General features: G+C 56.1%; 232 protein-coding genes, 4 tRNA genes and 2 riboswitches (2 of these 238 only partly in view). Of the genes, 160 read left to right on the forward strand and 76 right to left on the reverse strand.

Translation table 11 applies throughout. The annotated features are described in order from the left end of the window. Positions 1-997, reverse strand: the 5' portion of a protein-coding gene (locus tag OR573_00780; GenBank protein XGA80222.1) for a LacI family DNA-binding transcriptional regulator. 32 nt of this gene lie to the left of the window's left edge; only the first 997 of its 1,029 coding nucleotides appear in the window; its start codon is at positions 995-997; the stop codon falls past the left edge of the window. 248 nt (positions 998-1,245) lie between these two features. On the opposite strand from OR573_00780, the gene OR573_00785 reads away from it, so the two are divergent. The 10 genes from OR573_00785 (at position 1,246) to OR573_00830 (ending at position 10,802) form a co-directional block, all read left to right on the forward strand. Beyond that, positions 1,246-1,473 (forward strand): hypothetical protein, encoded by a 228-nt coding sequence (locus tag OR573_00785; protein XGA80223.1) that lies wholly within the window; start codon positions 1,246-1,248, stop codon positions 1,471-1,473. Positions 1,474-1,532: 59 nt separating this feature from the next. Then, on the forward strand, positions 1,533-2,717 hold the full coding sequence (locus tag OR573_00790; protein XGA80224.1) for a TRAP transporter substrate-binding protein: 1,185 nt from the start codon (positions 1,533-1,535) through the stop codon (positions 2,715-2,717). A gap of 1 nt (position 2,718) precedes the next feature. Next, positions 2,719-3,252, forward strand: coding sequence for a TRAP transporter small permease (locus OR573_00795; GenBank protein ID XGA80225.1), 534 nt, complete (start codon positions 2,719-2,721; stop codon positions 3,250-3,252). Between the two features lie 11 nt (positions 3,253-3,263). Continuing rightward, positions 3,264-4,571 (forward strand): TRAP transporter large permease, encoded by a 1,308-nt coding sequence (locus OR573_00800; GenBank protein XGA80226.1) that lies wholly within the window; start codon positions 3,264-3,266, stop codon positions 4,569-4,571. Positions 4,572-4,749: 178 nt separating this feature from the next. Continuing rightward, positions 4,750-6,063: a histidinol dehydrogenase gene (hisD, locus tag OR573_00805; GenBank protein XGA80227.1), complete on the forward strand. Its 1,314-nt coding sequence runs from the start codon at positions 4,750-4,752 to the stop codon at positions 6,061-6,063. 1 nt (position 6,064) lies between these two features. Further along, positions 6,065-6,826 carry an SDR family oxidoreductase gene (locus OR573_00810; protein XGA80228.1) on the forward strand — a complete coding sequence of 254 codons (762 nt, stop codon included), beginning with the start codon at positions 6,065-6,067 and terminating at the stop codon, positions 6,824-6,826. Positions 6,827-6,851: 25 nt separating this feature from the next. Continuing rightward, complete coding sequence (locus OR573_00815; protein XGA80229.1) at positions 6,852-7,844, forward strand: alcohol dehydrogenase catalytic domain-containing protein; 993 nt, start codon at positions 6,852-6,854, stop codon at positions 7,842-7,844. A 120-nt stretch (positions 7,845-7,964) separates the two neighbouring features. Further along, the gene (locus OR573_00820; GenBank protein ID XGA80230.1) at positions 7,965-9,020 is read left to right on the forward strand and encodes a putative sulfate exporter family transporter; all 1,056 of its coding nucleotides are present in this window, start codon (positions 7,965-7,967) and stop codon (positions 9,018-9,020) included. A gap of 157 nt (positions 9,021-9,177) precedes the next feature. Continuing rightward, positions 9,178-10,068: a sugar nucleotide-binding protein gene (locus OR573_00825; GenBank protein ID XGA80231.1), complete on the forward strand. Its 891-nt coding sequence runs from the start codon at positions 9,178-9,180 to the stop codon at positions 10,066-10,068. Then, positions 10,065-10,802, forward strand: a complete 738-nt coding sequence (locus OR573_00830) for a lysophospholipid acyltransferase family protein (protein ID XGA81638.1) — start codon at positions 10,065-10,067, stop codon at positions 10,800-10,802. Before OR573_00825 ends, OR573_00830 begins: the two co-directional genes overlap by 4 nt. 99 nt (positions 10,803-10,901) lie before the next feature. On the opposite strand, the gene fabB is transcribed toward OR573_00830, so the two are convergent. From fabB to OR573_00845, 3 genes are all read right to left on the reverse strand, one after another. Then, positions 10,902-12,119, reverse strand: coding sequence for a beta-ketoacyl-ACP synthase I (fabB, locus tag OR573_00835; protein XGA80232.1), 1,218 nt, complete (start codon positions 12,117-12,119; stop codon positions 10,902-10,904). 12 nt (positions 12,120-12,131) lie between these two features. After that, positions 12,132-12,647: a 3-hydroxyacyl-[acyl-carrier-protein] dehydratase FabA gene (gene fabA / locus OR573_00840; protein ID XGA80233.1), complete on the reverse strand. Its 516-nt coding sequence runs from the start codon at positions 12,645-12,647 to the stop codon at positions 12,132-12,134. A gap of 397 nt (positions 12,648-13,044) precedes the next feature. Continuing rightward, complete coding sequence (locus OR573_00845) at positions 13,045-15,711, reverse strand: EAL domain-containing protein (GenBank protein ID XGA80234.1); 2,667 nt, start codon at positions 15,709-15,711, stop codon at positions 13,045-13,047. A 207-nt stretch (positions 15,712-15,918) separates the two neighbouring features. After that, positions 15,919-16,081: riboswitch (TPP riboswitch) on the forward strand. A gap of 104 nt (positions 16,082-16,185) precedes the next feature. Between OR573_00845 and tenA the strand changes: the two genes are divergently transcribed. Next, the gene (gene tenA, locus OR573_00850; GenBank protein ID XGA80235.1) at positions 16,186-16,854 is read left to right on the forward strand and encodes a thiaminase II; all 669 of its coding nucleotides are present in this window, start codon (positions 16,186-16,188) and stop codon (positions 16,852-16,854) included. 74 nt (positions 16,855-16,928) lie between these two features. Beyond that, complete coding sequence (gene thiC, locus OR573_00855; protein ID XGA80236.1) at positions 16,929-18,830, forward strand: phosphomethylpyrimidine synthase ThiC; 1,902 nt, start codon at positions 16,929-16,931, stop codon at positions 18,828-18,830. Positions 18,831-18,936: 106 nt separating this feature from the next. Here thiC and OR573_00860 read toward each other — a convergent pair whose 3' ends face one another. Continuing rightward, entirely contained in the window at positions 18,937-19,857 is a 921-nt protein-coding gene (locus OR573_00860; GenBank protein XGA80237.1) for a DMT family transporter, read from the reverse strand. Between the two features lie 93 nt (positions 19,858-19,950). On the opposite strand from OR573_00860, the gene OR573_00865 reads away from it, so the two are divergent. The 4 genes from OR573_00865 (at position 19,951) to OR573_00880 (ending at position 23,023) form a co-directional block, all read left to right on the forward strand. Beyond that, positions 19,951-20,655: an ABC transporter permease gene (locus tag OR573_00865; GenBank protein ID XGA80238.1), complete on the forward strand. Its 705-nt coding sequence runs from the start codon at positions 19,951-19,953 to the stop codon at positions 20,653-20,655. Then, positions 20,652-21,389, forward strand: coding sequence for an ATP-binding cassette domain-containing protein (locus OR573_00870; protein ID XGA80239.1), 738 nt, complete (start codon positions 20,652-20,654; stop codon positions 21,387-21,389). The genes OR573_00865 and OR573_00870 overlap by 4 nt, the downstream gene beginning before the upstream one ends. A 71-nt stretch (positions 21,390-21,460) precedes the next feature. Next, the gene (locus OR573_00875; GenBank protein XGA81639.1) at positions 21,461-22,234 is read left to right on the forward strand and encodes a substrate-binding domain-containing protein; all 774 of its coding nucleotides are present in this window, start codon (positions 21,461-21,463) and stop codon (positions 22,232-22,234) included. Between the two features lie 135 nt (positions 22,235-22,369). After that, entirely contained in the window at positions 22,370-23,023 is a 654-nt protein-coding gene (locus OR573_00880; GenBank protein ID XGA80240.1) for a peroxiredoxin, read from the forward strand. A 92-nt stretch (positions 23,024-23,115) separates the two neighbouring features. Here the strand turns inward: OR573_00880 and OR573_00885 are convergent, their stop codons facing one another. Continuing rightward, positions 23,116-23,364 carry a hypothetical protein gene (locus OR573_00885; protein ID XGA80241.1) on the reverse strand — a complete coding sequence of 83 codons (249 nt, stop codon included), beginning with the start codon at positions 23,362-23,364 and terminating at the stop codon, positions 23,116-23,118. A 145-nt stretch (positions 23,365-23,509) separates the two neighbouring features. Here OR573_00885 and OR573_00890 point away from each other — a divergent pair, with 145 nt between their 5' ends. Next, a complete protein-coding gene (locus OR573_00890) occupies positions 23,510-24,400 on the forward strand; it encodes an alpha/beta fold hydrolase (GenBank protein XGA80242.1) in 891 nt (296 codons plus the stop codon). Between the two features lie 52 nt (positions 24,401-24,452). Here the strand turns inward: OR573_00890 and OR573_00895 are convergent, their stop codons facing one another. After that, positions 24,453-24,800: a carboxymuconolactone decarboxylase family protein gene (locus OR573_00895; GenBank protein ID XGA80243.1), complete on the reverse strand. Its 348-nt coding sequence runs from the start codon at positions 24,798-24,800 to the stop codon at positions 24,453-24,455. Between the two features lie 244 nt (positions 24,801-25,044). Here OR573_00895 and OR573_00900 point away from each other — a divergent pair, with 244 nt between their 5' ends. The 4 genes from OR573_00900 to OR573_00915 all read left to right on the forward strand — a co-directional run bounded on the left by OR573_00900 (position 25,045) and on the right by OR573_00915 (position 29,031). Next, on the forward strand, positions 25,045-25,536 hold the full coding sequence (locus OR573_00900) for an Lrp/AsnC family transcriptional regulator (protein ID XGA80244.1): 492 nt from the start codon (positions 25,045-25,047) through the stop codon (positions 25,534-25,536). Between the two features lie 152 nt (positions 25,537-25,688). Beyond that, positions 25,689-26,834, forward strand: coding sequence for a glycine cleavage system protein T (locus OR573_00905; protein ID XGA80245.1), 1,146 nt, complete (start codon positions 25,689-25,691; stop codon positions 26,832-26,834). 26 nt (positions 26,835-26,860) lie between these two features. Beyond that, positions 26,861-27,316, forward strand: coding sequence for an OsmC family protein (locus OR573_00910; protein XGA80246.1), 456 nt, complete (start codon positions 26,861-26,863; stop codon positions 27,314-27,316). Positions 27,317-27,330: 14 nt separating this feature from the next. Then, entirely contained in the window at positions 27,331-29,031 is a 1,701-nt protein-coding gene (locus OR573_00915; protein XGA80247.1) for an acyl-CoA synthetase, read from the forward strand. A gap of 87 nt (positions 29,032-29,118) precedes the next feature. On the opposite strand, the gene OR573_00920 is transcribed toward OR573_00915, so the two are convergent. From OR573_00920 to OR573_00940, 5 genes are all read right to left on the reverse strand, one after another. After that, positions 29,119-30,135 (reverse strand): S8 family serine peptidase, encoded by a 1,017-nt coding sequence (locus OR573_00920; protein XGA80248.1) that lies wholly within the window; start codon positions 30,133-30,135, stop codon positions 29,119-29,121. A 326-nt stretch (positions 30,136-30,461) separates the two neighbouring features. Further along, entirely contained in the window at positions 30,462-31,043 is a 582-nt protein-coding gene (locus tag OR573_00925; GenBank protein XGA80249.1) for a hypothetical protein, read from the reverse strand. Next, positions 31,040-31,618 carry a sigma-70 family RNA polymerase sigma factor gene (locus OR573_00930; GenBank protein XGA80250.1) on the reverse strand — a complete coding sequence of 193 codons (579 nt, stop codon included), beginning with the start codon at positions 31,616-31,618 and terminating at the stop codon, positions 31,040-31,042. The genes OR573_00925 and OR573_00930 overlap by 4 nt, the downstream gene beginning before the upstream one ends. After that, positions 31,615-32,892, reverse strand: a complete 1,278-nt coding sequence (locus OR573_00935; protein XGA80251.1) for a hypothetical protein — start codon at positions 32,890-32,892, stop codon at positions 31,615-31,617. The genes OR573_00930 and OR573_00935 overlap by 4 nt, the downstream gene beginning before the upstream one ends. Beyond that, positions 32,838-33,371, reverse strand: coding sequence for a hypothetical protein (locus OR573_00940; GenBank protein XGA80252.1), 534 nt, complete (start codon positions 33,369-33,371; stop codon positions 32,838-32,840). The genes OR573_00935 and OR573_00940 overlap by 55 nt, the downstream gene beginning before the upstream one ends. Before the next feature lie 100 nt (positions 33,372-33,471). Here OR573_00940 and OR573_00945 point away from each other — a divergent pair, with 100 nt between their 5' ends. The 3 genes from OR573_00945 to OR573_00955 are packed head-to-tail and all read left to right on the forward strand — an operon-like array spanning position 33,472 to position 35,812. Next, positions 33,472-33,792: a hypothetical protein gene (locus OR573_00945; GenBank protein XGA80253.1), complete on the forward strand. Its 321-nt coding sequence runs from the start codon at positions 33,472-33,474 to the stop codon at positions 33,790-33,792. Between the two features lie 32 nt (positions 33,793-33,824). Continuing rightward, positions 33,825-34,160: an IS66 family insertion sequence element accessory protein TnpB gene (tnpB, locus tag OR573_00950; protein XGA80254.1), complete on the forward strand. Its 336-nt coding sequence runs from the start codon at positions 33,825-33,827 to the stop codon at positions 34,158-34,160. 56 nt (positions 34,161-34,216) lie between these two features. Then, positions 34,217-35,812, forward strand: coding sequence for an IS66 family transposase (locus tag OR573_00955; protein ID XGA80255.1), 1,596 nt, complete (start codon positions 34,217-34,219; stop codon positions 35,810-35,812). A 39-nt stretch (positions 35,813-35,851) separates the two neighbouring features. Here OR573_00955 and OR573_00960 read toward each other — a convergent pair whose 3' ends face one another. Further along, entirely contained in the window at positions 35,852-37,339 is a 1,488-nt protein-coding gene (locus tag OR573_00960) for a hypothetical protein (GenBank protein XGA80256.1), read from the reverse strand. Positions 37,340-37,829: 490 nt separating this feature from the next. Here OR573_00960 and OR573_00965 point away from each other — a divergent pair, with 490 nt between their 5' ends. The 3 genes from OR573_00965 to OR573_00975 all read left to right on the forward strand — a co-directional run bounded on the left by OR573_00965 (position 37,830) and on the right by OR573_00975 (position 39,865). After that, complete coding sequence (locus tag OR573_00965) at positions 37,830-38,165, forward strand: hypothetical protein (GenBank protein ID XGA80257.1); 336 nt, start codon at positions 37,830-37,832, stop codon at positions 38,163-38,165. Positions 38,166-38,423: 258 nt separating this feature from the next. Next, complete coding sequence (locus tag OR573_00970; protein ID XGA80258.1) at positions 38,424-38,825, forward strand: hypothetical protein; 402 nt, start codon at positions 38,424-38,426, stop codon at positions 38,823-38,825. A 320-nt stretch (positions 38,826-39,145) separates the two neighbouring features. After that, on the forward strand, positions 39,146-39,865 hold the full coding sequence (locus OR573_00975) for a DUF4197 domain-containing protein (protein XGA80259.1): 720 nt from the start codon (positions 39,146-39,148) through the stop codon (positions 39,863-39,865). Between the two features lie 46 nt (positions 39,866-39,911). Here the strand turns inward: OR573_00975 and OR573_00980 are convergent, their stop codons facing one another. The 13 genes from OR573_00980 to OR573_01040 form a co-directional block, all read right to left on the reverse strand. Then, on the reverse strand, positions 39,912-40,481 hold the full coding sequence (locus OR573_00980; GenBank protein ID XGA80260.1) for an ankyrin repeat domain-containing protein: 570 nt from the start codon (positions 40,479-40,481) through the stop codon (positions 39,912-39,914). A gap of 35 nt (positions 40,482-40,516) precedes the next feature. Next, entirely contained in the window at positions 40,517-40,855 is a 339-nt protein-coding gene (locus OR573_00985) for a hypothetical protein (GenBank protein XGA80261.1), read from the reverse strand. A gap of 12 nt (positions 40,856-40,867) precedes the next feature. Then, positions 40,868-42,253, reverse strand: a complete 1,386-nt coding sequence (locus OR573_00990; GenBank protein ID XGA80262.1) for an FAD/NAD(P)-binding oxidoreductase — start codon at positions 42,251-42,253, stop codon at positions 40,868-40,870. A gap of 211 nt (positions 42,254-42,464) precedes the next feature. After that, positions 42,465-42,938: a hypothetical protein gene (locus OR573_00995; GenBank protein XGA80263.1), complete on the reverse strand. Its 474-nt coding sequence runs from the start codon at positions 42,936-42,938 to the stop codon at positions 42,465-42,467. Positions 42,939-43,007: 69 nt separating this feature from the next. Further along, positions 43,008-43,553 carry a rhodanese-like domain-containing protein gene (locus OR573_01000; protein ID XGA81640.1) on the reverse strand — a complete coding sequence of 182 codons (546 nt, stop codon included), beginning with the start codon at positions 43,551-43,553 and terminating at the stop codon, positions 43,008-43,010. Positions 43,554-43,770: 217 nt separating this feature from the next. Continuing rightward, positions 43,771-44,514: a ZIP family metal transporter gene (locus tag OR573_01005; protein XGA80264.1), complete on the reverse strand. Its 744-nt coding sequence runs from the start codon at positions 44,512-44,514 to the stop codon at positions 43,771-43,773. Between the two features lie 109 nt (positions 44,515-44,623). Then, positions 44,624-45,061, reverse strand: coding sequence for a TIGR01244 family sulfur transferase (locus OR573_01010; protein ID XGA80265.1), 438 nt, complete (start codon positions 45,059-45,061; stop codon positions 44,624-44,626). Between the two features lie 74 nt (positions 45,062-45,135). Further along, on the reverse strand, positions 45,136-46,044 hold the full coding sequence (locus OR573_01015) for an MBL fold metallo-hydrolase (GenBank protein ID XGA80266.1): 909 nt from the start codon (positions 46,042-46,044) through the stop codon (positions 45,136-45,138). 260 nt (positions 46,045-46,304) lie between these two features. Continuing rightward, positions 46,305-47,303 (reverse strand): cytochrome d ubiquinol oxidase subunit II, encoded by a 999-nt coding sequence (cydB, locus tag OR573_01020; GenBank protein ID XGA81641.1) that lies wholly within the window; start codon positions 47,301-47,303, stop codon positions 46,305-46,307. After that, entirely contained in the window at positions 47,303-48,724 is a 1,422-nt protein-coding gene (locus OR573_01025) for a cytochrome ubiquinol oxidase subunit I (GenBank protein ID XGA80267.1), read from the reverse strand. Before OR573_01025 ends, cydB begins: the two co-directional genes overlap by 1 nt. Positions 48,725-48,894: 170 nt before the next feature. Further along, the gene (gene cydC / locus OR573_01030) at positions 48,895-50,604 is read right to left on the reverse strand and encodes a thiol reductant ABC exporter subunit CydC (GenBank protein XGA80268.1); all 1,710 of its coding nucleotides are present in this window, start codon (positions 50,602-50,604) and stop codon (positions 48,895-48,897) included. Then, positions 50,591-52,288, reverse strand: coding sequence for a thiol reductant ABC exporter subunit CydD (gene cydD, locus OR573_01035; protein ID XGA80269.1), 1,698 nt, complete (start codon positions 52,286-52,288; stop codon positions 50,591-50,593). Before cydD ends, cydC begins: the two co-directional genes overlap by 14 nt. A gap of 160 nt (positions 52,289-52,448) precedes the next feature. Continuing rightward, complete coding sequence (locus tag OR573_01040; GenBank protein ID XGA80270.1) at positions 52,449-53,759, reverse strand: diguanylate cyclase; 1,311 nt, start codon at positions 53,757-53,759, stop codon at positions 52,449-52,451. Positions 53,760-53,973: 214 nt separating this feature from the next. On the opposite strand from OR573_01040, the gene OR573_01045 reads away from it, so the two are divergent. The 3 genes from OR573_01045 (at position 53,974) to OR573_01055 (ending at position 56,382) form a co-directional block, all read left to right on the forward strand. Continuing rightward, positions 53,974-54,543, forward strand: a complete 570-nt coding sequence (locus tag OR573_01045) for a YgjV family protein (GenBank protein XGA80271.1) — start codon at positions 53,974-53,976, stop codon at positions 54,541-54,543. A 106-nt stretch (positions 54,544-54,649) separates the two neighbouring features. Beyond that, on the forward strand, positions 54,650-56,014 hold the full coding sequence (locus OR573_01050) for a VOC family protein (GenBank protein XGA80272.1): 1,365 nt from the start codon (positions 54,650-54,652) through the stop codon (positions 56,012-56,014). Positions 56,015-56,088: 74 nt separating this feature from the next. Continuing rightward, on the forward strand, positions 56,089-56,382 hold the full coding sequence (locus OR573_01055) for a hypothetical protein (GenBank protein ID XGA81642.1): 294 nt from the start codon (positions 56,089-56,091) through the stop codon (positions 56,380-56,382). Between the two features lie 16 nt (positions 56,383-56,398). Here OR573_01055 and OR573_01060 read toward each other — a convergent pair whose 3' ends face one another. Continuing rightward, positions 56,399-56,962 carry a gamma-glutamylcyclotransferase gene (locus OR573_01060; protein XGA80273.1) on the reverse strand — a complete coding sequence of 188 codons (564 nt, stop codon included), beginning with the start codon at positions 56,960-56,962 and terminating at the stop codon, positions 56,399-56,401. Positions 56,963-56,998: 36 nt separating this feature from the next. Here OR573_01060 and OR573_01065 point away from each other — a divergent pair, with 36 nt between their 5' ends. Together OR573_01065 and OR573_01070 are read left to right on the forward strand one after the other, a co-directional pair. Then, positions 56,999-57,910, forward strand: coding sequence for a histone deacetylase (locus OR573_01065; GenBank protein XGA80274.1), 912 nt, complete (start codon positions 56,999-57,001; stop codon positions 57,908-57,910). 32 nt (positions 57,911-57,942) lie between these two features. Next, on the forward strand, positions 57,943-58,782 hold the full coding sequence (locus OR573_01070; GenBank protein XGA80275.1) for a cobalamin biosynthesis protein CbiX: 840 nt from the start codon (positions 57,943-57,945) through the stop codon (positions 58,780-58,782). Positions 58,783-58,812: 30 nt separating this feature from the next. Here the strand turns inward: OR573_01070 and OR573_01075 are convergent, their stop codons facing one another. Further along, positions 58,813-59,388, reverse strand: a complete 576-nt coding sequence (locus OR573_01075) for a hypothetical protein (GenBank protein ID XGA80276.1) — start codon at positions 59,386-59,388, stop codon at positions 58,813-58,815. 320 nt (positions 59,389-59,708) lie between these two features. On the opposite strand from OR573_01075, the gene OR573_01080 reads away from it, so the two are divergent. After that, positions 59,709-61,427 carry a methyl-accepting chemotaxis protein gene (locus OR573_01080; protein XGA80277.1) on the forward strand — a complete coding sequence of 573 codons (1,719 nt, stop codon included), beginning with the start codon at positions 59,709-59,711 and terminating at the stop codon, positions 61,425-61,427. A gap of 58 nt (positions 61,428-61,485) precedes the next feature. Here the strand turns inward: OR573_01080 and OR573_01085 are convergent, their stop codons facing one another. The 4 genes from OR573_01085 to OR573_01100 form a co-directional block, all read right to left on the reverse strand. Then, positions 61,486-61,854, reverse strand: coding sequence for a hypothetical protein (locus tag OR573_01085; protein XGA80278.1), 369 nt, complete (start codon positions 61,852-61,854; stop codon positions 61,486-61,488). A 109-nt stretch (positions 61,855-61,963) separates the two neighbouring features. Next, complete coding sequence (locus tag OR573_01090) at positions 61,964-62,611, reverse strand: lysozyme-like domain containing protein (protein XGA80279.1); 648 nt, start codon at positions 62,609-62,611, stop codon at positions 61,964-61,966. 96 nt (positions 62,612-62,707) lie between these two features. Next, positions 62,708-64,282, reverse strand: coding sequence for a deoxyribodipyrimidine photo-lyase (locus tag OR573_01095; protein ID XGA80280.1), 1,575 nt, complete (start codon positions 64,280-64,282; stop codon positions 62,708-62,710). A gap of 48 nt (positions 64,283-64,330) precedes the next feature. After that, positions 64,331-64,783, reverse strand: a complete 453-nt coding sequence (locus OR573_01100; protein XGA80281.1) for a copper chaperone PCu(A)C — start codon at positions 64,781-64,783, stop codon at positions 64,331-64,333. A gap of 233 nt (positions 64,784-65,016) precedes the next feature. Between OR573_01100 and OR573_01105 the strand changes: the two genes are divergently transcribed. Continuing rightward, positions 65,017-65,319: an antibiotic biosynthesis monooxygenase gene (locus OR573_01105; GenBank protein ID XGA80282.1), complete on the forward strand. Its 303-nt coding sequence runs from the start codon at positions 65,017-65,019 to the stop codon at positions 65,317-65,319. 18 nt (positions 65,320-65,337) lie between these two features. Here the strand turns inward: OR573_01105 and OR573_01110 are convergent, their stop codons facing one another. Further along, entirely contained in the window at positions 65,338-66,276 is a 939-nt protein-coding gene (locus OR573_01110; protein ID XGA80283.1) for a LysR substrate-binding domain-containing protein, read from the reverse strand. Positions 66,277-66,456: 180 nt separating this feature from the next. Here OR573_01110 and OR573_01115 point away from each other — a divergent pair, with 180 nt between their 5' ends. The 40 genes from OR573_01115 (at position 66,457) to OR573_01310 (ending at position 107,068) form a co-directional block, all read left to right on the forward strand. After that, entirely contained in the window at positions 66,457-67,839 is a 1,383-nt protein-coding gene (locus OR573_01115; GenBank protein ID XGA80284.1) for an L-serine ammonia-lyase, read from the forward strand. 558 nt (positions 67,840-68,397) lie between these two features. Continuing rightward, complete coding sequence (locus tag OR573_01120; protein ID XGA80285.1) at positions 68,398-69,519, forward strand: GlxA family transcriptional regulator; 1,122 nt, start codon at positions 68,398-68,400, stop codon at positions 69,517-69,519. A gap of 232 nt (positions 69,520-69,751) precedes the next feature. After that, the gene (locus tag OR573_01125) at positions 69,752-70,729 is read left to right on the forward strand and encodes a dipeptidase (GenBank protein ID XGA80286.1); all 978 of its coding nucleotides are present in this window, start codon (positions 69,752-69,754) and stop codon (positions 70,727-70,729) included. A gap of 50 nt (positions 70,730-70,779) precedes the next feature. Beyond that, on the forward strand, positions 70,780-71,325 hold the full coding sequence (locus tag OR573_01130) for a DUF5943 domain-containing protein (GenBank protein XGA80287.1): 546 nt from the start codon (positions 70,780-70,782) through the stop codon (positions 71,323-71,325). Positions 71,326-71,339: 14 nt separating this feature from the next. After that, positions 71,340-73,412, forward strand: a complete 2,073-nt coding sequence (gene dgcA / locus OR573_01135; protein XGA80288.1) for a dimethylglycine demethylation protein DgcA — start codon at positions 71,340-71,342, stop codon at positions 73,410-73,412. 66 nt (positions 73,413-73,478) lie between these two features. Then, entirely contained in the window at positions 73,479-75,431 is a 1,953-nt protein-coding gene (locus tag OR573_01140; GenBank protein ID XGA80289.1) for a (Fe-S)-binding protein, read from the forward strand. Beyond that, a complete protein-coding gene (locus tag OR573_01145) occupies positions 75,428-76,696 on the forward strand; it encodes an electron transfer flavoprotein subunit alpha/FixB family protein (GenBank protein XGA80290.1) in 1,269 nt (422 codons plus the stop codon). The genes OR573_01140 and OR573_01145 overlap by 4 nt, the downstream gene beginning before the upstream one ends. Next, positions 76,686-77,492 carry an electron transfer flavoprotein subunit beta gene (locus OR573_01150; GenBank protein XGA80291.1) on the forward strand — a complete coding sequence of 269 codons (807 nt, stop codon included), beginning with the start codon at positions 76,686-76,688 and terminating at the stop codon, positions 77,490-77,492. Before OR573_01145 ends, OR573_01150 begins: the two co-directional genes overlap by 11 nt. Positions 77,493-77,603: 111 nt before the next feature. Continuing rightward, positions 77,604-78,797, forward strand: coding sequence for a formaldehyde dehydrogenase, glutathione-independent (fdhA, locus tag OR573_01155; GenBank protein XGA80292.1), 1,194 nt, complete (start codon positions 77,604-77,606; stop codon positions 78,795-78,797). Positions 78,798-79,000: 203 nt separating this feature from the next. Beyond that, positions 79,001-80,719 carry an NAD(P)H-dependent oxidoreductase subunit E gene (locus OR573_01160; protein XGA80293.1) on the forward strand — a complete coding sequence of 573 codons (1,719 nt, stop codon included), beginning with the start codon at positions 79,001-79,003 and terminating at the stop codon, positions 80,717-80,719. A 10-nt stretch (positions 80,720-80,729) separates the two neighbouring features. After that, positions 80,730-83,564 (forward strand): formate dehydrogenase subunit alpha, encoded by a 2,835-nt coding sequence (gene fdhF, locus OR573_01165; protein ID XGA80294.1) that lies wholly within the window; start codon positions 80,730-80,732, stop codon positions 83,562-83,564. Then, positions 83,561-83,860, forward strand: coding sequence for a hypothetical protein (locus OR573_01170; GenBank protein ID XGA80295.1), 300 nt, complete (start codon positions 83,561-83,563; stop codon positions 83,858-83,860). Before fdhF ends, OR573_01170 begins: the two co-directional genes overlap by 4 nt. Further along, positions 83,808-84,560: a pilus assembly protein TadG-related protein gene (locus OR573_01175; protein ID XGA80296.1), complete on the forward strand. Its 753-nt coding sequence runs from the start codon at positions 83,808-83,810 to the stop codon at positions 84,558-84,560. The genes OR573_01170 and OR573_01175 overlap by 53 nt, the downstream gene beginning before the upstream one ends. A gap of 16 nt (positions 84,561-84,576) precedes the next feature. Beyond that, positions 84,577-85,167 (forward strand): hypothetical protein, encoded by a 591-nt coding sequence (locus tag OR573_01180; GenBank protein XGA80297.1) that lies wholly within the window; start codon positions 84,577-84,579, stop codon positions 85,165-85,167. A 96-nt stretch (positions 85,168-85,263) separates the two neighbouring features. Further along, a complete protein-coding gene (locus tag OR573_01185; GenBank protein ID XGA80298.1) occupies positions 85,264-85,449 on the forward strand; it encodes a hypothetical protein in 186 nt (61 codons plus the stop codon). 68 nt (positions 85,450-85,517) lie between these two features. Next, complete coding sequence (locus OR573_01190) at positions 85,518-85,838, forward strand: hypothetical protein (protein ID XGA80299.1); 321 nt, start codon at positions 85,518-85,520, stop codon at positions 85,836-85,838. Positions 85,839-85,870: 32 nt separating this feature from the next. Beyond that, positions 85,871-86,206: an IS66 family insertion sequence element accessory protein TnpB gene (gene tnpB, locus OR573_01195; protein ID XGA80300.1), complete on the forward strand. Its 336-nt coding sequence runs from the start codon at positions 85,871-85,873 to the stop codon at positions 86,204-86,206. Positions 86,207-86,262: 56 nt separating this feature from the next. Beyond that, on the forward strand, positions 86,263-87,858 hold the full coding sequence (locus tag OR573_01200; GenBank protein XGA80301.1) for an IS66 family transposase: 1,596 nt from the start codon (positions 86,263-86,265) through the stop codon (positions 87,856-87,858). Positions 87,859-88,034: 176 nt separating this feature from the next. Continuing rightward, a complete protein-coding gene (locus OR573_01205; protein ID XGA80302.1) occupies positions 88,035-88,625 on the forward strand; it encodes a hypothetical protein in 591 nt (196 codons plus the stop codon). 11 nt (positions 88,626-88,636) lie between these two features. Then, positions 88,637-89,212: a hypothetical protein gene (locus OR573_01210; protein ID XGA80303.1), complete on the forward strand. Its 576-nt coding sequence runs from the start codon at positions 88,637-88,639 to the stop codon at positions 89,210-89,212. Between the two features lie 132 nt (positions 89,213-89,344). Further along, entirely contained in the window at positions 89,345-90,601 is a 1,257-nt protein-coding gene (locus tag OR573_01215) for an ISL3 family transposase (GenBank protein ID XGA80304.1), read from the forward strand. Positions 90,602-90,677: 76 nt separating this feature from the next. After that, positions 90,678-91,343 carry a hypothetical protein gene (locus OR573_01220; GenBank protein ID XGA80305.1) on the forward strand — a complete coding sequence of 222 codons (666 nt, stop codon included), beginning with the start codon at positions 90,678-90,680 and terminating at the stop codon, positions 91,341-91,343. A gap of 36 nt (positions 91,344-91,379) precedes the next feature. Further along, positions 91,380-92,045: a hypothetical protein gene (locus tag OR573_01225; protein ID XGA80306.1), complete on the forward strand. Its 666-nt coding sequence runs from the start codon at positions 91,380-91,382 to the stop codon at positions 92,043-92,045. Between the two features lie 36 nt (positions 92,046-92,081). Next, positions 92,082-92,747: a hypothetical protein gene (locus tag OR573_01230; GenBank protein XGA80307.1), complete on the forward strand. Its 666-nt coding sequence runs from the start codon at positions 92,082-92,084 to the stop codon at positions 92,745-92,747. 116 nt (positions 92,748-92,863) lie between these two features. Beyond that, positions 92,864-93,745, forward strand: a complete 882-nt coding sequence (locus OR573_01235; GenBank protein XGA80308.1) for a hypothetical protein — start codon at positions 92,864-92,866, stop codon at positions 93,743-93,745. Beyond that, positions 93,733-94,437 carry a hypothetical protein gene (locus OR573_01240; GenBank protein XGA80309.1) on the forward strand — a complete coding sequence of 235 codons (705 nt, stop codon included), beginning with the start codon at positions 93,733-93,735 and terminating at the stop codon, positions 94,435-94,437. Before OR573_01235 ends, OR573_01240 begins: the two co-directional genes overlap by 13 nt. Positions 94,438-94,493: 56 nt before the next feature. Further along, entirely contained in the window at positions 94,494-95,492 is a 999-nt protein-coding gene (gene cpaB / locus OR573_01245) for a Flp pilus assembly protein CpaB (GenBank protein XGA80310.1), read from the forward strand. 14 nt (positions 95,493-95,506) lie between these two features. Then, the gene (locus OR573_01250) at positions 95,507-96,829 is read left to right on the forward strand and encodes a pilus assembly protein N-terminal domain-containing protein (protein XGA80311.1); all 1,323 of its coding nucleotides are present in this window, start codon (positions 95,507-95,509) and stop codon (positions 96,827-96,829) included. Positions 96,830-96,857: 28 nt separating this feature from the next. Next, positions 96,858-98,672, forward strand: a complete 1,815-nt coding sequence (locus tag OR573_01255; GenBank protein XGA80312.1) for an ATPase, T2SS/T4P/T4SS family — start codon at positions 96,858-96,860, stop codon at positions 98,670-98,672. Between the two features lie 2 nt (positions 98,673-98,674). After that, a complete protein-coding gene (locus OR573_01260) occupies positions 98,675-99,520 on the forward strand; it encodes a type II secretion system F family protein (protein XGA80313.1) in 846 nt (281 codons plus the stop codon). Further along, entirely contained in the window at positions 99,513-100,079 is a 567-nt protein-coding gene (locus tag OR573_01265; GenBank protein XGA80314.1) for a hypothetical protein, read from the forward strand. The genes OR573_01260 and OR573_01265 overlap by 8 nt, the downstream gene beginning before the upstream one ends. A gap of 37 nt (positions 100,080-100,116) precedes the next feature. Further along, a complete protein-coding gene (locus OR573_01270; GenBank protein XGA80315.1) occupies positions 100,117-101,373 on the forward strand; it encodes an ISL3 family transposase in 1,257 nt (418 codons plus the stop codon). Positions 101,374-101,398: 25 nt separating this feature from the next. Further along, entirely contained in the window at positions 101,399-101,800 is a 402-nt protein-coding gene (locus OR573_01275) for a type II secretion system F family protein (GenBank protein ID XGA80316.1), read from the forward strand. Further along, entirely contained in the window at positions 101,790-102,149 is a 360-nt protein-coding gene (locus tag OR573_01280; GenBank protein ID XGA80317.1) for a DUF192 domain-containing protein, read from the forward strand. Before OR573_01275 ends, OR573_01280 begins: the two co-directional genes overlap by 11 nt. Then, positions 102,142-102,618: a hypothetical protein gene (locus OR573_01285; GenBank protein ID XGA80318.1), complete on the forward strand. Its 477-nt coding sequence runs from the start codon at positions 102,142-102,144 to the stop codon at positions 102,616-102,618. The genes OR573_01280 and OR573_01285 overlap by 8 nt, the downstream gene beginning before the upstream one ends. Before the next feature lie 28 nt (positions 102,619-102,646). Further along, on the forward strand, positions 102,647-103,948 hold the full coding sequence (locus OR573_01290; protein ID XGA80319.1) for a pilus assembly protein: 1,302 nt from the start codon (positions 102,647-102,649) through the stop codon (positions 103,946-103,948). Positions 103,949-103,992: 44 nt separating this feature from the next. Beyond that, positions 103,993-105,165 (forward strand): PQQ-binding-like beta-propeller repeat protein, encoded by a 1,173-nt coding sequence (locus tag OR573_01295; GenBank protein ID XGA80320.1) that lies wholly within the window; start codon positions 103,993-103,995, stop codon positions 105,163-105,165. Positions 105,166-105,202: 37 nt separating this feature from the next. Next, positions 105,203-105,466, forward strand: coding sequence for a PQQ-binding-like beta-propeller repeat protein (locus OR573_01300; protein XGA80321.1), 264 nt, complete (start codon positions 105,203-105,205; stop codon positions 105,464-105,466). After that, positions 105,427-106,302: a PQQ-binding-like beta-propeller repeat protein gene (locus OR573_01305; protein XGA80322.1), complete on the forward strand. Its 876-nt coding sequence runs from the start codon at positions 105,427-105,429 to the stop codon at positions 106,300-106,302. The genes OR573_01300 and OR573_01305 overlap by 40 nt, the downstream gene beginning before the upstream one ends. A gap of 325 nt (positions 106,303-106,627) precedes the next feature. Continuing rightward, the gene (locus OR573_01310; GenBank protein XGA80323.1) at positions 106,628-107,068 is read left to right on the forward strand and encodes an Rpn family recombination-promoting nuclease/putative transposase; all 441 of its coding nucleotides are present in this window, start codon (positions 106,628-106,630) and stop codon (positions 107,066-107,068) included. Here the strand turns inward: OR573_01310 and OR573_01315 are convergent. Beyond that, on the reverse strand, positions 107,047-108,243 hold the full coding sequence (locus OR573_01315; GenBank protein ID XGA80324.1) for an IS4 family transposase: 1,197 nt from the start codon (positions 108,241-108,243) through the stop codon (positions 107,047-107,049). The two genes, OR573_01310 and OR573_01315, sit on opposite strands and share 22 nt — an antisense overlap. Before the next feature lie 148 nt (positions 108,244-108,391). On the opposite strand from OR573_01315, the gene OR573_01320 reads away from it, so the two are divergent. Continuing rightward, entirely contained in the window at positions 108,392-109,003 is a 612-nt protein-coding gene (locus OR573_01320; protein XGA80325.1) for a hypothetical protein, read from the forward strand. A gap of 252 nt (positions 109,004-109,255) precedes the next feature. Here the strand turns inward: OR573_01320 and OR573_01325 are convergent, their stop codons facing one another. The 4 genes from OR573_01325 to purU all read right to left on the reverse strand — a co-directional run bounded on the left by OR573_01325 (position 109,256) and on the right by purU (position 114,569). Continuing rightward, entirely contained in the window at positions 109,256-110,941 is a 1,686-nt protein-coding gene (locus OR573_01325) for a BCCT family transporter (GenBank protein ID XGA80326.1), read from the reverse strand. Between the two features lie 103 nt (positions 110,942-111,044). Next, a complete protein-coding gene (locus tag OR573_01330; protein ID XGA80327.1) occupies positions 111,045-112,595 on the reverse strand; it encodes a trimethylamine methyltransferase family protein in 1,551 nt (516 codons plus the stop codon). Positions 112,596-112,661: 66 nt separating this feature from the next. Then, the gene (gene folD / locus OR573_01335; GenBank protein ID XGA80328.1) at positions 112,662-113,612 is read right to left on the reverse strand and encodes a bifunctional methylenetetrahydrofolate dehydrogenase/methenyltetrahydrofolate cyclohydrolase FolD; all 951 of its coding nucleotides are present in this window, start codon (positions 113,610-113,612) and stop codon (positions 112,662-112,664) included. A gap of 78 nt (positions 113,613-113,690) precedes the next feature. Then, positions 113,691-114,569: a formyltetrahydrofolate deformylase gene (gene purU / locus OR573_01340; protein XGA80329.1), complete on the reverse strand. Its 879-nt coding sequence runs from the start codon at positions 114,567-114,569 to the stop codon at positions 113,691-113,693. Positions 114,570-114,977: 408 nt separating this feature from the next. On the opposite strand from purU, the gene OR573_01345 reads away from it, so the two are divergent. The 8 genes from OR573_01345 (at position 114,978) to OR573_01380 (ending at position 123,429) form a co-directional block, all read left to right on the forward strand. Further along, the gene (locus OR573_01345; protein ID XGA80330.1) at positions 114,978-115,676 is read left to right on the forward strand and encodes a B12-binding domain-containing protein; all 699 of its coding nucleotides are present in this window, start codon (positions 114,978-114,980) and stop codon (positions 115,674-115,676) included. 13 nt (positions 115,677-115,689) lie between these two features. Next, positions 115,690-116,319, forward strand: a complete 630-nt coding sequence (locus OR573_01350; GenBank protein XGA80331.1) for a DUF1638 domain-containing protein — start codon at positions 115,690-115,692, stop codon at positions 116,317-116,319. Next, positions 116,307-116,621, forward strand: coding sequence for a virulence factor (locus OR573_01355; GenBank protein ID XGA80332.1), 315 nt, complete (start codon positions 116,307-116,309; stop codon positions 116,619-116,621). The genes OR573_01350 and OR573_01355 overlap by 13 nt, the downstream gene beginning before the upstream one ends. Positions 116,622-116,721: 100 nt before the next feature. Beyond that, positions 116,722-117,195: a methylenetetrahydrofolate reductase C-terminal domain-containing protein gene (locus OR573_01360; protein ID XGA80333.1), complete on the forward strand. Its 474-nt coding sequence runs from the start codon at positions 116,722-116,724 to the stop codon at positions 117,193-117,195. An 11-nt stretch (positions 117,196-117,206) separates the two neighbouring features. Then, a complete protein-coding gene (locus OR573_01365; protein XGA80334.1) occupies positions 117,207-118,265 on the forward strand; it encodes a methylenetetrahydrofolate reductase in 1,059 nt (352 codons plus the stop codon). Positions 118,266-118,335: 70 nt separating this feature from the next. Then, the gene (locus OR573_01370; protein XGA80335.1) at positions 118,336-119,250 is read left to right on the forward strand and encodes a dihydropteroate synthase; all 915 of its coding nucleotides are present in this window, start codon (positions 118,336-118,338) and stop codon (positions 119,248-119,250) included. A gap of 95 nt (positions 119,251-119,345) precedes the next feature. Then, complete coding sequence (locus OR573_01375) at positions 119,346-121,400, forward strand: ASKHA domain-containing protein (protein XGA80336.1); 2,055 nt, start codon at positions 119,346-119,348, stop codon at positions 121,398-121,400. 1 nt (position 121,401) lies between these two features. Then, positions 121,402-123,429: a hydantoinase/oxoprolinase family protein gene (locus tag OR573_01380; GenBank protein XGA80337.1), complete on the forward strand. Its 2,028-nt coding sequence runs from the start codon at positions 121,402-121,404 to the stop codon at positions 123,427-123,429. An 83-nt stretch (positions 123,430-123,512) separates the two neighbouring features. Here OR573_01380 and OR573_01385 read toward each other — a convergent pair whose 3' ends face one another. Then, positions 123,513-124,799: an aromatic ring-hydroxylating dioxygenase subunit alpha gene (locus OR573_01385; protein ID XGA80338.1), complete on the reverse strand. Its 1,287-nt coding sequence runs from the start codon at positions 124,797-124,799 to the stop codon at positions 123,513-123,515. Between the two features lie 299 nt (positions 124,800-125,098). Here OR573_01385 and OR573_01390 point away from each other — a divergent pair, with 299 nt between their 5' ends. From OR573_01390 to OR573_01405, 4 genes are all read left to right on the forward strand, one after another. Further along, the gene (locus tag OR573_01390) at positions 125,099-126,205 is read left to right on the forward strand and encodes a hybrid-cluster NAD(P)-dependent oxidoreductase (GenBank protein XGA80339.1); all 1,107 of its coding nucleotides are present in this window, start codon (positions 125,099-125,101) and stop codon (positions 126,203-126,205) included. A 178-nt stretch (positions 126,206-126,383) separates the two neighbouring features. Next, entirely contained in the window at positions 126,384-127,697 is a 1,314-nt protein-coding gene (locus OR573_01395; protein ID XGA80340.1) for a serine hydroxymethyltransferase, read from the forward strand. 116 nt (positions 127,698-127,813) lie between these two features. After that, positions 127,814-130,876, forward strand: a complete 3,063-nt coding sequence (locus tag OR573_01400; GenBank protein XGA80341.1) for an EAL domain-containing protein — start codon at positions 127,814-127,816, stop codon at positions 130,874-130,876. A 118-nt stretch (positions 130,877-130,994) separates the two neighbouring features. Then, positions 130,995-131,261, forward strand: a complete 267-nt coding sequence (locus OR573_01405; GenBank protein ID XGA80342.1) for a hypothetical protein — start codon at positions 130,995-130,997, stop codon at positions 131,259-131,261. Positions 131,262-131,288: 27 nt separating this feature from the next. On the opposite strand, the gene OR573_01410 is transcribed toward OR573_01405, so the two are convergent. Genes OR573_01410 through OR573_01430 form a run of 5 tightly spaced genes read right to left on the reverse strand, consistent with a single transcriptional unit; the run spans position 131,289 to position 136,141 of the window. After that, positions 131,289-132,308, reverse strand: coding sequence for a GTP-binding protein (locus OR573_01410; protein XGA80343.1), 1,020 nt, complete (start codon positions 132,306-132,308; stop codon positions 131,289-131,291). Between the two features lie 2 nt (positions 132,309-132,310). Next, positions 132,311-133,303 carry a GTP 3',8-cyclase MoaA gene (moaA, locus tag OR573_01415; protein ID XGA80344.1) on the reverse strand — a complete coding sequence of 331 codons (993 nt, stop codon included), beginning with the start codon at positions 133,301-133,303 and terminating at the stop codon, positions 132,311-132,313. Continuing rightward, positions 133,300-134,607, reverse strand: a complete 1,308-nt coding sequence (locus OR573_01420; protein XGA80345.1) for a molybdopterin-binding protein — start codon at positions 134,605-134,607, stop codon at positions 133,300-133,302. Before OR573_01420 ends, moaA begins: the two co-directional genes overlap by 4 nt. Then, entirely contained in the window at positions 134,604-135,236 is a 633-nt protein-coding gene (gene mobA, locus OR573_01425) for a molybdenum cofactor guanylyltransferase (GenBank protein ID XGA80346.1), read from the reverse strand. The genes OR573_01420 and mobA overlap by 4 nt, the downstream gene beginning before the upstream one ends. Next, the gene (locus tag OR573_01430; GenBank protein ID XGA80347.1) at positions 135,233-136,141 is read right to left on the reverse strand and encodes a formate dehydrogenase accessory sulfurtransferase FdhD; all 909 of its coding nucleotides are present in this window, start codon (positions 136,139-136,141) and stop codon (positions 135,233-135,235) included. Before OR573_01430 ends, mobA begins: the two co-directional genes overlap by 4 nt. Before the next feature lie 159 nt (positions 136,142-136,300). Here OR573_01430 and OR573_01435 point away from each other — a divergent pair, with 159 nt between their 5' ends. The 10 genes from OR573_01435 to moaB all read left to right on the forward strand — a co-directional run bounded on the left by OR573_01435 (position 136,301) and on the right by moaB (position 145,949). Beyond that, entirely contained in the window at positions 136,301-136,798 is a 498-nt protein-coding gene (locus OR573_01435; protein XGA80348.1) for a DUF3305 domain-containing protein, read from the forward strand. Then, positions 136,795-137,418, forward strand: coding sequence for a DUF3306 domain-containing protein (locus OR573_01440; protein XGA80349.1), 624 nt, complete (start codon positions 136,795-136,797; stop codon positions 137,416-137,418). The genes OR573_01435 and OR573_01440 overlap by 4 nt, the downstream gene beginning before the upstream one ends. 175 nt (positions 137,419-137,593) lie before the next feature. Next, complete coding sequence (locus OR573_01445; protein ID XGA80350.1) at positions 137,594-139,336, forward strand: 4Fe-4S binding protein; 1,743 nt, start codon at positions 137,594-137,596, stop codon at positions 139,334-139,336. 3 nt (positions 139,337-139,339) lie between these two features. Then, positions 139,340-140,002: a molecular chaperone TorD family protein gene (locus tag OR573_01450; GenBank protein XGA80351.1), complete on the forward strand. Its 663-nt coding sequence runs from the start codon at positions 139,340-139,342 to the stop codon at positions 140,000-140,002. 94 nt (positions 140,003-140,096) lie between these two features. Next, complete coding sequence (locus OR573_01455; GenBank protein XGA80352.1) at positions 140,097-140,327, forward strand: twin-arginine translocation signal domain-containing protein; 231 nt, start codon at positions 140,097-140,099, stop codon at positions 140,325-140,327. Between the two features lie 24 nt (positions 140,328-140,351). Next, positions 140,352-143,201 (forward strand): formate dehydrogenase subunit alpha, encoded by a 2,850-nt coding sequence (locus tag OR573_01460; GenBank protein ID XGA80353.1) that lies wholly within the window; start codon positions 140,352-140,354, stop codon positions 143,199-143,201. 60 nt (positions 143,202-143,261) lie between these two features. Then, positions 143,262-143,876, forward strand: a complete 615-nt coding sequence (gene fdh3B / locus OR573_01465; GenBank protein XGA80354.1) for a formate dehydrogenase FDH3 subunit beta — start codon at positions 143,262-143,264, stop codon at positions 143,874-143,876. An 11-nt stretch (positions 143,877-143,887) separates the two neighbouring features. Continuing rightward, positions 143,888-144,946, forward strand: coding sequence for a formate dehydrogenase subunit gamma (locus OR573_01470; GenBank protein XGA80355.1), 1,059 nt, complete (start codon positions 143,888-143,890; stop codon positions 144,944-144,946). Positions 144,947-145,084: 138 nt separating this feature from the next. After that, complete coding sequence (locus OR573_01475) at positions 145,085-145,423, forward strand: DUF1244 domain-containing protein (GenBank protein XGA80356.1); 339 nt, start codon at positions 145,085-145,087, stop codon at positions 145,421-145,423. Between the two features lie 4 nt (positions 145,424-145,427). Further along, a complete protein-coding gene (gene moaB, locus OR573_01480; protein XGA80357.1) occupies positions 145,428-145,949 on the forward strand; it encodes a molybdenum cofactor biosynthesis protein B in 522 nt (173 codons plus the stop codon). 105 nt (positions 145,950-146,054) lie between these two features. Here the strand turns inward: moaB and OR573_01485 are convergent, their stop codons facing one another. Together OR573_01485 and OR573_01490 are read right to left on the reverse strand one after the other, a co-directional pair. Further along, positions 146,055-146,234 carry a hypothetical protein gene (locus tag OR573_01485; protein ID XGA80358.1) on the reverse strand — a complete coding sequence of 60 codons (180 nt, stop codon included), beginning with the start codon at positions 146,232-146,234 and terminating at the stop codon, positions 146,055-146,057. 87 nt (positions 146,235-146,321) lie between these two features. Further along, positions 146,322-146,858, reverse strand: a complete 537-nt coding sequence (locus OR573_01490) for a hypothetical protein (protein ID XGA80359.1) — start codon at positions 146,856-146,858, stop codon at positions 146,322-146,324. A 287-nt stretch (positions 146,859-147,145) separates the two neighbouring features. Between OR573_01490 and OR573_01495 the strand changes: the two genes are divergently transcribed. Beyond that, a complete protein-coding gene (locus tag OR573_01495; protein XGA80360.1) occupies positions 147,146-148,351 on the forward strand; it encodes a molybdopterin molybdotransferase MoeA in 1,206 nt (401 codons plus the stop codon). 53 nt (positions 148,352-148,404) lie between these two features. On the opposite strand, the gene OR573_01500 is transcribed toward OR573_01495, so the two are convergent. Further along, positions 148,405-149,349 (reverse strand): exopolyphosphatase, encoded by a 945-nt coding sequence (locus OR573_01500; protein XGA80361.1) that lies wholly within the window; start codon positions 149,347-149,349, stop codon positions 148,405-148,407. Between the two features lie 202 nt (positions 149,350-149,551). Here OR573_01500 and OR573_01505 point away from each other — a divergent pair, with 202 nt between their 5' ends. From OR573_01505 to OR573_01530, 6 genes are all read left to right on the forward strand, one after another. Continuing rightward, positions 149,552-150,520 (forward strand): ABC transporter ATP-binding protein, encoded by a 969-nt coding sequence (locus OR573_01505; GenBank protein ID XGA80362.1) that lies wholly within the window; start codon positions 149,552-149,554, stop codon positions 150,518-150,520. Further along, on the forward strand, positions 150,517-151,278 hold the full coding sequence (locus OR573_01510; GenBank protein XGA80363.1) for an ABC transporter permease: 762 nt from the start codon (positions 150,517-150,519) through the stop codon (positions 151,276-151,278). Before OR573_01505 ends, OR573_01510 begins: the two co-directional genes overlap by 4 nt. 28 nt (positions 151,279-151,306) lie before the next feature. After that, positions 151,307-152,314: a nucleoid-associated protein gene (locus OR573_01515; protein XGA80364.1), complete on the forward strand. Its 1,008-nt coding sequence runs from the start codon at positions 151,307-151,309 to the stop codon at positions 152,312-152,314. Positions 152,315-152,365: 51 nt separating this feature from the next. Then, complete coding sequence (locus OR573_01520; protein ID XGA81643.1) at positions 152,366-152,914, forward strand: exopolysaccharide biosynthesis protein; 549 nt, start codon at positions 152,366-152,368, stop codon at positions 152,912-152,914. 61 nt (positions 152,915-152,975) lie between these two features. Beyond that, positions 152,976-153,551, forward strand: a complete 576-nt coding sequence (locus OR573_01525) for a YqhA family protein (protein XGA80365.1) — start codon at positions 152,976-152,978, stop codon at positions 153,549-153,551. A 551-nt stretch (positions 153,552-154,102) separates the two neighbouring features. After that, the gene (locus OR573_01530; GenBank protein XGA80366.1) at positions 154,103-155,974 is read left to right on the forward strand and encodes an EAL domain-containing protein; all 1,872 of its coding nucleotides are present in this window, start codon (positions 154,103-154,105) and stop codon (positions 155,972-155,974) included. Here the strand turns inward: OR573_01530 and OR573_01535 are convergent. From OR573_01535 to OR573_01575, 9 genes are all read right to left on the reverse strand, one after another. Continuing rightward, entirely contained in the window at positions 155,971-156,498 is a 528-nt protein-coding gene (locus OR573_01535) for a DUF2878 family protein (GenBank protein ID XGA80367.1), read from the reverse strand. The two genes, OR573_01530 and OR573_01535, sit on opposite strands and share 4 nt — an antisense overlap. Further along, on the reverse strand, positions 156,495-157,838 hold the full coding sequence (locus tag OR573_01540) for a cyclopropane-fatty-acyl-phospholipid synthase (GenBank protein XGA80368.1): 1,344 nt from the start codon (positions 157,836-157,838) through the stop codon (positions 156,495-156,497). The genes OR573_01535 and OR573_01540 overlap by 4 nt, the downstream gene beginning before the upstream one ends. Then, a complete protein-coding gene (locus tag OR573_01545) occupies positions 157,838-158,623 on the reverse strand; it encodes a DUF1365 domain-containing protein (protein ID XGA80369.1) in 786 nt (261 codons plus the stop codon). Before OR573_01545 ends, OR573_01540 begins: the two co-directional genes overlap by 1 nt. Further along, positions 158,620-160,008, reverse strand: a complete 1,389-nt coding sequence (locus OR573_01550; GenBank protein XGA80370.1) for an FAD-dependent oxidoreductase — start codon at positions 160,006-160,008, stop codon at positions 158,620-158,622. The genes OR573_01545 and OR573_01550 overlap by 4 nt, the downstream gene beginning before the upstream one ends. Further along, on the reverse strand, positions 160,005-160,790 hold the full coding sequence (locus tag OR573_01555; protein XGA80371.1) for an SDR family NAD(P)-dependent oxidoreductase: 786 nt from the start codon (positions 160,788-160,790) through the stop codon (positions 160,005-160,007). Before OR573_01555 ends, OR573_01550 begins: the two co-directional genes overlap by 4 nt. A gap of 25 nt (positions 160,791-160,815) precedes the next feature. Continuing rightward, on the reverse strand, positions 160,816-161,247 hold the full coding sequence (locus OR573_01560; GenBank protein ID XGA80372.1) for a nuclear transport factor 2 family protein: 432 nt from the start codon (positions 161,245-161,247) through the stop codon (positions 160,816-160,818). 49 nt (positions 161,248-161,296) lie between these two features. Beyond that, complete coding sequence (phrB, locus tag OR573_01565; protein XGA80373.1) at positions 161,297-162,706, reverse strand: deoxyribodipyrimidine photo-lyase; 1,410 nt, start codon at positions 162,704-162,706, stop codon at positions 161,297-161,299. 47 nt (positions 162,707-162,753) lie between these two features. Then, positions 162,754-163,674, reverse strand: coding sequence for a MerR family transcriptional regulator (locus OR573_01570; protein XGA80374.1), 921 nt, complete (start codon positions 163,672-163,674; stop codon positions 162,754-162,756). Positions 163,675-163,848: 174 nt separating this feature from the next. Next, entirely contained in the window at positions 163,849-164,958 is a 1,110-nt protein-coding gene (locus tag OR573_01575; GenBank protein ID XGA80375.1) for an FAD-dependent oxidoreductase, read from the reverse strand. Between the two features lie 165 nt (positions 164,959-165,123). Here OR573_01575 and OR573_01580 point away from each other — a divergent pair, with 165 nt between their 5' ends. Next, positions 165,124-166,032, forward strand: coding sequence for a TIGR01777 family oxidoreductase (locus OR573_01580; protein ID XGA80376.1), 909 nt, complete (start codon positions 165,124-165,126; stop codon positions 166,030-166,032). A 183-nt stretch (positions 166,033-166,215) separates the two neighbouring features. On the opposite strand, the gene rapA is transcribed toward OR573_01580, so the two are convergent. Then, positions 166,216-169,161 (reverse strand): RNA polymerase-associated protein RapA, encoded by a 2,946-nt coding sequence (rapA, locus tag OR573_01585; protein XGA80377.1) that lies wholly within the window; start codon positions 169,159-169,161, stop codon positions 166,216-166,218. 170 nt (positions 169,162-169,331) lie between these two features. Next, positions 169,332-170,135, reverse strand: a complete 804-nt coding sequence (locus tag OR573_01590; protein XGA80378.1) for a redoxin family protein — start codon at positions 170,133-170,135, stop codon at positions 169,332-169,334. 84 nt (positions 170,136-170,219) lie between these two features. Between OR573_01590 and OR573_01595 the strand changes: the two genes are divergently transcribed. From OR573_01595 to OR573_01605, 3 genes are all read left to right on the forward strand, one after another. Further along, complete coding sequence (locus OR573_01595; GenBank protein ID XGA80379.1) at positions 170,220-170,450, forward strand: hypothetical protein; 231 nt, start codon at positions 170,220-170,222, stop codon at positions 170,448-170,450. After that, positions 170,447-171,910 (forward strand): DASS family sodium-coupled anion symporter, encoded by a 1,464-nt coding sequence (locus tag OR573_01600; GenBank protein ID XGA80380.1) that lies wholly within the window; start codon positions 170,447-170,449, stop codon positions 171,908-171,910. Before OR573_01595 ends, OR573_01600 begins: the two co-directional genes overlap by 4 nt. 258 nt (positions 171,911-172,168) lie before the next feature. Then, positions 172,169-173,377: an ABC transporter substrate-binding protein gene (locus OR573_01605; GenBank protein XGA80381.1), complete on the forward strand. Its 1,209-nt coding sequence runs from the start codon at positions 172,169-172,171 to the stop codon at positions 173,375-173,377. A gap of 121 nt (positions 173,378-173,498) precedes the next feature. On the opposite strand, the gene OR573_01610 is transcribed toward OR573_01605, so the two are convergent. The 6 genes from OR573_01610 to typA all read right to left on the reverse strand — a co-directional run bounded on the left by OR573_01610 (position 173,499) and on the right by typA (position 181,024). Next, the gene (locus OR573_01610) at positions 173,499-174,830 is read right to left on the reverse strand and encodes a branched-chain amino acid ABC transporter permease (GenBank protein ID XGA80382.1); all 1,332 of its coding nucleotides are present in this window, start codon (positions 174,828-174,830) and stop codon (positions 173,499-173,501) included. Next, entirely contained in the window at positions 174,830-175,834 is a 1,005-nt protein-coding gene (locus OR573_01615) for a branched-chain amino acid ABC transporter permease (GenBank protein ID XGA80383.1), read from the reverse strand. Before OR573_01615 ends, OR573_01610 begins: the two co-directional genes overlap by 1 nt. A gap of 16 nt (positions 175,835-175,850) precedes the next feature. Next, positions 175,851-176,555, reverse strand: coding sequence for an ABC transporter ATP-binding protein (locus tag OR573_01620; GenBank protein XGA80384.1), 705 nt, complete (start codon positions 176,553-176,555; stop codon positions 175,851-175,853). A 62-nt stretch (positions 176,556-176,617) separates the two neighbouring features. After that, positions 176,618-177,391 carry an ABC transporter ATP-binding protein gene (locus OR573_01625; GenBank protein XGA80385.1) on the reverse strand — a complete coding sequence of 258 codons (774 nt, stop codon included), beginning with the start codon at positions 177,389-177,391 and terminating at the stop codon, positions 176,618-176,620. 70 nt (positions 177,392-177,461) lie between these two features. After that, the gene (locus OR573_01630; GenBank protein XGA80386.1) at positions 177,462-178,907 is read right to left on the reverse strand and encodes a sodium-dependent transporter; all 1,446 of its coding nucleotides are present in this window, start codon (positions 178,905-178,907) and stop codon (positions 177,462-177,464) included. A 290-nt stretch (positions 178,908-179,197) separates the two neighbouring features. Next, the gene (gene typA / locus OR573_01635) at positions 179,198-181,024 is read right to left on the reverse strand and encodes a translational GTPase TypA (GenBank protein XGA80387.1); all 1,827 of its coding nucleotides are present in this window, start codon (positions 181,022-181,024) and stop codon (positions 179,198-179,200) included. 223 nt (positions 181,025-181,247) lie between these two features. On the opposite strand from typA, the gene OR573_01640 reads away from it, so the two are divergent. The 48 genes from OR573_01640 to OR573_01875 all read left to right on the forward strand — a co-directional run bounded on the left by OR573_01640 (position 181,248) and on the right by OR573_01875 (position 217,131). Continuing rightward, positions 181,248-182,234, forward strand: a complete 987-nt coding sequence (locus OR573_01640) for a biotin--[acetyl-CoA-carboxylase] ligase (GenBank protein XGA80388.1) — start codon at positions 181,248-181,250, stop codon at positions 182,232-182,234. Continuing rightward, positions 182,231-183,070: a type III pantothenate kinase gene (locus tag OR573_01645; GenBank protein XGA80389.1), complete on the forward strand. Its 840-nt coding sequence runs from the start codon at positions 182,231-182,233 to the stop codon at positions 183,068-183,070. The genes OR573_01640 and OR573_01645 overlap by 4 nt, the downstream gene beginning before the upstream one ends. A 141-nt stretch (positions 183,071-183,211) precedes the next feature. Continuing rightward, positions 183,212-183,295 (forward strand) — tRNA-Tyr (locus tag OR573_01650). 58 nt (positions 183,296-183,353) lie between these two features. Then, positions 183,354-183,427 (forward strand) — tRNA-Gly (locus OR573_01655). Between the two features lie 63 nt (positions 183,428-183,490). After that, a tRNA-Thr gene (locus tag OR573_01660) sits at positions 183,491-183,565 on the forward strand. Positions 183,566-183,732: 167 nt separating this feature from the next. Next, positions 183,733-183,808, forward strand: a tRNA-Trp gene (locus OR573_01665). Positions 183,809-183,878: 70 nt separating this feature from the next. Beyond that, on the forward strand, positions 183,879-184,262 hold the full coding sequence (secE, locus tag OR573_01670; GenBank protein ID XGA80390.1) for a preprotein translocase subunit SecE: 384 nt from the start codon (positions 183,879-183,881) through the stop codon (positions 184,260-184,262). Positions 184,263-184,270: 8 nt separating this feature from the next. Next, positions 184,271-184,804 carry a transcription termination/antitermination protein NusG gene (gene nusG, locus OR573_01675; protein XGA80391.1) on the forward strand — a complete coding sequence of 178 codons (534 nt, stop codon included), beginning with the start codon at positions 184,271-184,273 and terminating at the stop codon, positions 184,802-184,804. A 178-nt stretch (positions 184,805-184,982) separates the two neighbouring features. Continuing rightward, on the forward strand, positions 184,983-185,414 hold the full coding sequence (rplK, locus tag OR573_01680) for a 50S ribosomal protein L11 (protein XGA80392.1): 432 nt from the start codon (positions 184,983-184,985) through the stop codon (positions 185,412-185,414). 2 nt (positions 185,415-185,416) lie between these two features. Further along, the gene (rplA, locus tag OR573_01685) at positions 185,417-186,109 is read left to right on the forward strand and encodes a 50S ribosomal protein L1 (protein XGA80393.1); all 693 of its coding nucleotides are present in this window, start codon (positions 185,417-185,419) and stop codon (positions 186,107-186,109) included. A 330-nt stretch (positions 186,110-186,439) separates the two neighbouring features. Beyond that, positions 186,440-186,943 (forward strand): 50S ribosomal protein L10, encoded by a 504-nt coding sequence (gene rplJ / locus OR573_01690; GenBank protein ID XGA80394.1) that lies wholly within the window; start codon positions 186,440-186,442, stop codon positions 186,941-186,943. 97 nt (positions 186,944-187,040) lie between these two features. Next, a complete protein-coding gene (rplL, locus tag OR573_01695; protein XGA80395.1) occupies positions 187,041-187,412 on the forward strand; it encodes a 50S ribosomal protein L7/L12 in 372 nt (123 codons plus the stop codon). A gap of 280 nt (positions 187,413-187,692) precedes the next feature. Further along, positions 187,693-191,769 carry a DNA-directed RNA polymerase subunit beta gene (gene rpoB, locus OR573_01700; protein ID XGA80396.1) on the forward strand — a complete coding sequence of 1,359 codons (4,077 nt, stop codon included), beginning with the start codon at positions 187,693-187,695 and terminating at the stop codon, positions 191,767-191,769. 10 nt (positions 191,770-191,779) lie between these two features. After that, entirely contained in the window at positions 191,780-195,994 is a 4,215-nt protein-coding gene (gene rpoC, locus OR573_01705; GenBank protein ID XGA80397.1) for a DNA-directed RNA polymerase subunit beta', read from the forward strand. A 140-nt stretch (positions 195,995-196,134) separates the two neighbouring features. Then, positions 196,135-196,509: a 30S ribosomal protein S12 gene (rpsL, locus tag OR573_01710; GenBank protein ID XGA80398.1), complete on the forward strand. Its 375-nt coding sequence runs from the start codon at positions 196,135-196,137 to the stop codon at positions 196,507-196,509. Positions 196,510-196,663: 154 nt separating this feature from the next. Then, a complete protein-coding gene (gene rpsG / locus OR573_01715; protein XGA80399.1) occupies positions 196,664-197,134 on the forward strand; it encodes a 30S ribosomal protein S7 in 471 nt (156 codons plus the stop codon). 131 nt (positions 197,135-197,265) lie between these two features. Then, positions 197,266-199,389: an elongation factor G gene (gene fusA / locus OR573_01720; protein XGA80400.1), complete on the forward strand. Its 2,124-nt coding sequence runs from the start codon at positions 197,266-197,268 to the stop codon at positions 199,387-199,389. 27 nt (positions 199,390-199,416) lie between these two features. Next, positions 199,417-200,610 carry an elongation factor Tu gene (tuf, locus tag OR573_01725; GenBank protein ID XGA80401.1) on the forward strand — a complete coding sequence of 398 codons (1,194 nt, stop codon included), beginning with the start codon at positions 199,417-199,419 and terminating at the stop codon, positions 200,608-200,610. Between the two features lie 159 nt (positions 200,611-200,769). Then, a complete protein-coding gene (gene rpsJ, locus OR573_01730; protein XGA80402.1) occupies positions 200,770-201,081 on the forward strand; it encodes a 30S ribosomal protein S10 in 312 nt (103 codons plus the stop codon). A gap of 173 nt (positions 201,082-201,254) precedes the next feature. Further along, on the forward strand, positions 201,255-201,893 hold the full coding sequence (gene rplC, locus OR573_01735; GenBank protein XGA80403.1) for a 50S ribosomal protein L3: 639 nt from the start codon (positions 201,255-201,257) through the stop codon (positions 201,891-201,893). Between the two features lie 14 nt (positions 201,894-201,907). Further along, a complete protein-coding gene (rplD, locus tag OR573_01740) occupies positions 201,908-202,513 on the forward strand; it encodes a 50S ribosomal protein L4 (GenBank protein ID XGA80404.1) in 606 nt (201 codons plus the stop codon). After that, positions 202,510-202,806, forward strand: a complete 297-nt coding sequence (gene rplW, locus OR573_01745) for a 50S ribosomal protein L23 (GenBank protein ID XGA80405.1) — start codon at positions 202,510-202,512, stop codon at positions 202,804-202,806. The genes rplD and rplW overlap by 4 nt, the downstream gene beginning before the upstream one ends. A 17-nt stretch (positions 202,807-202,823) precedes the next feature. After that, positions 202,824-203,651, forward strand: coding sequence for a 50S ribosomal protein L2 (gene rplB, locus OR573_01750; GenBank protein XGA80406.1), 828 nt, complete (start codon positions 202,824-202,826; stop codon positions 203,649-203,651). Between the two features lie 33 nt (positions 203,652-203,684). Then, positions 203,685-203,960: a 30S ribosomal protein S19 gene (gene rpsS / locus OR573_01755; protein XGA80407.1), complete on the forward strand. Its 276-nt coding sequence runs from the start codon at positions 203,685-203,687 to the stop codon at positions 203,958-203,960. An 18-nt stretch (positions 203,961-203,978) separates the two neighbouring features. Then, positions 203,979-204,311, forward strand: a complete 333-nt coding sequence (gene rplV / locus OR573_01760) for a 50S ribosomal protein L22 (GenBank protein ID XGA80408.1) — start codon at positions 203,979-203,981, stop codon at positions 204,309-204,311. A gap of 11 nt (positions 204,312-204,322) precedes the next feature. Continuing rightward, complete coding sequence (rpsC, locus tag OR573_01765) at positions 204,323-205,024, forward strand: 30S ribosomal protein S3 (protein ID XGA80409.1); 702 nt, start codon at positions 204,323-204,325, stop codon at positions 205,022-205,024. Between the two features lie 15 nt (positions 205,025-205,039). Next, the gene (gene rplP, locus OR573_01770) at positions 205,040-205,453 is read left to right on the forward strand and encodes a 50S ribosomal protein L16 (GenBank protein XGA80410.1); all 414 of its coding nucleotides are present in this window, start codon (positions 205,040-205,042) and stop codon (positions 205,451-205,453) included. Then, entirely contained in the window at positions 205,453-205,644 is a 192-nt protein-coding gene (rpmC, locus tag OR573_01775; GenBank protein XGA80411.1) for a 50S ribosomal protein L29, read from the forward strand. The genes rplP and rpmC overlap by 1 nt, the downstream gene beginning before the upstream one ends. A 1-nt stretch (position 205,645) precedes the next feature. Beyond that, on the forward strand, positions 205,646-205,906 hold the full coding sequence (gene rpsQ, locus OR573_01780; GenBank protein ID XGA80412.1) for a 30S ribosomal protein S17: 261 nt from the start codon (positions 205,646-205,648) through the stop codon (positions 205,904-205,906). 51 nt (positions 205,907-205,957) lie between these two features. Further along, positions 205,958-206,329, forward strand: coding sequence for a 50S ribosomal protein L14 (rplN, locus tag OR573_01785; protein XGA80413.1), 372 nt, complete (start codon positions 205,958-205,960; stop codon positions 206,327-206,329). A 14-nt stretch (positions 206,330-206,343) separates the two neighbouring features. Further along, complete coding sequence (gene rplX / locus OR573_01790) at positions 206,344-206,658, forward strand: 50S ribosomal protein L24 (GenBank protein ID XGA80414.1); 315 nt, start codon at positions 206,344-206,346, stop codon at positions 206,656-206,658. Positions 206,659-206,676: 18 nt separating this feature from the next. Further along, a complete protein-coding gene (rplE, locus tag OR573_01795; GenBank protein ID XGA80415.1) occupies positions 206,677-207,216 on the forward strand; it encodes a 50S ribosomal protein L5 in 540 nt (179 codons plus the stop codon). Between the two features lie 10 nt (positions 207,217-207,226). Beyond that, entirely contained in the window at positions 207,227-207,532 is a 306-nt protein-coding gene (rpsN, locus tag OR573_01800) for a 30S ribosomal protein S14 (protein XGA80416.1), read from the forward strand. Positions 207,533-207,565: 33 nt separating this feature from the next. After that, positions 207,566-207,958 (forward strand): 30S ribosomal protein S8, encoded by a 393-nt coding sequence (rpsH, locus tag OR573_01805; protein XGA80417.1) that lies wholly within the window; start codon positions 207,566-207,568, stop codon positions 207,956-207,958. 9 nt (positions 207,959-207,967) lie between these two features. Then, the gene (gene rplF, locus OR573_01810; GenBank protein XGA80418.1) at positions 207,968-208,498 is read left to right on the forward strand and encodes a 50S ribosomal protein L6; all 531 of its coding nucleotides are present in this window, start codon (positions 207,968-207,970) and stop codon (positions 208,496-208,498) included. Positions 208,499-208,507: 9 nt separating this feature from the next. Then, complete coding sequence (gene rplR / locus OR573_01815) at positions 208,508-208,858, forward strand: 50S ribosomal protein L18 (GenBank protein ID XGA80419.1); 351 nt, start codon at positions 208,508-208,510, stop codon at positions 208,856-208,858. An 11-nt stretch (positions 208,859-208,869) separates the two neighbouring features. After that, the gene (gene rpsE, locus OR573_01820) at positions 208,870-209,370 is read left to right on the forward strand and encodes a 30S ribosomal protein S5 (GenBank protein ID XGA80420.1); all 501 of its coding nucleotides are present in this window, start codon (positions 208,870-208,872) and stop codon (positions 209,368-209,370) included. 5 nt (positions 209,371-209,375) lie between these two features. Next, a complete protein-coding gene (gene rpmD, locus OR573_01825; protein ID XGA80421.1) occupies positions 209,376-209,558 on the forward strand; it encodes a 50S ribosomal protein L30 in 183 nt (60 codons plus the stop codon). Positions 209,559-209,561: 3 nt separating this feature from the next. After that, the gene (gene rplO, locus OR573_01830; protein XGA80422.1) at positions 209,562-209,996 is read left to right on the forward strand and encodes a 50S ribosomal protein L15; all 435 of its coding nucleotides are present in this window, start codon (positions 209,562-209,564) and stop codon (positions 209,994-209,996) included. Then, positions 209,997-211,328 (forward strand): preprotein translocase subunit SecY, encoded by a 1,332-nt coding sequence (secY, locus tag OR573_01835; protein ID XGA80423.1) that lies wholly within the window; start codon positions 209,997-209,999, stop codon positions 211,326-211,328. A 91-nt stretch (positions 211,329-211,419) separates the two neighbouring features. After that, a complete protein-coding gene (gene rpmJ / locus OR573_01840; protein ID XGA80424.1) occupies positions 211,420-211,533 on the forward strand; it encodes a 50S ribosomal protein L36 in 114 nt (37 codons plus the stop codon). 141 nt (positions 211,534-211,674) lie between these two features. Continuing rightward, positions 211,675-212,031 (forward strand): 30S ribosomal protein S13, encoded by a 357-nt coding sequence (gene rpsM / locus OR573_01845; GenBank protein XGA80425.1) that lies wholly within the window; start codon positions 211,675-211,677, stop codon positions 212,029-212,031. 52 nt (positions 212,032-212,083) lie between these two features. Further along, positions 212,084-212,470: a 30S ribosomal protein S11 gene (rpsK, locus tag OR573_01850; GenBank protein XGA80426.1), complete on the forward strand. Its 387-nt coding sequence runs from the start codon at positions 212,084-212,086 to the stop codon at positions 212,468-212,470. A 12-nt stretch (positions 212,471-212,482) separates the two neighbouring features. Beyond that, positions 212,483-213,103 carry a 30S ribosomal protein S4 gene (gene rpsD / locus OR573_01855; GenBank protein XGA80427.1) on the forward strand — a complete coding sequence of 207 codons (621 nt, stop codon included), beginning with the start codon at positions 212,483-212,485 and terminating at the stop codon, positions 213,101-213,103. 117 nt (positions 213,104-213,220) lie between these two features. Then, complete coding sequence (gene rpoA, locus OR573_01860) at positions 213,221-214,216, forward strand: DNA-directed RNA polymerase subunit alpha (protein ID XGA80428.1); 996 nt, start codon at positions 213,221-213,223, stop codon at positions 214,214-214,216. Positions 214,217-214,255: 39 nt separating this feature from the next. Beyond that, positions 214,256-214,642 carry a 50S ribosomal protein L17 gene (gene rplQ / locus OR573_01865; protein ID XGA80429.1) on the forward strand — a complete coding sequence of 129 codons (387 nt, stop codon included), beginning with the start codon at positions 214,256-214,258 and terminating at the stop codon, positions 214,640-214,642. A 289-nt stretch (positions 214,643-214,931) separates the two neighbouring features. Beyond that, complete coding sequence (locus OR573_01870; protein XGA80430.1) at positions 214,932-216,176, forward strand: D-alanyl-D-alanine carboxypeptidase; 1,245 nt, start codon at positions 214,932-214,934, stop codon at positions 216,174-216,176. A 79-nt stretch (positions 216,177-216,255) separates the two neighbouring features. Beyond that, positions 216,256-217,131, forward strand: coding sequence for a DMT family transporter (locus OR573_01875; GenBank protein XGA80431.1), 876 nt, complete (start codon positions 216,256-216,258; stop codon positions 217,129-217,131). Here OR573_01875 and thiE read toward each other — a convergent pair. From thiE to OR573_01895, 4 genes are all read right to left on the reverse strand, one after another. Then, the gene (thiE, locus tag OR573_01880) at positions 217,109-217,735 is read right to left on the reverse strand and encodes a thiamine phosphate synthase (protein XGA80432.1); all 627 of its coding nucleotides are present in this window, start codon (positions 217,733-217,735) and stop codon (positions 217,109-217,111) included. The genes OR573_01875 and thiE overlap by 23 nt on opposite strands. Further along, positions 217,725-218,534 carry a hydroxyethylthiazole kinase gene (gene thiM, locus OR573_01885; protein ID XGA80433.1) on the reverse strand — a complete coding sequence of 270 codons (810 nt, stop codon included), beginning with the start codon at positions 218,532-218,534 and terminating at the stop codon, positions 217,725-217,727. Before thiM ends, thiE begins: the two co-directional genes overlap by 11 nt. A 29-nt stretch (positions 218,535-218,563) precedes the next feature. Further along, positions 218,564-218,691: riboswitch (TPP riboswitch) on the reverse strand. A 43-nt stretch (positions 218,692-218,734) separates the two neighbouring features. Then, positions 218,735-219,079: a DUF6482 family protein gene (locus OR573_01890; GenBank protein ID XGA80434.1), complete on the reverse strand. Its 345-nt coding sequence runs from the start codon at positions 219,077-219,079 to the stop codon at positions 218,735-218,737. Positions 219,080-219,184: 105 nt separating this feature from the next. Then, the gene (locus OR573_01895) at positions 219,185-219,559 is read right to left on the reverse strand and encodes a DUF2237 domain-containing protein (protein ID XGA80435.1); all 375 of its coding nucleotides are present in this window, start codon (positions 219,557-219,559) and stop codon (positions 219,185-219,187) included. A 141-nt stretch (positions 219,560-219,700) separates the two neighbouring features. On the opposite strand from OR573_01895, the gene gloA reads away from it, so the two are divergent. Beyond that, positions 219,701-220,234, forward strand: a complete 534-nt coding sequence (gene gloA, locus OR573_01900) for a lactoylglutathione lyase (GenBank protein XGA80436.1) — start codon at positions 219,701-219,703, stop codon at positions 220,232-220,234. 2 nt (positions 220,235-220,236) lie between these two features. Further along, complete coding sequence (locus OR573_01905; protein ID XGA80437.1) at positions 220,237-220,602, forward strand: DUF6164 family protein; 366 nt, start codon at positions 220,237-220,239, stop codon at positions 220,600-220,602. Here OR573_01905 and OR573_01910 read toward each other — a convergent pair. The 5 genes from OR573_01910 to OR573_01930 form a co-directional block, all read right to left on the reverse strand. Further along, positions 220,583-221,263, reverse strand: coding sequence for a cupin domain-containing protein (locus tag OR573_01910; GenBank protein ID XGA80438.1), 681 nt, complete (start codon positions 221,261-221,263; stop codon positions 220,583-220,585). The genes OR573_01905 and OR573_01910 overlap by 20 nt on opposite strands. Positions 221,264-221,398: 135 nt before the next feature. Then, entirely contained in the window at positions 221,399-222,472 is a 1,074-nt protein-coding gene (locus OR573_01915) for a zinc ABC transporter substrate-binding protein (protein XGA80439.1), read from the reverse strand. Between the two features lie 35 nt (positions 222,473-222,507). Further along, positions 222,508-223,398, reverse strand: a complete 891-nt coding sequence (locus tag OR573_01920) for a metal ABC transporter permease (protein ID XGA80440.1) — start codon at positions 223,396-223,398, stop codon at positions 222,508-222,510. Continuing rightward, positions 223,382-224,116, reverse strand: a complete 735-nt coding sequence (locus tag OR573_01925; protein ID XGA80441.1) for an ABC transporter ATP-binding protein — start codon at positions 224,114-224,116, stop codon at positions 223,382-223,384. Before OR573_01925 ends, OR573_01920 begins: the two co-directional genes overlap by 17 nt. Beyond that, positions 224,113-224,262 (reverse strand): hypothetical protein, encoded by a 150-nt coding sequence (locus OR573_01930; protein ID XGA80442.1) that lies wholly within the window; start codon positions 224,260-224,262, stop codon positions 224,113-224,115. The genes OR573_01925 and OR573_01930 overlap by 4 nt, the downstream gene beginning before the upstream one ends. Before the next feature lie 241 nt (positions 224,263-224,503). Between OR573_01930 and cas1f the strand changes: the two genes are divergently transcribed. Continuing rightward, complete coding sequence (cas1f, locus tag OR573_01935; GenBank protein ID XGA80443.1) at positions 224,504-225,478, forward strand: type I-F CRISPR-associated endonuclease Cas1f; 975 nt, start codon at positions 224,504-224,506, stop codon at positions 225,476-225,478. Further along, positions 225,475-228,819: a type I-F CRISPR-associated helicase Cas3f gene (cas3f, locus tag OR573_01940; protein ID XGA80444.1), complete on the forward strand. Its 3,345-nt coding sequence runs from the start codon at positions 225,475-225,477 to the stop codon at positions 228,817-228,819. The genes cas1f and cas3f overlap by 4 nt, the downstream gene beginning before the upstream one ends. Before the next feature lie 2 nt (positions 228,820-228,821). Here cas3f and OR573_01945 read toward each other — a convergent pair whose 3' ends face one another. The 3 genes from OR573_01945 to OR573_01955 form a co-directional block, all read right to left on the reverse strand. Continuing rightward, entirely contained in the window at positions 228,822-229,151 is a 330-nt protein-coding gene (locus OR573_01945) for a type II toxin-antitoxin system HicB family antitoxin (GenBank protein XGA80445.1), read from the reverse strand. A gap of 16 nt (positions 229,152-229,167) precedes the next feature. Continuing rightward, positions 229,168-229,419: a toxin HicA gene (locus OR573_01950; protein ID XGA80446.1), complete on the reverse strand. Its 252-nt coding sequence runs from the start codon at positions 229,417-229,419 to the stop codon at positions 229,168-229,170. A 246-nt stretch (positions 229,420-229,665) separates the two neighbouring features. Beyond that, positions 229,666-229,794 carry the final stretch of an ISL3 family transposase gene (locus tag OR573_01955; protein XGA80447.1) on the reverse strand. 1,128 nt of this gene lie beyond the right edge of the window, so the window shows 129 of its 1,257 coding nt (coding positions 1,129-1,257); its start codon lies off the right edge, out of view; the stop codon is at positions 229,666-229,668.

Raw genomic sequence — 229,794 nt, forward strand, 5'->3', positions numbered from 1 at the left:
CGCGCAGCACCAAGGGGGCATCAAGCAGTTGCTGGTGAGGCGGGGTTTCGCCATCAATACGGGCAATCAGTGCATCGGCAACGCCGTGCCCGATATCAATGGCGGGTACGGCCACCGTGGTGAGGGCGGGCGTCATGAAACGTGCCTGCGGCAGGTCATCAAAGCCGGTGACCGACAGCTGCTGGGGGACATTGATGCCGGCCGCCTGAGCCGCCAGCAGTACGCCAAACGCCAGGGTATCGTTGCCGCATAGTATGGCAGTTGGCCTGGGCTGCAGTTGCATCAGGGCATCAAAGGCCTGAAAGCCTTCAGCAATGCCATACTCGACGGTCATGACATGGCTGTCAGGAATCGGGCATCCGGCCTGTTCGGCGGCCTGAAGAAAGCCTTGCAGGCGTGCCCGGGCACGGTCATTGCTGGTGACGGGGGCGCTCAATACCGCTAGGCGGGAATGCCCAAGTGCCAGCAGATGTTCGGCCAGTGCCGTCGCGGGAGCCGTATTATCAAAGCCTATACATGGCCAGTCAGCGTCGTGAATGCCATGCCAGCAGGTCAGAAAAGGCATCTTGCGGCGTTTAAGCGTGGTCAGGACGGCAGGGCGATGGTCATGGCCGATCAGTACCATGCCATCGACGCCTTGTTGAATGAGAGTCCGCAGGGCATCGAATTCGTCATCCAGGTCATAGCGGTAGGTGGCAATCAGCAGACGACAATCATGGTGTTTAAGGCGCTGTTCGAGACTGTTGATGGCAATACTGAAAATCGGGTTATCCAGGGTGGGTACCAAAACGCCAATAGCCCCTATGCGTCGTGAGGCCAGGGCGCGCGCCGTGCCATGGGGAACATAGCCCAGCTTTGCGATGGCAGCCTCGACCCGTGCCTGGAGTGGCTTGCTGACATGCGGTGCCCGGTTAAGCACCCGTGATACGGAGGCTGTGGAAACGCCTGCTTCACGTGCTACATCTGCCAGTAAAGCATTTTGTAGTTTGTTGTTCATAAAGCATTTTTTCCTTTGCTGCGGCTTTTCTGGGATGCTTTACCTTATAGTAAGAATAGGTGAAAATTTTTTCTGGACAATTCATCTATATGAGTCTAACTTGAAGATACAGCTTTGTAAGCGCTTACATAACAATTTGTACTGGATGTGGTGCAAAGATGCTAGTTGCAAAGGTGACCGACAAGGCTGGATAAGAAAATCTGACAGGCAAAAGATAATTACAAGAACAAGCGTTGAGGAGTCAATGTATGTCTGATCCATCTCAAGAACCTTCTGGTAATAAGGGGTTAGGGGTACTCATGTGGGTAGCCTTTGGTCTCTTTGTCGTCTTTTTTCTGAATGTTGCCCTCCAGCGTTTCAGTCCCGGCCTGGTGGAGCTTTCCGCCGCCCAGGAAGCGATGTTGCTCGTGGCGGCCACCGGTGTCTTTATCTCTGCCTGTTTGAAACTGGAAGCCCGACATTCCCATAACGCATGACGTGGCCTGTTAAAGGCTTAACAATAAGTACCTTAACAACAAGTACAAGGAGCACGCTGATGTCTCTGTTCAACCGTTTCGATATGTCCAAGCCCGGTGTTTCTGGTGAGCCCAGCCTGCCAGAGCGCCGTCAGTTCATGTTGGCGGCGGGGCGCTATGGTTTTAGCGCCGCCGTGGTCGCTGCCGTGGGTGGGACGCTGTTCTCAGAACAGGCCCTGGCGCAAACCGCCCAAGAGGAAAGTGAGCTGCAGGCCGCTGCTGAAATGACCATAGTCATGGCAACTGGTTACCGGGTAGGCGCGACCCGTGCGTACCCGATCATGCAGCTGAACTACAAGGAAAACCTGCAGAACTTTACCGGCGGCCGGGTCTATGTGCGGCTGGCACCTGCTGGCGAGCTGGGCGTAGGTGGTGCCCTGATCAGCAAGGTTCAGAACGGCTCAGTAGCGATTGCCCAGCACTCCATGGCCAACCTGGCGGCCTTTGCCCCGGAAGTGGATCTGGTCAATATTCCTTACTGGTGTGGCAATAACCAGCACCTGATTAATCTGGTGACATCGTCTGCCTGGCAGAATGTGGTGCATAACAAGATTGAGGAGCGTGGTTTCAAAGTACTCAACTATATATGTATCGACCCGCGTACCGTGGCGGTTCGCGAGGGGCTACTGGATGGCCCTGCGAGAACGCCGGAAGATATTGAAGGTATCAAGTTCCGGGTTCCCAGCTCGCAGATTCTGCAGAAGGTTTACCGCCTGCTAGGGGCAAACCCGACACCAGTGGCATGGGGCGAAACCTCATCTGCCATGCAGCAGGGCGTGGCAGATGCACTCGATCCGAGTGTTCAGGCACTGCTGGTCTTCGGCTTTACGGATGTCCTGAAGAGTATCTCCACTATCCAGTCCGTCGCTGATGCCCAGGTATATACCTGCAACAAGGAATGGTTCGACTCCCTCTCAGCGCCTATTCAGGATGGCGTGATGCAGGCGGCTGAAACCACCTTCCGTGAAAACCTGGCCAAGGTGCCTGCAGCTCGGGCATACGCTTACAACCAGATGCGTCAGGCGGGTGTCGAGGTATATAACCCGACAGACGACGAAATTGCACAGTGGCGTGACCGCTGTGGCCACCACCTGCCGGATTGGGACGAGACCAAGCTGGAACTGGCGGGGTCAATGGACGTCTTTGAGCAACTACTGGCGGCTACGGAGGAAAGCAATGGCTACTACGTCGACAGCAACAGCTAAGATGTCCAAGTGGCGGGCTTTCCGGTTGCGTTGCGACAAGATCGACCGTAGCGCGGAGCGCTGGCTGCTATTGACCTTTTATGCGCTCATTATCCTGACGATTGCCATTGAAGTCTTCCGGCGCTTTGTCATGAACTACTCCTCGTCCTGGGGCGAGGAGGTTGCCCGCTACGCCTTTATCTATCTGGCCTGGCTGGCGGCGGCGGCCGCCGTCAGGGATCGAGCGCATATCCGTATTGATGTGCTGGTCAATCTGGGTGGCCCCAAGATGAAGCGCCTGGCCTGGTGGCTGGCAGATATTGCCACTCTGGTGCTGGCGGTCTGGGCGTTGTGGCTATCGATTGGTCCTATTCTTACCTCGATCAACTTTGGCTCAATCACACCGGGTTTACGCGTATCGCAGGCTTTCTTCCTGGCAGCAGTCCCCCTTGGCTTTACGCTAGTGGTGTTACGGGTGGTGCAGTCCATGCTGGCGGATGTTCGCCGCATGCGTCGCGGTGACCCCGTTTTTGATGGCCAGAAGCTGTTCGACTGAGGGAATTCGTTATGGAATTTATGACCTACCAACCCGCGGCAGCAGACCTAGGATGGAGCTTTTTTCTGCCCATGCTGGGGCTGGCCGTCATGATTGTGCTGGGTGTACCCATCTGGGTGGCGATTGGGCTGGGGACATTGGCGGCAATGACGTTTACTGAAGCCTTGCCTTTGTCCGTATTTGGCGCGTCGCTTTTTGAAGGCATCAACGCCTTTGCACTGATTGCCGTACCACTCTTTATTCTGACCGGGGATGCCCTGGTGCGCTCGGGTCTTTCGGATAAACTCTTGAACCTGGCGCAAGCCACTGTCGGCAGCTTTCGCAGTGGCTTGGGCAGCTCCACCACCCTGGGGTGTGGTTTCTTCGCGTGTATTTCCGGCTCTGATGCGGCCGGTGCAGCGGCTGTTGGGCGGATGACCATTCCCCGCCTGGTGGAAAGAGGCTATCCGCTGCCCGCTGCCTGTGCGCTGGTGGCAGCAGGTGCCTGTACGGGTATTCTGATTCCGCCTTCGATTGCCTATATCGTGATTGGGCTAGTGCTGGGTATGCCGGTTTCCACGTTATTTCTGGCCGCTATCATCCCCGGTATTCTGGTCATGCTGGCGATCATGCTGACTAACATGGTGCTCAACCGCATGCACGGCTTTGAAAAGGGCCATGAGCGTTTTTCGCTGCGTAATTGGCTAAATGCGGTCTGGGATGCGCGATGGGCGCTGTTTGTTCCCGTGGTGATTCTGGGCGGCATCTATTCAGGTATCTTCACGCCTACGGAAGCGGCATCCGTGGCCGTTGTGGTCGTTGTGTTGGTCGGTTTCAAGCAGGGCACCCTAAGGCTGAGCGATATTCCACGCATGCTGGAATCTTCGGCGCGGGTATGTGGGGTGATTGTTCCCATTATTGCGATTGCGCACCCGCTGGCCCAGATGCTTGCCAGCCTGTCTATTCCACAGACCATGGTAGGCAGCATCACCGGTATTACTGACTCTCCCGTGCTGATTATCCTGATGATGATTGGTGTGCTGGTATTGGCCGGCTGTGTGATGGAAGCCACCCCGAATATTGTCATTCTGGCGCCGCTTTTATTGCCCCTGGCGCAAACGGTCGGCATGGATCAGTTCCATTTTGCGATCCTGATGATTACCACTCTGGGGCTTGGGTTTATAACACCGCCGTTAGGGCTGAACCTGTTCGTGGTGGCGGGGTTAACGCGATGTTCCGTGCTGGCCATCGCACGCTATGCGATTCCCTTTGTGCTGGCCATGCTCTCGGTCGCGCTGCTGGTGGCCTTTGTGCCCTGGCTGTCGCTGTGGTGGCGTTAATATCCCTGATTTTTTCTGAATGAAGTGACTGAAAAAACGGCCGTAACTTGGCGCGAACATAAATTGTAAGCGCTTACAAAAACGCTGAGTGGTTAACCCTGAACGTGCCTTCGAGTCGCAGGCAGCACTCCTGGCACCTTGATGAAACATCAATAAAACAACGGTGAGGAATACAAAAATGGCGATTACCTACTACAAAAAAGCCGAAAAGAATGCATCCACTGGCTACGATCAGACACAGGAAGTGGTTGCCAGGATGCTGGCTGAGATTGAGGCTGAGGGTGAAAGCAAGGCAAAGGAATACTGCCTTAGCCTGGATAACTGGCAGGGCGATATTGTGGTTAGCCGTGAGCAGATCGAAGCGGCCAAGGAGAAGGTGCCTGAGCAGCTAAAAAAAGATATCGAGTTTGCCTACGAGCGCGTTAGCCGCTTTGCCAAGGCCCAGCGAGACAGCATTCAGGAATTTGAAACAGAACTCTCGCCTGGCCTGTTTGCTGGCCAGAAGCTGATCCCCATGGAAACCGCTGGTTGCTATGTGCCGGGCGGGCGCTATGCGCATATCGCCTCCGCCATCATGAGTGTGGCGACTGCCAAGGTCGCGGGCGTCAAGAATGTGGTGGCGTGTTCCGTTCCCCGCGATGAACAGGGCATTCATCCGGCGATTCTGTATGCCATGGACCTGGCCGGAGCCGACACCATTCTGCAGATGGGTGGCGTACAAGGTATTGCCTCCATGGCATTTGGCCTGTTCACCGGTAAGCCAGCCGATATTCTGGTAGGGCCGGGTAACCGTTTTGTTGCCGAAGCCAAGCGCCAGTTATTCGGGCGTTGCGGTATTGATATGTTTGCTGGGCCGACCGAGATCGGCATCATTGCCGATCATAATGCCGACCCTGATATCGTGGCGGCGGATCTGGTGGGGCAGGCCGAGCACGGCCCTGACTCTCCTGTCTGGCTATTCACTACCTCTAAAGAGCTGGCCGACGCGGTGACAGAGCGGATGCCTGGCTTGATCGAGTCGCTCCCGGAAACCCAGCGTAAAGCCGCTGATGTTGCCTGGCGCGATTATGGCGAGATCATCATCTGTGATACCCGCGAAGAAGTGGTGGAGGTCAGCGACCGTTATGCCTCTGAGCATCTGGAATTGCAGGTAGAAGACCTCGATTGGTGGGTTGATCGGCTGACGAGCTATGGCTCCCTGTTTGTCGGGGAAGAAACCACGGTTGCCTTCGGGGATAAATGCTCTGGCACTAACCACATTCTGCCTACCAAGGGCGCTGCGCGTTATACCGGCGGCCTGTCAGCTCAGAAGTTCCTCAAGATTGTCAGTTATCAGCGCCAGAGCCGTGAAGCAACCCGCAGTGTGGCGGCTGCAACGGCGCGCCTGTCGCGCTGTGAAGGGATGGAAGGCCATGCCCGCACCGGTGATGTTCGTCTGGCTAAGTATTACCCGGACGAGACCTTTGATCTGGTGATCAACGAGGAGATCTGATATGCAGCCGGACTTCAGTCTCAAGGGTCAGGTAGCGTTGGTGACCGGCGGCAGCAGCGGGCTGGGTCGCGCCATGGCCGAAGCACTGGCAGCAGCAGGTGCCCAAGTGGTGGTGGCAGCTCGGCGGCGACAGGCGCTTGATGAGAGTGTAACGGCCATTGAAGCACAGGGCGGCCAGGCGGCCGCCCTTGTGGCCGATCTTGCAGCACCCGAGTCTGTTGATGATATTGCCCACCGGGCGGCAGCGCCTTTTGGCGATATCACCATTCTGGTCAATGCGGCGGGTGTCAATTTGCGCCAGCCAGCGGAAGAGGTTGACCTGGCTTCCTGGCAGTTGACGTTACAACTGCATCTGGGCACGCCGTTTTTCCTGTCGCGTGCCCTGGTGCCCGGTATGCGCAAGAAAGGCTATGGGCGGATTATCAATCTGGCCTCTTTGCAGTCGCAGCGGGCCTTCCCTAATAGCGCCCCTTACGGAGCAGGCAAGGGCGGGATCGTACAGCTGACCCGAGCCATGGCGGAAGCGTGGTCTCAGCATGGCATTAATGCCAATGCCATTGCACCGGGCTTTTTTCCAACCGAGCTGACGGCGCCGCTGTTTAACGACCCAACCGCCGCAGGGAACCTGGCGGAGCGCACCGCGATAGGGCGCAATGGCCAAATGGCCGATATTGCGGGGCCGACCGTCTTCCTCGCGTCTCCGGCTGCTGGCTACGTTACCGGACAGACGCTCTATGTCGACGGTGGTTTCACTGCCAAATAATCTCACCTAGTGAGGAGATCGTATCATGCGAGCATTGTATTACGTTGGCCCGGAGCAGGTTGAAATGCGTGAGGCAGAGGAGCTGCCATTGGCGGAGGGCGAATCCCGGGTGCGCATTCAGGCGACGGGAATCTGTGGCTCTGATCTGCATGCCTTTCATGGCCATGATCCGCGCCGCAAACCGCCCTTGATTCTGGGGCATGAGGCAGCGGGTGAAGTGATAGAAGGACCGCTGCTGGGTAAGCGGGTTACCATGAATCCGCTGATTATCTGCGGGCATTGTGATTACTGCATGGAAGGTCGTCAGAACCTGTGCGCCAATCGCACCATGATTGGTATGACCCGCCCCGGCAGCTTTGCCGAAACGCTGACCATTCCCAGTCATTGCCTGATTGAGCTGCCTGATTCCCTGTCTGCTGAAGCAGCAGCGCTTACCGAGCCTGCCGCGACGGCCTTGCACGGTGTCAATCGTCTTGCCGCCTGCCTGCCAAGGCCGCTTTCTGAAGGGCGGGTGCTGGTAATTGGTGGTGGCGCGATTGGCTTGCTGACCGCGCTGATTCTGCGCCACAAGGGGGTGCGTCATCTACAGGTTGCTGAAACCAACCTGCCCAGGCGAAACACTGCAGAAAAAGCCGGATTGACTGCGTTTGATCCGCGCAGTGAGGCGCCAGAGGCCGATGCCTTTGACGCAGTTTTTGATTGCGTTGGTTCAGCACCGACACGCCAAATGGCGGTGCACTGTATACGGCCTGGGGGGGCGATCATGCACCTTGGCTTACAGGATAACGAAGGAAGCCTGGATACTCGCGCGATTACGCTCAAGGAAGTTGCTTTCCTGGGCGCGTATACCTACACATCCGCCGATTTGAGGGCCACCGTTGACCTGTTGGATTCTCAGGCGCTGGGCGAGCTTTCCTGGGTAGAAGTACGCCATCTGGAAGACGGTGATAGCGCCTTTGCTGACCTAGTGGCAGGACGTACACCAGCGGCCAAGGTGATACTCAAGCCTCACGGTTGAACCAGTAACGTGTGAGGTATCACGGATAACCACCCTCTGATGCAGCACTGACCGTCAGGTTGCAAGCCAACCGCGCATCAGGCACATGCATCCGCATGAAAAGATAAGGAGAGCTGGCAGATGAAGCCACCTATATTGACCACACCCAAGGAGGGTTGGTTGGCACGACTGATTCAGCGAACAGGCAATTACCGCAATATTGGCCGGGGCCTTCTGGTGTGCGTCACCATTGCACTGGCGACCACTTTTATTGCGGACCATTACGGCGGCCCGACGCTTCTTTATGCGCTGCTGTTTGGTATGTCGCTGCATTTTTTGAGTGAGGAGGGGGCATGCCGAGAGGGCGTTGAATTTGCCGCGCGTACCGTGCTGCGCCTGGGTGTTGCTTTGTTAGGGGCGCGGATGACGTTCGAGCAGGTGGGGGAGCTGGGGATCGGACCCGTGTTGACGGTGATTGTTTCGGTGGCCTTTGTGATTCTGGCTGGCGCTGTGATGGCAAGGATGCTGGGACTTTCGCGTGACCTTGGGCTGCTAACCGGCGGTGCGGTGGGTATCTGCGGTGCCTCGGCGGCGCTGGCACTTTCGGCGGTGATGCCGCGCGACGAGAACAGTGAGCGCAATACCATTCTTACTGTGGTGGGGGTCACCACGCTATCAACGGTGGCGATGGTGATTTACCCCTTGATTGCCGGTGTGCTGTCATTGGCCAATGCCCAGGCAGGCATCTTTCTGGGCGGTACCATTCACGATGTTGCCCAGGTTGTGGGCGCCGGTTACATGATTTCCGAGGAAACAGGCGATACCTCAACGCTCGTCAAACTGGTGCGGGTGGCCATGCTGGTACCGGCGGTCATGGTGTTTATGTGGTTGTTTCGCGCATCACGCCATGCACAGAGCGGGGCGACTAAAGTGCCCATGCTGCCCAGTTTCCTGGTCGGCTTTGTGGTGCTGGTGGTGATCAACAGCCTGGGGCTGATTCCCGAGGCGGTCAACGAGGGCATGTCGACGCTGTCCCGCTGGTGTCTGGTGACGGCGATTGCCGCCCTGGGTATCAAGACCTCGTTCCAGAAGCTTGCCGTGGTGGGGTGGAAACCGGTGATCCTGATGGTGCTGGAAACCCTGCTTTTACTGGCCATTGTATTGGGTGTGGTGGTGTTTGCAGGATTGGGCACCTAAGCAGGTTGTTGGAGTACTCAGCGCGTTAGCCTTACCCATGCATCATGCTGGTTAGCACACGGCATGTGCCGATTCGTCCGTTAGGGTTTAGAATGGTCAGCCATAGACGAGATCGAATACAGCGTGGTGATCAACACGCCCAAGGGGAGAGGCTTTCGTGAAGCTGCTGATTCTGGATGCGGGACACTGTCTGAGCCTGGCGCTGGCGCGGGAAGCTGGCCGCCGCTCGGATACCGAGTTGGTAATAGAAGCAGGAACGGCGCTGAGTGCCGAGCGGGTGGCGGAAGTGGCGCCAGATGCCGTGATCATACCGCCGTTGGCGCATCCTCTGAACATGGTGCCTGCGGATGTCACCGCCCATGCTGACGCTGTGGATGCCTGCCTTGATGCCTGCAAGGCGCAGCAGACGACGCTGGTATGGTGTGTGTCTGATCAGTTGTATGAGGACGGTTTTGAGGTACCAATTGATGAGCATCTGGTACCGGCACCCAGGGATGAAAGCCTGCGCCGTCTGGTCAAGACTGGAGATCGTATTCGCGCTGAATATGCCCAGCATCTGATTGTGCGCCTGGGGCCGCTGTTTGGGCTGGAAGGCAGCCATGCCTGGCTGAACGAGGTGATTGATAGCCTGATTATCGGGGAGAATGTCAGCGCCGCCGAGGATGTGGTTTTCTGCCCGACCAGTGCCGATGCGGTGGCGCTGGCGCTGGTGGGTATGCTCCAGCAGCTTGCCTGCGGGGTGCAGGCCTGGGGGGCCTATCATCTGGCGGGCACGGAACCGGTCAGTGCCTTCACCTTTACCTCTATGGTGCGCACCCAGCTGAGTACTCACCTGGAAGGGCGCGGTGAAGAGGTGGCGCTTGGCGAAGTACAGGCACAGAAGCACCATCACGACGCCAAATTGCGTCGGGTGTTGAACTGTCGGCGCGTACTGGAAACCTTTGGGGTTCACCAGAAGCCCTGGCGGCTGGAAGTCGGGCGTATGCTGGATGCCTGGTGTCTGATGCGCGATGACGATAATGCCAGCGCGGCGGAGGGCACCGCCTGATGAATGTGCTGCGCAGTGTGATTTTTTACATCGGCTACTTTGGTGCCATGTTATTGATAGGCGTTTTCTGCTTGCCCATCGCGCCTTTCCTGCCGCTTTCAGGGCGCTACCGACTGCTTAATCTCTACAACCACTTTTTGATGGTCTGGTTTCGCGTCGCCTGCGGGGTGCGTTATGAAATTGAAGGGCGTGAAAATCTGCCTAGTGGCCCCTGTGTGATTCAGGCCAACCATCAGTGCGAGTGGGAAACGGTGTTTTTGCAGGTCATGAAGCCGCCGGTATGTACGGTGCTGAAACAGGAGTTACTGCGTTTCCCGATTTTCGGCTGGGCGCTGAGGCTGCTCCATCCGATTGCCCTTGATCGTTCACGGCCTGCCCGTGCCATGAAGCAGGTACTTACTCAAGGGGTCACTCGTCTGCAAGGCGGGCTATCAGTGCTGATTTTCCCTGAAGGAACTCGGGTAGAGCCTGGGGTACGCAAGCGCTATAACAAAAGTGGCAGCGTGATTGCCTGCCGCGCCGGCGTGCCGGTGCTGCCTGTGGCACACAACGCAGGGGAGCGCTGGCCGGGGCGTCACTGGGTTAAGCGCCCTGGGGTTCTGCGGGTACGCATTGGTGCACCGATCACCACAGACGGTAAAACATCCGATAACGTGAACGCCGAAGTGGAAGCCTGGATTGAAACCCAGCTACAGGAAATCTCAGACGTGCCACGTCCGCTGAAAGCGTCCTGACCACAGACAAACCTGACAGTACCGAAGAAACTAAAACGGCGCCAACCTTGTGGGTTGGCGCCGTTTTGTCAGTGCAGGCTTGTCTGGGGCGATAGCTGGTTAGCTGGCATAACGCTGGAACACCAGACAGGCATTGGTGCCACCAAAGCCGAAGCTGTTGGAGAGCACGCGCTGCAGGTTAACGCCATCACGGCGCTGGGTGACGATATCAAACCCATCCGCCTGTTCATCGAGTGTATCAATGTTCGCTGACGCAGAGACAAAGTCATGCTTCATCATCAGCAGCGAGTAGATGGCTTCCTGTACCCCGGTAGCACCCAGCGAATGGCCGGTAAGCGATTTGGTCGAGCTCATGGCCGGGGTGGTATCACCAAACAGTGCACGAACCGCCTGCAGCTCCGCGACATCCCCCACCGGCGTTGAAGTGCCGTGGGTGTTGATGTAGTCAATGTCGCCGTCGACGGTTGCCAAGGCCTGCTGCATGCAGCGCACGGCGCCTTCACCGGAAGGGGCAACCATGTCATAGCCATCAGACGTAGCGCCATAGCCCACCAGTTCAGCGTAGATGTGGGCACCCCGCGCCTTGGCATGCTCAAGCTCTTCCAATACCAGCATGCCGCCGCCACCGGCAATCACAAAGCCATCGCGGGCCTGGTCATAGGGGCGGGAAGCCTTGTCTGGGTCTTCATTGTATTGGGTGGATAGCGCACCCATGGCATCGAACAGGCAGGTAAGCGTCCAGTGTTCCTCTTCACCACCACCGGCAAACACCACATCCTGCTTGCCCAGCTGGATCTGCTCCATGGCACTGCCGATGCAGTGAGCCGAGGTGGCGCAGGCCGACGAAATTGAATAGTTGACGCCCTTGATCTTGAACGGCGTGGCCAGGCAGGCGGACACCGTGCTGCCCATGGTACGGGTAACGCGATAGGGGCCAACCCGGCGCAAGCCTTTCTCACGCAGCACATCAGCGGCTTCTACCTGGTTGGCGCTGGACGCGCCGCCCGAACCGGCAATCAGGCCGGTACGTTCGTTGGAAACCTGTTCTTCTGAAAGGCCAGCGTCTTCAATGGCTTGTGCCATGGAGATATAGGCATACGCGGCCGCATCGCCCATAAAGCGCAATAGTTTGCGATCAATCAACGCATTAAGATCAATATCGACGCTGCCAGCAACCTGGCTGCGTAGACCGCGTTCTGCATACTCTTCTTTGAAGCGAATGCCACTGCGCCCGTTTTTGAGCGCATCCAGGACCTGTTGCTGATCATTGCCGAGACAAGACACGATGCCCAGGCCGGTGACTACCACTCGTCGCATGGGAGCCTCCTGTTAAAAATTCGCAGTGGAGGTAAATAGGCCAACGCGCAGGTCGTTTGCCTGATAGATTTGACGCCCGTCGACGGTCACTGTGCCGTCGGCAATGCCCAATATCAGGCGACGGGTAATGATACGCTTGATATTGATGTTGTAGGTAACCTTTTGGGCGTCGGGCAGAATCTGACCGGTGAATTTGACATCACCACAGCCCAGCGCTCGCCCACGGCCCGGGTGGCCCAGCCAGCCCAGATAGAAACCTACCAGTTGCCACATGGCATCCAGGCCAAGGCAGCCAGGCATTACCGGGTCACCGGGGAAGTGGCAGTCAAAAAACCACAGATCCGGGGTGATATCCAGCTCGGCAATAAGCTCGCCTTTATTACTTTCACCGCCGTCTTCGGTAATGCTGGTAATGCGATCAAGCATCAGCATGTTGGGCGCTGGCAATTGTGCATTGCCGGGGCCAAAGAGCTCGCCGCGTGAGCAGGCCAGCAGTTCGTCGCGATCAAAAGAGTGTTGCTTGGTCACTGAAACGTTCCGAATGTCGAGATTATTGTTGGCCGCGTGCGGCACCCGAGCCGAAGCGGAGTGCCAGTGCACAGGCCGCAAGGCCATCACTAGTCTACTTCCCGATGCTTGTGAATGCACGTCGCCTGTTCTGTCAAGGCTGTCATCATGCACCCCCGCAAAGCCGTAAAAAGCACTGTTGATCTTTCAGCGTGACACTTTCGGGCCGGTTGATGCAAATAGCGTTCAGGCCAGTTGATTAGTCGCTACTGCGCAAATAATGCCCGATCAGCGCTCAGGAAGCGAGTATCGCTCGCTAAACCCTCGGTGGTGTCATGATGGTTTACAAAAACACCTTCAGTCTCTGCAATAATTTAGTGAGTCGTGAGTCGTGAGTCGTGAGTCGTGACTTTGTGATTCAAGGTGAGCCGTGGGTTGTTGTGCCCTCAGTCAGGGTGAAATGTGTTTTCCATTCCAGCAATTGGCTGGCTGGCATGGGGCGCGCAAACGCATAGCCCTGGCCATACTCGCAGCCCATGGCCAGCAGGGACTGAGCGTGAGCACTGGTTTCCACCCCTTCGGCAATAACGCGGCGCTGAAAGGCTTCTGCAAGGCTCAAGACGCCTTTGAGCATGACCAGATCTTCTTCGTTATCCAGCATATTGAGCACAAAGCTTCTATCGATCTTGAGTATTCCGGCTGGCAGATAACGCAGGTAGGCAAGGGTGGAGTAACCTGTGCCAAAGTCATCCAGAGCGAAGTTAACGCCGAGGGTCTGACATTGGCGCATAATATCAGCGACGCCTTGCATATCATCCAGGGCACTGCTTTCAAGGGCTTCAATTTCCAGGTCGCCGGGCGCGTAATCAGGAAAGGTATCCAGGGTGTCAGACAGCCACTGGGTAAAATGAGGGTGCTGCAGGTGAATGCCATCAATATTAACGCTGACAGGCCAATGAATGCCGTTGGCTTTCCAGTCGCTGCACTGTTGCAGCGCGCTATTAACGACCCATTCACCCAGTGCGATGGCAAATGGATGCTGCTGGATTTCAGGCAGGAACATGGCGGGTGGCAAGAGGCCCTGCTCTGGGTGTTGCCAGCGTATCAGCGCTTCAACACCGATGACATCACCGCTACGCATATTGATTTTGGGCTGATAGAACAGCATGAACTCATTGTTGGCTAATGCCTGCTGCATGCGGGCAATACTCTGATGATGACCGCGCACAGCACGCTCATGAGCCTGATCAAACAGGTGATAACGGTTCTTGCCCAGCTGTTTGGCCTGATACATGGCATGATCAGCCTGACGAATGAATTGATCCGGGTCGATATCCTCATTGCCATCGTAGACCGCGACGCCGACACTGGCGGATACCTGCAGCTCGCAATGAGTGAAGCGGATAGGCTGATTGACGCGCTGGATCAGTTGCTGGATGACCCGCTGCATTTCCAGGTCACATGGCTGGTGAGGCAATACCATGACAAATTCATCGCCGCCCAGGCGGGCCACAATCTCATTGTTTTTCAAGGTACTGCGCAGGCGCTCAGCGACGACTCTCAGCACCTGGTCGCCAAGGCTATGATCGTAGCGGTCATTGATCTCTTTAAATCCATCGAGATCCAGGTAGGCCAGCATCACCGAATGTTGGCTTTCTCGTGCCTCTTGCATGATCCGGGTAAGCCGCTGGGTGAACCCTTCACGGTTGGGCAGGTCGGTTAAACGATCAAAATAAGCCAGGTGTTGAAGGCGGCTTTCATATTCTTTCTGGCGGGAAATATCGGTAAAAACAATCACAAAATGAGTGCTGCGGGTCGCGGCATCCTTGACCAGCGAGAGCGTCAGCTGAATTGGGTAGTGCTCCCCATTTTTACGTTTTTCCCAGATTTCCCCTTGCCAGACGCCATCATTGGCCAGTGTGGCCTGCAGACTTTCATCACGCTGAATATCGAACAGGCGATCCAACAGCGATGAGGGTTGGTTGAGTACTTCAGCGGCCTCATAGCCAGTGGTTCGTGTGAAAGCGGCGTTGACGTCCAGAGTATTGCCCTGCTCATCGGTCAGCATGATGGCATCGTGGGCGTTACGGAACACGCTGGCGGCCAGGCGAAGCTCGTCTGTTTTGCGGCGCACCAGTTGACGCAGGCGCAGGTTCCACGCCACCACCCATAGGGCGCCGATGATAATAATCAGGGCGTGAGGCCAGTATTCACGCCATTTGATCGGCGCCGATGGCAGCATTTCGCCCAGCCACTTGGCGTTAATGCGCTCAATGACTCCCTGTTCACGTGCATGAGCAATACCTTTGTCGAGAATATTCTGCAGCAGGTGCTCGCCTTCCTTGACCGCCATGCTGTTAAGCCCGGTGTACAGAGGCTCGCCCACCCGCTTCATTTCCACGTTCAAGCCTGAGCGATAAAGCTGGAACAGCACGATCTGTTCATCGCCAATCATGGCATCGGCTTCGCCCCCCAGCACGGCCAGCACGGCATCCGAAAAATTGATGGTAGAAACGAGAGTGACATTGATGCCGGCTTCTTCCAGAAACTCCTCAGCATAGTCACCGCGCTGAGTGGCGACACGCAGGCCGTCGAGATCCTCAAGCCGGGTAATGTCGGGGCGATCAACGGGCACAAAGATAGCCGCAGGGACTTCAAAGATCGTCTGGGTAAACTCGAAGCTGGTATCTCGGGTAGGGCTATAAAAAAAGCTGGTCAGTACGTCGGCACGGCCCGCCTGAATCTGCGCTTGTGCCGTGCTGAAGTCGGTATGGGTAAATCGAGCCTCAAACCCTGCTTCATCGGCAATCCACTGGGCGAGCTCAACCATCATGCCATCGCTTTGGCCCTGATCATCCATGAACTCAAAAGGGGGGTAGTTGCTCTGGCTAACAAATACAATGGGCTCGTTTTCTGCCAGGTACGCACGTTCTGACGCGCTAAGCGCTATCCCTTGTGCAGTGGCCGGTGTGGGTAGCAGGCATACCAGCAGCAGTAACGCGACCAGGCCTGTAGCACGCTTTAACTTGCTGAACAGCCAGTGTTGGGTCTGGCTTTTTTGTACATGGCTCCCGCTTACTGCCACTTTTTAGCGCTCCTCTTCTTTGTGCTTTGACGAGTGGTCATCGCTACAGTGGATAGCGTATAGGAATTAATATTTTACAATTAACAGCCTCGCGTAACTTTCATCGAGCGTCTAGAGGAGAGCTCAATTTTTTCGCTGTGACGTTAGTGCTATAACTTCTGTGTCTTTCTTGCATCTCTTGATGATGCCTCCTAGACTGCTTCCTTCAACTGCTTGACGGGGTGCCGGTGAATCCGGCTGAGATGGTGCAGGGTGTATCCACTTGATACTGCCAAAGCGCTGGTCCCGCTGAACCTGATCCGGCTAATGGGCGGTTCCTCATGAAGAGGGAAGCTCGGGTACCGGCGTAGGGATCAAGCGATGGCCTTGGCTAGCTCTTCTCACGATCGCACGCCACCTTCTGCGCCATTTCCTCGATCTTCTGCTTAACGCATACCTACGCCGACCCTCCGGATCATTACTGCCGGAGGCTTTATGGGTTATTGCTTTACTGATCTTACCAACGCCTGCCATAACGACTGGCGCGCCTATATTGAACACGATTTTGTCCGTCAATTGGGCAGTGCCACGCTTCCTGAACCCGCGTTTCGCCACTATTTAAAACAGGATTACCTGTTTCTGATTCACTTCGCCCGTGCCTACGCGTTGGCGGCCTATAAAAGCCCTACGCTGGCTGATCTACGCCAGGCCCATGAAGGGTTGAAAGCCATTGTGGATGTGGAGCTGGGCCTGCACGTGGGGTTCTGCCAGGAGTGGGGCATTTCAGAAGACGAGCTGGCCCAGCTGCCGGAAGCGCGCGCAACGCTAGCCTATACCCGCTACGTGCTGGATACCGGCAACCGCGGTGACCTGCTCGATCTGCACGTGGCGTTGGCGCCTTGCCTGGTGGGCTACGGTGAAATTGCCAACTGGCTGAACGCTCAAGCGTTTACCCGGCGCGGTGTAGAAAACCCCTTTGATGCCTGGATCGCCATGTACGCAAGCGAAGAGTTCCAGGCCGCCATGAGGGCCGAGCTGGAATGGCTCAACGCCCGCCTTGCTGACGTTACCCCCGCCCGCTTTGCCGAGCTGAGCCGGATATTTGGCGATGCTACGCGCCTGGAAATCGACTTCTGGCAGATGGGGCTGGATCTTGCTCATTAACCCCGCGAACCCAAACTACACAACCGTCGTATCACTTGTCGCTTTAGAACAACAAATACCCTCAGGAGATCATCATGAGTAAAACCAGCCACTTTTTAGCCGAAACTGCCCAGGTCGATGCGGCCGCCATTCAACCGCTGCCCGCCTCGCGCAAGGTGTATGTGGAAGGCTCGCGGCCAGATATCCGCGTGCCATTTCGCGAGATCACCCTGTCGCCTACCAAAACCAGCAGCATTGATGAACAGAACCCGCCGCTACTGGTGTATGACACCTCCGGCCCTTACACCGACCCGGCCGCCAACAACGATTTGCGCCAGGGCTTACCCGCGCTGCGCCGTACCTGGATTGAAGAGCGCAACGATACCGAGTTTCTGGATGGCCCCACCAGTGAGTATGGTAATCGCCGCGCTAACGACCCAACCCTTGCCCAGTTGCGTTTTGATCTGACTCGTACGCCGCGCCGGGCGAAAGCGGGCAAAAACGTCACTCAGTTGCATTACGCGCGCCAGGGCATTATCACGCCGGAAATGGAATTTATTGCCATCCGCGAGAATCAGCGTCGCCAGACGTTAGGCACTGCGGAGGTCGAGCGCATTCTGGGCCATCAGCACCCTGGCCAGAACTTTGGAGCCAGCCTGCCGGAAGAAATCACCCCGGAATTTGTCCGCGATGAAGTGGCCCGTGGGCGGGCGATTATCCCTAACAATATCAATCACCCGGAATCCGAGCCGATGATTATTGGCCGTAATTTCCTGGTCAAGATTAATGGCAATCTGGGTAACTCAGCGGTCACCTCATCAATTGAAGAAGAAGTCGACAAGATGACCTGGGGTATCCGCTGGGGGTCGGACACCATCATGGATCTTTCCACCGGCCAGAATATCCACGAGACCCGTGAATGGATTATCCGCAACTCGCCGGTGCCGATTGGTACCGTGCCGATCTATCAGGCGCTGGAGAAGGTCAACGGCGTGGCTGAAGACCTCACCTGGGAAGTGTTCCGCGATACTCTGATCGAACAGGCCGAGCAGGGCGTGGATTACTTCACCATTCATGCGGGCGTATTGCTGCGCTACGTGCCGCTGACCGCCAACCGCGTGACCGGCATTGTCAGCCGGGGCGGTTCGATCATGGCCAAGTGGTGCCTGTACCATCATCAGGAAAGCTTCCTGTATACCCACTTCGAAGAGATCTGTGAGATCTGCAAGCAGTACGACGTGGCGTTTTCGTTGGGTGACGGCCTGCGGCCTGGCTCAATTGCCGATGCCAATGACGAAGCGCAGTTCGCCGAGCTGGAGACCCTGGGCGAACTAACCAAGATCGCCTGGAAACACGACGTTCAGGTGATGATTGAAGGCCCTGGCCATGTGCCCATGCACTTGATTAAAGAGAACATGGATAAGCAGCTAGAGGCGTGCCATGAGGCCCCTTTCTATACGCTTGGCCCACTGACCACTGATATCGCCCCTGGCTATGACCACATCACCTCCGGCATTGGCGCGGCGATGATCGGCTGGTTCGGCTGTGCGATGCTTTGCTATGTCACGCCGAAAGAGCACCTGGGCCTGCCGAATAAAGATGACGTGAAAACCGGCATCATCACCTACAAGATTGCCGCCCACGCAGCAGACCTGGCCAAGGGCCACCCGGCCGCCCAGCGCCGCGATAACGCGCTTTCCAAGGCACGCTTTGAATTCCGTTGGGAAGACCAGTTCAACCTGGGGCTGGATCCGGATACTGCCCGGGAGTACCACGACGAAACCCTGCCGAAAGATTCCGCCAAGGTGGCGCACTTCTGCTCCATGTGCGGGCCCAAGTTCTGCTCGATGAAAATCAGCCAGGAAGTGCGCGATACCTACCGCGACCGCGCGCCAGAAAATGCCGCTGACAGCGACGCCGAGGCGGTCAAGCGCGGTATGCAGGAACAGGCAGAGAAGTTCCGCCAGACAGGCAGCCAGCTGTACCAGGAAGTGTAAGCTAAAATAAAGGGGGGCAGATCCACATTAATTGTTTCACGCTCTTTCTTGGATGATTAGCGGTTATTAATGTGGATCTGACCCCCTTTATTCCCATTTATTCTGGTTAGCTCGCGCGGGACAACCCCAGCACGATAATCCCGCCGATGACCACGGCGCCGCCTACCAGCTGGCCAGGGGTCAACATCTGCCCCAGAAAGAGATAGCCCAGCAGTAGAGACGCCACCGGTTCGAAATTCATGACCGGTGCGTTTCTGGCCATATCCAGACGCGGGACACTAATAAACAGAATGGAAAACGCGCTGCCGTACAACACTGCCAGCAGCATCAGCCCTGTCCAGCCGGTGGTGTTGTCGGGCAAGCTCATGCCGCCAGGCATTGCACCCAGCAGCCCACCCAGGATCATGGCAATAAACACCGTCTGCATGGTCAGCCAGCTGCGTAAAGTGCTACCCACCTTGGCTAGCCGGTGTTCGGTAATCCACAGGGTGCTGGCCAGGGCAAAGGCGGCGGCCAATCCAAAGCCAATACCTATCAGCCATTCAGGCCCCATGGTCTCCGCATTGGCCAGCCAGCCGGGAATATCAAGTACCACGAGGAGCCCGATCAGAATGGTGCCCATGATCAGGCAGCTGCGCAGTGAAGGCCGTGGCCCACCCAGCGCCCAGCTCAATAGCGCCAGCTGGATGGGAAAAGTGTTCACCAGCAGCAGGGCGATGACCACAGGCAGGCGGGCAACCGCTGAATAAAGGCAGACGCTTTGAATCGCAATCAGCACGCCTGCAGCGAGCTGCCAGGGCCAGGTACCGGGTGGCAGCCAGAAACGCTTTTTCTGCATCATCAAGAGCGCCAGCAAGATCAGGCAGGCCACGCCGGAGCGCATCAATACCGCAAGCAGCAGGCCCGTGCCATTATCAAATGCCAGCCGTGCCGCGACATGGTTGGCGGCAAACAGGGTAGCAACCGACATCATCAGGGGAATGGCCAGATGGCGGGGCAGAACGTCAGACGATGAGGCTGAGGGCATAATGTTTGAACCAACATGGGCAGGATAAGGGTCACAGCAAAGTGAAAGTCAGCCAGATCAAGCATACTATGCAGCCTATGATAGGAGAATTGAATGGCTGCAGATTCCAATGCCCTTAATGTGGCACTATCCCTGTTGATCAACCTGGATGCGGCGCTGGTCGACATCGTGCTGCTTTCCCTGCAGGTATCGTTATTGGCGGTATGCCTGGCGGCAGTGATCGGCTTCCCCCTGGGGGCCGCAGTAGCGCTATGGCGTTTCCCTGGGCGTGGTTTGATGGTGGTGGCATTGAATGCCTTGATGGGTTTGCCGCCAGTGGTGGCCGGGCTTGTTGTCTACCTGCTGCTTTCCCGCGCGGGGCCACTGGGCGAGTGGGGCTTGCTGTTTACGCCAAGTGCCATGGTGATTGCCCAGGTAGTGCTGGTGCTGCCGATTCTGGCGGCGCTGTCGCGTCAGAAGGTTGAGGAGCTTTTGGCTGAATATCAGGAACAGTTTGTGTCGCTGGGTATGTCACGCCTGCGCATGATGCCGACCCTGCTGTGGGATGCGCGCTTTGCGCTGCTCACTGTGCTGCTGGCCGGTTTCGGGCGGGCCAGCGCAGAAGTCGGCGCGGTGATGATGGTCGGCGGCAATATAGATAGCGTGACCCGGGTGATGACCACCTCCATTGTGCTTGAAACCAGCAAGGGCAATCTTCCGCTGGCGCTGGGGTTGGGGATTGTGCTGTTAACCCTGGTGCTGGTGATCAATGCGGCCGCCTATCTCGTCGGCGAGTGGGCGCGGAGGCGTACCGGATGACAGTTTTACAGCCGCTGGATACCCATGCTTCAGTTTGCCCCCGGGCGTCACTGATATTTGATCGGGTTACGTTCAGCTATCAGGGTAAACACCTGTTGGGTCCCTGTTCGTTTACGCTGCAAGGGACTGGCCCGACGCTGGTGATGGGCCCTAACGGTGCGGGCAAAAGCTTGTTGCTGCGCCTGGCCCACGGCTTGCTGGCGCCTGCGTCCGGCAGTGTTCAATGGCTACCGCAGCGCCCGCGTCAGGCGATGGTTTTTCAGCAGCCGGTGATGCTGCGCCGCTCGGCAATGGCCAACCTGATGCATGCGCTGGCGGTTAACAAGACACCGCGCCGCCAACGGCGTGATATGGCACAAGCGGCGCTAGCACGCTTCGGCCTGGCGGCAAGCGCAGAGACGCCCGCCAGGGTGCTGTCTGGCGGAGAGCAGCAGCGGTTGGCGCTGGCACGTGCCTGGGTGCTGGCCCCTCAGGTGCTGTTTCTGGATGAGCCGACTTCCGCTCTTGATCCTGCTGCCATCAAGGCCGTGGAAGAAGCCGTGTTGGCCTTTCAGCGTCAGGGGACGCGCGTCGTGATGACCACCCATGATATTCATCAGGCGCGGCGCCTTGCTGCGGATGTGCTGTTTATGGCGGGCGGCCAGGTGCGAGAACATACCGCTGCTCAGCGATTTTTCGAGCAGCCCGACTCACCCAGCGCGCAGGCGTATCTTCGCGGTGACATTATTGAGTAATGCCGATGCCCCAGATGTTAAATGTCATGTTCAAGAGACATGCAGTGCATAAAGCCCTGACGCTGGCGACCATGATCAGTGGCGTTTTGATGACCCAGGCTCACGCGGATGACTTTATTACCCTGGCATCCACCACCTCGACGGAGAACTCGGGGCTGTTTGCAGCCATTGTGCCGCCCTTCGAAGCCGCAACCGGTATTGAAGTGCGGGTGGTGGCGGTGGGCACCGGCCAGGCGTTTGAAATTGCCCGGCGTGGCGATGCCGATAGCCTGCTGGTGCATGACACGATCGGTGAAGAGCAGTTTGTGGCAGACGGTTACGCCAGCGAGCGTGCTGATGTCATGTATAACGATTTTGTGCTGATTGGCCCAGCCGATGACCCCGCAGGCATTGCAGATGCCAGCAGTGCGGCCGAAGCGTTAGCCCTGATTGCGGATGCCAAAGCGCCTTTCACCTCCCGTGGGGATGACAGCGGCACCCACCGTGCCGAACAGCGCTTGTGGGAAAACGCAGGTATAGACCCGCAGGGCGGCTGGTACCGTGAACTGGGCAGCGGCATGGGGCCAACACTGAATATCGCCGCCGCCATGGATGCCTATGTGATGTCTGACCGGGCTACCTGGGTAGCGTTTGAAAACCCTCAGAATCTGGCTCTGCTGTTTGCAGGCGACAAGGTGCTTTTCAATCAGTATGGCAGCCTGGTGCTGTCTGCCGAGCGCCATCCGCACCTGAAGCATGATCTGGCAGCGCAGTGGCACCGTTGGCTACTCTCGGAAGACGGTCAGCAGGCGATTGGCGCCTTTGAGGTGGAGGGCCAGCCGCTGTTCTTCCCCAATGCGCAATAATGTCGCAGGGTTGGGGGCTGAGGTTGTAATATCGCTGCCGCGTACCCATGGTATAGGTTATATAGGTGGCGCATGCTGGCGCCTGTCATTAGTCAGCTTGCGTTTATTCAATTTGCTTGAAACAAGGAGTATCTAATGTCGTTACGCATTAATGAAGTTGTGCCGGATTTTGAAGCCGATACCAGCCAGGGGCCGATTCGCTTTCACGACTGGATTGGAGATAGCTGGGCGATTCTTTTTTCACATCCCAAAGATTTTACGCCGGTCTGCACCACCGAGTTTGGCGCTGTGGCTACGCTGGATGCCGAGTGGAAAAAGCGCGGTACCAAGGTGATTGGTGTTTCCGTTGATGGTGTTGAAGAGCATAAGCGCTGGATCAACGACATCGAGACTTACTGCGGTAACGATGTTCACTTCCCGATCATTGCTGATGAAGAGCTGAAAGTCTCCAAGCTGTTCAACATGCTGCCAGCAGAAGCCTATATGCCGGATGGCCGCACCCCGGCAGACAGCGCGACGGTGCGCTCTGTCTTCATCATTGGCCCGGATAAGCAGCTGAAGCTTTCCATGACCTACCCGATGACGGTTGGCCGTAACTTTGCTGAAGTGCTGCGCGCTCTGGATGCCCTGCAGACCAGCGCCAGCCACGGTGTTGCCATGCCAGCTGACTGGACGCTGGGCCAGGATGTCATCATTCCGCCGAGCGTTTCGGAAGACGATGCCAAAGCGAAATTTGGTGAATATGAAACCATCTTCCCTTACCTGCGCAAAACCAAGCTGCCTGAGTAAGTGGCGACGCTAATATTGGCTATAAACCTGAACCACCCTGACGGCTAGCCGTCAGGGTGGTGTTGTATATCAGGTTGTGGTGGTGCGGGAAGCTATCTCAGCCAGCTGACCGTATCCCAGGCATGCTGCTCTGGCGACGGTATGTTCTCGCGCGCTTTTTCCAACTCATCTTCGCTGATATCACCCAACCCATAGGCGTGACCATGGCGTTTGGCATGACCTTCAATCCACCCATTGGTATAGCGAAACCCGGGAATGCCTTTTTGCGTTTCGTGCGGCTGACCGCGTTCGCCATCAATAAAGCCACGAATCCAGGCACGGCGGTAGGTATAGATGAACATGTAGATACCTTGGTTTCCAGGCTGGATAAACGCGTCATCTAAGCGTTTAGTTTTAAGCTAATAGTATAATATTGTAAACTAGTTTGTGTTGCAATGCAGCGTTAATTCACAGCATCAAGCAGGCTTGCAGAGGAGATGGAAGGTAATGACAGAATGGTATCTGGCAGGCTTGCTGGCAGGAGTCGTACTGCTGGGCGTGGCATTGCAGCGGCGTTTCCATCGTCGTCTGCATCGCGAGTTGGCTGCTCCTCGGGAAGCCGTTAACCGCTCATTGGAAGACGTTGGGCTGCAAGGTGACACCGTGCGCTTTACCACGGTGGGAGAGCGGATGCTGGAAGCCTGGTGGCTGCCCGCAAAGGCGCCGCAAGGGCAGATAGTGATTACTCACGGCTGGGGAGCCAATCGCGCCACCCTGCTGCCACTAGCGCCGTTGCTGCTTGAAGCGGGTTGGAGCCTACTGCTGATTGATGTGCGCAACCATGGCAATAGCGATGATGACACCTTCTCCTCCATGCCGCGCTTTGCCGAAGATATTGACGCCGCCCTGAGCTGGCTGAAGCACCATCAACCCGCTTTACCTACGGCACTGATTGGCCACTCGGTCGGGGCAGCGGCTACCTTGCTGTGTGCCTCACGGCGCGATGATATTGCCGCTGTGGTCAGCCTGAGCAGCTTTGCCCATCCGGATGGCATGATGCGCCGCTGGCTGGATGCCAAAGGCTTGCCGTTCTTCCCGCTGGGCTGGTACGTAATCCGCTATGTGGAAAAGGTCATCGGCCATCGCTTTGATGCCATCGCACCGGTCACGACACTCCCTCAGATCCGCTGCCCGGTCTTGCTGGTGCACGGCGAGAGCGACGATATCATTCCGTTAAGCGACGCTCAGCGGCTCACCCAGAAACAGACGCCCGGTGTGACCTTGCGGGTGGTGCCCGGAGGGCATGATCTGAGCGATAGTCTGGCGCGTCACGGTGATGAGCTGTTGGCGTTTCTGAACGCTGCCATTGACAAGCCTACCACCGAGCACTGCGCATAAATGCAAAAGCGCCCTTCAGCGAGCGCTTTTAATTCCCCAGATAGGAATGCCATCAGTCCTGCTTGGAGAAACTGTCAAAGGCTTCCAATGCTTGTGCGGCATAGGTGTAGGCCGGGCCGCCGCCCATATACATGCACACGCCCAGCATTTCCATGAACTCTTCACGGGTAGCGCCCAGCTCGGCGGCTGCCTTGGAATGAAAGGCAATACAGCCATCGCAGCGAATGCTGATGCCAATGGCCAGTGCCATCAGTTCCTTGTGCTTATGTGACAGCGCTCCTTCCTTGTTGGCCCCTTTGGCCATCTGGGTGAAACCCTTGGCGACATCAGGGATATTCTTGCCGATTTCCTGCATCAGGGCGGAAAGGTCCTGAGTCGTTTTCTGCCAGTCTTTATGCATGTATTTCTGCTCCTTTCAAGAAAGCATTGCGCTTGGAAAAGTCGCATTGTAATCGATGGTTATGCTATTTAATAATCAATATATTCTAAATTTGACGCAGGTCAGCTAAGTCACCCTCCGGCGACGTAATCAGGCTAGCGGGTGTCGTGCATAACCATGCTCAGTTTGGGCGAATAGCCTACCATCGCGACACAACGTTTATCAGGGTGGTGGTATGTTTGATACGTCGATAACCAGTAGGCGCATGAAAAAAACTGCTCTTGATGCCGCTGATATCCGTATCCTCAGCGCCCTGCAGCGCCATGGCCAGCTCAGCAAGACCAAGCTGGCCGAGCTGGTCAATCTTTCCCCTACGCCCTGCTGGGCACGCCTGGATCGCCTGAAATCGGCGGGCTACATTCGTGGCTATCATGCCGATATCGCGCTTGAACGCGTGCTTGATATCACCCGCGTCATGGTCAACCTGTCGTTGATGCATCACCGCAAGCAGGATTTCGAGCGTTTCGAGACCTACATTCGCAATATTGAAGAAATCACCGAATGTTATGTCACCGGGGGCGGGATGGATTATGTGTTCCAGGTCGTGGTGCCGAGCCTTTCTGCTTTCCAGAACCTGATGGATCGGCTGCTATCCGAAGACCTGAATATTGATCGCTACTATACCTATTTCATCACTCGCCAGGTCAAGTCGACCCAGCCAAATCTGGCCGCCCTGACGGCACATGCCAGCCCATAACCAATTGGTCTGCAGTCAATCAAAAAGTAGTCTTTTCGGACGCCTAAAGGGCCTATCTTCAGTCTGCATGATGAATAGTCAGGCGCTATCCTTCTCGAACAATTAAACATCACGGCACACGGTGCCGCTGATTGAAAAAAGGGGCAAACGTCATGTCATCATCCGTCAATACCGGCTTCGGTACACAGATCCGCAAATCTCCCTATTTTGAGGCTACTCTGCGTTGGGGGGCTCAGGGATTTTCCGTTTATAACCACATGTATATTCCGCGCGACTTCGGTAGCCCAGAGCAGAATTTCTGGAACCTGGTGAACACCGCCATCCTGTGTGATGTGGGCGTTGAGCGTCAGGTTGAAATAACCGGACCCGATGCAGCGGAATTCACCCAGCTGCTGACTCTACGCAACCTGTCGAACATGGCCGTTGGGCAATGCAAGTATGTGCTGATCACCAATGCCAGCGGCGGTATTCTCAACGATCCTATTCTGCTGCGCCTGGCTGAAAACCACTTCTGGCTGTCGCTGGCCGATAGCGACATCCTGCTGTGGGCTCAGGGTGTTGCCGTCAACTCGGGGCTGGATGTCACCATCAGCGAACCGGATGTTTCACCTCTGCAGCTGCAGGGCCCGGTGTCTGGCGAGATCATGAAGGCTCTGTTTGGCGAGAGCATCATGGATCTGCGCTATTACTGGCTGCGCGAGGTAGAGCTGGACGGTATCCCGCTGATTGTGTCGCGCACCGGCTGGTCAAGCGAGTTGGGCTATGAGCTTTATCTGCGTGATGGCAGCCGGGGTGATGAGCTGTGGGAAAAAATCATGGCCGCTGGCCAGCCTTTTGGTCTTCAGCCTGGCCATACCTCGACTATTCGCCGGATTGAAGGCGGCATGCTGTCCTATCATGCCGATGCCGATATTCACACCAACCCCTTTGAGCTGGGTATGGATCGTCTGGTGGATCTCGACATGGAAGCAGACTTTATCGGCAAGGCGGCGCTCAAGCGCATCCAGCAGGAAGGGATTCGCCGCAAGCAGGTTGGCCTGTGCATCGATGGTATCGACCCCTTGAGCGGGCCGAATGGCGATTTCTGGCCGATTAACTGTCAGGGTAAGACCGTTGGCAAGGTCACCTCGGCGGTACATTCTCCCAGGCTGGCGCGCAATATTGCTCTGGCAATGGTGGATATTGACGTCGCTGATATTGGCACCCAGGTTGAAGTGCTGATCGGTGGCGAACAGGTTCAGGCTGTTGTGGCTGAAAAGCCGTTTTATGATCCTAAAAAGCAACTGGCCGCCGCCTGAATTCATCCATCGGAAAGGATAACTGTATGTCAGCACTCTCTATCGAGCTTGAATGGACGCGCAATACCGCTGAACTGAAACCGGGTGCCTACGCCAATGCGCACCGGATTGACTATAACAGTGACACTGCGGTTATGGTGGATGCCGCCCCTGACTGGGGCGGTAACCCTAACAACACCAACCCGGAGCAGGCGCTGGCAGCGGCACTTTCCAGCTGCCATATGATGACGTTTCTGGCGCTGGCGGCGAAGGCAGGCTGGCCGGTTGCCAGCTACCATGATCAGGCGACGGCTGAGCTTGGCAAGAACGCCAAAGGGCAGATGTCGGTCACGCGTATCGATTTGCATCCGCAAGTGCACTTTGACGAGGGTTTTGAGGTAGATGCTGCAGAACTGGACAAGATGCAGCAGCGCGCGCATCGTTATTGCTTTATTGCCAATACCCTGGCCGACGATGTTGCCATCGGTATCCAGTCAAGTTAAGGACAGCCGCGCCTATGAACAATCATTCCAATAATAATGAAAGCCATGCCGCTCATACCGATGAGCATGGCAGTAATCCCTACAATCAGGGGCTTGATCGCAACCCGGCCAACTTTCAGCCGCTGACGCCGCTGCAGTTTCTGGAACGCGCTGCCAGCGTCTTCCCTGAGCATATTGCAATCGTGCATGGTCGCCTGCGCCGTAACTATGCAGATTTCTATGCCCGCTCCCGCCAACTGGCATCAGCGCTTACCGAGCGCTATGCCATTGGCCGCGGCGATACGGTCAGCGTGGTGCTGGCCAATACGCCGGAAATGCTGGAATGCCATTACGGTGTGCCGATGTGCGGTGGCGTATTGCACTCGATCAATACGCGCCTGGATGCGGCGACGATTGCCTTTCAGCTTGATCATGCCATGTCAAAAGTGGTGATTGCCGATCGCGCTTTCATGGCGTTGGTAAAAGAGGCGCTGGCGTTGGCCTCTGTCAGACCTGTACTGATTGAGGTCAATGACCCCGAAGACGATTCGCCCCTTTCCTCTGCTGAGCTGCCGGGCGATATCCCCGACTATGAAGACGTGATCGCCACCGGCAGCCCAGACTTTGCCTGGCTGATGCCGGAAGATGAATGGGACGCCATTTCCATCAATTACACCTCGGGCACTACCGGCAACCCCAAAGGCGTGGTCTCTCATCATCGCGGTGCCTATCTGCTGGCTCAGGGCAATGCGCTGACCACGTCCATGCAGAAGCATGCTGTCTACCTGTGGACGCTGCCGATGTTTCACTGCAACGGCTGGTGCTTCCCGTGGACGCTTTCGGCGATTGTCGGCACCCATGTGTGCCTGCGTCAGGTGCGCGCCGAGCCCATCTGGGCAGCGCTGGCCGATGAAGGCGTCACGCATCTGTGCGGTGCGCCGATAGTGATGTCGCTGCTGATTGATACCCCTGAGGCTGAACGACCCCTACTGGACCGCCAGGTGCAGTTCTTTACTGCCGCCGCCCCGCCGCCCGAGCGGGTGCTGGCAAACATGAACACTCTGGGTTTTGATGTCACCCACCTCTACGGCCTGACAGAAACCTACGGCCCTGCGGTGGTGAATGACTGGCATCTTGACTGGTCAGACTGCTCCCAGGAGGAGCAGGCGCGGCTCAAGGCCCGCCAGGGGGTTCGCTACCTGCCATTGGAACAGCTGGAGGTGCTTGACCCGGTCAGCGGTGAACCGGTTCCCCATGACGGTGAAACCCTGGGCGAGGTGATGTTTCGCGGCAACGTGGTGATGAAAGGCTACTTCCGCAACCCGGAAGCCACGGCTGAGGCGTTTGCCAACGGCTGGTTCCATTCCGGTGACCTGGCGGTAGTACACCCGGACGGCTATCTGCAGCTCAAGGATCGCACCAAGGATGTGATCATTTCCGGCGGCGAAAACATCTCGTCTATCGAGATTGAGGAAGTGCTCTATCGTCATCCCGCCGTCAGCGTGGCAGCCGTAGTCGCCATGCCCCATGAAAAGTGGGGGGAGACGCCCTGCGCCTTTATTGAGCTTACCCCCAACAGCGAGGCAGATGAAGACACCTTACGGCAGTGGTGCCGCGACCACCTGGCGCCTTACAAGGTACCGCGTGAATTTGTGTTCGCCACCATTCCGCGTACCTCCACCGGCAAGATCCGCAAGGTCGCCCTGAGAGATCAGGTACGGGAAACTGTTAAGTAAATAGTCAGTTAAGTTAAAATCACACAACCAACGAGGCCTACGCTTTCCAATCGTCATATTAGCTAGCGTAAGTTTCCTTGGGGAAGGCTATTTACAAGTATCAGGCCAACGTACCAGACCCCAGCCGAAAATATCATCTTTGCCGGGTGGGCCAAGATCAATGGCGTTGGCACGCGTGCCTTCTAAGGTTTCTTGGCCCGATTGTATCTCAGCCAACATAACAGCCAGGGCAAAAGGTGCCGCAAAGGAAGTGCCGGTATGGTAGGCAGTGCCGTTATCGTTGGCTGACCAAATCTGTACGCCTGGGGCAGCAAAGTCAATCTGATGACCGCGGTTGGCATTCTGATAGATACGGTTTTGGGCATCAACAGCGGTGACTGCAATGACGCCTTGGTGAGTTGCAGGATAAAGTGGAGTTGTTTCAGGACCTTGATTTCCAGCTGCTGCCACGAGCAAAATATTACTTTCTAGCAATTTATCAAGCGCTGTTTTGAGCAATAAATTTTCTGGCCCGCCTAATGCCAGATTGATAGCTTGCACATCCTTTCCGAGTAGCCAATCGAGACCGCTTAGTAAAAGATCGGTAGTTGTATCAGGGCCGCGCTCAGTCTGGCGAAATACAGCTGCCACAGAGAGTCTTGCGTCGGGCATCAAGGGGAGGAAGCCAGCGCCTGGATTTCCTAGCCATAAAGCGGCAATAGCAGTGCCGTGGCTGGCAGGTGCCAATGGAGGCCTGGCTAGCAGTAGCAGCTCAATCGGACGGTTGGTTAGTGCCGGATGCTGAGTATTGACGCTAGTGTCTATCAACCCCAAGTGAGTATCAATCAGGCAAGTAGTGCTGTCAGGGTTAAATTGGATCAGTCGCTGAGCTGCTTGGTGTCTGGAAGATTGTAGCTGGTAACGATGGTTCAGTGCTAGGTTTGCTTGTGGCAACCGTTCAGCTGCCAGGCGCAGCTGTTCCTTTGCATTACTTCCTGGTGGGAGCCTAAAAACACTTAGCACTTTATCCAGATGTTTCAGCTGCTGGCGCTGTTTGATCTGAAATGGCAGGCTATTGAACGCTTTGACCGCTTCGATAGCCTCCTCCATGTTTTTAGACAGCATAAGTAACTCATCAGGCTCATGATCCTGAGAGGATAATGTGTTACCAGAGGGTGGTGTTTTTACTATTGGAAATGTAGGCAGCGGAAGGCTGGATGGCCCTTGCCCCATTAGGCTTCCGCGCGGCGGTGGTGGAACCTGTTGAGAAGGAGGGCTCAGGCCAGGGTGGTCTACGTCGCTATACTCCCTATCAGTTAAAGTGTCTGGCGCTGTCTCACGATCAATGTTTTGCACCTGTTGTGCATTCAATGGTGCAGTGTGAACCATAAGCCATGCGTATAGCATCAGAAAGCCGAACTTAGTAGCTGAACGGGGAATGCTGCTAGCTTTCATGGCCGATTGACCTCTTCGATCAAATCGCTTTCAGAAAGCTGTTGTTTGACACTATCGATATCACTGTCTTGAGGTAGTTGAAGCATATAGATGCCTAACGCTCCCGGACCGGCAATAATTTCCGCTCCAAAGGGCCGAAGAAGAGCCTCCAGTTCAACCAAGGTGATGTTGGGTTCCGGTACAATCTGGAGGTGTGATTGTGTTGCCCCTGGAGTTCCTGATAACAATGACCACTGACTATTTGTCGTGCTTTGGAAGATAACGACACTAGTCTGCAGGGTGACCACTAAACAAGCGGCTAATGCCAGAGGCTTCCAGAAGCGCTTTATTGGCTGGCGCTGAGACAGGCTATCTGATGGAGGTGTTGTTTGTGCAATATCCCGCTTGAGTCTGGCTAGCCCCAGCTCCGCTGACGGCATCTTTTCGTCACGCTGCCATCCTTGTTTTATGGCGCGCATCAGAGAGACTTCGTTAGCCAGATCAATATCTCGAGCGATCTCCTCCTGAATGCATTTTTGTTGATCGCTATCCAGTTTACCGTTGAGGTATAGCAGTAAATGCTCGTCATCGTACTTCACTTGTCGCTCCTACCGGCTCGTGCCAGCTGTGACTTTAACGCCTTTTTAGCGTGAAAAACGCGTGATTTGACCGTTCCAACTGGAATATTGAGTATGCTGCTGATGTCTTTGTAATCGAGTTCTTCAAAAAAAGCCAAGTGAAGTATCTCGCGATACTCTTGTGCAAGGCATTTAAGGCAAGTATTCAGGTATGCCTGGTTGCTGGCAGCTTCTATGGCTCTCTCAATATCGGCAGCGGGCGCTTCATCGGGGTGGCTATCATCCAATTCTTGAAATTCTCGTCGGCCCTGTTGGCGCCAGTAATCCTGCATCTTGTGATAAGCAATTCCCAGCAGCCATGTGGTTGCTTTTGCTTGCCCTCTGAATCCGTGAGCCGCTCGCCAAGCCTCTAGCATGGTGTCATTGAGTAAGTCGTTGGCAACAAAAGTATCGTTCAAACGTGATAGTAGAAAACGGTACACACGTTGTTGATGGCGACGATAGAAGCACTCAAGCGCTGAGTTGTCATGGCAAGCCATGGCAGCGAGGAGAGCACTATCATCACGACTGTCTTGATAGGTATTGGTCATCGTCATGGGCGAATCGACTCAAGTGGACTGGCGGCTATCACTGTGCCATCGCGATCGATAGCAACCAGCCGCCAAAGATATAACTGGCCTTTTTGCAATTGATTAATCAGGCTAGAACTGGGTGATGCTGATTGGTGTTGCCCATGGAACAACTGGCCAGCACTAGGAGCTTGCGCAAGTTCTGCCTGTTGCTGACCATTTGATAAACCAGAAACAGACAGCAGTTGGTCAGTAGTGTTAGGGTAAAATTCCAGTTGATACGCATAAGCATTCGACACTGGTCGCCAGTAAAAGCGACTATGAAGGCTGAAAGCATCTGTAGATTCGCCAAGCCAGGCATCAAGTGCAGGAATACCATTGTCGCTATCAAGAACGCTGTCACTGACACGGTAGCTTAACGTAGGCCAATCGCGCTGATCCTCAATCATTTGACGAGGAGAGATAATCCGCAAACGTAGTCGGTGCAGGCCGTTCATGGTGCTGGGAAGGGGGGGAGAGAGCAGCGTAATGTCGCTGCCGCTGATGTAGCGATTAACAATCTCAAGAGGCACATACAGAGGTTGTCCCACTGTACTAACGGGTGTTGCTACCTCCCAGATAGCATTCAATCGACCTGCTTGTCGAAAGCGGATTCGTACTCTAGCTTTTAGTGGCATATCTGGGCGAATGACCTCACTTAGTGTGCCAGTTTCAAACGTGAGAACCAGGTTCTGAATTTCGACTCCACTCGTTGTATCTATACCGTTAACGGCTTGACTACGACCTGGAACCGGCTGATGCAGATCAATTATTTGGACTGCCACGGTGGGAGAACTGCCTTCGAATTGAAAATCACGGACATAGTAGATGCGACGAACACCAGCTTGAGCCGCCAACGCGCTGATAGAGCCAGGTACGCTCAGGCGTTCGTTGAGGCGAAATTCAAGGCCATTACCCGCGGGTAAAAGACGTTTTGTTAATGTTGTGGAGGCTCTGCCTAGAATCCGCTCACCAAAGGGGTTTTCTAGCATGAAGCGCCCTTGCGTGGAGGTAAGCATGCCGCCTTGGCGTTCGGGATCAAGGACTTCACCTAGCCACGTCACCCTCAGGTTGCTATCAATGCCAATGGTTGCTGCACCTTGGCTAGTACAGGTAAACCTGTTTTCACAAATAGAAAGTACCTGGCTATAAGCGATGTTGCTGATGGGCAATATCGTTATCATCATCAAGATAGCTACTAAGGTTCTCATGGCTGCATGCCTGGATATGAGGAAGGAAGGGTCGTCTTCAGATGCAGCCATAACTGTTGTTCGTTCAGAGTCGGGTTGTTCCATAACCTGTCCTTTAACTGATTGCCAGAATAGCTAAGCGTAAGAGAAACACCGGATCGGTTGGTTTTGGCTTTACGCAGAGTCCAATCCAGTTGGCCGCTGATATAGCGATTGACCTGATGCTGAGCAAAAAAAGGATCGTCTTCGGCGTTAAAGTGATTAAGGTTGAGGTCAACGCGGGCAGATAATCGTTCTGGAATCAACTCTGCGGTACCAGCGAGGTTATAGAGCGTTTGGTCAGTGTGCTCTCCGCTACCACGGTAATGTGTGCGTGTGTTCTGTAAACCTGCGCTAATATGGTAGTGCTCGCTGAAGTCGAAACCGACCTGTCCACCCAGGTGTTGCAGTTGAGTGTCTGGCTGCAAACCAGTGTGGTCTGTTAGCTGTTCGATACCGGCGTCTACAGACCAATCCCACTTAGGTTGCTGAAAAGAGGCGTTGAAGTGCACACCCTCAGTAGTCAGGTTGTAAGCGCCCTTAAACCGGCATCTACCGCTCTCGCTTTTATCCCCTCACACTGATGCCATCAGATCTTTGTGAGGGGGTGTCATGACGCATCAAGAACGTGAGCAATATTGGCAGCAACAAGTCACCGAATGGCAAACCTCTGGCTTGTCCGGCATGGCGTTTTGCAAGCAACAAGCGCTAAAGTACCATCAGTTTTCTTACTGGCGTCAAAAGCTCTTGGCCAGCGCATCGTCAACAAAAGAGCCAGTCGCCGGTTTTGCCACCGTCGCATATCCCAATACCGGCACCGCAAAAGAAATAGACTCCACGGGGCTTACGGTATCACTGCCCGGCGGTATCACGGTCACGGGCTTGCACGCGGGCAACGTGGCGTTACTGGGCGATATCCTGAGGCAACTGTGAAGCGGCCGCGCTATTTACGCCCCGCGTGGGAAATGCCCGAGATCTACCTGTACCGCGCACCGGTCGATTTTCGCAAGCAAGCCAACGGCCTGGCGTTACTGGTGGAGCAAGAACTGGGACACAACCCCTTTAGCGGGGCGCTGTATGCCTTTACTAACCGGCAGCGAAATAAAATCAAGTGCCTGATGTGGGAAGACAATGGCTTCGTGCTCTACTACAAGGCGCTGGCCGAGGAGCGCTTCAAGTGGCCCGGCCCCTCGGATGACGTTATGGCGTTGACTGGCGAGCAGATCAACTGGCTGTTGGATGGCTACGATATCACCCTGATGCGCGGCCATAAAACACTGCATTACGACAGCGTCGGATAGGCCATAAAGCTCTTATTTTCAGTGCTTTAACACACCGAATCTGGTATCATTGGCCCATGAAAAAGCACCCCGAAGTCTCCTCCCAACTGCCTGATCTCAGTGGCCTCTCCGCCGCTGAGGTAGTGGCTCTTGTGGCGGGGCTTCAGCAACAGGTGACGGCTCAACAGACGGCGTTACAGCAACGTAATCTCTATATTCAATTGCTCGAAGAGAAGCTGCGCTTGCAGCGCATTCAGCAGTTCGCCGCGCGCAGTGAAAAGTCTGCGAACCAGGCTCATCTGTTCGATGAGACGGAGTTGGAAGCTGACATCGAGGCGCTACGCGATCAGTTACCCGACGATGTCGAAGAGCAAGACGCGCCGCGTCCCTCACGTCAACGTCGCCAACGTGGCTTCTCCGACACTCTGGTCCGTGAGCGTATTGAGCTTACGCTCAGCGAAGAAGAAAAAGTCGGGGCGACCAAGACCTTCTTCGCCAAGGTAAAAGAAGAGCTTCAGTTCATCCCCGCGCAGCTGAAAGTCCTCGAATACTGGCAGGAAAAAGCGGTGTTCCCGCTTGAGGGCAACGACCATCTCCTTACTGCGGAGCGTCCGGTTCATCCGCTAGGCAAGTGCACGGCGTCGACGTCACTGCTAGCGTACGTGATCACCTCCAAGTACGCAGACGGTTTGCCGCTGTACCGCTTGGAAGGCATGTTCAAGCGGTTAGGCCACGCTGTTAGCCGCACGCAGATGGCCAACTGGATCATCCGCCTGAATGACGTCTTCACGCCCTTGATCACGCTGATGCGCGAAGTGCAAAACAGCAGCGCGTATCTGCAAGCCGATGAAACGCGGCTGCAAGTGCTCAAGGAAGACGGCAAGACCGCTCAGTCAGATAAATGGATGTGGGTCACCCGAGGTGGCCCACCGGATCAACCGTCGGTGCTCTTTGCCTACGACCCGTCCCGCGGCGGCAGCGTGCCGGTGCGCCTACTCGACGACTTCTCAGGGATCCTGCAGGCCGATGGCTACGCCGGTTACGGCCAGGTATGCCGTGCCAACGGCATTACCCGCATTGGCTGTTGGGACCATGCGCGACGCAAGTTCGTGGAAGCGTCTAAGGCAGCCAAGGTCAACGCGAAAGGCAAGGGCGCCACGCCGGCCAAGGCCGAGGTAGGGCTTAGCCATATCAACAAACTCTACGCCATCGAACGGCAGATCAAGGATCTCAGCGAAGTGGAACGCTACCGTGTCCGCCAGGAGCTGAGCCTTCCGCGTCTTGAGGCCTTCAAGGCTTGGCTAGAGGCTAATGTTACCCGCGTCATGAAAGGCAGCCTGACGCGTCAGGCGATGGAATATACGCTGAACCAATGGGACTTCCTCATCGGCTATTGTGCGCGCGGCGACCTGCATATCAGTAATGTTCTGGCAGAAAACGCCATTCGCCCGTTTGCCGTTGGTCGAAGAGCCTGGCTGTTCGCGGATACCTCCCGCGGCGCTCACGCCAGTGCCACCTGTTATTCACTCATCGAAACGGCAAAAGCCAATGGCTTGGAGCCTGCTGCCTATATCCATTATGTGCTGGAGCACATCGCCACCGCTGATACGTTAGAGGCACTGGAAACGCTGCTGCCCTGGAACGTGAACTTGGCGCCCGCCGAAAAAAAGTGAAAGAACACGGCTAGGTCAAGTGTGTCGATTTAAGGGCGCTTACGTCAGGTTTTCAGGAAAGTATCCTGATGGTGTCGATAGGTTACGTCGTCGAGTGCGATCTATTGAGAGCGTATAACTAGGCTGCCCTAGAGTCGCCCACAAACTGCCGGGCGTTGCTGTGTCATAATCACTGTAGCCTAGCTGGGCCAGCCAGCGCTGAGTTTCTGTGGTTGGGTAGAGCGGATTGCTATCAAGGTTATCTTCTTCAAGGGTAAAACTGGTGTCTAAAAACCATTTATCACGTTCCGCCGCCAGGAAGATGCGACGCATGTCAACATCATTGGGCAAGTTGGCATGGCCCAGACTACGGTAGAAGGCGCCTACCTGTTGTGTTTCTGCTCCAACACGCCAGTGTAACGGCATATCTCCAGCTGCTGGCTCAGGTGCGAAAGTAACCAGCCCTGACCAAGCCGTATCCTTGGTAACAGCAAAACCGAAATTGCGTCCGTCAAAATCAAAGCTGCTGGTGGCGTGCTCCAGTCGCATGCGCAGTGTCTTATCGATGAAAAAGCCATCCATAACGGCATTCCAGGCGTGACCATCGTGCACCCTGGTAGACGAACTTGGCGGCCAGCTGCCAGCGCTACTGCCCTGAACTCTTCCATTGAGATAGGTCGTACTAAACTGGATCTGAGTATGTTCGCCAGGACTCCAGTAGGTTTGCCAGCGGCCGCCTGTAATGCGATTGTCAGCCTCCTCAAGACCGATGCCGTCGCGCCAACCCAACGCCCGGGTGCCGCGCATGCCGAAGAGCCTCAGGTCACTGTTGATAGAATCCAAACTTAGGTCTCCGGCCATGCCTCGCTGTTGATAGCCTTCCATAAGCAGACTACTAGTACCCATTTGCTGGTCGCCAGCAGTTACCCGAGTGGTGTCTGTTTCTGCTAGCAGAGTCAGGCGTGTCATATCCAGATGTTGGCCGGTAGCACTTTGGCTGGCGCGATGAGCATATTCCTGGTTTGTGTGGCCTTGAATTTTCAGGTCGTCTGTCACTAGCTCGCCATACCATTGGCTGGACCCTGTTGCATTGAAGTCATCACCAGTATTCATATTGTGTTCTAACAGACGTTGCTGAGCACTCAGTTCGGTATTGCCTTCCAAAGTCAGTTGTTTCACGTGTTGACTATAGCGAACCTCGAATGACCAGTCTCCTAACTCTGCGACGCTGCCATCCTGCCCGTAGTACATCAGGCGCAATTGATGCTGGCCTGGTTTCAGAGTGCGTACAGGCTTGTATGCCAACTCTTCTGGGCGCCATTCCACCATATCGCTGACATCAATATTATTGAGTTCCAGGTGCAATTGCGCTTGCTGATCAGGGGTTAATGGCGCAGAAAAGATCAAGGTCAGAGGGTCGCCCGATATTAGAAAATTGCCGGGTTTAGCACCACTGAATTCAGCGTGCCACCCGGGTGTTGGCGGTGATGCAACCGTTAACGCGGGTACCAGGCACACCAATAATACACCGCAAGCCAATCCTTTCACGTCTATCACTCCCTTGATGCCTTTTCATATAAGGTCTTGTACAGAATTTTTTTATAATAAGAGCTAGGTTATTGAATTTGTTGAGATATAGCCTAGCCCTAATGCGCTGTGCAGCTATGAGTCGTTGGCAGTGTTTGTGAGGTTCATTGTTTTCTACATTTTGTGCAATTTACGCACCTCTTTGCGCTGTGCACCTCACCAGATCAGTGTTTTTCACCAACCCCAGTGAACAGCATTAATAGAAGCTTATGTAATGGTAGTACCTCTAGTACGTTTTGCCAAAATGTACTGAATTTTCGGTTGCCGAGCCTGGGCGTGGCCGTAGATGCTTAAAAAATTAAAAAACACGTGAACCTTCTACAGATATATTGCGACTTAGTTAATGCGCTCTTTGATAATTAGGCACTGTGTATAGAAAATTTTCTATATCTTTTTCTTAAGTTGAGAGCTAATTAATGGTGTAATTTTTGATTTAAGATAGGAGAAAGTCATGAAAAACTTAATTATATGCACGTCTATACCAATTTTTATTTTGTATGGATCCAATTCGTTTGCTGCACAACCCTGTAGTGAGGGAGACAGAGAGCACTTTCAAAAGGTTTGTACAGATATTCGAGAAGAAGGTAACTTGAAGAGTTGCAAAATTAATAATGATGGAAATTACTCGATTCGATGCGAAGATACAGTAACTCCTTTTGTAGATAATGGTATGAGAAGCTTTAGAAGCATTGAGAGATTTAATTTGGGTGGTAGCGAAAACGTAGATGGCAATCTTTCTGGGAGCGGAAGTAAACAGGTTAAGCGAGTTGAAGAATTTTCCAGATAAGGCTAATAAGGTTATGCCCGTAGGAATTTTAGACTTGGGAGGATCCACACTCTATGCCGAAGAGCCAATAATATGAACCGCTGGATGACATTGTGCGACTTATTGCGTGCGCATACCGAAAAACTTAGTTATGGAATGATTGCTTAGAGCTTTCTAGATTTTAATAGTATGGCGCATTGGGAAATGCTGGTTTGACAAGTGTGATTTGTCAGCCTTTATGGAAAATTAATTGATATTGAAATGACCCGGAGATTAAAAATGAAAAAATTAACGACTTTTATCGCAGCTTCTTTGCTTGTTGCTATGGGTGCAACATCTGCTGTGCAAGCACAAGAAAGGACTGACTTGACGATGTCTGCTGCAGGAGCAGAGCAAAGATCTAAAGTTTCTTTTAGCGTCGACACTCGAGGCATTCAGCAGGAAGCACGAAAGCTTGAATCTTCATTGAAACGTAGCCCAGAGTTGCGAGAAAAATTGGCTATGGCAATGGCTGAAAAGAACACTCGCCAAGTTCAAGCTGTTTTAGCTGAAGCGGGTGTTTCTCGCGGCCTTTTAAATTCTGATAACATAGTTATGGCTGCAGATTTTACTCTGTGTATTGGAAAGTGGAATAATGGAGAGTGTAAAGGTGTTTTTATAACTACTGAAAGTTTGCAATAGTATATTTATATAAGCGCTAATAAAGCTAGTGTGTGGTTTTTTAATTTAACTTAAGCAGGCTCTTGAATATTCAGGGCCTGTTTTATATGTGTGCGTAATTTCGTTTTTGGTTAATTTTATTTATTAAATTATGCTGTTACCATCCACCGATGTAATAACTCTAAACCCGTGCAACCTGCAGGATTATATCATCGATATACAGCTTTTAAGGTGTAGTCTCCTTATTCTTGGGCTGGTTGCGTGGTTAGAAAAGTAGTGTCTTTATCAAGCAGCAATGCATTACCATGGTGTTTTTACACTGGCTAATACAGGAAGGCAGAATGAAAAAATGGTTAGCACTGGCGGGCGTGATGGTGATTACCAGCGGTTGTCAGAATATGGATGCGACGGCGCCCTTGATGGATGCCGGATCACAAATGGGCGGTACTTCAAGCCAGCGTGAGACGTCTCCTCTGGCCAGTGGTATCAAGCAGGCGCTGGCGCTGAGTTCAGAGCGGGCCAGCGCCAATCTTTCCAAGCCTGGGGCCTTCGATATACCCCTGCCGGGTGCTGGCCAGCAGATTGCCGATACCTTGCGTCAATTTGGTATGGGGCAGTATGTTGACCCTGTGCAGGATGCCATGAACCGCGGAGCCGAGCAGGCCGTGGCGGAAGCCGCACCGGTGTTCAAAAATGCGGTGCGTGAAATGAGTGTGGATGATGCCATGGGCATTATTCGCGGTGGCGATACCGCGGCTACCCAGTATTTCCGTACCAATACTGAAAACGCTCTGCGTTCACGCTTCGCGCCTATTGTGCAAAGTAATCTTGAGCAGACGGGTTTTTATGATCAGTACCAGTCCATGTTGCAGGTCTACGACCAGCTACCCATGACCAATCTGCCGGAGATGGATCTGGAGAGCTATGTCGTTGATAACAGTATGGAAGCTTTGTTTAGTGAGATTGGCAGACAGGAAAGCCTGATTCGTCAGGACCCAGCAGGGCAGGGAAGTGCTCTGATCGGTCAGGCGTTCGGGTTGCTGGGTAGTCAGTCCGAATAGATCGCATAGAGGTAAGCTATTTCGCTGAAGGTTGTCGGGGCTTTGTTCAAGCCTCGCCAGCCAGCAGCTTCACCATGGCGTCATGGCCATCCTGGTCGGCCAGCAAAGGGTTGGCACCGTGCTCAAGCAAGGCATTGGCCAGGTCAAGGTTGTTTTGCTTGGCGGCCCATATCAGCGCTGTCCAGCCCAGATCGTCCTGATGATTGGGGTTGGCACCTTCTTTCAACAGGAAGCTGGCGATGGCTGGCTGCTCGCTGACAACTGCAATCATCAAAGGCGTATGTTGGCTGTCATCCTGATGCTCCAGGCTGGCGCCTGCTTGATAAAGTGCTTTTACCATGGCCATATTGCCCAGCGAGGCGGCTTTCGTCAGCGGGGAAAACCCACAGTTATCGGCCACATCAAGAGCGGCGCCGCGTTTTATCAAACCGTCTACGTCATCCTGCTGCTGGTTTTCCACGGCTAGAAAAAGCGCCGTGCGGCCGTAGTGGTCGCGCTGGTTGATATCGTGGGTGGCCAGTTGATAAAGGCCTATAAGCATGGCGCCAACCAGTAAGGTTGACGCCATACCGCTGAGCATGGGGAAGCGCATGAATAGCGCCTTGAATGCAGACAAGACTTTCTCCGCCGCTGAAGGGGATGACAGGCTGCTTATGCGTCCTGACCTCTGACCAGATAGCTCAACGGATGAAGTAGCAGGAATGCCACAACAAAAGCGCCAATAATGCTGCCAATGGCGGCTATCCAATCAAACACAGTGCTGATGTAGGTGAACTCTGAGTTGGTTAACCAGGGCACCCAGAAAAAGGCCGAAAGACCAATCAGGGCAGCTACGCCGGTCGCCAGCAGGCAACGGTACTGGGTGATCTGATAGCCGCGCATATAGGCAAGCAGATGAACAGCCAATAGAATCACCACGCCCGCTACAATCAGCCAGGCGAAGGGCTCAAGGGCATACATCAGGACGGTAAGAATACTCGATATTGACATTATGGCCTCCTGTTATGCCTGGCCTTCAAGCACGGCGTAGTAAGCGGGTTGCAGCATGTAGTCTTTCATTACCCAGACGGCCCAGGATTCTTCCTTGGGGTCGATAAAGGGGAAAGACGGCATAAAGGCAAAGTTGTCGTCGTAGCCAAATTCCACCAGCATGGCCTTGCCGATACCGGTGATCATCGGGCAGGAAGTGTAGCCATCGTGGCGCGCCGTCAGGCTTTTGCCCTGAATGGCTGCGAGCAGGTTGGCTTCCACTACTGGGGCTTGAGCCTTGACGCTGGCGGCGGTCTTGTTGATCGGTGCACCGATAACATCACCAATGCCAAAAACTTCCGGATAACGCTTGTGCTGCAGGGTGTGGATATCCACATCCAGCCATTCCCCCAGATGCGGACCATCCTTGGCAACCAGGTCGCTTTGCTTGACGAAGTCAGGCGCGCTCATGGGGGGCACAACGTGGATAAAGTCGTAATCAGCAATAATAGTGGGCTTGCCTTGCGCATTAGCTGTGCCTGAACGCAGGTCGTCGGGTACAACCAGGCTGCCTGGCTCGCCTTCAAAGGTAAACTCTGCCTGTTTGGCCTGTGGGTCAATGGCCGAAAGGCGGTAATGATGGCGGCGGTTGACGCCCTGCTCATCAAAGCGCTGCTTGACGAAGTCGTTGACCCATGGCTGTGAGAAAAGGCCTCCTGTCGCTGACATGAAGTCGACATCAAACGCATCCCGACGACCACTTTCTTCTAGATGAGTCAGCGTGGTGAAGGTCATTTTCAGCGGCGCGCCCGCGCATTTCACCGCAGTCGGAGCGGCGGTAAAAATGCCCTTGCCTTCACCGCTGTCGATCCAGCCTTTAATGGCCTGGCGGGTGCGGGCAGCTCCTTCGATACTGGCATAGACGCTGCCGATACCGTGCTGGCCTACCAGGTCGGGCGACATGCCGTCTATCAGGTTGTAGTTAAGCTGCAGGCCGGTCGCGACCACCAGATAGTCATATTCCAGGCTTTCACCATTGGCCAGATCAACGCGACGGTTTTCTGCATCAATACCGGCGGCATACTGGCGTACCCAGTTGATACCCTGTGGTACGAAGTCTGAATTGGGGCGCATGGTTTTCTCTGGATGCCATACGCCGGAGGCGACAAGCGTCCAGCCGGGCTGGTAGTGATGGGTATCGCGCGGCTCAATCAGGGTAATGGTGCCACCACGCAGGCGGGTAGCAAGGCGGTTGGCCATGGCCATGCCTGACGCACCACCACCGACCACCACGATTCTTGCCTGAGTATCGATGGTATTGGCCTGCAGTGCGCTGGTGTAGAGCAAACCGCTGGCGCTAAGACCAGCCCCGGCCTTGAGCAGCTGGCGACGACTGAGAGTGAAAGGGGATTTTTTCATAACGAGCTCCGAGATGTGTGCCTCGATGAAATTTAGTTATATTGTTATAATCAATATAGTCTTCATCCTGTCAGATTGTCATCGTCATTTAGTCCAATGGGTTGCGATTCGGCACTCAACAGGCGCTGACTGCTTGGGGTAAATGCCCGGCGTAAGTGCCGGGCAATCATTAAGCATGCTTGGTGCTATTTTCGATATTCGAAAGTGGCAATCAGAATTCGAAAACCGGAATGGCAGGGTCGCGCATCATTTCGGCCATTGGGCCAGGCGCGGCAACGCCAACCCCTTCAAGCAGATCATCTTCGGCATAATCGGTATTGGGCAGATAGATGGCGCAGACATCCACTGAAACGCCTTCGCCCATCATCATTTTAAGCAGGCCTTCCGGGGCGAGCTTTTCCATGGGGTTGCCGGGCGGTGTGTTGATGGGCGCTTCGCTGGCGTAACCATCAACGGCCAGATCACCGGCCGCATCGCAAAGCAGGATGTGCAGGTCAGTGCCCTGCTGGCGCATGGCGTTACCCAGAATCATAGCCATGCTCTGGGTTTCAATCGCATCACTGGTGACGATCATCAAAGCCTGATCATTTGTCTCAGCGTGGTCACCATGGTTTTCGGCCAGGGCGTGAGTAGAAAGGGCAGCGGTGGCTGCCAGTGTGGCGGTTGCAATCAGTGTCAGGCGCATAATTTCTCCAATAGCTTAAGTAGTGGTTAACAAACAATCCAACTAACAGGGTGTAGCAGATTAAAGCGGTTATTCGTCTGCGTGCCAGGCAACGTCAGGATCGACTGAATAGCTCCAGGGTAGGCCAGAGTTGCGCCAACCATTACGGGCACGTACACCCGCGGAGTCGCCTTCGGCCAGCTTGCCGCCTTCAAAGCCATCGCTGACGGAATAAACCTGTGAAAAGCCCATCTCGGTAATCACATCAGCGGCGGGTGCACTACGTGTAGCACCCGAGCGGCACATGACAATAATGGGCGTGTCTTCCTGAGCGTCATGTTCTTCAAGCGCGCTGCGTATCTGGGCTTCGAAATCGGTATTACGGCTGATGGGCCAGGTCTGAGCGTCAGCATCAAATTGGGTGCGGTCAGCCAGTACCCAGGGCACATGGATATCCGTTGGCTCGGCAAAGCCGGTGAACTTGATCTCAATCGGGTCGCGCACATCAATCAAGAGTGCGCCGTCGTCCTGCTGAATCATGTCGTAGGCTTCTGCGGCGGTGACATAGAGACCCAACTGGGTTTCACGGTAGGCGGAAGCGTTTTCTTCTGCTTGAGCAGTGGTGCTCACTGCCATGGCGAAGACCAGCGCCAGTGGAATGGCATAGCGGAAAATGGAATTTGTCGTTGCTTGATGGCTATTTTTCATAGCTAATCCTTATAAGTAAATAACTATAACTTCAGGATAGCTGAGAATGACGTCTAACAAATGTGGTTTTTTGCCGCATGGACAAACGTCTTACAGCTTGTCTGTGGGTCGTGAATGAAACGTCAACAGACCCTAATGGAAGTCTTTAATGAATAGCATGCTGAAACGCATACATGGCAAAAAACGCCAGCACGACGGTGGTCGCGACTGAGCTGGAAGACGCGTTTTCGAGAGCATCAGGGAGGATCTCCGAGAACACCATCCACATCATGGCGCCTGCTGCAATACCTAGCCCTATGGGCAAGAAGGGGGCAAACCAGGTGACGAACAGAAAAGCCGGAATGGCCATCAAGGGTTGCGGCAAGCTGGTGAAGATACTCCAGCCGGCGGCTCTCAGTACAGACATGCCACGGGGGATCAGAATCAGGCTGATCGCCAGCCCTTCAGGAATATTGTGAATGGCAATGGCGGCGCTGATAAACATGCCCAAGGATTCACCGCCGCCGTAAGAAACGCCGACGCCAACCCCTTCAGCAAAGGAGTGCATGGTCATGATGCCCAGAATCAGCAAGGCTTTGCGCGCATTGGCACCGCTGAGTTCACTCACACTGGGCGAACCACGCCGCTGAATACTCCAATCCGAAACGATCACCAGTGCAAGGCCTATCGCCATGCCGACAAGGGTTAACCAGGGGCCATCGCGGCTGCCTTCGCTGACCAGGCTGTGGCTGGCAGCCAGCATCAGGCCGGCAGCTAGGGCATTGAACAGGCTCAGCCAGCGGGCACTGAAGGTTTTTACAAACAGAAAGGGCAATGCCCCAAGGCCGGTCGCCAAAGCGGTAATCAAGGCGGCAATAAACACAACCCATAAGGTGACATCGACTGACATAAAAGCCCTCCTGTTGGCTTAGTGGCTGCTGACCTCCCAGTGCAGCGTCCAGCGCTGATGGCCGAGTCTACACCGCGCAATCACGAGTGATAGTCAACCGCCTGTGGTTTCAGTGCTGATTGGCGGCCGCCTGTTCGAGTAAAGCGCGCCGCTCTTCGAGGTCGTGCCCGGCTTCACGCGCTGCGGCCAGCAAGGCTGGAATATCACAGCTGGCGGCTTGGCTTTTCGAATGTGCCCAAAGATGAACGGCACGCTTGCCACTCCGGCAGAAGGCCAGAATGGGCGTTGGCAGGTCATCAAGCGCCTTGCCGAAAGCAGCGATATCAGCGTCGCTGTAGTCACCCGGCGTCACCGGGATGCAACGCCATTCAATGCCCAGCGCCTTGGCCCTGGCGCTCAGGGCAGCATCATCCGGATGATCGTCAGCTTCACCGGGGCGGCGATTGCAGATCACTGATTTGAAGCCGCGTTTGGCCACTTCATCCAGGTCACTGGGGGTTATGGCTTCGCTGATAGCAAAGCCGGGTTCGAGTTCGTGAATATTCAAGAGCATCTCCTTAGCATCAAACGCCATCGCGGTTTCTGCGATGGCGTTATTGAGTATAGCGCAGCGCTGCTGCGTTATTCCCAGGCGGCGCCTTCCAGGGCGTCGAGAGGAATTTTCAGGTAGCGCTTACCGTTGGCTTCCGGTTCGGGTAGGCGCCCACCCCGGGTGTTGACCTGCAGGGCATGCAGAATCAGCTTGGGCATCGGCAGTTCGCTGTCGCGCTGGTTGCGCAGGTCAATAAAGCCTTCTTCACTGACATTGACCAGGTGAGGATTGACCGCCTTCTGCTCTTTTACCGTGCTTTCCCACTGGGGCTCGCGGCCATCAGGCATGTAATCATGGCCGGTAAACAGGCGGGTGTCGTCCGGCAGAGCGAGAATCGCCTGAATGGAATCCCATAGCGTCTTGGCGCTGCCGCCGGGGAAGTCTGCCCGGGCGGTGCCAAAATCCGGCTGGAAAATCGTGTCATGGATAAAGGCCGCATCGCCAATCACGTAGGTGATTGAAGCCAGCGTATGACCAGGAGAGAACATGACGCGCGCATCCATGTCACCCAGTTTGAAGGTATCGCCTTCGCTGAACAGGTGGTCCCACTGGCGGCCATCGGCTGGGAAGTCCGGCCAGTGATAGATACCTTTCCAGAGCTCCTGAACATCTTTGACATAGCTGCCGATGGCCGTGGGTGCTCCGGTTTTTTCCTTCAGATAATGGGCAGCGGAAAAATGATCGGCGTGAGGGTGGGTATCAAGAATCCACTCGACTTCAAACCCCTGTTCTGCCACATACGCCAGCAATTCGTCAGCGTGATGGGTCGCGGTAGCGCCTGATTTTTCATCGTAATCAAGCACCGGGTCAATGATCGCGCATTTTTTCGTTGCCGGGTCGCTGACGATGTACTGGACGCTGAAGGTGCGTGGCTCAAAAAAGCCTGCAACATCCGGAGTATGGGCGCCGGTGCTTTGAGAGAGAGAAAACCTTTGCATGTCGGCCTCCTAAGCTATTTTCTGAAAAGCTTTTAATATCCAAAAGTAATTAATATATTCTTTTATGTCTTTAAGTATATGCTATCGACAAGGGGCAGTTACAAGGCCTTTTAACGATTTTTATGTGAATTTTCAGGTTCAGTGGCTTTAAGCTGCCTTAATATGTTGCGCCAGTAAGCTACCAGATGCATAAAAAAAGGCGCCACTAGGGGCGCCTGAAGTCCGGCCACTTGGCCAGAGGAGAAAATATCTATTGCGTATTAATGGTAGCCTTCGCCCACCTTAACCTTGCCGCGGAAGACCCAGTAGGACCAGGCGGTATAAGCCAGCACAATGGGGATGACAAACAGCACGCCAATCAACAGGAACAGCTGTGATTCCGGCGCTGATGAGGCGTCCCAGATGGTGTAGTTGGGCGGTACAATCACCGGCCACTTACTGGCAATCAGGCCCAGGTAAGTGAAGATGAACAGGCCCAGCGCCATGACAAAGGGCAAGCCTTCTTTCTGGCGTTTAACTGCGCGATACAGCACTGCCGCACACACCAGGGCAAGAATCGGGAATATCCAGATCAGATGTAACTGGCTGAGCCAACGCTCACGCACTTCAAGGCTGACCAAGGGCGTCCAAATGCTGACAATGGCGAAGACTGCCAGAACCGCAAGCAGCAGCTTGGGAGCAATCCGGTAGGCCCACTGCTGAACGTGTCCTTCAGATTTCAGGATCAGCCAGGTGGCACCTAGCAGCGAATAACCTGCCATCATGCCGAGGCCAGTCAGTACGGTAAAGGGCGTTAGCCAGTCCAGCGCGCCGCCGACGTAGACAAAGTCCTCGACTGCGAAGCCCTGGATATAGGCACCCACCACTGCCCCTTGAGCAAAAGTGGCGACGGCAGAACCCCAGCAGAACGCACGATTCCACCAGTGGCGGTTTTTCTTCGATTTAAAGCGGAACTCAAAGGAAATACCGCGAAAGATAAGCCCCGCCAGCATCAGGAAAACCCCGATATAAAGCGCTGGCAAGAATACCGAGTAGACCAGCGGGAAGGCGCCGAGCAGCCCGGCGCCCCCCAGTACCAGCCAGGTTTCATTGCCATCCCAGACGGGAGCAACCGAGTTCATCATCACATCACGGGCTTCTTCGTCTGGGGCAAAGGGATAGAGAATCCCCAGCCCCAGATCAAAGCCATCCATGATGACATACATGATAATGCCGAAGCCGATGATGCCGGCCCAGATAATAGCCAGGTCAAAGGTAATCATGCGTTTGCTCCTTCAATGCGATTGTCCGTGTCGTCATCAAAAGGCGTGTGGGCGGCTGAGAACGGGCGCTTGGCGCGCTCGATTTCACCCTGCACCTCTTGCGGCTCATCCAGCATTCCCTGGCGTACAACCCGGGACAGGTAGTAGACACCGACCAGGAAGACCACGCTGTAGACACCGATATAGCCGATCAGGGTGAACAGTGCCATGCCGCCGGTCAGCGAGGGCGTTAACCCTTGGGCATGGGACATCACGCCATACACCAGCCAGGGCGCGCGGCCTGCTTCGGTCACGATCCAGCCTGCCAGCACGGCCACAAAGGGTGAGGCAATCATGCCGACCAGCACCTTATGGTAGAGCGGGCTTTCAAAGACGCGGCCTTTGCGACGCAGGAAGAGCCCCGCCAGAGCTACCCCTATCATCAGAAAGCCCAGACCCACCATGATACGGAACGACCAGAACACAATCGCCACCGGGGGTTGCTCGTCTACCGGCACGGCACTAATGCCAGGCACTTCACCCTCAGCGCTGTGAGTCAGAACGATGCTTGCCAGATTGGGGATGCCGATCTCGAACAGGTTGCTCTGGGAATCCTTGTCAGGAATGGCAAACAGCAACAGCGGTACATTACTGCTGGTTTCCCAGTTACCTTCCATGGCCGCGACCTTGGTTGGCTGGTGTTCCAGGGTGTTAAGGCCATGGAAATCGCCAACCACTGCCTGGGCAGGCGTCAGGATCAGCAGCAGCCACAGGCACATGGACAGCGCTTTCTTGTTGGCTTCCACATCGCGCTTGCGCAATAGGAACCAGGCGCTGACACCTGCCACCACAAAACCACCGGTCAGGAAGGAGGCCAGTCCCATGTGAGTGAAGCGGTACCAGAACGACGGGTTGAAGATTGCTTCTGTCCAGGAAACGATATGGAAACGCCCGTCGATCATTTCAAAGCCTGCGGGTGTCTGCATCCAGCTGTTGGCAGACAGAATCCAGAACGATGAAATAAAGGTACCAATGGCCACCATGATGGCCGCAAACAGGTGGACACCTTCCGGCACCTTGTTACGTCCAAACAGCAGCACCCCGAGGAAGGCGGCTTCCAGGAAGAAGGCCGTCACCACTTCATAGCTGAGTACTGGCCCCAGGAAGTTGGCGGTGGCATACGAGAAGTTGCTCCAGTTCGTACCAAACTGGAACGACATCACGATGCCCGATACCACCCCCATGCCGAAGACCACGGCAAACACCTTGGTCCAGAACAGCGCCAGGCGATCCCAGGCGGGGTTTTCTGTCTTGTAGAACAGGCCGTGAAGCACGGCAATATAGGATGCCAGGCCGATGGTGAACACCGGAAAAATAGCGTGGAAAGACACCACAAAGGCGAACTGCAGCCTGGATAACAATAGCGGATCTAGGTCCATGTTGACCTCCAGCTTGTTTCAGGGAAAATCGATGCAATTATTCTTTTTAAGAATAAGTTTATTGCATAATGCTCATCTTAAAGTAAACCAAGCCCCCTATCAGCTTTTAAAGCGCGTTTTGGCACGGCGTATTGTCGCAGTACGCCTTTGCGCGTGTGGCGCTGGATCCGTCAGCGCGTTGCAAGTGCCCGCTGTCGGCTAACACCGGGTAAATCGCTCTCACTCTGTTGAGACGGAGAGTGCCGACGCTGATGCACCAGATAAACCACACTGCGTTGTTGCAGCCAGATGTCCAGCCTGGCGGCCAGCCGCTGTGCCGTTGCGCTATCGACGCCGGCAAATGGCTCATCCAGCAGCACCAGATCCGGGTCGCGCAGGTAAAGGCGTGCCAGTGCCACTCGGCGCGCCTGGCCGCCGGAAAGCTGACGCCCCCCTTCGCCAACCCGAGTGCGCAACCCCTTGGGCAGGCTTTTTGCCCAGTCGGCAAGGTCGACGTTTTCCAGTGCCTGCCAGAGCAAGTCATCATCTGCTTCAGGGTAGGCCACGCGCAGGTTGGCAGCCAGACTGTCGTCAAACAGTTCACTGTGCTGGGTGAGTACGGCGACCCGCTGGCGCAGCTCATGTTCAGGCCAGTCGGCAAGGTTGATGCCGCCCAGCATGATGTGCCCCTGAGAGGGCGCCAGCTGGCGGCTGATCAGCGCCGCCAGGGTGGATTTGCCTGACCCCGAGTTGCCGGTAATCGCCAGGCGCTCACCGGGTGCCAGAGTGAATGACAATGTATCAAGCGCGGGCTGCAAGGCGCCTGGATAGACGACGCTGACCGCGTCGAGCGAAAGCGTTTTAGCGTCCTGCGGTGGCGCCGTGGTGCCTGCTGAATACGTCACCCGCTTGGCGTCTAGCTGATTCAGCCGAGCCGCTGCCCCCTTGGTTGCTCCCAGCCAGGTGAAGGCCGCCGGCAGCGCACCGAGGGCTTCATTCATGGCCAGCACTGCCATGGGCAGCATGACCATGACCGCCCCGCTGATACTGCCTGCCTGCCAGGCCAGGGCCGCGAGCCACAGGGTCATCAGGGTTGCGGCGCTGACCAGCCAGGCCTGCAGGGCATTGCCCATAGCGGCGAAGCGGCCGAGCTGGCGCTGATCCTGCTGCAGCTGCTGTTCGATAGCGTCCAGTTTGCGGCGATGATCATCAAGACCTGAGTAGGCCTCCAGTTCTGCCAGCCCCTGGAGCTGCTCGATAATACGACTGCGCAGCGCTTCCAGCTGGTGAACATGACGCTCGCTGGCGGCCATACCCAGCCGTGCCTGGCCAAGCGTTAGCCACAGCCAGCCGAGTAACAGCACAACGCCAAGCAGCAGCCCTGCCTGCGGGACGAAAATCGCCACGCCACCGCTGAGCAGTAGGATCGCCAGCAGAGCGACCGCCGGCGGCGCCATCAGGCGCAGATAAAGGCTGTCCAGGGTATCAATGTCAGCGGTCAGGCGGTTGAGCCAGTCACTGGCGCGACGCTTGGCCAGACTGTGGCCATCCAGTTGCGACAGGACACCGAACATCTGGGTACGTAAGTCGGCCAGCAGACGCAGCACCGTATCGTGGTTGTAGATGCGTTCGATATAGCGGGTAACGGTTCGGCTGACAGCGAAAAAACGAATCGCGCCGCCCGGCACATAGACCTCCAAGCTGGCGGCGATACCGGCAGCAAGCAGCAAGCCGGTAATCCCGGTGGCGGTTATAAACCAGCCTGACACCGCCAGCAGGCCAAGCGCCGAGAGCAGCGTCAGCAGCATGATCAGGGCGCCCAGCCATAAGCGCTTGCGCCGTCTGTTCAGCGCGGCCAGCCAGGGGCGCAGGGTGACAATCAAGCTATCATGTGTCGTCATGGTGAGCCTCCGCTGCGCTGTCACGCTCGCTGAACTGGCCCTGTTCGATATGCCAGTGGCGATCCGCCAGGGCCATCAAGGCCGGGTGGTGGGTGGCAATTACCAGGCTGCGACCTTCCTGCTGAAGCGCTTTTAGTGCGCTCATGACGGCTTGTTCGGTGGTTTCATCCAGGCTGGCGGTGGGCTCATCGAGCAGCACCAGCGGTGCCTGGGAAAGGAAAATGCGCGCCAGGGCCAGGCGCTGGGCCTGACCGCCGGAAAGCCCGACGCCTCGCTCGCTGATAGCTGTGTTGATGCCGTCGGGTAACTGGCGTACCAGGGCTCCCAGATGAGCTTTTTCCAGCGCTTCAAGCAGATGGGCATCGCTGGCATCTGGCGCGGCAAGGCGCAGGTTATCCGCCAGGGTGCCCTGAATCAGCAGCGGGCGCTGATCCATCCAGGCAAAACGCAGGTTGGCGGCACAGTGGCGCTGGCCTTCCCCTGCGTCAATAAAGCCAGCCAGCAGTTGCAGTAAGGTTGATTTGCCGCTGCCCGACGGGCCTGTCAGTACAACGGTTTCCCCAGCCTGGAGTTGTAGTGTCAGCGGCCCAAGTACGCGCCCGCGCCCAGGGTGGGTCACCGTAGCGTTTTCCAGGCTCAGCAAACCCTCAGAGGGTAATACGGCAGGGGTTGCCTGCTCTCCGCCCTGACGGTTGGGCGGCGGTGTCTCATCCAGCAGCTTGACCAGGCTATCGGCAGCGCCCAGTGCCGCAGCACGATCATGATAGTGCTGCGCCAGGCTGCGCAACGGCTGGAAGAACTCAGGGGCCAGCAACAGAATCAGCAAGCCGCTGAACAGGGTGAGCTGATCGGAAGGGCCGTAGTCAATATAGCCCAGCAGCCCGAAGCCGATGTAGATAGCCACCACGGCAATCGCGACTGAGGCGAAAAATTCCAGTACGGCCGAGGACAGAAACGCCAGGCGCAGGGTGCGCATGCTGCGAATACGGTAGCCATCGGAGGCCAGGTGGACGCTTTCCCGGGCGCTGGCGGTCTGGCCAAACAGCTGCAGTGTGGTCAGGCTGCGCACCCGATCGATAAAGTGCCCGGAAAGGCGCGCCACGGCGGCAAACTGGTCACGGTTTAGGCGCTCGGCCCCCATGCCGACCAGCGACATGAACAGCGGAATCATCGGCGCGGACAGAAACAGAAACAGCGCTGCCAGCCAATCAAGGCTCAAGGTTATGATCAGCACGCCCAGGGGCAGTAAGACCGAGAGCCACATCTGCACCCGAAAGCGCGCAAAATAACCGTCTAGGGCTTCCACCTGCTCAACCAGCTGATGCGCCAATGAGGCTGAATGGTAGCTGGCCAGGCGCACAGGCCCAAGCGCCGCCAGGTGAGACAGCAGCTCACCGCGCAGGCGCTGGCGAATGGCCAGCGACGCCTGCTGGCTAGCGCTTTCCTGAGCGTAGGTGAGCAGGCCGCGTAGCGGCAGAATCAGCAGCCACAGCACAAACAGCGCCGTCAGGCTTTCCAGTGATTGTGAATTCACTACCAGGACACTGACCAACCAGGCGAACAGCAGCATCTGCCCCCAGGTCAGTGCGCCTGCCAGGGTGCCGCACACAACCGCTATCGCCAAGCGCCGCCGCTCAGTCGCTGCCAGCCGGGTCAATAATTGTTGTGCGCCAGGCGCCGCCATAACCATTCCTTAATTGCGTGTACAGATTGTGTACTGGAATTAGAGACTACGACGAAAGATGAGTTTCACCAAGGGGAGTGCGTCAAAGCGACTCGTACGCCTAGAATGAACACTTTTACTGAGCTGGGTCATTACCCGAACAGGACACATTTGCTAACGGCTAGTTATCCATCACCGGCTGGGCTTCAACCACTTGGTTACGGCCTGCAAATTTGGCTTTGTAGAGGGCGTCGTCGAGGCGTTTCATGCAGCTGCGCGGGTCATCGGTGGGCTGCAGGGTGGTGACGCCCAGGCTGGCGGTGAGATGGCCGATCACCGCGAAAGAGTGTTCTGCAATCAGGCGGCGCAGGCGTTCGGCCAGATGGCGGGCTTCGAGCAGGTCAGTGTCAGGCAGAATGATCACAAATTCTTCGCCGCCCCAGCGGGCCAGCAGGTCGGGCACACGCAGGTTGGCACTGAGCAGCCGGGTGAGAGCCACCAGAACATCATCGCCTACGTCATGGCCGTGGGTATCGTTGATCGGCTTGAAATGGTCAATATCCAGCATAATAAGGGCGCTGATCACGCCGTTACGCCGCCGCCGTGCCAGGGTCTTTTCAATTTCTTCATCAAAGCGTTTGCGGTTGTAGGCACCGGTCAGGTGGTCAGTAATGGCATTGCGTGCCAGCTCATCTTCCAGGCGTTGCTGTTCGGTGATGTCCTGCACCGTGCCGATCATGCGCAGAGCCCAGCCTGACGGGCTGAATTCAACCTGGCCCCGCTCATGTAGTGTATGGATGCTACCGTCCGGGCGCACGACGCGGTGAATGACATCATAGGGTGCCCCTTTCAAGGCTGCATCAAAGGCGGCCTGCACGGCGTGGCGGTCTTCTGGGTGGATGGCCTGCATGAAGATGTCGTGGCTGATCCGCTCGTCGAAAGGGCGGCCAAACATCTGGTAAATCTGTTCACACCAGCGAATTTCACCGCTGTTAAAGTCTGAAATCCAATTGCCCAGACGCGCAATGCGTTGGGCTTCCAGCAGATCTTTTTCGCGCTGCAGCAGGGCTATACGCTGGGCTTTTGGTTCACTGATATCGCGCACCGTGGCCTGTAACAGGGTACCCTCATCAGGAAGATCGAGGCGGTAAAGCATGACCTCAGCGCTGAATTGGCGGCCGTGCAGATCCTTAAGGCACCATTCAAAAAAGCATCGGCCGCTTTCTAACGCCTGTGCGATCAGGTTAGCACCCTGTACCTTGCTGAGCTTGCCATCAGGTTGGGTGGCGGGGGAAAGACGCTCAATATCCAGTGTGGCCAGGTCCTCGTCTTGAGGAATGGCGAAAAGTGCCAAGGTGGCAGGGTTGCAGTCAATGATGCGCCCGTGTTTGAAAAACACGATAGCTTCACGAGACTGCAGAAAAGCAGCGCGATAGCGATAGAGTAAAGGGCTATCTGACGCGGTGCAGATAGCGTCGTGTTGATGCTCCATGAAAAGGGTCCTGTTACGGAGTTCGAACACAGCAAGGTCGCCGACGAGCGTCAGCCTGTAATGGCATCACTAACCTAGAATTAAGTTACATTAATTGTAGCTGAAAACCACGTTAACCGCTTTAAAACGTGCCTGAGTAATGATCTGTCGCATGCCGCTTGCATAAAAATGTTGAATTCATTGGGGCTGGCTACTTTAAGGAGATTTAACAATCATGTGGGAAACATACGGTGCCAGCCTGCTGGCAGGGCAGTTTTTTGGCCTGGTGGCCCTGGCAATCTGCATAGCCGCCTTTGCCAGCAAGCAGGATGATCGCTTGATGGTGCTGCTGATCTCCGCCAATGTGGCTTTTGCGCTGCAGTTCATGTTTTTTGCTAGCTGGACGGCTGCGGTGCTGACCCTGTTGGTGATTGTGCGGATCATGCTGGCGCGACGTTATGTGGGCAGCCGCAAGGTGCTGGTGGGGGTACTGCTCGCCAACCTGCTGGCGGCAGCGCTCACCTGGCAGCACTGGGTTGATGTGTTTCCGCTGATCGCCGCGACTCTGGGGTCATTGAGCATGTTCCTGCTACGCGGCATTGCCATGCGGGTCGGGCTGGGGCTGGCTGCGCTGGCGTGGATGCTTAACAACATCCTGATTGGCTCGATTGGCGGCACCCTGGCAGAAGGCCTGGTGGTGGTGACCAATGCCATTACCATCTGGCGTCTGCTGAGGGTGCGGCGCAAGTACCCGGAAGTATTTGATGCCAGCCTGGAGGAAGCCGCCCAAGAGCCCCGTGATTAAATCCTAGTGGCGCGTATCTGCACGAAGAGCGGGAATTTTCGAACGAGTCAGGCGCGCCACTGGTTTATGGTAACTCTTGGATACTTACCATCTTCTGGAGTGCATCATGACTGAGTGGGTTAGCCCCGATCATATACGCGACCGTTTTTCCAAGGCGATGTCGGCCATGTATCAGAGCGAAGTGCCTCAATACGGCACCTTGCTGGAACTGGTGGCGAGCGTCAATCAGCAGGTGCTGTCCCAGTCGCCTGAACTGCACACCCGCATGCAGCAAGGTGGCGAGCTGCCGCGCCTGGGGGTGGAGCGTCACGGCGCCATTCGGGTGGGCACGCCTGCTGAGCTTGCCATGTTGCGTCGCCTGTTTGCGGTGATGGGCATGTTCCCGGTGGGGTATTACGACCTTTCTGAAGCCGGTGTGCCGGTTCACTCAACGGCCTTCCGGCCGATTGACGAGGCGTCACTAGGTTACAACCCCTTCAGGGTGTTTACCTCGCTCTTACGCCTGGAACTGATTGATGACCCGGCACTGCGCGAGCAGGCCAGTGCCATTCTGGCCGAGCGGGATATTTTCACGCCGCAGGCCAAGGCGCTGATCGCACGCTACGAACAACAGGGCGGCCTGAACGAGCAGGATGCTGAGCAGTTTGTTGAGCAGGCGCTGGAGACCTTCCGCTGGCATGAAGAGGCAACGGTAGAGGTGGCCACCTATCAGGCGCTTAGCCAGGAACATCGCCTGATTGCTGACGTGGTATGTTTCCGCGGCCCGCATATCAATCACCTCACCCCGCGCACCCTGGATATTGATGCTGTTCAACGGCAGATGCCGGAATACGGCATCGACCCCAAGGCGGTGATTGAAGGGCCACCCCGCCGCCAGTGTCCGATCCTGCTGCGCCAGACCAGCTTCAAGGCGCTGGATGAGCCGATCCGTTTTGCGGATGCCGCTGAAGGCTACCACAGCGCCCGTTTTGGTGAGATTGAGCAGCGCGGTGTGGCCCTGACGCATAAAGGCCGGGCCCTGTATGACCGTTTGCTGGCCAAGGCGCGTCAAACGCCTGCTGCTGATAACGCTGCCCATCAAGCGGTGCTGCAGGACGCATTCAGTGACTTTCCGGATGATGAAACCACCTTACGCCGTGAAAAGCTGGCGTTCTTCCACTATCGGGCAGATCCAGGTGTGAGCGTCACCCACTCGCAGGATATCGAGTCGCTGATTGCCGCAGGCGCTCTGGTCGCCACACCGATGATCTACGAAGATTTTCTGCCCATCAGTGCTGCCGGTATCTTTCAATCCAATCTGGGCGATGCCAACCGTGATGAATACCAAAGCCGCTCTAACCAGGCGCAGTTTGAACAGGCGCTGGGCACCCAGGTAACCGACGAAATCAGCCTGTATGCCGAGCGTGAAAAAGCTTCGCTGGCCCAGGCGTTGGCGGCGTTAGGCATGAGTGAACAGTCAGCGACGGAATGATGAGGATTGCAGCCCGTGCCTTGCCGTGGTGTAGTTCTCCGCCTTGATGAATGCAAAAGGCAGGCAAGCGGATGATACACACAAATGGATTTTTTGAAGGCGTAGGAGAAACCATTGGCGAGGCGATCAGCGCCCTGGTAACCGGGCTTTTGTCCTTGTCGGATGGTTCTCTGGGTGCCTTTGAAGATTTTATCAGAGGGCTGGCCGGGTCGCTGGGCATCAGCCCGTCATTTTTCAGCATACTGGTGCTGGTGATCGGGCTGTGGGTGCTGTGGCGGGGCATCAGCGCTCTGCTGCGCGGTGCTCTGCTGGGTGCCATTGTGCGCATTGTGCTGGGGCTGATGATTCTATCCTGGCTGTTGACCTAGCCGCTTCGTGGCGACCCTAGCGCAGGGCCAGCAGGTGCCTTTCCAGCGCCATGATATGGTCATCCTCAACGGCCATCTCGCGTAGCGCCTGAGCCAGATTAAGCAGGTAATCACGGTTCGGGCCGCTTGGGCCGTGGGCGCGGTCAATCTGCTCGGCGATAGCCGCGAGAGGCGATTCCCCGAGGAAGGCCGGGTTATCCTGAGTGGCCATGTAAACCAGGCCACTCGCGGTACTGTTATCGCTGAAGTGCAGGCTAACGGTTTCCCGCAGGTAGCCGTTTTTTTCACGGATATCCAGCGGTTTGAGCGTCTCGCCGCTGATCCGGTAGGCCATGCCATGGCAGGGCGTGCCCGGCGAGGCAATCAGGGTTGCCACCCGGCCCGGTGATTCGAGGGTGCCGCGGTGGTCGTGGGAGCCCTGCCAGAAGCGCCGCTCCCAGCCATAAATCGTGGCTCGGCGGCGCTCCAGGTAAGGGAAGTCCGCTTTCCAGATAAGCGAGCCATAGCCAAACAGCCAGACCGATTCGTCATCCGCAATCTGGTGGCGCTGCTGGTTGAATGCGCTGGTATCCTGCATCATGGGCGTTTGCTCCCGTGTGAAATCGAGTGTCTGACAATGCCGCTGACCGTTATTCATCACCCTGGCTATACCATTGAACTGCCTGATAACCATCCTTTCCCGATGATGAAGTTTCGCGTGCTGCGCGAACAGTTGGCGAAGGCGCAGCTGGCGATGCCAATTCGCTGGGAAAAGCCACAGCCGGTTAGCTTGCAGGCATTACATCGCGTACACCACAAAGAGTATATCAGTGCACTGATCAGCGGGCAGCTTGACCGTGCCGCCCAAAGGCGCAGCGGCTTTGGCTGGTCGCCTGCTCTGGTTGAGCGGGTGCGGCTTGAGACCGGCGGCACCCTGCTGACGGTGGAAGCCGCGTTGGCCACCGGGCTGGCGTGCAATTCCGCCGGCGGCACTCACCATGCGCACGCGGATGCGGCCAGCGGCTACTGCCTGATCAATGACCTGGCGGTGGCCGCCGCCGATGCCTTGGCCAGGGGCTGGGTCTCCCGGGTGCTGATTGTGGATCTCGATGTGCATCAGGGCGACGGCACGGCGCGGCTGTTTACCCATGAGGCGGGCGTGTTTACATTTTCTATCCATGCCGGCCGCAATTTTCCAGCGCGTAAGGCACGTAGCGATCTGGATATCGCTCTGGAGAACGGCCTGGAAGACGCTGACTATCTCAGTGCGCTAGAGGCGCGCTTGCCGGGGCTGCTCGCCGCCTATCAGCCGGATCTGGTGCTGTATGATGCCGGAGTAGACGTACACCGCGATGACCGGCTGGGCTATCTGGCGCTGAGCGATGCTGGCCTTTATCAGCGTGACTATTACGTGCTGGCAGCCTGCCGTGAGCGTAATATTCCGGTCGCGGCAGTCATTGGCGGTGGCTATGATCGTGATATTGCCGCTCTGGCCGCGCGCCATGCCCAGCTGCATCGTGCCGCCGCCGATGTGTTAGCCAGTGGCTGAATCAGATGATCCATACATAGTCAGGAGACAGCATGCAGGCAATTTTTCTGGTCGATAACGGTTCCTTGCGGCCCGAGGCAACGCTTAATCTGCGCCGCGTGGCGGCCCTGTTGAGCGAACGTAGCGGCCACTTTGTGCAGGCAGCCTCACTGTTGCATTCCAACAAGGTGCCTGCCGAGGCGCTGGGCGGCGAGTCGGCCGTCACTCTGGGGCCTGCCGTTGAGAAAGCGGCTCAGGCAGGGGCTGAGGAAATCATTGTGTTGCCGTTCTTTTTCGGCCCCAGCCGCGCCCTGACCGACTACCTGCCGGAACGTATGGCGGCAGCACAGGCACGTTTTCCCGGTCTGCGCGTGCGGGTGGCCATGCCGCTGGTGGATGAGCTGGGCGAGGTGGATACGCGCCTGGCGCAATTGCTGGCTGACAATGTACGTGAGCAACTGACGCCGGAGAGTCAATCCAGCGTGGTGCTGGTGGACCACGGCAGCCCTATCCCGGAAGTGGCGGCCATTCGTCAGCGTCTGAGCGGGCAGTTGAGCATGCTGCTGGCAGACGAGGTTCGCTGCGTTACCTCGGCCTCCATGGAACGGCGCGAAGGCGATGCCTATCGCTTTAACGAGCCACTGCTGGAAACCCTGCTGGCTAATCCGGCGCTGCCAGAAGGCGAAGTCATTCTTGCCATGCTGTTTTTATCGCCAGGCCGACATGCCGGTGAAGGTGGGGATATTGCCACCATCAACGCTGCAGCCATGCAGGCTCGCCCGGGATTGAAAATTGTGCCTACCCAACTGGTGGGAGAGCATGTCGGCATTGTAGAGATTCTGCAGTCACGCCTTGCTGCCGTGCTGGAAGGTCAATGCCTGCTGGAATGCTGAGCCTTTGGATGTTCAATCGACGTACGCCTTTCAGCCAATGATTTTGGTATAGGTCTCATCGGAGGCAGGTTTTCGGTTGGCGTCCAGCATGTCGCCGTCGAACAGTTCACCAATTTCCTTGGCGATATCGACATAGGCAATCATCTGCTTGTTGCGCCTTTTGTGCAGCGGCGGCTTGACCAGCAGACTGATCCCGCGGATAGGCTGATGCACCTCGCCGCGTAACAGATCAGGCATTTCCCCCGGCGGGAAGGCATTGGCAATGGTGATCGGGTTGGAGGGCTGCACGCCGTCGATATGAAAGACCTTCTTGATCGGATCAAAGCGGGCCTGTTTGTCTTCCAGCCATTCGGTCAGGCGTTGGTCGGTAGCTTCATCGGGATGTGCAAAAATCACAAAGAGTGAGTGCTGCTTACCCTTGGCCCGCGTTTTATTGCTGCCACCCGTCTCTGTTTCTGGCGGGCTGTCAATCGCGCCAGATTTAGTTGTTTGGGTGTCCAGAGCGTCTTTTGAATGCTGCTCATCTTCGCCGCCGCTACCCCGAGTTGCCATGACGATCAGCACGGCCACTGCAGCCAGCCCCAGCAACACCGAGAAATTATCCATTGACGTCTCCTCGAAGCTTATAGCGTAGGTTTGATAATCAATCTAACAGCCTGCTGCTGCCTGCAGCGCGCCAAAAAAGCCCCTAATCGCCTAGGGTTTTTGAACCTTGATTCGCCTTGCATTGGTGTACCCCCCCAGCCATTGAAATAAAAGTCATGCCTTGTTGATGTACATCAAATGGCGGACTGACACTTTACGCCAAGAATATGTATTATTGTTAAATATAGCTATCAAGACAGAAGATGCTGGCTATCGCTAACCACGTTCTCTATCAGAAGCGGTTCTTTACCTGATCCCTTATCCTGCCGGAAGGAGTACAAATGCGCGTAACAATAAAGGCACGCCTGATTACGGTGATCAGCGTGATGTTGATATTGATGCTGGTGGTAGGTGCCATGGGCTTTAGTGGAATGCTGTCATCCAACCGGGCGGTGGATACCATTTACCAGGATAACCTGCGTAATACACAGCGTATTGCAGCGTTGAATGAGTATGCCAAGGATATGATCATGGAGCTTTCGCTGTCGGGCCAGCACAACCCGATATTGCCAGTCAGTAGCTTGCATGATCACCCGGTGCAGCTGCATATGGACAACATTGTCCAGAATCTTTCCAATATTGATTCAACCTGGGAAGCTTTGATGGCCCGCGACCTTCCGGCTGACGTCGCTGCGCTGGCAGAACAGTTCCGTGAAGACTATCGAGCGCTGCTGTCTATCGTTGCGCCGATCATGCCGATGTATAGCATGGGCAATTTCGAACAGGCAGACGAGCAGGCGTTTACCGAAGCATTGCCCGCCTATCGTCAGATGAGCGAAACTCTGACAGAGCTGATTGAACTTGAAGAGCGGGCGGCACAGGATGAATACCAGGCAGCGCTGTCGCGCGCTGATTTTATGCGCAACCTGATGATTGGTGCCCTGGCGATTGCCGTACTGCTTGGCGGCATCATGGGCTGGCTGCTGATTCAACGTATTACTCAGCCTTTGGCGATGGCGCGCAAGCATTTCCATGCCATGGCAGAAGGGGATCTGACCCATAAAGTCACGTCCAGCCACCGTGATGAAATCGGCGATATGCTGATTGAGCTGGATGACATGCAGAGCAAGCTGCAATCGCTGATTGGTGAAATCCAGACGTCGGCTGACGCGATTTCGACCGCTTCCTCGCAGATTTCCAGCGGTAATATTGACCTTTCCCAACGCACCGAACAACAGGCCTCCAGCCTGCAGGAAACAGCGGCAAGCATGGAGCAGGTAGCGTCTACGGTGAAAAACAATACCCAGCATACCGGTGAAGCCAACCAGCTCGCCCATACCGCCAGCCGGTCGGCCAGCTATGGGGGCGACAAGGTCTCTGAAGCGGTGGGCAAAATGCACGAGTTGACCGAAAGCTCGGAGAAAATCAGCGGTATTGTCAGCCTGATCGACGGCATTGCTTTCCAGACCAACATCCTGGCCTTGAATGCCTCTGTAGAAGCGGCACGTGCCGGTGAACAGGGGCGCGGCTTTGCCGTAGTAGCCCAGGAAGTGCGCAGCCTGGCCCAGCGCTCCGCCGATGCCGCCAAGCAGATTCAGGGGCTGATTGTAGAAAACGATGAGGTGGTCAAGCAGGGCAGTTCGCTGGTGGAAGCCGTGGGTGATTCCATGCAGCAGATTGTGACCAATATCGGTAAGGTGTCGGACCTGATGGAAGAGGTCAGCCGGGCATCTGATGAGCAGACCTCGGCGATTGACCAGATGAGCACGGCGATCAACCAGATGGATGACGTGACTCAGCAGAATGCGGCGCTGGTGGAAGAAACCGCCAATGCGTCTGCCTCCATGGAAGAACAGGCGCGCGACCTGGCTAAAGCAGTCGCCTTCTTCAGAATCCGTCAGGGCGAAGCGCGCCCAGCGTTGATGACGCCGCCTGCCGAAGCAGCGCGTCCTGCGTTGCAAGCCAATGGCTCAAGCCGCCCCACGGCGCCCAAGACGTTGCATCAGCGCAAGCCTGTTGAGAAACCGTCACAGGATGAGGACGATTGGGAAACCTTCTGACCATTACGATGATTGACGCCAGTGGTTGAGCAATCAATAGCAACCAGCAATCTCTGAATTAACGCCGCTGCCAGGGCCAGCGGCGTTTTTTTGTCTCTCCAAGCTGAATAATGGCTGCGTCAAGCGGTTCCAGAATGGCGCTGAGCTGGCGGTAGCAGACAGCGCTGCTAAGCACGCCGGGGCACTGTTTAAGTAGCAGGTCGCTGCCCTGGGAGGCCACCAGCAACTGCTTGGCGAGCAAAGGGTCGCCGAAAGCTGCCTGTTGATAGCAGCGTTTCAGCTCACGGCTCAGCAGGGCGAGCAGGCTGGCATCCAGCCAGCAGGGCAGCGGATCATCCAGGCGCCCCGCCATGGAGCCTTGAATAGCCTCGAAGGACGTGCGAATAAAGATCAGCGTTTGACGCAGTTGACGTGTTTCAGAGTTCATCGTGCCAAACCTTTGAAGACCCCGGCGATTTAAGGATAACGACTCAGGCCGAAGGAGGGTTGCAAATAATATTTATTCTCATTTAATCTAGCGGCATCCTCGGGTTCTGTCAATCCGCACGGCAAAATGGCCATATCTGATAAAAGCTGTCGCACTGGAACTCACTTTCACAGCTGGCCAGTTGCGCGCTGTAACGACTGGCGCGCTGAGCGACCTGACGCGCTGCCCGCTGAACAGCCGATTTTTGGCGATAGCTGCCGCGTTGATAACCGCCCGCACCTTCATGATAGGCCAGATACAGGTGTTCGGGGTTGTTCAGGGAGATGCCCGTCTGTGCCTGGGTGCGGGTGTTATACCAGCCGATAAAATCGGTGGCATGTTTCATATGGGTACGCCGGGCAAAAGTGCTGCCCGCCTGGTCGCGGTATTCTCCCCAGACCGGATCCTGAGCCTGGGCGTAGCCTTTCGCTGACGACGGCCTGGGGCCGGGAATGAAGCCTAGAATCTTACTGCGCGGCGGTTTGGCATGGCTTCTGAATGACGATTCCTGCTGGATGAACGCCAGTTGGGTGGCAATCGGGGTGCCCCACTTTTCCTGGGAATCGTGGGCGTAATCGTACCAGTCCGGCTGTTCACGAAAGATCTCGCAGATATTGCTTTGTTCCTGCGGTGGGCTGGGGGCCAGCATGGCGCAGCCGGTCATGATAGAGGCCAGGCCTAGCAGGCTGAATAACCGTAGCAGTGATTTTCGGTGCATTATCGTTAACCGTTTTGTTCTGGCATGGTGTGTTGCGGAGCGCGCTTCTGAACTTGGTTCAAGTCTACTACTTGCTGCAGAAAGGTGCCCATGCTTCTAGTTGTCCTCAGCGGGCTTGCCGTCAACGAAAAGTGTTAGCTGGCGACTGGATACTGTGCGGCGTTTCGAGCGTTTGCGCCCTGAAACAGAACTTTGGCTGGCAAGTTTACCCAGCAGTGCCTGGCTTTGCTGGCGTGCCTGCGGTGTACGTCTCAGCTGGTAAAGGCAATCTTTCCAGTGGCGCGCTTCGCGTTCGAAATCATATGGCAAAGGGTAGTCACTTCCCGGCTGAAACCCGAAGTGCTGGCGTAAAGATGTTGGCAATGCCCAGGGCTTTCTGCGCCACTCAAGCGGTAAGGCCGCCAGTTCCGGCACCCAATGGGCAATGAAACCCCCTTTTGGGTCGTTGTCTTCCGCCTGTTTGAGCGGGTTATAGACACGTAGGGCATTGGTGCCGGTTGCGCCGGACTGCATCTGGATCTGAGGGTAGTGAATGCCAGGTTCGTAATCGGTAAACAGCCGGGCCAGATGCAGTGCGGGTTCCCGCCAATGCAGTCCCAGCCCAAAGGTGGCGAAGGAAATCAGCATGGCGCGCATGCGAAAATTCAGCCAGCCAGTGGCGATCAGGCTGCGCATGCAGGCATCTACCAGTGGCACGCCGGTCTGCCCCTGCTGCCAGGCCAGCAGGTGCGGATGCTTCGGGTCGCGTTCGCGCAGGCCACGCAGCGCAGGGTGAAGCGTGCGGTATTCCATATCCGGCTGGCTTTCCAGCTTCTGGATGAAGTGGCAGTGCCAGTAAAGCCGTGATGTAAATGCTCTTAGGGATGCCGACCAGCGTGGGTCACACTGATGCTTTTGGCGTTGGCGGCGCAGGGACTGGACGACTTCGCGTAGGGAAAGAGTGCCCCAGGCCAGATGTGGCGATAAGCGTGAGCCAAATTCCCAGGCCAGCAAGGGGTTGGAAAGCGACCCGCGATAGCGCAGCCCGCGGTGTTGCACGAAACTGCGCCACAGGGCCCGGCCAGCCTGACGGCCGCCAGACTGGCGCTGAGGGCAGGGCGTCTGGTCATACCCCAGGGTGAGTGCGTTGAGCGAGGCGATGCTGACGTGATGAAAGGCTTCCCAGCCATTGGCCGGTTCAGCGTTGGCAGGGGCGGGGACAGTCGCTGATGCCATCAAGGTTTCCCATTGGGTTTCCCACTGCTGGCGCTGCGCTAGCCCGCGAACAACTCCATGCTGACGAGCCTGATGCCAGCTGACAGCGCTTGTCTGGCACCAGGCGGCGACGGCATCGTCACGGGCATGGCTCCAGGCGTTACCGGTTTCCTGGTGCGAATGGAGGGCAAAGTCGCCATAGCGAGCTTTCAGCGCATCAAGCAACGCCAGTATGCTGCCCTGCCAGCAGCACAGCGGCAGATTGAGGTTCGCCAATGCATGGGCAAGATCAACCAGGCAGTCAGCCGCAAACTGCCAGTGGCGTAACGCGCTGTCCGGCGTTTGCCACTGTTCAGGCTCAATGGCAAAAACAGCCAGCACCGGGCCCTGGGCAGCTGCCTGTTGCAAGGGCTGATGGTCATGAATGCGCAGGTCGCGCTTGAACCACACGACCTGAACGATACGGTCTTCTGCCATGGGTCACCTATGGGAGGTCACCTTGCCGGGCTGATGGCGCTTGAGACGTTATTCCTGGTGATGACGCATTGGCATGACCGGTCGCACGGGGGCATCAAGTTCCAGCGTTTCACCGTTATCAAAGTTCAGGCTTACCCCTACCTGATCGCCTTCACTCACTGGGTTTTGCAGGCCAATCAGCATCAAGTGCAGGCCGCCGGGTGCCAGTGTGGCAGAGCCACCTGCGGGTACCTCTATGGCCTCAATCTGACGCATTTGCATCACGCCGTCTACATCCACGTGGTTATGCAGCTCGGTATGCTCGGCAATGCTATTGTCGGCACTGATCAGGCGAACCGCGCTATCACTGCTATTGTGCAAGGTCATGAAAGCGGCGGTGGCAGGTGAGCCGGGCGGTACCTCACGCACGTAAGGATCATCGACGCTCAAGGTAGTGGCACTGGCTGTCGCGGCAAATAACAGGCTGCCCAAGGCGAGCGTAGCAAAGCGTAATGTTGGCATAAGCGTTCTCTGGCGTGGTGGTAGAAAAAGCAGGGGTCGCTAATATTGATGGTCTGTAGTTTTCATTATAAGCATTTTACCGGCGCGCCTTCCCTGCTGTGCGACACTTCGCTCCAGGCAGCAGGTGATAGGCATCAAGTATCGTTGCGGTAGATGGCGGTTTTCAAGCGCGCTGGAACAGGGTAGCGTTAACTTTCTACAGCATCAGATGGTTATGTTAAGGAGGCCGCAGCATGTATATCGCTATGAACCGTTTTCGTATTGCGCCGGGGCGGGAAGAGGATTTCCTGAATATCTGGCGTAATCGCGACAGTTACCTGGATGAAGTGCCGGGCTTCAAGTCGTTTCATATGCTCCAGGGTGAGAGCAAAGAAGACTGTACGGTATTTATTTCTCACAGCGAATGGACGTCACAAGCCGCGTTTCGCGCCTGGACCAAATCCGAGGCATTCCGCAAGGCGCATGCCAACGCCAAGGCGCCCGAAGGGATCTATCTTGGCCCGCCGCAGTTCGAGGGCTATGACGTCGTGCTTTGAGGGCTGCCATGTTTGAGGTTACGCCTGGCCCTTATCAGCGCGCTGGTCACGCCGGGCTTCCTCGACCAGCCAGTCATGCACGGCGGCTACCCGACGGTCATCCAGTGCTCCCGGCGCATGCACAATGCCGTACTGTTTGCCGGTGGCCACGCGCTGGCCAAACAAAGTGGTCAGCGCGCCACTCTCCAGTTCATCGGTGATCAGGGTGCGGCGCGCAATCGCCACGCCCATCCCTGCAATGGCAGCCTCCATGGTCAGCTGATTACGATTGAAGGTATAACCGCGACGCACGTTGATATGCGGGGCCGCGATGGCTTTCAGATAATGCTCCCACTCGGCGTAGTCATGGCTGCCGCGCCAGGCGGTCACATCATGCAGCAGTGGAAAATAGGCCAGATCTTCTGGGCGTTCCAGCGGTGGCTTGCCTGCCAACAGGGCGGGCGCACATACCGGAAAAATCAGCTCATCCATCAAAGGGGTAATGCTGAAGCCCGGGTAATAGCCATCGTTGAGGTCAATCGCCAGGTCGAAATCCCCGTCGCGCAGCGAGATATTGCTGTCCTCAGCGATAATCTGCAGTTCAATATCCGGAAAGCGCGCCTGAAGCGTTGGCAGGCGCGGCATCACCCACTTGTTCAGAAACGACGGCACGCTGCGCAGGCGCAGAATGCCGCTCATCACCCCAGAGCGCAGGCGGTGCACTTCCTGTTCGACGGCCTGATAAGCCTCTTCGGTCACTGCCGCCAGGCGTTGCCCTTCATCGGTTAATTCCAGGCGCCGGGTCAAACGCCGGAACAGGCGAAATCCCAGGCGCGCTTCAAGCTGCTTGATCTGCTGGCTGATGGCGCCGGTGGTGACATGCAGTTCCTCCGCCGCGCGGGTGAAAGAAAGGTGCCGGGCGCTAACGCTGAATACCTTGAGCCAGGCATGGGTCTGGGCATTGAGATGTCGGTTCATGGTTTAGTTTTACTAAATCAAGGAAGAGATATTTTCGATTGTACTGACCTGCGTATCCCACCAACAATAGCGCATAAGCCTGAGTAAGGCCGATAAAATAACAGATGCTTTAGTAAAATTAACCTATAACGATAATGTTGTCTTAATGGCGATGCTTGATGTCGCCTGGGGGTAAGCAGAATGTCAATCAGTGTGTTCGATCTGTTCAAGATTGGGGTAGGGCCATCAAGCTCGCATACCGTTGGGCCAATGCGGGCGGCCTTTGATTTTCTGGCTGAACTGCGCGTTCAGCAGGTGTTGCCCCAGGTGGCAAGGGTCGAAGTGCAGCTATACGGCTCGCTATCTGCCACTGGCATCGGGCATGGCACCGACCGGGCGGTGATCATGGGGTTGATGGGGGAGCGCCCTGACGAGATTGATCCAAACGTCATCAGCCCACGTATCGAAACCCTGCTGGAAACCCAGACACTGCTGCTCGACAACCGGTTGGCCATCGCCTTTGATTGGCTCAGGGATATGCAGTTGCATGATGAGTGTCTGCCTCATCATCCCAATGCCATGCGCCTGATTGCCCACGGTGCCAAGGGGGAGCTGCATCGCAATACCTATTACTCCGTGGGAGGGGGCTTTGTGGTGGATGAAGCCCAGGCTCGCGAAGGCGTGCTGGATAGCGATACCACCGTGCTGCCCTATGATTTCAACTCCGCCGCTGAGCTTATGGCACTGTGCCAGCAGCATGGCCTGAGCATCAGTGAGCTAATGCTCGAAAACGAAAAGGCCTGGCGTGGCGAAGCGCAGGTGCGAGCCGGGCTATGGGATATCTGGCGAGCCATGCAGAACTGCGTTGAGGCCGGGTTGCAAAGCACTGAAAGTATCCTGCCGGGAGGCTTGAACGTCAGGCGCCGGGCCGCCAGCCTGCATCGGCGGCTGGAGATTTTTGAGGATAACCCCAGCCTGATTACCTCAACGTTTTCGGCCATGGATTGGGTCAACGTCTTTGCCCTGGCGGTTAACGAAGAGAATGCCGCGGGTGGGCGCATGGTCACTGCTCCCACCAATGGGGCCGCAGGCATCATCCCTGCGGTGCTGCATTACTATATGAAATTCCAGCCGGATGCCTGTGAACGCAATGTGGTGGATTTTCTGCTGGCGGCCGGGGCCGTGGGGATCCTGTGCAAGAAAAACGCGTCGATTTCCGGTGCCGAGGTGGGCTGTCAGGGAGAAGTAGGCTCGGCCTGTGCCATGGCCGCTGCTGGGCTGGCCGAGGTTATGGGTGGCAGCGTGGGACAAGTGGAAAACGCCGCTGAAATTGGTCTTGAGCATAACCTGGGGCTGACTTGCGACCCGGTAGGGGGGCTGGTGCAGGTGCCGTGTATTGAGCGTAATGCGATCGCTTCCGTCAAGGCCATCAATGCTGCCCAGATGGCGCTACGCGGCGACGGTGAGCACTTTATTTCCCTGGATAAGGCGATTCGCACCATGCGCGATACCGGCCGCGATATGCAGGACAAATACAAGGAAACCTCCAAAGGAGGTCTGGCGGTCAATGCCATTGAATGCTGATTAGGGGCTGCTGACAGCGCGCCGGGCAGAGAAAAATCTCGTCCGGCGTTTCTTTTTTAGCTAAGTTTGAGAGCGACGCTCGTATATTCAAAAACGACACTTGCCGGGCTGTGAAGGGCTGAAAGATTAATTAGTGGAAAATGCGTATGTCAAAATACGACATAAGCGTTACATTCGAGCTAGGGTCTGTTGACGTTTACTCACGGCCGCGACAGAGACCCTTTTGGTGCAGAGCAAGGCGTGAGGAGCGTGGTTGGGTGGTTCCCAATTAGCGACGAACAACGCAGGGCTGTGCCAAAAGGGCCCTGTCCCTTCGGGTTGCGCGCCAAAGAACGCCATGCGGCGTTGCGCCACTCGGTAAGGGCACCACCATTGCCGTCGTGTCGCGCCTTGCCTGACGCCCTTTGGCGCAGCAACGCGGTTCGCGATGAAACGTCAACAGACCCTAGGGCTTGCCTTTCAGCGACAGACCACCCTCAGGCCAGGTCGCAGAAAGACAGATAACAGATACAAAAAGAAAATCGCTAAAGCGATGGGTGGCTGAGAGGAGATTCAACCATGACAACAAACAAAGAGAGGGCTTGCGCGCCTGCGGTACAGACCATTGGTTTTTTACTGTTGGATAATTTTACCCTGATTTCACTGGCATCAGCCATTGAGCCACTGCGCATGGCGAATCAGTTGGCGGGGCGCGAGCTTTATCGCTGGTTCACAATCAGCCTGGATGGCACCACGGTGAGCGCCAGCGATGGCTTGAAAACCGTGCCGGATGCCAGTACCTCAACGCCGCTGGCGCTGGATATGGTCATCGTCTGCGGAGGCGTAGGGCCTAGTCGTAGTGTGCAGCGTGAGCATCTCAACTGGCTGCAGTCCCAGGCGCGGGCATCGCGGCGTTTGGGCGCTGTGTGTACTGGTAGCTGGGCGCTGGCCAAGGCCGGGTTGCTGGATGGCTACGAAACCAGCGTCCACTGGGAATGCCTGGCGGCCATGCAGGAGGCCTTCCCACGGGTGGCGCTGTCCACTCGCCTGTTTACCATCGACCGCGACCGGGCAACGGCGTCTGGCGGCGCTGCGCCGCTGGATATGATGCTTAACCTGATCGGGCGTGACCATGGCCGTGAACTGTCGGCCGGTATTTCCGAGATGTTTATCTGCGAACGGGTACGCGGCGAGCAGGATCTGCAGCGGGTGCCGCTCAAGCATGTGCTGGGTACGACCCAGCCCAAACTGCTGGAAATTGTCGCCCTGATGGAAGCCAATCTTGAGGAGCCGATTGGCCTGGACGAGCTGGCGCAATACGTCAGCGTTTCGCGCCGCCAGCTGGAGCGCCTTTTCCAGAAATACCTGCACTGTTCGCCCTCGCGTTACTACCTCAAGTTACGCCTGACCCGTGCCCGCCAGCTGCTCAAGCAGACCTCCATGCCGATTATCGAAGTGGCCACGGCCTGCGGTTTTGTTTCCACGCCGCACTTTTCCAAGTGCTACCGCGAGTTCTTTGGCATCCCACCGCGGGATGAGCGCCTGGGGATCAATGGCCGAGCACCGGCGAAGTCGGTGATGGAAATGGCAGCTCTCGATTCTGCCCGTCATGATGAGCCTACATCACCGGTTTCCAGCGCTGTGTTGGCATTGGCCCAGGCTCAGGGAGAGCCGACCTATGCCAGCGTCCGGCTGTTATAGCCAAGAGCAGGCCTGCTGTTCTGGCGGTCCGTTAGCCGCGCCTTATGCAAATAGGGCGCGGTTAATTTTTAGTGCAATTTAAATAATTTCCCAGGCGTATCGCAATTGCGACACCGCTGACGTTTTTGGAATTCCACCTGTCGTTTTCAAACGCCGTCGTAAAGGTGGGGGGCGCTATGCTGCCGACACATTAATTTCATAGATCTTTTTATAGACGTGTTGGAGTATCGCCATGACCTCGCGTGAATTACACGATGACAGCATCATTATTGATGGCCTGGTAATTGCCAAATGGAACCGTGAACTGCTTGAAGATATGCGCCGTGGTGGCCTGACGGCGGCCAACTGCACGGTGTCTGTGTGGGAAGGCTTTCAGGCCACGGTGGATAACATCGTCAGCACCCGCCAGCTGATGGCAGAGAGCAGTGATCTGGTGCGGCCTGTCCACACCACGGCCGATATTCTGCGCGCCAAGGAAGAAGGCAAGACGGGCATTATCTTTGGCTTCCAGAATGCCCATGCCTTTGAAGACCAGATCGGCTATGTGGATATCTTCAAGCAGCTTGGCGTTGGCATCGTGCAGATGTGCTACAACACCCAGAACCTGGTTGGCACTGGTTGCTATGAGCGCGACGGCGGGCTTTCCGGCTTTGGGCGCGAGATTGTCGCTGAAATGAACCGCGTCGGCATGATGTGTGATCTTTCCCACGTGGGAAGCAAGACATCCGAAGAAGTGATTCTCGAATCGCAAAAGCCGGTGTGCTATTCCCACTGCCTGCCCTCCGGCCTCAAGGAGCACCCACGCAACAAGTCTGACGAAGAGCTCAGGTTCATTGCTGACCACGGCGGCTTTGTCGGTGTCACCATGTTCACGCCCTTCCTGCGCGCGGGTGTCAACGCCACTGTGGATGACTACGTAGAAGCGATTGATTACGTCATGAATATTGTCGGTGAGGATGCCATCGGTATCGGCACGGACTTTACCCAGGGGCATGATCAGGCGTTCTTTGAATGGCTGACCCATGACAAGGGCTATGCCCGCCGTCTGACCAGCTTCGGTGAAATCATCAATCCCAAGGGTATCCGCACCATTGGCGAGTTCCCCAACCTGACGGAAGCACTGCTGAAGCACGGTTTCAGCGAATCCCAGGTGCGCAAGATCATGGGCGATAACTGGGTGCGTATTCTCAAGGACGTATGGGGCGAGTAAGCCATCTGACGTTCTAGCAAACCAATAATAACGCTACAAGGAACACCACCGTGACCAAGACCGCCCCCGAACTGCCCATTGAAGTGGATAGCGAAACCGGTGTCTGGACAACCGATGCGCTGCCCATGCTGTACGTACCACGTCATTTTTTTATCAACAACCATATGGCGGTAGAGGACGCCCTGGGCGCTGAAAAGTATGCCGAGATTCTCTACCACGCCGGTTACAAAAGCGCCTGGCACTGGTGCGAAAAAGAAGCCGAACTGCATGGGTTAAGCGGCATCGAGGTGTTTGAACATTACATGCTGAGGCTTTCCCAGCGTGGCTGGGGCCGGTTTATTACCGAACAGATCGACCTGTCGGCAGGCACTGCCAAGGTGCGCCTGGAGCACAGCGCCTTTGTCTATCAGCTGGGCAAAACCGGCCGCAAGGTGGAATACATGTTCACCGGCTGGTTTGCCGGTGCCATGGACCAGATTCTGGAAGCGTCCGGCAGTGATCTGCGCACCGTCGCCGAGCAGACCCAGAGTGGCGCCGAACCAGGCTGCGACGTGGGTTACTTTGAAGTCACTCCGCGTTCGCAATCCACGCTTTAAAGGAGACAATAACGATGGCATTCGAGGCAATCTTCCAGCCGATCGAGATTGGCAAACTCACTATCCGTAACCGGGTTGTCAGCACAGCTCATGCAGAAGTGCATGCCACGGATGGCGGCATGACCACCGAGCGTTACGTCAGGTACTACGAGGAAAAGGCCAAGGGTGGGTGTGGTCTGTGTATCTGCGGCGGTTCATCGGTTGTCTCGATTGATAGCCCTCAGGGCTGGTGGAGTTCGGTCAACCTGTCGACTGACCGGATCATTCCCCATTTTCAGAATCTGGCCGATGCCGTACACAAGCATGGCGGCAAGATCATGATCCAGATTACCCATATGGGTCGGCGTTCGCGCTGGGACGGTTTCGACTGGCCGACCCTGGTGTCGCCCTCCGGCATTCGTGAGCCGGTTCACCGCTCCACCTGCAAGACTATTGAAGAAGAAGAAATCTGGCGGATTGTCGGTGACTTCGCCCAGGCCGCCCGGCGGGCCAAGGAAGGCGGCCTGGATGGCGTTGAGCTGTCTGCCGTGCATCAGCATCTGATCGACCAGTTCTGGAGCCCACGGGTCAACAAGCGCACCGACCAGTGGGGCGGCAGCTTTGAGAACCGCATGCGCTTTGGCATGGAGGTGCTCAAGGCCGTACGTGCGGAAGTCGGTGACGACTTTGTGGTGGGCATGCGTATCTGTGGCGATGAATTCCATCCGGACGGCCTGAACCAGGATGACATGAAGCAGATCGCTGCCTATTACGATGCCACCGGCAAAGTGGATTTCTTTGGTGTTGTGGGCTCCGGCTGCGATACCCATAACACCCTGGCCAACGTCATTCCCAATATGAGCTACCCGCCGGAGCCTTTCCTGCATCTGGCGGCGGGCATCAAGGAAGTGGTCAGCGTACCGGTGATTCACGCCCAGAATATCAAGGACCCCAACCAGGCCCAGCGCATTCTCGAAGGTGGCTATGTGGATCTGGTCGGTATGACTCGGGCGCATATTGCCGACCCGCACCTGATCGCCAAGATCAAGATGAACCAGGTTGATCAAATCAAGCAGTGTGTGGGGGCCAACTACTGCATCGACCGCCAGTACCAGGGGCTGGATGTGCTGTGTATCCAGAACGCGGCGACGTCGCGGGAATATATGGGCCTGCCGCATATCATCGAAAAATCCACAGGGCCAAAGCGCAAGGTTGTGGTGGTCGGCGGGGGGCCGGGCGGGATGGAAGCGGCTCGCGTGGCCGCCGAGCGTGGCCACGATGTGGTGCTGTATGAAGCTGGGGCAGAGCTTGGCGGGCAGATCACCATTGCCGCCCAGGCACCTCAGCGCGACCAGATTGCCGGTATTACCCGCTGGTACCAGCTGGAGCTGGCGCGTCTGAAAGTCGATGTGCGCCTTAATACCCGCGCTGACGCTGCGGAACTTAGCGCCATGCAGGCGGATGTTGTGGTGCTCGCCACCGGTGGCCAGCCGTTTCTGGAGCAGACCCTGGAGTGGGGCTACTCACCAGTGGCGGAAGACAGCCTGGTGGTCAGCAGCTGGGATATTCTCAGCGGCAAGGTCGCGCCCGGCAATAACGTGCTGATCTACGACACCATCTGTGAGTTTGCCGGCGTTTCGGCGGCTGATTTTCTGGCTGACAAGGGCGCTAAGGTGGAAATCGTCACCGACGATATCAAGCCCGGCGCAGCGGTAGGAGGCACCACTTTCCCGACCTATTACCGTAGCCTGTATGAAAAGGAGGTCATCATGACCTCAGACATGATGCTGCATAAGGTCTACCGCGAAGGCGATCAGCTGGTGGCGGTGCTGGAGAACGAGTACACCGGTCAGCAGGAAGAGCGGGTCGTCGATCAGGTGGTGGTCGAAAACGGCGTTCGTCCGGATGAAGCGCTGTATTACGCGCTCAAAGAGCAGGCGCGCAATCATGGCCAGCTTGATCTTGAAGCCCTGTATGCCGCTCAGGCGCAACCCTGTCTGAGCAGTGAGAGTGAAGGTTTCCTGCTGTTCCGGCTGGGGGACTGCACCGCACCGCGTAATATCCATGCGGCCATCTATGATGCCCTGCGGATCTGCAAGGATTTCTGAGCGCCCAGTGTTTGCGATGTGCTGGAAAAATGTTCTGGAAATATCTTCTGGAAATAGGTGATTGCCATGCTTGAAACGCTGCTGCCCATTGTCATTTTTGCGTCGCTGGCGCTGGCCGGTGTAGGCGCCTGGCGTCGCATCAGCCTGTGGCGCCAAGGGCGCGCGGCCCGTGTTGATCTGCTCAAGGGGCTGATGGCTCTGCCCCGCCGCTATCTGGTGGATCTGCATCATATTGTGGAGCGCGACCGCTATATCTCGCATACCCACGTGGCGACCGCGGGGGGCTTTGTGGCCGCCGCCGTGCTGACGCTGATAGTGCATGGCCTGGGGCTGGCGGGCGGTGTGCTGGGCTGGCTGCTACTGCTGGCCAGTGCGACCATGTTTGTGGGCAGCATCCTGGTGGCAAAACGCCGGATCAACCCGCCCACGCGTCTCTCCAAAGGCTCCTGGATGCGCCTGCCTAAGAGCCTGATGGCGTTTTCAGCCGGTGTCTTTCTGGTGACCTTGCCAACCGTCGGCGTGCTGCCGCCGGATGCAGGCTACTGGCTGCTTGGGCTGGTGCTTCTGGTCGTCGTCAGCGGCGGCCTGGCCGAAATGTTTTTCGGTATGACCTGGGGCGGGCCGATGAAACACGCCTTTGCTGGCGCGCTTCATCTGGCCTTTCATCGTCGCCCAGAGCGCTTTTCCACACCCGAGGGTGCTGGGCGTTCCACTGGCCTTAAAGCCTTGAATCTGGACGATGACAAAGCGCCGCTAGGGGTTGAAAAACCAACTGACTTTACCTGGAACCAACGGCTTGGTTTTGATGCCTGCGTACAGTGCGGGCGCTGTGAAGCGGTGTGCCCTGCTTTTGCTGCCGGGCAGCCGCTCAACCCCAAAAAGCTGATCCAGGATATGGTGGTTGGCATGGTGGGCGGCTCCGATGCGGCCTACACGGGCAGCCCCTATCCGGGCAGGGACGTGGGTGAGCACCACGGCGATCCCCACGGCCCCATCGTTGCCCGCGAAGGCCAGGCGCTGCTGGATGCCGAGACGCTATGGTCCTGCACGACCTGCCGCGCCTGCGTGGAAGAGTGCCCGATGATGATCGAGCATGTTGACGCCATTGTGGATATGCGCCGCCACTTAACCCTGGAGCGCGGCCAGACCCCCAACAAGGGCGCCGAGGTGCTGGAAAATCTGATTGCCACGGATAACCCTGGCGGCTTTGACCCCGACTCGCGCCTGCACTGGGCGGCGGATCTGAATCTGCCCAATATTGCCGATCTTGGCCAGGTGGATGTGCTGCTGTGGCTGGGTGACGGTGTGTTTGATATGCGCAACCAGCGGACCCTGAGAGCCTTCGTCAAGGTGCTGAGAGCCGCCGGTGTCGACTTTGCGGTGCTGGGTAATGCCGAGCGCGATAGCGGTGATGTAGCGCGGCGCCTGGGCGATGAAGCGACGTTTCAGGCCTTGGCAAAACGCAATATCGCCACTCTTAACCAGTATCAGTTCTTGAGAATTGTCACCTGTGATCCGCACAGCTTCCATGTGCTCAAAAATGAGTACGGCGAGCTGGGGGGTAATTACCATGTCAATCATCATTCCACCTATATTGCCGAGCTTTACCGTGAGGGGCGGCTAGCCTTCAGCCCCTGGAAAGGCGGTAGTGTGACCTATCACGACCCCTGCTATCTGGGCCGCTATAACGGTGAATATGACGCCCCGCGTGATGTGTTGAAAGCACTGGGTATCGAGGTCAAGGAAATGCAGCGTTCCGGCTACCGTTCGCGCTGCTGTGGCGGCGGCGGTGGGGCGCCGATCACCGATATTCCCGGCAAGCAGCGGATTCCTGACATGCGCATGCAGGATGTCGGCGAAACCGGGGCTGACCTGGTGGCGGTGGGCTGCCCGCAATGTACGGCCATGCTGGAAGGCGTGGTGGATGCTACCGCCGAGGTGCGTGATATAGCCGAACTGGTGGCCGATGCCCTGGTGGCGTCTCCTGCCAGTATTCAGGCTGAGGAGGTAACCCCATGAGTGAACTCAAACGCCGTAACCCACGCCTTGAGTGGATTGCCCGCAACCGTCTGCATCCAGAGCATGCCAGCGTGTTGGCCACACTGGGCCAGGGGCAAGCCAGCGAATGGCAGGGCCCCAATGGCCTGAGGCGCAAGAATCCCCATGCCATCGGCTTTATTGGCCCTAACGGCATCAAGCGGATTGACCGCAGCGGTGCCCAGCAGGGAGGTGCCCGCCAGGCCGGTGGGGCGGCCCAGGTGCAGGAAAGCCGCCGCGCGGTGGTGATTGAGTCTCCTGCCTTTTATATCGCTGTGGTGCCGGATATGACGGGCGGCCGCCTGTCATCCCACGATAAAGACCTGCTTGGCCTGGCCCGCCAGCTGGCGGACGCCAAGGAAGATGCTCCAGGAGCCGTGCTCGCCATTCTCCCGGCGGAACACAGGGAGCAGCAGCTGGGGGACGCAGGCATTGACAGGGTGATTATTCTGCCCGAAGCCCCGGCAGGCCAATTTGGCCCTGATCATCAGCTGCCTCTGCTGGAAAGCGTTGAGCGCACCTTTGGCCCGTGCCACTGGCTGGTGCCGGATTCTGCCCTGGGCGGTGGAGACCTTGGCCGCCGCCTGGCCATGCGTTTGCAGGAAAGGCCCGCCACCGGCGTGTGGCGGATCGAGCCGGACGACTCAGCACCGCTGGGTTGGGGTTGCACGGCTCGGGGAGCGGCGGACAGCCTGGACATCCAGCGCCCGCTGCCCAGGGTGGTGCTGGCGCTGGCGGAATGCGCTGAGCCGGTTGACCAAAGCCGTCATGCTGCCGAGGCGCTGACGCTGGAAGGCACGCCGTCGGCGTTTGCCACGCGTATCAATGATCAGGGGGCGGTGGCCGTCGACCCGGCCAGCATTGCCCTGGCTGAGGCGGAATTTATCCTTTCCGGCGGTAACGGCGTCAAAGATTGGGAGGGCTTTCATCAGGCAGCCAAAGCCTTGGGCGCCACCGAAGGCGCATCACGGGTGGCCGTCGACGATGGCTTTATGGCGCGTGACCGCCAGGTGGGCGCCAGTGGCACCTGGGTGACGGCAAGGGTTTATCTGGCAGTCGGTATTTCCGGCGCCATTCAACACCTGCAGGGTATTCAGAGCTGTGACAAGGTGATTGCCATCAACATGGATGCCGGCTGTGACATGATCAAACGTGCCGATCTGGCCGTGATTGGCGACAGTACGCAGATTCTGGCCGCGCTGGTGGCCAAGGTTCAGCAACAAGGAGGGGCGCGCGATGCAGCCTGATAAAGCGCTGGATATTGCCGTGCTGGTATCCCTGGGCCGCCACCCGCTAACCGGGCGCCCACGGCGCGCCGATCACGATGCCCGCGGCGTTGAGCTGGCGCTAGGGGTGGAATCCCAATACGCCAACGCCCAGCTGGAGCTGGTTCACGCCGGTAGCTGTAGTACCGACAGTGAAACCGCACTGCGAAGCTATCCGGGTATGGCCGGCCTGCCGTCAATGACTCTGCTGGAGCAGGAGGAGGGCGCTGACGTCATTCCGGTGCTGGGTGACCACCTTGCCCAGCGTGAGCCTCAACTGGTGCTGACCGGTTGCCGCGCAGAACGCGGTGAAGGCTCCGGGTTGCTGCCCTACGCGCTGGCGGAGCGCCTGGGCTGGCCGGTCGTCAACAACCTGGCGGTGATCGAGCGCATTGAAAACGGGGTGGCCACGGTGCTTCAGGCCTTGCCACGTGGCCAGCGCAAACGCCTTCAGGTACGTCTGCCCGCCATCATGAGCGTGGATAGCGCTGCCCCGGCGCCACGTCAGAGTGCCTTTGGCCCCGCGCGGCGGGCACAATTTGATTCTCAGGCGCTGGCCTCCGAGCCTGATGCTGAGCTGGCGCAATGGTCGCTTTCAGCAGCGCGCAAACGGCCAAAACGGCTGAAGATTGTCAAAGCCGCTTCTGCACGGGAGCGTTTCAAGGCCGCCGCCGCCAAGGCCGAAGGCGGCAGTGGCCAGGTGCTTGACGGAGTGAGTGCCGACCAGGGTGCTGATGCCATTCTCAAGCTGCTTAATGAAGAAGGCGTGCTGCGCTGAGCTCGAATCAGTCGCAGTGTCAGAAAGGGCAAGGCTAGCGTTTTAGCCATTGCTACGACTATTACAGCTACAACAATCATTACAACTACAACAATGAGAGAGGAAATCATCATGAGCCAAGGTAATCGCGGTGTCGTCTACAAAGGGCCGGGTAAGGTAGCCGTTGAAAGCATTCCGTTCCCGGAGCTCTCACTTGGCAAGCGCAAGTGCGAACATGGCGTCATCCTTAAAGTTATCACCACCAACATCTGCGGCAGCGACCAACATATGGTGCGTGGCCGTACCACGGCTCCGGAAGGTTTGGTGCTGGGTCACGAGATCACCGGTGAGGTCATCGAGTGTGGCCGTGACGTGGAATTTCTGAGCGTGGGTGACATCGTCTCGGTACCGTTCAACATTGCCTGCGGGCGCTGCCGTAACTGTAAGGAAGGCCAGACAGGTATCTGCCTGAACGTTAATCCGGCACGCCCGGGGGCTGCCTATGGCTATGTCGACATGGGCGGCTGGGTTGGCGGTCAGACGGAATACGTCATGGTGCCTTACGCAGACTTCAACCTGCTCAAGTTCCCGGATCGAGAGCAGTCGATGGAAAAAATCGGCGACCTTACCCTGCTGTCGGATATCTTCCCGACCGGCTTCCATGGCTGCTATACCGCAGGCGTCGGCCCCGGTAGTACTGTCTACATTGCCGGTGCGGGCCCGGTGGGGCTTGCCGCTGCGGTATCGGCACAGCTGCTTGGCGCAGCGTGTGTGATTGTGGGTGATATGAACCCCGAGCGCCTTGAACAGGCCCGTAAGTTTGGCTGCGAGACCCTGGATCTGCGTCAGGACACCCCGATGGCCGATATGCTTGAACCTATTCTTGGCGAGCGTGAGGTTGACAGTGCGGTGGACGCTGTGGGCTTCGAGGCCCGTTGCCATGGCCATAATCACGCCCATGAGCAGCCTGCCACTGTGCTCAATGCCTGTATGGATATTACCCGTGCCGGGGGGCAGATTGGTATTCCTGGCCTTTACGTCACCGAGGACCCGGGCGCCTCCACCAGCGAAGCCAGACTGGGTAACCTGTCCATGCGCCTCGGGCTGGGTTGGGCTAAGTCGCACTCCTTCCATACCGGTCAATGTCCGGTGATGAAATACCACCGTCAGCTGATGCAGGCAATCCTGTTTGACAAGGTGCAGATTGCCAAGGCGGTCAACGTTCAGTTTATCTCCCTGGACGATGCGCCGCGTGGCTATGCTGACTTTGATGGTGGTGTGGCCAAGAAGTTTGTCATGGACCCGCACGGCAGCGTCGCCGCCTGATGCCTTGATGGGCCGCCTGAGACCAGGCGGCCCTCCTGGGTTCTTCAGTGCGATTTCATGGCCTGCGTGAAAATGCGAACGGCAAGCAACCTGCCCAGAATCGCTATCCGCTGGGTGAAGTCGTTTTTAGGTATCGTGTTTTCACCTCTGTTTTGCCACTATCGACCCTATATTCTTTCCCCCAGCATTAAGATCGAGATGCCATGACTGTTCACACAGAGATCCCCAAGCGCCGCCTGCGCGGCAAGCCACGTGGCCGCTCACTTGCCGCGGACGCCCTGGATGCCTTGCGTCAACTGCTCGGTGATGAACGCGAGCAGCCGCAGCGGCGCCAACGTGATCTGTTGATCGAACATCTGCACGTGATTCAGGATGCCCTTGGCCACTTGCCGCTGACCCATCTACGCGCCCTGGCCGCTTACATGAACCTGCCCATGGCCGAGGTATATGAAACCGCCACCTTTTACGCCCACTTTGATGTCATCCACGACGATCAATCACCACCTCCAGCGCTGACGCTGCGGGTATGTGATTCCCTGTCCTGCCAGCTGGCCGGTGCTGACGCTCTGCGCAATGAACTTGCGGCAGGCACCGACCCCGCCGAGGTGCGCGTGCTGCGCGCCCCCTGCATGGGCCGCTGTGATACAGCGCCTGTGGTGGAAGTGGGCCATTACCATCTGGGCCATGCCAGTGTTGAGCGCGTTCAGGCGGCCATCGCTGCCGATCACACTCACCCTGAGCCGGTAGACTGGCCGCGCCTTGACGCGTACCGGCAAACCGGTGGTTACGCCCTGCTCAACGCCTGCCGGGCGGGGGAGATGAGTGTTGAAAGCCTGATGGACACCCTGGAAAAGGCCAAGCTGCGCGGGCTGGGGGGCGCGGGTTTCCCGACCTTTAAAAAATGGTTTTTCGTCCGCGCCGAAGCCGGGCCGCGCTATTGCGCCATCAACGCCGATGAAGGCGAGCCGGGCACTTTCAAGGACCGTTATTACCTGGAGCGCGCCCCCCATCAGTTTCTCGAAGGCGCCCTGATCAGCGCCTGGGCGGTGGAAGCAGACGCTCTGTACATCTACTTGCGTGATGAATACCCAGCGCTGCATACGGTGTTGCATCAGGCCATTGCGGAGCTGGAAGCCGCCGGGCTGGTGGCGCCGGGCTATATCGTGGTGCGCCGTGGAGCAGGCGCCTATATCTGCGGGGAAGAGTCGGCGATGATCGAATCGCTGGAAGGCAAGCCCGGCAAGCCTCGCCATCGGCCGCCGTTTGTGGCCCAGCGTGGATTATTTGACCGCCCGACCTTGGTCAATAACGTCGAAACCGTCTACTGGATTCCGGCCATTTATGCCCAGGGTGCCGAATGGTTTGCCAGTCACGGCCGCCATGGGCGCAGCGGCCTGCGCAGCTTTTCGGTCTCTGGCCGGGTGAACAAGCCCGGCGTGCATCTGGCCCCGGCCGGCATCACCCTGAACGAACTGATTAACGAATACGCCGGTGGCATGCAGAACGGCCACACCCTGGCCGGGTATCTGCCTGGCGGTGCCTCGGGCGGTATTCTGCCTGCCAGCAAGGCGGATATTCCGCTGGATTTCGACACCCTGCAGGAGCACGGCTGTTTTATCGGCTCGGCGGCGGTGGTAGTGCTCTCCGATCAGGACAGCCTGCGTAATGTGGCGACCAATCTGCTGGGCTTTTTCGCCGATGAATCCTGTGGCCAGTGTACGCCCTGTCGCGTGGGTACCGAGAAAATGCTCACCCTGCTGGAACGCAGTACCTGGGATGTCGACACGCTGGAACGGCTTTCCCAGGTGATGATGGATGCGTCCATCTGCGGCCTGGGGCAAGCCGCCCCCAATCCAGTGCTGGGCCTGCTGCGCGATTTCCGCACTGAGCTCGCCGCCCAGAACGTCATTATCAAAGGGTAAGGAGCACCTGATGAACCAAGAGACCTTTACCCTCACGCTGGATGGTGCAGCCGTGACGGCTTACCCCGGCGACACCCTCTGGCAGGTTGCCAAGCGCGCCGGAGAAACCATTCCGCACCTGTGCTTCAAGGATGCCGAGGGCTACCGCGCCGACGGCAACTGCCGCGCCTGCATGGTCGAGGTGCAAGGCGAACGCGCCCTGGTCGCCAGCTGCCTGCGTGAGGCCAAGCCCGGCATGGTGGTGCATAGTGCCACCTCTGAACGCTCGCGGGTGGCCCGCGAAGGCGTGCTGGAAATGCTCGCCGTGGATCAACCGCCCCGGGAGCAGAGTCCGGACGCCTCCAGCCATTTCTGGGCCATGGCCGATCAACTGGCGATTGATGTCGGTGAGGTAAGTCAGCGCTTACCCAAGCGCAGCGAACGAACTACGCCCACCGTGCACCATGTGGCCGAGCGCGAAAGCGCCGTCGTCAAAGACCGCTCGCACAGTGCCATGGCGGTCAACCTCGACGCCTGCATTGAATGCAACCTGTGTGTACGCGCCTGCCGTGAAGTGCAGGTCAACGACGTCATCGGGCTGGCCCATCGTGGCAGTGCCTCAAAAATCGTTTTCGACTTTGATGACCCCATGGGCGACAGCACCTGTGTGGCCTGTGGCGAATGCGTGCAGGCCTGCCCGACCGGGGCCCTGATGCCCGCCACTCTGGTTGACGAACACGGCGTGGGGGACAGTGCCGCGACCGATAAACAGGTCGACTCCGTCTGCCCCTATTGCGGCGTCGGCTGCCAGCTGACCTACCACCTCAAGAACGACGAGATTGTCTATGTGGAAGGCCGCAACGGGCCGTCCAACCATAATCGCCTGTGCGTGAAAGGTCGCTTTGGGTTTGACTACCCACGCCATCCGTCACGCCTGACCACCCCGCTGATCCGCCGTGAGGGTGTGGCCAAGGGGCTTGATCCGGACTTCGACCCCGCCCAGCCGCTGACTCACTTCCGTGAGGCCAGCTGGGAAGAAGCGCTGGAATTTGCCGCCACCGGCCTGATCAACCTGAAAAAAGGACAAGGGCCGCAGGCGCTGGCCGGTTTCGGTAGCGCCAAATGCTCCAACGAAGAAGCCTGGTTGTTCCAGAAGCTGATCCGCACCGGCTTTGGCACCAATAACGTCGATCACTGCACAAGGCTGTGCCACGCAAGTTCAGTGGCGGCGCTGATGGAATGCCTGGGCTCCGGTGCGGTTACCGCGTCCTTTATGCAGGCGGCCAACGCCGATGTGGTGATTCTCACCGGCTGCAACCCGGCGGTAAACCATCCGGTCGCGGCCACCTTCTTCAAACAGGCCGCCAAGCGCGGCACCCGGTTCATCATTATCGACCCGCGGGGCCAGGCGCTGGATGCCTACGCCCACCTGAGCGTGCGCTTTAAACCCGGTTCTGACGTGGCGCTGTTCAATGCGCTACTCAATGTCATCGTCACTGAAGGTCTCTTTGATGAGACCTATATCACCGAGCATACCGAAGGCTTCGAGGCCCTCAAGACTCATGTGGTCGACATGACCCCAGAGGCCATGAGCGAGCAGTGTGGCGTAGACGCCGAGACCCTTCGCGAGGTGGCGCGCCTGTATGCCAATGCCGAGCGCGCCATGATCTTCTGGGGCATGGGCATCTCCCAGCATACCCACGGCACCGACAACGCCCGCTGCCTGATCTCGCTGGCCCTGGCCTGTGGCCATACCGGGCGGCCTGGCACCGGCCTGCACCCGCTGCGTGGCCAGAACAACGTTCAGGGCGCCTCAGATGCGGGTATGATCCCCATGGTGATGCCTGACTATCAACCGGTCGGCGATGATCAACTGCGCTCCGCCTTCGAGGAGCTGTGGAATACGCCGCTGGATAATCAGCCCGGCCTGACCGTGGTCGAGATCATGGATGCCATTCATGACGGCACCATTCGCGGCATGTATATCCTGGGTGAAAACCCGGCCATGTCTGACCCCGATCTCACCCACGCCCGTGAGGCGCTCGGCAAGCTGGAGCATCTGGTGGTGCAGGACCTGTTCGTGACCGAAACCGCCCAGTTCGCCGACGTGATTCTGCCGGCTTCGGCCTGGCCCGAGAAAGACGGCAGCGTGACCAACACCAACCGTCAGGTGCAGCTGGGCCGTGCGGCCATGCCGCTGCCCGGCGATGCCCGCCCGGACTGGTGGATCATCCAGCAGCTGGCCAACCGCTTCGGCCTGGGCTGGCACTACCAGCACCCCAGCGAGGTGTTTGCGGAAATGAAGCAGGGCATGGCCTCGCTGGACCATATCAGCTGGGAACGCCTGGAACGCGAACAGTCGGTGACCTACCCCTGCCCGAGTGACGACGCCCCCGGCCAGGACGTCGTCTTTGGCGATGCCTTCCCCCGCGAAGGCGGCAAGGCCAAGTTCGCCGCCACCCGTCCCATTCCGCCGGATGAACCGGTGGATGACGACTACCCAACGGTGCTCACCACCGGCCGTCAGCTGGAGCACTGGCACACTGGCTCGATGACCCGGCGTGCCAAGGTGCTGGATGAGCTGGAGCCTGAAGCCGTGGCCAGCCTTTCCATCAATGAAATGCAGCGGCTGAAGTTGGCGCCGGGGGATTGGCTTTCGATTACCACTCGGCGTGGCCGCATCACACTGGCCGCACGGGTTGATCCTGGCATGCCGGATGGCATGGTATTTATCCCCTTCGCCTATGCCGAAGCGGCGGCTAACCTGCTGACCAACCCCGCGCTGGACCCGGACGGCAAAATCCCCGAGTTCAAATACGCCGCCTGCCGCCTGGCCGCCGTCGAAAAAGAGGAGGTCACCTCATGATGATCACTGAGCTGGTGGATGGCGAAGATTTTCGCCAGCGCCTGATCAGTATTGGGCTGGTGCCGCCGGTGGACGCCAGCCCCGCTGACTTAGCCGAAATCGCCGCCTGCCGCTATCAGGCAGGTGGCCTGACCGCGCTGCCGGAAACCGTCGGGGATCTGCTGCGCTACAAGGAGGTGATGCTGCCGGAAGTGCTTGAGGCGATTGAGAAAGGCCTCTTGCCTCTGCTCGCAGGTAATGCCAATGACGGCCGTGCTGATGGTTGCGGTGCTTTTGGCGCTATGGACGATGTATGATTCCGGCCAGGTAATGACCGAAAAAATAAAACTGCAGAACACAGCAGATAATGTTGCTTACAGCAGTTCCGCGTTAGTCGCCCGTGATCTCAATTTTTCGGCATACACGACACGCGCCATGGTCGCTAATCAAGTGGCTATCGGGCAAATGTTCGGCTTGAGCTCCTGGGCCACGATGATGGAGCGGCTTGGGCAAAGCCTTGGGGCATTTGGGAAGGTGGCCAGTTTTGTGCCGGGGCTGGGTATGGCAATTACCGCTGTGACTGAAACCATCCAGAGTGCTACCAGCTTTCTTTCCACAGTGGTTGATGTTGTAACAAAAGCTGACGAAAGCAATAACAACCTTAGCAATACGAATGGCATACCGGCGTTTTATGCGTTTCGAGATGAGAGCCGCTCTCATATGTCTGGCCTCAGTATGGTGTTGCTGTTTCGCAAGAAGGTTGACGCCATCTCACTGATTAAAGATCTTGGTGCAACGGGTGATAATCCGCTCAATACCGGTACGGCGGGTGGTTGGTTGGCAGCCGCCGCCAAGGGGCAGCCTTATTACGCACGTCCTACCGATGTTCTGCAGTTTGCCCGCCGCGACGGCAATGTTGAGTATGGCAATTTATATAACCCCTTCTGGCAGCCGCGGCTGGGCAAGCTGTCGGATGCCGAGAAATCCGCCGTGGCGGCAATCTCAGGCGTTTTCTGATAAAGGTGATGCTTTAATGGCATATTTACGCTATCAACGCCATTTTATGGCGCTTCTGTTGGGTCTGTGGTTGCCAGTGGCGGCAATTGCAAACGATGCAGATATGATTCCTGACCAGTGGCAGGCAGCGCATTGCCCAGATCACGTGCCGGAAGGGAACGACCCTTATATGGAGATGCGCGGCGCGCATCTCGAAGCGTTGATGTCAGGGAATGGTGGGCTGCTGGGGCCAGAAGAACTGGACGCTAATGAAATTTACATGAACCGCTATGGCTGGTGTAGAAGGATGGTGGTTTCCCAACCGGCGATTGCTAAGACAGCATATCGGTCACGGGATGTTCTCCAAGGTGATAGTGTCGTAGGGGCAACACAGGAAGAGATTGCAATGCACTCTCTGCCAGCCGTGCTTGAAATAAGCAAAGATGTTTACGGAGCGTCTGAGGCCGTGTATGCCATGCTGACGGAGGTTCTTACTGCTGCCTATACCGAAGAAATAGCCTATATGGAGAGCGAGGCGAGTAAGCGTATTCTGGGAAAAGAGTACTTTTGCGAGTGTATGAAGATCCCAACCGCGGAATTCGAAAAGCTTAGCGCAGCAATAAGATAGCCAGGAAAGCTCATTAGCGGGCAGGCGAAAAAGAAAAAGGAACCAGGGATGGGAAAGGGAAATTTGTCAGGAAACCAGGCACCAGGCGCAAGCCATTTGCGTGATCACGCTAAGCCCCGCAAGATGCCGCAGATGACCCGCCAGCGTGGTGCAGGCACCATCGAATATTTGCTGTTGACCGGGTTAATGGTTGGCGCACTTCTGACGCCGTTTGGCGAGGAAGGCAAGAGCGTTCAGCAGCGCCTGATGGAGGCCATTCGCGATCAGCGTAAGCGCCCTTAAACCGGCATCTACCGCTCTCGCTTTTATCCCCTCACACTGATGCCATCAGATCTTTGTGAGGGGGTGTCATGACGCATCAAGAACGTGAGCAATATTGGCAGCAACAAGTCACCGAATGGCAAACCTCTGGCTTGTCCGGCATGGCGTTTTGCAAGCAACAAGCGCTAAAGTACCATCAGTTTTCTTACTGGCGTCAAAAGCTCTTGGCCAGCGCATCGTCAACAAAAGAGCCAGTCGCCGGTTTTGCCACCGTCGCATATCCCAATACCGGCACCGCAAAAGAAATAGACTCCACGGGGCTTACGGTATCACTGCCCGGCGGTATCACGGTCACGGGCTTGCACGCGGGCAACGTGGCGTTACTGGGCGATATCCTGAGGCAACTGTGAAGCGGCCGCGCTATTTACGCCCCGCGTGGGAAATGCCCGAGATCTACCTGTACCGCGCACCGGTCGATTTTCGCAAGCAAGCCAACGGCCTGGCGTTACTGGTGGAGCAAGAACTGGGACACAACCCCTTTAGCGGGGCGCTGTATGCCTTTACTAACCGGCAGCGAAATAAAATCAAGTGCCTGATGTGGGAAGACAATGGCTTCGTGCTCTACTACAAGGCGCTGGCCGAGGAGCGCTTCAAGTGGCCCGGCCCCTCGGATGACGTTATGGCGTTGACTGGCGAGCAGATCAACTGGCTGTTGGATGGCTACGATATCACCCTGATGCGCGGCCATAAAACACTGCATTACGACAGCGTCGGATAGGCCATAAAGCTCTTATTTTCAGTGCTTTAACACACCGAATCTGGTATCATTGGCCCATGAAAAAGCACCCCGAAGTCTCCTCCCAACTGCCTGATCTCAGTGGCCTCTCCGCCGCTGAGGTAGTGGCTCTTGTGGCGGGGCTTCAGCAACAGGTGACGGCTCAACAGACGGCGTTACAGCAACGTAATCTCTATATTCAATTGCTCGAAGAGAAGCTGCGCTTGCAGCGCATTCAGCAGTTCGCCGCGCGCAGTGAAAAGTCTGCGAACCAGGCTCATCTGTTCGATGAGACGGAGTTGGAAGCTGACATCGAGGCGCTACGCGATCAGTTACCCGACGATGTCGAAGAGCAAGACGCGCCGCGTCCCTCACGTCAACGTCGCCAACGTGGCTTCTCCGACACTCTGGTCCGTGAGCGTATTGAGCTTACGCTCAGCGAAGAAGAAAAAGTCGGGGCGACCAAGACCTTCTTCGCCAAGGTAAAAGAAGAGCTTCAGTTCATCCCCGCGCAGCTGAAAGTCCTCGAATACTGGCAGGAAAAAGCGGTGTTCCCGCTTGAGGGCAACGACCATCTCCTTACTGCGGAGCGTCCGGTTCATCCGCTAGGCAAGTGCACGGCGTCGACGTCACTGCTAGCGTACGTGATCACCTCCAAGTACGCAGACGGTTTGCCGCTGTACCGCTTGGAAGGCATGTTCAAGCGGTTAGGCCACGCTGTTAGCCGCACGCAGATGGCCAACTGGATCATCCGCCTGAATGACGTCTTCACGCCCTTGATCACGCTGATGCGCGAAGTGCAAAACAGCAGCGCGTATCTGCAAGCCGATGAAACGCGGCTGCAAGTGCTCAAGGAAGACGGCAAGACCGCTCAGTCAGATAAATGGATGTGGGTCACCCGAGGTGGCCCACCGGATCAACCGTCGGTGCTCTTTGCCTACGACCCGTCCCGCGGCGGCAGCGTGCCGGTGCGCCTACTCGACGACTTCTCAGGGATCCTGCAGGCCGATGGCTACGCCGGTTACGGCCAGGTATGCCGTGCCAACGGCATTACCCGCATTGGCTGTTGGGACCATGCGCGACGCAAGTTCGTGGAAGCGTCTAAGGCAGCCAAGGTCAACGCGAAAGGCAAGGGCGCCACGCCGGCCAAGGCCGAGGTAGGGCTTAGCCATATCAACAAACTCTACGCCATCGAACGGCAGATCAAGGATCTCAGCGAAGTGGAACGCTACCGTGTCCGCCAGGAGCTGAGCCTTCCGCGTCTTGAGGCCTTCAAGGCTTGGCTAGAGGCTAATGTTACCCGCGTCATGAAAGGCAGCCTGACGCGTCAGGCGATGGAATATACGCTGAACCAATGGGACTTCCTCATCGGCTATTGTGCGCGCGGCGACCTGCATATCAGTAATGTTCTGGCAGAAAACGCCATTCGCCCGTTTGCCGTTGGTCGAAGAGCCTGGCTGTTCGCGGATACCTCCCGCGGCGCTCACGCCAGTGCCACCTGTTATTCACTCATCGAAACGGCAAAAGCCAATGGCTTGGAGCCTGCTGCCTATATCCATTATGTGCTGGAGCACATCGCCACCGCTGATACGTTAGAGGCACTGGAAACGCTGCTGCCCTGGAACGTGAACTTGGCGCCCGCCGAAAAAAAGTGAAAGAACACGGCTAGGTCAAGTGTGTCGATTTAAGGGCGCTTACCGATCAGCAGGAAGCCTTCCACTACGCCGCCAGGCTACCGCACCTGCCCACCCTGGATGCCGACGGTAATATCCTGGGTAGTGATGAACCGCTCAACGGTGGGCCGTATGGCCAAGATGGCGGCAATGCCGGAATGGGGTCTAGTGGTGGCCAATATGGTGCTGGTGGATTAAATGGGGATAGCAGTGGTCCTTTGTTTGGTTTTGGCGACGAAGCAGACCTCTTGTATGGCAACGATATCCCCGCTACAGATGCAGTAGATCCGATGGGGTTTCAAGGTGGTGCGCATCCGTGGAACTATCCTGCAAATACCCAACTTAGTGTGCTGCGCGATAGTAGTGATGCGATGTTTCACTACTTTAATGGAAATGGAGAAACAATTGGTCTAAGTGATGCGGTCAAACAAAAAATAATAAATCATCCAAATATTGAAGCTCAAATTGAAAAAAATATCAATGGTGAAGGGGTGGAACCGTATAGGATTGCCATTAATTTCACACTTGAGGGGTGGGATGTTTTTCATATCGGTAGGACGCTAGTTAGCTATACTGAGGTTTGCTCAAGTGGTAGTTGTACAACCACATTTACTGCTCCAATTTTTGATGAATCAGGCGCACCTGACCGCTTTGAAGAGCCTTTAAATATCAATGGGCTTGAGGTTTTGGGTGGCGTGCCATATGATTACGAAACGTTTGAATGGTCAGTAACATATCCTGAGCCATAATGGTAAATTATATGAAAAAAAGTCGTTTGTTTTTTTGGGTTATGAATCTTTTAGCTATTATGCTGTTAGTTTATTCTTTTGGATTTTCTACCATGTACTACTGTGGAAGAATGGAAAGTAAGCCAGTATTACCACTGGGGTTGTCACCAACCTGGTTCGATGATCGATTTCAAATTAACAGAGGTTATAAACCGATTATTGGTAGTTCACCTGAAAGCCGAAGACAGCCACTTTATGATCAATGGGTAAAAGGGTCCGAGCTATTTAGAACGATAGTTAAATATGATGCTAGAGAACATGGTGTTGGCGTATATTTTAAAGCGATTGATTGGGATGGAGTAGAGAGAATATTTCTCCTTCGTGATTATGCCCCTTCAGAGGATGAACGCTATGTTTATGAGGTCTCTCCTGAAGAGCATGCAGCAGATGATTTTGAGTGGATAGATGTCGATCATCTTTCATGCCTTAAAGGCAGGTATGAGGGATGGACGTATATTTTTGTGTTAGTTATTTTTGTAATGAATATGGTTGTAGCTTTAAAATTATTTCTTCGGTTTGCGAAGGCTGTATTGAAAAGGCTCTTCTAAATCGTAGAGCGAGGCGTTCAAATATAGAAGTTGGTAAGATAGCTATGAAAAATTGGCTCTTCGTCGTTGGGTGTGGAATTCGCCCCCTGAGCTGAGCCAGAATATTGCCTCCATATTAGCAGGAGGTACGACATGGACGGCACCCAGATTTTAACACTCGGCCTTGGCCTGGAAGCGCCCTGGATTCTCAAGGATCAGCACCTGGATACCGCTGCGTCGCCTCACCGCCTGGAGCTGTATGTCGAGGCGGAGCGTGGCAGCCTCTATCCCTGTCCAGAGTGCGGTAAGGCCTGCCAAGCCCACGACTTTGCTGACAAAACCTGGCGACATCTGAACTTCTTTCAGCACCATTGTTACTTGCATGCTCGCGTCCCTCGTACAAAGTGTCCTGAACATGGCGTCAAACGCATAAAGGTGCCCTGGGCGCGGCCCGGCAGTGACTTTACCCTGTTGTTCGAGCAGGCGGCCATGTCGCTCGTCAAGGAGATGCCAGTGCTGGCTGTCTCCCGGCAGTTGGAGATTTCCGACAAACGACTATGGCGCATCGTGCACCACTACGTGAACCGCATGCTGGGAGAGCTGGATCTGTCCAATGTGACCATGGTTGGCGTGGACGAAACCGCGTCCCGACGCGGGCATCGTTACGTCACCGTGTTCCTCGATATGCAGCGCAAGCAGGAACCGGTGATTTTCGCTGTTCCAGGCTGCGGCAAGGACACCATCAAGGCGTTCAGTGCCTTCCTGGCGGCTCATGGTGGCGATGTGGACAATGTGGTCGAGGTTGTCTGTGACATGTCACCTGCTTTCCTTAGTGGCGTCACCGAGTCTCTTCCCAAGGCGGAGGTAACGGTCGACTGGTTCCATATCGTGCAGACCTTCACCAAGCGACTGGACGAGGTGCGCAAGAAAGAACGCCGCGAGCAGAAACACCCCAAGTCGCTGCGCTGGGCACTGTTGAAGAGCCTGGAAAATGAGAACCACACACCTAAACAGATATCGGCACTTCAGGAGCTGGTTGCCGATCAGAGCGCCACGGCCGATGCTTGGGTGATCAAGGAAAAGTTAAGCTGGATCCAGAAAGCGTCAACGCCCAGGGCAGCGCGTTGGCGGATCACGAACTACCTAAAAATCATGAAAGCAGCAGTTTCTGAGAAGCCTCTACTGAAGCCGATGGGGAAAGCGCTGGAGACACTTGAGCGACACGCTAAAGCGGTAGTCAGGCGCTGGCACTCGGGGCTGACAAACGCGCGACTAGAAGGAATGAACGGCCTGTTTCAGGCGGCTCGTTCACGTGCACGGGGCTACCGAAATGAAGCTAATTTCATTGCTATGATTTACCTGATTGGTAGCCCGGTGGGCCGCCTGCTTGATCAGGCCAAATCCACATGAAATGACGAAGAGCCGAAAAATTAATATGTTTTTTTGTTAAGGAGAATGTATGAGGCTATGGAAAGCAGGCATACTAATGATGGCACTTTCGTTAACCCTGGGCTGCTCGGCACTCAAGGCGAACAGCTTAACAAGCGGTGTTGAGGACGGGCCTAATCGCGACTTAATGAAGGCCGTCATCGCGGGGGATCAACGTGCCATGGACAACGCCTTACGCCAGGGGGCAGACCCCAACTTCGGGGTGCCGAACCCCGACTATCCTGATATTGATAAAGTGTATGTGCTTGAACTGGCGTATGAAAACTATCCGCAGTCCACCGCGTATTTACGCACCTTGCTGGAAGCCGGGGCCGACCCGGATTTGCCAGTAACCGAAGAAGACAACACTCTCCTATTTAAACCACTATCAGATACCTATCTGGAGCATATCAAACTGCTGATTGAGTACGGCGCCGATGTTAACTACCGCAATACCGAGTACAACTCGACGGCGTTAAGGAGAATGCTGACCTCAAGAAGCCATGCAGCGGCGACGGTGATGATTGAGGCGGGGGCTGACCCTACCCTGGAAGATAAATTTGGCAATTCGCTCATGTCAGCACTTGATACCATTAAAGAAATTCAAATTACTAAAGAAAACGACATAATTGCTAGGTATAGCTCAGCTGATTTTTGGAAGTTGATCGATGCGCTGAGGGACAGGGGTTATATCGACCCGAATGACCCTTTTTGGCAGCGTTAAGGAGCAGTTATGAGGCTATGGAAAGCAGGCATACTGATGATCGCACTCTCGTTAACCCTGGGCTGCTCGGCACTCAAGGCGAACAGCTTAACAAGCGGTGTTGAGGACGGGCCTAATCGCGACTTAATGAAGGCCGTCATCGCGGGGGATCAAAGTGCCATGGACAACGCCTTACGCCAGGGGGCTGACCCCAACTTCGGGGTGCCGAACCCCGACTATCCTGATATTGATAAAGTGTATGTCCTTGAACTGGCGTATGAAAACTATCCGGAGTCCACCGCGTATTTACGCACCTTGCTGGAGGCAGGGGCCGACCCGGATTTGCCAGTAACCGAAGAAGACAACACTCTCCTATTTAAACCACTATCAGATACCTATCTGGAGCATATCAAACTGCTGATTGAGTACGGCGCCGATGTTAACTACCGCAATACCGAGTACAACTCGACGGCGTTAAGGAGAATGCTGACCTCAAGAAGCCATGCAGCGGCGACGGTGATGATTGAGGCGGGGGCTGACCCTACCCTGGAAGATAAATTTGGCAATTCGCTCATGTCAGCACTTGATACCATTAAAGAAATTCAAATTACTAAAGAAAACGACATAATTGCTAGGTATAGCTCAGCTGATTTTTGGAAGTTGATCGATGCGCTGAGGGACAGGGGTTATATCGACCCGAATGACCCTTTTTGGCAGCGTTAAGGAGCAGTTATGAGGCTATGGAAAGCAGGCATACTGATGATCGCACTCTCGTTAACCCTGGGCTGCTCGGCACTCAAGGCGAACAGCTTAACAAGCGGTGTTGAGGACGGGCCTAATCGCGACTTAATGAAGGCCGTCATCGCGGGGGATCAAAGTGCCATGGACAACGCCTTACGCCAGGGGGCTGACCCCAACTTCGGGGTGCCGAACCCCGACTATCCTGATATTGATAAAGTGTATGTCCTTGAACTGGCGTATGAAAACTATCCGGAGTCCACCGCGTATTTACGCACCTTGCTGGAGGCAGGGGCCGACCCGGATTTGCCAGTAACCGAAGAAGACAACACTCTCCTATTTAAACCACTATCAGATACCTATCTGGAGCATATCAAACTGCTGATTGAGTACGGCGCCGATGTTAACTACCGCAATACCGAGTACAACTCGACGGCGTTAAGGAGAATGCTGACCTCAAGAAGCCATGCAGCGGCGACGGTGATGATTGAGGCGGGGGCTGACCCGACCCTGGAAGATAAATTTGGGAAATCGCTCATGTCAGCACTTGATACCATTAAAGAAATTCAAATTACTAAAGAAAACGACATAATTGCTAGGTACAGCTCAGCTGATTTTTGGAAGTTGATCGATGCGCTAAGGGACAAGGGTTATATCGACCCAAATGACCCGTTTTGGCAGCGTTAAGGAGAATGTATGAGGCTATGGAAAGCAGTAATAACGAAGTTGTCACTATCTAGGCATGGGCTGCTCGGCGCTAATGGCGTTTCAAGCGTTTGTGATTGGCCTGAGAGGTTATTTCGATGGCTCATGACACAAAAGTGCTGAAATGCCGGGCACCACGTACGCAGCAGGGGCAGGCGCTGACGGAGTTCATTATCGTCAGCGTCTTTCTGCTGGTGCCTCTGTTTTTGATGGTACCCGTGATCGCCAAGATTATATCCCAGAAACAGGACGTTGAAATGGGGGCTCGATACGCGGCATGGGAGAGAACCGTGTGGTATGCAGACGCGCCAGGAAGAGGGCTTGACGGTTATCAAGGTGCTGCTCTCAGCTATAAAAGCGATCAACAAATTGCTAAAGAAGTAGACTCAAGAATATTTGCCATGGGCTCACAAGATATCAGCTCGGAGGCAGATGCTGCCTTTGAGCTTGACCCTTTTTCCAGGCGACAAAATGGTAGCCAGGCTGCATTAATGGTTCAACAGGGAGAAAGTGCTGATATTGCCACCGTGACATCGTCAAACGCAGAGCCTGGCGGTATTGCAGGGTTGGCTGACGAAGTGGTTGACCTCATATCAGCAGTCACACAGTTTGATATGCCGGAAAACGGGTTAGTGACGGCCAGCTCAGGCGTTCAGTTGATGGATCTAAGTGATGTCTTTGGCGACGGGCTAGGTACATCACTAACATTAAACGCGACAAATGCTATTTACACCGAATCCTGGAGTGCAGGAGGAAGGGGGCATGCTGAGCACCGCATTCAGGGGCTCCTCCCACAGCAGTTTCTTAATATTGACTTGGTAGATGATGCGCAGGACTTACTGTCAGCTTTTCCGATTGCCGATGAACTTCACTCGGATTGTCTGGTGCTTGGTCAAACCACTATAGAGCCATTGCCTGCACATCGGGTAGCGGCTTTTGATGGGGTCACAGGGGGAGGGGGTTCCTCATGCGATCTTTGATTTTATGTGCCATATGGTGCTTGAGAGGCATAGCATTAGCCGTAGGTTTTATCTGGGCTGGGCTTACGTCAGCTCAGGGTGATGATTTTCCTGAGCTTGATTTGCCTGCATCCATGTCCGTGGAAATTGTGGCGAAACAGATGAAAATGGACACGCTGAATGCTCGGGTGTATGCGTTCCGTACAAATGATACGCCGGATGACCTGGAAGCCTTCTTTTCTCGGCAATGGGAGCACGTCGCACGTGCTCAAGCCGAGCCTTGGGATGTACTGTCGCACCGGGATGGCGGTTTTCTTATCACAATCCAGAGTCGAACTGATATTGGGCTGCAAACGCAGGGATTTATTGCCATCACGGATCTGTTCGACGCCGCTGACGAAAATCGATCTTCACTTTCCTTGGCGTTTCCGCTGCCGCGAGGAACACAGGTGATCCAGGATCTTCGATCTGATGATGAGGGTCGTAAGAGCCGAACGATAGTATTGAAAAGCAACCTTTCCGTAACGGAGGGTCTTGATTTTTATCGAAACCACTTTCAAAGAGAGGGGTACGAACCGGTTAGCCGAGGTGCGCTTTCCAGAGGGAGTGAAGGCGGTGCAATGCTATTGAACCGAGGTGGCGAGACAATGGATGTTACCGCTGTGGGGCAAGATGCAGGCTCCATACTAACCATTGTTAAACGCTCAAACTGAAACGCAAAGAAAATGTAGCTGCTGTCTTTTATTGACAGGGGGGCACGAGGTGATGGATGAAAAAGGAATGGACGGGCTGGCTATTAATTGCTGGAGCGTTAATGTTGGGCTTGCTGGCATTTTGGCTAATGAGGAACTATCTGGATGCTCAGCAGGAAGCCATTAGGCAGGATTTGCTTGGTGATCAGGCTAAGAGGATACAGGTTGTGGTGGCTCGCGGTGATCTTTCGCCAGGGGACGTTATCTCCGAGGCAACAGTTGCTGTGGCGGAGCTGCCAGCAAATCATGTGCCTAGGTTGGCAATCAAGCCCCAGGATTTTGGGCAAGTCAAAGGAAGAGTCATTGATCGAGCTGTCTCAGCTGGAGAAATGCTGCAAGCTGACTTTGTTTCAGGCCTTATTGTCCAGCGATTTTCCGGACTCCTTTCGGAAGGCGAAAGAGCGATCAGTGTCCAGATTAGCTCGTTGCAGTCCTATTCCGGTATGTTGCTTCCCGGTGACTTTATTGATCTTTATGTTCTTTTACCTGAAAAAAAATCAGGCAATGAACCAAGATTGGTGCCAGTTCTTGAGAGAGTCAAGGTGCTTTCGGCGGGGGCGCAGCCTCTACGAACGGCTGACCAATCCTTTCAGCGGCTGGACGAGAGTACTTCTCAATACAACATGATTACCGTTGGTTTGCAGCGTGAAAAAGCAGAGAGGCTGGCACTGGCTCGTGAAGCTGGTGAAATTGTGTTTTTTATGCGCAATGCAGAAGACGAAGAGATCGGCGTTGTTGATCAAGATTATGCATTCTTTGGTGATGAAGATACGTCAGGTGGATATTGGTATATCTCTCCAATGGTGCCAGGTGGGGAGCATCGGACACTAAGTCAGGCGGATGATCATAATGAAAAAAACAAGAGTCTGAAGAGCAGTAAAAAATTCGTTATTCCAAGCGCCACAGACCCGGAATCAGATGGATATACCAATACAATAAGTTCCAGTCCGTCTGGTGACGCAATTATTGATCAGCAAACGGATAGAGCACCTCATTCTCAACATCGCATGCAGTAGGAGACACCACAATAATGCAGGGAATCAAATTAATAAGTGCTTTTATCATTGCACTTGCCATGGGAATGAGCACTTTTGCGAACGCACAGACACAGGCAGTTTATGGGGCACAGGAGTATGTAGAAGTTTATGTTGGATCGGTGACCACGGTAGAAACAGGTTTTGTAGAACGGATTGCTGTCGGCAATGATGGTGTTCTTCAAGCGTCTGTTCTGGACGAAAATAACCTCTTACTGCTAGGGCGTACGCCTGGTGTGTCAGAGCTGGTTGTTTGGACGGAAGATGGAACTGTAAAAGAGTATAAAGTCCGCGTTTATGGCGGCCCTGTTGCTGATAATATTAATGTCATAAAGGCAATTCTGCAGTCTTTCCCCAATGTTACTGTTAATGACCGACTGGGTCAGACGGTTTTGAGTGGTACGGTGAAAAGCACCGATTTTGAACGTTTTCAAGCTGTAATAGGAAACTTCCCATCAGTTTTGTCTCTTGTTAAGCCAGAGCGAAATGTTGAAATAGAAGAAACCATTGCGTTTGATGTTGTTATTCTCGAGCTTAGCCGAAATTATCAGCACTCACTGGGAATTCGTTGGGAGGATACGGCGGCAGGGCCCGCGCTTGGTGTCGTCGGTAATATTATTCCAAATAATAATTTTGGTGTGACGTCCGGTGGCGAGGTCGGAGATTTACTGAATGTTGTAGGTTCTGGCGCTAGCCGTCTTGAAGGCTATTTTGGAGTGAGCTCCATACTAAGATCACAACTTCAACTTTTACAGGAAGAAGGTGTCGCCAGGATTCTGGCAGAACCAAGCCTTTCCACGGTGACAGATGAAGAGGCATCCTTTCTGGTAGGAGGAGATTTTCCGGTGGCGATTTTGAATGAGTTCGGCCAGCCAGTTGTGGAGTTCCGTCAGTACGGTATTCAGCTTGAAATCGAACCGACAATGGATCGCAATCATAATATTCGTTCTCGCATTCGGACTGAGGTCAGCAATGTTGACTTTTCAGTTGAAGTTAATGGGGTTCCAGGCCTGAGAAGGCGCGAGTCGACATCCACCATTACGGCAAGACCAGGGCAAACTATTATTATTTCGGGATTGCTTAATACCAGCGATTCCAGAACCCGCAATAAATTACCTTTGCTGGGGGATATTCCTATCCTTGGCGCCTTGTTTAAGTCCAGCTCATGGCAACAAGGTCGGACAGAACTGGTTATTGCAGTAACGCCAAGAATTCAGCAACCCGGCACGCCACTTCAGCCCAATATGCAGGAGGCCCTTCGTGAAGGGAGGGGAGTTCTTGAGGGAAGTGATGTTCTGGATGCGTCATTAATGGATTGATATAAGGGACTTACCCCTGGAGTGAAATATGTTTCAAGTGCGTGTTGATACAGCAAAAGGAATGCATGTCGGTAATTTTTACATTACTGAAAATCAATGTGCTCTAGGCAAAAAGGCGAACAATGATATTGTTTTACATGGATGGAAGATATCTTCAGATCATGCCTTGTTAAGCCTGAAAAGCGATGGAGTCTACGTAAAAAACCTTTCAAATAAGGTTGGTACCAAAGTTAATGGGAAGCCAATAGACCAATATGGGCCGGTTGGCGTTGACGATGTAATCGAAATTCACGATTACCGGATCCAGGTCAGCGACCGTAAGTCAGGAAAAGGACATGGTAGAGATCTTGAGCTAGGCAGCAATAACAGGGATGAAGCAACAAAAAGTCAAAACGTAACACCTGTAAATATTAACAAGAAATCGTCTGTGTCTGAGGACGTAGATGCAACAGCTAGTGATAAAGCAATTGATAGCTTGCCGGAAAAGCCAAAAAATAGCGTTGCTACTCAAGAATTGCCTGATGGCGCTATGGCTCAAAGCGCTGCGCTGTCACAGCACGCTGTTGAAATGCACGAGTGGCGAGTAAAACTGCGTAAAATGCTTCACGAACAAATGGATTTACGGCGTATTAATGTTAGTACCATGTCGGAATCTGAGCTTCGCGATCTTGCTTACTCTCTGACTGAGCGGACCATTAAAGACGTGGCTGGCACTATTCCACACCACATTGATAAAGGTGAGCTGCTTGAGCAAGTGGTGGCTGAAGCCGTCGGGTTGGGGCCATTGGAATCCTTGCTTGCTCGTGACGATATTAGCGAAATTATGGTCAATTCCTGTCAGGAGGTATTCTTTGAAACCGGCGGGAAGATGTATAAGTCGGATGTCACCTTTACTGATGATCAGGCGGTGCAGGCAACAATAGAGCGGATTGTAACGCCCGTAGGCCGCAGAATTGATGAAAGTTCCCCCATGGTAGATGCTCGACTGAAAGACGGGTCTCGGGTGAACGCAATTATTCCTCCTTTAGCTCTGAAAGGGTCGTGCCTGACGGTTCGTAAATTTATGAAACACCGTCTGCATGGAGAAGATCTTGTAAACTTTGGTTCTGTTGACCAGGGAATGATCGATTTTTTAAAAGTAGCGGTTCAGTATAAGCGTAATATTTTAGTTTCCGGGGGAACAGGGTCAGGTAAAACGACTTTATTGAATGTTTTATCAAACTTCATTCCGGAAAGTGAGCGCATTGTTACCATTGAAGACTCCGCAGAATTACAATTATTTCAACCTAACCTGGTGCCCCTTGAAGCACGCCCACCCAATCAAGAAGGGCGTGGGGGAGTAAGTATCCGTGACCTTGTGAAAAACTCTTTACGCATGCGCCCTGACAGAATAGTTGTTGGGGAGTGTCGTGGTGGTGAAGCGCTGGATATGCTGCAAGCCATGAATACAGGTCATGATGGTTCGTTAACAACAGCACACGCTAACAGTCCTCGGGATTGCTTATCAAGAGTTGAAGTCATGGTAATGATGGCGGGTATGGACCTTCCCGCTGTAGCAATTCGAGAGCAGATAGCCTCTGCGGTGCATCTTGTTGTACAGCAAACCCGCTTTTCCTGTGGTTCGCGAAAAATAACCGGAATTTCAGAGGTAGTAGGCGTTGAAAATGGCCGTATTCAGTTGGCTGAAGTTTTTAAGTTTAACGCAACGGGATATGATGAGAGTGGCAGGGTCAGTGGGCACTTCACTGCGACAGGCTTGATTCCTGAGTTTTATGAAGGACTGAAAAATCGCGGTATCGGTCTTGATCTGAATATTTTTGAGCCTTGGGAGAAGGTGTCATAACCATGGCTATTATAATATCTGTTCTCGTTGCGTTGCTGGCTACATGGATTACCTATCTAGCAGGGCGCACCCTTATGGCTTCTGCTACTCGTTACCAAAAAAACTTCAAGGATTCTGCAGAACATAATTTAGCTGAAATGTTTCTTTTTATTGAGCCGCAAAAGCTATTCTTTATTAATATCATTTTTCTTGTGTTAGCTTTTGGAGTGATAATTTTGATGGGGGGAGGTATTTTTGTTGCCTTGATTGTTGCTTCAGCCCTAGGGGCGTCTCCTCCCTTAATCTACCGATACCTACATAATAAGAGGCGTAACCGAGCTGTTTATCAGTTGCCTGATGCATTAACGGGTATAGCCAATAACTTGAGCTCTGGGCTGAGTTTAACTCAGGCGCTGGAAACAACAATCGCTTTCGAACAACCACCATTATCTCAAGAGCTTGGCCTTGTGTTAAAGGAATTAAGGATTGGTGTCCCTTTTGAAGAAGCAATGAATAATCTATATCTACGCCTTCCTGAGGCTGAAGTTCAGCTTGTTACGTCAGCCATGACGGTTTCACGTGAAATTGGTGGTAACCTTTCTGAAACGTTGCTGAGAATTGCTGATACATTATGCCGCCGTTTACAAATGGAAGGTAAAATTAAAAGTTTAACTTCGCAGGGCAAGTTGCAGGGGCTTGTTATGACATGCTTGCCGATTTTTTTGGCGATTGCTCTTAGCTATATGCAGCCAGAAGCGATGAGTTATTTTTTTAATTCTTGGTACGGTTGGGTGACGATAGCTGTGATTTTGATTATGGAGTCAATAGGCTATTTTTTCATACATAAAATAGTGAGCATCGATGTTTGATTCATTGTTTAATTTCTTTTTGGCATTAATAACTATGGTTGCTGTGGCTCTTTTTGTCGCAGCAATTATTGTTTTCTACCGTAATGTAGAAAAACCTGATAGAGCTTACATGGACCCCTTGTCCTGGCGAGTTAAGATTGCTTGGCCTTTGGTGGTCTTTATTGCTCATTATATGGGGAAGTTACAGTCAACAGAAGCTATTCAGAGGGATAAGGTAGCATTGATGCGTGCTGGTCTGTCTTTTAGCCTGACACCAGAGCAGTTTTTTGCCATCAAAATTCTGGTTGCTTTGGGAGCAATGTTATTTGTTTATGCACTAAGTGTGATTGTCAGAGGCGGAATTGGTTTCATATGGTATTTATTGGCTGCGATAATAGGTTATTTGCTCCCTGTTTTTAAAATAAAAGATATTAAGAAGAAGCGCGAAAAAGCAATTGTTAGAATGCTACCCACGTATCTGGATTTTATTACAATGGCAGTAGAGGCAGGATTGAGCCTAGCTGCTGCCATTGTAAAAGGGCTCTTCGTCGTTGGGTGTGGAATTCGCCCCCTGAGCTGAGCCAGAATATTGCCTCCATATTAGCAGGAGGTACGACATGGACGGCACCCAGATTTTAACACTCGGCCTTGGCCTGGAAGCGCCCTGGATTCTCAAGGATCAGCACCTGGATACCGCTGCGTCGCCTCACCGCCTGGAGCTGTATGTCGAGGCGGAGCGTGGCAGCCTCTATCCCTGTCCAGAGTGCGGTAAGGCCTGCCAAGCCCACGACTTTGCTGACAAAACCTGGCGACATCTGAACTTCTTTCAGCACCATTGTTACTTGCATGCTCGCGTCCCTCGTACAAAGTGTCCTGAACATGGCGTCAAACGCATAAAGGTGCCCTGGGCGCGGCCCGGCAGTGACTTTACCCTGTTGTTCGAGCAGGCGGCCATGTCGCTCGTCAAGGAGATGCCAGTGCTGGCTGTCTCCCGGCAGTTGGAGATTTCCGACAAACGACTATGGCGCATCGTGCACCACTACGTGAACCGCATGCTGGGAGAGCTGGATCTGTCCAATGTGACCATGGTTGGCGTGGACGAAACCGCGTCCCGACGCGGGCATCGTTACGTCACCGTGTTCCTCGATATGCAGCGCAAGCAGGAACCGGTGATTTTCGCTGTTCCAGGCTGCGGCAAGGACACCATCAAGGCGTTCAGTGCCTTCCTGGCGGCTCATGGTGGCGATGTGGACAATGTGGTCGAGGTTGTCTGTGACATGTCACCTGCTTTCCTTAGTGGCGTCACCGAGTCTCTTCCCAAGGCGGAGGTAACGGTCGACTGGTTCCATATCGTGCAGACCTTCACCAAGCGACTGGACGAGGTGCGCAAGAAAGAACGCCGCGAGCAGAAACACCCCAAGTCGCTGCGCTGGGCACTGTTGAAGAGCCTGGAAAATGAGAACCACACACCTAAACAGATATCGGCACTTCAGGAGCTGGTTGCCGATCAGAGCGCCACGGCCGATGCTTGGGTGATCAAGGAAAAGTTAAGCTGGATCCAGAAAGCGTCAACGCCCAGGGCAGCGCGTTGGCGGATCACGAACTACCTAAAAATCATGAAAGCAGCAGTTTCTGAGAAGCCTCTACTGAAGCCGATGGGGAAAGCGCTGGAGACACTTGAGCGACACGCTAAAGCGGTAGTCAGGCGCTGGCACTCGGGGCTGACAAACGCGCGACTAGAAGGAATGAACGGCCTGTTTCAGGCGGCTCGTTCACGTGCACGGGGCTACCGAAATGAAGCTAATTTCATTGCTATGATTTACCTGATTGGTAGCCCGGTGGGCCGCCTGCTTGATCAGGCCAAATCCACATGAAATGACGAAGAGCCATTTTATTACAATGGCAGTAGAGGCAGGATTGAGCCTAGCTGCTGCCATTGTAAAAGCTACCACTAATGGTCCGCCAGGGTTGTTGCGTCAGGAATTAGAGAGAGTTAACCGAGATATACGCGCCGGCGCTGGTCGTATTGAAGCCTTAGAAGCAATGTCATCTAGGCTTGAGATTCGCGAGGTTACTCAGGTGGTTTCAGCTTTAGCCCAAGCTGAAAAAACGGGTAGTAGCGTTGGTGAAACCCTGCGAATACAAGCGGAACAACAACGCGTAGAGCGCTTTCAACGTGCAGAAAAAAAAGCGATGGAAGCCCCGGTTAAATTAATATTTCCACTTGTTGCTTTTATTTTTCCAGCGACATTTATTGTGCTTGGTTTTCCAATTGTCATGAGGCTTGTTCATGGCATATGAATTTGGCCAAATTGTTGATGGTGAATCTGGGAAGGTGCTTTTTGATAAAGGCGTTAAGCCGGTGTGCTTTTGGTCACGCTTTAGGGGGTTGCAGTTACGTAGAGAGCTTCTTGATGGAGCCGCCTGGTGGTTCGATAATTGTAAATCTGTCCACACATTCAATATGAGATATAAGATTGACGTCATCTATATTTCTTCTGAAGGGGTGGTCTTGAAAGTTGTAGCTAATGTGCCAAAAAGACGTATTTCATACTGTAGGGATGGTTCTGCTGTCATTGAGGTAGGTGCAGGTATTGCCAGTGAATTTTGTATTCAACCGGGTGTTAAGCTGGAGTGGGTAGATGATTAAGTTATTTGTTCTATGTGTTTTTTTATTCTCTTTGAGTGGGTGTGCTAACCAACAAGGCGCCATTGGCAAAACGCAAAATACGGATTTGCGCACTGATTTAAAAAAGGCGGAAAGAGCGCTGCAAGAGGCGAGACTTTTAGATGCGGAGGTGATTTATCGTCGTCTTACTGAAACGAAGCCAGATTTGCCAGATATTTGGCTTCGTTTAGGTAATATTTATGCCCGTCAAGGGAAAAATGAAGCAGCAATTCACACATATTCTGAGGGGCTTAATTACCAGAGAAATGATGGCCGGTTGTGGTATAACCTTTCTGTTATACAGGTGAAAGAAGCAATAAAAACGTTGGAAGATGCAAGTCATTTCTTGAAAGGGAATGATGACCAAATGGCCAGAATTCGACTTTTGCATAATGCCTTGTTAGGTATCAATAACCAGAATGTTAATCAAGCGAATCAAGTCCCAGAATAATGGATTTTATGCAAAGGGAGAAAGGGTAATGTCATTACATCGCCAACGTGGACAAGGATCGGTTGAGTTCGTTGTCGTTATTTTACTCTTTCTCTCACTTATTGGTGGCCTCTTCGAAATGACACGTATTTTCAGGGCCAAAAATACGCTTAATGAAGCGACCTTTATGGCCGCCAGAGAAGGGGCTTTGAATTACGCCAGGCTGGATCCTATGGTGGCTCAGCTGGGGGAGAGCATGTCTGATCTTTTTATGACAAACTCTTCTCCTGCATCCTTGGTACAAGCCAAGGCTAAGTCAACACTACTTGCTGAAGCCTCTCAGATGGCTGGTGCGGGTATTCATATTGTTAGCCCAACGAAAGATATTTTTGATCAATTAAGCGTTGATCAGTTTATCTCTATTGATGACGCTGAACCAGCGCGCGTTCGGGCCATACCCAATGATAATCTTAAATGGCGGCCTAATACGCTCGCATCGCTGGGTGATGGGAGAGATATCAGTATCAAAGACGCTAATTTACTCAAAATAAATGCCATTTGGTGTCAACGATTGGTCGTTCCTGGGCTGGATATACTTATTTATCAAATACTTCATAAATTTAATAATAGCCCGCAGCAGCAAGCTTGCCGGGCTGTCAGTACTGCAGCCGGTGGTTCTGGCATTGCTAGTGGCCGATATATTGCTATATCAGTAGATGCTACAATAAGAATGCAAACTCCCGTTTTGTTGGACCAAGGGTTTACAGGTAGCGGTACGGGCACCAGCCCTGAAGCCAGCGGTGGCACGGGTGGCCCATTCGGCGGTGGTCCATACGGTGGTAGTGGTACTGGAAGTGATGAAAGCGACAACCCCTTGTTTGGTGATGTAACAGACCCGTATGGGAGCAATACGGCTTCAGAGGATTTGATAGGCCCAATGGGCTTTTCTCCAGGTGCCGCCGCCAAAGCGGTAACTACAGCGGAAAGTGCAAGAAGCTTTTTATGGTGTGTGGCTCAGGCTGCATCACTATACACAAGTCGCGATGAATTACCGTCCATTATGGAACAGCAAGCCGTTATAGCGGAAGAAAATAGAAGCACGGGTCTTGATCAATGTGAGACAGAGAAATTATATGCAGAATCTATGAGTTTTCCAAATGATGTTAAAGTTGGTAATTTTAATAAATGCGTCATAGACGTGAATCTTGGCTATCGTGAACGCATTGCGGATATTATACGAGATAATACGGCGCGTAAAGATTATGTAGATGAAAAGATAATTAAAGGATCTTTGAATTGTGTGTTGCCGTGGCCTGATGACGTTCCGTTTACAGGTGATTCGCGTAAGTAAATGATGTTTTAAGTAAGTGATTTATTAATGCATAGGTGAGTTAAATGAATTGTTTGATAAATGTTGCTGTTGAAAAAATACGTTTTAGCTTAGTTGCTAGTTTCATGGCTTTGGCAATGTCTCCCACCGTCGTGATGGGGTCTTCCACCATGTTTCAGGCCAATCTGGAAAGAACTGGCGTTTATAAGGGTATAGGCCCAGAGGAAACGCCCACGCTTGCTTGGAAATTTGATGCGAGTGCGCCTGTGATCAGTACGCCATTAGTTGATGATGGAATGGTGTACTTTGTTGATTTTGAAGATGGTGTTTATGCGCTCAATCAAGCTGACGGCACTGTGGTATGGGAAAAAGAAACTGATGGGAAACCCAGTTTTCAAATTGCTCTTTCTAAAGATGCTCTGTTAGTAGGTGTGTATCAACCAGATGATTTTAATGGTCACTTACTTGCCTTAGATCGTTTTACTGGTGAAGAACGCTGGCGGTTTGAAATGGACTATGCAATAAGAATGTCTACCCCCACAGTTTATGGCGATAAAGTGTTATTGACCTCTTCTACTGATTATTTGATTGCTCTGGATCTGGCAACAGGTGAGGGGGAGTGGGGGGTTGCTATAGAAGGCACTGGAGCGCAGCCCGTAATCTCTGATGATGTTGTATATTATCGTGATGGGTCACAAACACTTTATGCGCTTTGGCTAGATTCCGGAGAAGAGATATGGCGAATGCCTTCACCTATTGATTATGATATTGCTTATGGTACTCCATCAGTAAACGGGTGTTGTGTTTTTGCGATTGTTAGAAACGATGAAACTGCGTTGGTAAGAAAGATTAATAAGAAAAGTGGAGAATTGGTTGCTGAATTTGTACATGATTTTTCTGTGACGTCTTCGGTGAGTTTAGCGGATGGTGTTGTGTTCTTTGGTGACGATGGCTCTGGCAAGGCGGGCTCTCACGGCCATATGAATGCCTTGGACATGGAAGCAGGAGAATTGATCTGGCGATTTGAAACCGAAGGTTTTATGCGAGGCCCCGCTTCTATCGCTGGAAATACGGTGTATTTTGGTAGTGCCGATACTCACTTATATGCCGTTGACCGCCATACGGGGGATCTCAAATGGCGCTATAAGACGGATGGCATCGTCAACTCAGCCCCTGCCATTGTCGACGGCCGGGTGTATTTTGGAAGCCTGGACGGGCATGTGTATGTGTTGGAGTAGCCTCTACGCCCTAGTTGCTGGTGTTTTCACATTAGCAATGTCGCCATCCATCGTGCTGGGTTCTTCCACCATGTTTCAGGCGAATCTGGAAAGAACTGGCGTTTATAAGGGTATAGGGCCAGAAAAAGAACCTGAGCTTGTTTGGAAGTTTGATGCGGGTGCCCCTGTGATCAGTACGCCATTAGTTGATAATGAAATGGTGTACTTTGTTGATTTTGAAGATGGTGTGTATGCGCTCAATCAAACAGACGGTTCAGTGTTATGGGAAAAAAAATTAACGGAAAACCCAGTCTTCAGTTGACTCTTGCTGAAGATACTTTATTAGTAGGGGTGTTTCAATCAGGTGGCTTTAATGGGCACTTACTTGCCTTGGATCGTTCGACAGGTGAGGAGCGCTGGCGGTTTGAAATGGACTATTCTGTGAGGATGGCCACCCCTACAGTTTACGATGATAAGGTGTTATTGACCTCAGATGCCGGTTATTTGGTGGCGCTGAAGTTAGCAACGGGTAAGCCATTTTGGGGTTTTTCTATAAACGGTACCGGAACGCAGCCTATGATATCTAATGATGTTGTGTATTATCAGGATGGTTCGCAAGCTCTTTATGCACTTCAACTAGACTCTGAAGAAGTCGTTTGGCGAATGCCCTCACCGCTTGATTACGATTTCTCTTACGGTGCTCCAGCAGTCAATGACTGCTGCATTTTTGCGATATTTAGAGATCGTGACCAAGCTGTGGTAGGAAAAGTTGATAAACATAGTGGGGAGTTGATTGCTGAATTTATACATAAATTTTCTGTGACGTCTGCAGTTAGTTTAGCGGATGGTGTTGTGTTTTTTGGTGATGATGGCGATGGCAAGGTGGGTGCTCACGGCCATATGAATGCTTTGGATATGGAAACGGGAGAATTGATCTGGCGATTTGAAACCGAAGGTTTTATGCGAGGCCCCGCTTCTATCGCCGGAAATACGGTGTACTTTGGCAGTGCCGATACTCACTTATATGCTGTTGACCGTCATACGGGGGATCTCAAATGGCGCTATAAGACGGATGGCATCGTCAACTCAGCCCCCGCCATCGTCGACGGCCGCGTGTATGTTGGAAGCCTGGACGGGCATGTGTATGTGTTGGAATAGCCTCTACGTCTTAGTTGCTGGCGTTTTCACATTAGCAATGTCGCCATCCATCGTGCTGGGTTCTTCCACCATGTTTCAGGCCAATCTGGAAAGAACCGGCGTTTATAAGGGTATAGGGCCAGAAAAAGAACCTGAGCTTGTTTGGAAGTTTGATGCGGGTGCCCCTGTGATCAATTATCACGCAAACCATCTCGCAGGCCAATATAGTCGTTTAGGCGCAGGGGCAACGGACTGCTCCTGCACAGCCAAACTCCCTCAGCGCTGATCGTCTCCCCGCGCTATGCTAGGCTAATACCCATTACCCAGCAGGGAGCAGGGAATCACCATGCCAAGCCACCACCACGATACCGGCTATAAGGAACTCTTCAGCCACCCAGAATTTGTTCAGCAATTGATGGAAGGCTTCGCCCCGCCAGAGATTGCAGGCCTAATGGATTTCACCACCCTCGAAAAACAAAACGGCCACTACATCACGCCCTTGTTCGAGGAAAAAATCGAAGACGTGGTGTGGTCGGTGGAAGTCACCTGGCAAGGCGTTACGCAGCGGGTGTTTTTGTATATCTTACTGGAGTTTCAGTCATCGGTTGACCGCACCATGCCGATTCGGCTGATGCACTACGTGGCCTGTTTCTACAGCGAACTGCTCAAGCAGAAAAAAATCACCCCCAGCCAGGGCCTACCGCCGGTATTTCCGGTGGTGCTCTACAACGGCTCTAAACCTGAAGAATCCCCACGAATTTGGCGCTATGCGTCGCATAATGCCTGATCGTGGGCTTCTTCTCTCAGGCTGGCCTTCAGCGATGTCCAGCAAGGCCAGGGCACAGCGCCGGAAGGTTGTCGACGCAGCCATTCCAGCCCAAGGCGCCATACCGATAAAACATTGCGATGATTGATACTGTTGCTCTGGTAGTGTTTCTGCTGCCCTCTGGTTTTCACGCCCAGGCCAGCGACCATCATCGCCATATTGGCCAACATCGCGATCAGCAGCAGGATCTCGATACGCCTGCCCTGACGCGATTGATGCATACCAAAGCCCAGCCCAAAAAGGGGGCTTTTGACGTCGCGAAAACCTTCTTCGATCTGCATTCGTTGCCGGTAGATGGCGACCACTTTTTTCGCCTGTGTCGAGCGCTTCGGCAGATTAGTGACCAATACCCAGGGTTCTTCCTGACGGCGGGCGATGGCTCTGCTCGCACTGTCCTGAGAGGCCTGTCCACGCTTGTTACGATCTTTACGCCCCTTGGGCGATTGGTGATAGAGCACCATCTGAGTCGTCAGTGGGTTGCTGCGCGCTATCTGAACTTCTCCAAGGGCACTGGGTACCGAGGTGGCTTGCTGAAACAATGAACTGACCGCCTGCCACGCTGCACCGGATGCCTGATAATGGGTGGGGCTACGTACACGCCCGACGTAATACCAGCCACGCTTCTCTACAGCGCGAAACCACGGGTTACGAAAACCGGCATCGGTCACCAGCACAGGCGTTGCCCCTTCAGGCAACAGGCGGGCAATGGCTTCTAATAGATACGCTTCGCAATACGCACATCCATTTTTGTGATGAACCTTTTCAAAGATCGGCAATGAGCGCCCGGCAAAGGGGATAGCAGCACGCAGCAAAAATTGCTGCCCATAATGATCGATAGGCGACCAATCGACCAGAATCAGGGGACGTGTCATATGACCGATCAACACATTAGCCACCAGCCAATAAAACAAGGGGCGCTCCTCGTGCAAATGGTGGTTGCCCAATAGCCGGTCGACGCGCTTAATGGTATGCCGAGGCGCTACCGGCCCTGGCAAAGCACGCCCGAGCGCTGTTAACCCCAATCGACGATCCGTCAGCAAGGCACCCACCGTATCCAGAAGTGCTTGAAGACGTTTGGCATGTATTGAGGGGAGTGCTGATGTGAGCCAATTGTGTAAGAATCGTGGGGCCTGCATGGGTCTCCTTAGGCATATTGTTTGTTTGGCGATTAACAACATGCCGACTCATGCAGGCTCCTTCAACATTACCTGCTGATTTTATTGAAATATTTGTGGGGATCCCTCAGGCTCTAAACCCTGGACAGCTCCGCTGGATATCTACGCCATGGTGCAGCCGGAGCCGCCAAGTTTTCTGCAAGCTTACCAACCGCACCTACGCTATTACCTGATCGACGAAGGGCGTTATACTGACGAAGAGCTCGGGTTGCGCCAGACACCGCTCAGTGGCGTGTTCGGTGTAGAAAACGCCGGCGAAAGCTGGGAAACGCTACAAGCCGCCGTGGATCGCGTGGTAGCGATTCTACAGGCCGACCCGGATAAACAGCGCATTGACAAAATCATCACCCGCTGGCTTAAACGGCACCTGGCCTGGCTAGGCACCGAGGTGAACCTGGCACAGCTTGATAGCCTGATGGAGGATAAAGACATGTTGGCAGAGAATTTAGAGAACCTGGTCAAGAAAGAACGTTTGGAAAGTGAACAGTTAGGGATTCAAAAAGGCCGTCAGGAAGGACGTCAGGAAGGACGGCGGGAAGGGCGTCAGGAAGGGCGCTTGACTGAAGCACGCGACGTGCTGCGCACCCAGCTTGGCTTGAAGTTTGGCGAGGTACCCGACTGGGTAGAAACCCAACTGATGCAAGCTGACCATGAGCAACTACAACAGTGGATGCGTGAAGTGCTGTTTGCTGATCACCTGACTACCATGTTCACGCGGTAGCCGGAACCTGTAGGTGATGCCAGAAACAGTGACACTACCACTGGAGCGCATGACCATCTGACAGGCGGGCATTCCCCACCGCCGCCTACACGACATCATAGTCTCCAGGTCGCTTTCAAATACATCTTCTGAGCTTATACGCGTACAAGTATTTGGTCAGTGGATATTGTCTGCAAAAAAAACCGGCCACTGGGCCGGTTTTATGGTTGTGGGATGTCAGCGAGGCGGCGCTGTGGCCGCCTTGCGTATCTATCAGGTCACTGCGGGTTTCTTGACCTTTTCTGCACTGCCTGTGGTGATCAGGCGGTGTTCGCTCAACAGCCCCTTGACCACGGCAACACAGCCGACCAGCAGCACGATGGTGAAGGGCAAGCCGGTGGAAACCGCCATGGCCTGCAAGGCGACCAGGCCGCCGCCTGTGATCAGGGCAATCGCGATCATGGCTTCGATAATGGCCCAGAACACGCGCTGAGGCTTGGGTGCGTCCACCTTGCCGCCTGCAGTAATCGCATCAATCACCAGAGAGCCGGAATCTGATGAAGTAACAAAGAACACAATTACCAAAACGATACCGACAAAGGAAGTGATGGCCGTCAGCGGGAGTTCGCCCAGCATCACAAACAGCTTGAGTTCCAGGGCAGCATCCCTGACGCCTTCGAAGCCACCTGCCACCAGCTGATCAACGGCGGTGCCTCCCAGGGCGGTCATCCAGATCACCGAGACCACTGACGGAATCAGCAGAACAGCGATCAGGAATTCGCGAACGGTACGGCCACGGGAAACGCGGGCGATAAACATGCCAACGAACGGTGACCAGGAAATCCACCATGCCCAGTAGAAGGCTGTCCAGCCCTGGCTGAAGTTGGCATCTTCACGCCCGAAGGGCTGTGAAAGCGCTGGCAGGTACTGGATGTAAGCCACCAGGTTGTCGAAAAAGCCGGTCAGGATCAGGACGGTTGGGCCGACCACAATCACAAAGAGCAGTAAGGCGAATGCTAGCAGCATGTTTATTTCTGACAGGCGACGTACGCCTTTATCAACACCGGCCACGATTGAAAGGATGGCAATGGCGGTGATGCCGATGATTAGAAGGATCAGGGTGCTGTTTTCATTCGGGGTATCAAACAGATAACCAAGGCCAGCGGCCGCCTGCTCAGCGCCGATGCCCAGTGAAGTGGCCAGGCCAAACAGGGTGGCGAGCACCGCCAGGATATCGATGATATGCCCGGGCCAGCCCCAGATACGGTCACCCAGAATCGGATAGAACACCGAACGCATGGTCAGCGGCAGGCCCTTGTTGTAGGCAAACAGCGCCAGTGCCAGGGCAACAACGGCATAGATACCCCAAGGGTGTAGGCCCCAGTGGAAGATGGTCGCGGCCATGCCCAGGCGCGCGGCTTCAGCAGCGTTACCTTCGGCACCGCCCAGAGGTGCCCAGTCAGTGCGCACACCGTCTTCAAAGGTAGTGCCACCCATGGCGGTGGCGAAATGCGACATGGGTTCAGAGACGCCGTAGAACATCAGGCCGATACCCATGCCGGCGGCGAACAGCATCGAGAACCAGCCCAGATAACCAAAATCCGGGCGGGCGTCGGCACCTCCCAGGCGCACCTTGCCAAGCGGCGAGACGACCAGGATAAGTGACAGTACCACGAAGATGTTCGCCGCAAGCAGGAAGAACCAGGCCATGTTACCGGTTAGCCAGTTACGCAGGTTAAGAAACATCGGCTCGACGCTGCTCTGCATGGTCAACGTCAATATTACAAAGAGCAGGGTGGCCAACGCCGAAATCAGGAAGACAATACGGTGAATATCCAGCCTGAGGTTGAATGCTCCGGTGATGTTGTCCTGGCCGATCTGGTAGTCCGTATTGATCAGGTCAGCCTTGCCTTCTGGGGCAGGAACGCCATCAGACGTTTCTGGTTTTGCATCTTTCATAAGCCATAACCTCGATTATTATTGTGTAGCTTAGGTTGCTTAGGTTGCCTGGTAGGTGGATGAACGCCGCGCCCGGTCAGGCAGCACCGGGCACGGCAGGGGGTTAAATGTTGGAGTCAGGGAAGGAGGCCTTGCGCTCCTCGATATAGGCCAGCAGGGCGGCATCAATGGCCGGGTCGAGCTCAGGCGCCTGGTATTCCGTCAGCAGCTTTTTCCAGCGGGCGTTGGCACGTTGGCCCATATCCAGGCGGCCGTCGACATCCCACTGCTCGAAGCTGTTGTTGTCGGTGATCGGCGACAGGTAGAAGGCGTTCTTGAAGTTGGCCTGGGTATGGGCACAGCCGAGAAAGTGCTGGCCGGGGCCGACTTCACGAATGGCATCCATGGCCTGGCCGTTTTCGGAAAGATCCACGCCTTTGAGCATGGTCTGCATCATTCCGGTCTGATCGGCATCCATAATGAATTTCTCATAGCCCATGGCCAGTCCACCTTCCATCCAGCCCGCTGAATGCAGCGCAAAGTTGACCCCACCAAGGGTGGTTGGCAGCAGGGTGTTGGCGCTTTCGCTGGCAGCCTGGGCATCAGGTAACTTGGAGCCGGTAAGCGAGCCGCCAGAGCGGAAGGGAACGCCCAGGCGGCGAGCCAGGTTGGCCATGACGTAAAGCACCAGGGCGGGTTCCGGGGTGCCGAAAGTGGGTGCGCCGGACTGCATCGACATGGAACTGGCAAAGCTGCCCATGATCACCGGAGCACCCGGGCTGACCAGCTGGACGAAAGCCATACCGGCCATGGCTTCGGCCAGGGTCTGGGCGGCAGTGCCAGCGACCGTGACCGGCGACATGGCCCCGGCCAGAATAAAAGGGGTGATGATGCAGGCCTGGTTGGCACGGGCATAGACTTTGGCGGCGCCGAGCATGGTGTCGTCAAAGGTCATCGGTGAGTTGGCATTGATCAGGTTGACGACACAGGTGCGCGGCTTGCCGGTATCCGGGGCGATCCAGCGCTCACCGAACAGGATCCTGGTCATTTCCACTGTGTCCTGGGCGCGATCCGGGTGGGTGACCGAGCCCATAAAGGGCTTATCGGAATACTTCATATGGCTGTAGACCATATCGAAGTGCCGCTTGTTGACGGGCAGGTCGACCGGCTCGCAGATGGTGCCACCGGAGTGGTGGATGCTTGGCGACATATAGGCCAGCTTGATGAAATTCTGGAAGTCTTCCAGGGTGCCGTAGCGGCGACCCTTGTCCAGGTCATACACAAAGGGGCTGCCATAAGCTGGAACAAACACCGTGTTGGCGCCGCCAATTTCAACGTTGCGTTCCGGGTTACGGGCATGTTGGGTGAACTGGCGCGGGGCGCTTGCCTGAATCAGCTGGCGGCACAGGCCGCGTGGCATGCGCACCCGTTCGCCCTGAACGTCTGCACCGGCGTCACGCCAGATCTGTAGCGCTTCTTCATCATCGCGAAAATCGATACCCACTTCTTCAAGGATGGTCTCGGCGTTGTTTTCGATGACCGATAAACCCTCGTCACCGAGCACCTCAAAATACGGAATCTGGCGGGTGATGTAAGGCTGGATGGGGGCGGCAGCCTGAACGCCACGGCGTGAGGCGCTGGAGCGTGAAGAACGGCGACGAGTAGTGGTAGTCATGGGACAACTCCGTGATGATTGCGTAACGCTGGCGAACTTGGCTTGCCAGCGTTTTTTTGTTGTGGTTCAGGAGGTTGTTGCCACCTGAGGCTGCCAGGCACGTTCTGCCAGGTCGTCGGGGAAAGGTAGATTCAGCTGCTGGTAACTGGCTTGCAGGGTGTTAAGCAGCAGGCAGGCAATGGTCATGGGGCCAACGCCACCGGGCACTGGCGTAATGGCGCCAGCAATGTCCTCTACCGCCTGAAAATCGATATCGCCGGTCAGGCGGGTTCTGTCATCTTCCTCAATACGGTTAATGCCAACATCAATCAGCACAGCACCAGGCTTGATCCAGTCGCGCTTGACCATGCCGGGTCGTCCTACCGCCACCACCAGAATATCGGCCTGGCGGCAGATAGCAGGTAGATCACGGGTGCGCGAGTGGGCGATGGTCACAGTGCAGTTAGCCTGCAGTAGCAGGTTGGCCATGGGTTTGCCGACGATATTGGAACGCCCGAGAACGACAGCATGCCGCCCGCTCAAATCGCCCAGCTGATGTTCAAGCAGCAGCTTGCAGCCCAGCGGTGTGCAGGGCGTCATACCCTGGCCATCAATGGCAACCTGGCCCACGTTGATAGGGTGAAAACCGTCGACGTCCTTGGCCGGGGCAATGGCCTGGATAATGCGGGTTTCGGCAATGTGGGCAGGTAAGGGTAGCTGTACCAGAATACCGTTGACGGCCGGGTCCTGATTGAGCTGGTCAATCAGCGCCAGTAGCGCCTGCTCGGAGACGCTGGCATCCAGGCGGTGCTCAAATGATTGCATGCCTGCCTCGCCCGCCTGCCGGGCTTTATTGCGTACATACACCTGGCTGGCCGGGTCTTCACCTACCAGCACGACCGCCAACCCTGGGGTTACCTGATGATGGGTATGCAGATGGGCTACCTGCTCACCAATGGCTTCTCTTAGCTTGGCCGCCATTGCCTTGCCATCTATCAACTTGCCATCTACCAGCTTATCACCTACCAAATGGGGCATATTTCACTCCTGGTGCTGTTCAAACCACGTACTTTCCAAACCACCTACTTTTCAAGCGCAGACCAATCGGTTCACTGGTTACCGAAATACAACGGTCTTGTTGCCGTTGGGAAAGACGCGGTGTTCCAGATGGAAACGTACGGCACGGGAGAGCGCCATGTTTTCGGCATCGCGGCCGACGGCAGCCAGCTGGGCGGGGCTGTAACCATGGTCAACGCGTTCAACTACCTGCTCGATGATCGGCCCTTCGTCCAGGTCAGTGGTGACGTAGTGGGCGGTGGCGCCAATCAGCTTTACGCCACGTTCGAACGCCTGATGGTAAGGCTTGGCACCCTTGAAACCGGGCAGAAAGGAGTGGTGGATATTGATGGCACGACCCGCTAGCTTTTCGCACAATTCCGGCGAGAGAATCTGCATATAGCGCGCCAGCACCACCAGGTCAGCGCCGGTTTCGTCAATAATATCCAGCAGACGCTGTTCCTGCTCCTGCTTGGTGTCCGGAGTAACCGGCAGATGGTAGAAAGGAATCTCGTACCAGTCGGCCAGGCGTTTGAGATCAGGATGATTGGAGACAATGGCAGGAATCTGCATATTGATCTCACCGGTGCGCTGGCGGTAGAGCAGGTCATCCAGACAGTGATCAAACTTGGAAACCATGATCAGCACCTTGGGCGGTGTCAGGGTGTCGTGAATCTCCCATTCCATCTTGTCGCGCTCGGCCACGCCATTCCCAAACTCTTCGCGCATTTCCTCCAATGAGGGAGTAATCCCTGGCGTGGTGGAAAACAGGCAGCGCAAAAAGAAGTTGCCGGTGGAGATTTCATCAAACTGCGCCAGCTCGGAAATATAGCAGTTGCGCTGTGCCAGATAGGTGCTCACGCGGGAAACCGTGCCGATGGCGCCACGGCAGCTGGCCTTGAGTACGTAAATATTCTTGCCCTGATTCATTGCAGTCATAGCGGCCCTCGTCTGTCTTGCCTGTTGTTGTCGTTGTGTCTTTGTATTGTTGTGTCGGTTTTGTTGATTCGGAGAATCTACTCCGCTTGCCCGGCTGCGCATTCCCGCAGGCGACGTTCAGCGTCGTTCCAGCGACGGCTGCTGAAAAATAAAAAATCGCGTTAATAATCGATAAATCAGTAGCTTGGAGGGAAAGCGCAATCATGCAGGTTTTTTCTCTGCATGACGTTTCTCGGCATCCATAGGTCGTTCAAGCAGAAGTGACGCTGCTGGGCTGGGCCTACTCTTCAAACCCAATCCAGATAATCCCGACCCCATCCAGCATCAGGCAATTCCCAAACCTGCTAACGCTTTGGGTCGCGCAGAACCGCTGGGCATTAAAGGCCCATGAACGCAAGAGGCAAGGCCATGACAGATACATACGACGACGAAGATTTTGATCTCAACGAGCTGCCGGACGATGAGCTTGTCGAGCAGATGCATGACGACCTTTATAACGGCCTGCGTGAAGAAGTAGTTGAGGGAACCGAAATTCTGCTGGAGCGCGGCTGGAGTGCCAGCCGGGTGCTGGACGAAGCGCTGGTCGGTGGTATGGCAATCGTCGGGGTGGATTTCCGCGACGGCATTCTGTTTGTTCCTGAGGTATTGATGGCGGCCAACGCCATGAAAGGTGGCATGGAAGTGCTGCGCCCGTTGCTGGCCGCGTCCGATTCGGAAACCATCGGCAAGATCGTGATTGGCACGGTGAAAGGCGACATTCACGATATCGGCAAGAACCTGGTGTCGATGATGATGGAAGGTGCCGGCTTTGAGGTGATTGATATCGGTATCAATATTCCGGTGGAAGACTATCTGGTCGCTCTGGAAGAGCACAAGCCGGATATTCTCGGCATGTCAGCGCTGCTAACCACCACCATGCCCTACATGAAGGTGGTGATTGATACCCTGATCGAGAAAGGCCTGCGTGACGACTACATCGTTATGGTGGGCGGTGCGCCGCTGAATGAAGAGTTTGGTCAGGCAATTGGCGCGGATGCCTACTGCCGTGATGCCGGGGTGGCTGTGGATATGGCCAAGGATCTTATCGCCCGCCGTCGCGCCGCCTGAGCGGCGTAGATCAATGGCGATGGTGATTCTGGCCTGCGGCGCCCTCGCGCGTGAGATCAAGGCAGTGGTAGCTGCTAACGGTTGGCAGGATGTCCGGCTGGAATGCCTGCCGGCACACCTGCACAACGAGCCCCACCGCATTCCGGAAGCCGTCAGGGAAAAGCTGCTCCAGCTTGACGCAGGCGAGCAGGTGTTTGTGGCCTATGCCGATTGCGGTACCGGCGGGCGTCTGGATGGCGTTCTGGCGGAGTTTGGTGCCGAGCGTTTGCCGGGTGCTCACTGCTACGATGTGTTTGCGGGGGAATCGGTGATTGCTGCATTGGCCGAGCAGGCGCCCGGCACCTTCTATCTGACCGATTTTCTGGCTCGACATTTTGATCGGCTGGTACTCCACGAACTAGGTATTGAGCGCCACCCTGAACTGGCCCAGCTGTATTTTGGCCAGTATCAGCGCCTGGTGTACTTGTCCCAGCGTGATGACGCTGAGCTTCAGCGTCTCGCTGAGCGCGCCGCACAGCGGTTAGGGCTGTCATTTGAGAAGCGCCATACCGGTTACGGCGGTCTTGAAACCAGCCTGGTGCGCTTTGTTGAATCCCCAGTGGCTGCCTTGTCGGGCAGCGAGGAGCCTGAATGGCCTCAATGATTCTTGTTAGTTGGCGGGATATTCCGGCTCAGATTATCGTCAAGCAGGGTCGCCGGACAGCCAAGGTGATGCTGTCGGAACGTTTCCAGCATGCCATCGACCGTTCTGCCATGCGCGCCGGTAAAGGCGGCTCAGATGCCTATATGGAGGACTGGAAGCGCAGTGCTCCCACACCTTGCGGTGATGACATGCAAGCCGAAGCGGAAAGCGCAGCCGCGCGCCTTGAAGCCGCCTACAGCGATGAAGATCTCAAGCAGCTTATTCGCCAGAAAGGAGTGGCTGATGCCACTGATGCAGTGTGAAATACGGATATTGAAATATTAACGGCGAAAGACGTTCAGAATAACCACCGGCCATGTGTTTGCGATGCCGTTTTATGCCGGCGCTGTCAGGGGAAATGCCATGTATAAGGTCAGACGCTGGGTGGTGCGCCACTCCCGTTTTTTTGAAGCGGTTTACCGGACCTTTGAACCGGTCATCATCAAGCTGCACCCGGTGTGGAAGCGTATCGGTTACGGACGCGTTGAAGCGCCGGTCAGGTTTGTTGAAAAAAACGTCAAGGGATTCCTGTTTGACTGCCAGATGTGCGGCAAGTGTGCGCTGTCTTCAACCGGGATGTCATGCCCGATGAACTGCCCGAAAAACCTGCGTAATGGCCCCTGTGGCGGCGTGCGGGCAAACGGTAACTGTGAGGTTGAGCCCGAGATGCGCTGCGTCTGGGTGGATGCCTGGGAAGGCAGCCAGCAGATGAAAGGCAGTGACAAGATCCATGCGGTACAGCTACCGGTGGATAACCGCATCAAGGGGTCTTCTTCCTGGCTGCGAGAAGTCCGCCAGGTGGTCGAAATTCACGACCCTGACAGCCCTGCAAACTAAGGAGCCCGCCCATGAAATTTGATGATGAACCCGTACCGGGCTACTCGCTGCCAATCCTGCCTGGGCACACCTCACCAGGCCGCTTTGAGCGGGTGCTGCGCGCCGGCAAGTTCGCGATTACCAGTGAAATTGATCCCCCTGATTCCGCCGACCCGGCCGAAGTGCTCAAGCGGGCAGCAGTATTTGATGGCTATGTGGATGCGATCAACGCCACTGACGGCTCGGGCGCTAATTGTCATATGTCCAGCGTAGGCGTGTGCTCGCTGCTGACCCGAGTGGGTTATTCAACCATTCTGCAGATTTCCTGCCGTGACCGTAACCGGATTGCCATTCAGGGCGAGATCCTTGGGGCGGCTGCCATGGGCGCCTGCAACCTGCTGTGCCTGACCGGTGACGGTGTGCAGGCAGGCGACCATCCTCAGGCCAAGCCGGTGTTTGACCTGGACTCCATGTCGCTGCTGGAAATGGCCCGCACCATGCGCGATGAGAGCCGCTTTCAGAGTGGCCGCAAGCTGACCAGTCCCCCCAAACTGTTTCTGGGCGGTGCGGCCAACCCCTTTGTGCCGCCGCGTGACTGGCGCCCCCATCGTACGGCCAAGAAGGCGGCGGCGGGTGCCCAGTTTATCCAGACCCAGTACTGCTTTGATGTCCCGCTTTTGCGTGAGTACATGGCCAAGGTCAATGACCTGGGCTTGCTGGAAGGGCCGAACCGGATTTTCATCCTGCCGGGAATCGGGCCTCTGGCCTCGGCCCGAGGTGCCAAGTGGATCCGCGAGAATGTCCCGGGTGTGCATATTCCGGATGCGGTGATCAAGCGTCTGGAAGGCGCCGAGAACCAGAAGGAAGAAGGCAAGCGCCTGTGTATGGATCTGCTGCAGGAAATCCGTGAAATCCCCGGCGTCAGCGGCGCCCACATCATGGCCTATCGCCAGGAACATGCTGTCGCTGAAATCATTGAAAAGACCGGTGTGCTGGAGGGCCGTGTGCCCTGGTATCCGGGGCGCGACAACCCTGAATACCTCAACCCTGAATCGCCGGATGCCCTCAGTAGCACGTCTGAAACTGTTTAAGGATGGCGGTGAGGCGCCAAAACCTGCGCCGCATTGGTAACAACACTAACAAGCACAAAGAGGAAGACTCATGACTGACACCGTCATCAGCTCAGCCAGCAAGGAAGTCGTGATTGGCTTTGATCGCCCCTTCGTGGTGATTGGCGAGCGCATCAACCCCACTGGCCGCAAGCAGTTGGCCGCTGAGATGGCCGCAGGTGATTTCACCCGGGTGATCCAGGATGTCGAAGCCCAGTTGGCCAATGGCGCCCATATGCTGGATGTCAACGCCGGTATTCCGCTGGCCGATGAACCGGCGATCCTGGCCCAGACTATCCAGCTGGTGCAGTCGATTACCGATGTGCCGCTGTGTATCGATTCCTCGATTATCAAGGCGCTTGAAGCGGGCCTGAACGTCTACAAGGGCAAGGCGCTGGTCAACTCGGTAACCGGTGAGGATGAAAGCCTCGAAGCGGTGCTGCCGCTGGTCAAGAAGCACGGCGCTGCCGTCGTCGCCATTAGCAACGATGAAACCGGCATTTCCCAGGATCCGGACGTACGTTTCAGCATTGCTAAGAAGATTGTTGAGCGTGCCGCTGATCATGGCATTCCCGCCTGCGATGTGGTGGTTGATCCGCTGGTCATGCCGATTGGCGCGGTTGGCAGTTCAGGCCGTCAGGTGTTTGCCCTCTGTCATCGCCTGCAGAAGGAGCTCAAGGTCAACACCACCTGCGGGGCGTCCAACGTCAGCTTTGGTTTGCCCAACCGCAACGGCATCAATGCGGCCTTTATGAGCATGGCGATTGCATCGGGCATGACCTCAGCGATCACTAACCCGCTGCACCAGGAAATCATGACCTCCATCATGGGGGCTGACGTCATGATGAACCATGACCCGGACTGCATGCGCTGGATCCAGAAATTCCGCGAACCGCCTGCCGCCAATGCGGATGGCAGCGAAGGGCGTGGCCGCCGCCAGACCCGCCGTCGCCGTGCGGTGACCTGAGCACGCTGATTTCCTGCGTTTATATCCTGGTTATATTCCCTAGAGCCTCCTTTGAGGCTCTTTTTGCCCACGTCTGATGACGTATGGAGGCTGGCATGTCGGTTAATCAACAATCTGCAACCCCAGAGGCAGCGGCCGATGCGCTTGTCGTGTTTACGCCTTCCGGTCGGCGCGGGCGCTTTCCCGTTGGTACCCCGGTGCTTGAAGCGGCGCGGGCGCTGGGGGTCGATATCGATTCGGTATGCGGCGGCCGCGGCCTGTGCGGGCGCTGTCAGGTGGACCTGTGTGAAGGCAACTTTACCAAGCATGGGGTGGAATCCCGCGCTGATCATCTGACTGACAAGAGCGACACTGAAAATGCCTGGGAAAAACGCCGTGGCGCCCTGCGCGAAGGGCGCAGGCTGAGCTGCTCCACCCAGCTGCTAGGTGATGTGCTGATTGATGTGCCGTCTGCCAGCCAGGTGCACCGCCAGATCGTGCGCAAGCGCGCTGAAGTGCTGGATATTGCTCTGGACCCTATTGTGCGCCTGTACGTGGTGGATGTGCAGGAGCCGGACATGCATCTGCCTGCCTCTGACCTGCGTCGCCTCAAGGAGGCGCTGGCCTACGAGTGGAACCTGAGTGAACTGGGTAACGATATCCGTGTGGTGCAGCAGCTGCAGGTAGCGCTGCGCCAGGGCAACTGGCAGGTGACTGTGGCCGTGTATGACGACCAGCGTATCATCGGCGTCTGGCCGGGTTTCCAGTCCCAGATCTACGGCATGGCAGTAGATGTGGGTTCCACCACGATAGCGGCCCACCTGTGTAACCTGCAGACCGGTGAAGTGGTGGCCTCAGCGGGGCGTATGAACCCACAGATCCGCTATGGCGAAGACCTGATGAGCCGGGTGTCCTATATCATGATGCATCCGGGTGGCGATGAGGCTATGACCCGCTCAGTGCGTGATGCACTCAATGAGCTGACCGTGGAGCTCGCCGAGGAAGCGGGCGTTAACGTGGATGCCATTCTGGAAGCCACCTTTGTCGGTAACCCCATCATGCAAAGCCTGGTGTTTGGTATTAACCCGGTGGAGCTGGGTGGCGCGCCTTTTGCGCTGGCCACGGATGAAGCCATTGATGGCCTGTGGGCCACCGAGATGGATCTGGTGATTCACCCTAACGCCCGCGTATATGGCCTGCCGTGTATTGCCGGGCACGTCGGCGCGGACACCGCCGGCATGATTCTTTCTGAAACGCCTTACCTCGGCGAAGAGCTGATGCTGCTGGTCGATGTGGGCACCAATGCCGAGATCGTACTTGGCAATCGCCACCGTCTATTGGCGTGCTCCAGCCCCACGGGGCCAGCCTTTGAAGGTGCCCAGATCAGTGGTGGCCAGCGGGCAGCCACAGGCGCCATTGAGCGGGTGCGCATTGACCCGCTGACCCTGGAACCGCGCTACAGCGTGATTGGCTGTGACCTATGGTCCAACCAGCCCGGCTTTGCAGAGGAAGCGGCCGGTGTGACGGGCATCTGCGGCTCGGGGATTATCGAGGTCGTCGCAGAAATGTTCCTGGCCGGTATTATCAATCAGGATGGCGTCATTCAGGGGGAGCTGGCTGAGCGTAGTGAGCGCATTATTGCCGATGGGCGAACCTTCAGCTATGTGCTCCACCAGGATGACCAGCGCACCATTGCGATTACCCAGACGGATATACGCGCCATTCAACTGGCCAAGGCGGCGCTGTATGCCGGTATTCGCCTGCTGATGGAGCAGTTTGGTACGCAGCATGTTGACCGTATCCGCATTGCCGGGGCCTTTGGTGCGCATATTGATGTCAAGTACGCCATGGTGCTGGGGCTGATCCCTGATTGTGAGCTGGAACACGTCACCTCTGCCGGTAATGCGGCGGGCACCGGTGCGCGTATTGCCCTGCTCAGCCGTAAGGCACGGCGGGATATTGAAGAGGTGGTGCGCCAGGTGGAGAAAATCGAAACCGCCACTGAGCCGCGCTTCCAGGAGCACTTTGTCGGAGCCATGGCGATTCCGCATAAGACCGATCCCTTCCCGCTGCTGCGCCAGCACGTCATGCTGCCTGCACCTGTCAACGTCCAGGGCAGCGGTGAATCACGCGGTAGCCGTCGTCGCCGTCGCCAGCAGCAGGTGCACTAGGATGAAGCGTGAGCCAACAATGACTTATCGGTTGGGTATTGATACCGGCGGCACCTATACCGACGCCGTAATACTGGATCAGCACGACGCTGTGGTGGCTACCGCCAAGCGCCTGACAACACGCTTGAACCTGCAGCAGGGAATCGCCGATGCCCTTGATGCCTTACCGGCTGCGCTGCTAGAAAACGTCACTCTGGTGGCGCTTTCCTCAACCCTGACCACCAATGCGGCGGTTGAAGGCAAAGGAGCGCCGATCGGTGTCATCCTGATTGGCTATGATCAGCGTCAGTCTCAGGCTACAGGCCTGCATTCGCTGCTCGGCAGTCGGGAGATAGCCAATATCGACGGTGGCCATGATGCCGATGGCCAACCGTTATGCCCCTTGGATGAAACTACCCTGCGCGAGCGTATTGCCGCCTGGCAGGGGCGGGTATCGGCGTTTGCGGTGTCGTCGACTTTTAGTGTGCGCAACCCGGCCCATGAGCTGCGCGCTGCCGAGATCGTGCGTGAAATGACCGCTAGCCCGGTCACCTGTGGCCATGAGTTGGCAGCGTCTCTGGGAGCGCCACGACGGGCGATGACCTCAGCGCTGAACGCCCGCATGATTGCCTATGTAGGTGAGCTGATTGCGGCGGTGCGCGGGATTCTGGAACAGCACACCATCCAGGCGCCGCTGATGATCGTCAAGGGTGATGGTTCGCTGATTTCCGCCGACAGCGCCATCCTGCAGCCCATCACCACGGTACTTTCTGGCCCGGCGGCCAGCGTCAACGGGGCCATGCTACTAAGCGGGCAGCGCAACCTGATTGTGGCCGATATGGGCGGCACCACTACGGATATTGCCGTGGTGCGCAACGGTCGACCAACGCTTTGCCATGATGGCGCCAGGGTAGGTAGCTGGCAACCGATGGTTGAAGCGATCAAGCTGTACGCCATCGGCCTGGGGGGCGATAGCGAAGTGGCTTACGATACGGCGCATGGGGTAGCAATTGGCCCACGCCGGGTGGTGCCGTTAAGTCTGCTGGTGAGCCAATACCCGCATCTTCTCGACGCCTTACGTCGCCAGCTGAATATTCTACCCACCAGTAGCCATCTGCGTTTTGCGCTGCGTTTGCAGGCGGATGCCACGCGCCTCAACCAGTTGGGGCGCAACGAAAAAGCCGCCTGGGAGCGCCTCGCTGACGGCCCTATCGAAATGTTGACCGCCGTGGAGCATGAGCGCTGGCTGGCGCGTGCCCTGGCCAGCCTGGAGCGCCGGGGGCTGGTGATTTTCAGTGGCTTTACTCCGACGGATGCGGCTCATGTGCTGGGGCTATCCGCCCACTGGAATGTGGAAGCCGCGCGGCTGGCGGCGCTGAGCTGGGCGCGCCGGATGCGTCGCCAGTACGGTGTCGGGCGCTGGGCTGACGGAGATGCCCAGGGCCCGGCGCAGGATGTATTTCAACGGGTGGTGAAAGCGATTGCCACCAAGCTGATTGAAGCAGGTTTGCATGATGCTGATACCAACCGCGACCCGGCTCAATTGGCCCAGTCGTTGGCAGGCCTGATATTACAGCGGGGGCAGCGTGATGCGGATTCCGTCTTTGCGCTGAACTTCTCCCCGGACGCTCCTGTGGTAGCCGTGGGTGGCCCAGCGGCCAGCTATTACCCAAGTGTCGGGGAAGCGCTAGGGGCCGCCGTCATGTTGCCCGTCAACGGGGAGGTGGCTAACGCCATTGGAACCGTGTTGGGGCAGGTGGTTCAGCGGGTGCATGTCACCGTCATTCAGCCGTTTCGCGGCTGTTTCCGGGTGTTTCTGCCTAATGGCCCCAAAGACTACGATACCCAGGATGCAGCCTACGCTGCCGCTCGGGAGAGCGCTGCCCAGCGTGCCGAGCAGTTGGCGTTGCAATCCGGTGCAAGTAAGGTGGAAGTGGGGTTTGAGGTGGATGAAAACAGTGTTGACCATGATATCGATGGCAGTGTTTTCTTTGAAGCGCGTATTACGGCCCTGGCTACGGGTACGCCGTACATCAAGTGTACGGCGTAAGTGCAGTCTGATAAGCAATTAAAGCCTTGCAAGGTGTGCCCCGAACGGTTGGGCACACCTTTTAACGGGAACGGCCTGAACGATCAGGATTCCACTGCGTAGAGGTAGGGAAGCTGGGCGCCCAGGTGGCTCAGCATGCGTTCGCTGTACCAGTCGAGGAAATCAATGATACCGCGTTCAAATGTCGGCGAATAAGGCCCTGGCTGATAGGCCTTTGAGTTGATGCCGCGCTGGTTTTCTTCAGCAAGTTTGCGATCCTGGTCATTGGTGGCATCCCACACCATACGCATGGCCTGTGGGTCGTAATCAATGCCCTCGACGGCATCCTTATGCACCAGCCATTTGGTGGTCACCATGGTTTTCTGCGGGCCAAGCGGTAATACCCGAAAGACCACTGCATGATCACCCATGAAGTGATTCCAGGAATTGGGCAAATGCAGAATGCGCAGTGAACCCATATCGGCACTCTGCAGATTGCCCATCAGTTTGCGGCAGGCCTGCTTGCCATCCGCTGTCATCGAGACCGCACCATCAAGCAGAGGGGTGCGCGTCATGCGGTTCTGAAGCCCGACTTTGGTCATCGTCCAGGGCACCTGTTGGGCGTCCCAGTCGGCGCCTTTTTTGGCGACTAGTGCCTTGTAGGCAGGCGTGGCCCGAGGGTCTTCGGTATCGTCAAACTCCATCAGTGAGTTGAGAAGTTCGGGATGAGAGCCGCTGCAATGGTAGCACTCGCGGTTGTTTTCGATGACCAGCTTCCAGTTGGTTTCTTCAATCAGGGTGGACTCGACCGCGACCTTGACGTTTTCCATATCATAGGGGGCCAGATAACGGTCAAGAGCGACAGGAAATTCCTCAAAGGCCGGAGGAACGTCTGCGAGGCTGATGAATATGAAACCACCGGCCGTTTTGACGTGGACAGGCTTCAGGCCATATTTACTCAAGTCAAAATCATCACCCATATCGCTACCGGCAAACAATAGGCGACCGTCCAGCTCGTAGGTCCACTGATGGTAAGGGCAGACCAGCTTGGCGACCTTGCCTTTTTCCTTCATGCACAGCCGTGAACCACGATGGCGGCAGACATTATGAAACGCCGCTACCTTGCCTTCAGCGCCGCGCAGCACAATGATCGGATTGTCGCCGATATCCAGGCTGATGAAATTACCCTTGGCCGGGATTTCACAGGTCATTCCCGCAAACAGCCACTCCTGGCCGAATATCTCTTCCATATCGATAGCGTATAAACGCTCGTCGTTATAGAACGGCTGTGGCAGCGAAAACCCTTGTTGGTGTGACTGCAGCAAGTCAATGGTGGCTTGGCGTGCAGCAGCAAGTGGGTCGTCGATCAGGGTGATCGGCTGGGTCGTCATGGGGGTATCCTTTCAGGTAGAGGGTTCAACACGTAAGAGCACTGTGTGAGCTGACGTTGGCGATTTGTTTGGGCCAACTTTAAGTGGCAGGAGGTGCCAGCGTTTGCTTGTCAGCGACAGCCTTGGGTAAACCCGCGACATACCCCAGTATTATCGTGTTCATAAAGGGTTGGCAGAGATATGTTGATGTCGCTAATGGGCATGTGACAACGCCACATGTGGTAGCAGAATAGAGCCGCGATCAAGGCGAGCGTCTTGATTGAATATCCCTTTACCAGGTGCATCTCAGGCGACCCCTTATGACAATGAACTTTCTGAACCCCGTTACCACCCAGACCTGGGCCAACGGCCGCCACCTGGTACGCTGCGTCAAGATCATTCAGGAAACCTGGGATGTGCGTACCTTCTGCTTTATGGCCGAACAGCCCATCCTGTTTTTCTTCAAGCCTGGCCAGTTCGTTACGCTTGAACTTGAGATCAACGGCGAACAGGTGATGCGCTCCTACACCATCTCGAGTTCGCCTTCTGTTCCTTATAGTTTCTCGATAACGGTGAAACGGATTCCTGGCGGCAAGGTGTCCAACTGGTTGCACGACAACTTCCAGGTGAATGATGAACTGGCGGTCCACGGCCCTGTGGGTAACTTCAATGCGATCGATTACCCGGCAGACAAATTACTCTTGCTCTCTGGCGGCGTGGGCATTACGCCCTTGATGTCGATGGCGCGCTGGTTCTTCGATACCAATGCCGCCGTGGATATTGAATTTGTGCACAGTGCGCGCACGCCGAAAGATGTGATTTTTCATCGAGAGCTTGAGCATATCTTCTCGCGGATACCCGATTTCAGGCTGCACATCGTGTGTGAGCGTGGTGATGATCTGGGGGAAGCATGGTCAGGGTTCAGAGGCTTTCTTAATCAGCCCATGCTTGAGTTGATGGCCCCTGACTTCATGGAGCGTGAAATCTTCTGCTGTGGGCCAGAACCTTACATGAACGCCGTCAAGTCATTGCTGCGTAGCAATGGCTTTGATATGAGCCACTATCACGATGAATCCTTCGGGGCGACGCCTGTGCAGGTTCAGGAGGATGTTCTTGAGCTGGCGGAGCAGGCGGAAAGCGAAGCTGAAGACCTTGAAGTGACCGATATGCTGGGCGTTGAATTTGCCCTGACGGGCAAGAGTGTCCGCATTCATCCGGGGGATACCGTGCACAATGCGGCTGCCAAGCTTGGGCTGCATATTCCGAAGGCCTGCGGTATGGGCATCTGCGGTACCTGCAAGGTGACGCTACTCGAGGGTGAGGTCGATATGGAGCACAACGGCGGTATCACCGAAGAAGATGAGGCGGCGGGCGAGATCCTGTCCTGCTGCAGCAAGCCGCGCGGCAATGTGGTGATTGAATTCTGAGCCACCCCGCCTTGAATCACTTAACCGATTGAACGGCCTGCATCGGTCATTATCCTGTGTGTCGTAAATACGCCCTGGCAAGGCGTGAACAGGCATCTTGACCATGAGGGGCAGCGCTACCATCGGCAGCTATCAAGGCATACAACACATACAACAACTTTCAGGAAAGGGGATGGGGATGACATTGTCCAATCAGAAACTGGCGGATTACGATGCCTCACTGGCGGTGGCCATGGCTGAAGAAGTCAGCCGTCAGGAAATTCATATCGAGCTGATTGCTTCGGAAAACTATGCCAGCCGGGCGGTGATGGAAGCCCAGGGCTCCCAGTTGACCAACAAGTACGCTGAAGGCTACCCGGGCAAGCGCTACTACGGTGGCTGCGAACACGTCGATCAGGTAGAGGCGCTGGCGATCAAGCGCGCCTGTGACCTGTTCGAGGCGGATTACGCCAATGTTCAGCCACACTCGGGCGCTCAGGCCAATGCCGCTGTCTTTATGGCACTGGTATCGCCCGGTGATACGGTGCTGGGTATGAGCCTGGCCCATGGTGGCCACCTGACCCATGGCGCGGCTCCCAATTTTTCCGGCAAGCACTACAATGCCTTCCAGTATGGTCTTGATCCGCAAACCGGGGAAATTGATTATGTCGAGATGGAACGCTTGGCCCGTGAGCATAAGCCCAAGCTGATCATTGCTGGCTTCTCAGCTTATTCCCGCGTGGTCGACTGGCGGCGTTTCCGCAACATCGCCGATGAAGTGGGCGCCTGGCTGCTGGTCGATATGGCCCATGTGGCTGGCCTGGTGGCTGCAGGGCTTTACCCCAGCCCGCTGCCTCATGCCCATGTGGTCACTTCGACGACTCATAAGACCCTGCGTGGCCCACGCGGTGGCATCATTCTTTCTGCCCACCACGATGAAAGCCTCTACAAGAAGCTCAACGGCGCTGTTTTTCCCGGCCAGCAGGGCGGCCCATTGATGCATGTGATTGCTGCCAAGGCGGTGGCCTTCCGCGAAGCGATGAGCCAGGAATTTGTGCGCTACCAGCAGCAGGTCATAGATAATGCCCAGGCCATGGCCGAAGTGTTTATCGAGCGCGGCTATGATGTCGTCTCTGGCGGCACGGATGACCACCTCTTTCTGGTATCGCTGATTCGCCAAGGCATTACCGGCAAGGACGCTGACGCCGCTCTGGGGCGGGCGCATATCACGGTCAACAAGAACTCGGTGCCCAATGACCCGCAAAGCCCCTTTGTTACCTCAGGCTTGCGGATTGGTACGCCGGCCGTGACAACACGTGGGTTCAACGCCCTGGAATGCGCCAAACTGGCCGGCTGGATCTGCGATATTCTCGATGCGCTGGCAACAGAAGAAGGCAGTGAAAGCGTTGAAGCCGCTGTTCGCGAGCAAGTGGCAGATATCTGTTCGCGGCATCCGGTGTATGCAGAGGTCGCCAACTCAGCGCCCGCCATGGCCGACGCCCTGGCAGGATAATACACAAAATAGCGGATATATTGATTTAGAAGATAACAATTTAGTGTGTATAGGCTTTCAATCAGGCATCCTGTAGTTTAACGCTTATTAACTTTTAGAGCCGGTGCCTGATTGATATGCCACATCTGCCTGACCCTCCTACCCATTCCTTGTCATTGCCTGGCCGCCGTTTATGGTGGCGCGCTCTGGGGATATATGTAGCGTCGCTGATCTTGATGGTAGTCATCCTTTCCGGGCTTCTGTTCGACCAATACCATCAGGAAATGCGCAACGCCCATGAACATAATGCCACTCGAGCCAGCCTGATTGCTGAATGGGTTCACACCACCTTTGCGCTAAGCGATCATGCATTAAAAGATATTGAACTGCTTTTGGCCCCGCCGCTGGAGATCTCCCTGAGAGATGGTCTTCTCCTGGAAGAGTTGCTTATGGCAAAGGCCGACAGCATGGCGCTGATCAGCGAGATTTCAGTTATCAATCGCCATGGCAGCGTTCTAGCCAGCACCAGCTCGGTACATCCGCCCGGTTACGATGTGCGCCGCATGTCTTTTTTTCGCGACTTGAAAGAAGGCCCAAATACTTCTTATATCAGCCCGCTTTTCTGGTCAGCCTTTGATCGCGATTATCGGGTGCTCCATGCTCATGCGCTGTATGACAGTAGCGAGACATTCAATGGTGCCGTGGTGGTTCAACTGATGCCAAAGGTGTTTTCACAAGCCTTGCAGCATCTGGATACGCATCAGGGAGAAAGTATTGCGGTCATGGATACACAAGGACGTTTACTGGCTCGCCGGCCTGACGTCATGTTTGAGCTGGGTATGGAAACCACCCAGAACTCTGAAACAGCGGCTTTTCTGGAAAATCATGATAGACAGCGTGCCATGCGCCTGCATTCGCCAGTTGACGGGGAGGAACGTCTTTACTGGATGGAGCGTCTTGAAGGGCTGCCCTTCAGCGTGGTGGTGGGCGAAAGTACTGAGAGGTTGCTGGCCGGCTGGAAACAGCGTTTTTGGATACTAACCCTGATTGCCAGCGTGATTGCCCTGCTAGGTGCCTGGGTGGTACGCCATTACTGCAACCGCTTGTATCTGGCTGAACAGCTGCGGCATCGGGTTGAGGAACGTGAAGACGCACGTGCCCAGGCGCAGATGCGTGAAGCGCGGCTTGAAGCGTTAGTGCAGTCGATACAGGACATGATTTTCGTGTTTGATCAGCGTGGCTGCTTTACCTATATACACGCGCTGAATGAAAATCGACTGCTACAGGATAAGGAAGACGTGCTGGGTCAGCACTACAGTGAAGTCATGCCCCCTGAAGTTACGGAAGCACTTAACAGTGTTTTCTATCGTGTGCAGCATAACCGGCAGGTTGAAGAGTTGGAATACTCGCTACCCGTAGCCGACGATGTGCGCTATTTCCATGCGGTGCTGAGCCCGCTGGCGGATGCCGGTGGAGATTTCAACGGTGTGCTGGCTGCCGTGCGTGATGTAACTGAAGCACGTCTTAATGAAGCAGAGTTGCGCATAGCCGCCACTGCCTTCAAGACTCACCTGGGTATTCTGATTACCGATAGCCAGGGACGAATTATCAAGGTCAACGATACCTTTACCCGAATTACCGGCTACCGTGAGGACGAAGTGCTCGGGGAAAACCCGCGGATGTTCAGCTCTGGCCGACACGGTGATGATTTCTACAAGATCCTGTGGTCAAGCGTAGCGGAAAAAGGCAGTTGGGAAGGGGAAATCTGGAATCGGCGCAAGAATGGTCAGATATTCCCCGAGTGGCTGACCATCAGTGCCGTCAAAGACGGGCAGGGCAACCTGACCCACTATGTGGCGACGCTAAGCGATATTACCGAACACAAGGCTGCCGAACAGGAAATTCATCAGCTGGCGTTTTTTGACCCGCTGACCGGGCTTGCCAACCGGCGCCTGTTTCTTGACCGGATGGAAGCAGTGCTCAAGGCCCATGAACGCGATAATAAGCTGGGCGCGCTGCTGTTCATTGATCTGGATAATTTCAAGCAGGTCAACGATACCCTGGGCCACTACGCAGGTGACAAGCTGCTTCAAAGCATGGCGCTTGAGCTGACTGATGTACTGCGTGAAACCGATACCCTGGCTCGCCTGGGCGGCGATGAGTTTGCGGTTCTGATTGAAGGACTGGGTAATAATAGAGAACAGACAGCTGAACTGGCAGAAAATATTGCCCACAAGCTGTTGATGGCGATCCGTCGCCCTATTGAGGTCAACGACGATACTGTGCTGGTTACCGGCAGTATCGGTATTAGCCTGATCGAAGGGATTGATCATGGTATCGATGACTACCTTCAGCAGGCGGATATGGCTCTTTTCCAGGCCAAGGAGGCCGGGCGCGATATCCTGAGTTTCTTTGACCCGGAAATGCAGGCCGCGCTGATTTCCCGGGCACGTCTGGAAAATGATATGCGCCTGGCGCTGGCCAATGAACAGTGGAAGCTGGTCTACCAGCCTCAGGTGGATGTCCATGGTATGCCCACCGGCGTTGAGGCTTTGCTACGCTGGCAGCATCCGGAGCGGGGCACGATCTCGCCCGGTGAGTTTATCCCACTGCTGGAAAGTACCCGCCTGATTAACGACGTAGGTGAGTGGGTGCTGGAAACGGCTTGCCACCAGCTGGCCGAATGGCAGGAGCAACCGCAGACGGCAGGCTTGAGTATGGCGGTGAACATCAGCCCTGTGCAGTTCCGGGAAGACAGCTTTGTACCTAAGGTGAAGGCCATTCTGCGTCGTACCGGAGCGCCTGCTGATAAACTCAAACTGGAAGTGACTGAAACCCTGTTTGTGGATGTCAGCGATAACGCCCTGCGCAAGATGTCGCATTTACGACACCAGGGCGTGCGTTTTTCATTGGATGACTTTGGTACCGGCTATTCATCTCTGTCTTACCTGGCGCACCTGCCGCTGGACCAACTCAAGATTGACCAGAGCTTTGTGCGTGAAGTGCTCGACAGCCGGGCCAACGCCTCCATCGTGGAAAGTACCATAGCGCTGGCCAAAAGCCTTGGCCTCAGCGTCATTGCCGAAGGGGTAGAAACCGAAACACAGCGGGGCTGGCTGAAAGATAATGGCTGCCTGGACTACCAGGGCTACCTGTTCGGACGCCCCATGTCGGCAGCAGAGATTGAAAAGCTGATGTAGCAGCTTACAGGGTCAGGCGGTTTTACTGCTGTTTAACCGTGATATGCTGCTGTTATCGCGGTTGGGTGCGGAGGAGATCAATCTGAAGCGGCTTGATAGCCTGATGGAGGATAAAGACATGTTGGCAGAGAACTTAGAAAACCTGGTCAAGAAAGAGCGTCTGGAAGGACGGCAGGAAGGACGGCAGGAAGGCGAACAGTTGGGGATTCAGAAAGGGCGGCTGGAAGAAGCGCGGGAGGTTGTGCGCCGGCAGCTCGCCTTAAAGTTTGGCGACGTGCCTGACTGGGTAGAGGCACGACTTGTACAAGCCGATCATGATCAGCTGAAAGGCTGGATGCGCGACGTCCTGTTTGCAACTCACCTAGATGAAATTTTTAAACCCTAGGCTTTTGACAAGCTGATGTAGCAAGGGTCAGGCGGTTGTGCTTTGGCTCTCCACCAAACATGCCTTGAGCTGGGTAATAAACGCTTGTGTGTCCAGCGCAACATCGTCAGGCAGGATGATTTCCAGACGCGAGTCCTGGCGCCAGACGGTGGCGGCTAGCTGAAAGGCGCCGCCAGCCCGGTTGAGCTGTTTCCAGCCGTCAAGCGTATGCAAAACGCCCTTGATACGCGCTGCATCAGGCAGCCGGGTCAACGCTGCGCTGAACAGGTCAAGATCCAGCAGGTCGGCCGGATGCCAGCGTAATCCCAGGCTGGTATAGCCCAGCGAGGTACCCGTTTCCAGTTGTGGATTGCCCGGCGCAGGCGGCAGGTCAAAAAAGCCGCCCTCTAGCTGCGGCGGTAACGCACTGGGCTGATGGCTGCTGGGGATGCTGGCCGCGGGTGCCTGATGGGTTCCGCTATCCAGCAGTAGATTAATGGGCAATTCACCGTGCACGGCTTCCTGTACCCATTTGCGTGGCGGCCATTGGCTATTGGCAAGTTTATGGGCGCGGGCCAGCTGGTCGGCGCTGCTGTGTTCACTCTGGGTGACGGCAATCGCATCGGCCATGGCTAGCTGATCCTTGAAGGTCTCATGCTCGCGAGCTTTAGGGTCATCCAGGCGGCGTGGGTCAAGGGTGGCGATAATATCGCGGATTTCCAGGGCACCTTCAAAGGCTTCGCTGCGCAAAAGGTCAATCAGGCCAGCCGGGTGACCCAGGCCAGAGGGCTCAATGATCACCCGGTCGGGCTTGGAGCGGGCCAAGAGGTTAACCAGCCCGGCCTGCAGCACAAAAGCCAGCTGACAGCACAGGCAACCGCCGGGCAGGCCTTTAACCACCACGTCATCACGCTGTTCGAACATGGCCTGATCGATGCCGATCTGGCCAAACTCATTGACCAGAATGGCCCAGGTTTCATCCACAGGCTTGTTCGAAATCAGGTTGTGGATAAGTGTTGTCTTGCCGCTGCCCAGAAAGCCCGTGATGATATGTACCGGAATTGCCATGTCTAGCCGCCTGTCATGTTCATGAAACGCACGACCTGAACGTCGCCGTCGGTCGTAAAGTGATGTCGCTCGGGTTTCAGTGGTAACGCCTTGCGAATAGCGTCTTTCAGTGCCGGCATATCACCGGGGTAGCGGCGCAGGACGGCGCGCAGATCCACCGAGTGCTCGTTACCCAGGCACAGCAGTAATCGACCTTCCACCGTGACCCGCACCCGATTGCAGCTGGAGCAGAAATTGTGGCTGTGAGGCGAAATAAAACCAATCTGTGAAGCACTGTCGGCCATTCTGAAATAGCGCGATGGCCCGGCAGTGGTTTCCGTGGTGGGCACCAGAGGGTAGCGGTGCTCAATCAGCGCCTGAACCTCATCACTTGAGCAGTAGGTTTCATCGCGGTTATGGTCAGAGACATCGCCTAGCGGCATTTCCTCGATAAAGCTGATATCCACGCCTTCGTGGCGGGCAAATTCCACCAGGTCGAGCACTTCGTCGTCATTGCGCCCCTTGAGGATCACTGCATTGAGCTTGATGCGCTCAAAGCCGGCTTCCTGAGCAGCGCGGAGTCCATCGATGACCTTGTTGAGATCACCTGTGCGGGTGAGCTGCTTGAAGCGCTCAGGATCGAGGGAGTCAAGGCTGATGTTCAACCGTTTCATGCCGCCATCGTGCAGGCGCTTGGCATGTTTGCGTAGGCTGGCGCCGTTAGTGGTCATGGTGAAGTCGTTCAACCCGGGTAGGCTGCCGATTTCGTCTACCAGCTGCTCAATGCCGCGGCGTACCAGAGGCTCGCCGCCGGTCAGGCGAATTTTCTCGACACCCATTTCGGTAAAGGCGCGGGCAATCATGCCCATCTCTTCTAGGGTCAGTACCTGGGCACGCGGCAGAAAGGTCATCTCCTCGCTCATGCAGTAAACGCAGCGAAAATCACAGCGGTCAGTGACCGAGAGGCGTACATAGTTGACCCGGCGGCCAAAGTCATCAATCAGTTGTTCGGTCATACGGTTTTCTCCCCTGCCATTGGCATCAGCGGCTGCACCCTGAGAATATCGCCAGAGACGACACCTGTGCAGCTGTCAGGCAGTTCAATCAGGCAGTTGGCAGCGACCATGGAGCTCAGGATGCCAGACCCCTGGGCACCGGTGCTGCGCACGTGCAAGCGGCCATCCGCTGTGCTGTGAAAAATGCCGCGTAAATAGTCAGTGCGCCCGGCGCGGCTTGGCAGCGTTTCATCAGCAATGGCATATAGGTAATCCGGCGGTGTGGCAGGCTGACCTTCAAGGCGCCTGAGCAGCGGTACGACAAACTGCAGAAAAGTGACCATAACCGCCACGGGGTTGCCCGGCAATCCCACTAGAGGGGTACGCCTTTCGGTCAATAGCCCGCACGCCAGCGGGCGGCCAGGGCGAATGGCCACGCGCCAGAAGGCCAGCTGGCCAAGCGATTCAAGGGCGGCACGGGTGAAATCTGCCTGGCCAACCGAAACCCCACCGCTGGTCAGTACCAGATCGCTGTGTTGAGCGGCGTGTTCGAGCGCTGCCTGAATCTTTGCCTGGTCATCCGGCAGGATACCCAGATCCATGACCTCAGCACCCTGCTGCTTTAAAAGCCCTGCCAGGGTAAAGCGGTTAGCATCATAAATACCCGCAGGCGGTAGCGGCTCGCCAGGGGCGGTGACTTCGTTGCCAGTCGAAAACACCGCCACTTTCGGGCGCCGCCAGACGTTGACGCTGTCGATCCCCAGTGATGCCGTCAGCCCCAATGAGGCGGCATCCAGGCGGATACCGGCGGGCAGGGCCACCTCGCCTTGCTGAATATCTTCCCCAGCCTGACGCACATTCTGGCCGTAGCGTACCCGTTCGGGCTGTAAGACCACGACATCATCGGCGTTTTCCTGCAGCTGCTCACGCATGATGACGGTATCAGTACCCGCAGGCAAAGGGGCGCCGGTGGTGATACGCACACAGGCCCCCGCCGCGACCTGGCCGGTAAACTGGTCACCGGCAAAGATGCTGCCCGCCAGCGGCCAACGGGTCTGCGCTGATTCCTTTTTTGACGCTTGCCTGGGCCAGGCCAGGGCGATGCCGTCCATGGCCGCATTGGTGTTCTGGGGCACATTGATCGGAGCATGAATGGCTTCCGCCAAACGGCGGCCATGAGCCTGCGCCAAGGCAAGCCTTTCGTGCCCCAGCGGTGCTTCTATCAGGGTGGCCAGGGCCGTGCGCGCCTGCTCAACGCTGAGCATCTGTTCGCCCAACTCAAAGCAGGACAGTGAGCTAGGCGCGGAAAGGGTCGCGTGACTCATACGGCACCTTGTTGAAACGATGACCGAGAACTCAGAGTGGCTTCCAGTCGGGATTTTTCTTCTGGCGTGTTCAGGTTAGCAAAGGCCTCCGGGCAGTCGCTGATATCAATCCGGCACCAGGGATGGCGCGCATACCAGCGGTCTATCTTGCGCTCGCCCGCCTGTAATGCATCAAAAAGATCATCCGCCAGATCAGTGCGAATCAGCGCCACCACAGGGTGCATACGCTCACCATCATCGGCAACGCCAATGGCATGCGAGCCAATCCCTGCGACCATGCGCGCCACCAGATCCATCGGCAGAGCCGGAGAATCGCAGGGGGCAATCACCAGCCAGGGCGTTTGCGCGGCGCGCAGGCCGCTGTAGATGCCCATCAGTGGCCCCTGAAAGCCGCCTTCAGCGTCTTCGATCACGCGATCGCCATGCTGGCGGTAACTCTCAAGGTTGCGGTTGGCATTGATCAACAGCTCAGCAGTCTGGCCGTGAAAGCGTTCGGCAACGTGGCGAATCAGCGGAGCTTCAGGCAAGCCAGGGGCGCTGAAGGTTTCAAGGCCTTTGTCGCGCCCGCCCATTCGGCGGCCTTCGCCACCGGCGAGGATCATGGCGGTAAGGTCCTGTGTGGCAATCATGGCGTCTGCTCCTGAGCGGTCAGGCGGTCTTTTTCAGGTTGTTTTTCAAGCTGCATGGCGTGTTGGGAACTGCGCGCCCTGGGAGGGCGAGACGGTATGGCATCCAGCGTCAGACGCTGGCCGGCGTTAATGGCCTGGAACTGCTTGCCCTTGGCGCGGGCAACCAGCATGACGCCAAAACGTTCGGCCAGCTCAACGCCTTTCTGGGTTACGCCGGAGCGGGAAACCAGAATGCTGATGCCCATCTGGGCGACCTTGAGCACCATTTCCGAGGTCAAGCGCCCGGTGGTGTAAAAGATATCGGCAGAGGTACTCTCGGCTTCTTGCAGCCATTGGCGGCCCGCCAGGGTATCCACGGCGTTATGACGCCCCACATCTTCAACAAAATCGAGTACCTGAGCCTGCTGGCAGAGGGCGCAGCCGTGCACGGCGCCGGCGCTTTTATAGGTTTCGTTGTAGCTGTTGAGGTTGTTAAGCAGCGCATAAAGCGTTGATTGGGCGAGCTGAGTGTCAGGCAGGGCAGTCAGCGCGGTTTGATCCAGCAGTTTGCCAAATACCGTGCCCTGGCCGCAGCCGGTGGTCACGGTACGCGTACCCAGGCGTTCTTCCAGGTCTTCTGGCACGTGGCGGGTAATTACCACAGCGGCTTCCACATCCCAATCAACCTGAACTGCGACCAGATCCTCGGCGCTGCGCAGCAGGCCCTGATTACGCAGATAGCCCACCACCAGCGCTTCGGGGTCATCGCCCAGCGACATCAGGGTAACGATTTCTCGCTTGTTCAGATAAACCGTCAGGGCGCGCTCAGCGGCAATCGCCTGTTCGCGGGTATCGCCAAACGCATCCACTACTTCGACCAGCGTAGTGGCCGGAAGCCGAGCGTGGCTCAAAGCGATATCAGGCATACGCCGCTCCTCGTTATACATAGGTTGATTTTGGTGCAGCACTATTTTTATCTATAGTTGAGTAAAACTGTCAGCCTTAAACATTATTGACGATGATGGCGCTGAGCAGGCTTACTTGTCCAGCCCCTTTGAACATCACCTGCCAAGAGATGCCGAACCATGCATGATAATCAACGCCCGCTAAGCGTTACGCTGACAGAAGAATCCAAGAAAGTCGGCAGATTCCGCATTCGTCAATGGCGTCTTGGCCAGCTGACGCCAGGTGAGCAGGGCCCGAATGTGGTGTGGTTGCAGCTCACGATGACAGAGCGAGCGGCGTATCGCTTCAACCTGAGATCCGACACGCCGCAGCTGTTTGTGCGCGCCGGGTTCAGCGGTGACGTGCCTGCCCCGGAAGCCATCAGCGCCAGCCAGGAAGTGGCGGCGGGCTGGATGGACGGTGAACAGCAGGTCTTTGAAGCGCCCATGCCCATGGCCCTTCAGGTATGGATAGAAGGCTACCTGGCGCGTCACGGTGAGGCACCCGTTGAAGGGCGCAAGAAAAAACGCAAGGGCGCCGGGCGTGCACGTGAGTTACTCACTTCTCGCAGTGGTGAGCAACCGGCCGGAAAAACGCCAGAAACGGGCCAGACAGATAATGAGGAGCCAAGTCTATGAGCCGCTTTGAACGCTGGTCGCGAGCCAAGCGCGGCCTGCCGGTTGATGATGCATCAGCGCTGGAAGAGGATTCGTCTCCCGGCGAACCGTTATCCTCGGCAGTGGCGGAGGATGAAGCTCTCAAGAGTGGGGCGCCGGGAGTCGACGAGCTGCCAGAAGCGACTGTTCCTGAGGAAGTACCCCCCGCACCGGGCAGCCTCGATCACACCCTGCCTGACCCGGAAACCCTCGATGCCGGCAGCGACTTCAGCGCTTTCATGTCCCCTGGGGTCAGTAGTGCGTTGCGACGCAAGGCGCTTCGCCAGCTGTGGTCAACCGGTGATTATAATATTCGTGATGGGCTCAATGATTACGATCAGGATTTCAAGGCGCAGCTGAAACCCATGGCGGCTGATATGGCCGATAAGGTTAGACAATGGTCTAAAAAAGTTGAAGACGCTCTGGATGAATCGGCAACGGGTGAGGCGCCTGATGCACGCCCCGTAAAAGAGGAACATCAAGTGGTAGGAGAGGAAGAAAAAGAAGCCACACGCGGTGAAGATACAAGTTCTCAGGAGGTGTCGCCGTTGAAACAGCAAGCCAATAACGCCAACAGTGATCAAGATCAGCAGATGCCGTGAGCGTCGTTTCTGCGTTGAAGGCCTTCCACTAATGAGATTGGAAAAAGCCTCAGTTTCGCCATAAACTTAACTCAATGTTAAGACACGTCTTTCACGGACGTGATAAAGCAAGACGCCATCTAAAATCTAAAACTATTAAAAATAACAACAATAAAATACCTGACCGTGAGAGCGCATGAATCAGTCAATCCCCCTGGCGTCCGTTGACGACCAGCGTAATAGTCAAGCCAAGGAGGCCGTACGCCAGCGTGTTTCCTGGCCGGTGAACCTGACGCCTGCCAACGTCACCTATCATAGCCGAGGGCATGCTCTGGTGATGGGCAGTGAGCGCGAAGCCCGCCAGGCAGCCCGCTTGCTGATGACGGATGCCAACACCCCGGCAGGCCAGGGTCTGGCCTCCATCACTCTGCTGTTTACCGCGGCGACACAAGGCGGCGCGCTGGAGAGTGATAGTGATCTGCTGGCGGCTACCCAGGCATTGACCGCTCAAGCACTGACCCGACACCAGGTAGAGCAACTGCAGATCAGCGGCTATCTGGGCGCTTTCAATGTCCGCATTGCAGGTGAGGAGCCGCTGGATCTGGCTCGCGTCTTGATCCAGCGCGAGGCGTTCGACCTGATTCTCGATTTGACTCCGACGCCCTGCATGGCAGTCGAACTTCCACCGCCGGGGTATAGGCTCTTCGACTGGCAAGCCGAACAGGGGCGTCAGGAGACGCTGGCCGATTTTGCCGCGCTGACGGGGGAATTCGATAAACCGCGCTATTTTCAGGTCAACTCTGATCTGTGCGCGCACTCTTCCAGCGGTAACATCGGCTGCACCCGCTGCCTGGATGTCTGCCCGGCGGATGCGATCAGTAGCCATCAGGGGCGTATCGAGTCGCGTATCGAGATTGACCCTTTCCTGTGCCAGGGTGTGGGCAGCTGTACCAGCGCCTGCCCCACCGGGGCGATTGAATTCCGCCTGCCGGAAACCCGCCGCCAGCAGGAAACCCTGAGCAGCTGGCTCGGCGCCTATCGCGAGGCGGGTGGCACCCATCCGGTACTCCGCTTTGTGACCCACGACACCCTGGCGGCTGAGCAGCAGGCGGATGACCAGACCGCTGGCCATGTGCTGGATATCCCGCTGGAAGAGCTGGGGTCGGCAGGCCACGATCAATGGCTGACCGGGCTGGCGGCAGGGGCCGCTGAAATTCGCGTGCAGTACCACCCTGACATGCCTGCACGGCTGAGTGCATTTCTGGACGCCCAATTGGCTCAGGCACGCGCACTACTGGCCTCGCTTGGGCTGGAGAGTGAACGCGTTCAGGCCCTCTCCCCGGATGATCGCGCGGCGCGTGATGCGCTGCCAAAGGGGCTGCCGCTCACCGAGCAGCCGCTGACCCTGGAGGCACCACAAAAGCGCGCCCGTTTCAATCAGGTGCTGGCGCGTCTGGCTGAATTGGGTGAGCCAGTACCCGAGCGTCAGGCCGTGCCTGCTGGCGCACCTTATGGTGCCATCGCGGTAGATAGCGACGCCTGCACCCTGTGCATGGCCTGTGTGAGCAACTGCCCGACACCGGCTCTCAAGGCAGGCGGTGACCGGCCAGCATTAAGCTTTCTGGAAGCCGACTGTGTGCAGTGTGGGCTATGTGCTGACGCCTGCCCGGAGCAGGCGATTACCCTGATGCCCGGTTTTCTGGCGGCCCCTGAGCGCGAAACGCGCCAGACCTGCCATGAAGAGGCGGCGTTTGAATGTATCAACTGCGGCAAGCCGTTTGCCACGGTCAGCACCGTTGCAGCCATCAAGCAGAAGCTGGCGGATCACCCCTATTTTGCGGGCGATGCCATGGCGCGCCTGGAAATGTGCGAGGACTGCCGGGTAAAAGATGTCTGGCAGACCATGGCCCGCGACCCTGATGCACAATTGAAGGTGTAATGCATGACCACGATGAGCACAACATCACAGATAGCCCCTGAGGCACCTCAACCGGCGGTTGAGCTGAGTGAGGAAGAGGCCCTGCGCGCCGATATCTATGGGTTACTCGCTGGGCTTGTGCGCCAGGCCCCGGATGCTGAGCTGCTTGACTGGCTGAGTGGGCTTGAAATTGACGCCGACGGCACCCCCTTGACCCTGGCCTGGCAGGCGCTGTCGCAGGCGGCCCAGGTGGCCAGCCCCGATACCCTTGAGCGCGCCCACTTTCGTCATCTGGTCGGCGTCATTCAGGGTGACATTACCCCTTACGCTTCCTGGTATCGTCAGGGCGAGCTGATGGAAACCGCCTTACTGGAACTGCGTCAGGATCTCAGGGCGTTGGGCTTTGAGCGAACGACGAATACACCGGAGCCGGAAGATCATCTGGCTGCGCTGTGCGAGGTGATGGCGATGCTGGTTATGGACGCAGCCAAGCCCCGTCAGGCAAGTTTCTTTTTTCACCACCTTGCCCCTTGGGCGCCCCAGTGCTGGGGTGATCTGGCCAAGGTGGACAGTGCGTTTTATGCGGCCCTGGGTGACTTGGGCTGTGCCTTTATGGAAAGCGAATCGGCTCGGCTGCAAGAAGCGGCAAGCCAGTCGGCGGTGCGGATCGTCTCGCCCGCCGAGTAAGACCGGACTATATAAAAATATCAGGAATCGGCTGCATCAGAACGTATTCTCCTGTGGCCGACAACACCTGATCCGTGCAGAGAGGAGAGCCCCGATGTCCACATCAAGTCCTGTTAACCCGAGTGATGGCAGCGCCCAAAACCCTGAGCGGCGTCGTTTCATTAAAACCGTGGGTTTAGGTACAGCGGCGGCCGGTGCCGCAGCAGCGGTAGGTCATGTGACCCTGGCCAATGCCGAGGAAACGCCTGCTCGCAGTGAAGCACCTTCGCTCAACTACCGTGAAACCGAGCATATTCGCGCCTTCTACGCGACCCTGCGTGATTAACCGGCCACCGCCAGGAGAACTGCCATGCGTTTAACTCGCAAAACTAACACCAAGGCGAGCGGGCTGGGTATCAGCCGTCGCCAGTTCCTGCAGCGCAGCGGTGCCGCGACCGGCGGTATTGCCGCCGCCGGTTTTATGGGCGCGCCGATGATGCAGCGCGCTGAGTCTGCCGATAAGACCCCAGTGCTGGACTCCCCCGTTGAAACCAAGCGCACGGTCTGCTCCCACTGTTCAGTGGGCTGTGGCGTTTACGCTGAAGTTCAGGAAGGTATCTGGACCAAGCAGGAGCCTGCCTTTGACCATCCCATCAACCGTGGCGCCCATTGTGCCAAGGGCGCGGCGCTGCGCCAGCACGGACATTCCAGCCGTCGTCTGAAATATCCCATGAAGCTGGTGGATGGCGAGTGGCAGCGGCTGAGCTGGGAAGATGCCATCGAAGAAATTGGCAGCAAAGTGCTGGAGCTGTCTGAACAGTACAGCCCCGACAGCATCTACTGGTTGGGCTCGGCCAAGTTCAATAATGAACAGGCCTACCTGATGCGCAAGTTTGCTGCCCTGGCCGGTACCAACAACACTGACCACCAGGCGCGTATCTGTCACTCCACCACGGTGGCAGGGGTAGCCAATACCTGGGGTTATGGGGCGATGACCAACTCGCTCAATGATATCCAGAACTCCAAGTCGATCATGTTTATCGGCTCCAATCCCAGTGAAGCCCACCCGGTGGCCATGCAGCATATCCTGCTGGCCAAGGAGCGCAGCCAGGCTCAGATTATCGTGGTCGACCCGCGCTTCACCCGCACTGCGGCCAAGGCTGATAGCTTTGTGCGTATTCGCCCAGGCTCGGACGTGGCCTTTATCTGGGGCCTTTTGTGGCACATCTTTGAAAATGGTTGGGAAGACCGCGAGTACATTGACCAGCGCGTCTATGCGCTGGATGAAGTGCGCGCTGAAGTGGCTAATTTCACGCCTTCCGAAGTTGAGCGGATTACCGGCGTACCCGAAGCGGCCATGTTTGACACGGCCAAGCGTCTGGCGGATAACCGCCCGGGCTGCATTGTCTGGTGTATGGGCGGCACCCAGCACACCACGGGCAACAACAACACTCGCGCTTACTGCATTCTGGAGCTGGCGCTGGGCAACATCGGTAAATCCGGTGGCGGTGCCAACATCTTCCGTGGCCACGATAACGTTCAGGGCGCCACTGACCTGGGTCTGATGTCCCACTCACTGCCCGGCTACTACGGCCTGTCCGAAGGCGCCTGGCGCCACTGGGCAGGCGTCTGGGGTCTGGACTACGAGTGGCTGCAGAGCCGCTTCGATGATACCGAGTACGTCGATGGCAAGCCGATGCACTCCAGTGGGATTACCGTCTCGCGCTGGATCGACGGCGTACTGGAAGAAGATGAGAACATTTCCCAGCGTTCCAAGCTGAAGGCAATGTTCTACTGGGGCCACGCGGTCAACTCCCAGACCCGTGGGCCGGAAATGCAGCAGGCCATGAAACAGTTGGAAATGATGGTCATCGTCGACCCTTACCCGACCGTGGCAGGCGTCATGCACGACCGCACTGATGGCGTCTACCTGCTACCCGCGGCTACCCAGTTTGAAACCACCGGCAGTGTCACCGCCACCAACCGCTCCATCCAGTGGCGCGACCAGGTGATTGAGCCGCTTTTCGAGTCCAAGCCTGACCACGAAATCATGTACCTGCTGGCGCAGAAGCTCGGCTTTGCCAACGAGCTGTTCAAGAATATCCGCGTCGAGAACAACCGCCCGGTGACCGAAGACATTACCCGCGAGTTCAACGCCGGTATGTGGACGGTTGGCTACACCGGTCAGAGTCCGGAGCGCCTGAAAGAGCACCAGCAGAACTGGCATACCTTCAGCTTCCGTGACCTCAAGGCGGAAGGTGGCCCGGCGGATGGCGATTATTACGGCTTGCCGTGGCCCTGCTGGGGTACCGCCGAAATGGGCCACCCCGGTACGCCGATTCTGTACGACACCAGCAAGCCGGTGGCTGAAGGCGGGCTGACCTTCCGTGCCCGCTTCGGGGTTGAGCGTGACGGTGATAACCTTCTCGCAGATGGCTCCTTCAGTGCCGGTTCTGATATTGAGGACGGCTACCCTGAGTTTACCGCCCAGATGCTCAAGGATCTGGGCTGGTGGGATGACCTGACCGAAGCAGAAAAAACCGCCGCCGACGGCAAGAACTGGAAAACTGACCTGTCCGGTGGCATCCAGCGGGTTGCTATTGCCCATGGCTGTGCGCCCTTTGGTAACGCCAAAGCGCGCTGTAATGTCTGGACTTTCCCGGACCCGATTCCCAAGCACCGCGAACCGCTTTATACCAGCCGCCGCGATCTGGTTGAGGATTACCCGACCTGGGACGACGTGGCCTCGCATTATCGCCTGCCTACTCTTTACAAGAGTATCCAGGAAAACGACAACAGCGACCGCTACCCAATCATCCTGACTTCCGGGCGCCTGGTGGAATACGAAGGCGGTGGGGAAGAGACCCGTTCCATGTCGTGGCTTGCCGAGCTGCAGCAGGAAATGTTTGTCGAGATCAACCCGGCCCTGGCCAATGATCACGGTATCCGTGATGGTGACATGGTCTGGGTAGAAGGTGCCGAAGGCGGGCGCGTCAAGGTTAAAGCCCTGGTGACCCCCCGTGTGGCGCGTGAGGTGGTGTTCATGCCGTTCCACTTCGGTGGCATGTTCCAGGGCGAAAGCCTGCATGACCGCTACCCGGATGGAACCGCCCCCTATGTATTGGGTGAAGCGGCCAACACGGCGACCACCTACGGCTACGACACCGTGACGCAGATGCAGGAAACCAAATGCACCCTGTGCCGCCTTGAGCGCGCCTGACACCCTGACTGACAGCCAAGCTGCGCGGGTAAGCTCCCGCGCCGTGCGAGGAGAAACATCATGGCACAAATGAAATTCATGTGTGACGCTGAACGCTGCATCGAGTGCAACGGCTGTGTCACCGCCTGTAAGAATGCCAACGACGTTGAGTGGGGTATCCAGCGTCGCCGCGTGGTTACCCTTAATGACGGTGAAGCCGATGAGATGTCGATCTCGGTAGCCTGTATGCACTGTGACGACGCGCCGTGTATGGCCGTCTGCCCGACCGACTGCTTCTATAAGACCGATGACGGCATCGTCCTGCACGACAAGGATCTGTGTATCGGCTGCGGTTATTGCCTGTATGCCTGCCCCTTTGGCGCGCCCCAGTTCCCGCAGCAGAACGCCTTTGGCGAGCGCGGCAAGATGGACAAATGCACCTTCTGTGCCGGCGGCCCGGCTGAAACCAAGGAAGAAGAGTACGAGAAATACGGTGCCAACCGCATTGCCGAAGGCAAGCTGCCGCTATGTGCAGAAATGTGTTCCACCAAGGCGCTGCTGGCCGGTGATGCTCAGGAAGTAGCCGATATCTTCCGCCAGCGTGTGGTTCAGCGTGGCCATCCAGACGGTGCCTGGTCAGGCAACCCTCAGGCCAGTGCTGATGACCTTGCCTATGACGCCGCCCGCAAAGGGTAAGGAGGCTTGTCATGACTCATAACAAAACGGGCCTGTGGCGCTGGCTGTGTGTCACGCTGATGCTGCTGGCAAGCCTGGGCATGGCGTCGCTGGCCAGTGCACAATCCACCTCGGAAAGTGAAATGGTCACGGCGGCGCCGGGCATTGATGCTGATCAATGGCGCCAGGTGCGCAGCGGCGAAACTGGCCCCAACTACCGTGATACGCGTTTTGACAGCAACTATAACCTGGTCAATTCAAGCGGTGAAACCTGGCGCCAGTGGCGTAACCGCTGGGTATCACCGTTCGGATTGATCGCCATCGGGGGCATGGCAGCTGCCATTGCGCTGTTTTACATCATCATTGGGCGCAAATATCTGGAGGAGCCACGCACAGGTCGCAAGCTGTTTCGCTGGTCGCTGTTGATGCGCTCACTGCACTGGACGGTTGCTTCTTTGTTTATCGTCCTGGCACTCACTGGCCTTAACCTGCTGTTTGGCAAGTTTGTATTTCGCAGCCTGTTCGGTGATGCCGTATGGTCATCGATGGTCTCTGCTTCCAAGGTACTGCACAACTACCTCGGGCCAATCTTTGGTGTGCTGCTGGTCATCATGTTGATTAGCCTGATCAAAGACAACCTGCCCAAAAAGCATGACCTTGAATGGTTCAAGAAAGGTGGCGGTATGTTCGGCAAGCATCATGTCGATGCCGGGTTCTGCAACGGCGGTGAAAAAGCCTGGTACTGGCTGCTGGCCTCGGTAGGCGTGCTGGTGGTGGCCAGTGGCTTTGTGCTCGACTTCCCCAACTTCAATCAGGGCCGCGATACCATGCAGTGGGCGAACCTGATTCATGCGGTGGGTGCCCTGGGGCTGACAGCCGTCTCAATAGGCCATATCTATATCGGTACCCTGGGTACTGAAGGTGCCCTGGAAGGCATGACCACCGGCTACGTGGACGAAACCTGGGCGAAAGAGCACCACAACCTCTGGTATGAAGAGGTCAAGGATCAAGCGCTGACGGAAGAAGAAGTTGCTGCTCAGAAAAGCGCGGGTAGCGCAGGTACGGACAGCGCGCCATCAAGCTCCGGCTAGCGAAGCGAAAGCGGTGATACGTCACCGCTCTCTAACGGATTTTTAACTGCTCTGATAACAAAAGACACCGCCTTCGGGCGGTGTCTTTTGTTATGCTATCGGCAGTTGCGATAAGCCCATTGAATGAGAGGAAAGATCATGCCAGCCTTTGATGAACTCGACCCGGCAACACGCACAGAGCTTGAAGCCGCCGCCTTTCGCCGCCTGTTAACCCACCTGGACGACAACAAGGACGTGCAGAATATTGACCTGATGATTCTGGCTGATTTCTGCCGTAACTGCCTGTCCAAATGGCTGGTGGCAGCCGCTGAGGAAAAGGGCGCCGATCTGGATTACGATGCTGCCCGTGACTACGTTTACGGCATGCCCTATAGCGAATGGAAGGAACATTACCAGGCACCTGCTACCCCCGAACAGCTGGCCGCCTTTGAAGCACGTCAGGCAAACAAGAAAGCCAGTGACAGTCAGGAGGCATAGGATCATGAGCGAGCCGATGATTCCCCTGGGAGTGGCGGTATTGACCATCTCGGATACCCGCACTGAAGACACCGACCGCAGTGGCCAGGCGCTGGTGGAGCGCGCCACCAGCGCTGGCCACCAGTTGGTCGACAAGCGCATCGTGGTGGATGATGTCTACCAGATCCGCGCCGTGGTCTCCGCCTGGATCGCTGACCCTGAGGTGCAGGTAATTATCTCCACCGGCGGCACCGGTTTTACTGGCCGTGATTCCACCCCGGAAGCGGTGTCCGTGCTGTTTGACAAGCGCATAGAAGGCTTTGGCGAGCGTTTCCGCCTGCTCAGCGGCGAGGAAATCGGCAGCTCAACGATCCAGAGTCGCTGCCTGGCCGGGCTGGCCAATGCCACCGTCATCTTCTGCCTGCCCGGTTCTACCGGGGCTTGCCGCACCGGCTGGGACGGTATTCTCGCCGAGCAGCTTGATAGCCGCCACAAGCCCTGCAACTTCGCCAATCTGGTCATCCCCGAGCGAGGCCAGCATGGCTGAGTGGGTAATTCCACTGTCGTCGAGATCACGTGAATGCCATACGGCGAAACAGGCTGTATGGCGTTTTGGTGGGGCGCTATTAGAATTCTCTTTTGACAGCTAGAACTATCTTTTGACGGTAGGCCCCGCCAGACGGCCGCGCACATCGGGCACTTTAAGTGAAAGTGCATGGAGGAAGCTGGCGCGTGCCTTCGGTGTATGTGTCTTCATGCGCTGTAATGCTTTTTCCAGTTCCAGATCGTCAGTTTTTTTGCCATTTTCGGCATCAACGAGATAGGCAGACATGTTTTGGTACCTTGGCTAAGCTTTTGCATCATAATAGATCAAAAATTAACCACACTCCAGATTCGATGCTTACCCGTCTCATTTTGCTCAAAGTGCCTTAAAAAGCGCATTATTACGAGGATCAAAGGGATCAGGTCGTGTAAATCCAAGGCGGTGGTAATAATCGATCAGGGCTGGTTCTTCCAGAGGGTCTTGAGTCCCAAGCCATCGCACGGCCAAAGCAGATGCATAAAGCTCGGCGTAGAGAATGGCGATAGGCACCACATACCCCTTGAGGCTATGTTCGTAAGGGGCTCCTTGGATGTAATTGAGCTTCATTACCATTTTGCTGGTGCTGGGCTTGCCGAGCATCAAGCCACATAAGTTTTCATCGAGCCAAATGGCAAGCTCCATACGGGCAGCATGATTGCGGCGATATACCTTAAGTGCTTCATACCAATCCCAACCAATTGCTCGGCTTTTTGCCAAATGAGTGTTGGCTTTCCATGCTTGTTCAGCTTTTAGTGCTTCAGTGGTGATTTCTGTCAATTTAATCCGGCGAGCATCGTTGGCATCTATTATGTTCTGCAGTTCGGCGTGGGTATGAGCTATTGTATGACGACGCAACTGATGGTATTTCAACATTATATTTCCAATATACAGGGACTTATACTGGTTTTCTGCAGGCCGCTGAATATAAGTTTTTCATTAAAACTATTCGTGTAGCGTCATGTGGCCATCAAATGGCGGGCCAACGCTACGTTGATAAGCACTGTTTTATTCTGACCGGATTTATTGTGATCAGGACATTCTAGCGGCTATGTGGCAGGATTTCGTATTGGTAAACGTTGTTATTATTTGCGAGGGTCATATGCCATCAGACAACTATCATCAGCTTATTCATGTGTTGGCAACTTCAAAGCGAGGCCAGCATGGCTGAGTTGGCACCGATAGAAACGGCCCTGAAGGCATTACTGCAGGATGCCCGTACGCTGGACACTGAGCAGGTAGCCTTGACTGACGCCGCCGGGCGGGTGCTGGCGGAAGATGTGAAGGTGCAGCTGGACGTGCCGCCCTTTGATAACAGCGCCATGGACGGCTATGCCCTGCGCGCCGCTGAGGCGGGCCAGCAGCTGCTGATTAGCCAGCGGATTGCGGCGGGTTCTGCCGTGAAACCGCTAATGCCCGGCACCTGTGCGCGGATCTTTACGGGCAGCGAGATTCCACCGGGGGCGGATTGCGTGGTGATGCAGGAGCGTGTGGAGCGCCAGGGCGAGCACGCCTTGCTGCCTGCCGATATTCCCATTGGCGATAATATCCGCCGACGCGGCCGTGACGTACGCGCCGGGCAGACGCTGCTGCGCGCTGGAACGCGGCTGGAAGCCGCCGCTCTTGGGCATCTGGCTGGGCAAGGGGTGACCAAGGTGCAGGTCGTACGCCGCCCGCGGGTAGCGCTTCTATCCACCGGCGATGAAATCATTGACCCGGGAACACCGCTCAAGGCCGGGCAACTGTATAACTCCAACCGCCCCATGCTCAAACGCCTGCTGGAAACTTTCGGTGCTGAGGTGGTCAGTTTGGTCAGCGTGCCGGATGACCCGCAAGGCACCCGTGAACAGCTGCAAAAAGCCGCCGAACAGGCGGATCTGGTGGTCAGCACCGGCGGGGTGAGCGTTGGCGAGGAAGATCATGTCAAGGCCGCTCTGGAACAACTGGGCAAACTGACCCTGTGGCGACTGGCGATTCGCCCGGGCAAACCGCTGGCGCTGGGGCAACTGCCTAATCGTCAAAGGCAAGCACATTTTGTCGGCTTGCCGGGTAATCCGGTGTCTGGCTATGTGGGGGCCTGGCTGTTTCTGCGCCCGCTGATGGGCGCTTTATTGGCCTGCCCGGCACTACAGTCACTGCCGGAAATCACTGCCAAGGCCGGTTTTGCTACCTCCACCGGGCCGCGTCAGCATTACATGCGCGTCAGGCTGGCGTTTACGCCTCAGGGCATCACTGCTGAAGCCTTCGACGACCAGAATTCCGGGGTGCTGTCGTCCTGTATTGATGCCGATGCGCTAGCGGTCATTCCTCCGCATACTCAGGTGAACGAAGGTGATCCGATCAGCTGCCTGTGGCTGGCAGGTGCCTGATAATAAAGGCGCCAGCGCCGGTAGAGGTACCGACGCTGGCCGTGCTCCGAAGGTTAGCCATCGGCGTTAATGCGTTTGATAATGGCGTTGAGGGTTTCTTCCGCCTTGTCGTTGTCGATCTGGCAGGTGCCGGCGTTAAGGTGACCGCCGCCGCCGTAATCAAGGCACAGCTCACCGACATTGGTATTGCTGGAGCGGTCAAGGATCGATTTACCGATAGCCAGGACGGTGTTCTGCTGCTTGAGCCCCCACATGACGTGGATGGAAATATTGCACTCGGGGTAAAGCGCGTAGATCACAAAGCGGTTGGTGGCGTAGATAGTCTCTTCATCGCGCAGGTCGAGCACCACCAGATTGCCGTGTACCCTGGCGCAGCGCTGAATCTGCTGCTTGGCTTTTTCCTCGTGATCGCGGTATAGCTCGACGCGTTCGCGCACATCGTCCAGGGCCAGAATCTCATCAATAGAGTGCTCCCGGCAGTAGTCGATCAGCTTCATCATCAGCTGATAGTTGGAGATCCGGAATTCACGGAAACGCCCCAGGCCAGTCCGCGCATCCATGATGAAGTTCAGCAGCACCCAGCCTTGAGGGTCAAGAATCTCCTCTTGGTTGAACTGAGCCGCGTCGCCTTTATCGACGGCTGCCATCATGTCTTCCCAACGGGCCGGAAAGGCATCGAACCCTCCGTAATAGTCGAACACTACCCTGGCTGCAGAGGGCGCATCCGGGTCAATAATATGGTTATCGGCGCGCTCGCTGTTGCGTACGGTTTCGCTCAGATGGTGATCAAAGGCCAGATGGCAGCCGGGCACATAGGGCAGGTTGGTGGTGATATCCCGCTCACTGATGTCAATGATGCCATCCTGCATATCCTTGGGATGGACAAACTTGATATCGTCGATCAGGTTCAGGTGTGTCAGCAGGGCGCCACATACAAGGCCATCAAAATCGCTACGGGTGACCAGGCGATAGGTTTGTGGAGCATCGGGAGAAGCCATTAACGTTCCTTACGAGAGTGGGGTTGCCAGGCAGTCAGATAGTTAATCAATGTTAATATCGAATCAGTTGAAGATACCAGCCCTTGGCGCTTAGGGGAAAGTCTCTCTGTCCAGTACAATAGGCTGCGAAGTGACTTGCTGGCTCTGTGGTTGTCACCGGATGCCAGCAAGCCTGTCTTTTTTACACAGCAAGGAGTAGGCAGTGAGCGACCCGATCATTCGCATTGAAGGCCTCGACAAGATCTATGCTGGTAAAAGCGGTTCAGGTAAGGAAGACGTTGGCAGCTTTCAGGCGTTGCGCCAGGTGGATTTGAGTATCGAGCGGGGCGAGATCTTTGCGCTGCTCGGGCCTAATGGCGCCGGTAAAACCACCCTGATCAGCGTGGTCTGTGGGCTGGCATCGCCCACGCGGGGCACTGTCTGGGTGGATGGGTTTGATAACGTCAAACAGTACCGGGATGCCCGTGAGCGAATCGGGCTGGTGCCCCAGGAGCTGACCAACGAGGCGTTTGAAACCGTATGGAATACGGTGAGCTTTAGCCGCGGCCTGTTTGGCAAACCGCCCAACCCCGAGCACATCGAACGGGTGCTCAAGTCACTGACCTTATGGGACAAGCGCCATAACCGCCTGATGACCCTGTCCGGCGGAATGAAACGCCGGGTGCTGATTGCCAAGGCGCTTTCCCACGAACCGCGGATCCTGTTTCTGGATGAACCGACCGCCGGTGTTGACGTCGAGCTGCGCCGGGAAATGTGGGAGGTGGTGCGCGAGCTGCGCGATCAGGGCGTAACGATTATTCTCACCACCCACTACATCGAGGAAGCCGAAGAGATGGCCGACCGGATCGGCGTCATCAACAACGGTGAAGTAATACTGGTGGAAGAAACCAATGCCCTGATCGAAAAACTGGGCCGCAAGCAATTGACGCTGCAGCTTTTCGACCCCCTGGACAGCATTCCTGACTCCCTGGCGACATTTGAGCTGGCGCTTAGCGACACGGGGGAAGAACTGATCTACAGCTATGAAAGCTCCTCCAAGCAGCGCGACAGCAGCGGTATCTCGACCCTGCTGCGCGCGCTGGAAGCCGCTGGCATTGGCGTCAAGGATCTGCACACCCGACAAAGCTCGCTGGAAGATATTTTCGTTGATCTGGTCAAGGAGCGCGCATGAATCTCTACCCTGTCCGTGCCATCTATATGTCGGAAATGGCACGAACCCGGCGGACGCTGTTGCAAAGCATTGTATCCCCGGTTATTTCCACGTCGCTGTATTTTGTTGTGTTCGGCGCCGCCATTGGCTCGCGGATTGAAGAAATTGGCGGCATCAGTTACGGCGCCTTTATCGTGCCGGGCCTGATCATGTTGATGCTGTTGACCCAGAGTGTCTCCAACGCCTCGTTCGGGATCTTCTTCCCCAAGTTCTCCGGCAGTATCTATGAACTGCTGTCAGCGCCGATTTCCTATCTTGAAATCGTGATTGGTTATGTGGGAGCGGCAGCGTCCAAGTCGGTGCTGTTAGGTTTGCTCATTCTGCTGACTTCAAATTTCTTTGTACCGCTAGAGGTGGCTCACCCTGTGTGGATGCTGCTGTTTCTGGTACTGACGGCGCTGACCTTCAGTATGCTGGGATTCATTATTGGCATCTGGGCGGACGGTTTTGACAAACTGCAGCTGGTGCCGCTTCTGATAATTACTCCCTTAACCTTTCTGGGCGGCAGCTTCTATTCCATCGATATGTTGCCGCCTTTCTGGCAGGGGGTAACCCTGTTGAACCCTGTGGTCTATCTGGTCAGCGGGTTTCGCTGGAGTTTTTACGGCATCAGCGATGTGAGCGTCGTGGCCAGTGTCGTGGTGATTTCGCTCTTTCTGGTCGGCTGTCTGGCGATGATTGCCTGGATATTCCGCACCGGCTATCGGCTGAAGCCCTAATACCGCTGTTAAGGAAACCCGAACGCCTATGCCATTATTGCAAAGTATTGTTCATCGTCTGGAACCTGCCCTGGATGGCGCCCGGCTGGACATTGTATCGGCAGGTGACGTGCATCCCCAGGGCAGTGATGTCATGGAAGCCCTGGTGACGACCCTGAATGATACCTACAACACCAAACCCAAAGGCTGGGGGCGTTTCAGCGCTGACCTTGAAGAGGTAGACACCAGCTTCGCTGGCGGGCTGCGTCGCTATCTGACCGATGGCAGCGGCTTTACCACCCTGACCCAGCACCTGACCGAGCAGCTGGCCAAGGCGCTGGCCGAGCATCTTTCGGTGGCGGGCTACCTGCTGTTTGCCCACCAGCGCCAGGGGGATACCGATACCCTTCTGGTGGCGCTGGTGCATCAGCGCGAAGGCATTGGTATCAACGCTGAACACCATGCAATACCTGCCGTGCAGCTGAATACTCGCCAGCTGACCCTGGCCGCGCGCATCAACCTGACCCAGTGGCAGCAGGGCGATGCCCAATCCCAATATGTGTCCTTTCTGAAAGAGCGCGGTGGCCAGAAAGTGGCCGAGGTGGTAGCCCAGTGGCTGGGTGTAGGCGAGGGTGTTGATGCGCCTCAGGAAACCCGTACCCTGCTCAAGGCATTCAGCGACTACGTCGAAAAGGAAGCCTTTGATGAAGAGGCCAGCCGTGAAAAGACCGATGCCCTGGTCGACTATGCCACCGATCAGCTGCGCCGCGGTGAGACCATGACCCTGGATGAGCTGTCGGCGCTGGTGGATGAACGCCAGCCTAAGGCGTTCTATGAGCATATTCGCCACGCTGACTATGGCTTGGCAGAAGAGATACCGCCTGACAAGCGCACTCTGAATCAGTTTCGTCGCTTTACCGGTCGTGCGGGTGGGGTGTCGATCAGTTTTGACTCGCACCTGCTCGGCAACAGTATTGAATACGATGAGACCGCTGACCGGCTGATTATCAAACAGGTACCCAAGCAGCTTAAAGAACAGCTCAAGGGGCATGACTAAGTGAACGATCAGGATACCCCTCGCGTTTCAAGCCTTATCGGCTTGATTGACATGCTGGAGCAGGTGGCGCCGGAGAGTGAGCATATCAGCGTATCGGATGTGGTGGATGCCATTGGTTTTCGCGGCTTTGGCCCCCTGCTGCTGGCGGCTGGGCTGATCACATTAGCTCCTCTGATTGGCGATATTCCCGGCGTACCGACCCTGATGGCCACCATCGTCCTATTAATCGGTGGGCAACTGCTGGCCGGACGCCGACGGTTCTGGCTACCCGCCTGGCTACTACGCCGGCAGTTGACACGCACCACCTTCATGAAAGGCTTACAACATGCCCGAAAGCCGTCACGCTGGGTGGATCGCTGGCTGCGCGTACGTTGGCCATGGCTGACCGGCAAGCAGGGCAGCCGCCTCACCGCTGTGACGGCGCTGATCATCGCCCTGGCGATGCCGCCCATGGAGTTTATTCCTTTTTCAGCCAACGGCGCCGGGCTGGCGTTGACGTTACTTGGGCTAGGGTTGGTCGCCCGCGATGGTCGTCTGGTATTGGCCGGTATCCTGCTGACACTGGCAACCTTTGTGCTGGTGGCAGTCAATGTCTTCTGATTTTTCAGGTAAGCCAACAAGCCAGCTAAATATAGCGGCGAATGGGGGAGAGGAGTACATCATGGCGAATCATGACTCAGAGCAGCAAAGAAGCAATCCGGTGCCCAAGACCCCGGAACAGCAGCATCCCTGGGAGCGGCGGATTGAAAACCTGCTATGGAATTCACGTTTTCTGGTGATGTTGGCGGTGATACCCAGCCTTTTGGGGTCAATAGCGCTGTTTATGGTAGGGACGATTGATATTTTTAAGGTAGTGGCTGGAACGGTTGAGTACTATGTGTTGGGGAGTGAAGAGGACATTCACGATACGCTGGTACCAGACATTGTGGTGGCGGTGGACATTTATCTGATTGCGATTGTCCTGCTGATTTTTTCGTTAGACATCTATCGGCTGTTTGTCTCTCGCATTGACAAGGCGGAAATGAGCACTCTGCAGCACCCTTTCAACGTTGTGTCGCTGGATCAGCTGAAAGACAAGATTGCTCGCGTGGTGATCCTGGCGGTCATTATTGAATTTTTCCGCGCCGTGGTGGATATCCGTTTTGCCACACCTCTGGATGCCATTTATCTGGCGCTTTCGGTATTGGCGCTGGCAGGGGCACTGTACCTGATGAGCCTCGGCCATAAGGACGAGTAAGCTGTGCAGTGGTAAAACAGCGCTGAAAAGGCAACGCTACCAAAAGACACCGTTGTAAAAGACGCTCTCTGTTATCTGGTAACAAAGCCACATCTTCCTCATTCCCGCGGGCTCTTGGCAAGAATCCATTGTGAAGCAGGTAACCTGGCATCATTGGGCAAGGTCAAAATGGCTTCCCGATAACCCCATTCGGGAATGACAGGTGTGGGGTGATGTCGGGAATGACAGTGTGGGGTGATGTCGGGAATGACAGTGCGGTGGTAGTGCATCCGGGAGTGGCAATGCGGTGGTTATTCGGTCATGACATGGCCTTTTGATCACTGTGTCAGGCGGTGTCGTTCCCTGTTGGTTGGCGTGTCGCATGATAACGACGCAACCGAGTTCCCATATACGTCAACAGGCCCTAAAGTTGCCTCATGATAGGCCGATATCCTGCTAAGTATGTATCCAACTTAATCGGTTCAGTTGGCGTACTGGTTCTGTGACGTCTGAAATTATCCAGGCGTTAGCGAATATGTCGGTCATTGCTCATCGGAGATTACCTTTTATTCATGTGGCCAAATTTTTCCTTTAGTCGTCCTTTGGTGTGGTTGGCGCTGGTGGCGTTGCCGGCCTGTATCTGGGTGCCGGATGCCATGCTGCGTATGGTGGCCGCCAGCTTCGTTGGCCTGGGGATCTTTGATGCCTGGTGTCAGGTGCGTAGGCAGAACCAGAAATTACTGATTTCCCAGGATGCCATTGGCCTGGCCAGTGATGCGGTGGTGATCAGTGACGCCAGTAATCGCGTGCTGGCGGTTAATCCGGCATTTACTGAGATCACCGGCTTTGAAGGAGATGAAATCCTCGGCCACAAGCTCGAAACGCTGGCTGCCCCACGCCACGATAAAGCCTTTTACCAGGGCTTCTGGAATACCCTGCAGACGACAGGGCGTTGGGAAGGGGAGATGTGGAACCGGCGCAAGCATGGTGACGAATATCCTGAATGGCTTAAGGTGCGCGCCGTGACCGACAAGCGCGGTGAGATTACCCACTATATCAGTCTGTTTACGGATATTTCTGCCCAGAAAGCCCGGGAGCAGGATTTGCGCCGGATTGGCTATGAAGACCCGCTGACAGGGCTGCCTAATCGTCGTCGCCTGCACGATTTGCTGGCCTCGCGGCTGCGCCACCTGCGCGCCGGTGAAAGCCTGGATATCGCCCTGGTGGATATTGATGGCCTGAAAACCTTTAACGATGGCCTGGGCGTCGAGCAGGGTGATCGCCTGCTGGCGATGTTTGGTCAGCGCCTGGCAAGCCATGTGGCAGGAGGTGTAGTTGGGCGCCTGGGCGGCGACGAATTTATGGTAATCCGCACCACCACCTTTGATGATCACGATAAATGGATTGCTGGTCTGCGTGACCATATGAGCCGTCCGTTTGAGATCAAGGATCAGTCATTGCGCCTGGGCCTGACCATTGGCAGTTGCCGGGCACCGGAAGATGGCAAGGATTCCGGTGTGCTGTTCCAGCGGTTGGAATCGGCGCTATACAACGCCAAACGCCTGGGGCGTAACAGTAGCCTGCGCTTTCGCCCGGCGCTGGACAAGCAGGATAACCCTCAGCTGGCATTGGTCAGTGATCTGCGTAACGCTCTCGTCTCTGGTGATCAGCTGGAATTGCACTACCAAACCCAGCACCACCCGGCGAGCGGCGAACTGCTGGGAATGGAAGCCTTACTGCGCTGGCGTCATCCGCGTGATGGGATGATTTCCCCGGCGGACTTTATTCCCTTGGCCGAACGCCACGGCCTGATGACGGAGCTGGGCAACTGGGTGATCGAAAAAGCCTGTGCCCAGCAGGCGCACTGGCAGAACAGTGCCATGCCAAAAGTCACCGTGTGGATCAATATTTCGGCCTTACAGTTATTTCACGGTGATCTGGAAAGCCAGTTGGCCGGTAGCCTCAAGCGTTATGGAATCAAGGCCTCCCAGCTGGGGCTGGAGCTGACGGAATCCGTGCTGCTCGATGAACGCGCGGGGGATATGGGGCCACGCCTGCAATTACTGCGCGAACAGGGGTTTGCCATCGCCATTGATGATTTTGGCACCGGCTATTCATCGCTGGCTTACCTTAAACATCTGCCCGTGGATAAGGTGAAGCTGGATCGCGCCTTTATCCGTGAACTGCCCGATAGTAAAGCTGATGCGGCCATCGTTGAGGCGGTGCTGGCCATGGCCAAAGGGATGGGGCTTGCGGTGATAGCAGAAGGGGTGGAAACCGACAATCAATGCCGATTTCTGGTGGAAGCAGGTTGCCATGCCGTACAGGGCTTTTATTTTGCTCGCCCACTGCCGGTGTCTGATCTGGAGAAACGTTGGATCGGTAATGCTGGCGGTTCTAACGCCAAGATGGCTGAGCTGGCACCCATTCGTCAAGCGTCCTAGCGCTGAGTGGTTTGCAGCCCCAGTCGCTGGGCATTACGTGCCAGCAGGTAACACAGCAAGCCCCATATGAGCGCCTGCACGGGGAGTAGCCAGGGTGCCAGGCTAACCCCGGCAAGCACACCGCCGCCGTAGTAGGAAAGCGGCCCGCTGACAGCGCCGGCCAAGGCAGCCAGCCAGGGCAGGCGCCATAGCCAGGTAAGTGAATGCGCCAGCAGGGTGGCAAACAGTGGCCATAGCATCCAGAGCCACAGTGGCAGTAACCCGAACAGCTGGGTATGGCCGCTGAAATCAAAGCCGCCCAGCAGCGTCAGGCTACCATCCAGCAGTAACCCAAGCCCTGCAAAGCCTGCCAGCAGGCGCCATTCCCCAGGGCGGGCAATAAACCGCAGATGCCCGCCAATCAGCACAAGGCCAGTGGCCAGCGCCACCCAAGAGCCTCCCAGCACACACAGCAGCCAGCCGGCCTCAAACCCTACCAGGTTGAAGACCAGCTTGGGCCAGCGGGGCGCAGATGCCTGGCTCATGGCGCGCCGGTCAGCGGTGACGGTTTAGCCTGAGGCTTGGCCAGCACCAGATGGCAGGTGCCAATCGAACGCTCAATAAAGCCGCCTTCGCAGTAGCACAGGTAATAGCGCCACATACGGATAAAGCGCTCGTCGTAGCCCTGGGCGCGTACCGTCTCCAGGCTGGCCTCGAAACGGTGGCGCCATTCGCGCAGAGTGCGGGCGTAGTGCTGGCCAATTTCATCCAGGGCTACCATGTTGAGCGACGTCTTGCGCATCACGCTGGACAGCATGGCATGGTGCGACGGCAGAAAACCGCCGGGGAAGATATAGCGCTTGATAAAGTCCATATCCCGCTTGGCGGATTCAAAGCGCTGGTCGCGGATGGTAATTGCCTGCAGCATGGCCTGGCCTTCAGCGTTGAGCAGGCTGTCGATCTTGGCCAGGTAGGTATCCAGGTACTGATGGCCCACGGCTTCAATCATCTCAACGGAAATCACCCGATCAAAGGTGCCGGTAAGTTCGCGGTAATCCTGTTTGAGCAGGGTGATCTGGTCTTCAAGGCCTTCCTGCTGGATGCGCTCGGCGGTGTGGTTGTACTGCTCTTCGGAAATGGTCGTGGTGGTGACCTTGCAGCCCCGGCTCTTGGCCGCATGAATGGCTAGCCCACCCCAGCCGGTGCCAATCTCAAGCAGGTGATGGTGCGGCTGAACATCCAGCTTTTCGAGCATGATATCCAGCTTGTAGGTGGAGGCTTCCTCCAGGCTGGCTTCCGGGTAGGGGAAGACGGCGCTGGAATACATCCAGTGGGCCTGGTCAAGAAAAGTCGCAAACAGATCGTTGCCGATATCATAGTGCGCCGCAATATTGCGCTTGGAGCCGGTAACGCTGTTGCGCTGGAAACGGTAGGCCAGGTTCAAAAGCCAGCGGGTAAAGCGCGCGCTGCCATTTTCCATTTCACCGTTAACCTGATCCAGGTTGATGGCGAACAGGCGAATCAACGCCACCAGATCATCGGCATCCCAGTCATGATCCATATAGGATTCTGCAGCCCCCACGGTGCCGCCAAAGGCCAGGCGTTTCCAGACGCGAGGATGGCGCACCACTACGGTCACCTGCAAGGGGCCGCCCTGGCCAAGGTGGTAGGATTGGCTGCCATCAATCAGGGTAATCTGGCCGCCCAGCATGGCATCCAGCTGTTTGATCAGCCGCGGTTTGAGCCAGCGGGTCAGCCTGCCTTCACGGGGTGTCTGGGAAAGATCGCTCTGGGCGGGTGCGCCGGTGGATGCGGGGGCCGCCGCCAGAGACGCAGACGAAACAATATTGGGGGTTGCGGAGCGTGACGAGCGCAAACGGGTCATTATGGCGTCTCCTTGCGTTGCGGATGGTCAAAAATGGGTACGCGTTTCAGCCAGAGGCGCAGCGCTTCAAAATGAATGCCGGCCACGGTTTTCAGGCTTATCCACGGCTGGCGGGCCAGGGTTGAAAGCAGCACCCGGCGGGTGGCCGGTGCCGCTTCCAGCATCAGGGTGGCATCAAACTGGCGGGCAGGTGCGTGGCTGGCCGGTTGGTTGTGCCAGTTTTCCATATGCATCAATAGCTTGTCGCCAGGTGTATTGAATCGCCAGCGATAGGTCATATCCATGGGGTTGAACGGCGAAACGTGCATATCCTTGGCAAAGATGGCGCCATGGCTGTGGCGTTCGGGGTCAACCCGGCAGGCGTAGCAGGTGCGTTCCCGCCACGGCATATTGGTGACTTCACCTAGCACGGCGGCCAGACGATCCTGTTCATCAAAGGCGTAGTACATCGAAATCGGGTTGAAGACGGTACCCAGGGTGCGCAGCTGGGTGAGGACACAGATACGCCCTTGAGGCGCTTCGCCCAGCTGGCGGGTCAGTTCCTGGCGAACGGCCTCCTTGAGGGGCAGTTCGATCGGGGCGAGGTAATCTTCACGCCGGAAACGCGCCAGTGCCTTGCGGCGGGCACTGAAGCCGGGCACACCGTCGAACAGGCTCGGCAGCTCATCCAGGTCCAGCCAGGCCATCCATACCTGATAGCTGAAATGGTGCTCACGCGGGGTAAAGCGGCGATGGCGCAGGGTGCCGCGATAGATACGCGAGCGTGGCGCGCTGTCTGCTGTCATCCTACCCCCTCGCCAATACCTTGCTGGGGCATCAGGTCATGGGCGGGCAGGGCATCCGGCGTTTTTGGGGGCTGGGCGGCCTCATCACAGCCCAGTGCCCGGGCAACTCGCAGGGCACTCCAGACGCCGTCTTCATGAAAGCCGTTACGCCAGTAGGCGCCGCAGAAATGGGTGCGGCCCACGCCGGATATCTCAGCATGGCGCTGCTGGGCGGCGTAGCCGTCCAGGGTGAACTGGGGGTGGGCGTAGGTGAAGCGGCCCAGCACCTTGTCCGGGGCAATGCTGTCGCTGTCGTTCAGGGTGACGCAGAAGGTGGTATCAGAATCCAGGCGCTGAAGGATATTCATATCATAAGTCACCGATACGCGCTCTTCGGCATCGCGCTGGTCAAGGCGGTAGTTCCAACTGGCCCAGGCGCGGCGGCGGCGCGGTAGCAGGCGGGTGTCGGTGTGCAGTACCACCTCGTTATCCTGGTAGGGCATGGCGCCGAGAACTTCACGTTCGGCCTCGGTTGGGTCGCTGAGCATGGCCAGTGCCTGGTCGCTATGGCAGGCCAGCACCACCTGGTCAAAACGCTCATTGCCGTCAGCAGTGGTCAGCGTGACGCCGGCGCTATCGCGGGTAATCGCCTTGACCGGGGTGTTCAGCCGAATGCGCGAGGCGTAGGGCGCGGTCAGGGCAGGAATATATTGCCGGGAACCGCCGATCAGGGTGTACCACTGGGGCCTATGGTTGACTGACAGCAGGCCGTGATTACGGAAGAAACGCACGAAAAAGGTCAGCGGGAAGGCGCGTAGGTCACTAATACTGGCCGACCAGATGGCTGCCCCCATGGGCAGTAGATAGCGGCGCTGGAAGGCCTCACCGTAGCCCTTGTGATCAAGGTATTCACCTAGCGTCATGCCGTTGGGCAGGCGCTCACTGTCAAGGTCCTTGGTGGCCTCGCGGTTGAAGCGCATGATATCGCCAAGCAGGCGGTAAAAGGACGGGCGTAGCAGGTTACGCCGCTGGGCAAATAACGAGGTCAGGGTGTGGCCGTTGTATTCAAAATCCTGGTCGGTTTCATGCACCGAAAAGCTCATCTCGGTGGGCTGGGCGGCGACTCCCAGAGTCTCCAGCAGGCGCTGGAAGTGCGGATAGGTCCAGTCATTGAAGACGATAAAACCGGTGTCGATGGCGTAGTGTTCCGGGCCGTTTTTACCGGGCACTTCCACATCAATGGTGGCGGTGTGCCCACCTAGGCGTTCTGCGGATTCGAACAGGGTGACCTCATGCTGGGCAGAAAGGTACCACGCCGCCGCCATGCCGCTGACGCCGCTGCCCACCACGGCAATACGCTGGGAGGCCTGAAGCGGGCTAGCCTGTGAAGTGGAAGGCTGATTCATTGCGGCTCTCCTTGCGAGCGGGTCATGCGCAAACCAATGGCGTGGCGTAAACGCGGGGGCAGAATGCCCAGCAGTTTGACGATATAGGTAAAACGACGTGGAAAGTGAATATCGAGCCGACCTTTGGCCAGACCATTGAGCAGCGCATCGGCCGCCTGTTCGGCAGAAATACGCATCGGCATGGGGAAATCATTGAGATCGGTCAAGGGGGTTTTGACAAAACCAGGATGAATTAGGCTGACCCGAATGCCCTCCTGATCCAGCCCCAGGCGCAGGGACTCCAGAAAGTAGCTGATAGCGGCCTTGGAGCCGCCATAGGCCTCGGCGCGGGGTAAGGGCACATAGGCCGAGGCGCTGGAAGTGGCTGCCAGCAGCGGATGGCCGCCTTCCTTGCGCGCAGCGCGTAGCAGCGGCAAGGCGGCTTCCACGCAATACAGGGTGCCGTAGAGGTTGGCATCGAAGACCCGTTTGATCAGGGCCATATCAAAATTCTGGGCATCCAGATATTCGCAGGTGCCCGCGTTGAGCAGGGCGATATCCAGAGCGCCCAGGCGGGTTTCAATCTGCCAGGCGGCGTCAAGCACCGCCTGTTGGTCGCTGATATCCAGCGGAAGAGCAATGGCATTCGGGCGCTCACCGCAAAGTGCCGCGAGCTTGTCAGCGTTGCGTGCGCTAAGTACCACCTGATGACCCTCATCAAGCAGTTGGTTGGCAACGGCTTCACCAATCCCGGATGTCGCACCGGTCAGCCAGACACGCTGAGGGGTTGACCATCGGCTCATGACTCTCTCCTTGGTTGCGCGGCCTTCAGCCCGCGCGGCGTTTCAATAAACGTATCAGCCCACCCAGTACGGGGACATGTTCATACAGCATGGCGCCGGCATCGAAGTAGTCACGATGGCGGGAAACCCGGCCGTCATCTGCAAAGGTCAGGTGTGAGCAGCCATCAACGCTGATCACTTTACCCCCGGCCAACCTGGGGTGAGCAAAGCTCATTGTCCAGGTAACAAAAGCGGTTTCCCCGTGACGCTGACGATGGTGATAACGAAACCGGCATTCACTGACATTGGCGTACATACCCGCAAAATATTCTTCCAGTGCCGCCCGTCCCTCAACGGTATGTAAAGGGTCGCTGAATACAATGTCCTCAGTATATACCTCGTATAGCTTTTCTGTACAGGTGTTGTCTAGTTTGTTAAAGAAGGCGCAGAACGCATCAAGCGCCGTGTCCTGTGACATGACGAACTCCGGTAAGGATAACGGTGGCATATAACAAGGCCGCGACAGGCTAGTCTTTCAGGGCCTTGAACGCATCCAGCGCCCGCTGGCGCGCCATCTTGTGGTCCACAATCGGCGCCGGATAATCTAGCTGGGTCAATAGATCCCTGGGTGGGGAGTGGCGTGCCTTGGCGGGTAACTGTTCCAGTTCAGGCAACCAGTGGGCAATAAAGTTGCCTTCCGGGTCGAAGCGGCTGGACTGGGTGGTCGGGTTGAAAATGCGGAAATAGGGCGCGGCATCCGTGCCGGTAGAAGCCGCCCACTGCCAACCGCCATTGTTGGCGCAGAACTCGCCGTCCACCAGATGCTGCAGAAAAAACGCCTCGCCGCGGCGCCAGTCGATCAGCAGGTGCTTGCTCAGGAACATGGCGGTAATCATGCGCAGGCGATTATGCATCCAGCCAGTGGCGACCAGCTGGCGCATGGCGGCATCGACAATCGGATAGCCGGTGCGCCCTTCGCACCAGGCGGCAAAGGCGTCGTCATCGTCACGCCAGGCCAGATGGCGGGTATGGGCTTGAAACGGCTGATGCTGGCATACCTGAGAAAAGCCAACAGCAACATGCTGGTAAAACTCCCGCCAGATCAGCTCGCTTACCCAAGCAACAAGGCCGGCATCGCCGTCGGCCAGGCTGCCGTTTTCACTCAGCACGGCCTGCATGCACTGGCGCCAGGAAATCATCCCCAGCGCAAGGTAGGCGGAAAGTTCGCTGGTACCGCGCACATGAGGGAAATCACGCTGGGATTGATAGTAGCGGCCTCGAAAACGTAAAAACCGCTCAAGCTTATCGGCAGCGGCCTGCTCACCGGCGGGCCATTGGCGCCCACCTACTGGCTGGGTATCCATGGCGGGCAGAGCAGGCGTGGCATCACTTGGGATATCCAGCGGCGCCTGAGGTTCAGGCGTGTTACGCAGTGCCAGCTGTTCAGGCTGGATGTTTTTATGCCAGGCCTTGGAAAAGGGCGTAAAGACGCCGTAGTAGTCGCCCTTGCCGGTCAACAGGGTGCCGGGGGCAAAGGCGATGGCATCGTGGTAGCCGTGAACGCTCAGCCCGGCCGATTGGCAATGCTCGATAACCGCCTGGTCGCGGCGCTGCTCGTTAAGCGGATATTCATGATTGAAATGCAGGCCTTCAGCGCCCAGCCGTTGTGCAAGCTCTGCCAACTGCCGGGGGGCCTGTTCGAAGGTGCCACTATCACACTGAAGCAGCGGGATATTCAGCCCTGCCAAAGCATCTTTCAAGGCATCAACGCCGCGCGCTAAGAAGTCCAGCTTGTTAGCGCCATGACCATGGGCTTGCCATTGCGCGATATTGTGGAGGAAGACTGCCACCACAGGGCCTTTTTTAGCCGCAGCGGCTAGCGCGCTGTTGTCGTGGATACGTAAATCGGTACGAAACCAAACCAACTGCAGCGCCATAGTGTCTCCTGTCGAGGAATATCAGAAACGTCTGTCAGAAACGTTTGTCAGAGAATGCCGGATTCACGTAACAACGGGCGCAGACGCGAAATGGCTTGAGGTAGATCATTACCCAGCAGGTGTACATCGCCGCTGGAAAAGTCGTTTTCGCGCAGGTGGGCCACGTTACCGCATACGCCCACCGGTACATTCAGCCCCTTGGCCGCCTGAGGCAGCAGGTCATGAATGTAGTGGTCACTTTCTGACTGGCCGCTGGTCAGTAACACAATCGACGCATGCAGGCGTGATACCGCCTGAGGCAGGTCTTCCAGGGGCAGGTTGCGATCCAGCATCTGCACCCGGTAACCGTGTTCACTGGCGACCAGTGCCACCATCAGAATCCATAGCGGCCCCGGGTCGTCAGGCATGCTGTTGAGCAGGATCAGTGGCCCTCGGGTCGCCTGATTGGCATGGTGCAGCCGTATCCCGACCTGATTGCGCAGAAAGGCCTCCAGCGTCCGGCGTACCAGCGCATCGGGCTTGCTTTCCCATTGGGCTTCCAGGTTCATGATCACCGGCTGCCACAGCTCGTTGATCGCCACGCTGAGCGGGTAAAGTGCCAGGCTCTGATGATAGAGCGGGTCTAGCCGTGCCATATCAAGTGATTCAATGGTGCCTTGCAGCTGCTGGCGCTGGCTTTCCCAGTCACCACTGGCCGGTGCTGGGGGTTCAACGGTTTCGGGCTGGTCGAGAAGGTCACCGACCTGGCTGACGGGCACACCACGGTTGAGCCATTGCAGAATACGCTCGATGCGGGTGATGTCATCCTGCGCGTAGAGGCGATGGCCTTTTGGCGTGCGCTGTGGGCGAATCAGCCCATAGCGGCGCTCCCAAGCGCGTAGAGTGACCGAGTTCACACCTGTCAGTCGGGAAACTTCCCGAATAGGGTAAAGCGGTGTGTCGGGTGGGTGGGTCGCCTTGTTGCTCATGGGCGCCATTGCCTCTTGGTTATCTTTTGCAAAATGCACAGTGTGTTTGGTTTGACTTGCGTTCAATTCTCAACGCAATTGATTCATAAAGCAAAAAATCGACGCGTATTATACATGCTTTATTTGTACAACTTGTCGCCTCAAGGTACAACCTCTCATTCCATGCGCGGCTATTTATCCTGCTGACTCGCTCTTTATGTTCCCAGATTCAAGCAGTGACAGCCCTAGCCGGTGGCCGGAAAGCCAGGCATCTTCCACCCGCCCGCCGCGCAGGCTGTCGCCACACAGGGCCAGGCCGCTGGCGCTATGGGCAAACCCCTGCTCGGGAAACGGGTTGTTTTGATCCGGCTGGGAATAACGCCAGCGGTGGGCGCCGCTATCCAGCAGTTCAGGCAGCTTGAGTGGCGCGGGGTAAAGGCTTTTCAAAGCGTCGAGCAGCGATTGAGTGATGGCTTCCGGTGTGGCCTCCATATGGGTTTCACTCCATTCGAGGTTAGTCAGCAGGCTCAGGCTCTCCGGCTGGTCTTCGCGTCCTGGCTTGGTCTGGTTACGGCAAACCAGCCGCAGGGCAGGGTGATCTACACGGGCCATCTGCCAGTCTTTTTCGATGCCTATAGGAGTTGGCAGTGACTCGGCAAATACTGCCCAGCCGGCCCAGCAACCGCGTTGAACCAGACTCTGGCAGAGCTCAAACAGCTGCGCATCCCAGGGTTGTACCAGAATGGCTGCCTGGGGAGGTGGGGCCGTAATTACTACGCGAGTATAAGGTCCATGCAGTTCTGTGTTGTTGCCTTCCAGCCACCATCCCTCGCTTTTTTTGATCAGGGCGGTGATGGGGGTGGTCGCATGTAGCGTAACGTCGTTGGCATCAAGGGCTGCGGCCAAGTGGCGGGTGATGGCACTCATTCTGGGTGAGCCGGTGAAGCGCACCTGGCCATCATGATGCGGTTGCCAGCCTGTCGGGCTGGCGCGGTAAATACGTTCCGGCCACTGGCCAACGCAACCTTCTGCCTGCCAGCGGGCAACTTCTTCGCTGAAAGCCTCTTCACGCACTGTAAAGGCCTGGGCGCCAAGATCGAGAACCGCTTCCGGCCGGTGCTTGCTTGACATCCGCCCGCCTGGGCCGCGTGCTTTATCAAACAGGGTGACTTGCTCGCCGGCGTCAGCCAGCACCTTGGCGCAGGCAAGCCCGGCCAGTCCGGCGCCGATGATGGCGGTGTGGTTGGATGCACCTTCAGGTGAGTGAGAGGAAATAGCAGCACCGGACATGTTAGAAGCGGCCATGTAACGTATCCTTGATCATAGCGTGTCAACGCCGTTAATGATGACAATATCAAAACGGTTGGTTATCTGTTTTCATTGTAGCAGAATCGTATAGGTATCGTACAATAAAATGGTGCCATTTTTCCCATTGCATCAGCACTGGTGGCAGCAAAAGGAGAACACATAATGCGTGTATTGATAACGGGCGGAAGTGGCTTTGTCGGCCAGCGCCTTTGCAAGCGTCTGGCAGCGCAGGGGCATGCCTTACAGGTTGTCTCACGGACACCTGAGAAAGCCCGTTCGCGCCTGCCTGAAGGCTGCGATATTCGTGAAAGCGCCCAGGCATTTGCTGATTCGCCGCCGGAAGCGCTGATTAATCTGGCGGGGGAATCAATTGCCGCCAAGCGCTGGAGCGAACCCCAGAAAGAAGAGCTGGTTCAATCACGCCTGAAGGCGACTCAACAGTTGGTGACGCTGTGCGAACAGCTCAAGGAAAATGGCCAGCCGTTGCCGCATACTCTGCTATCCGCGTCAGCCATGGGGTATTACGGTGATCAGGGGGCCAACAAGGTGACGGAAGAAACGTCGCCTAATGATGAGTTTGCCCATCGTCTTTGTGCTCAGTGGGAAGAGGCTGCTCGCCAGGTTGAAGCTTTGGGTGTGCGCCTGGCCATCCTGCGGATCGGCCTGGTGCTGGATGCCGGTGGCGGCACCCTGCAGAAAATGCTGCCGCCTTTCAAGTTGGGGCTGGGTGGGCGTTTTGGTGATGGCAAGCAGTTCATGCCGTGGATTCACCGCGATGACCTGGTCGAGGCCATGCTGTTCCTGTTGGAGGATCAGACGCTGACCGGGCCTTTCAATGCCAGTGCGCCACATCCCGTGACCAATGCGGAATTCACGCGCACCTTGGCCAAAACGCTGAAACGCCCGGCGATCTTTCCGGTACCCGCACCGGTATTAAAGCTTGGCTTTGGCGAGATGTCACAGCTGTTACTGACCGGCGCGGACATGCGCCCGGCACGCCTGGAAGCTGCGGGGTTTACCTTCCAGTACCCGACCCTGGACAAGGCTCTGGAGGCGATCCTGCACAAGTGAGGGGTAAGTGAGAAAGTAATAGTAGCCACGGATACTAATCGCCACGGACACTCACGGACGACACGGACAGGGATAAGGTCAAACCCAAAACAAAAGGTTTTAAGGTTTTCGTCCGTGTTTTCCGTGAGTGTCCGTGGCAAAAAATATATCGAACTGCCCCATCCGTGGGGCGTGGCCGGTGGGTTATTTTTTAGGGTCGGCGGTAATCACTACGCGTACGGCGTCCAGGCGTAGGCGGGTGGCTTCGATGGCATCGCTGAGCGCTTTTCTTTCCTGGCGGATGGCGTCAATTTCTGCCTCGCGCACCGTCGGGTTGTGTTCAGCCAGCGCGGTCAGGCGGGCCAGTTCACTGTCGAGCTGGCTGCGCATGCGGGTTTCGGCGGCTTCAACGATACTTGGCAGTTCCCGGTCAGCTTCCCCTTCTCCCTGTAAAAGCAGCTCGCGCAGCTGGTCATGGCGGCTTTTGATCAGTTCGCGGGCCATGGATTTATTGACCTTCTGAACGTTCTTGCTTAGCCCGGTAAAGGAGATCTTGCTGGTCAGGTTAGCGCCGGATTCATCCAGCAGCACGCGAATGGCCGTCGGCGGCAGGAAGCGGTTCAGGTGCAGCCGCTTGGGCGCCGGGCAGTGGGTGCGGAAGATCAGCTCAACCAGCAAGCGACCGCTTGGCAGCGCCGGGTGGGGCAGCAGTGCCAGGGCGGTATTGCCCATGGCGCCGTCGATAATCCGGCCCATCATTTCACGCAGTAGCGGGTGCTCCCAGGAAAGGCGCTGCACGTCGTCGCGGGCCAGGGCAACATCGCGGCGGTAAGTGGCAGTAAAACCCTCTTCGCCTTTGACCAGCCCGGGCAGGCCATCCAGCATATGCTGGCCGGGTTCGAGCACCAGCAGATCCTTGCCCAGCTCCTGGCTGTCAACGCCGAAGATGTCCAGAGCGCGCTCGACATAGCGGGGCAAGGCGGTGTCTTCATCCAGCTCACGCACGGCTTCGATTACGCTGTTGGCCCGAGCTGGGCGGCAGGCGTTGAGCTCCAGCAGGCGGTTACGTCCGGCATCCCGTTCGGCCAGCTGAGCGGTGAACATTGTGCGGGTTTCGTCGACGATTTCATCCAGCATCTCATCGTCCAGCAGGGCATCCGCCAGGGCATCACCAAAGGCTTCAAACAGGTCGCTGCCGATACCGGTAGGCGCACTGAAGGCGTCCATGCCTTCGTTGTACCAGCGCAGCAGGCGCTCACCCGGGCTGCCTTCAAAGGTCGGTACATGGATTTCAATGGCGTGCTGCTGGCCAATGCGATCCAGTCGCCCGATGCGCTGTTCAAGTTGATCAGGGTGCTGGGGCAGGTCGAACATCACCAGATGGCGGCAGAACTGGAAATTACGCCCTTCCGAGCCGATTTCCGAGCATACCAGTACCTGACAGCCCTCTTCGTCGTCGGCAAAGGCAGCAGCGGCGCGGTCGCGCTCAATCAGCGTCAGGTCTTCATGAAACACGGGCGCGTGGTAGCCGCCCAGCACGCGCAGCCCTTCGGCAATGCCTTCAGCGGTCTCGCGCTGATGGGCAATCACCAGCACCTTGTCGTTGGCAAAGCCTTCTTCGCTGTCATCGCTGAGCTTTTCCAGTAGCCAGTTGACCCTTGGGTCGATATGCCACCAGTCTTCGGCATTGAGCGGGTCGCCGGAGAGCTCGCGGTACATGGCATCCGGGTAGATCAGCACATCCGGATGATCCATGCCGGTTTCAATCAGCAGCTCGTCGAGGTAGTCCTCGTCGCGCTCCAGGCGGCGCATGACCCGGCGATAAGCGGATGGCAGGGCCAGCGGCACCAGATGCAGGCGGCGTTCAGGGAAACCGCCGACGTGGCGGCGGCTGTTGCGGAACATCACCCGCCCGGTGCCGTGACGATCAAGCAAGGCATCACGCAGCTGGGAGCGGGCTGAATCCTGTTGGGAAGCGTCGGATTCCAGATGTGTCAGCGTGGCGAGCAGCGCCTGGCTGTCGCGGTCGTCGGCCACTGCATCGACGCTGGCCCTGGCGCTGGCATCGCCGGGCAGGGCATCCAGGGCATCAATGGCGGCGGCGACTTCAATATAGTGGCGTTCTTCTTCGCGAAAGCGCGCCAGATCGTGGTAGCGCTCGGGGTCGAGCAGCCGCAGGCGGGCAAAGTGGCTCTCCAACCCCATCTGTTCTGGGGTGGCGGTCAACAGCAGCAAGCCTTCGATATCGCCAGCCAGCTGTTCCACACACTGATAGCCGGGCCCGCTGCCTTCCGCGCTCCAGTCCAGGTGGTGGGCTTCATCGACAATCAGCATATCGAAGTGGCTTTGATGGGCCTGCTGCTGGCGGGCGGGGTTGGCAAATAGCCAGCCCTGGCTGGCCAGAATCAGCTGGCCGCTATCAAAGGGGTTCTCGCTGCCATGGGCCTGGCTTTGCTGTTCATCCAGCAGGGTGACCTGCAGCGCAAAGCGCCTTAGCAGTTCCACCAGCCATTGGTGAGTCAGGCTGTCAGGCACCAGGATCAGCGCTCGTTCGGCGCGGCCAGCCAGCAGCAGGCGGTGGAGTATCAAGCCTGCTTCTATGGTTTTACCCAGCCCGACTTCATCGGCCAGCAGGACGCGCGGCGCGTGACGGTTGGCCACTTCATCGGCGATGTAAAGCTGATGAGGAATGAGATCAATACGCGGGCCTGAAAATCCCAGGGCGCTGTGCTGCTCGATGCGCTGGTAGTGGTGCAGGGTGCGAAAGCGCAGGTCGAACCAGTCGTTGCGGTCGACCTGGCCGGTCAACAGGCGATCGCGGGCCTGATCAAAGCGCATGGTGTCGGCCAGTTTGGCTTCGGAAAGCTCGCGCCGCTCGCCGTGGTCGTCCTCGCCGATATAAAAGATCAGGCCGTCATGCTGCTGGCTTTCGTCCACCAGCATCTGCCAGCCTTCCGCGGCGGTGACGCGGTCGCCGCTGCCAAACTGCACCCGAGTCAGCGGGGCCTGCCGCGTATTGTAGGTGCGGGTTTCCTGGCAGGCACTGAACAGAATCGTGACGCTACGGGTGTCACAGTTAAGCACGGTGCCAAGGCCAAGTTCGGCCTCGCCGTCGCTAATCCAGCGCTGGCCTGGAGAAAAATCGCTCATGTTGCCTCAACGGATGTGAATACGGGTCAAAGCCGTCGGCGGGGTAACCGACGGAGGGGTCAGGGCGGGGGATTCTAACGCAAAGGCGGTGGTGGCCCAACAATGATAATAAGCGTTGCGATGCCGCGAACGTGCTGTGGGCCTTCGGTGTTGGCTGAAATGCCGCTGGATCAGTTATTCAGCCATTGATCCAACTGGGCTCGGGTCAGCTCTCCAACGTGCTGCTCAATCACCCGCCCGTGACGGTCGAACATCATGGTCGTGGGTAGCCCCGGGGTTTCAAAGGCTGTCATCAGGCGCTGCTGGGGGTCGAGTAGTGCATAGCGGAAGCTGAGCGACTGCTCATCAAGGTAGCGCACTATCGGCAACAGATCTTCCCCCTGATTGACGATAACCACGTGGATATCATCGCGGGTGGCGACCTCCGCCAGTAACGGCATTTCCCGCAGGCAGGGCGGGCACCAGGTGGCCCACAGGTTGAAAATTACCTTATGCTCGCCGTCGGCCAGTGAGGGCAGGTGAATCTCGTTGCCCTCAATATCCTGCAAGGTAAGATCAGGAATGGGCTTGGAGGCAAAACTGCCGCCAAGCGGAGAGAAAAGCACCAGCAGCGCCCATAGGGCAGACGTTACCATCACCAGTACCATGGTATAGATCATGGCGTGCAGGCGATGACGCAGCGCCCAGCCTGTCCAGATGAGGCCGCCCAGCATGCCCCATAGGCCGTCATAGCCGGGCTTCCAGAGCATCAAGGCGTCCAGCGGCGTATCCGCATAGCTGTCCAGGTTAAACACCACATGCCCCAAGCGGGCGCTGATCAGCCATACCAGGATCAGACCGGTAAACCAGCGCTGTTGCACATTGCTGGGCAATTTGAACAGAATGCGTACCGCTATCAGCAGGACAAGCGCGCAGGCAAAGGCGTAAAGGCGCGGTAAAGAAAGTAAAAAAGGCCCCAGGGCAATGGCGTTCATAATTTTTTCCAAATAATCGTTACACTATGGGTGACCGAAAGCCGCGAAACCCTACCATGCCATTCCTTTAGATGCGGAGAAAATATGGCCCAGAAACCCTTCGATACCTTGAGAGCACTGGCAATTGCGTCGCAGGCAATTGGTTTGATGCTGATTATCACCTTTGAAACCGCGCTTGGCGATAACGCGCGCCTGTGGCAAGGGGTCACGCTGGCCCTGATGATTGCTGCCGCCTTGTGGATTGCTCTGGTACGCCTTTATCGGCGCAATAAACTGCGCAAACGTCAGTTGGCACGTCAACAGGAGGACGAGTGAACAGGGTTGAGCGTGCAAAAATCACCACCGGCCTGCTGCTTGGGCCGCTAATGGCCCTGCTGCTGTTGAGTCTAGGGGCGCCGGGCGACATTCCGCCACCGGCCTGGAGCGTCGTGGCGCTTACCGTGTGGATGGCGGTGTGGTGGATTCTGGAACCCGTGCCGATGGCCGTGACGGCGCTGTTGCCGGTGGCCTTGCTGCCGCTGCTGGGCGTCGGCGATATCAGTGCGGCGGCAGAGCCGTATGCCAATCCGCTGATCTTCCTGTTTCTCGGTGGTTTCATGCTCGCCGAAGCCATTCAGCGCTGGAATCTGCATCGGCGTATTGCCTTGGGCGTGCTGTCATTGGCGGGCAAGCGGCCGGATACTCTGGTGGCCGGTTTCATGGCGGCCACGGCCTTTCTCAGCATGTGGGTGAGTAACACGGCGACTGCCGCCTTGATGGTACCGATAGGGATTTCCGTGCTGTCGCTGCTGGAACGTGATGACGAACTGGATATGCCACAGCAGCGGGCGGTCGGGCTGTGCCTGATGCTGGGTATTGCCCTGGCCGCCAATATTGGCGGTATGGGCACCCTGATTGGTACGCCGCCCAATGCGCTGTTGGCCGGTTTTATCGGTGATAACTATGGTATCAACATCGGCTTTGCCCAGTGGATGCTGGTGGCCATTCCCCCGGCGCTACTGATGCTGACGGCTGCCTGGTGGCTGCTGACCTATCGGCTTTACCCGGTGCCTCATTCACGGCTCAACGGCATCAGCGCCATGCTCACCCAGCAGGCGGAAGACCTGGGTCGTATGAGTGGCCCGGAAATGCGCGTGGCACTAGTGTTTGCGCTGGTCGCCCTGGCCTGGATTACCCGCCCCTTGCTGGAACAGTGGAGCGGGCTGACGCTGAGTGATGGCGGCATTGCTGTGATCGGCGCTCTCTTGCTGTTTGTAGTGCCCGCCCGTTGGAGGCAGCGCCAGTTCCTGCTCGACTGGGACAGCGCCAAGAATCTGCCGTGGGGCGTCCTGCTGCTGGTCGGCGGCGGCTTGAGCCTGGGGACGGCGATTGAAAGCTCCGGGCTTGCTGGTATCGTCGCCAACGGGTTGGCGGTATTTGGCAGCTGGCCGACCTGGGCGATGATCCTGATGGTGGTGGTGATCGTTATGTCGATGAGCCACGTGACCAGCAACAGCGCAACCGCAGCCGCCATTCTGCCGTTGACGGCAGCGCTGACGGTCAGCCTGGATGCCAGCCCGCTATTGCTGGCGGTGCCAGTGGCGATGGCCGCGTCCTGCGCCTTTATGCTGCCGGTGGCCACCCCGCCGAATGCGGTGGTATTTGCCAGCGGCAAGGTGCGCGTGCTGGACATGCTGCGCGCGGGCGCGGTGATGAGCGTGATTGCCGTGGCGACCATTTGTGTGGCTATGTTTGCGTTAGCCATGCCAATTCTGGGCTTTGGCTGGGCTGCCTAGACATTGGAGAGAGCCATTGGAGAGAGCCACTGCAGAGAGCCACTGGAGAAGCGCCTGCGTTTGAGGTATTGGGCCTAACGTTAAAAAAAGGCAGTTGTGTTTTGTTGGATTTAGTTTCAAATTTAGAGTAGGTAACTCATTGAACCATCAATCATGATTTATGCTGGGTAGGCGGGCTTGCTACTTGAGCTGACTGCTTAAGCTTAACCCTACTTGGGCTTAACAAACTGGGCTTAACAAACAGGAGCGCCAAACAAGATGATAAACAAACGCTTACTTGCAAGTGCTGTCGCCGCTTCCACGCTGGCGCTGACGGGCGTAGTCAATGCAGAAGTCAAGGTCGGCTTTCTGGGCGGTTTCACCGGCGGGATCGAGAGCCTGACGCCGCCGATTCTCGATGGTGCCCGTCTGGCCGTTGAACAGGTGAATGCCCAGGGCGGTCTGCTGGGTGGCCAAGAGCTGGTGATGCCAACGGGGGATACCACCTGTTCTGATGCTTCAGCGGCCTCTAACGCGGCAGACCGTATGGTCAATACCGAGGAAGTCACCGCCATTGTGGGCGCCCTGTGTACCGGTGCCACCATTGCCGCAGCCAATAACGCCGCCGTGCCCGGTGGTGTGCTGATGGTCTCGCCAGCCTCAACAGCCCCGGCAGTCACCGAGATTGACGATAACGACCTGGTGTTCCGTACCGTGCCCTCGGATGCTTTCCAGGGTGAAATGCTGGCCAAGCTGCTGCTGGAAAAAGGCATTGATTATGTCGCAGTCACCTACGTCAACAACGATTACGGCAGCGGTCTTTCCGAGGCCTTTGCCACGGCGTTTGAAGGTGGCGGTGGCACCATTGCTGAAAGCCTGGGGCATGAGGATAACCGCGCTGATTATCGTTCTGAGCTGGGTTCGCTATCGGTCAGCGGTGCGGAGACCCTGGTCGTGCTTGCCTATGCAGATACTTCCGGGCAGACAGTACTGCGCCAGGCCTATGAAGGCGGCATGTTTACCCAGTATGTTGGCGCTGACGGCATGGTGGGCGACAGCCTGATTGAAGCGATTGGCGCGGACGTGCTGGATGGCATGATTGCCACTCGGCCAGGCAGCCCTGACCTGCCCGGCACTGAGCTCTACGAAACGGCGGCTGAAGAAGCCGGGTATGACCCAAGCTCGGTTTTTGCCGCCCAAGCCTATGATGCCGCTTTCCTGATTGCTCTGGCCATTGAGCAAAACGGCAGCGCTGAACGTGAAGGGCTTTCGGATGCGCTACGTAGCGTTTCCAGCGCGCCGGGCGAGGTGATTCTGCCCGGTGAGTGGGAAAAGGCCGTTGAGCTGATTGCCGCTGGCACCGAGATCAACTATGAAGGGGCATCAGGTACTCACGAGTTTGATGAAAACGGTGACGTGCCGGGTGTAGTCGTTGAGATGGTGGTGGAAGATGGCACCTTCACCAACAAGGGGTTTGTTGACCTCTAATATCAATCCTGTTTGTGTAGGCGATCTGCCCATATAAATACCCCCTGACGCAGGTGCGTCAGGGGGTATTTTTCTGCTGGTCTAAGTCGCTGGTCTAGGCGGGAGGGTTAAGCCCCGAACCCTAACTGTGGTGAGTGATTTTTTCCGGTAGCAGGCCTTTAGGGGCATAGCGCAGTACCAGGGTAATCAGCAGTCCGATCACCAGTACCCGGGCCTGCAGGGCGCGGCTATCCATGTTGCTGGGTGCTTCCCAGCCGAAGGCCCCTTCACCAAGGCTGACAAAGACTTCCATCAGAAACAGTGCCAGTGGTTCAGACATCAGCCAGATGATATAGACGGCAACAGCGCCGAAAATCGTCCCCAGGTTGTTGCCCGGCCCGCCAAGAATCACCATCACCAGTACCAGAAAGGTATGGTTTAGCGGCAGGTAACCGTTAGGGTCAAACAGGCTGTTGAAGGTGCCGAGGATACCGCCGCCAAGCCCCATCAATATGCAGCCAAGCACGAAGATTTCCAGGCGCCGCCGGTTGATATCCTTGCCCATGGCCGCTGAGGAAATCTCGTTATCGCGGATGGCCCGTACCATTCGCCCCCAGGGGGCGTGGTAGGCGCGATGCAGCAGGAAGAAAATAATCGCAATGATCACTGCTGTCATCGACAGGTACACGGCTCGGGCCAGGGTAAAGCCAATCTCGGCCGGTCCGGGGGTTGGCCAGGGCAGTGGCGACACAGTGGCAGTGCCGCGGGTCAGCCACTCGGAGTTTTTCAGAAATGCCTTGATGATTTCTGCGATACCGAGGGTGGCGATTGCCAGGTAATCGCTGCGTAACCCGAGACAGACATGGCCGATAAAATAACCCACACCGCCTGCCAGGGCGCCGCCAAAAATCCAGCCTGCCCAGGCAGGCAGGCCGAAACCACCGATAAAGCCAGCGGTATCTTCTATCTGCTCGGTGACCTCACGCAGCTGGCTGATCACTAGCAGATACAGCACCACCGCCAGCAGAACCGTGAGCAGTGTGCGCAGTTTTCTGGGCACACCAATTCGGTCAAGCCGGGAAACGCCCAAGACCACGACAACGGCGGCGGCGCCGTAAAGCAGCACCCGGCCAAGCTCGCCAGGTAGTGCTGTGCCCCAGAAGTCCTCGTTAACCGGCACGCTGAACAGCATGGCAGAGAAGCCGCCCAGGGCGACAAAGCCCATCACACCAGCATTGAACTGCCCGGCGTAGCCCCACTGTATGGTCAGGCCAAGGGCAAGAATGGCATAACAGGCGGCTTCCACCAGCATGCGTGTGCTGTAGGCCGCGCCCATCATGGCGTAAACGCCCAGAACGGCAGCCAGCAGAGCACAGAAGAGCACGACCTCACGCACTGGGAAGCCACGCGCGGGTGTCGCTTCACGAGGGGTGTTGGCAGTATCCCGAGAGGGTTGCTTACTAGAGGTTGTCATCAGATCACCTTACCCTTGAAGAGTCCGGTCGGGCGCCACACCAGGATGGCAACGAGGATGAAAAACGGCACGACTATCTTGTACTCACTGCTCACAAACGCCAGATTGCTGGGCAGTTCCAGCCAGGCGGGCAGGCTGTCTTGGAAAGGGCGTAGCAGGATGTTCCAGTTGAATACCGCCAGGGTTTCGGCAAAGCCGACCACAAACCCTCCGGCAATTGCGCCGTAAGGATGACCCACACCGCCGACAATGGCGGCGGCAAAAATCGGCAGCAGGATAAAGAAGCTCAGGTCCGGCTTGAAGGTCACATCCAAGGCCAGCAAGGTGCCCGCAATCGCCGCCAGGCCGCCGGCAATCACCCAGGTCACGGCGACAATCATCTGCGTGTTGATGCCTGAAGCTTGAGCCAGTTCGGGGTTATCCGACATGGCGCGCATGGCCTTGCCTAGCCGCGAGCGGCTGAGGAACAGATGCAGGGCGACAACGGCTATCAGCGTCAAGATAAACAGGTAGATCTGGGGTTCAGTGATCACAATCGGCGCTCTGACGCCTTCAAAGGGTACCGCCAGGCGGAAGATTTCCTTGCGATCGTCCACGTAAAGGCTTTGTCCGCCGGTACCCGCGAACAGGCGAATCAGGCCCTGCAGCATCAGGGTGACACCCAGTGAGCCAATCACCAGCACAATCGGTTTGACCCCGTGAGCGCGTAACGGCTTGTAGAAGGCTTTGTCGATCCCCACGGCCAGGGCAGCGGTTATCACCATGGCCAGAGGTAGCATGACCAAAGCCGTGGGTACGCCAAAACTGGTGCCCGCTGCCGGAAAAGCCGCGGTTAGCAGTAGCACCATAAAGGCGCCAAAGGTCATCATGTCCGCATGGGCAAAGTGGGCAAAGCGCATGATGCTGAAAATCAGCGTGACCCCGATGGCACCAATGGCATAGATGGAGCCGGTCACACTGCCGGAAATAATCACGTTGTTGATAAAGAAGACCAGTTCGTTCACGCGTATCTCTCCCGGGCTAGCCGCCCAAAAAACTTTTGGCGACATCCGGGTCGGCGAGCAGCGCCTCTCCGGTATCTGTAAAGCGATTTTGCCCGGCCGCCAGAACAAAACCTTTATCGGCAATGGCCAGGGCCTGCTTGGCATTCTGTTCGACCATCAGAATCCCCACGCCCGCGGCGTTGATTTCCTTGACCCGATCAAAAATCTCGTTCATGTAAAGCGGTGACAGGCCCGCAGTAGGCTCATCCAGCAGCAGTAGCGTGGGCTCGGCCATCAGCGCCCGGCCCATGGCGACCATCTGACGCTGTCCGCCGGATAATTCGCCTGCCGGCTGGCGGCGCTTTTCGGCCAGTGGCGGGAAAAATTCATACACCTTGGCCAGCATGCGTTTGACGTTGGCAGGTTTCAGAAAGGCGCCCATTTCCAGGTTTTCTTCAACCGAGAGGCTGGGAAAAACATTCTTTTCCTGGGGCACAAAGCCCATGCCGCGCTGAACCAGCTTGTTGGGCGCTAGGTTCTGGATCGGCTCGCCGTGGAGCAGAATATCGCCCTGATTGACATGCAGAAGGCCAAAGACGGCTTTCAACATGGTCGATTTGCCTGCCCCGTTAGGGCCGACAATGACACCGACTTGATCGGCTTCCAGCAGCATGTTGACCCCATTGAGGATGTTCATGCCGCCGTAGCCACCGTGCACGTCCCGCGCTTCTAGTAATGGCATGGTGTGGTTATCTCACGCTATCAACGTTGTTGTGGTGAAGGCTGGCAAGGCGAGCCGTCAGGTCAGGCTGCGGTGCCGCCGCCAAAGTAGGCTTCAATAACCTCAGGGTTGCTCTGCACGTCTTCGATACTACCTTCCATCATGACGCTGCCCTGGGCGAGCACAATCACCGGGTCGCACAGCCGGGCGATCATTTCCATATCGTGTTCAATCACCAGAAAGGTATAGCCCATCTCCCGGTTCAGGCGTTCGATATTGCCGATCAGGTCCCCCAGCAGGGTGCGATTGACCCCAGCGGCAATTTCATCAAGTAAGACGACCTTGGCATCGGTCATCATGGTGCGGCCCAGCTCAAGGAGCTTTTTCTGGCCGCCGGAAAGGTTGCCCGCCAGCTCATTGCGCACGTGGTAAAGCCCGACAAAGTCGATGACTTCCAATGCGCGGCGCTTGACCTCGGCTTCATGGGCGCGCACCACGCCCGGCTTGAACCAGGTGGCAAACAGGTTTTCACCGGGCTGGCCGGGGGGCACCATCATCAGGTTTTCCAGAGCGCTCATATGGCTGAATTCATGAGCAATCTGAAAGGTGCGCAGCAACCCCTTGTGAAAGCGCTGATCGGCGCTCAGGGCGCTGATATCCTCGCCATCCAGGCGTATCTGGCCGCTATCAGGTGTCAAGGCGCCGGCAATCAGGTTGAACAGGGTCGACTTGCCTGCGCCGTTGGGGCCAATCATGCCGGTCACCGACCCTTTGGCGACCTGAATCGAACAGTCGTTAATCACCTTCAGGCCGCCAAAGGCCTTGTTAACATGCTGCACTTCGATAAGCGGTGTCATAATGAATCCTCAGCCACTGACGGCGCTTGCCGCCAGTGGGGTTGAACCAGGTATCCAGGGCAGGCAGCCTTTATGCCACCGGTGGCTGTTTGGCCAGCAGGCCTCGGCCAATGGCCACGCTCAATACAATGATTAGCGCACCAAGGGTGGGTAGCAGGTAGCCGTCCACTTGCGGCAGGGTGCGCAGGAACACAAAGGCCACGGCGGCTGGTGCGATAAAGCGTACCAGGAAGCGCCATACGCTGAACCAGGCGGGGCTGCCGCCAAGCTCCTTGGCCACTTCGCTCTGGGTCAGTGCCCAGCCGGCAAACAGCGCAATCAGAAGACCGCCCAGCGGCATGAAGATATTGGTCAGCAGTTCGATAAAGTCAAAGGCGCTGCGCCCGAACAGGGCGTGGAAAATCGTGCCTTCTGACCAGACATTGAAGCTGACCACGGTCAAAAGTCCCAGCGCCCAGCTGCCGAGGGTCATAATGGCCACTGCCTGGGGGCGGGTCATATCGAAACGCTCAACCAGAAAGGCCGCCACCGGTTCAATCAGTGAAATCGACGAGCTGATGGCCGCCCCTAGCACCAGAATAAAGAAAATACCGCCAATCAGGCTGCCAAACGGCATTTCAGCAAAGGCCAGCGGGATGGTGACAAACATCAGCCCTGGGCCTTGGCCGGTTTCCAGCCCGGCGCCGAAGACCAGCGCAAAAATTGCTAGCCCGGCGACCAGGGCTACCGCCGTATCCACAAACGCCACCGCAAAGGCGGTACGCGTCAGGGAAACATCGCTGGGCATGTAGGCCCCGTAGGCCATGATGGCGCCCATCCCCAGGCTCAGGGTAAAGAAGGATTGGCCCATGGCTTGCAGCCAGCCTTCAAGGCTCAGGTCGGCCATGTTGAAAGTGAACAGAAACTCAGCGGCAGCGCCAATATCACCGTTAACGATGCTGTAACCGAGTACCACCAGCAGAATCACAAACAGTGCAGGCATGATAATGCGCAGCCCGCCTTCAATGCCTTTATGAATGCCCATGCCGACAATCAGCGCAGAAAGAATAATGAACAGCGTATGGTAAAGCGTCATCAACCCCGGGGAGGCTAAAAGGCTTTCAAAGCCGGTACCTATGGTAGCGGCATCAGCGCCGGCCAGGCTGCCGGTCAGCATCTGCCAGGTATAGTGCAGCGACCAGCCGGCCACCACAGAGTAAAAGCTTAGAATCAGAAACGCCGAGGCTGCGCCTAGCCAGCCAATGCTTTCCCAGGCGCGGGATGTCTGGTGGGTTCGGGTCAGGTGGCGCATGCCCATGATGGGGCTTTGGCGGCTGGTACGGCCGAGCATTATCTCAGCAATAAGAATGGGAATGCCGACTGCGAAAATGGTCAAAGCGTAGACCAGAATAAAAGCGCCGCCGCCATTTTCACCGGTAAGATAGGGAAACCGCCAGAGGTTACCCAGCCCAACGGCAGAGCCTACCGCGGCTAATAAAAAAGTACCTTTGTGTGTCCAGACGTTGTGGCCGCTCATGTGCAGAAATATCCGTTGCGATGGGGTGTGTGGTTAGTAGGAAATAAGTATCAAACGTATGAATTAACGCGGGTGTATTAAACCAAGACTGAATGAGAGGGTCACGCTCAAATGCGTACTTTGCGCCAGTTTGGCGCATCTTTCTAGCCGCGCTGCGTTTAGGTTGCGTTAAGAGCAGCGTTTGGCTAATGGCGCGGAGTAACGTTGTTGTTGTGGGTCACATCGGACACTGCATAAAAAAACCCGCACAATGGCTGTGCGGGTTTGGTTGATGACCGTACTGCTGCTGATCAGCTCTTGCCGGCGCGTTTACGCTCGTTCTCTTTGAGCAGCTTCTTGCGCAAGCGAATGTGGCTTGGCGTGACTTCCACCAGTTCATCGGAATCCAGGAATTCGATGGCCTGTTCAAGGGTAAAGTTGATCGGCGGCGTCAGCACGATATTTTCATCGTTACCGGTCGAACGCATGTTATCCAGCTTCTTGCCCTTGGTCGGGTTGACCACCATGTCGTTGGCGCGGTTGTTGATGCCGATCAGCATGCCTTCGTAAACCTCGGTAGCATGGTCGATAATCAGCTTGCCGCGTTCCTGCAGGGCATACAGGGCGTAGGCCAGTGCCTTACCGGAGACCATGGAGACCAGAACGCCGTTACGACGCTCGATTGAGGCCTCAGGCTTGAGCGGGCCGTAGTGGTCAAAGCGGCTGGTGAGAATGCCGGTACCCGAGGTCAGGGTCAAAAACTGGCCACGGAAGCCGATCAGGCCTCGGGCGGGGATGATGAAGTCCAGACGCACGCGACCCTTGCCATCCGGGTTCATGTTGGTCATCTCACCCTTGCGATAGCCCAGCTCCTCCATGATGGCGCCCTGGTGCTGCTCTTCACAGTCGATGATGACTTCTTCGTAGGGCTCCTGCTTTTCGCCATCAATTTCCTTGATGATCACTTCTGGGCGCCCGACGGCCAGCTCGAAACCTTCGCGACGCATGGTTTCAATCAGCACTGAAAGGTGCAGTTCGCCACGTCCTGAGACCTTGAATTTCTCAGGGGTTTCGCCCTGTTCGACGCGCAAGGCAACGTTATGGATCAGCTCCTGTTCCAGGCGATCCTTGATGTTACGGCTAGTAACGAACTTGCCGTCCTTGCCCGCGAAAGGTGAATCGTTGACCTGAAAGGTCATCGAGACGGTAGGCTCATCCACCGAGAGGGGTGGTAGTGCTTCAACAGCAGCCGGGTCACACAGCGTATCGGAAATCGCCAGATCCTCGATGCCGGTCACGCAGACGATATCGCCTGCGGTGGCTTCGGTGGTCTGAACGCGCTCAAGGCCCATGTGGGTCATTACCTGACCGATCTTGCCCTTACGGGTAGAACCATCAACGCTGATAATTGAAATCTGCTGGTTGGGCTTGACGGCGCCACGCTTGATGCGGCCAAGACCGATAACGCCGACATAGCTGTTGTAGTCAAGCGCTGAGATCTGCATCTGGAAGGGGCCATTAATTTCAACGGCCGGCGGTTCAACGATATCCACAATCGACTGGAACATGGGATCCATGTTGTCAGCCAGTTCTTCCGGATCCATACCAGCGATGCCGTTCAGTGCCGAGCAGTAGATGATCGGAAAATCCAACTGCTCATCAGAGGCGCCAAGGTTGTCGAACAGATCAAATATCTGGTCAACCACCCAATCAGGGCGCGCGCCCGGGCGGTCAATCTTGTTGACCACGACAATCGGTTTCAGGCCCTGAGCAAAGGCTTTCTGGGTCACAAAGCGGGTTTGCGGCATCGGGCCATCAACGGCGTCAACCAGTAGGAGCACTGAGTCGACCATAGACATGACGCGCTCGACCTCGCCACCAAAATCAGCGTGCCCAGGCGTATCCACGATGTTGATGTGGTAACCATTGCCCTTGCCATCCTGCCACTGAATAGCGGTGTTCTTGGCCAGGATGGTAATGCCACGCTCTTTTTCCTGGTCGTTGGAATCCATGATCCGCTCCTGCCCTTCGGCTTTGCGGTCCAGGGTGCCCGACTGACTCAGGAGTTTGTCGACCAGGGTGGTTTTACCATGGTCAACGTGGGCGATAATGGCGATATTGCGGAGGTTCTCGATCACGACACGATCCTGCTAGAAAAATAGGGCAGCATTATAGAGGTACGAAGCGGTTTACTGCCAGCACTGTATTGAGAGCTGCATTCAAGGATGATGTTAATGAGGCTTTTTTAAGGCCCTATCAACGCGAGTACCCGACTACTGTAGCAGATGGTCGTGCATGCTTGTGTTTTCGCTGGGTCAGCGCATCCGGTAAGATAAGGCTTTTCCCGGCATGGGCATGACTATGACCATCGGTAATTTGATGCGGTTATTAAGCGATGGAAGCGTGCATTCCGGCGAGCAGTTGGGTAATGCCATGGGTATTTCCCGCGCAGCCGTATGGAAGCAGTTAAAAAAACTCGACGCCATGGGGGTTGCGGTAGAGGCTGTGAAAGGTCGCGGTTATCAGCTTGCTCAACCCATTGAGCCGCTGGACGGCGCGGCCATTGTCGCGCACCTGCCTGCCGATGCCCGTCATCTGCTGACCCGTTTGCTGGTGGAAGATCAGCTGGCGTCAAGCAATGCCTATCTGCGTGAGCGCTTTCAGCAAGGCGCTGGCCATGGCGAGGTCTGTCTGGCGGAGTCGCAGACGGCAGGGCGTGGCCGGCGTGGCCGCAGCTGGGTAACGCCTTGGGGGCAGAGTCTTATATTGTCAGTGGGCTGGCGTTTCGAAAGTGGCGTGATTGCACTTGAAGGCCTGAGCCTTGCGGTGGGCGTAGTGACTGCTCAGGTGCTGGAAGCCTATGGCGTTCACCCCAGGCTCAAATGGCCCAACGACGTACTCTTGCCTGACCGTAACGGGGAGTTGGCCAAGTTGGCGGGTATTCTGGTTGAAGTAACCGGTGATGCTGCTGGCCCGTGTGAAGTGGTCATTGGTATTGGTCTGAACCTGTCGATGAGTGACGCCCAGCGCCAGGCGATTGGCCAGCCGGTGGCGGCCCTTAGTGACGCCTGCCCGCATCTGGGGCGTAACCAACTGGCAGCTGAGTTGGTGGCAGGGCTTCTGGCCATGCTGTCAACGTTCGAGAAATGTGGTTTTCAAGCCTGGCAGGCTGAGTGGAACCAACGCCATGCGTTTGCCAATCAACCTATTCATGTTTTGCAGGGCCAACAAGGCTGTGAAGCAACGGCAGGGGATGTTGATGCTAGCGGTAATCTTTGGGTCAGTGAAGCAAATGGCCAGTCGCGTCGCCTTGCAGGCGGCGAGATCAGTATACGCAGGCGCCTATGATTCTTGACCTTGATATTGGCAATACCTTGTCCAAGTGGCGTTTGAAAGACGTTGATAGCAGTGAGATCCGTTCGCGTGGTGCTGTCTGGACCCGTGAGGAATGGCGGCCAGGCGCGGATATCCCGGATCTCGACGTAGTGGAGTCGGTGCGAATTTCCAGCGTGGCGCGTAAAGCCGTGCTGGACGATACCGTCAGCCTGTTGCGCCATAGAGTGCCCAACGTCTTTGTCGCCCGCTCGACCCGCGAGGCCCTGGGAGTCATCAATGGTTATGAGGAGCCAGGCCGCTTGGGGGTTGATCGCTGGATGGGTGCGCTGGCGGGGTATCAACTGGCAGGCGGCTGCTGTGCAGTGGACTGCGGCAGCGCGATTACCGTGGATTTTGTCATTCCCGGTGGGTATCACCTGGGCGGTTATATCATTCCCGGCTTGAGGCTGATGAAGGAGAGCCTCAAGCTGGGAACGCGCAATGTGGCCATTGACCCGGAAAGCGAGGCCGCGGAATTGCTGGAGCCAGGCAGGCGCACTGTGGAGGCGGTGAATCACGGTATCTATATGGCGGCTGTCAGCGCCATAAACCGCATTTACAATGAGGTATGTGATCAGCAGGAAGTGGCGTTGCCAATGTTGTTGACCGGTGGTGATGCCCGCGTTGTTTCTCGAGGTGTGCAGGTGCCACATGCGGTCTGGCCAGATATGGTTTATGGCGGGCTGGAGGCCAGTTTTCCATTGACGCCCGCCGAACGCGCAGGCCGGATGTCGGGCGCGCCTGTAGTACCAAGTCCGGTATCGCTTGAAAAAATACGCGCAGGGCTTGCATTCTCCATGCTGCTTTGACACAATGCTGCGCGTTCCAAGGCGAGAAGTTAAGTAAGTGTCTGTTGGGCAAGTGGTGTCAGGTAGTCTCTGGCAGAAGCTGCACCTGGCAAATTAAAGGTTGACACTTTCTTGAGATGAGGCACAATGTGCCGCCATGTTGGAGAGGTTCCCGAGTGGCCAAAGGGAGCAGACTGTAAATCTGCCGCGAAAGCTTCGAAGGTTCGAATCCTTCCCTCTCCACCAGAATTGACTGACAGTAATGCGGATCAGGTTAATTTGGTGAACTAGGCATTGCTGTGATGCGGGTGTAGTTCAATGGTAGAACCTCAGCCTTCCAAGCTGATGGTGCGGGTTCGATTCCCGCCACCCGCTCCAGAGTTTGTGTAAATTTCGTGCAGCTTTATCATTGGTAGATTTGCGCGGAATCTTGTGCGATGTGCTCATGTAGCTCAGGGGTAGAGCACACCCTTGGTAAGGGTGAGGTCGACGGTTCAATTCCGTCCATGAGCTCCATAATTTCGGAAAAAGCGAGCCTGGCTCGCTTTTTTTGTCACTGCTTTTAGCGCATTGATTGATTAAAGTGAGCTGAAAGCGCAGAAAGGGTTGTCAAACGGTAAGTCCTTCGCTATGATGGCGCCCGCTATTGAGCAAGCGTCTTATTTGCTCATTCAGCACGATACAGGCCAGTAGCTCAATTGGCAGAGCAGCGGTCTCCAAAACCGCAGGTTGGGGGTTCGATTCCCTCCTGGCCTGCCAACTTCCCTCAAGTTGGCGTGCCTCTCAAGAATTCCTTTATCGTTCGCTGTACCCTAGGGAGTCTCGTTTTATGAAGCCTAATTCTGTAAAGCATGGCGCTGAGGTACAACAGTCGCGTCATGACGGGCTCAAATGGGCAGCGGTCGTAGCGCTTTTGTTAGCAGCCGTGGTTGGTAACACCTTTTTCGCCGACGTGGCATTGCTCTACCGTGTTCTTGGCGTTGTTGTGCTCTGTGCTGCGGCTGGAGCAGTAGCGTTGATGACCGAGAAAGGCAAGAATCTTGTTATCTTGGCGCAAGAGGCCAAGAAAGAGATTCAGCGCGTTGTATGGCCAACGCGTCCTGAAACAGTTCAGACAACCGCTATCGTGTTAGCGGCTGTCCTCGTGGTTGGCCTGATGTTGTGGTTGATTGACACGCTTCTCAGCTGGGCGATGTCCGGCGTTATCGGTTAGGAGTTTTCATGTCCAAGCGTTGGTACGTCGTTCACGCCTATTCCGGCTTTGAAAAGCATGTCATGCGCTCGCTTCTCGAGCGGGTCAAGATGTACGGTATGGAAGATCGTTTCGGCGAGATTCTGGTGCCGACCGAAGAAGTTGTTGAAGTCCGTGATGGTAAGCGTCGCAAGAGTGAGCGCAAGTTCTATCCTGGTTATGTGCTTGTTGAAATGGAAATGGCCGATGACACATGGCACCTGGTGAATGAAACGCCCCGGGTGATGGGCTTTATCGGTGGCACCAAGGAAAAGCCGGCGCCTATCACCACCCGTGAAGCGGATGCTATCCTGAATCGCGTCAAGGACGGTGTGGATAAGCCGCGTCCCAAAACAATGTTTGAGCCAGGTCAGTCGGTTCGCGTGGTTGATGGGCCCTTTGCAGATTTCAATGGCGTCGTTGAAGAAGTCAATTATGAGAAAAGCCGCCTGCATGTCAGCGTGCTGATCTTTGGGCGTTCAACACCCGTCGAGCTTGAGTTCTCTCAAGTAGAAAAAGAATAGTTTTACGCCGCTGAGAAGCTGACTCTGGTTGGCTGGTCGCGGCGGTTTGCATGGTTTTGATTAGTGAGTAGTAAGTAGCTTCGATTGATAGATAGTTTTCAGATTTTTCATTGGTCGTCACGTGGCGGCCAAATGTCACCGGGAAGCCGTAAGGCGTTATACCCAACTGGAGTAAGTTATGGCCAAGAAAGTACAGGCTTACATCAAGCTGCAGGTTGCAGCTGGTAAAGCTAATCCAAGTCCGCCCGTGGGTCCTGCGCTGGGTCAGCACGGCGTGAACATCATGGAATTCTGTAAAGCGTTTAACGCCGAGACTCAGGATATTGAGCCCGGTCTGCCGACGCCTGTCGTGATTACTGTTTATTCCGACCGTAGCTTCACCTTCGTCACCAAGACGCCGCCTGCTGCCGTGCTGCTCAAGAAAGCTGCAGGTATCAAGTCCGGTTCTGGTGAGCCGAACAAGAAGAAGGTTGGCACGGTGACCCGTGAGCAGCTTGAAGAAATCGCCAAGACCAAAGAGCCTGATATGACGGCTGCCGATCTTGACGCCGCTGTGCGCACCATTGCGGGCAGCGCTCGCAGCATGGGCCTAAACGTGGAGGGTCTGTAATCATGGCTAAACTGTCTAAGCGCGCCAAGCTGATTCGTGAAAAGGTTGATTCCAGCAAGGTCTACTCGGTTGAAGAGGCCGTGGCACTGTTGTCAGAGCTTTCTACAGTCAAGTTCAAGGAATCTGTGGATGTTGCCGTCAACCTGGGCGTTGATCCGCGTAAATCTGACCAGGTAGTGCGTGGCGCCACCGTTATGCCTAACGGTACCGGTAAAGACGTGCGTGTTGCTGTCTTTACCCAGGGTGCCAATGCAGATGCCGCTAAAGAAGCCGGCGCTGATATCGTGGGTATGGAAGAGTTGGCTGATCAGGTCAAGAAAGGCGTGATGGACTTTGATGTCGTCATCGCCTCGCCAGATGCCATGCGCGTCGTGGGTCAGTTGGGCCAGATTCTTGGTCCGCGTGGCCTGATGCCTAACCCCAAGGTTGGCACGGTAACGCCTGATGTAGCGACGGCTGTCAAGAACGCCAAAGCGGGTCAGGTACGCTTCCGTACTGACAAGAACGGTATTATTCACACTACCGTCGGCAAGGTTGATTTTGATGCTGACGCTATCAGGGGCAACATCGAAGCCCTGATTGGTGACCTGAAGCGGCTCAAGCCGAGCGCTTCCAAGGGCATTTACTTCAAGAAAATGACGCTGTCCACAACCATGGGTCCCGGTCTAACGGTCGACCACTCAGCTTACCTGTAAGCCAAGTAGTCCCGTTGCCGAACCTTGTGTTGTCAAGGCAGCAAAAAAGAGCAAGAACTTTGCGGTCCCTGTCGCCAGCCTACTTCGCTGGCAGCAGGGCGCCGTCAAAGACCGCAGGCGATACGCGTCAAGCGTAGCTTAATGATGAAAGTCACCTGCGCAGATGGTGTTGCCGCCAGTTGGTAGACGCTTTTTAGCTAAGCCGATTTCTGGTGAGCACCATCCCTTAGGCTTCTGGCATCATCAAGATGGGCAAAAGCCCTGATGAGCTGGAAGAGATGGTAACCACCGGAACCTGCTTTTAGGTTTCGGCACGAAGGAGTGATCACTGTGCCACTAGCACTTGAAGGCAAGAAAGCGATTGTTGCCGAGGTCAGTGAAGCGGCTAAGGACGCACTCTCCGTCGTAGTTGCCGATTCTCGCGGCGTGCCGGTCAGCAAGATGACCGATCTGCGCAAGCAGGCGCGTGAGAATGGCGTTCAGGTACGTGTTGTCCGCAACACCCTGGCACGCCGTGCCCTCGAAGGTACTCAGTGGGAGTGCCTGAACGAGAGCTTTGTAGGTCCTACCTTGTTGGCATTCTCTACCGAACACCCGGGCGCTGCTGCTCGTTTGTTCAAAGAGTTCGCCAAAAAGGATCAGAACTTCGAAGTTAAGGCACTGGCCTACGAAGGTGAGCTGATTCCGGCTGCTGACATCGACCGTCTGGCAACCCTACCGACTTACGATGAGGCAATTGCCAAACTAATGTCGGTAATGAAAGAAGCTTCCGCTGGCAAGCTGGTTCGTACTCTGGCCGCTCTGCGCGACCAGAAGCAGGAAGAAGCGGCATAAGCCATTCTTTCTGCGGGTGGCATAACGCTGCCTGATACGAGCAATGAACCCTGAGTCATCGGGTCACCGAGACTCCCGCAAAGTTAGGAATGAAACAATGGCACTGACCAAAGACGATATCATCAACGCCGTCGCTGAAATGTCTGTGATGGAAGTTGCTGAACTGATCGAAGCAATGGAAGAAAAATTCGGCGTTTCTGCAGCAGCGGCTGTTGTTGCCGGCCCAGGTGGCGGCGGCGAAGAAGTAGCTGAAGAGCAGACTGAATTTGACCTGGTACTGACTGCTGCTGGTGACAAGAAAGTTAACGTCATCAAGGCAGTACGTGAGCTTACCGGTCTTGGCCTGAAAGAAGCCAAGGGCGCTGTTGACGGTGCTCCGGCAACTATCAAAGAAGCAATGTCCAAGGACGATGCTGAAGCAGCCAAGACAAAGCTGGAAGAAGCGGGCGCAAGCGTCGAGCTCAAGTAATCGATGGCTCGGGCTTTACGCGCTGCGTAAGCTTCCGCGGCTGGCGGCGGGAAATCCCCGCTGCCGGCCTTTTTCTGTTACAACAGCAACGACGCTGTTGCAGCAGACGCGTCACTGAGACGACAATGTACGATCATTAACCGTCGTCATCACAACGCAACGAATTCTAGATTTTTGACGGCGAGCTACCCTTCTAGGAGCTTGCTGTCTGCGTCTGAAACGCCCGCGGGGCAGATGACCACGCACCGGTCACCCATGGTGAACAAGCTGGGGAATACAGATGGCTTACTCATACACTGAGAAAAAACGCATCCGCAAGGATTTCGGCAAACTGCCCCAAGTAATGGATGTGCCTTACTTGTTGGCCATCCAGCTTGATTCCTATTACGGTTTTCTCCAGCAAGACCGCTCGCCCGACGAGCGGCACGAAGTGGGCTTGCACGCGGCGTTCAAGTCTGTGTTTCCGATCGAGAGTTTCTCGGGGAACGCGGCGCTGGAGTATGTCAGTTATCGCTTTGGCACACCGGCATTTGATGTCAAGGAATGTCAGCTGCGCGGCGTAACGTACTCCGCGCCACTGCGTGTCAAGGTTCGCTTGATTATTTACGATCGCGATTCATCCAACAAGGCGATCAAGGATATCAAGGAGCAGGAAGTCTACATGGGGGAAATTCCCCTGATGACCGAAAACGGTACCTTTGTCATTAACGGTACCGAGCGGGTTATTGTTTCCCAGCTCCACCGCTCGCCCGGTGTGTTTTTCGATCATGACAAAGGCAAGAGCCACTCGTCTGGCAAGCTGCTGTATTCAGCGCGGGTCATTCCTTACCGTGGTTCCTGGCTGGATTTCGAGTTTGATCCTAAAGACAACGTCTTTGTGCGTATTGACCGTCGCCGCAAGCTGCCGGCCTCGGTGTTGATGCGCGCCCTGGGTATGAACACCGAAGAAATCCTCAGTGAGTTCTTCGAGACCAGCAAGTTCCACATTGAGAAGTCCGGCTTTTCTGTGGAGCTTGTGCCTTCGCGCCTGCGCGGTGAAACCGCAACGTTCGACATCAAGGATGCCGATGGCAGCGTGATTGTTGAAGAAGGTCGCCGTATCACCCAGAAGCATATTCGCCAGCTGGAGAAGTCCGGCCTGGAGCGTCTTGATGTGCCGATGGAATACCTGTTTGGCAAGACCCTGGCCAAGGATCAGATTGACCGTAAAACCGGCGAGCTGATTGTTGCCTGCAACACCGAGATTACCCCTGAGGTGCTGGAAGTGATGGCCCAGGGCGGTATCACTGATATCGAAACGCTGTACACCAACGATCTGGACTGTGGTTCCTTCATTTCCGATACCCTGAAGCTGGACACCACTGGCTCAGCGCTTGAAGCCCTGGTTGAAATCTATCGCATGATGCGTCCGGGCGAGCCGCCCACCAAGGATGCCGCAGAAACGCTGTTCAACAACCTGTTCTTCTCTGAAGACCGCTACGACCTTTCCAATGTTGGGCGCATGAAGTTCAACCGTCGCCTGCGTCGTGAAGAAGATACGGGTTCTGGCGTACTGGACAAGAAGGACATTCTGGATGTCCTGCGTGAGCTGATCAATATCCGTAACGGCTTTGGTGACGTTGACGATATCGATCATCTGGGTAACCGTCGTATCCGCTGTGTTGGCGAAATGGCCGAAAACCAGTTCCGTGTTGGTCTGGTGCGCGTTGAGCGCGCGGTTAAAGAGCGTCTTTCCATGGCGGAAAGCGAAGGCCTGATGCCGCAGGATCTGATCAACGCCAAGCCGGTAGCGGCAGCGGTGAAGGAGTTCTTCGGTTCCAGCCAGCTGTCCCAGTTCATGGATCAGAACAACCCGCTTTCCGAGGTCACCCACAAGCGTCGTGTCTCTGCACTCGGCCCAGGGGGTCTGACCCGTGAGCGCGCTGGCTTTGAGGTGCGTGACGTTCACGCCACGCACTATGGTCGCTTGTGCCCGATCGAAACGCCGGAAGGCCCGAACATCGGTCTGATCAACTCGCTGGCGACCTACAGCCACACCAACAGCTACGGCTTCCTGGAAACCCCGTACCGCAAGGTAAATGCGGGTCAGGTGACCGATGATATCGTCCACCTCTCGGCGATCGAAGAGGGTGACTACGTTATCGCTCAGGCGTCAGCGGGTGTGGATGAAAGTAACAAGCTGAGTGACGACCTGGTTCAGGTACGCCACCGCGGTGAGACAACCTTCATGCGCCCTGAGCAGGTGACGCTGATGGACGTATCGCCGCGTCAGGTAGTGTCAGTAGCAGCAGCACTGATCCCGTTCCTGGAACACGATGATGCTAACCGCGCCTTGATGGGTGCGAACATGCAGCGTCAGGCGGTTCCCACCCTGCGTGCCGACAAGCCGCTGGTGGGTACTGGTATGGAGCGCTTTGTTGCCCGCGACTCAGGTGTCTGTGCGGTTGCACGGCGTGGCGGTGTGATCGATTCAGTAGACGCCCGTCGCGTGGTAGTACGTGTCAATGCAGATGAAATCATCGGCGGTGAAGCCGGTGTTGATATCTACAACCTGACCAAGTACACCCGCTCGAACCAGAACACCTGCATGAACCAGCGCCCGATTGTGCGCCCGGGTGATGATGTGGCACGCGGTGACATCCTGGCCGACGGCCCATCCATTGATATGGGTGACCTCGCGCTGGGCCAGAACATGCGTATCGCCTTCATGCCCTGGAACGGCTACAACTTCGAGGACTCCATCCTGCTTTCCGAGCGGGTGGCTCAGGAAGACCGTTTCACCACTATCCACATTCAGGAACTGACCTGTGTCTCGCGGGACACCAAGTTGGGGCCAGAAGACATCACCGCGGATATTCCTAACGTCGGTGAGTCAGCGCTTTCCAAGCTGGATGAAGCCGGTGTGGTCTACGTCGGTGCCGAAGTGGGCCCGGGGGATATCCTGGTCGGTAAGGTAACGCCTAAGGGTGAAACCCAGCTGACGCCGGAAGAAAAGCTGCTGCGTGCCATCTTCGGTGAGAAAGCGTCAGATGTGAAAGACACGTCTCTGCGCGCCCCGACTGGCATGATAGGGACAGTGATTGACGTTCAGGTGTTCACCCGTGATGGCGTCGAAAAAGATTCGCGTGCTATCGCCATTGAACAGATGCAGCTGGATGAAGTCCGTAAGGATCTGCAGGAAACCTACCGGATTGCCGAAGACGCCACTTTTGAGCGTCTCAAGCAGACGCTGATCGGTCAGGTCGTCAACGGCGGCCCAGAGCTCAAGAAAGGTGATGTGCTCGACGAAGCCTACCTGGATGAACTGCCCCGTCAGCAGTGGTTCAAGCTGCGCATTCAGGATGAATCCTGCAATGAGCTGCTGGCCCAAGCCGATGAGCAGCTTGAGAGTCGTCGTAAGGAAATGGACGAGCGCTTTGAAGATAAGAAGCGCAAACTGACCCAGGGCGATGACCTGGCACCGGGCGTTCTCAAGATCGTCAAGATCTACATGGCCGTTAAGCGTCGCATCCAGCCGGGTGACAAGATGGCCGGGCGTCATGGTAATAAGGGTGTTATCTCGGCGATCATGCCCATCGAGGACATGCCGTTTGACGATAACGGTGAGCCGGTCGATGTGGTGCTTAACCCCTTGGGTGTACCGTCGCGGATGAACGTCGGTCAGATTCTTGAAACCCACCTGGGTATGGCCGCCCGTGGCCTTGGCATGAAAATTGATGCCATGCTGCGTGACGCCCGTGAGCAGCAGGTCGCAGAAATTCGTGACTTCCTCGGCCAGATCTACAACACGCCGGGTACGCGGATAGAGGACATCAGTTCGCTGACCGATGAAGAAGTGATTGCGCTGGCGAAAAACCTTAAGGGCGGTGTGCCCATGGCAACGCCGGTCTTTGATGGTGCCCAGGAGCACGAGATCAAGCACCTGTTGCGCCTGGCGGATATCCCGGATTCCGGCCAGATGACCCTTTATGACGGACGTACCGGCGAATCTTTTGATCGCCCGGTGACCGTCGGTTACATGTACATGCTGAAGTTGAACCACTTGGTAGACGACAAGATGCACGCCCGTTCTACCGGCTCCTACTCACTGGTAACCCAGCAGCCGTTGGGTGGTAAGGCGCAGTTCGGTGGTCAGCGTTTCGGTGAGATGGAAGTGTGGGCACTGGAAGCTTATGGCGCCGCGTACACGCTGCAGGAAATGCTCACCGTCAAATCGGACGACGTCGAAGGCCGCACCAAGATGTACAAGAACATCGTGGATGGCGACCACACCATGCAGGCAGGCATGCCGGAATCCTTCAACGTACTGGTGAAGGAAATCCGCTCGCTGGGCATCGATATCGAGTTAGAGAGCTAGGAGCTGTCCAATGAAAGATTTGGTAAAAGTCCTCAAATCGCAGTCACAGACTGAAGAGTTTGACGCGATCAAGATTACTCTGGCATCGCCGGACATGATTCGCTCCTGGTCTTTCGGCGAGGTGAAAAAGCCCGAGACCATCAACTACCGTACCTTCAAGCCGGAACGGGATGGCCTGTTCTGTGCCAAGATCTTTGGCCCGGTCAAGGACTACGAGTGCCTGTGCGGCAAATACAAGCGCATGAAGCACCGTGGCATCATCTGTGAGAAGTGTGGCGTTGAAGTCACCAAGGCTGCCGTGCGCCGTGAGCGCATGGGCCATATCGAACTGGCGTCGCCGGTCGCTCACATCTGGTTTTTGAAGTCACTGCCGTCGCGTATCGGCATGTTCCTCGATATGACCCTGCGTGACATCGAGCGGGTGCTGTACTTCGAAAGCTTTGTGGTCATTGACCCAGGCATGACCACTCTGGAGCGTGGTCAACTGCTCAACGACGAGCAGTATTTCGAAGCGCTTGAAGAGTTCGGCGATGACTTTGATGCCCGAATGGGCGCCGAAGCCGTTCAGGAACTGCTCAAAGACATCGATCTTGAAGAAGAGATTAACCACCTGCGTGAAGAAATTCCGCAGACCAACTCGGAAACCAAGATCAAGAAGCTTTCCAAACGTCTGAAACTGTTGGAAGCCTTCTACCATTCCGGCAATGCGCCGGCGTGGATGGTCATGGAAGTGCTGCCTGTGCTGCCGCCGGATCTGCGTCCGCTGGTACCGCTGGATGGCGGCCGCTTCGCGACTTCGGATCTGAACGACCTTTATCGTCGCGTGATCAACCGTAACAACCGCCTGAAGCGTCTTCTGGATCTTAACGCGCCGGATATCATCGTGCGCAACGAGAAGCGCATGCTGCAGGAAGCGGTGGACGCCCTATTGGATAATGGCCGTCGTGGCCGTGCCATCACGGGTTCCAACAAGCGCCCGCTGAAGTCCCTGGCTGACATGATCAAGGGTAAGCAGGGTCGTTTCCGTCAGAACCTGCTGGGTAAGCGCGTTGACTACTCAGGCCGTTCGGTTATCACCGTTGGCCCGACCCTGCGCCTGCACCAGTGTGGCCTGCCCAAGAAAATGGCGCTGGAGTTGTTCAAGCCGTTTATCTACTCCAAGCTGCAATCGCTGGGCTACGCCTCAACGATCAAGGCCGCCAAGAAGATGGTTGAGCGCGAGCTGCCGGAAGTCTGGGATATCCTCGCCGATGTTATCCGCGAGCACCCGGTACTGCTTAACCGCGCGCCGACGCTTCATCGTCTGGGTATCCAGGCGTTTGAGCCGCTGTTGATCGAAGGCAAGGCGATCCAGCTGCATCCGCTGGTCTGTGCTGCCTACAACGCCGACTTTGACGGTGACCAGATGGCGGTACACGTACCGCTGACCCTGGAAGCCCAGCTCGAAGCGCGCGCCTTGATGATGGCCACCAATAACGTGCTGTCACCGGCCAACGGTGAGCCGATTATCGTGCCGTCGCAGGACGTTGTTCTGGGTCTCTATTACATGACCCGCGAAAAGATCAACGCCAAAGGCGAAGGCATGGTGCTGTCTGACCTCAATGAGGTTGAGCGGGCCTTTGGCACCCAGGCGGTATCGCTGCACGCCAAAGTCAAGGTGCGTCTGGACGAAGTGGATGTGGATGAAGAAACCGGCGAGCGCAGCTTCCATCGCCGGATCTACGACACCACAGTGGGCCGTGCGCTACTGTTCCGCATTTTGCCCGAAGGCGTGCCGTTTGACCTGATCGACCGGCCGATGAAGAAAAAGGCGATTTCGCATCTGATCAACGAAGTCTATCGCCGTGCTGGTCTCAAGCCGACGGTCATCTTTGCTGACCAGTTGATGTACACCGGTTTCCGTCTGGCAACCTGGTCAGGCGCTTCCATCGGGGTTAACGACTTCGTTATCCCGGATGAGAAAGCCGCCATCGTAGATGGCGCAGAAGCTGAAGTTAAAGAGATTGAAGACCAGTTCTCTTCTGGCCTGGTAACCGCAGGTGAGAAGTACAACAAGGTTATCGATATCTGGTCCAAGGCCAACGATAAAGTCGCCAAGGCGATGATGAACGGTATCGAAAAAGAAACCGTGATTGATCGTGACGGCAACGAAGTGGAACAGGACTCGTTCAACAGCGTCTTCATCATGGCCGACTCCGGTGCACGTGGTTCTGCCGCCCAGATCCGCCAGTTGGCGGGTATGCGTGGCCTGATGGCCAAGCCGGATGGTTCGATCATCGAAACGCCGATCGTCGCCAACTTCCGTGAAGGTCTGAACGTACTCCAGTACTTCATCTCGACTCACGGTGCACGTAAAGGTCTGGCCGATACGGCGTTGAAAACTGCTAACTCCGGTTACCTGACGCGTCGTCTGGTAGACGTTGCCCAGGATCTGGTGATCACCGAAACGGATTGCGGCACAGACAACGGTCTGACCCTGCACCCGGTGATCGAAGGCGGTGACATCATCGTACCGCTGTCCCAACGTGTTCTGGGCCGTGTGGTGGCCCAGGATGTCGTGGACCCGGCCACTGATGACGTGCTGATTCCGCGTGGCACCCTGCTCGACGAGAAGTGGTGTGATGCCCTGGATACCATGGGTGTTGACGAAATTATCGTACGCTCGACGATCACTTGTGCGACCTCGCACGGCGTGTGTGCGTCCTGTTACGGTCGTGACCTGGCGCGCGGTCATCAGGTCAATATTGGTGAGTCTGTCGGCGTTATCGCTGCTCAGTCAATCGGTGAGCCGGGTACCCAGCTGACCATGCGTACCTTCCACATCGGTGGCGCGGCCTCGCGTTCTTCTGCGGTGGATAGTGTTCAGGTCAAGCACGGTGGCAAGGTGCGCCTGCACAACATCAAGCACGTAGAACGTAACGACGGCAAGCTGGTCGTGGTGTCCCGCTCCAGTGCATTGGCTGTTGCCGATGACCATGGCCGCGAGCGCGAGTACTACAAGCTGCCTTACGGCGCTGAGCTTTCAGTGCGCGACGGTGATGTGGTTGATGCCGGTGCAATTGTTGCCAAGTGGGATCCGCACACTCATCCAATCATTGCCGAAGTGGAAGGTCAGGCGCAGTTTGTTGACCTTGATGAAGGTGTCACCATGCACCGCACCGTCGATGAAATGACCGGTCTGTCATCGATCGAGGTTATTGAATCTGCGGCGCGTCCAATGGTCGGTCGTGACAAGCGTCCGATGATCATGCTGAAAGACGCCGCGGGTGAATACGTTGCCGTTTCCGGAGCGAACACCCCGGTTCAATACCTGCTGCCTGGCAATTCGATCATTTCAGTAGACGACGGTGCCACCATCGGTGTCGGTGAGGTGGTTGCGCGTATTCCGGTAGAGGCATCGGGTAACAAGGATATCACCGGTGGTCTGCCGCGAGTGGCTGACTTGTTCGAAGCGCGTAAGCCAAAAGAATCGTCCATTCTGGCCGAAATCAGCGGTGTTATCAGCTTCGGCAAGGAAACCAAAGGCAAGCGTCGTCTGGCCATTACCCCGGACGAAGGCGACCCGTTTGAGATGCTGATTCCGAAGTGGCGTCAGATTGCTGTTTTCGAAGGCGAGAAAGTCGAAAAGGGCGAGGTAATCTCCGATGGGCCCAGCAACCCGCACGACATTCTGCGCCTGCTCGGCGTCAGCGAGTTGGCCAAGTACATCACCGCTGAAGTGCAAGAGGTTTACCGCTTGCAGGGTGTTGGCATCAACGACAAGCATATCGAAGTCATTGTGCGCCAGATGCTGCGCAAGGTGGAGATTGTTGATTCGGGTGATTCCGACTTTATCAACGGTGATCAGGCTGAGCTGGTGCGCGTGTTCGAACAGAACGCGCGGCTGGAGAAAGAAGGTAAGTTCCCGGCCAAGTACAGCCGCCTGCTGTTGGGTATCACCAAGGCAAGTCTGGCAACGGAGTCGTTTATCTCAGCGGCATCGTTCCAGGAAACCACGCGCGTGCTGACAGAAGCCGCCGTGACAGGCAAGCGCGATTATCTGCGCGGCCTGAAAGAGAACGTGGTGGTGGGACGCTTGATCCCGGCCGGTACCGGCCTGACCCACCACGCCGAGCGTCGTCGCAAGCGTGAAGACGTTGAACGCCTGTTCAATCCGTCGGCTTCTGAAGTCGAACAGGAACTGGGTGCTCAGCTGACCGCGCTGGATTCCGACGAAGAGCTCTAAACCTGTTATGCCCAGGTTGGCTGTCAAGTTGCTCTTGACGTTACCCGGGCATAACGATTAGAATGCGCAGCCTTCAATAGTGGGGTGGGTTCGCCCGTACTCACTGCAAGGCAAGGCAACCATTGGAGTCAGCTACAGCTATGGCAACGATTAATCAGCTCGTGCGCAAGCCGCGCAAGCGCCCGGTCACAAAAAGTGACGTGCCGGCGCTTCAGGCATGCCCGCAAAAGCGTGGTGTTTGCACCCGCGTTTATACTACTACCCCGAAGAAGCCGAACTCGGCCCTGCGTAAGGTCTGCCGCGTGCGCCTTACCAACGGTTTCGAAGTGTCTTCCTACATCGGCGGTGAAGGCCACAACCTTCAGGAGCACTCTGTTGTCCTGATTCGTGGCGGCCGTGTAAAGGATTTGCCAGGTGTGCGTTATCACACCGTTCGCGGTGCTTTGGATACCTCTGGTGTTCAGAACCGTAAGCAAGGCCGTTCCAAGTACGGTACTAAACGTCCTAAGTCGTAAGATCTCTCTGACTGTGTCAGATGGATGAAGCGGAAAAGACGTAGTTTATTAAAGCGATAACTGAATTTTTGTTGGTCTGATAAGAGTAAGGTCGAGCGGCTGATTAGCAGTGAGTCTCGAGTTTACCTGAAGGATCCTTAATTGAGGGCTTATCATGCCTAGAAGAAGAATTGCAGCAAAGCGCGACATCCTGCCGGATCCTAAATTCGGAAGTGAGCGCCTGGCGAAATTCATGAACCACCTGATGTTCAGCGGCAAGAAGTCCGTAGCTGAGCGCATCGTCTATGGTGCGTTGGACAAGGTTGCCGAGCGTAGTAAAGAAGAGCCGCTGGAAATCTTCGACAAGGCGCTGGAAACCATCCAGCCGATGGTCGAAGTCAAGTCGCGCCGCGTGGGTGGTGCGACCTATCAGGTGCCGGTAGAAGTTCGTCCGTCCCGTCGTCAAGCGCTGGCAATGCGCTGGCTGGTCGACGCGGCGCGTCGTCGCGGTGAGAAAACAATGGTGCAGCGTCTGGCGGGTGAAATGCTGGATGCCGCAGAAGGCAAGGGTTCTGCGGTCAAGAAACGTGAAGACGTGCACCGTATGGCTGAAGCCAACAAGGCATTCTCTCACTATCGTTTCTAAGCTCGCTGCCTAGGCTGGTACTGAGTCATCTATGTATCAGACGCCGTCATCCACCGGATGGCGGCATTGGCATATAAACAACCCAGTTGCAGCCAGTTTTCGAGCATCGCCAACCAACGGGAGCTACCACCGTGGCACGCAAGACCCCATTAAATCGTTACCGTAATATCGGTATCGTCGCGCACGTTGACGCGGGTAAAACCACGACAACCGAGCGTGTACTGTTTTACACCGGCCTGTCACACAAGGTAGGTGAGGTTCATGATGGTGCGGCCACCATGGACTGGATGGAGCAGGAGCAGGAGCGTGGTATTACCATCACTTCTGCTGCGACCACCTGTTTCTGGCAGGGTATGGACAAGCAGTTTCCTGAGCACCGCATCAACATCATCGATACACCGGGGCACGTAGATTTCACAATCGAAGTTGAGCGTTCCTTGCGTGTTCTTGATGGTGCTGTTGTTGTTCTGTGTGGTTCATCCGGTGTTCAGCCGCAGACGGAAACCGTCTGGCGTCAGGCTAACAAGTATGAAGTTCCGCGCATGGTCTTCGTCAACAAGATGGACCGCACCGGTGCCGATTTCTTCATGGTGGTTGACCAGCTAAAAGAGCGTCTGGGCGCCAAAGCCGTGCCGATCCAGATCAACTGGGGCACGGAAGAAGACTTCAAGGGCGTTATCGACCTGATCCAGATGAAGGCCATCCTGTGGGATGAAGCCAGCCTGGGCATGAACTACGAGCTTGCCGATATTCCGGCAGAGCTGCAGGAAACGGCTGAGAAGTACCGCGAAGAAATGGTCGAAGCGGCTGCCGAAGGTACTGACGAGTTGATGGACAAGTACCTTGAAGGCGGTGAACTGACCGTTGAAGAGATCAAGGCGGGTCTGCGCGCGCGTACCCTGGCTAACGATATCGTCCTGGTGACCTGTGGTTCGGCCTTCAAGAACAAGGGCGTTCAGGCAGTGCTGGATGGCGTTATCGAATACATGCCGTCACCGACAGAAGTCAAGGCAATTGAAGGTGAGCTTGACGACAAGGACGGTACTGTTGACACCCGTGAAGCGGATGACAGTGCTCCTTTTGCCGCCCTGGCTTTCAAGATTGCAACCGACCCCTTCGTAGGTACCTTGACCTTTATTCGCGTCTACTCTGGCGTGCTGAATTCAGGTGACGGTGTCTTCAACTCGGTCAAAAGCAAGAAAGAGCGCGTTGGTCGTATCGTACAGATGCACTCCAACTCGCGTGAAGAGATCAAGGAAGTGCGTGCGGGCGACATCGCCGCCTGTATCGGTCTGAAGGATGTCACGACAGGCGATACCCTGTGTGATATCAACAACAAGATCGTCCTTGAGCGTATGGAATTCCCGGATCCGGTTATTTCGGTAGCCGTTGAGCCGAAATCCAAGGCTGACCAGGAAAAGATGGGTGTTGCACTGGGCAAGTTGGCTCAGGAAGATCCGTCCTTCCAGGTGAAAACCGACGAAGAGACTGGTCAGACCATCATTTCCGGTATGGGCGAACTGCACCTTGATATTCTTGTCGACCGTATGCGTCGTGAGTTCAAGGTAGAAGCCAACATCGGTAAGCCTCAGGTGGCCTACCGCGAAACCATTCGCGGCAGTGTTGAACAGGAAGGCAAGTTTGTACGTCAGTCGGGTGGTCGCGGTCAGTATGGTCATGTGGTCATGCGCATCGAGCCTCTGACAGCCGAAGAGAAAGGCGAAGGGGATGATGAAATCTTCTTCAAATTCGTTTCGGAAATCGTAGGTGGTGTGGTTCCCAAGGAATACATCCCTGCGGTGGAGAAGGGAGCCTACGAACAGCTCAAGAACGGTGTCATCGCGGGCTGCCCGATGATTGATGTCAAGGTTACGCTGTTCGATGGTTCCTACCATGACGTGGACTCCAATGAGACCGCGTTCAAGGTTGCCTCTTCCATGGCAATCAAAGAAGGCGCCAGGAAGGCCAAGGCCGTGTTGCTGGAACCGGTGATGAAGGTCGAAGTCGTGACTCCCGAGGACTTTATGGGTGACGTCATGGGCGACCTGAACCGTCGTCGCGGTTTGGTGCAGGGCATGGATGACTCCTCTTCAGGTAAAGTTATCCGTGCAATGGTGCCGCTGGGTGAGATGTTTGGTTATGCAACCGACCTGCGCTCACAGACCCAGGGCCGTGCGAGCTACTCCATGGAGTTCGCGAAATACGACGAGGCGCCCTCCAGCGTCGTAGAAGCCGTCATCAATCAAAACGGTTAACCGTTAGCTTATAAAGAGGTTATAGCAGTGGCTAAGGAAAAATTTGAACGTTCCAAACCGCACGTCAACGTTGGTACCATCGGTCACGTTGACCACGGTAAAACAACCCTGACAGCGGCTCTGACCCGCGTTTCTGCTGAAGTTTTCGGCGGTGACTGGCGTGAGTTCGACACCATTGATAATGCTCCGGAAGAGCGTGAGCGCGGTATCACCATCGCGACTTCTCACGTTGAGTACCAGTCAGAAGAGCGCCACTATGCGCACGTCGACTGCCCGGGGCACGCTGACTACGTCAAGAACATGATCACCGGTGCAGCGCAGATGGACGGCGCTATCCTGGTATGTTCTGCTGCTGACGGCCCGATGCCGCAGACTCGCGAGCACATCCTGCTGTCTCGCCAGGTTGGCGTTCCGTTCATCGTTGTCTTCCTGAACAAGGCGGACATGGTCGATGACGAAGAGCTGCTTGAGCTGGTTGAAATGGAAGTTCGTGAACTCCTCGACGAGTACGACTTTCCGGGCGACGACACACCGATTATCACTGGTTCTGCACTGATGGCGCTGAACGGTGAAGACGAGAACGGTATGGGTACTACCGCTGTTGCCAACCTGATCAAGGCAATGGACGCGTACATCCCAGAGCCTGAGCGCGCTATCGACCAGCCGTTCCTGATGCCGATCGAAGACGTCTTCTCTATCTCTGGCCGTGGTACTGTTGTTACCGGTCGTGTAGAGCGCGGTATCGTCAAGCCCGGTGAAGAAGTGGAAATCGTGGGTATCCGCGATACTGTCAAGACTATCGTTACCGGTGTTGAAATGTTCCGTAAGCTGCTCGACGAAGGTCGTGCTGGTGAGAACGTTGGCGCCCTGTTGCGTGGTACCAAGCGTGATGACGTCGAGCGTGGCCAGGTTCTGGCCAAGCCGGGCACCATCAAGCCGCACACTACCTTCGAAGCAGAAGTGTACGTACTGTCCAAGGAAGAAGGTGGTCGTCATACGCCTTTCTTCAAGGGCTACCGTCCGCAGTTCTACTTCCGTACCACCGACGTAACCGGTACCTGTGAACTGCCGGAAGGTGTCGAGATGGTCATGCCGGGCGACAACGTTAAAATGGTTGTTACCCTGATTGCACCGATCGCGATGGATGACGGCCTGCGTTTCGCTATCCGTGAAGGTGGTCGTACTGTGGGTGCTGGCGTTGTTGCCAAAATCGTTCAGTAAATAGATCTGGAAGTACCCAAGGGGGCTCTTCATGAGCCCCCTTTTCTGCGCAGTGAAAGCAAATGTTTGACATGTGCTATCGCTGTGCCTATAATGCGCATCCTTTGAATGCGTGGGTAGACGGCTCGCGCCGTCGACATCCATTGGAGTTTAGGGCTAATGCAGAACCAGAAGATTCGCATTCGGTTGAAAGCGTTCGATCATCGCCTGATCGACCAGTCCACTGCGGAAATCGTTGATACCGCAAAGCGTACTGGTGCTCAGGTTCGTGGTCCGATTCCGCTCCCGACCAATCGTGAGCGTTACACCATACTGATCTCTCCGCACGTCAATAAGGACGCGCGTGACCAGTATGAGATTCGTACCCATAAGCGTGTGCTCGACATTGTTGAGCCTACTGAGAAAACAGTTGATGCCCTGATGAAGCTCGATCTCGCTGCTGGCGTAGACGTGCAAATCAAGCTCGACTAATTACACTAGACACTCGCGACCCAGCGCTTTCTGGCTTCATCCTCAGGGTGAGCATCAAGACAACAGAAGCAGCAGTCGCCGCGCCGTGAGGCGCCACACAATGTGCTAGTGGAATGCTCTGGAAAGGGCAGCCATAGCGGGTGACAGCCCCGTACACTATAGGAGAACTGAGAATGACTATCGGTTTGGTCGGTACTAAGGCCGGGATGACCCGCGTCTTTACCGAAGACGGTGCATCTGTGCCCGTAACCGTTATTGAAGTTGATCCTAACCGCGTTACTCGCGTTAAGTCAGTTGAGACTGACGGCTACGCAGCGGTTCAGGTTACAACAGGCTCTCGTAAAGCCAAGCACCTCACCAAAGCGCAAGCGGGTCAGTTTGCCAAGGCAGGTGTTGAGGCTGGTCGTTCCTTGATGGAGTTCCGTCTTGAAGAAGGCGAGCAGGCTCCTGACGTGGGCGGCGAACTCACCGTATCCCTCTTTGAAGCTGGTCAAATGATAGACGTGACCGGTACCTCCAAGGGTAAAGGTTTCCAGGGTGCTGTTAAGCGCTGGAACTTCCGTACCCAAGACAATACTCATGGTAACTCTCTGTCGCACCGCGCGCCGGGCTCCATTGGTATGTGTCAAACTCCTGGGCGTGTATTCAAGGGCAAAAAGATGGCCGGTCAGATGGGCAATGTCCGCTGTACCGTTCAGAGCCTTGAGATCGTGCGCGTCGATGCCGAGCGTAACTTGCTGCTCATCAAGGGTGCTGTACCGGGCGCAACCGGCAGTAATGTCATCGTTCGCAGCGCCGTGAAAGCAGGCTGAAGGGGAGTTTACCAATGAATCTGAATCTTGCTGCAGGTGCGGGTACCGTTGAAGTAGCCGACACCACATTTGGCAAAGAATTCAATGAAGCGCTGGTTCATCAGGTGGTCACGGCTTATCTGGCCGGCGGTCGTCAGGGAACCCGCGCTCAGAAGAATCGCTCTGACGTGCGTGGTGGTGGTAAGAAGCCATGGCGTCAAAAAGGTACTGGCCGCGCACGTGCTGGTACCATTCGTTCCCCGCTGTGGCGCAGTGGTGGCGTAACTTTCGCGGCGAGCCCTCAGGACCACAGCCAGAAAGTTAACCGCAAAATGTACCGCGCAGCGATGCGCTCCATCCTGTCTGAGCTCGTTCGTCAAGAGCGTCTAGTGGCAGTGGAAGAGTTTCTCGTTGATGCGCCCAAGACCAAGCAGGTCGCTGCCAAGCTGAAAGAGCTGGATCTGGAAAAGGTCCTGATCGTCACTGAAGAAGTTGATGAGAAGCTCTATCTGGCCGCACGTAACCTTCCGCATGTGGATGTGGTGGATGTTGCTGCCGCTGACCCGGTGAGCCTGGTCGCCTTTGACAAGGTGTTGGTCACCGTCTCCGCCCTGCGTAAATTCGAGGAGAAGCTGGCATGAACCAGGAACGCGTATTCAAGGTTCTGCTCGGGCCGCACGTGACCGAAAAGGCCGCGATGGCAGCTGAGCGCAATCAGTACGTTTTCAAGGTGGCGAGCGACGCTACCAAGCCTGAGATCAAAAAAGCGGTTGAAGCACTGTTCGACAAGAAAGTCGCCAGTGTTCAGACGCTGAACGTCAAAGGCAAGACGAAGCGTACCGCAAATGGTGTTGGCATGCGCAAAGGGTATCGCAAAGCGTATGTCACCCTGGCCGCGGGCGAAACGCTCGAAGACTTCTCTGGCGCCGAATAAGGGCAGGAGTACGGATAATGGCAATCGTCAAGACCAAACCCACATCCGCCGGTCGTCGCCACGTCGTTAAGATTGTTGGCGAGACGCTTTACAAGGGCCGTGCCTATGCACCGCTTCTGGAAAAGCAGTCCAAGTCCGGTGGGCGTAACAACTACGGCCGCATCACTACCCGCCACGTGGGCGGTGGTCACCGTCAGCACTATCGGCTGATCGATTTCAAACGCACCAAGGATGGCATTCCGGCCACCGTTGAGCGTCTGGAACATGATCCCAACCGCAGTGCACATATTGCGCTGCTGAAGTATGCCGATGGTGAGCGTCGTTACATCATTGCACCGAAAGGTGTCAGCGCGGGTGACGTGCTGGAATCTGGTGTTAACGCGCCGATCAGGAAAGGCAATGCGTTGCCGCTGCGCAACATCCCGTTGGGTTCTACCGTTCACGGTATCGAGCTCAAGCCGGGTAAAGGTGCGCAGATTGCTCGCAGCGCCGGTACTAGCGCACAGCTGGTTGCGCGTGAAGGCAATTACGCCACCTTGCGCCTTCGCTCCGGCGAAATGCGTAAAGTGTTGGCAGAGTGCCGCGCGACCCTGGGTGAAGTAAGTAACTCTGAGCACAGCCTGCGTCAACTTGGCAAGGCCGGTGCGAAGCGCTGGAGAGGCGTACGTCCCACCGTTCGCGGTGTTGCGATGAACCCGGTAGACCACCCGCATGGTGGTGGTGAAGGCCGCACCAGTGGTGGCCGTCATCCGGTCACGCCATGGGGTGTCCCGACCAAGGGTCATAAGACGCGTAAGAACAAGCGCACCGACAAACTGATCATCCGTCGCCGTAAGGCTCGGTGATTGAACTTGCCAAGAAATTAAGAGGTAACGGCTGTGCCACGTTCACTAAAGAAAGGTCCCTTTATTGACCTTCATCTTTTGAAGAAGGTCGAGGTTGCAGTGGAAAAGAACGACCGTAAACCGATCAAGACCTGGTCGCGTCGTTCGATGATCCTACCGAACATGGTAGGTCTGACCATTGCAGTACATAACGGTCGCCAACACGTCCCGGTGCATGTCTCCGAGGAAATGGTTGGTCACAAGCTAGGCGAATTCGCTGCCACCCGCACTTACCGTGGGCACGTAGCGGACAAGAAAGCCAAACGGTAAGCCAGAGAGGATTGAGAGATGGAAGTCACAGCTAAGTTGCGTGGCGCTCGTTTATCCGCCCAGAAGGCCCGTTTGGTGGCTGACCAGGTGCGCGGTAAACCGGTCGCCGAGGCACTCGACCTGCTGACCTTCTCACCGAAGAAGGCTGCCAAATTGGTCAAGAAAGTGCTGCAGTCCGCCATTGCAAACGCGGAAGAAAATAACGGCATGGATATCGACGAGCTGCGTGTATCGACCATCTGCGTCGATGAGGGCATGACGCTCAAGCGTATCAAGCCGCGTGCCAAAGGGCGTGCGGATCGTATCTTGAAGCGCACCTGTCACATCACCGTCAAGGTAGCCGAGAAGTAGGAGTCGACCAGATGGGTCAGAAAGTCAATCCAACAGGCATTCGACTGGGCATCGTCAAAGACCATGCTTCTGTCTGGTATGCCGAGCGCGGCGCTTACGCCGATAAGCTCAATAACGATCTCGCAGTGCGTAGCTTCCTGGAAGAGCGTCTGAAAAACGCCTCCGTGAGCCGCATTAATATCGAGCGTCCAGCTAATAACGCCCGCATCACCATTCACACTGCCCGTCCGGGTATCGTGATTGGCAAGAAGGGTGAAGACGTTGATCGTCTGCGTCGTGATCTCGGCGAGATGATGGGCGTACCGGTTCATGTGAACATCGAAGAAGTTCGCAAGCCGGAACTGGATGCCAAACTGGTAGCTGCTAACGTTGCCGGTCAGCTCGAACGCCGTGTCATGTTCCGTCGCGCTATGAAGCGTGCGGTACAGAACGCAATGCGTCTCGGTGCTGGCGGTATCAAGATCCAGCTGTCAGGCCGCTTGGGTGGTGCTGAAATCGCACGTACTGAATGGTACCGCGAAGGTCGCGTTCCGCTGCACACGTTGCGTGCGGATATCGACTACGCCACTTACGAAGCTCACACCACCTACGGCGTTATCGGCGTCAAAGTGTGGATCTTCAAGGGTGAAATCCTCGGTGGTATCGAGGAAGTACGTGCCAGGGCCAAGCAACAGCCCGCCGGCAACGCGCCCAAGAAGAAAGGTTCCAAGTAAGGGGAGAGCGAGTCGATGTTACAGCCCAAGCGTTTAAAATTCCGTAAAGTGCAGAAAGGTCGTAACCGCGGCCTGGCACAGCGCGGAAGCAAGATTAGCTTCGGGGAGTATGGCCTCAAGGCTACCGGTCGCGGCCGCATCACTGCGCGTCAGATCGAAGCCGGCCGTCGTGCGATCACACGTCACGTTAAGCGTGGCGGCAAGATCTGGATCCGCGTATTCCCTGATAAGCCGATCTCCAAAAAGCCACTCGAAGTTCGTATGGGTAAAGGTAAAGGTTCAGTCGAGTACTGGGTAGCCCAAATCCAGCCGGGTCGGGTCCTGTATGAGATTGAAGGTGTGTCAGAAGAGCTCGCGCGTGAAGCGTTTGAGCTGGCCGCCCAGAAAATGCCCATATCCACCACCTTTGCGAAACGGACGGTGATGTGATGAAAGCCCAAGAAATTCGTGAAAAGTCAGTCGGAGAGCTTCAGGAACAGCTCCTCGAACTCCTCCGCGAGCAGTTTAACCTGCGCATGCAGAAGGCCACCGGCCAACTGAGCCAGACTCATCTGCTCAAGCAGGTCCGTCGGGATATTGCCCGCGTGAAGACTGTGCTTAACGAGAAGGCAGGTGACTGAGATGGCCGAAGAAAAGAAAGCCCGTACACTCACCGGTAAAGTGGTGAGTGACAAGATGGACAAGTCCATCGTCGTAATGATCGAGCGTCGTGAGCGTCACCCGATCTACGGAAAATACGTAAAGCGCTCCACCAAGTTGCACGCCCACGATGAGTCGAATCAGGCGAAGGCTGGCGACACGGTCTCTATTCAAGAGTGCCGTCCGCTGTCCAAGAAGAAAGCCTGGACCCTCATTGAGGTGGTCGAGCAGGCTAAAGGTTAATTGCCTGCGCCTGTTCAACCAGTGCAGTCAGATTAGGTTTGGAGAAAACCGATGATTCAGACTCAGACAATGCTGGATGTCGCTGACAACAGCGGAGCGCGCCGGGTGCAATGCATCAAGGTGTTAGGCGGTTCACACCGCCGCTACGCTCGCGTTGGTGACGTCATCAAAGTATCAGTAAAAGAGGCGATCCCGCGTGGCAAGGTCAAGAAAGGCCAGGTCATGAAAGCGGTTGTCGTCCGTACCAAGAGCGGCGTCCGTCGTCCTGACGGTTCGCTGATCCGTTTCGACGGGAATGCGGCGGTTCTGTTGAATAACACCAACGAACAGCCGGTCGGGACCCGTATTTTCGGGCCGGTCACTCGTGAACTTCGTAATGAAAAGTTCATGAAGATCATTTCCTTGGCGCCTGAAGTGCTGTAAGGAGCGAGGCGGATATGCAAAAGATCAAACGTGACGATGAAGTCATCGTCATCGCCGGGAAGGATAAAGGCAAGCGTGGCACCGTTAAGCGGGTATTAGAAAACCGTTTTGTGGTGTCCGGTGTGAATATGATCAAGCGTCACACCAAGCCAAATCCCATGGCGGGAAATCAGGGCGGTATCGTTGAGCGTGAGGCTCCGATTCACGCGTCCAACGTAGCCATCTTCAATTCGGAGACCGGTAAGGCGGATCGCGTCGGGTTCCAAGTCCAGGAAGACGGTACCAAGGTACGTATCTACAAGTCGACGCAGACGCAGATCGACGCCTAACGTGAGTCGGGTAGCAAAATGGCGAACTTGAAAGAACGTTATCAAAACGAGGTTGTAGCTAAACTGAAAGAAGAGTTCAGCTACGCCAACGTAATGCAGGTACCCCGGATCACGAAAGTGACCCTTAATATGGGTATCGGTGAAGCGGTCAGCGATAAAAAGCTGATCGATAATGCCATCGGCGATCTGGAGAAGCTTTCCGGTCAAAAGCCGCTGGTGACCAAGGCACGCAAGTCCATCGCGGGCTTCAAGGTGCGTGAAGGTTGGCCTATCGGTGTCAAGGTCACACTGCGCAGCGAGCGTATGTGGGACTTCCTGGACCGTCTGGTCAACATCGCGATTCCTCGCGTGCGTGACTTCCGTGGTCTCAACCCGAAGTCTTTTGACGGTCGTGGCAATTACTCAATGGGTGTGCGTGAGCAGATCATCTTCCCGGAGCTCGAGTATGATAAGATCGATCGTATCCGGGGGTTGGATGTCACCATCACCACTACCGCCAACACCGATGAGGAAGGTCGTGCACTCTTGCGTGCGCTGAACTTCCCCTTCAAAAAATAAGGGTTGGATCATGGCAAAGAAAAGCATGGTAGAGCGTGAGCTCAAGCGCACAAACCTGGTAGCCAAATACGCTGCCAAGCGCGCTGAACTCAAAGCAATCATCCAGGACGTTAACGCTTCCGACGAAGAGCGCTTCGACGCGCAGCTTAAGCTGCAGCAACTGCCGCGCGATTCAAGCCCGGTACGTCAGCGTAATCGCTGCCGCGTTACCGGCCGTCCGCACGGTTTCTATAACAAGTTCGGCCTCGGCCGTAACAAGCTGCGTGAAGCCGCCATGCGTGGCGACGTCCCTGGCCTTAAAAAGTCCAGCTGGTAAGTGCCACGTAGAATCATCAGGAGCGCACATTAAATGAGCATGCAAGACACTCTGGCGGATATGTTTACCCGTATCCGCAATGCGCAGATGGCCACCAAGGAGACGGCAACCATGCCGTCCTCCAAGTTGAAAGTGGAAGTGGCCCGCGTGCTGAAAGAAGAGGGCTACATCACTGATTACTCAGTGGCTGAAAGCAGCAAGCCCGAATTGACCGTGACTCTCAAGTACTTTGAGGGCAAGCCGGTTATCGACCACATCCAGCGGGTTTCCAAGCCGTCTCTGCGCCAGTATAAGGGCAAAGACAACCTGCCCAAGGTCGCCGATGGTCTGGGTATCGCGATTGTCACCACCTCCAATGGTGTGATGACCGATCGTGCCGCACGCCAGGCGGGTGTCGGTGGCGAAGTCATCTGCACCGTATTCTAGGAGGCTGGAATGTCCCGCATAGCGAAATATCCGGTTAAACTGCCCGCTGGCGTTGAGGTCAAGCTTGACGCAGGCACAGTGACCGTCAAAGGTGGTCAAGGTACGCTTTCCATGCAGATTCACGATGATGTCGTGATCGCGCAGGAAGACGGCCAGCTGACCTTCGCGCCGAGTGAATCGGCGAAAAGCTGGGCAATGGCCGGTACTACCCGCGCCTTGGTTCAGAACCTGGTCACGGGCGTATCCGAGGGTTTTACAAGATCCCTCGAAATTGTTGGCGTCGGTTATCGTGCCCAAGTAAAGGGCCAGACGCTCAATCTTTCACTGGGCTTCTCGCACCCGGTCGACTACGAACTGCCTGAAGGTGTCTCAGCGGAAACGCCGAAGAACACCGTTATCGTGCTGAAAAGCGCGGACAAGCAGAAGCTCGGTCAGTGCGCCGCGGAAATCCGCGCCTTCCGTCCCCCTGAGCCGTATAAAGGCAAGGGTGTTCGGTACGCCGACGAGCAGGTGCGTCGCAAAGAAGCCAAGAAGAAGTAAGGCAGGGTTATGAACGCGAAGAAAGAATCTCGTCTCCGTCGTGCCCGCCGTGCTCGCGCCAAGATCCGCGAGCTAGGCGCGTTCCGCCTGTGCGTCAACCGTACCCCGCGTCACATCTATGCGCAGATTATCTCGCCGGATGGTGGCAAAGTGCTGGCCAGTGCATCTACGCTGGACAAAGCGCTTCGCGAGGGTGCAACCGGTAATACAGAGGCTGCCACGAAAGTCGGCGCCCTGATTGCCGAACGCGCAAAAGAAGCAGGCATCACCCAGGTGGCCTTCGATCGTGCTGGCTTTATGTATCACGGTCGCGTCAAGGCTCTGGCCGACGCCGCACGTGAAGGCGGCCTGGAATTCTAAAGGGTTTTACGATGGCGAAGAACGAACAGCAAAACGGTGATCTGCAGGAAAAGCTCGTGCAGGTCAACCGTGTCGCCAAGGTGGTCAAGGGTGGTCGTATTTTCGGCTTTACCGCACTGACCGTCGTTGGTGATGGTAAAGGTCGTGTCGGCTTTGGTCGTGGTAAGGCACGTGAAGTGCCGGTTGCCATTCAAAAGGCGATGGAACAAGCGCGTCGCAACATGGTCAAGGTAAACCTTGCAGGCCACACGCTGCAGTACCCGGTAAAAGCCCGTCACGGTGCTTCCAAGGTGTACATGCAGCCGGCTTCCGAAGGTACCGGTATCATCGCAGGCGGCGCCATGCGCTCAGTACTTGAGCTCGCTGGCGTCCACGATGTACTGGCCAAGTGCTACGGTTCTACCAACCCGGTCAACGTTGTCCGCGCAACCGTCAATGGTCTCGCGTCAATGCAGGCACCGGAAGACGTGGCTGCCAAGCGTGGCCTGTCTGTCGAAGCGATCACGGGGTGAATACCATGGCAGCAACGATCAAGGTTACCCAGGTCCGCAGCACCATCGGCATTCTGCCCAAGCACAAAGCCACTATCATGGGCTTGGGTCTGCGTCGCATCGGTCACACGGTTGAACTGGAAGACACCCCCGCCGTACGCGGCATGATCCACAAGGTAACCTACCTTGTGCGCGTTGAGGGAGAGTAATCCATGAAACTCAATACTCTGAGCCCGGCACCGGGCTCAAAGCAGGCTGAAAAGCGTGTTGGTCGTGGTATCGGTTCCGGTCTGGGTAAGACCGGTGGCCGTGGCCACAAAGGCCAGAAATCACGCAGTGGCGGCAGCGTCAAGCCAGGTTTTGAAGGCGGTCAGATGCCGTTGCAGCGTCGCCTGCCGAAATTTGGTTTTACCTCTGCCAAGTCACTGGTATCTGAAGAAGTGCGTGTGGCTGAGCTGGCGAAAGTAGCCGGTGATGAAGTCACTTTGGACACACTGAAAGATGCCAACGTGCTGAAGGACTCTACGCGTCATGCGAAGATTATCCTGTCAGGCGATCTCAACAAAGCGGTTACGGTTCGCGGCATCAAGTGCACCAAGGGTGCGCGGGCTGCTATCGAAGCCGCTGGCGGAAAGGTAGAGGACTAAATGGCCAAGTCAGGAAATATGCCGGCGATGGGCAGCGGTCTGAGTGAACTATGGGCGCGTCTGCGCTTCGTGCTCCTCGCCATTGTGGTCTACCGTATCGGTGCCCACATTCCCGTACCCGGTATCAATCCTGACCAGCTTGCTGCCTTGTTCAGGGAGCAACAGGGCACCATTCTGGGCATGTTCAACATGTTCTCGGGTGGTGCACTGGAGCGCATGAGTGTCCTCGCGCTGGGTATAATGCCCTATATTTCCGCGTCGATTATCATGCAGCTGATGTCCGCGGTTTCTCCTCATCTTGAACAGCTCAAGAAGGAAGGGGAAGCCGGCCGCCGCAAGATCAGTCAGTACACCCGCTACGGCACGGTGATACTGGCATTGGTTCAGGCCACCGGTATGTCGGTGGGCTTGGCTAGTCAGGGAATTGCCTACAGCGCTGACTTCAGCTTCTATTTCACTGCTATTGTCACCTTTGTGTCAGGTGCGGTGTTCATGATGTGGCTGGGCGAGCAGATTACCGAAAAAGGCATCGGCAACGGTATCTCACTGCTGATCTTTGCCGGTATCGTCGCCGGGCTTCCTGGTGGCATCGGTCAGGCTTTCGAGCTTGCCCGTAATGAAGGCGCCTGGAATGTACTGCCGCTGTTGGCTTTGTCTGCACTAGGTATCGCCACTGTGGCGTTCGTGGTATTCATCGAGCGCGGCCAACGCCGCCTCAAGGTGAACTATCCACGTCGTCAGGTGGGAAACAAGATGTATGCAGGCCAAAGCAGTTATCTGCCTCTGAAAGTCAATATGGCCGGGGTAATTCCGGCTATCTTTGCTTCCAGTATTCTACTGTTTCCGGCGTCGATCGGTCAGTGGATGGGGGCAGGTGAAGGCATGGAGTGGCTGCAGCGCGCATCACAGGCGCTCGGCCCGGGTCAACCGCTTTATATCTTGCTTTTCGCGGCGGCAGTGGTATTCTTCTGCTTCTTTTACACAGCGCTGGTCTTTAACCCTAAAGATGTGGCTGACAATCTTAAAAAGTCAGGCGCCTTCTTGCCGGGTATACGTCCAGGTGAGCAGACTGCTCGCTACATAGATAAGGTTATGACACGTCTGACCTTGTTCGGTGCACTGTACATCACCGCAGTTTCTCTGATGCCCCAGTTTTTGATTGTGGCCTGGAATGTTCCGTTCTTCTTTGGCGGTACATCCCTGTTGATTGTCGTGGTGGTTATCATGGACTTCATGGCTCAGGTGCAATCGCATTTGATGTCCAATCAGTACGATTCAGTAATGAAGAAGTCCAACCTGAAAGGCTACGGCAGCGGCGGCATCATGCGCTGAGGCGATGTCCAACGCTTTAATACCCGTGAGGGAAGCCCCTCGGCAAACAGTGCCGAGGGCGCACCGCGAGACGGTTTTTGGAGAAAGATCGATGAAAGTTCGAGCTTCCGTAAAGAAAATGTGCCGTAACTGCAAGATTATCCGTCGCAATGGCGCTGTACGCGTTATTTGCACGGAGCCTCGGCACAAGCAGCGTCAGGGTTAATCCTGGCCTGAACATGCTGGCGTCAGGGTCTCTGCTACCTGGCTGGTTGCATTGCTTGCAATTCAGTTCTGGTAGAGGTATCCTGTTGCGCCTTTTAAAGATGAACAAACGAGCAAGCCGCTCAAACTTCGGAGTAAGCTGATGGCCCGTATTGCAGGCGTCAATATCCCGGACAACAAGCATGCGGCGATCTCGCTGACCTACATCTTCGGGATTGGCCGTACCCGTGCTGAGCACATCTGTGCTGCAGCCGGCATCGCGCCGACTACCAAGATTCAGAACCTGTCCAGTGAAGAACTGGATACCGTTCGTTCTGAAGTTGGTAAGTATACCGTAGAAGGCGACCTACGCCGTGATGTCACGCTGAATATCAAGCGTCTCATGGATTTAGGTTGCTACCGTGGTCTGCGTCATCGCCGTAGTCTTCCGCTGCGTGGTCAGCGGACCAAGACTAACGCGCGTACCCGTAAGGGCCCGCGTAAGCCGATCCGCAAATAATACGCAGGCTCTTTAATAGAGAGTTGGCGTAAAGACAGGAATAGACATCAACATGGCTAACCCGCGTAGTAACCGTAAAAAGGTTAAAAAGCAGGTAGTGGACGCCGTAGCGCATATCCACGCCTCTTTTAACAACACGATCGTGACGATCACAGACCGCCAGGGCAATGCTCTTTCATGGGCAACTGCCGGTGGTTCGGGTTTTCGTGGTTCTCGCAAGAGCACCCCGTTTGCTGCTCAAGTAGCAAGTGAACGTGCAGCAACTGCTGCAGCCGAGTATGGTGTGAAAAACGTCGATGTGCTGGTCAAAGGCCCAGGTCCCGGTCGTGAATCCGCCGTGCGCGCTCTTAATGCCGCCGGCTTCCGCGTGCAAAGCATCACTGACGCGACGCCCATTCCCCATAATGGCTGCCGTCCGCCTAAGAAACGCCGCGTTTAAGGAGACAGATTCATGGCTCGTTATATTGGACCGAAGTGCAAACTGTCTCGTCGTGAAGGCACAGACCTCTTTTTGAAGAGCGGTGTGACTCCCTTCGAGAAAAAGTGTAAATCCGAACAGATTCCGGGTGTACACGGCCAGCGTCGTCAGCGTCTTTCCGACTACGGCTTGCAGCTTCGCGAGAAGCAGAAAGTGCGCCGTATGTATGGCGTACTCGAAAAGCAGTTCCGTAACTACTACAAAGAAGCCGCTCGCCTGAAAGGTGCGACGGGTGAAGTATTGTTGCAGTTGCTCGAATCCCGACTGGATAACGTCGTCTACCGCATGGGCTTTGGCTCGACCCGCTCAGAAGCACGTCAGCTGGTCAGTCATAAGGCAATTGCTGTGAACGGCAAAACCGTTAACGTGGCTTCCTATCAGGTCAAGCCAGGTGACGTTGTTTCCGTTCGCGAAAAGGCGAAGAATCAGGCTCGCATTCAAAGCGCTATGGCCCTAGCGGCCAACCGTGGCGATGTGATCTGGATCGAAACAGACGCCAAGAAGATGGAAGGCACTTTCAAGGCTCTGCCTGAACGCGGTGACCTGACTGCCGACATCAACGAAAATCTGATCGTCGAGCTGTACTCGAAGTAAGTCTTGACTGGCTTCTTCATGTCCGGGCGTGGTGCCTAACCCGCCCGGTTATTCTGGATTGTCCTACTGACTTTCCAGAGTGCTCAGAACCCGTTTGGCAGCCTGAAAGGTGTTTTTATGCAGCGTTCAGTGACAGAGTTTCTCCGTCCTCGCGACATCAAGGTCGAAGAAATTAGCGCACATCATGCCAAGATCGTTCTCGAACCGTTCGAGCGCGGCTTTGGTCACACTCTTGGGAATGCACTGCGTCGCATTCTGCTTTCGTCCATGCCCGGTGCCGCCGTGGTTGAGGCTGAAATTGCAGGTGTCGAGCATGAATACAGTGCCATCGAAGGAGTGCAGGAGGACGTTATCGAAATCCTCCTGAACCTTAAAGATGTTGCGATCAAGATGCACAGCCGCGATGAGGCGGTGCTCTCGCTGAACAAGCAGGGCCCAGCCGTCGTCACTGCTGGCGACATTGCACTTGATCACAGCGTTGAAATCGTCAACCCGGATCACGTCATTGCGCACGTAAACGAAGGTGCCGAGCTGAAAATTCAGCTTAAAGTGGCACTGGGGCGCGGCTACGAGCCTGCTGATGTTCGTGGTTCAGATGATGAATCACGGGCGATTGGCCGCCTGCAGCTGGATGCTACTTTCAGCCCTGTGCGTCGTGTTTCTTATGCCGTTGAAGCAGCCCGTGTCGAGCAGCGTACTGACCTCGATAAGCTGATTATCGATCTGGAAACAGATGGCACCCTGGATCCAGAAGAGGCTATCCGCCGCAGTGCGACCATCCTGCAAGAGCAGTTGGCCGCCTTCGTTGACCTTGAAGCTGATAAAGAGCAAGAAGTCGAAGAGGAAGAGGATCATGTTGATCCGATTCTACTGCGCCCCGTAGACGATCTTGAGTTGACTGTTCGCAGCGCGAACTGCCTGAAAGCCGAGAATATCTATTACATTGGTGATCTGATTCAGCGTACCGAAGTTGAGCTGCTGAAGACACCCAATCTCGGCAAGAAGTCCTTGAATGAAATCAAGGATGTACTGGCAGCACGTGGCTTGTCCCTCGGCATGCGGTTAGAGAACTGGCCGCCAGCAAGCCTGAAGGACGACAAGGCCTCCGCGTGAGCGTCATCTTGAGTCCCAGTTTGGTAAGGAATCACAACCATGCGTCATCGTAAGAGTGGTCGTCATTTAAATCGTACCAGCTCGCACCGTCAGGCCATGTTCAAGAACATGTCTGTATCACTGGTCGAGCATGAAATTATCAAGACAACCCTGCCGAAAGCCAAAGAGTTGCGTCGCGTCATTGAGCCGCTGATTACTCTGGCCAAGCAGGATAGCGTTGCCAACCGTCGTCTGGCGTTTTCCCGCACGCGTTCCAAGGAAACTGTGGGCAAACTGTTCAACGAACTGGGTCCGCGTTATGCCGAGCGTCCGGGTGGTTACATCCGTATTCTCAAGTGCGGTTTCCGCACTGGTGATAACGCACCAATGGCTTACGTTGAACTGGTAGACCGCCCCATGGTGGAAGACGTCGCCGTCGAAGATTAAGTTCTGTTTCGACGCAAGGGTGACGGTAAAACCGGCCTGATATCTCTGGCATAATGCCAGCGACTATCAGGCCGGTTTTTTTTGCTGCATTTTTTATATTGCTGATGTGACTGGATGACAGATACAGATAGCTTAAAAACCGCTATTCTCTATGTCAGTAATAGCAGTAACGCTCACCCAGTTACTGGATAGTTTGTTATCAACAAGGAACTCAGAGGGCTTGATCATGCAGGCTGGCAATTGTTCGAACGCTCAGCATCGTAGCGCCTATCGGCCAGGTGCCTCTATCATGCTGGCTGTCTTGATACTGCTGATACTGTCAGTATCTTCCGGCGTGCAGGCAAACCCCCGCTATGCCGGTATCGTGGTTGATCTGGACAATGGTGAAGTGCTCTACGCTGAAAACGCTGACGAGCGCCGCTACCCGGCTTCCCTGGTCAAGATGATGACGCTTTACATGACGTTTGAAGCATTGGAAAGCGGCCGCCTGTCATTGCATCAACCGCTGCCCGTATCGGCCTATGCCGCTGCTAAGCCAGCCGTTAAATTATGGTTGCCAGCGGGCAGCACTATTACGGTTGATCAGGCCATTCGCGCCCTGGCCGTGCGTTCTGCCAACGACGTGGCTGCCGTTCTTGCAGAAGCACTAGGTGGTTCTGAAGGCATGTTTGCGCTACAGATGACCGAACGTGCCCGTGAACTTGGTATGACCGCCACCACCTTCAAAAACGCCTCCGGCCTGCCTGATAGCGGCCAGGTGACCACAGCCCGAGACATGGTGCGCCTTGCGGTGGAAGTGATGGATGATTTTCCGCAGTACTATCATTACTTTGCGCTGCAATCCTTCAGCTTTAATGGCAAGACGCATAAAAGTCATAATCGCCTGGTGCGCAACTACCCTGGAGCTGACGGGTTGAAAACCGGTTTTATCCGCGCGTCCGGTTTTAACGTGGCGACGACCGCCACTCGGGGTAACCGCCGTCTGGTCGGGATAGTCATGGGGGGCTTTACGTCTAAGTCGCGTGATGCCCACATGGCTGATTTGCTGGATCGCAGCTTTCTGCGTTCAAGCCTGCGCGACCAGGGCAACTGGCTGGCCAATGCCGATTTTTCGCGTGAATATATGCGCTTTGATACACCGCCTCCGCGTTACTCACAGCCTGCCTATGCCAGTATCAGCAATGCTTATGCTAGCAATCGCTATGCCAGCAATTCTGCCAGTCCGGTTCGTGAGGTTCGTGAAGTGGCTGTTCGTGCAGCCACTCGACCAGCAACAGCAGCGCCGGCGGGTCATGGCGGGTGGGGTGTTCAGCTAGGGGCTTTTGCTGAAGAAGGTCTGGCGCGGCGGCTGGCCACTCAGGCATCCCAGCAGCTAGGTACCCAGAGCGGCCAGGTAGCGGTACAGGCTGTGCCTGGGCAAAGCCAGCTGTTCCGTGCCCGTTTGGTCTCCCTGGAAGAACAGCAAGCTCGTCGCGCCTGCCTGCAACTGCGCTCCCAGGGCATGGATTGTATGGTCGTAAACGCCAGCCTGTAGTGTTAAGTTAAGTATATGCCCCCCCGCCTGGGTAACCTCGCGGGGTTTTTCGTTTATCTGGATAACGAGAAACTTTGATATGACCACTTCTTTCAAAGGCATTATGTTCATGTGTATCGGGGTGCTGTTTCTGGCGCTGGGTGATGCCGTGTCCAAATGGCTGGGAGAAGTGCACTCACCACTGCAAATCGTGTTTTTCCGCACCTTGGTCTCACTGCCGCTGATTGCGCTACTGGCCCATTTTGGGGGTGGCCTGCGCAAGCTGCAAACGCGCCGGCCGCGGGTACACCTGATGCGTGGGGTGATCTACACCGGCACCATGGGCTTTTTTGTCTGGGGGTTGACCATGCTGCCTCTGGCAGAAGCCACTGCGATTGCCTTTGTGGCGCCGATGTTTGTGACCCTGCTTTCGGTTCCCTTGCTGGGCGAGCGTATCGACATGCCCGTACTGGTGGCCTCGCTGGTTGGGTTTATTGGCGTGGTGATTGTGGTGCGACCAGGGGGTGAGGCTTTCCAGTTAGGCTCACTGGTGATGATTGCGGCGGCGGTCTGCTACGCCCTGATGATGATTACTGCTCGCCGCTATGGTGGCCGTGAGCACCTCTGGGCCATGGTGTTCTATATGACGCTGATCCCCATGCTGCTGACGGCATTGACGCTTCCCTGGGTATGGCAGACGCCTCATCCGCAGCATTGGCCCGGCTTTCTGCTGTCAGGCGTTTTAGGCGTAGGCGCCACGGCGTTTATCACCATGGCTTTTCGCCACGCCCCCGCCGCGATTGCCGCTCCCTTTGATTACACTGCCATGCTGTGGGCGGTGCTGCTGGGCTGGTGGTTCTGGGGTGAGCTGCCGGATATCTGGGTGCTGGTAGGTAGCGTACTGATTATTGGCAGCGGCCTGGCGATTGCTTACCACGACCGCCGCACCAGCCTCAAGCGTCGGCCCACTGCCTAGCCAGATGATAGGCACTCTCGCGAGGTGAAGCTTGCCCGCAGATAGCTGAAATTACCGCAACCCCGGCAGCACCACTGCGTTTGGCATCACGCATATGCACGGCCTTCAACCCACCAATGGCAACTCCCGGTAAGCGGCTGGCTGAGGTGAGCGCCGCCAGGCCCTCAAAGCCGATGGGCGGTTCGTGATCGCCTTTACTGGGCGTGGCAAATACCGGGCCAAAACCAAAATAATCCAGCAGGCTGATCGGTGCCTGGGAAAGCTGCATCAAGGTGTTGACCGAAAGGCCAATAATCGCTTTCTCACCCAGCGCCTGACGGGCCTGCTCTATGGTGGCATCGCTTTGCCCAACATGCAGCCCATCGGCCTGGCTGGCAATCGCCACCTCAAGGCGGTCGTTAATGATCAAGGGAACGCCCGTTCCTGCCAGTAGGCTTTTAAGCCGTTTGGCCTGCTCAGTCATGGCCGCATTACTGGCCTGCTTGTCGCGCAGTTGTACAATGCTGACACCGCCAGCAACAGCGTCTTCAACGGTACGTTCCAGGGTTTTTTCAGCACATAAACCTGCATCGGTTACCAGATATAGCGAAAGATCAAGCGGCATCCATTGGCTCCATTTTCAAACAGGTGTCCAGATCCTGGGGGGTAAGCTGGTAAAGAGCATCCAGAAAAGCAGGGGTAAAGCTCCCCGGCCCGTTAGCCATCTGGCCTGCCCGCTCACCTGCCAGGGCAAAGCAGCCGAAGGCGGCGGCCGTTGCCGTCAATGGCGATGCCGGGTCAGCGCCCACAAACGCCGCTACCGCAGCGCTTAGCCCGCATCCTAGCGTTGTTACCCTTGGCATCAGGGCATGGCCGCCATAAAGGCGTAATGACTGATGGCCATCGGTAATGATGTCGGTTTCACCGCTGACCCCAACAATGCAGCCTTGTTGCCTGGCCAGCTGGCGGGCTGCTATGTGGGCGTCTTCTGAGCTGACCGTGCTGTCCGCGCCGCGGCCAGGGTTGGCAATGCCGTTAAGGCTAAGAATTTCAGAGGCGTTGCCGCGTATCACAGCGGGTTTGAGAGCCAGCAGTTCAGCGCACAGTTGTTGACGATAAGCGGTGGCACCGACGGCAACAGGGTCCAGCACCCAGGGCGTGCCAGACGCCTGAGCCGTGCGGGCGGCTATCTGGATGCTATGTGCCCAAGGAGCGGAAATGGTGCCGATATTGACTGAAAGCGCTGCGGAGAGCCGCACAAACTCGGCCACTTCCTGCTCAGCATGCAGCATGGCGGGTGATGCCCCAAGGGCCAGCAGAATATTAGCGCTACTGTTCATCGCCACATAATTGGTGATGCAGTGCGTCAGAGGGGTAACGTGATGTAAGTGGGTCAGATGCTGACCCAAAGGCACTGTTGTCATACATTCCTCCCGGGCGGGAGGCAATGGAAGCATTCGCCCCCACGACTCCCTACGCCGGTATTATCCGGATCAGGTAGTGAGGGTGCGTCTCAGCTTGGTACCGTCTTAACGTGGTACTTTGGCCAACATGGCCATTCAAGCGCCCCTGTCGTTTCTTCAAGGCAGAAGTCTAACCGAACATCAGAAGCCTGGCGAATCCTTCATTTGAAAGCGATGCGCGTTCCATAGGTCAGCATTTCATCCGGCGACATGGCACGGCCAGGAACCCCGATCATCTCATCACCGCACTGGTCAGCAAAGGTCAATACACCGTGGTGCAGGCCGAGCTGACCAAGCTTGTCGCGAATTTCACCGGTGCCCAGGAAAGAAACAACGCGGCCATCGTTGTCACATAGCTCTGATACGCCATTGGCATGGTGAAAACGTACGGTATAGATACCGTCCATGGATTCCACCTCAACAATCGGTGAAAAACCGTTATGTAGCGCATGTGCCAACTGGCGATAGCTAAGGCGGTCGCCTAATTGATAGTCGATACTAGTCATGATGGACTCCTGAATACTGGGCCGCATTGAAAATTTTGTACAGCCTTTGATTAATTAGTGTAGAGCAATCGTTAATCTTTGCCAGTCATCTCGGCGATTAATTCACTAGCGAACCGCGTCCAAGGCGTGTTGTTGCAGTTGAATCAAGGGGATAACATCCAAGGCTTTTTCATGGGTGGCGGATAAAATAACCGGCGGTGCCAGGCCAACCACGGCGGCTTCCTTCCAACGGCTGGCACACAGGCACCAACGATCGCCTGGTTTGAGGCCAGCAAAGCCGAATTCCGGGTGAGGAGTCACCAGGTCATTGCCCTGAGCGCGAGAGAACGCCAGAAACTCCTCGGTTACCATGGCACATACGGCATGCACCCCATGATCATTAGGGCCGACACGGCAAAAACCATCGCGGTAAAATCCTGTCACCGGGTCATGGCAGCAAGGGGTCAGCGGTTCACCCAATACATTACGGTCACGTGACATCTTATCGACTCCTAAAAGGGGCTGGCTCGCCCGTTGCGTGTTCTAGTGGTCTGCCTGCATACTGCAAGACAACGCCTATGAAAATATATTCTATATTTTACATGAGCAAATTCATGTACAAGCCTACAAGGATATTCTGACATGGCTTTCAGTGGAGAACACCATCCTGGCGTGGCGCCAACGCCCGAAGAAACCCAAGGTTTTCGTCTTAACCACACAATGCTGCGTATCAAGGACCCTGAACGCGCCCTGGCGTTTTATTCCCAGGTGTTTGGCATGCAGGTCATGCGTCGGCTGGATTTTGAGGAGATGCAGTTCTCACTCTATTTTCTGGCCAACCTGGAAGAAGGCGATGAGGTGCCGGAAGAGGCCTCAGCCCGCACGGCCTGGACCTTCAGCCAGAAAGGCCTGTTAGAGCTGACCCACAACTGGGGCACCGAAGACCAGCCGGACTTTGCCTACCATGATGGCAACGCCGAGCCACAGGGTTTTGGGCATATCTGCTTTTGCGTGCCTAACCTTGAAGCCGCCCAGGCCTGGTTTGACGAACACGATGTGACCTTCGTCAAACGCGCCGATCAGGGCAAGATGCAGGACGTGATTTTCGTCAAGGACGTGGATGGATACTGGATCGAAGTGATACAACCAGACCGCATGGCCAACAAGGGTGACTGAAGATGGCGCATCTGCTGTTCCGGTTGCGCCATGTGACTGATGAAGAAGCCATGGAAGTTCGCCAGCTGCTCGAAGAACACGGCTTTGATACCTACGAGACCCAGGCGGGTTTTTTCCGCCTGGGGGTAGACGCCATCTGGCTGCGCGATAGCCGCCAGAAAGAAGCCGCAGAAGCCGCGCTCAAGGACTACCAGGCAGGCCGCCTTGAAAAGGCCCGCCGCGAACACGCAGAGGCGTTGGCCAGAGGTGAGGTCTCCAGCTTCTGGCAACGCCTGCTGCAACATCCCTTTCAGTTCACCCTGGTGATCCTGGGGGTGGCACTGATCGTGCTGCTGACATTGCTGCCCTTTATTGGTCTGGCGCGTTAATGACCGCCAGGTGGCCGCGCTTAAGATACAGCTGCACGCCCTCGCTGCCTGCTTTGAGCTGTGGGGCTGCACCACAAGGGAAGCGGCACCAGCTGCCCGCGACGTATTCACTGTTGTCGCTGATCAGCGAGCCTTGCAGGACAAATAGCTCCAGGCCGCCGCCCAACGGTGGGTAAGTCACCTGTGTGTCGGCTTCCCAGCGCTCCAGGCTGACCCGTTCACCGCCATAGGTATGCAGCATTTTGTATGTTATGCCTGCGCGGCGGTCAGGCTGCCAGGGCAGGCGGTGCGCCGGCACGGCCAGCTGGAGGATATCGTCAGGGTCGAACTGATGCAGCTTGACCAGAATCAGGGCGCCTTCGTCGCCAATCTGTGGCGTATGCCCTGTACCAATCGGGTTGCGTAGGTAACTGCCCGCTGGATAGCGGCCATGCTCATCGGCAAAGACGCCTTCAAGTACCAGTATTTCTTCGCCGCCGCCGTGGGTATGGCGGCTGAACTGGGTATTAGGCGCGTAGCGAACCAGGCTGGTGGCGCGGGCCACCTCGTCACCAATGCGGTCCAGCATCATACGTTCCACACCCGCACTGGGGGACGTGACCCATTGATAGCGCTCAGGTGTGACACAGGCAAAATCGTTAAAATCGGCGTTTACACGCATGGCTTGAGCTCTTGCAATCGGGGAATGGCAGGGTTCGGGAAACAAGTTTCGGCGTCTCTTGCGTGAAATGCAATCCAAAAAAATACCGCCCGAGGGCGGTATCCAATCGTTTACATTGTTACTTCAGTATCACGATCAATGATCATGCTGGTCGTCATGGTCGCTGTCGTGGTGATCGTCATGCCCCGGCTGCGCCAGTGCTGCGTTCAGCACCTCGGCATTATGGCGCATCATACCTAAGTAAGTACTCGCTTCGCCTTCGCTAGCCAGCGCATCCGCATACAGGGTGCCTGCAATGGGTAGGCCGGTTTCCTCGGCTAACTGGGTAATGATCGACTGATTGGTCATGTTCTCGTGGAACAGCGCCTGCACATCCTGTTCCTCAATCACATCCACCAATGCAGCAATGCTGGCAGCGCTGGGGTCCGCCTCGGTAGAAAGCCCGACCGGTGAGAGAAAACGCAACCCATAGGCGTTGGCAAAATAACCAAACGAATCATGCCCAGTAATAATCGTGGTCGATGCCGGAATCTCGCTGAGCAAATCGCGCATCTCGCTATCCACTGCGGCCATTTCTTCCAGGTAGCGCTCGGCATTAGCACGGTAAGTGTCGGCATTGTCGCTATCGGCTTCAATCAGCCCATCGCGGATATTGGCCACATAGACTTGGGCCTGCTGCATATCCTGCCAAGCGTGAGGGTCTTCATTGCCGTGGGCATGACCTTCATGATCGTCGTGCTCATCATGGCCTTCATGATCATCGTGGTCATCATGGCCGTGCTCATCGTGCTCATCGTGCTCATCGTGCTCGTCGTGACCATGCTCATCATGTTCCGAGTGGTCACCTTCTGCCTGAGGAGAGAAAGCACGCGCATCAACGCCCTGTGTAGCGGTTACCAGGGGCCCACTATAATCACTGGCATCAATCAGGCGCTCCATCCAGCCTTCAAACAGCAGGCCGTTGAACACCACCAGATCCGCCTGCGCCAGCGACCGTGCATCGCCAGGGCTGGGGGAGAAAACATGGGCATCCCCATCGGCACCGACCAGTGACGTCACCTTAACATGCTCACCGCCGACGTTTTCGACCATGTCTGCCAGAATGGAAAAGCTGGTGACCACATTGACGCGTTCCGCCGCCATGGCAGCAGGCAGCGCCAGCAGGGTGCCCGCACCGACTAACCAGCGTGATAAAGAAGAAGGCATCATCTTGACTCCTGTAAAGCAACCGCTGCCAGGCAGCGTTAGGTTAACGATTGTGTTTCAATCGGGGTCGTCTTGCGCCTCAACCGAGCAGCCAGGCTGTGGTAGCGCCCGAACAAGGCGGATAAAAGATAGCCCGTGCCCGCCAGCAGAATAATGCTCGGCCCGGACGGCAGATCAAAATGGAACGACAGCAGCAGGCCGCCAGTGCTGGCCAGCATCGCCAGCACAATGGCAATGCCGATCAGGCCTTCCAGCCGCTTGCTCCAGAAGCGCGCCGAGGTGGCCGGCAGCATCATCAGCCCCACCGCCATCAGGGTGCCCAGGGTCTGAAAGCCCGCCGTCAGGTTGAGCACCAGTAAGCCCAGGAAAATACTGTGAATCCACTGGTTGCGCCGCCCCTGGCCACGCAGGAACAGCGGGTCCAGGCACTCGACCACCAGGGCGCGAAAAATCACCGCCAGAATCAGCACAATCAGGGTGCTGATGCTGGCAATCAACAACAGGGCGGTGGAGTTGATGGCCAGGATCGAGCCAAACAGCACATGAGTAAGATCAACGCTGCTGCCACCCAGCGAAATCAGCATGACGCCCGCCGCCAGCGAGATAATAAAAAAGCTCGCCATGGCCGCATCTTCGCGCTGCCCGCCCATCTTGGAGACCGCCCCGGCCAGCAGCGCCACAAAGACCCCGAAGATAATCCCGCTGATGCTCATCACCGGCAGCGAAAACCCCGCCAGCAAAAAGCCCAGAGCCACGCCCGGCAGAATGGCATGGGCCATGGCATCGCCAATCAGGCTCATGCCGCGCAACACCAGAAAAACCCCCAGGGTCGGCGCCGCCAGCGAAAGCGCCAATCCCGCCACCACGGCGCGGCGCATAAAGCCATAATCAAAAGGTGCGATAAGCCAGCTATCAAGCAGTTCCCACATAATGCCCTCCAGACGTGAACGGCAAGGGGTTAACCGGCCTGTGCGCCGACACCAGCTCGCTAGGCAGCATCCAGTAAGCACGGCCGCCTTCCAGCAACAGCACCTCATCTGCCAGGCGCTGCAAATGATCCATATCGTGAAGCACCACAATCAGCGTCATGCCGTCATCGGCCATCTGGCGCAGAATAGGCACCAACACGCTCACGGTTTCGCTATCCACGTTGGCAAAGGGCTCATCCAGCAGCAAAAGCTCTGCCTCCTGCATCAGGGTGCGGCCAATCAGGGCGCGCTGGCGCTGGCCGCCGGAAAGCTCACCCAAAGGGCGATGGGCCAGATGCGAAATGCCCAGGCGCGCCATGATGTCGCGACCCTTGCGATAGTGCGCCGCGCAATAGCCCTTCAGCGCCCCATGGCTTGGCCAGCTGCCGGTCATCACCAGCTCTTCCACGCTCATCGGAAAGGTCAGGTCCAGCACCAGTTGCTGGGGCAGCCAGGCCCGCCGCTCCGGCGGTATGGCACATACCACCTCGCCGCTTATGGGGCTTAGCTCGCCCATAATGGCTTGAATCAGCGTACTTTTACCGGCGCCATTGGCACCAATCAAGGCGGTAATTGCCCCGGCCTTAAACTCACCGGAAACATGCGCCAGCACGCTGCGCCGCGCCTGGGCCAGGTGCAGATCGTGGAGTATCAGGCGGGAGGGTGTCTCATTACTCATGATGCCCAGCCACCTGCCCAAACAACCAGCAGCCACAGCACCGCCAACGGCAGCGCCACCAATGCCAGGCGTTTCACCGCCGAAAGCGACATCAGGGAAAAATGACAAGGCCCCTCGCGGTTATGTCGATGTGAGTGCTCACTCATCAGGCGTCCTCTAAACAGGCAACAACGATAGCATAAAATAAGTTATAACATAACGATTCAGCGTTACGTCACACAGTGCAAAACGCCGCATTGTACGCCCCGCACACGGATAGGCAATGGTGAAGGGGGCATGGTGTAGAGGTCGTTAAATAAGCTAAGAATGATTGAGATCAATGGAATTGGCGCAGGATGGGTGGTTAGATGGGGGTAAGATGAGTAAAAACAGACAGGGAGTGTAAACGTGGATGATTTCTCGCCGTCAGATTTAAAGACCATTCTCCACTCAAAGCGCGCCAACCTCTACTACCTGCAGCACTGCCGAGTTTTAGTGGACGGTGGGCGGGTAGAGTACGTCACCGATGAAGGCAGCAAATCCCGCTACTGGAATATCCCGATTGCCAATACCACCTCGATATTGCTGGGAACGGGGACTTCGATAACACAAGCGGCCATGCGGGAGCTTGCCAAGGCGGGCGTGCTGGTTGGGTTTTGCGGTGGCGGCGGCACACCGTTATTTGCTGCCAATGAAGTGGATGTGGATGTGGCATGGTTAACGCCACAAAGCGAATACCGGCCGACGGAATACCTGCAATACTGGGTGCGTTTCTGGTTTGACGATGCCAAGCGGCTAGACGCTGCCCGCCAATTTCAACAGGCGCGCCTTGCCCGCATCGAAGTGTTGTGGACAAGCCGCGTAATGAAAGATGTAGGCTTCAGCATCTCAACAGACCACCTGCACAGCGCGCTTGCCCATCATCGTGAGGCCATCAAAAAAGCACCCAGTACAGTTGATTTACTGACCCTCGAAGCCCGTCTTACCAAAACGCTTTTCAAACTCGCGGTAAACGCCGTTGACTACGGCGACTTTACCCGCGCCAAGCGTGGTGCAGGCACAGACCCTGCAAACCGCTTTCTCGACCACGGTAACTACCTTGCCTATGGGTTAGCCGCCACGGCCACCTGGGTGTTAGGTATTCCTCATGGGCTTGCGGTACTGCACGGCAAAACCCGTCGAGGCGGCTTGGTATTCGATGTGGCAGATTTGGTGAAAGACGCGGCCATCCTGCCTCAAGCGTTTATCTCTGCCATGCGCGGCGATGAAGAACAGGAATTTCGCCAAGCCTGTATTGAACGCTTAACACGTACAGAATCGCTTGATTTCATGATCGACACGCTCAAAGACGTTGCCCAAGAGTTGGGGAGTGGCGAGCAATGAATGTACTACTAATTTCCCAGTGCAACAAAAACGCTCTCAAAGAGACGCGTCGAATCCTTGATCAGTTTGCTGAGCGCCGAGGCGACCGCACCTGGCAAACGCCGATTACCCAGGCCGGACTGGATACGCTACGTAAACTGCTGCGTAAAAAAGCCCGTAAAAATACCGCTGTCGCCTGCCACTGGATTCGTGGCCACGACCACAGTGAACTGATTTGGGTAGTGGGGGATGCTTCAAGGTTTAATATCAATGGCGCTGTACCGACCAATACCACCGCCAGAGATATCCTTCGCCGCCGTGATGAAAACGATTGGCACAGCGGTGAAGATATTGTCTTGCTCACTGCGATGGCTGCGTTGCTCCACGACTTGGGTAAAGCCTGTGATGCTTTTCAGCAGCGACTTAAAGGCAAGCTGGAAGGGCGTAATTTATATCGCCATGAATGGATATCGTTACGCCTGTTTCAAGGTTTTGTTGGTCGCGATGACGATGCTACATGGCTGGCGCGACTGGCCGAAGGTGATTACCAGGAGCAGGACTGGTTAGAGGGGTTAGAGCGTGATGGGTTGGATGCTTCTACCTCTGCCGTGTTTGGTTGTTTGCCACCGCTGGCTTCTGCGCTGGGTTGGTTAGTGCTTAGCCACCATCGCCTGCCGTTAAAGCCGGCTGACAATGATGATGAAACGCCGAGAAGGTGGGGCAGAGGAAAACCGCCGCTTCAGGCCGAGCAGCTAAATGGGCTATTTGATTCTATTCACGCCGAATGGAACGAGATTCCTGAGACTCAGGATGCTCAACGCATCGCTCCTTATTGGCGATTCAGCAACGGCTTACCCGTCAGCACCACAGGCTGGCAAGAACGCACAAAAAAACTTGCTACACGGCTACAGGCGCGACTGCAGGAGGGCAATCATTGGTTGGAAAGCCACTATGTAATGCATTTGGCCCGGCTAAGCCTGATGTTGGCAGATCATCATTACTCAAGTCTGGAAGACCCTCAGCACCGTGTGCGCGGCGAAACTAACTATCCGCTGGTAGCCAACACCGTGCGTAAAACTGGTAAGCCTAATCAAGCGCTAGATGAGCATATTCTTGGGGTCGAAAAACACGCCGCCGCCGTTGCTCGCGCGCTACCTAGCGTAGACAGCCACTTGCCGCGCTTGGCACGCCATAAAGGCTTTCGTAAACGTAGTAATCATCCGCGTTTTCGCTGGCAGGATAAAGCTTTTGATTTGGCACAGTCGCTTAGGGAACGAAGCCAGCGCCAAGGTTTTTTTGGTATCAATATGGCGTCAACCGGCTGCGGTAAAACCTTGGCCAACGGGCGCATAATGTACGCACTGGCCGACCCTCAGCAGGGCGCGCGTTTTAGTATTGCGCTTGGCCTGCGGACGCTTACGTTGCAGACTGGCCAAGCACTTCGTGAACGCTTGAATCTTGGTGAGGATGAGCTTGCCGTGCGTGTAGGAGGCAGCGCCAATAAAGCACTGTTTGCACACTACGAGCAAGAAGCGGAAGCCAGTGGCTCAGCATCAAAGCAGGCATTGATCGAAGAAGATGCCCATGTGGTGTTTGATGGCAATTTTGATAGTCACCCAGTGCTTCGCCGTTTAAACGATGAGCCAGGCACTCGTGCGCTTATCGCTGCCCCCATTCTGGTATGTACCGTTGATCATCTGGTGCCTGCTACGGAGAGTACGCGGGGTGGGCGGCAGATCGTGCCTATGTTGCGTCTGATGAGCAGCGATTTAGTGCTTGATGAAATAGACGATTTTGACATTAACGATTTGCCCGCGCTTACCCGGCTTGTCAATTGGGCCGGGCTGCTAGGTTCGCGAGTACTATTGTCATCCGCCACCCTGCCGCCTGCTCTGGTTGAAGGGCTCTATGAAGCTTATCGCCATGGTCGCGAAGCCTTTCAACGCCATCGTGGCGAACCAGGCTTGGCAACGGATATCTGCTGCGCCTGGTTTGATGAGTACGACCGCCAGCACAATGATTGCGCCAGTCGTCATGATTTCAAAGCGGCGCATCATGGCTTTGCCAAACGCCGCCTGGAACGTTTGGCGGGCGGAATAGTGCGGCGGCGCGCGGCGATACTTCCGTTGCCGTCTCTGGGTAAACGGCCTGAAGAAATAAGGCCCGCCGTGGCCGATGTACTTGATAAAAACGCTCAGGCACTTCACCAGCAACATCATTCTATTGACCCATACTCAGGCAAACGCGTCAGCTTTGGTTTGATTCGAATGGCCAATATTGACCCTTTGGTGGATGTCGCCAGAGCGCTCTTTCAGCAAGGTGCCCCTAAAGGTGTGCGTATTCACGTCTGCGTTTACCACTCCCGCCACCCACTGGTGATGCGCTCAGAAATTGAGCGCCGTCTCGATAAAACACTTCAGCGCGCTGAGCCAGAACGGGTGTTCCAACAGCCGGATATACGTCGCCTGCTGGATAGTAGCCAAGAGAGCGACCACTTGTTTATTGTGCTTGGATCACCGGTCACCGAAGTAGGTCGCGATCACGATTACGACTGGGCAATCGTAGAGCCATCCTCCATGCGCTCGATTATCCAGCTAGCAGGCCGCGTACGCCGCCACCGGGAGCATGCTTGCGAGTCGCCCAATATTCTACTGCTAGAAAAAAACGTCAAGTCACTGGAAAAACCAGGTGACTGCGCCTTCATGCGCCCAGGGTTTGAGACCAGTGATCAATGGCGGCTCCACAGTCATTCGCTAACCGAGTTGCTGTTGAAAGAGGAGTATGACGTTATTGATGCCCGCCCCCGAGTGCTGGCACGGGAAACGCTGCAGGCCAAAGAAAGCTTAGTTGACCTAGAGCATGAGCGGCTTCACCAACTCATGATTGAGCAACCTGCTGAGCCATTAACCAAAAAAGAGTTGCGGCTAGGCAAAAAGCCCAAGTCACCGCCTTTAGGCGCCTATACCTGGTACATCGCGCCACAACTGCATTTAACCGGCGTGATGATTCAGCGCCAACCATTTCGTCAGCAAACCCAGGATGACGTAGTGCTGGCGCTATTACCCGATGAAGGTGGTGAAACCTGGACGCTACACCGCGTGGAGGATAGCGACAGGCGAGGTGAAAAACTTTATGTGCCTGTTGAAGAGAGCCTGCTTAAACGCATTGATATGGCCAGTGAACAAGGCGAACGGATTCAACCCTGGGGTGCAAGTGATTATCTGACAACGCTTGCTGATCTTGCGGAAGACCTGGATATGTCATTATCAAGAGCCGCACGTACATTTGGCACTGTCACCGTCACGGCAAATACCCATGGCTGGTGCTACCACCCAGTGCTAGGGTTTTCGAAGAAACAGTGACGCTAGACGTTAGCTAAGCGATCACTGATCAAGCGGTTGAGGCTGATATTTTCCTCTGCTGCTTTAATCGCAAGCTCGCGGTGTTTTTCTGGAGGGATACGCACATTAAAACGACCGGAATAGTGACGTTCAGAAAGAGGGGTAGGCGGTGTTTCGCCTTCTTCTTCCATATCAGCCACTACATCGGCAACAAGGGAAAGGATACCGTCCAGCGCTTCTTGGTGAGTATCTGCGAGCCAAGAGAGACTGGGTAACTCGGTACATAAACCAACAAACTGGTCATCTTCTTCTGACCAACGAATGCGGTAGGCGTAATGGGTATGGTTGACCATGGTGTTACTCCCATCATCATGCTGATGACGACAATTTATCAATAGCAGCAAGTGCTTGACGTACTTGGTAAGCCTTGGCTTCTCCATTTTTACCCTTCTGTATGTTAACGCGAGGGTCACCAGGCCAGGGCGTTTTATACACCCTGTGACTGGTTTTTTGCTGACGAGGAGGGCCAAAGTAGTGATCGCATAGATAAGCCAATTCCCCGAAGCTCATGCCTTTAGGCTGTCGACGTGCCTTGTCCAAAAGCTTATCAAGCTTTGCCATAAGCGTTCCCAAGTTTTAGTACCAATAATAGTACTGTTTAGAAGTGGTGTCACGTTGAGACGACGCAATGACTGCCTGTTCGGCAGCAAAAGGTGTTTTAAAAGCACACTGTTCTAAGCTGCCAAATCGGCATCAGTAGTATTGTAGTTTAATTCTAAAAGTACACTGGAATTGTTTGGGTTTCCTACTACTCTAAAAAGCTAACGTCTGCACAGCTCGTATGATTTTAAGGGGCTCTTCGTCATTTCATGTGGATTTGGCCTGATCAAGCAGGCGGCCCACCGGGCTACCAATCAGGTAAATCATAGCAATGAAATTAGCTTCATTTCGGTAGCCCCGTGCACGTGAACGAGCCGCCTGAAACAGGCCGTTCAT

This window comes from Halomonas sp. CH40 (assembly GCA_041875495.1).
In the GTDB taxonomy this organism is placed as follows: Bacteria; Pseudomonadota; Gammaproteobacteria; order Pseudomonadales; family Halomonadaceae; genus Vreelandella.

Bases quoted from the DNA above. Each gene is read 5' to 3' on its own strand.
- OR573_01560 (XGA80372.1), bottom strand. From the start codon at position 161,247: ATGTCACAGGACACGGCGCTTGATGCGTTCTGCGCCTTCTTTAACAAA.
- OR573_01150 (XGA80291.1), top strand. From the start codon at position 76,686: ATGCAGCCTGATAAAGCGCTGGATATTGCCGTGCTGGTATCCCTGGGC.
- OR573_01175 (XGA80296.1), top strand. From the start codon at position 83,808: ATGACGGCCGTGCTGATGGTTGCGGTGCTTTTGGCGCTATGGACGATG.
- OR573_00885 (XGA80241.1), bottom strand. From the start codon at position 23,364: ATGTTCATCTATACCTACCGCCGTGCCTGGATTCGTGGCTTTATTGAT.
- purU (XGA80329.1), bottom strand. From the start codon at position 114,569: ATGACTGCAATGAATCAGGGCAAGAATATTTACGTACTCAAGGCCAGC.
- OR573_01460 (XGA80353.1), top strand. From the start codon at position 140,352: ATGCGTTTAACTCGCAAAACTAACACCAAGGCGAGCGGGCTGGGTATC.
- rpsL (XGA80398.1), top strand. From the start codon at position 196,135: ATGGCAACGATTAATCAGCTCGTGCGCAAGCCGCGCAAGCGCCCGGTC.
- OR573_01330 (XGA80327.1), bottom strand. From the start codon at position 112,595: ATGACTACCACTACTCGTCGCCGTTCTTCACGCTCCAGCGCCTCACGC.
- OR573_01225 (XGA80306.1), top strand. From the start codon at position 91,380: ATGATCGCACTCTCGTTAACCCTGGGCTGCTCGGCACTCAAGGCGAAC.
- OR573_01370 (XGA80335.1), top strand. From the start codon at position 118,336: ATGACTGACACCGTCATCAGCTCAGCCAGCAAGGAAGTCGTGATTGGC.
- OR573_01945 (XGA80445.1), bottom strand. From the start codon at position 229,151: ATGGTCAACCATACCCATTACGCCTACCGCATTCGTTGGTCAGAAGAA.
- fdh3B (XGA80354.1), top strand. From the start codon at position 143,262: ATGGCACAAATGAAATTCATGTGTGACGCTGAACGCTGCATCGAGTGC.
- rplB (XGA80406.1), top strand. From the start codon at position 202,824: ATGGCAATCGTCAAGACCAAACCCACATCCGCCGGTCGTCGCCACGTC.
- OR573_01545 (XGA80369.1), bottom strand. From the start codon at position 158,623: ATGACAGCAGACAGCGCGCCACGCTCGCGTATCTATCGCGGCACCCTG.
- OR573_00965 (XGA80257.1), top strand. From the start codon at position 37,830: ATGAAAAACTTAATTATATGCACGTCTATACCAATTTTTATTTTGTAT.
- OR573_01550 (XGA80370.1), bottom strand. From the start codon at position 160,008: ATGAATCAGCCTTCCACTTCACAGGCTAGCCCGCTTCAGGCCTCCCAG.
- rapA (XGA80377.1), bottom strand. From the start codon at position 169,161: ATGAGCGATTTTTCTCCAGGCCAGCGCTGGATTAGCGACGGCGAGGCC.
- tenA (XGA80235.1), top strand. From the start codon at position 16,186: ATGGGTTATTGCTTTACTGATCTTACCAACGCCTGCCATAACGACTGG.
- OR573_01285 (XGA80318.1), top strand. From the start codon at position 102,142: ATGATTAAGTTATTTGTTCTATGTGTTTTTTTATTCTCTTTGAGTGGG.
- OR573_01555 (XGA80371.1), bottom strand. From the start codon at position 160,790: ATGAGCCGATGGTCAACCCCTCAGCGTGTCTGGCTGACCGGTGCGACA.
- OR573_01045 (XGA80271.1), top strand. From the start codon at position 53,974: ATGTGGGAAACATACGGTGCCAGCCTGCTGGCAGGGCAGTTTTTTGGC.
- OR573_01040 (XGA80270.1), bottom strand. From the start codon at position 53,759: ATGGAGCATCAACACGACGCTATCTGCACCGCGTCAGATAGCCCTTTA.
- OR573_01905 (XGA80437.1), top strand. From the start codon at position 220,237: ATGGCGCATCTGCTGTTCCGGTTGCGCCATGTGACTGATGAAGAAGCC.
- OR573_01080 (XGA80277.1), top strand. From the start codon at position 59,709: ATGCGCGTAACAATAAAGGCACGCCTGATTACGGTGATCAGCGTGATG.
- secY (XGA80423.1), top strand. From the start codon at position 209,997: ATGGCCAAGTCAGGAAATATGCCGGCGATGGGCAGCGGTCTGAGTGAA.
- OR573_00815 (XGA80229.1), top strand. From the start codon at position 6,852: ATGCGAGCATTGTATTACGTTGGCCCGGAGCAGGTTGAAATGCGTGAG.
- OR573_01345 (XGA80330.1), top strand. From the start codon at position 114,978: ATGACAGATACATACGACGACGAAGATTTTGATCTCAACGAGCTGCCG.
- OR573_01235 (XGA80308.1), top strand. From the start codon at position 92,864: ATGGCTCATGACACAAAAGTGCTGAAATGCCGGGCACCACGTACGCAG.
- OR573_00955 (XGA80255.1), top strand. From the start codon at position 34,217: ATGAAAAAGCACCCCGAAGTCTCCTCCCAACTGCCTGATCTCAGTGGC.
- phrB (XGA80373.1), bottom strand. From the start codon at position 162,706: ATGGCGCTGCAGTTGGTTTGGTTTCGTACCGATTTACGTATCCACGAC.
- rpoB (XGA80396.1), top strand. From the start codon at position 187,693: ATGGCTTACTCATACACTGAGAAAAAACGCATCCGCAAGGATTTCGGC.
- OR573_01145 (XGA80290.1), top strand. From the start codon at position 75,428: ATGAGTGAACTCAAACGCCGTAACCCACGCCTTGAGTGGATTGCCCGC.
- OR573_01305 (XGA80322.1), top strand. From the start codon at position 105,427: ATGGGAAAAAAAATTAACGGAAAACCCAGTCTTCAGTTGACTCTTGCT.
- moaA (XGA80344.1), bottom strand. From the start codon at position 133,303: ATGACCGAACAACTGATTGATGACTTTGGCCGCCGGGTCAACTATGTA.
- OR573_01295 (XGA80320.1), top strand. From the start codon at position 103,993: ATGAATTGTTTGATAAATGTTGCTGTTGAAAAAATACGTTTTAGCTTA.
- OR573_01595 (XGA80379.1), top strand. From the start codon at position 170,220: ATGGCCCAGAAACCCTTCGATACCTTGAGAGCACTGGCAATTGCGTCG.
- OR573_00895 (XGA80243.1), bottom strand. From the start codon at position 24,800: ATGCATAAAGACTGGCAGAAAACGACTCAGGACCTTTCCGCCCTGATG.
- nusG (XGA80391.1), top strand. From the start codon at position 184,271: ATGTCCAAGCGTTGGTACGTCGTTCACGCCTATTCCGGCTTTGAAAAG.
- rplR (XGA80419.1), top strand. From the start codon at position 208,508: ATGAACGCGAAGAAAGAATCTCGTCTCCGTCGTGCCCGCCGTGCTCGC.
- rpsJ (XGA80402.1), top strand. From the start codon at position 200,770: ATGCAGAACCAGAAGATTCGCATTCGGTTGAAAGCGTTCGATCATCGC.
- OR573_01290 (XGA80319.1), top strand. From the start codon at position 102,647: ATGTCATTACATCGCCAACGTGGACAAGGATCGGTTGAGTTCGTTGTC.
- rplD (XGA80404.1), top strand. From the start codon at position 201,908: ATGAATCTGAATCTTGCTGCAGGTGCGGGTACCGTTGAAGTAGCCGAC.
- OR573_01025 (XGA80267.1), bottom strand. From the start codon at position 48,724: ATGGACCTAGATCCGCTATTGTTATCCAGGCTGCAGTTCGCCTTTGTG.
- thiM (XGA80433.1), bottom strand. From the start codon at position 218,534: ATGACAACAGTGCCTTTGGGTCAGCATCTGACCCACTTACATCACGTT.
- OR573_01180 (XGA80297.1), top strand. From the start codon at position 84,577: ATGGCATATTTACGCTATCAACGCCATTTTATGGCGCTTCTGTTGGGT.
- hisD (XGA80227.1), top strand. From the start codon at position 4,750: ATGGCGATTACCTACTACAAAAAAGCCGAAAAGAATGCATCCACTGGC.
- mobA (XGA80346.1), bottom strand. From the start codon at position 135,236: ATGATTGCCACACAGGACCTTACCGCCATGATCCTCGCCGGTGGCGAA.
- OR573_01925 (XGA80441.1), bottom strand. From the start codon at position 224,116: ATGAGTAATGAGACACCCTCCCGCCTGATACTCCACGATCTGCACCTG.
- cpaB (XGA80310.1), top strand. From the start codon at position 94,494: ATGAAAAAGGAATGGACGGGCTGGCTATTAATTGCTGGAGCGTTAATG.
- OR573_01640 (XGA80388.1), top strand. From the start codon at position 181,248: ATGACCATCGGTAATTTGATGCGGTTATTAAGCGATGGAAGCGTGCAT.
- OR573_01015 (XGA80266.1), bottom strand. From the start codon at position 46,044: ATGCAAAGGTTTTCTCTCTCTCAAAGCACCGGCGCCCATACTCCGGAT.
- OR573_01645 (XGA80389.1), top strand. From the start codon at position 182,231: ATGATTCTTGACCTTGATATTGGCAATACCTTGTCCAAGTGGCGTTTG.
- rpsG (XGA80399.1), top strand. From the start codon at position 196,664: ATGCCTAGAAGAAGAATTGCAGCAAAGCGCGACATCCTGCCGGATCCT.
- OR573_01515 (XGA80364.1), top strand. From the start codon at position 151,307: ATGCCATTATTGCAAAGTATTGTTCATCGTCTGGAACCTGCCCTGGAT.
- fdhF (XGA80294.1), top strand. From the start codon at position 80,730: ATGAACCAAGAGACCTTTACCCTCACGCTGGATGGTGCAGCCGTGACG.
- OR573_01110 (XGA80283.1), bottom strand. From the start codon at position 66,276: ATGAACCGACATCTCAATGCCCAGACCCATGCCTGGCTCAAGGTATTC.
- gloA (XGA80436.1), top strand. From the start codon at position 219,701: ATGGCTTTCAGTGGAGAACACCATCCTGGCGTGGCGCCAACGCCCGAA.
- OR573_01170 (XGA80295.1), top strand. From the start codon at position 83,561: ATGATGATCACTGAGCTGGTGGATGGCGAAGATTTTCGCCAGCGCCTG.
- OR573_01260 (XGA80313.1), top strand. From the start codon at position 98,675: ATGGCTATTATAATATCTGTTCTCGTTGCGTTGCTGGCTACATGGATT.
- cydD (XGA80269.1), bottom strand. From the start codon at position 52,288: ATGGCGGCGCCTGGCGCACAACAATTATTGACCCGGCTGGCAGCGACT.
- OR573_00920 (XGA80248.1), bottom strand. From the start codon at position 30,135: ATGCTGTCTAAAAACATGGAGGAGGCTATCGAAGCGGTCAAAGCGTTC.
- OR573_00860 (XGA80237.1), bottom strand. From the start codon at position 19,857: ATGCCCTCAGCCTCATCGTCTGACGTTCTGCCCCGCCATCTGGCCATT.
- rpoA (XGA80428.1), top strand. From the start codon at position 213,221: ATGCAGCGTTCAGTGACAGAGTTTCTCCGTCCTCGCGACATCAAGGTC.
- OR573_00870 (XGA80239.1), top strand. From the start codon at position 20,652: ATGACAGTTTTACAGCCGCTGGATACCCATGCTTCAGTTTGCCCCCGG.
- OR573_01525 (XGA80365.1), top strand. From the start codon at position 152,976: ATGGCGAATCATGACTCAGAGCAGCAAAGAAGCAATCCGGTGCCCAAG.
- OR573_01375 (XGA80336.1), top strand. From the start codon at position 119,346: ATGTCGGTTAATCAACAATCTGCAACCCCAGAGGCAGCGGCCGATGCG.
- rplK (XGA80392.1), top strand. From the start codon at position 184,983: ATGGCCAAGAAAGTACAGGCTTACATCAAGCTGCAGGTTGCAGCTGGT.
- OR573_01430 (XGA80347.1), bottom strand. From the start codon at position 136,141: ATGCCTGATATCGCTTTGAGCCACGCTCGGCTTCCGGCCACTACGCTG.
- OR573_01445 (XGA80350.1), top strand. From the start codon at position 137,594: ATGAATCAGTCAATCCCCCTGGCGTCCGTTGACGACCAGCGTAATAGT.
- OR573_01125 (XGA80286.1), top strand. From the start codon at position 69,752: ATGACCTCGCGTGAATTACACGATGACAGCATCATTATTGATGGCCTG.
- rpmJ (XGA80424.1), top strand. From the start codon at position 211,420: ATGAAAGTTCGAGCTTCCGTAAAGAAAATGTGCCGTAACTGCAAGATT.
- OR573_01530 (XGA80366.1), top strand. From the start codon at position 154,103: ATGTGGCCAAATTTTTCCTTTAGTCGTCCTTTGGTGTGGTTGGCGCTG.
- rplC (XGA80403.1), top strand. From the start codon at position 201,255: ATGACTATCGGTTTGGTCGGTACTAAGGCCGGGATGACCCGCGTCTTT.
- OR573_01350 (XGA80331.1), top strand. From the start codon at position 115,690: ATGGCGATGGTGATTCTGGCCTGCGGCGCCCTCGCGCGTGAGATCAAG.
- OR573_00995 (XGA80263.1), bottom strand. From the start codon at position 42,938: ATGCGCCTGACACTGATTGCAACCGCCACACTGGCAGCCACCGCTGCC.
- OR573_01395 (XGA80340.1), top strand. From the start codon at position 126,384: ATGACATTGTCCAATCAGAAACTGGCGGATTACGATGCCTCACTGGCG.
- OR573_01450 (XGA80351.1), top strand. From the start codon at position 139,340: ATGACCACGATGAGCACAACATCACAGATAGCCCCTGAGGCACCTCAA.
- rplV (XGA80408.1), top strand. From the start codon at position 203,979: ATGGAAGTCACAGCTAAGTTGCGTGGCGCTCGTTTATCCGCCCAGAAG.
- OR573_00865 (XGA80238.1), top strand. From the start codon at position 19,951: ATGGCTGCAGATTCCAATGCCCTTAATGTGGCACTATCCCTGTTGATC.
- OR573_01510 (XGA80363.1), top strand. From the start codon at position 150,517: ATGAATCTCTACCCTGTCCGTGCCATCTATATGTCGGAAATGGCACGA.
- OR573_01200 (XGA80301.1), top strand. From the start codon at position 86,263: ATGAAAAAGCACCCCGAAGTCTCCTCCCAACTGCCTGATCTCAGTGGC.
- tnpB (XGA80254.1), top strand. From the start codon at position 33,825: ATGCCCGAGATCTACCTGTACCGCGCACCGGTCGATTTTCGCAAGCAA.
- OR573_00820 (XGA80230.1), top strand. From the start codon at position 7,965: ATGAAGCCACCTATATTGACCACACCCAAGGAGGGTTGGTTGGCACGA.
- OR573_01140 (XGA80289.1), top strand. From the start codon at position 73,479: ATGCTTGAAACGCTGCTGCCCATTGTCATTTTTGCGTCGCTGGCGCTG.
- OR573_01575 (XGA80375.1), bottom strand. From the start codon at position 164,958: ATGGCCGCTTCTAACATGTCCGGTGCTGCTATTTCCTCTCACTCACCT.
- rpsC (XGA80409.1), top strand. From the start codon at position 204,323: ATGGGTCAGAAAGTCAATCCAACAGGCATTCGACTGGGCATCGTCAAA.
- secE (XGA80390.1), top strand. From the start codon at position 183,879: ATGAAGCCTAATTCTGTAAAGCATGGCGCTGAGGTACAACAGTCGCGT.
- rplO (XGA80422.1), top strand. From the start codon at position 209,562: ATGAAACTCAATACTCTGAGCCCGGCACCGGGCTCAAAGCAGGCTGAA.
- OR573_01890 (XGA80434.1), bottom strand. From the start codon at position 219,079: ATGACTAGTATCGACTATCAATTAGGCGACCGCCTTAGCTATCGCCAG.
- OR573_01390 (XGA80339.1), top strand. From the start codon at position 125,099: ATGACAATGAACTTTCTGAACCCCGTTACCACCCAGACCTGGGCCAAC.
- OR573_01115 (XGA80284.1), top strand. From the start codon at position 66,457: ATGTCAATCAGTGTGTTCGATCTGTTCAAGATTGGGGTAGGGCCATCA.
- OR573_01950 (XGA80446.1), bottom strand. From the start codon at position 229,419: ATGGCAAAGCTTGATAAGCTTTTGGACAAGGCACGTCGACAGCCTAAA.
- rplF (XGA80418.1), top strand. From the start codon at position 207,968: ATGTCCCGCATAGCGAAATATCCGGTTAAACTGCCCGCTGGCGTTGAG.
- OR573_01420 (XGA80345.1), bottom strand. From the start codon at position 134,607: ATGAGTCACGCGACCCTTTCCGCGCCTAGCTCACTGTCCTGCTTTGAG.
- OR573_01060 (XGA80273.1), bottom strand. From the start codon at position 56,962: ATGATGCAGGATACCAGCGCATTCAACCAGCAGCGCCACCAGATTGCG.
- rplQ (XGA80429.1), top strand. From the start codon at position 214,256: ATGCGTCATCGTAAGAGTGGTCGTCATTTAAATCGTACCAGCTCGCAC.
- OR573_00905 (XGA80245.1), top strand. From the start codon at position 25,689: ATGTCATCATCCGTCAATACCGGCTTCGGTACACAGATCCGCAAATCT.
- OR573_01065 (XGA80274.1), top strand. From the start codon at position 56,999: ATGCCGCTGACCGTTATTCATCACCCTGGCTATACCATTGAACTGCCT.
- OR573_01205 (XGA80302.1), top strand. From the start codon at position 88,035: ATGGGGTCTAGTGGTGGCCAATATGGTGCTGGTGGATTAAATGGGGAT.
- rplW (XGA80405.1), top strand. From the start codon at position 202,510: ATGAACCAGGAACGCGTATTCAAGGTTCTGCTCGGGCCGCACGTGACC.
- OR573_00890 (XGA80242.1), top strand. From the start codon at position 23,510: ATGACAGAATGGTATCTGGCAGGCTTGCTGGCAGGAGTCGTACTGCTG.
- rpsE (XGA80420.1), top strand. From the start codon at position 208,870: ATGGCGAAGAACGAACAGCAAAACGGTGATCTGCAGGAAAAGCTCGTG.
- thiC (XGA80236.1), top strand. From the start codon at position 16,929: ATGAGTAAAACCAGCCACTTTTTAGCCGAAACTGCCCAGGTCGATGCG.
- OR573_01230 (XGA80307.1), top strand. From the start codon at position 92,082: ATGATCGCACTCTCGTTAACCCTGGGCTGCTCGGCACTCAAGGCGAAC.
- OR573_01100 (XGA80281.1), bottom strand. From the start codon at position 64,783: ATGCCAACATTACGCTTTGCTACGCTCGCCTTGGGCAGCCTGTTATTT.
- OR573_01275 (XGA80316.1), top strand. From the start codon at position 101,399: ATGGCAGTAGAGGCAGGATTGAGCCTAGCTGCTGCCATTGTAAAAGCT.
- OR573_01070 (XGA80275.1), top strand. From the start codon at position 57,943: ATGCAGGCAATTTTTCTGGTCGATAACGGTTCCTTGCGGCCCGAGGCA.
- OR573_00990 (XGA80262.1), bottom strand. From the start codon at position 42,253: ATGAAAAAATCCCCTTTCACTCTCAGTCGTCGCCAGCTGCTCAAGGCC.
- OR573_01520 (XGA81643.1), top strand. From the start codon at position 152,366: ATGCTGGAGCAGGTGGCGCCGGAGAGTGAGCATATCAGCGTATCGGAT.
- OR573_01605 (XGA80381.1), top strand. From the start codon at position 172,169: ATGATAAACAAACGCTTACTTGCAAGTGCTGTCGCCGCTTCCACGCTG.
- OR573_01215 (XGA80304.1), top strand. From the start codon at position 89,345: ATGGACGGCACCCAGATTTTAACACTCGGCCTTGGCCTGGAAGCGCCC.
- OR573_01320 (XGA80325.1), top strand. From the start codon at position 108,392: ATGGTGCAGCCGGAGCCGCCAAGTTTTCTGCAAGCTTACCAACCGCAC.
- rplE (XGA80415.1), top strand. From the start codon at position 206,677: ATGGCGAACTTGAAAGAACGTTATCAAAACGAGGTTGTAGCTAAACTG.
- tnpB (XGA80300.1), top strand. From the start codon at position 85,871: ATGCCCGAGATCTACCTGTACCGCGCACCGGTCGATTTTCGCAAGCAA.
- OR573_01475 (XGA80356.1), top strand. From the start codon at position 145,085: ATGCCAGCCTTTGATGAACTCGACCCGGCAACACGCACAGAGCTTGAA.
- OR573_01920 (XGA80440.1), bottom strand. From the start codon at position 223,398: ATGTGGGAACTGCTTGATAGCTGGCTTATCGCACCTTTTGATTATGGC.
- OR573_00945 (XGA80253.1), top strand. From the start codon at position 33,472: ATGACGCATCAAGAACGTGAGCAATATTGGCAGCAACAAGTCACCGAA.
- OR573_00795 (XGA80225.1), top strand. From the start codon at position 2,719: ATGTCCAAGTGGCGGGCTTTCCGGTTGCGTTGCGACAAGATCGACCGT.
- rpmC (XGA80411.1), top strand. From the start codon at position 205,453: ATGAAAGCCCAAGAAATTCGTGAAAAGTCAGTCGGAGAGCTTCAGGAA.
- OR573_01435 (XGA80348.1), top strand. From the start codon at position 136,301: ATGCATGATAATCAACGCCCGCTAAGCGTTACGCTGACAGAAGAATCC.
- OR573_01400 (XGA80341.1), top strand. From the start codon at position 127,814: ATGCCACATCTGCCTGACCCTCCTACCCATTCCTTGTCATTGCCTGGC.
- OR573_01405 (XGA80342.1), top strand. From the start codon at position 130,995: ATGTTGGCAGAGAACTTAGAAAACCTGGTCAAGAAAGAGCGTCTGGAA.
- rpsQ (XGA80412.1), top strand. From the start codon at position 205,646: ATGGCCGAAGAAAAGAAAGCCCGTACACTCACCGGTAAAGTGGTGAGT.
- OR573_01875 (XGA80431.1), top strand. From the start codon at position 216,256: ATGACCACTTCTTTCAAAGGCATTATGTTCATGTGTATCGGGGTGCTG.
- OR573_01050 (XGA80272.1), top strand. From the start codon at position 54,650: ATGACTGAGTGGGTTAGCCCCGATCATATACGCGACCGTTTTTCCAAG.
- OR573_01410 (XGA80343.1), bottom strand. From the start codon at position 132,308: ATGGCAATTCCGGTACATATCATCACGGGCTTTCTGGGCAGCGGCAAG.
- fdhA (XGA80292.1), top strand. From the start codon at position 77,604: ATGAGCCAAGGTAATCGCGGTGTCGTCTACAAAGGGCCGGGTAAGGTA.
- OR573_01075 (XGA80276.1), bottom strand. From the start codon at position 59,388: ATGGATAATTTCTCGGTGTTGCTGGGGCTGGCTGCAGTGGCCGTGCTG.
- OR573_01570 (XGA80374.1), bottom strand. From the start codon at position 163,674: ATGAGCAACAAGGCGACCCACCCACCCGACACACCGCTTTACCCTATT.
- OR573_01280 (XGA80317.1), top strand. From the start codon at position 101,790: ATGGCATATGAATTTGGCCAAATTGTTGATGGTGAATCTGGGAAGGTG.
- rplN (XGA80413.1), top strand. From the start codon at position 205,958: ATGATTCAGACTCAGACAATGCTGGATGTCGCTGACAACAGCGGAGCG.
- OR573_01915 (XGA80439.1), bottom strand. From the start codon at position 222,472: ATGATGCCTTCTTCTTTATCACGCTGGTTAGTCGGTGCGGGCACCCTG.
- rpoC (XGA80397.1), top strand. From the start codon at position 191,780: ATGAAAGATTTGGTAAAAGTCCTCAAATCGCAGTCACAGACTGAAGAG.
- OR573_01500 (XGA80361.1), bottom strand. From the start codon at position 149,349: ATGGCTTCTCCCGATGCTCCACAAACCTATCGCCTGGTCACCCGTAGC.
- OR573_01535 (XGA80367.1), bottom strand. From the start codon at position 156,498: ATGAGCCAGGCATCTGCGCCCCGCTGGCCCAAGCTGGTCTTCAACCTG.
- OR573_01300 (XGA80321.1), top strand. From the start codon at position 105,203: ATGTCGCCATCCATCGTGCTGGGTTCTTCCACCATGTTTCAGGCGAAT.
- OR573_01485 (XGA80358.1), bottom strand. From the start codon at position 146,234: ATGTCTGCCTATCTCGTTGATGCCGAAAATGGCAAAAAAACTGACGAT.
- OR573_01910 (XGA80438.1), bottom strand. From the start codon at position 221,263: ATGCGTGTAAACGCCGATTTTAACGATTTTGCCTGTGTCACACCTGAG.
- OR573_01610 (XGA80382.1), bottom strand. From the start codon at position 174,830: ATGACAACCTCTAGTAAGCAACCCTCTCGGGATACTGCCAACACCCCT.
- OR573_00880 (XGA80240.1), top strand. From the start codon at position 22,370: ATGTCGTTACGCATTAATGAAGTTGTGCCGGATTTTGAAGCCGATACC.
- OR573_01625 (XGA80385.1), bottom strand. From the start codon at position 177,391: ATGACACCGCTTATCGAAGTGCAGCATGTTAACAAGGCCTTTGGCGGC.
- OR573_01270 (XGA80315.1), top strand. From the start codon at position 100,117: ATGGACGGCACCCAGATTTTAACACTCGGCCTTGGCCTGGAAGCGCCC.
- dgcA (XGA80288.1), top strand. From the start codon at position 71,340: ATGGCATTCGAGGCAATCTTCCAGCCGATCGAGATTGGCAAACTCACT.
- OR573_00970 (XGA80258.1), top strand. From the start codon at position 38,424: ATGAAAAAATTAACGACTTTTATCGCAGCTTCTTTGCTTGTTGCTATG.
- rplP (XGA80410.1), top strand. From the start codon at position 205,040: ATGTTACAGCCCAAGCGTTTAAAATTCCGTAAAGTGCAGAAAGGTCGT.
- OR573_01325 (XGA80326.1), bottom strand. From the start codon at position 110,941: ATGAAAGATGCAAAACCAGAAACGTCTGATGGCGTTCCTGCCCCAGAA.
- fabB (XGA80232.1), bottom strand. From the start codon at position 12,119: ATGCGACGAGTGGTAGTCACCGGCCTGGGCATCGTGTCTTGTCTCGGC.
- OR573_00800 (XGA80226.1), top strand. From the start codon at position 3,264: ATGGAATTTATGACCTACCAACCCGCGGCAGCAGACCTAGGATGGAGC.
- rplX (XGA80414.1), top strand. From the start codon at position 206,344: ATGCAAAAGATCAAACGTGACGATGAAGTCATCGTCATCGCCGGGAAG.
- cas3f (XGA80444.1), top strand. From the start codon at position 225,475: ATGAATGTACTACTAATTTCCCAGTGCAACAAAAACGCTCTCAAAGAG.
- OR573_01310 (XGA80323.1), top strand. From the start codon at position 106,628: ATGCCAAGCCACCACCACGATACCGGCTATAAGGAACTCTTCAGCCAC.
- rplL (XGA80395.1), top strand. From the start codon at position 187,041: ATGGCACTGACCAAAGACGATATCATCAACGCCGTCGCTGAAATGTCT.
- folD (XGA80328.1), bottom strand. From the start codon at position 113,612: ATGCCCCATTTGGTAGGTGATAAGCTGGTAGATGGCAAGTTGATAGAT.
- rpsH (XGA80417.1), top strand. From the start codon at position 207,566: ATGAGCATGCAAGACACTCTGGCGGATATGTTTACCCGTATCCGCAAT.
- OR573_01590 (XGA80378.1), bottom strand. From the start codon at position 170,135: ATGAACGCCATTGCCCTGGGGCCTTTTTTACTTTCTTTACCGCGCCTT.
- cydC (XGA80268.1), bottom strand. From the start codon at position 50,604: ATGACGACACATGATAGCTTGATTGTCACCCTGCGCCCCTGGCTGGCC.
- OR573_00975 (XGA80259.1), top strand. From the start codon at position 39,146: ATGAAAAAATGGTTAGCACTGGCGGGCGTGATGGTGATTACCAGCGGT.
- OR573_00930 (XGA80250.1), bottom strand. From the start codon at position 31,618: ATGACGATGACCAATACCTATCAAGACAGTCGTGATGATAGTGCTCTC.
- OR573_01315 (XGA80324.1), bottom strand. From the start codon at position 108,243: ATGCAGGCCCCACGATTCTTACACAATTGGCTCACATCAGCACTCCCC.
- OR573_01255 (XGA80312.1), top strand. From the start codon at position 96,858: ATGTTTCAAGTGCGTGTTGATACAGCAAAAGGAATGCATGTCGGTAAT.
- OR573_00875 (XGA81639.1), top strand. From the start codon at position 21,461: ATGATCAGTGGCGTTTTGATGACCCAGGCTCACGCGGATGACTTTATT.
- OR573_01380 (XGA80337.1), top strand. From the start codon at position 121,402: ATGAAGCGTGAGCCAACAATGACTTATCGGTTGGGTATTGATACCGGC.
- OR573_00790 (XGA80224.1), top strand. From the start codon at position 1,533: ATGTCTCTGTTCAACCGTTTCGATATGTCCAAGCCCGGTGTTTCTGGT.
- OR573_01250 (XGA80311.1), top strand. From the start codon at position 95,507: ATGCAGGGAATCAAATTAATAAGTGCTTTTATCATTGCACTTGCCATG.
- rpmD (XGA80421.1), top strand. From the start codon at position 209,376: ATGGCAGCAACGATCAAGGTTACCCAGGTCCGCAGCACCATCGGCATT.
- OR573_01630 (XGA80386.1), bottom strand. From the start codon at position 178,907: ATGAGCGGCCACAACGTCTGGACACACAAAGGTACTTTTTTATTAGCC.
- OR573_01090 (XGA80279.1), bottom strand. From the start codon at position 62,611: ATGCACCGAAAATCACTGCTACGGTTATTCAGCCTGCTAGGCCTGGCC.
- OR573_01210 (XGA80303.1), top strand. From the start codon at position 88,637: ATGAAAAAAAGTCGTTTGTTTTTTTGGGTTATGAATCTTTTAGCTATT.
- OR573_00785 (XGA80223.1), top strand. From the start codon at position 1,246: ATGTCTGATCCATCTCAAGAACCTTCTGGTAATAAGGGGTTAGGGGTA.
- thiE (XGA80432.1), bottom strand. From the start codon at position 217,735: ATGCCGCTTGATCTTTCGCTATATCTGGTAACCGATGCAGGTTTATGT.
- OR573_01105 (XGA80282.1), top strand. From the start codon at position 65,017: ATGTATATCGCTATGAACCGTTTTCGTATTGCGCCGGGGCGGGAAGAG.
- OR573_00810 (XGA80228.1), top strand. From the start codon at position 6,065: ATGCAGCCGGACTTCAGTCTCAAGGGTCAGGTAGCGTTGGTGACCGGC.
- OR573_01160 (XGA80293.1), top strand. From the start codon at position 79,001: ATGACTGTTCACACAGAGATCCCCAAGCGCCGCCTGCGCGGCAAGCCA.
- rpsD (XGA80427.1), top strand. From the start codon at position 212,483: ATGGCTCGTTATATTGGACCGAAGTGCAAACTGTCTCGTCGTGAAGGC.
- moaB (XGA80357.1), top strand. From the start codon at position 145,428: ATGAGCGAGCCGATGATTCCCCTGGGAGTGGCGGTATTGACCATCTCG.
- OR573_01005 (XGA80264.1), bottom strand. From the start codon at position 44,514: ATGTCAGTCGATGTCACCTTATGGGTTGTGTTTATTGCCGCCTTGATT.
- OR573_01365 (XGA80334.1), top strand. From the start codon at position 117,207: ATGAAATTTGATGATGAACCCGTACCGGGCTACTCGCTGCCAATCCTG.
- OR573_01095 (XGA80280.1), bottom strand. From the start codon at position 64,282: ATGGCAGAAGACCGTATCGTTCAGGTCGTGTGGTTCAAGCGCGACCTG.
- OR573_01440 (XGA80349.1), top strand. From the start codon at position 136,795: ATGAGCCGCTTTGAACGCTGGTCGCGAGCCAAGCGCGGCCTGCCGGTT.
- OR573_01620 (XGA80384.1), bottom strand. From the start codon at position 176,555: ATGCCATTACTAGAAGCGCGGGACGTGCACGGTGGCTACGGCGGCATG.
- OR573_00915 (XGA80247.1), top strand. From the start codon at position 27,331: ATGAACAATCATTCCAATAATAATGAAAGCCATGCCGCTCATACCGAT.
- OR573_01385 (XGA80338.1), bottom strand. From the start codon at position 124,799: ATGACGACCCAGCCGATCACCCTGATCGACGACCCACTTGCTGCTGCA.
- OR573_01120 (XGA80285.1), top strand. From the start codon at position 68,398: ATGACAACAAACAAAGAGAGGGCTTGCGCGCCTGCGGTACAGACCATT.
- OR573_01490 (XGA80359.1), bottom strand. From the start codon at position 146,858: ATGTTGAAATACCATCAGTTGCGTCGTCATACAATAGCTCATACCCAC.
- OR573_01000 (XGA81640.1), bottom strand. From the start codon at position 43,553: ATGGCAGTGAGCACCACTGCTCAAGCAGAAGAAAACGCTTCCGCCTAC.
- OR573_00985 (XGA80261.1), bottom strand. From the start codon at position 40,855: ATGTCAATATCGAGTATTCTTACCGTCCTGATGTATGCCCTTGAGCCC.
- OR573_01580 (XGA80376.1), top strand. From the start codon at position 165,124: ATGCGTGTATTGATAACGGGCGGAAGTGGCTTTGTCGGCCAGCGCCTT.
- OR573_01470 (XGA80355.1), top strand. From the start codon at position 143,888: ATGACTCATAACAAAACGGGCCTGTGGCGCTGGCTGTGTGTCACGCTG.
- OR573_01265 (XGA80314.1), top strand. From the start codon at position 99,513: ATGTTTGATTCATTGTTTAATTTCTTTTTGGCATTAATAACTATGGTT.
- OR573_01355 (XGA80332.1), top strand. From the start codon at position 116,307: ATGGCCTCAATGATTCTTGTTAGTTGGCGGGATATTCCGGCTCAGATT.
- rpsN (XGA80416.1), top strand. From the start codon at position 207,227: ATGGCAAAGAAAAGCATGGTAGAGCGTGAGCTCAAGCGCACAAACCTG.
- OR573_01220 (XGA80305.1), top strand. From the start codon at position 90,678: ATGATGGCACTTTCGTTAACCCTGGGCTGCTCGGCACTCAAGGCGAAC.
- OR573_01870 (XGA80430.1), top strand. From the start codon at position 214,932: ATGCTGGCTGTCTTGATACTGCTGATACTGTCAGTATCTTCCGGCGTG.
- OR573_01190 (XGA80299.1), top strand. From the start codon at position 85,518: ATGACGCATCAAGAACGTGAGCAATATTGGCAGCAACAAGTCACCGAA.
- OR573_01240 (XGA80309.1), top strand. From the start codon at position 93,733: ATGCGATCTTTGATTTTATGTGCCATATGGTGCTTGAGAGGCATAGCA.
- OR573_01495 (XGA80360.1), top strand. From the start codon at position 147,146: ATGGCTGAGTTGGCACCGATAGAAACGGCCCTGAAGGCATTACTGCAG.
- OR573_01895 (XGA80435.1), bottom strand. From the start codon at position 219,559: ATGTCACGTGACCGTAATGTATTGGGTGAACCGCTGACCCCTTGCTGC.
- OR573_01930 (XGA80442.1), bottom strand. From the start codon at position 224,262: ATGAGTGAGCACTCACATCGACATAACCGCGAGGGGCCTTGTCATTTT.
- rpsK (XGA80426.1), top strand. From the start codon at position 212,084: ATGGCTAACCCGCGTAGTAACCGTAAAAAGGTTAAAAAGCAGGTAGTG.
- rpsM (XGA80425.1), top strand. From the start codon at position 211,675: ATGGCCCGTATTGCAGGCGTCAATATCCCGGACAACAAGCATGCGGCG.
- OR573_00935 (XGA80251.1), bottom strand. From the start codon at position 32,892: ATGGCTGCATCTGAAGACGACCCTTCCTTCCTCATATCCAGGCATGCA.
- rplA (XGA80393.1), top strand. From the start codon at position 185,417: ATGGCTAAACTGTCTAAGCGCGCCAAGCTGATTCGTGAAAAGGTTGAT.
- OR573_01540 (XGA80368.1), bottom strand. From the start codon at position 157,838: ATGACCCGTTTGCGCTCGTCACGCTCCGCAACCCCCAATATTGTTTCG.
- OR573_01360 (XGA80333.1), top strand. From the start codon at position 116,722: ATGTATAAGGTCAGACGCTGGGTGGTGCGCCACTCCCGTTTTTTTGAA.
- OR573_01085 (XGA80278.1), bottom strand. From the start codon at position 61,854: ATGAACTCTGAAACACGTCAACTGCGTCAAACGCTGATCTTTATTCGC.
- OR573_00900 (XGA80244.1), top strand. From the start codon at position 25,045: ATGAAAAAAACTGCTCTTGATGCCGCTGATATCCGTATCCTCAGCGCC.
- OR573_00910 (XGA80246.1), top strand. From the start codon at position 26,861: ATGTCAGCACTCTCTATCGAGCTTGAATGGACGCGCAATACCGCTGAA.
- OR573_01455 (XGA80352.1), top strand. From the start codon at position 140,097: ATGTCCACATCAAGTCCTGTTAACCCGAGTGATGGCAGCGCCCAAAAC.